Below are 223,282 nucleotides of genomic sequence, written 5' to 3' on the forward strand. Positions count from 1 at the left end.
TAGGCGCTCTCGTCCCAGTAGGGGCGCAGGGAGCCGTCGGGGTAGCGGGTGAGGGGGTAGATGAGGCCCTGTTCCTCGACGGTCTGCTGCCAGCCGGGGCGGGGGTCGATGGTGCGGCGTTCCATGGCGTGGTCCGAGTGTGTCCTGGTCCGTCCTCCGGCGTCCGCTCAGCCGCCGCCGCTGCCGGAGCCCTCGCAGCCGAAGCCGCCCCGGTCGACGGCCTCGCTGCGGCTGAAGGTGCCGTGGTCGGCGTAGCCGCCGCTGACGTCGGCGTCGTAGTACCAGGCGGCGTCCATGTCCTTGCCGGTGCCGGTCCTGCCGGTCTTCTTGCGGCCCTTGCCGTAGGAGGTGCCGGAGGAGCCCGACGACTTGCAGTTCTTGTCGGCGACGATCTTGAAGCCGTTGATGTAGTCGTAGCTGTCCCGGTCCACGCAGCGCCGGTCCGGTTCGGAGCCGCACGACGTCAGGGCCGCCGCCAGGACTCCCATGCCGCCGAGCACCACCGTGCTCGAGCGCAGCCGTCGCCGTGTCTCTGCCATGTCCGTGTCTCCCCGTGGTGGTGCTGCCTGATCCGCGCGTCCGGCCTCTGCCTCACCGGCCTGCGAGCGGCCAGCCTAGAGATCGGTGAGAGTGCGCGCGCAAGAGCCCCCGGCCCACACCCCCTCCCCTACTGTCGATTTGTGATCTTTGGAATGGTGTGCGCCCTTGGTGCGGCGGTCTGCTACGGCACGGCGACGGTGCTGCAGGCGATGGCCGCGCGGACGGCGGCGGCGACCGGGCCGCGCGGGGACGCGGCGCTGCTGTGGCGGGCGGTGCGGCAGTGGCGGTATCTCGCCGGGCTCGCCCTGGACGGGCTGGGCTTCCTGCTGCAGATCGCCGCGCTGCGGTCGGTGCCGATCTACGCCGTGGGGGCGGCGCTGGCCGCCAGCCTGGCGGTGACGGCGGTGGTGGCGGCGCGGCTGCTGCGCGTACGGCTGAGCCGGGTGGAGTGGGCCGCGGTGGCGGTGGTGTGCGCCGGGCTGGCGCTGCTGGGGCCGGCGTCCGGGGCGGAGGGTGACCGGGCCGGGTCGGCCGCGCTGAAGTGGGCGGTGCTGAGCACGGCGGCCGGTGTGCTGCTGCTCGGCGGGGCGGGCGGGCGGCTTCCGGAGCGGGGGCGGGCGCTCACCCTTGGGCTGGGCGCGGGGTTCGGGTTCGGGGTCGTCGAGGTGGCGGTCCGGCTCGTCGGCGGCCTCACGCCCGGCGTGCTGCTGGCCGACCCGGCGGCGTACGCGCTGCTGCTCGGAGGCGGGGCCGCCTTCCTGCTGCTGACCTCGGCGCTGCAACGCGGCTCGGTGGCGGCGGCGACGGCCGGGATGGTGCTCGGGGAGACGATCGGGCCCGCGCTGGTCGGCGTGGTGTGGCTCGGGGACCGTACGCGCCCGGGGCTGGGCTGGGTGGCGGTGCTCGGGTTCGCGGTGGCGGTGGTGGGCTCGCTGGCACTGGCGCGCTTCGGGGAGGCGCCGGCGGAGCCCCACGGCGGCTCGGCTCGCCCGGCCCCGGGATGACCCGGAACTCCCCGGAGGTCCGGGATGACCCGGAGGTCCCCGGAACTCCCCGGAGGTCCGGGAAAGGCCACACCGAGCTCCCGCTCGGCCTCGGCGATCTCCATCTCGGTGAGGGGCGGCTGGGTCACGGGGCGAGACCCGAGCCGTGCCCTTCAGAGAGGCGCGCGACCGGCGCCTAGGGAAGCGCCTTGCACAGCGCCTCCAGCGTCCCCGCCCAGGCGTGGTCCGGTGGGGTGGCGTAGCCGACGACCAGGGCGTCCACGGGGTCGACCGCGGCGGACGGGTGGCGGTAGCCGGACAGGCCGTGCACGGCCAGGCCCTGCCAGGTGGCCGCCCGGACGACGGACTGCTCGGTGCCCGGCGGGAGATGGAGGACGGCGTGCAGGCCTGCCGCGATGCCGCCGACCCGTACCTCCGGTGCCCGGGTCGCGAGCGCCGCGACGAGGGCGTCGCGGCGGCGCCGGTAGCGCAGGCGGGCGGCGCGGACGTGACGGTCGTAGGCGCCGGAGGTGAGGAACTCGGCGAGGGTCAGCTGGTCGAGGACGCCCGGCGACCGGCCGCCGCCGAGCCGGGCGACCTCCCGCACCAGGGACGGTGGCAGGACCATCCAGCCCAGGCGCAGCCCCGGGGCGAGGGACTTGCTGGCCGTGCCCAGGTACACCACATGGTCCGGTTCGAGGTCCTGCAGCGCGCCCACGGGCTGGCGGTCGTAGCGGAACTCGCCGTCGTAGTCGTCCTCCAGGATCAGCCCGCCGGTGCGGCGCGCCCAGTCGACAGCGGCGGCGCGGCGCTCGGGGCGCAGGGCGCCGCCCATCGGGAACTGGTGGGCCGGGTTGAGCAGGACGGCCCGTGCGCCACCCAGGTCTTCCAGGCGGGGGCCGAGCGCGTCGAACGGCAGCGGGACGGTGCGCAGGCCGACGCGTTCGACGAGGTTCCAGTGCTCGTCCAGGCCGTACGGCTCCACGGCCAGGGTGCGCAGGCCGCGGGCGTGCAGCGCCTCGCCGAGCAGCTGCAGTCCGTGCGCGAACCCGGAGCACACGACGATCCTCTCGGGGTCGGTGCGTACGCCCCGCGCCCGGGCGAGGTAGTCGGCGAGCGCGGTGCGCAGTTCGATGCGGCCCCGCCCGTCGCCGTAGCCGAGGGCGTCGTTCGGGGCCGCGGCGAGGGCCCGGCGGGCGGCCTTGAGCCACTCGGTGCGCGGGAAGGAGGCGAGGTCGGGGGTGCCCGGGATGAGGTTGTACGGCAGTCGGCCGGGCTCACGGCGGGGACCGGCCGGCCGGGTCGGCGGCCGGGGCACGGCCCGCTCGGCGACCCGCGTGCCCGAGCCCTGCCGGGCGGTGAGCCAGCCCTCGGCGACCAGGTCGGCGTAGGCGTCGGCGACCGTGTTGCGGGCGATGCCCAGGTCGGCGGCGAGCGCGCGGGAGGAGGGGAGCCGGGTGCCGGGGGCCAGCCGGCCGGAGCGGACCGCCTCGCGCAGGGCGTCGGTCAGGCCCCGGCGCAGGCCCGGGCCGCTCGGTTCCAGATGCAGGTCGATGCCCAAAGTGGCCCAGGGTTTCGCCATGGAAATGGACCATACTCCTGGGCTGCTTCGCTCCTACCGTCGAGGGCATGACGGCGAACACAGAGGAGAACACGACCGTGGAGTACGCCCGCGAACTCACCCCGCGCCTGCAATGGGCCAAGCTCGCCCCCGACGTCTACAAGGCGATGATCCGCCTCGACACGGCGGCCAGGCAGGGGCTCGACCACAAGCTGTACGAGCTGGTGAAGATCCGGGCCTCGCAGATCAACCACTGCGCCTTCTGCATCGACATGCACACCAAGGACGCGCTCGCGGCCGACGAGAGCGTGGAGCGGATCCTCCAGCTCAGCGCCTGGGACGAGTCGCGGCACTTCTACACGGAGAAGGAGCTCGCGGCGCTGGAGCTGACCGAGGCGGTGACCGTGCTGACGGACGGCTTCGTGCCGGACGAGGTGTACGAGAAGGCCGCCAAGCACTTCGAGGAGGCCGAGCTGGCCCAGTTGATCTCCGCGATCGCGGTGATCAACGCGTGGAACCGGTTCGGTGTGACCTGCCGTATGACCCCGGGCCACTACCAGCCGGGGCAGCACAAGTGACGGTTCGCACGACTCTCCTCGACCCCGCGGTCGCCCAGGCCATGTCCGCGCTCAGCGCGACCGCCAAGAAGGGGCTCGGCGACCCCGCCCTCGCCGAGCTCGTGGTGATCCGGGCCTCGCAGCTCAACCACTGCGCGTTCTGCCTCGACATGCATCTCGCCCTGGCCCGCCAGTACGGGGTGAGCGAGCGGCAGCTCGATCTGCTGGCCGCGTGGGAGGAGGCCGAGGAGGTCTTCGACGAGCGGGAGCGGGCCGCGCTGGCGCTGACGGAGGCGGTGACGGTCCTGACGGACGGTTTCGTGCCGGACGAGGTGTACGAGAAGGCCGCCAAGCACTTCGACGACGTCCGGCTGGCCCACCTCGTCGGGCTGGTCGTCGCCATCAACAACTGGAACCGGGTGATGGTCGGCCGCCGGATCCCGCCGGGGGGTCATACGCCGTGAGCAAGGTCGAGACGTTCCGAAGGCTGCACCACCACCGGGCACCCGGCGACCCCCTCGTCCTGCCCGGCCCCTGGGACGCGGCCAGTGCCCGCGTCTTCGCCGAGGCCGGGTTCCCGGCGCTCGCGACGCCCAGCGCCGGGGTCGCCGCCTCCCTCGGCTACGAGGACGGGCGGACCCCGGCCGACGAGATGTTCGCGGCAATCGCGCGGATCGCACGGGCCGTGGACGTGCCGGTGTCGGCGGATGTGGAGGGCGGATACGGGCTCCCGCCGAAGGAGCTCGTGGAGCGGCTGCTGGAGGCGGGCGTCGTGGGCTGCAACCTCGAGGACTCGGTCGACGGGGCCCTGAAGGACCCGCGCGAGCATGCCGACTGGCTCGCCGAGGTGCGGTCGGCGGCGGCCGACCGGCTCTTCGTCAACGCGCGCGTCGACACGTTCGTCCGCGGGGTCGCCGATCCCGACCGGGCCATCGAGCGGGCCGCGTTGTACGTCGCCGCCGGTGCCGACTGCGTGTACCCGATCGACGCTCCGCCGGACGTCCTGCCCCTGCTGCGGGCCGGCATCGAGGGGCCGATCAATGTGGGCGCGCGGGTCGGCGAGGGCCCCTCGCCCGCCGAGCTGGGCGCGCGAGGGGCCACCAGGATCACCTTCGGTCCGGGATGGCAGCGGCGAGCCGCACAGGCACTGCGCGACATCGCCACCGGCCTGACGAAGTGAGCATCAGGACAGCCACTGTTTCCACGTCGACTCGTGGCTGTCCACCCACTTCTTCGCCGCCTCCTCCGGCGTCATCTTCTGGTCGGCGATCATCAGGGAGACCTCGTTCTGGTCCTCGGTGGTCCACTTGAACTTCTTGAGGAAGGCCGCCGCCTTGCCGCCGCCCTTCGCGAAGTCCGTGTTGAGGTACTTCTGCAGCGGCGTGTGCGGATAGGCGCAGGCGACCTTCTCCGGGTCGGCGTCGCAGCCCTCCTTGTACGGCGGCAGCTTCACCTCGGTCATCGGGACCTTCTTGAACAGCCACTGCGGCGAGTACCAGTAGGTCAGGAAGGGCTTCTTCTCCTTCGCGAACTGCCTGATCTGGGTGATCTGCGCGGCCTCGGACCCGGCGAACACCACCTGGTAGTCCAGCTTCAGGTTCTTCACCAGCGCCTTGTCGTTGGTGACGTAGGACGGCGAACCGTCCATCAGCTGGCCCTTGTCGCCGCTCTCGGCGGTGCGGAACAGGTGGGAGTACTTGTTGAGGTTCTTCCAGTCGGTGATGTCCGGGTGCTGCTCGGCGAGGTACGTCGGGACGTACCAGCCGATGTGCCCGGTGACGCCGAGGTCGCCGCCGCGCGTGATCGTCTTCTTGTCCTCGACGTAGCGCTTCTCCTGGTCGGGGTGGCCCCAGTCCTCCAGGATGGCGTCGACGCGGCCCTGGCTGAGCGCGTCCCAGGCGGGCACCTCGTCGACCTGGACGGTGTCGACGCGGTAGCCCAGCTTGTGCTCCAGCAGGTACTGGGCGACGGCCACGTTGGCCTGGGCACCCACCCAGGACTGCGTAGAGAGGGTCACGGTCTTCGCGCCCTGGGCGTTCGCGAACGGCGAGGCCTGCTTGGTCATGTCGGCGGCGCCGCAGCCGGTCAGCAGCAGAAGGGAGCCCACTACGGCAGTCGTACGAAGTCGCATGTCACGCTCCCTTCTTCGCACGGCGTTCGGTGGGCTGGGTCACCCGGTCGAGCATCAGGCCCAGGCAGACGATCGCCGCACCGGCCACCAGACCGGTCGCCAGGTCGCCCTGGGCGAGGCCGAAGACGACGTCGTAGCCGAGCGCGCCACCGCCGACCAGGCCGCCGATGATGACGACGGCGAGGACGAGCACCACGCCCTGGTTCACGGCGAGCAGCAGCGCCGGGCGGGCGAGCGGCAGCTGGACCTGCCGCAGCTGCTGCCAGCTGGTCGCGCCGAGCGAGCGGGACGACTCCAGGGCGGCCGGGTCGACCTGGCGCAGGCCCTGGGCGGTGATGCGGACGACGGCCGGGAGGGCGTAGACGATGGCCGCGGCCACGGCGGGGGCGCGGCCCACGCCGAAGAGGGCGACGACCGGGATCAGGTACACGAACTGCGGCATCGTCTGGAACACGTCCAGGACGGGACGCAGCAGCCGCTCGAAGCGGTCGCTGCGGGCCGCCGCGATGCCGGTCGCGACACCGACGACGAGGGTGACGGCGACGGCCGCGAGGACCTGCGAGAGCGTGTCGAGGGACGGCTTCCAGACTCCGAGGACGCCGATCGCGGCCATCGCGAGGACGGCGGTCAGCGCGGTGCGCCACGTGCCGATCAGCCAGGCCAGGGCGGTGACGATGAGCAGCACGGACCACCAGGGCAGCCACTGCAGGCCGTCGCGGATCGGGTCCAGCACCCAGGTGGTGAAGCGGCCCGCCCAGTCGGCGGTGCCGCCGACGACGGGGACGCCCGAGTACAGGTGCGCGGTCATCCAGTCGACGGCGCGGTTGACGGGCTCGGCGATGTTCACGACCCAGGCGTCCGGCCAGTCGAGCCGGCCCAGCAGGCGTCCGGCGACCGCGACGGCCGCGGCGGCGGCCAGGGCGTAGACCCAGCGCGCGCGGGCCTTGGGCTGCGGCGCCTCCCCGAGCCGGGCCCCGGCCGCGCCCGTCACCCGGTCCAGGACGACGGCCAGCAGCACGATCGGGATACCGGCGGCCAGCGCCGCGCCCACGTCGACCGACGCGAGCGCCTGGTAGACGCGGTCACCGAGGCCGCCCGCGCCGATGACCGACGCGATGACCGCCATGGACAGCGCCATCATGATCGTCTGGTTGACGCCGAGCAGGAGCTCCTTGCGGGCCAGCGGGATACGGGCGGTCAGCAGCCGCTGCCGGGCGGTGGCGCCGAGGGACTCGACGGCTTCGAGTACCTCCTTGTCGGCGCCGCGCAGGCCGAGCGCGGTGAGCCGGGCCATGGGCGGGGCGGCGTAGACGACGGTGGCCAGGACGGCCGCCGGGACGCCGATGCCGAAGACCAGCACGACCGGCAGGAGGTAGGCGAAGGCGGGCAGCACCTGCATGGTGTCCAGCACCGGGCGCAGCACGCGGTCCATCCGGTCGGACAGCCCGGCGGCGAGCCCCAGCAGGGCGCCTACGATCACCGACGCGACGACCGCGACCACCATCAGGGCGAGGGTCTGCATGGTCGGCACCCACATGCCGAGCAGACCGCAGGCGAGGAACGCGACGGCCGTGCCGAGCGCGAGCCGGACGCCCGCGACACGCCAGGCGACGAGGGCGCCCAGCGCCGTGACGCCCGCCCAGCCCGCGGCCAGCAGGGCGAGGTAGACGGCCCGTACGGCGATGACGACGACGTTGCTGACGTGGCCGAAGAAGTACAGGAACAGCGGGTGACTGTCCCGGTTGTCGATGATCCAGTCGCTGGTCCTCGCGAGCGGCTCGGAGACGTCCACGGTCAACGCGGCGGGCCAACTTCCGCTCGCCCAGCGGGCGTTCGCCAGCGGGACGAGGATCGCGGCCGCGAGGGCGAGCAGCAGCAGCTTGCGGACGGCCCGGTGCCTGAGGACGCCGGGCAGGCCGATGCGAGGGGCGGATGCGGTGATCGTCGCCATCAGACCGCCTCCTTGGGATGCTCCGTTCCGTCCACGACGGTCCGCTCCGTCCCGGTCGTGGCGGGCTGCCGGATTCCGGCCACGACGGGCTGTTCCGTCCCGGCGACGACGCCGAGCAGCGCGTCGGAGTCGACCACGCCCAGGCAGCGCCCGTGGTCCACCACACGGGCCGGCGCGCCCGCCCGGGCGACCGCCTCGATCGCCTCGGACACCGTCGCGTCGGGCCGGACCGCCGGGCCGCTGCCCGCCTCGTCCGCCGTCGCGCCGCGCATGGCCGTCCGCACGGTCATGACCTGCTCGCGCGGGACGTCCCGGACGAACTCGCGGACGTAGTCGTCGGCGGGCGAGCCCACGATCTCCTCGGGGGTGCCGAGCTGCACGACACGGCCGTCGCGCATGAGGGCGATGCGGTCGCCCAGCTTCAGCGCCTCGTTCAGGTCGTGGGTGATGAAGACCATCGTGCGGCCCTCCTCGCGGTGCAGCCGGACGACCTCCTCCTGCATGTCGCGCCGGATGAGGGGGTCGAGCGCGCTGAACGGCTCGTCGAAGAGGAGCACTTCGGGGTCGACGGCGAGTGCGCGGGCCAGCCCGACACGCTGCCGCTGGCCGCCGGAGAGCTGGCCCGGCCTGCGGTGCTCCATCCCCTCCAGGCCGACCTTGGCGACGACCTCGGCGGCCCGCTCGCGCCGCTCGGACCTGCCCATGCCCTGGATCTCCAGGCCGTAGGCCACGTTGTCGAGGACGGTGCGGTGCGGCAGGAGCCCGAAGTGCTGGAAGACCATGGCGGCGCGGTGCCGGCGCAGTTCGCGCAGGCGTGCCCTGTCCATGGCGCGGACGTCCTCGCCGTCGATGGCGATGCTGCCCGCGGTCGGCTCGATCAGCCGGGTCAGACAGCGCACCAGCGTGGACTTGCCGGAGCCGGACAGGCCCATGACGACGAAGACCTCGCCCTTGCGCACGTCGAAGCTGACGTCCCGCACGGCGGCCGTGCAGCCGGTACGGGCGCGCAGCTCGGCGGGGTCGAGGCCGGCGAGCTCGGGGGCGCCGGGGATCCGGCCGGCCTTGGGGCCGAAGACCTTCCACAGGCCCTCGACGGAGAAGACGGGCGTGTTCGCGGTGGTCTCGGTGACCGTACTCATCACGCACCACCCCCGATCAGGTCGGCGGCCCTCTCCCCGACCATGAGCACGCCGATCATCGGGTTCACGGCGGTCATGGTCGGGAACACGGAGGCGTCGGCGACGCGGATGCCCTCCAGGCCGCGGATCCTGAGCTCCGGGTCGACCACGGCCAGTTCGTCGGAGGCGGCGCCCATCTTGCAGGTGCCCGCCGGGTGGTACACGGTGTGCGCGACCTTGCGGGCGTACTCGCTGAGCTCCTCGTCGCCCGTGACGTCCGGGCCGGGGCACACCTCGCGCTTGAGCCAGCCGGCCAGCGGCTCGGTCTTCGCGATCTCCCGGGCGATCCTGATGCCGTCGACGAGGGTGCGGCCGTCGTAGTCGTCCTCGTCGGTGAAGTAGCGGAAGTCGAGCGCGGGCTTGACCGACGGGTCGGCGCTGGTCAGGTAGAGGCGGCCGCGGCTCTTCGGCTTGGGGATGTTCGGGGTCATCGAGACGCCGAACTCCGGCCGCTCGTAGCCCAGTCGCTCCGGGTTGTCCGTGAACGGGATCTGGTAGAAGTGGAACATCAGGTCGGGGCCCGCGTGTTCGGGATCGCGGCGCACGAACAGGCCCGCGTCGGAGTCCATCGCGGAGTTCTCCGGGATGGGGCCGTGGGTCTCCCAGACGATCACCGATTCGGGGTGGTCGAGCAGGTTCTCGCCGACGCCGGGCAGGTCGTGCGCGACGGGTATGCCGAGTGCCTCGAGGTCCTTGCGAGGACCGATGCCGGAGTGCAGCAGCAGCCGCGGCGAGTCGACGGCGCCCGCGCACAGCAGCACCTCGTTGCGGGCACGGACGAGGATCTCCTCGCCGTCCTTCGTACGGACGTGGACGCCCTCGGCGCGCGTGCCGTTCAGCTCCAGTTCGTACGCCCAGGTCTCCAGGAAGATGCGGAGGTTGGGCCGCTCGTCCATCACCGGGTGCAGGTACGCCACCGACGCCGACGAGCGCTTGTTGTCCTCGGGGTGGTAGGCGAGGTCGAAGAAGCCGACGCCCTCGCTGAACGGCTTCTTGTTGAAGCCCTCGATGCGCGGCACGCCGAGCGCGGTCTGGGCGGCGTCGACGAAGTCGCGGGCGATGGCGTTCCGGTCCTTCTCGTCGACCGGGACGATGTTGTTGAGCAGGCGGGCGTAGTACGCCTCCATCTGCACCGCGCCCCAGCCCTTGGCGCCGGCCGCCTCCCACTCGTCCCAGTCGGACGGCAGCGGCTTGAACGCGATCAGGGTGTTGTGCGAGGAGCAGCCGCCGAGGACGCGGGCGCGGCTGTGCCGGATGTGCGAGTTGCCGCGCGGCTGCTCGGTGGTGGGGTAGTCGTAGTCGAGGTCGCCGCCGAGCAGACCCATCCAGCGGCGCAGGGTCAGCACGTCGTCGCGGCCGACGTCGCTGGGGCCGCCCTCGATGACGGCGACGGTGACGTCCGGGTTCTCGGTCAGACGGGAGGCGATGACGGAGCCTGCGGTGCCACCGCCTATGACGACGTAGTCGAACTCGTGGGTGTGATCGGGCATGGGAGTGGTACTCCAGAGGGGGACTCGGACAGGTGGGGTGGAGTGCTGCGGGACGGGTGGTGTGCTTCTCGGGGATCCGACGCGTGGGGGTGCTGCACTCGGCGGGGGCGGCTCAGCCCGCGAACCACCGCACCGGCTTCGGCGCGAGGTTCTGGTAGACGTGCTTGGTCTCGCGGTACTCGGCGAGCCCGGCGGGACCGAGCTCGCGGCCCACTCCGCTCTTGCCGAAGCCGCCCCACTCCGCCTGCGGGAGGTAGGGGTGGAAGTCGTTGATCCAGACGGTGCCGTGCCTCAGGCGGCCCGCGACCCTGCGCGCCCGGCCCGCGTCGGCGGTCCAGACGGCGCCCGCGAGCCCGTACTCGGTGTCGTTGGCGAGGGCGACGGCCTCGTCCTCGGTACGGAAGGTCTCGACGGTGAGGACCGGCCCGAAGACCTCCTCCCGTACGACGCGCATCTCGCGGTGGCAGTGGTCGAGGACGGTCGGCTCGTAGAAGTAGCCGCTCTCCGGGCGCTGCGGGGACGGCTCGGGGCGCTTGCCGCCGGAGCGCAGTACGGCGCCCTCCCGCAGCGCGGAGTCGACGTACGCCTCGACCTTCGCGCGGTGCTGCTCGGAGACGAGCGGCCCGCACTCGACGCCGTCCTCGGTGCCGCGGCCCAGGCGGATCTTCTGGGCCCTGCGGGCGAGTTCGGCGACGAAGCGGTCCCTGACGGATTCCTCGATGATGAGGCGGGCACCCGCCGAGCAGACCTGGCCGCTGTGGATGAAGGCCGCGTTGAGGGCCTGGTCGACGGCGGTGTCGAAGGCCTCGTCGGTGGCGCAGGCGTCGGCGAAGACGACGTTGGGGTTCTTGCCGCCGAGTTCGAGGGCGACCTTCTTCACGGTCGGGGCGGCTGCCTGGGCCACCTTCGTGCCGCTGGCGAGGCCGCCGGTGAAGGAGACGAGGTCCACGTCGGGGTGCTCGGCGAGGCGGGCGCCGACGGTGTGGCCGGGCCCGGTGACGATGTTGGCGACCCCGGCGGGCAGCCCGGCCTCGACCAGCAGCTCGATCAGCGCGACCGTCGACAGCGGCGTGATCTCGCTCGGCTTGATGACGAAGGTGTTGCCGGCGGCGAGGGCGGGCGCGACCTTCCAACTGGCCTGGAGCAGCGGGTAGTTCCAGGGCGTGATCATCGCGCAGACGCCAACGGGCTCGTGCACGACGACGCTGTGGATGTCGGGCGAGCCCGCGTCGACGACCCGGCCGGGAGACTCTCCGGCGACCAGGTCGGCGAAGTAGCGGAAGGCGTCGGCGACGCAGTCGACGTCGACGCGGCCCTCCTCGACGGTCTTGCCCGCGTCGCGGCTCTCCAGCAGACCGAGCGTCTCCCGGTCCCGCACGAGCAGGTCGGCGACGCGGCGCAGCAGCGCGGCACGCTCGGCGGCGGGCGTGCGCGGCCACTCACCCTCGTCGAAGGCGCGCCGGGCGGCGGCGACCGCCAGGTCGGTGTCCTTCTCGTCACCCTCCGCGACCACGGCGAACGGCAGGGCGTCCGCGGGGTCGAGGATCTCGCGCCTGGCGCCGGAGACGGCCGCTCGCCACTCCCCTCCCGCGTGAATGGTGGTGCGCGCCTGGAGTTCCGTACGTTCCGCCATGATCGGTGCTTGCCTTCCGTTCCTGTTCAGTGCCCCTGTGTCACACGCGTGTCACTCAAGGGACCGAGTGCGCCTGCCCGGGGACCCCGGATGCATGCGCGATCCGTGGCCGAAAGTGCGCTGTGTCACCGAACATGCGGGCAAAGAGGGCGAAATCGTACGTCGGTCAGCCCGCAGGAGAACGGTGAGTTCAGAAGTGGTTCGAGAAACGGCTGGACGGCCGTGACACGGCACAGGGCCCCGCTCCGGACGGAACCGGAACGGGGCCCTGCGCACAAGCCCGTGACGAGAGGAGGGCTCAGATGAGGCCGAGGCCGCGGACCGCCTCGCGCTCCTCCTCGAGCTCCTTGACGGAGGCGTCGATGCGGGCGCGGGAGAACTCGTTGATCTCCAGGCCCTGGACGATCTCGTACTTGCCGTCCTTGCAGGTGACCGGGAAGGAGGAGATCAGGCCCTCGGGGACGCCGTACGAACCGTCGGACGGGATGCCCATGGAGACCCAGTCGCCCTCCGGGGTGCCGTTGACCCAGGAGTAGATGTGGTCGATGGCGGCGTTGGCGGCGGAGGCCGCGGAGGAGGCGCCGCGGGCCTCGATGATCGCCGCACCGCGCTTGGCGACGGTCGGGATGAAGTCCTCGGCCAGCCACTTCTCGTCATTGACGACCTCGGCGGCGTTCTTGCCGGCGACCGTGGCGTGGAAGATGTCCGGGTACTGGGTGGCGGAGTGGTTGCCCCAGATCGTCAGCTTCTTGATCTCGGAGACCGGGACGCCGGTCTTCTTCGCCAGCTGGGTCAGGGCGCGGTTGTGGTCCAGCCGGGTCATCGCGGTGAACCGCTCGGCCGGTACGTCCGGCGCGGCCGCCTGCGCGATCAGCGCGTTGGTGTTGGCCGGGTTGCCGACGACGAGGACCTTGATGTCGTCCGCGGCGTGGGCGTTGATGGCCTGGCCCTGCGGCTTGAAGATGCCGCCGTTGGCCTCGAGGAGGTCACCGCGCTCCATGCCCTTCGTACGGGGCCGGGCGCCGACGAGGAGGGCGACGTTGGCGCCGTCGAAGGCGACGTTCGGGTCGTCGGTGATGTCGATGCCCTGGAGCAGCGGGAACGCGCAGTCGTCGAGCTCCATGGCGGTGCCCTCGGCGGCCTTGAGCGCCGGAGTGATCTCGAGCAGACGCAGCTTGACCGGCACGTCCGCGCCGAGCAGCTGGCCGGAGGCGATGCGGAAGAGCAGGGCGTAACCGATCTGGCCGGCCGCGCCGGTGACGGTGACGTTCACGGGAGTGCGGGTCATGGCGTTCTCCGTATGACAGCTGGCGGTGGGGCGTCCCTGCCCCGGACGTTTGATCGATCTCTTGGCGTCAAGAGAGATCGAGCGTCAGGCTATCGCGCATCCGTGATCCCGGACGGCCGGGCTGGTGTGGCCCACCCCACAGAACGCCCCGCCCCGCACACAAGAGGCGGCCGCCTGTCCGGGAGAGGAGGGACGAAGGCGGCCGCCGTGTGGGGGAACCGACCATGCCGGACTCCCGTGGGGGTACCTTCCGCCTGCCCCGCCCCGGCGGTCCCATTCCTGGGCGGGGGAAACTTTTTCCGGGGCTGGACGGGGTGGCGGCACCCCGCGGCGCTGCGCTGCGCAGCCCACCCCGCCCGCCCCGGACCAGCTACTCCGTGCACCCCTCCTGCCCGGACGCCAGAGCCACGCACGCCTTGGCCTCGGTCGCGTTCTTCACGGCCACCATCGGCGTGTACGCGATCGTGTCCCCGGCAACGGTGACGCTCCCGCTCTGCTTCGCCTTCCCGGCGGTCACCTGGACCTCGTCGCCCTGCGCTGCCTGGGTGACACGCCCCCAGGCCGCCCGGCAGGTCTCGCTGTAGCGGACCTCGACGACGGCCGTACCGACGGTCGCGGTCTTGGCCGTGGTGACCAGGTCACCGCTGCACCCCATGCTCTCCGCGTCCTTGCCGGTGCAGCTGTCCCCGCTGCACTTCACCCCGGCCGGCAGGTTCGGGTTCGCGCTGACGGTCGGCGAGGGCGACTGGGCGGCGCCCTTGTTCTTGTCGTCGCCGCCGCTCTCGGTGAGGTAGAACGCCCCGGCGACCACCACCAGCACGCCCACGACACCGGCGACGAACATCGTCATGCGCCCCTTGCCGTTCCGCCCGCGCGCTCGGCTGCGGGCGGCGTCCCGCGGCGGTTCGCCGTACGCCCCCGCCGCACGAGGCCCGGAGACCGGCCCCGAAGCCACACCGGCTCCGGAACCGGCACCGGCGCCGGCACGAGGACCCGTACCGGTACCGGAGCGCGAGCCGCCCGACGGCCATCCGCCCGACCCCGACGGCCCCGTGTGCCGGGAGACCCCCCAGGAGTTGGTCCCGGACGAGCCGTCCCGCCCGGCGTCCTCCCGTGCGTCCCGCCCGGCGTCCTCCCGTGCGTCCCGTACATCCCGTACGCCGCCCACCGAGTCCTGCACGTCCGATGCCGCCGGCTGCGCCGGCACCACGCCCGCGGGCCCGGCGACCCCGGGCGTGACCGTGGCGCTGCGGCCCTTGCGGGCGGTCCTGCCGCCCGCGGCGCCGGCCTGGGGCGCGCCGAACTCGCTGAGCGCCGCACGCGCCTGCGAGATCCGGATCGCCTCCATGGTCATGTCGTGCCGCATCTCCGAGCGGCTCCAGGCTCTCTCGGCGAGCTCCCACATGGTGGTCAGGTGCACCGGATTGGTCCCGGTGACCTCGGCCAGGGCGACGATCGCGCCCTTGGGCGCGAGCAGCCGGCCGTTCAGGTAACGCTCCCAGGACGTCTTGCTGTAACCCGTGCGGTCGGCCACCGACGCGATGCTCAGGCCACTGCGGTCCACGAGCCGCCGCAGCTGGCTGGTGAACTCCCTGATCTGCGGATCGAGTTCATCCGGCAAAGCCCTCCAACGAGGCATTGCTACCCCCCTCTTCCCCCCGGTTCGTGCTGGTATTTCCCCCGCGCATGGTGCCCGTCGCCGAGTCCCCGATCTGGCTACCCCATGGGATGCGCGCAGTCAGGATCTCAGTTCCCGGGGTGGGGGCGCACGGGAGCATCAGGGCCGCGGGCATGCACCGTTGCACGCCCGGCCACTCACGGTCCAGTGTCCCATCGGTAACCCCCTCCGCCGAACGGGACCACTGGTTGACGCACGGGACGCCCCGGACCGTCCCGATTGCCCACGCTAGCCCCGCCCTTGAACCACTTCGTGTCAAATCCGCAAACGTGTCAATACATCGACACACAGAAACCACATGTACGTACACAGGAACCCCAGGGGTCCCGCACACCCCGGCGCATGTCGGCGCACGCCGACTCGCGGGATGCGGGGGACGTAGCGGAACCGTCACTTCCGTGCCACAGCGCACTGACAGCCGTTGAACAGCCGGTTCTCGGTGCAGGAGGGTTGTTCCAGCGGCGGCCCGTCCTCCCACGGGGGTGGGGACGGGCCGCCGTGCGGCTCGGCGCCGGCGACGGGCTAATTACTGACCGTGAAGTGCAGGGTGTCCTTCAGGAACGGCAGTTCCAGCCACGGTCTCGGCTGCGCCATCAACGCCAGCAGGACGATCGCCAGGCCCAGTCCGCCGTACGTGACGATGTCCGTGAAGCGGGAGCGGACGGCGAGCATGCCGACGCCGGGCAGCAGCCAGCGCAGCACGGCACCCGCCAGCAGCGCGGTCCCGATCAGGAGCGTGCCGATCCGGAAGGCGTCGAGCGCGGTCACCAGCAGGCCGAGCCCGACCAGGAGCAGCACCGCGAGGATCGGCCACTGCCGGGCGGGCGCGGGGGCGTCACTGGGCGCGGCCCGGCCGCCGCCCTCGGGGCGCGCGGTGTCCTTGGTGAACAGCGGGAAGCGGCGCGTGGTCCGGCGCGGCCGGCCCTCGGCGTCGGGCGCGCTGACCGGGTCGCGGACCGTGATCTCCTCGGGGCCGCCCTCGGGCCTGTCCTCAGCCGACACTGCGCTCCGCCGCCTCGACCACGTTGACGAGCAGCTGCGCGCGGGTCATCGGGCCGACCCCGCCGGGGTTCGGGGAGAGCCAGCCGGCGACCTCGGCGACGTCCGGGTGGACATCACCCACGATCTTGCCCTCGGCGCCGCGGGAGACGCCGACGTCGAGGACGGCCGCGCCCGGCTTGACGTCCTCGGGCCGGATCAGGTGGGCGGAGCCGGCCGCGGCGATGATGATGTCGGCGCGCTTGAGGTGCGCCGACAGGTCGCGGGTGCCGGTGTGGCACTGGGTCACCGTGGCGTTCTCGCTACGGCGGGTCAGCAGCAGCGGCATCGGACGCCCGATGGTCACGCCACGGCCGACGACGACGACCTCGGCGCCCTTGATCTCCACGCCGTAGCGGCGCAGCAGCGTCAGCACACCGTTCGGGGTACAGGGCAGCGGGGCCGGCTCGTTCAGCACCAGGCGCCCGAGGTTCATCGGGTGCAGGCCGTCGGCGTCCTTGTCCGGGTCCATCAGCTCGAGGATGCGGTTCTCGTCGATGCCCTTGGGCAGCGGCAGTTGGACGATGTAGCCGGTGCAGGCCGGGTCCTCGTTGAGCTCGCGGACGACCGCCTCGATCTCCTCCTGCGTGGCCGTGGCCGGCAGCTCGCGCTGGATGGAGGCGATGCCGACCTGGGCGCAGTCGCGGTGCTTGCCGGCGACGTACTTCTGGCTGCCGGGGTCGTCCCCGACCAGGATCGTGCCGAGGCCGGGCGTGACGCCCTTCTCCTTCAGCGCCGCCACGCGGGCGGTCAGCTCGGACTTGATCTCGGCTGCGGTGGCCTTGCCATCGAGAATCTGGGCGGTCATGGTCCCATCCTCGCGGATGACCGGGTCCCGGTTCCAATCCGGGCCCGATCCGGGCGGCACGGGGGCCGTCCCGTGCCCGTTCCCCCCGTGTGCGGGCGTCTTCCCGCCCGTGTCCGCCCATGATCACTGATGTTGCACTTGCACAACACCTGCCGAATGCGGCTGGACAAGGCCGAGGCCCGTCAAGAACGATGAGCAGCACAGTGCCGCGGGCAGAACCGGGGGGACGAACCGCACCTGTAGAACTTCCTCCGAGCCGTGCCCCGCGTCGTCCCCGCACCTGAAGCGACTCGGAGGAAGACCGCCATGAGTTTCGGCGACCCGAACAACCCTTACGGGCAGCAGCCCCAGCAGCAGCCCGGCACTCCCGGCTACGGCTACCCCCAGCAGAACCAGCCCGGCGCCCCGCAGCAGGGCTACGGCTACCCCGCGGCTCCGCCGGTGCAGCAGCCGTACGGCGGTGACCCCTACGGCGGCGGCCCGACGACCATGCCCGGCACGGTCGGCGCGGCCCGCGTGATGCTCTGGGTCATCGTCGGTCTGCAGGTGATCGGCGTGCTGCTGTACGGGTTCGTCGCCGTGGCCGTGAGCGCCGCCTCGGACAGCACCGAGAACCCCGAGCTCGCGGAGGCGCTCGGCGACCTGCCGGTCGGCCTGATGTGGGCGATCGTGGTCTTCGCCGTGGGCTGGCTCGTCTACGCGGTCATGCTCGCCGTGAAGTTCAACACCGGCGGCAACGGCGTACGCGTCGCGGCCCTGGTCTTCGGCATCATCACCGCCGTCCTCGGCATCTACCCGTTCCTGGTCATCGGCCTGGTCCACCTGGTGCTGGGCATCCTGATCGCCGTGTTCGTCGGCAACTCCAACGGCAAGGCCTGGTTCAACCGCCCGCGCCACTGAACGCGCCCCGGCGACTGAACGGTTCGCGCCCATCACATCCAAGGGCCGTGTCTCACCCGTACGAGGGGGGACACGGCCCTGGCGCGTCGCCCTACTCTGACGGGGGTCTCCACCTGCTGGTCCGAGAAGACCGATCTGGAACGCCAGGTCGCCCGGCTGTCGGCGTGGGCAGCGAAAGCCGGTCACCGAGTCGTTCGTGTTGAGGCGGAGATCGCTTCCGGGATGAACGGCTGCCGTTCCAAGGCCCGGCGTCTGCTGGCCGACCCGAACGTGACCTGCGTGGTGGCGGAACACAAGGACCGGCTCGGCCGGATGAACGTCGAGCTTGTCGAGGCTGCCTTGTCCGCGACGGGCCGTCGCCTGCTGGTCCTGGACGACGGCGAGGTCGAAGACGACCTGGTGCGGGACATGGTGGAGGTGCTGACCTCGATCTGCGCCCGCCTCTACGGGCGCAGGTCAGCGAAGAGGCGCGCCCGCAAGGCACTGGAAGCCGCCGAACATGGCTGACCTCCGCCCGATCACCGCGCCGTTCGGCGCTCTCGGCCCGTCCGGTGTGGCGGTACGTACCCGGCTGAGGGACCTCACGCCCGAGGATGAGAAGGTTCTGCGCTTGGTGGGTGCGCACCTGGGCTTGCTCCCTCGAAGGACCTCAAAGCGCGTTGCATGGACGGCCTGGAGCACTCCACCGAGTCATGGGCGGTCCGCAAGCGGGACCTGACGGCCGAGTCGTCGTCCAGGTGGGCCGGGTCGATCACGAAGGCCACGCATGAGCAGTGGGCACTCGCCCGGCGCGGCCAGGCCGCACACGTGCAGTCCCTCGAAGCCGGTATCACGACGATCCGACACCGGCTGTCGCTGCCGGTCGGGCACAAGGGCACCAAGCCGGCTCCGGGCGGCTACCGCTGCGCGCACGAGTGGTTCCACAAGACGCGACGGCTGCATGTGCTGGAGGACCGGCTGGAGCAGATTCGGGCCGACCGGGCAGCGGGCCGGGTGCATGTCGTGCGTGGCGGTAAACGTCTGCTGGGCACCCGCCACAACCTCGATGCGGCGCAGCTCACCGAGGCCGAGTGGCGTGAGCGGTGGGAAGCCGAGCGCTGGTTCCTCAAGGCGGACGGCGAGTCGGGGAAAAGGTTCGGCAACGAGACGATCCGCATCACGCCCGAGGGCGAAGTATCGATCAAGCTCCCGGCCCCGCTCGCCGACCTGGCGAACGCCAAGCACGGCCGGTACGTACTCGCTGCGCAGGTGCGGTTCCCTCACCGGGGGCAGGAGTGGGCCGACCGCGTGGAGGCCAACCGGGCGGTCGCTTACCGCATTTTCTACGACACCGGACGCGGGCGCTGGTACGTGAACGCCTCCTGGCAGATCCCTCCCATCAAGACCATCCCACTCGAAGCCGCCCTCGCCGAGGGCGTGATCGGCGTGGACACCAACGCCGACCACCTCGCCGCATGGCGCCTGGACACTCACGGCAACCCGATCGGCCGGCCGCGCCGGTTCTTCTACGACCTGTTCGGCACCGCCCAGCACCGCGACGCCCAGGTACGGCACGCCCTCACACGGCTGCTGAACTGGGCCAAGACCTGCGGCGTCAAGGCCATCGCGGTCGAAGACCTCGACTTCCAGGCCGAGAAAACCAGCGAGAAGCACGGGCGCAAGCGCCGAGTCCGCCAGCTCATCTCCGGCATGCCGACCGGCAAGCTCCGCGCCCGGCTGACCTCCATGGCCGACGCCACAGGTATCACGATCATCGCCGTGGACCCGGCCTACACCAGCAAGTGGGGCGCCCAGCACTGGCAAAAGCCGATGGCCGGCCCCACTCGTAAAACCACCCGGCACGATGCGGCGAGCATCGCGATCGCACGACGCGCCCAGGGACACCCGATCCGGCGACGGACGGCACCGCCCCGTGCACACCAGAGCGATGTGCACGGGCATCGGACCGTCCAGGCCGACCGGCGCGCCCCTGGGCGTGAGGGACCCCGCCCCCGCATCCCCGGACCACGGACACGATCCGTGCCGCCAGACGCGGCGAGTACGCGGGCGACCAGGACACCCAAAACCGTTCGGGATGTCCGCAATGACCAGGTATGGGTCCAAGACTCACTCCTGCTCACTGATTAGGAACGGTAGCCGTCAGGCACGGGGAGACGCACCTTGTACAGCATCATCGTGGTACCTCCGCCGACCCCGGAGGACGACCACCACCGCACCCAGATCCGCCTCGCGCCCGCCGAACGCCTCACGTTCGGCCGGTCCGCGCACGGCAACGACCTCCCGCACGACGGGGTGTCCCGCGGGCCGGTGAGATCACCGCGCAGGGCGCCTTCTGGATACTGAGCAACCTCAGCCGGGAGCAGACGTACGTCGTGGAGAACCCGGAGGGCGCCGGCGAGCACATCAAGGTCGCGCCGGGGCGGCTGGACGCGCCGGTCCCCTTCGAGTTCGCGCGGATCGTGCTGCCCGCCGCCGGTGACCTGCTGCCGCTGGAGGTGTGGGCGCCGCGCCACGACTACCTGCGCACCGAGGGCGGCCTGGACGGCGCCACGACCCCCCGCCTTCTCCCTGGACCGCACCACGCGCTACTTCGCGGTCCTGGCCGCCCTGTGCGAACCCCGGCTGCGCGGCGAACCGCACGCCCCGCTGCCCACGGTCGACCAGGTCGTGGACCGGCTGCGCCCCACCTGGCCCGCCGCCTCGCGCACCTCCGTGCAGTGGAACATCGACTACCTCGCCGTGAAGCTGCGCCTCAATCCCGGCCCCCAGACCGCCGATCCGACGCCCGAGCCGCCCCTCACCCCGTCCGAGTCCATCCCGGCCGTGGGCCGCTACCTCTGCTTCGTCGAACCGCGATTGAAGTCCGGCCTGCCCGGCGACCGCCGGGTCCTGCTCGCCGTCGCGTACCGGACGTCGTACGAGACGGTGAACGACGCGGGCGGCGTTCCCCCGAAGTACCGCGACCACGCCGCCCGCGTCGCCCACTACCTCAAGGAGTACACGCCGCCCGGGAAGAGGTGACCCTCAGAGTTCTGAGGTACTCCTCCGGCACGCCCGTGGGCCACGCTGAAACCGCCTCCGGCCCACTCGGGGGAGGGCCGGAGGCTCCGTGGCACCCCGTCAGTGGAAGAAGTGCCGCGTCCCGGTGAAGTACATCGTGATGCCCGCCTTCTGCGCGGCCTCGACGACCTGTTCGTCACGGACCGAGCCGCCCGGCTGGACGATGGCCTTGACCCCGGCGGCGCTCAGGACGTCGATGTTGTCCGGGAAGGGGAAGAACGCGTCCGACGCGGCGAACGAACCCCGGGCTCGCTCGGCGCCCGCCCGCTCCACCGCCAGCTTGCAGGAGTCGACACGGTTGACCTGACCCATGCCGACGCCGACCGAGGCGCCGTCCTTGGCGAGGAGGATGGCGTTGGACTTGACGGCCCGGCAGGCCTTCCAGGCGAAGGCGAGGTCCGCGAGCTCGGCCTCGTCCAGCGCCTCGCCGGTGGCCAGCGTCCAGGTGGCGGGGTCGTCGCCGTCGGCCTGCAGCCGGTCCGTCACCTGCAGCAGGGCGCCGCCGTCGATCGGCTTGACCTCGACGGGGTTCGACGGGCCGTCGGGGCAGCGCAGCACGCGGATGTTCTTCTTCTTGGTGAGCGCCTCCAGGGCGCCCTCCTCGTAGTCGGGCGCGACGATGACCTCGGTGAAGATCTCCGCGACCTGCTCGGCCATCTCCCTGCTGACCGGCCGGTTCACGGCGATGACCCCGCCGAACGCGGACAGCGGGTCGCAGGCGTGCGCCTTGCGGTGCGCCTCGGCGACGTCCGCGCCGATCGCGATGCCGCACGGGTTGGCGTGCTTGATGATCGCGACGCACGGCTCGTCGTGGTCGTACGCGGCACGGCGCGCGGCGTCCGTGTCCGTGTAGTTGTTGTACGACATCTCCTTGCCGTGCAGCTGCTCGGCCTCCGCGAGGCCGCCGGTGCCGGAGACGTAGAGGGCGGCGGGCTGGTGCGGGTTCTCGCCGTAGCGCAGGGTGTGCGCGCGCTCCCAGGTGGCGCCGAGGAAGTCGGGGAACGGCGAGTCGTCGACGGGGGCGTAGGAGGAGGCGAACCAGCTCGCGACCGCCACGTCGTACGCGGCCGTGTGCTGGAAGGCCTCGGCGGCCAGGCGACGGCGGGTGGCGAGGTCGAAACCGCCGTTCTTCACGGCGGACAGGACGTCGGCGTACCGGGCGGGGCTGGTGACGACGGCCACGGAGGGGTGGTTCTTGGCGGCGGCGCGCACCATGGACGGCCCGCCGATGTCGATCTGCTCGACGCACTCGTCGGGCGAGGCACCGGAGGCGACGGTCTCACGGAAGGGATACAGATTCACGACCACGAGGTCGAACGGCTCCACGCCCAGCTCGGCGAGCTGCCGCTGGTGGTCCGCCAGGCGCAGGTCGGCGAGGATGCCGGCGTGGACCTTGGGGTGCAGGGTCTTGACGCGGCCGTCCAGGCACTCGGGGAAGCCGGTGAGCTCCTCGACCTTGGTGACGGGGACGCCGGCGGCGGCGATCCTGGCGGCCGTGGAGCCGGTGGAGACGAGCTCGACACCGGCCTCGTGCAGCCCGCGCGCGAGCTCCTCGAGCCCGGTCTTGTCGTAGACGCTGACGAGCGCGCGTCGGATGGCCCGCTTGCTCTCGGCCGGCACTGTGCTCTCGGCGGTCACTGGATAACTACCTTTCGTCCCTCAATGCGATAGCCGTTGCGGGCGAGCCGCCCCACGACCTCGACGAGCAGCCTTCGCTCGACTTCCTTGATGCGCTCGTGCAGCGCGCTCTCGTCGTCCTCGTCCCGGACCTCGACCACGCCCTGGGCGATGATCGGCCCGGTGTCGACGCCGTCGTCGACGAAGTGGACGGTGCAGCCGGTGACCTTGGCGCCGTACGCGAGCGCGTCCCGCACGCCGTGGGCTCCCGGGAAACTGGGCAGCAGGGCCGGGTGGGTGTTGACGAACCGCCCGCCGAACCGCGCGAGGAACTCCTTGCCGACGATCTTCATGAACCCGGCGGAGACGACCAGGTCGGGCTCGTAGGAGGCGACGGCCTCGGCGAGGGCGGCATCCCACTCCTCGCGGCTGGCGTAGTCCTTGACCTTCCGCACGAAGGTCGGCAGCCCGGCGCGCTCGGCACGCGCGAGCCCCTCGATGCCCTCGCGGTCGGCGCCGACGGCCACCACCTCGGCTCCGTAGGCCTCGGGCCCGGTGGCGGCGATCTCGTCGAGGAGCGCCTGCAGATTGGTGCCGGATCCGGAGACCAGCACGACGAGGCGCTTGGCGCGCCGGTCCACGGGCTTGGCGGCCACGGTGGAGGCCTTTCTCGGAGAAGCGTTTGTTCACGGGCGGCCGACAACTGAAGCTTCGCCTTGTGCATTCCTACGAATGCTTCGCGCCCCCGGATACGGGGAAGCCTACGAAGCGGCCGACCGTCAGCAACGATACCGGCACACCGGGCGGCCCCCACGGGACGGGGGCGTGGCCGGAAGGTAGCGTCTGGGAGGTGCCGGTTCGGGAACGACGTCTGCGCACGATGCGTTCACGAGATGACGGACCCGGGCGCAGCACCGTTCAGGGACGCTCCAGATCAGTCGTACTCACCAAGGGGAAGACGCTCACTTGATGCCGGACCGCAGCCTGCGACTTCTCACGCTCCCCCAGCAGTCGGTGCAGGGAGGGGAGCGCGGCGCCGTGTTGCTGCGGGAACGCCCCGCGTCCCCGCCCGACGCGCCGCCGGACGGCGACAGCGGCGACGGGCGAAGCCGCGGCGCGCAGGACGACAACCCCTTCGCCCCGCCGCCGGAGGGCGCACCGGACCGCCCCTGGCAGCCCCGTCACCCGTCGGGCGACGAGGGCTCCCAGGACGAGGGCGGCCGCTCGCCGTGGGGCAGCCAGTGGAGCGACCGGCAGCCGGGCCGCTCCCCCGGCGGTTTCGGCGAGCGCCCCGGCGGCCCCGAGGGCCCGGGCGGCGGCCAGCCCCCCGGCGGCCCGCGCTGGGACCCCACGGACCCGGCCCAGCGCCGCGCTCGCTACGCGCTGCTGAGCGGCATGTGGGCCTTCTTCTTCGCCCTCTTCAGCTGGCCGTACGTGGCCCTGCTCCTGGGCGCGCTGGCCCTGTACTGGGGCATCAGCGCGCTGCGCACCAAGCCCCGCACGCCCAGCCCGGACACCCCGGCCCCCGAGCAGACCGGCCGCCCCCAGACCACGGCGGCGGTCAGCGGCCTGGTCACGGCGTCCCTGGCCCTCGCCCTGGTCGCCGCGTCCTTCACCGCCCAGATGGTCTACCGCGACTACTACACGTGCACGAACGACGCCCTCACCAACGAGGCGAGGCAGTCCTGCAGCAGACTCCTGCCGGAGGAGCTGCGGGGGTTGCTGGGGACGAACGGCTGACCGCAGGATCCCGACGCCGCTCGGGATCACTCACCGCAGCGCAGCGCCGGGCGGCTCACGAAGCGGCGTCCGGTGGATCCTGCGGCGCCGGCCGGTGCTCGGCGGACAGGAAGTCGTACGGCTCGAACCCGGCCGCCTCGTCCTGATCCCCGAGTCCGTACATCGCGTCGGGGTCGTACGGCGTCTCGGATGCGTACGGCGCGTACGGCGTCTCGGATGCGTACGGCGCGTACGGCGTCTCGAGCGCGTATGACTCGAACGGCGTCGGCGCGTCCCCAAAGCTCTCCGGGGACGCCATGAACTCCGGGACACCCAGGAGCTCCGGGCCCTGCGAGCCCTCCGGCCCTCCGGAGATCTCCGAGCTCCCCGGCACCGCCCCCGCCCCCGTGCCTCGTGAGAACCAGCCGCTCAACGACCGCAGCCGTCGCCGGAGCCCCCGCTCTTCCGGGCGCCCGGCATCGCCCGCCTCTCCCCGCGGCCTGCCGATCCGCACGGCCCCCTCCGGGCGCTCCCCGGACGCCCGGTGTTCAAGGCCCCGCCAAGCCCGCACCCCCAGCGCCACAGGAACCGCCACCACCCCGACCCAGGCCAGCGCCGCACCCCCCACCTGCCACCACACCGGCCCGAACCGCGCGAGCGCGGCCACCCCGAGCGGCCCGCCCGCCAGCCCGGCCAGCACCGCGAGGGCGCCCGCGCACAGCACGGCCGCCAGCCCGGCGGCACCGACGGTGCGCGTCCGGGACCACACCGCGCCCGGCCCGTCCGCCGAACGCACGGCACCCGAAACCGCCCCGCCCCGCCCTCCGGCAGCCCCGCCCACCGCCCCGTCGGTCACGGCCCTCGACTCGCCTTCGGCCGCTCCCCTGCCCACACACCACCCGACCGTCACCCCGGCGACCACCGGCACCACCGCGACCAGCCAGCCCGCCGGCGCCCCGGCACCCTCCCCCGGCACCGCCGCCAGCAGCGGGAACGGCGGCAGCAGCGGTGCCGGGGCCGAGGAGAACGGGGTCACGAGATGGCCGGTGCCGAGGAGGAAGCCGGGGCCGAGGGCGTACGCCGCCGCCCACACCGCCGCGTTCGGCACCAGCGCCACGCACAGCAACAGCACCGCGAACCGCCCCGACCACCCCTCCGTCAGCCGCAGGAGCGCCCCCTGGGCCGCCCCGCCGTGCCACACCAGCGACACCGCCAGCAGCAACGCCCCGCCCCCGACGAGCACCGCAGCCCCTGCCGCCGCCGCCCGCGCCGCGACGCCCAGGCGCGCGTCCGGGCCGAGGAGCAGGTGTCGTACGCCCCTCGGCACCAGCATCCCCAGGGCCCGTACCAGCGGCCCGCCCGGGCGGCCGTACGCCGTCCACACGCCCGCTCCCGCCGCGATCAGGGCGACCAGCGGCACGCACACCACCGTCCACACCCACGACGGGCGCAGCGGTCCGCCCGCGGCGTACAGCGCGGCGGGCGTGCCGACGGCGAGGTAGCCGACGACGACGCCCGTCCACGCCGTACGGGCGGAGACGAGCGGCGGCCCCTCACCGTCCTGCCCCTCGTCCTGCCCCTCGCCGCCATGCCCCTCGCCGCCATGCCCTTCGGCATCCGCGTCGCTCCCGCCCCCGTCCGTCGTGTCCCGGGCCGCCCGGTGGACCAGCCACACCGGCAGGACGAGCAGCAGCAGCGGCGGTACGCCCATGGGTGCGGGGACGCCGGAGAGCGTGTCGGTGCGGATCAGCTCGGCGCCGTGCGCCAGCAGCCACAGGGCCGCCGCGACATGCACCACACCGCGTGGCCCGCTGTCGGGGTAGGGGGAGCTGATCCACAGCAGCAGCACGAGCATGGCGACGGACACCAGCCCCAGCCCCGCCGCGACCGCGCCGGCCAGCAGGCTCGCGGCCAGTGCGGGCGATCGGTCACGCATCCGGGTGAGCAGGGGCGACCGCGACGGTCGGCGAACGATCATCTGGATCACGCCCGCCATGCTCCCAACGACACGCGCTTTCCCGTCGTAACAGGCGAAGCCCCGCTGTGTCGCTCAATATACGTTTATGTACTTTTCTGTACGGAGGGGCGCCCGGTGACGCAGAGGCCTGCAACTCCGCTTCCCCCGCCCAAGGAACGCCGACGGCTACGCGAGGCCGGTGGCCTGACGCAGGATCAGGTCGCCGCCCGGGTCGGCGTCTCCGGCGACCGGGTGCGCAAGTGGGAGACCGGCCGCTCGACGCCACAGGGCCGGCAACGGGAGGCGTACGCGAAGCTCCTGGCCTCGCTGGCCGAGCCCCTCCGTCAGGAACGTCCGCACCGGATGAAGGTGACCTCTCGTCAGGAGGGCCCCGCGCCGCGTGCCGCGAACGGCACCCCCACTCCCGTACGGCGGCCCGAGGAACCGAGACCCGCCGAGCCGGAGCCGGAGCAGGAGCAGGGACGGGACGCACGCCCCGGCCTGACACCCGCTCAGGCCTTCGACACGCTGTACGCCTTCTGCGCCCCCGCCCTCGTACGGCAGGCGTACCTGCTGACCGGCCGTCGGGAGCTGGCGCGTGAGTCGGTCGAGCGGGCCTTTCAACTCGCCTGGCAGCGCTGGCCCGAGGTGGCCCGGGACCGCGACCCGGGGAGCTGGGTGCGGGCGGCGGCGTACGACTGCGCCCTGTCCCCCTGGCACCGGTTCCGCCCCCGTTACCGGCACCCCGAGCCGCCGCCCCGCTGCGCCTCCGACCGCGCCCTGATGGACGTACTCCTCAACCTCCCGCCGTCGTACCGCCGCACGCTGGTGCTGTACGACGGCGTCGGTCTGGACCTGCCGGAGACGGCGGCGGAGACGGAGGCGAGCACCCCGGCGACCGCGCACCGGCTGATGCACGCGCGTGAGGCGGTCGCCGCACGGCTGCCCGAGCTGGCCGACCCGGACCTGCTGCACCGGCGGCTCGCCGAACTGGCCTCCGCCGAGCGTCTGCGGGCCGCCCGGCCGCCGGTGGTGCGGCTGTGCGGCGAGCGCCGCGCCCGCTTCTGGACCCGGGCCGCCGTCGCCTTCACGGTCGCCCTGATCGGCACCACAGCCCTGACGCTTCGCACGGCCCCCACGCGGTACGAGCCCCCGGTGCCGCCCGGGGACACGGTTCAGGGGGTGCCGCCGCAGGTGGCGCCGGGGCCGTTGTCGGAGCGGGAGCGGGAGTTGCGGGTCAAGCTGCGCGAGGCGGAACAGCAGGGGCCGCAGCGGCTGGTGCCGCAGGCCGGGTGACGCGCCGGGCGGCCGGTGCCGCATCCGTGGTGAACGACGGTGCATCGGAGGCGGACGACGGGGCATCGGGGTGAACGACGGTGCATCGGGGGGTGAACGACGGTGGGCCCGCCCCCCTTTCGGGGAGCGGGCCCACTCGTACGGTCGGGTGTTCAGCCCGTTCTGCCCGTTCAGCCGGCGAGGATCTCGCGCGCCAGCTTCGCCGTCTCGGTCGGCGTCTTGCCGACCTTGACGCCGGCGGCCTCGAGGGCCTCCTTCTTCGCCTGGGCGGTGCCGGAGGAGCCGGAGACGATGGCGCCGGCGTGGCCCATGGTCTTGCCCTCGGGCGCGGTGAAGCCCGCGACGTAGCCGACGACCGGCTTGGTCACGTTGTCCTTGATGAAGGCCGCGGCCCGCTCCTCGGCGTCGCCGCCGATCTCGCCGATCATGACGATCAGGTCGGTGTCGGGGTCGTCCTGGAACGCCTTCAGGGCGTCGATGTGGGTGGTGCCGATGATCGGGTCACCGCCGATGCCGACGCAGGTGGAGAAGCCGATGTCGCGCAGCTCGTACATCATCTGGTACGTCAGCGTGCCCGACTTCGAGACCAGGCCGATGCGGCCCGGCTTGGTGATGTCGGCCGGGATGATGCCGGCGTTGGACTGGCCGGGCGTGATCAGGCCGGGGCAGTTCGGGCCGATGATGCGGGTCTTGTTGCCCTTCTTGCCGGCGTAGGCCCAGAAGGACGCCGTGTCGTGCACCGCGATGCCCTCGGTGATGACGACCGCGAGCGGGATCTCGGCGTCGATGGCCTCGATGACCGCGTCCTTGGTGAACTTCTCCGGGACGAAGATGACCGTGACGTCGGCGCCGGTCTTCTCGATGGCCTCCTTGACGGTGCCGAAGACCGGTACCTCGGTGCCGTCGAAGTCGACGCTGGTGCCCGCCTTGCGCGGGTTCACGCCGCCGACGATGTTGGTGCCGGAGGCCAGCATGCGGCGGGTGTGCTTCTGACCCTCGGAGCCGGTCATGCCCTGGACGATGACCTTGGATTCCTTGGTGAGGAAGATAGCCATGGGTGTTGGTACCTCGTCCCTTACTTCGCGGCAGCAGCCAGCTCGGCGGCCTTGTCGGCCGCGCCGTCCATGGTGTCCACCCGCTGGACGAGCGGGTGCTTGCGGTCGTCGAGGATCTTGCGGCCCAGCTCGGCGTTGTTGCCGTCGAGGCGGACGACCAGCGGCTTGGTGACCTCTTCGCCCTTGCTCTCCAGGAGCTCCAGGGCCTGCACGATGCCGTTGGCGACGGCGTCGCAGGCCGTGATGCCGCCGAAGACGTTGACGAAGACGGACTTCACGTCCGGGTCGCCGAGGATGATCTCCAGGCCGTTCGCCATGACCTCGGCGGAGGCGCCGCCGCCGATGTCGAGGAAGTTGGCGGGCTTGACGCCGGAGTGCTTCTCACCGGCGTAGGCGACGACGTCCAGGGTCGACATGACCAGACCCGCGCCGTTGCCGATGATGCCGACCTCGCCGTCGAGCTTCACGTAGTTCAGGCCCTTGGCCTTGGCGGCCGCCTCGAGCGGGTTGGCGGCGGCCTTGTCGTGCAGCTCCTCGAACTCCGGGTGACGGAACTCGGCGTTGTCGTCCAGCGACACCTTGCCGTCGAGGGCGATGACGTCACCGGAGGCGACCTTGGCCAGCGGGTTCACCTCGACCAGGAGGGCGTCCGACTTGACGAAGGTGTCCCACAGCTTGACGAGGACGTCGGCGACCTTGTCGGCCACCTCGGCCGGGAACTTGGCCGCGGCCACGATCTCCTCGGCCTTGGCGCGGTCCACACCGTCGATGGCGTCGATCGCGATCTTCGCGACGGCCTCCGGGCGGGTGGCGGCCACCTCCTCGATCTCCATGCCGCCCTCGACGGAGGCGATGGAGAGGAAGGTGCGGTTGGCACGGTCGAGGAGGAAGGAGACGTAGTACTCCTCGAGGATCTCCGGAGCCGTCTCGGCGATCATCACCTTGTGGACCGTGTGGCCCTTGATGTCCATGCCGAGGATGTCCGTCGCGCGGGCGACGGCCTCGTCCGGGGTGGCGGCCAGCTTCACGCCACCGGCCTTGCCGCGACCACCGACCTTCACCTGCGCCTTGACGACCGACTTGCCGCCCAGCCGCTCGGTGATCTCGCGCGCCGCCTCAGGCGTGTCGATGACTTCACCGGCCAGCACCGGTACACCGTGCTTGGCGAAGAGGTCCCTCGCCTGGTACTCGAACAGGTCCACGCGCTTCCGTCCCTATCAGTGATCTCGCGGTTCGTTGGATGCGTGGGCGTGCCGCGAAGGGCAACGTGACGACCGCCTGTGTCACAAGGGAGGCGCACACGGTGTCCGAGCGCGCGGCATGTCCGTCTCGCAGGTTATCGCCGCTTGCGGAGGGTCTCTAAATCAGGGGTCACACCTGAGCGGTGATACCTGTCACATGATGCCGGGCTCTCTGGCACGGCGTGCCGGAGGTGAGGGGCCTCACCGGGCTGGGGTTGACCCGGTGAGGCCCGTCGTACACCCCCGAAGGGGCACATAGGCCCTGTTCTTCGAGGTGCGGGGCGGGTGGTCCCCACCCCAATGGGGACCACCCGGCCCCGTCCGCGGGGTCTCGGCCGGACGAGCCGACGGCTTTCGGTCGTCCGGGGCCTGACACCGCGCGGAGTCGGTTCGTTCGCCAGACCGCGTTCGCCGCGTCCGCCGCGTTCGTCGCGTTCGCCTTGGCGAGGGGGTCGTACGGCTGTCAGATGCTGTACGGGGTGCCGTACTGGACGTTCTGGGCGTCCTGCACGTAGCCCTGGGCGTAGCCCGGGGTGAGCGAGTCGGCGACGTTCTGGGCGCCCGTGACGGCGTTCCCGGCGAGCGGGCCGGCGGTGTCCTGGGCCGTCCCGGTCAGGTCCTTCGCGAAGGGCGCGGTCTGCCCGGCGACGCCCTGGGCGAACGGGTCGACCTGGCCGGCCACTCCGCCCGCGAAGGGCGCGGTGTGGCCGGCGACGCCGTACGCGAAGGTCGTGGCGCTGCCGCCGACGCCCTCCGCGACCGGCTGGACGAGGTCCACCACGGGCTGGACGGCTTCGGCGACCCCGTGGGCGAACTGCGGGACCTCGCCCGCGACGCCCTGCGCGAACGGGCCGGCCTGCCCGGCCACGCCCTGCGCCAGCGGCGGTACGTCGCCCACGACACCGCCCGCGAAGGGCTGGACGTCGCCGACGACGCCGTACGCCAGTCCGCCCGCGTCCGCGACGGCCTGCCCGGCGACGGTCAGCACGCCGTGCGCGGCGGTGTTCGCGACCGGCGGCAGCACGGCGTCATCGGTGTCGTGGGTGACGTGGCCGGCCAGGCCGGTGGCGTACGGAGGCACGTCCGCGGCGACGCCGTCGACGACCGGCCGGGCGTCGGCCACCGCACCGGCGGCGACGGGCATCACGTCGGAGACGGCGCCTCCGGCGACCGACCCCACGCCGGAGACGGCGCCGCCGGCGACGGGCTGGACGCCGTTCGCCGTGTGCGTGGCGAGGTACCGCGCGTCGGCGGTGGCGCCGTACGCCAGCGCCGTCGCGGCGTCGACGGCGTGACCGGCGGTCTGCACGGCCCCGGCCACGGCGGCACCGGCGACCGGACGGGTGCCGTCCACCGCGCCGGTGGCGACGGGCGCCACCCCGGCGACGGTGCGACCGACGACCGGCGTGGCCCCGGCCACGGCGTGCTCGGCCACCGGCACGACACCCGCCACGGCCTGCCCGGCGACCGGTCGCGCCCCGTCCACGGCGGCACCCGCGACCGGCGGGACGGCCGCGGCGGCCGTCTCCTCGACGACCGGGGTGACCGTGCCGGGAACGGTGCCGACCGTCCCGACGACCTGCTGCCTGACGCCGCCGACCGTGCCGGTGACGTGGCTCGGCACGGCGGAGACGGAGGCCTCGGCGGCGGTCTTCGCCTTCGCCGCCTCGCCCTGGGCGGTGGCTCCGGCGGCGGTGGCGCGGCCCTGGGCGCCGGCGACCGTGTGCCGCGCGGTGTCCTGCGCACCGGCCGCGACACGGCCCGCGCCCGCGACCGTCTGCTGCGCCTTGGTCCGTACGGCGCCGTCGACGCCCCGCGCCTGGGCACGGGCGGTGGACTGCACGGCCTGGAGCTTCGTCTGGGCGGCGGCCAGGGCCTGCTCCAGCTCGGGGGCGAAGGCGGACAGCGGGCCGAAGAGGTAGTCGATGGTGTCCTGGGGGACCTGGGGTGCTTCCTGGGGGATCCGGGGTGCTTGCGGTGCCTGGGGTGCCTCGCGGTCCGTCGCGCCGGACACCGTGGCGTGAGCCGTGGCCTCGGCCTGCGCGGTGCGGGCGGCCTGGGCGCCCTGGGATGGCCTGCGCGCCCCGGACCTTGGAGGCGTGCGGGACGGCGACCTTCTCCTCGACGTACCGGCGGGCCTGCTCGGCGGCGTCGGCGGGGGCGTTGGCCGTGCTCTTGGTGGTGCTCTTGGCGGTGCTCTTGGTGGTGCTCTTGGCGGTGCTCTTGGTGGTGCTCTTGGCGGTGCTCTTGGTGGTGCTCTTGGCGGTGCCGGTCGCACCGGAGACGGTGTCGTGCACGTCGGAGACGACGCCGTCGACCGTGTCGGTGACGGTGCCGAGGACACCGTCGGTGTCGATGGTCGCGTCCGATGCGGAGAGGGAGGAGGCGGGCAGCTCGTCAGCGCTGGCCACGGTGGAGCCCAGCGCCCAGGCACCGGTGACACCGGCGGCTATGACGATGGAGCGTCGGATGTTCTTGTTCATACGTGCGTCAGATCCTTGGATCTCGGGAGTCCGAAGCTCCTGGATTTCCGGGAGTTCGGAGGCTGGGGACATTGGGAAGCCGGGTCGGTGGGGGTCCGTTCGTGATCCGTCGTGATCCGTTGCGATCCGTCGTGATCCCTTGGTGTCCCTGGGGATCCGTCGGTGTCCCTGAGGATCCCTCGGTGTCCCTGGGGGTTCGCCGGTGTCCGTGGGTCCGTCGGTGTCCGGGGACTTGAGGACTGAGGACTGAGGACGAGTGCTACGGACGTGGATCGGGAGGTGGATACGGCCCCGGCTGCTTCCATCCGGAGAAGGGAAGGGTGTCCGGACGGTCGGGCAGACCTGTTCCGCCCCCGCGCGGCAGGTCTATGGCGGGGGAGGCGCCTGCCCTAGGCGGGGGATACGGGAATGTCCCGGTAGCGGTCCCGGGTCTCGGCCGCGTCGGTGCGCGCGGCGGCACCGGGCACGAGCCGCAGCGGCGCCCGGTGGTTCAGAGTGACGGCGTGCGCGTCCCCGTATCGGGAACCGCCGTTGTCGACCGCCGACCGGTGGCCCAGCGCGCCGTCCGGGTCACCGGTGGGCGCGGGCGTGTGGGGGGCGGAGGCAGGGGCATGGCGGGCAGGGGCTTGGCGGGCGGGAGCGGCCCGGTGTTCCCCGCCGGGCACCGCGGTGTCCGTCCCGGCCCGGTCGTATCCCGGTCCGTGGACGACGGCTTCCGCGGCACCGGCCCGCCCACCCGAGGCGGACTCCTGCACCGACGGCCCGGTCGCCGAGCCGGGCTGCGGGGCGTCGAGGACGGGCGCGGGCAGCGTGTGGCCCGGTGGCGTGGGAACCCCTGGAAGTCCAGGGGGTGCGGGCAGCCCCGGAAGCCCGGGCGGTGCGGAATCGCCGGGCAGGCCGGGGAACCCTGGCAGCGTCGGGAGCGACGGCAGTGACGGGGAGTCGGAGTCGGGCGGCGTCGGCAGGACAGGCAGCTCGGGCAGGTGCGGCAGAGGTGGCACCTCCGCCGGCCCGTCCGCCACCGTCCCGACCAGGTCGCCGACCGGCCGCACGACGCGCTCGGTCACCGGCCGCAGGACCTGGCCATGCCCCGGGGCCGTACGCGGACGGGGTTCGGCGGTGAGCGCACCGCCCGGGCTGCCCTGCGAGGCATGTTGCGCAGCCCCTTGGGAGGCCGGCAGCGCGTCCGGGGCGGCGTCCGAGCCGTGCGTTGCCGCGGGCTCCAGGGACGTCGTCGGCTCGACGGACGTCGTCGAGCGGCGCTCCCCGGACTCGGCGGTACCCGTCGAGGGGTAACCGACGTGCTTGGCTGAGTCGTTGACGACCCGGCCGACCGAACTCCTCGTCAGCGACCGGACCCCGTCCGCCGAATCGGAACCAGAACCCGAACCTGGAGCCGAACCTGCGGCCGACACCGACGCCGGTGTCTGTGCCGACGGCGTGCCGTCCACCGCATGCGCCTGCTCCCCGCACAGGAGCCCGAGCGTGAGCACTCCGCCCACCAGCAGCACCACTTGGAGCGCGCGCCGCCCGGCCGCCGCGCGCATGACGCGCGCAGCGGCACCGGACAGGGCTGCTGACCAGGTCAAGAGGGGAAGGTTCCTCCCGTGCGGCGGGGCGACTGGCGGCACGATTGACGCGTTACGACCAATGAACGAGCGTCGATCCTTGCATGGGACTCCCGAGGTTACGCAAGCCCTCTGTTACCAATGGGTACTCATGTCCGTTTTTGCTGGTCGAAGTCGGGCGACGACGGGTCGACAAGTCGTCACCGGGCCGACTCGCCCCCACATCACGCCCCGCAACGTCATGCCGTGTCCGGTATCGGCAGGGGCCGCTTCTCGATGGCCGCCGCCATCACGTCCGGGAACAGGCCGGGCGTACAGGCGAACGCCGGCGCGCCCAGCGCCGCGAGCGCGGCCGCGTGCTCCCGGTCGTACGCGGGCGCCCCCTCGTCCGACAGCGCGAGCAGCGTCACGAACTGCACCCCCGACGCCTTCATCGCCGCGACCCGCTTGAGCATCTCGTTGCGTATGCCCCCTTCGTAGAGGTCGCTGATCAGCACGACCACCGTCTCGGCGGGCCGGGTGATCTGCGACTGGCAGTACGCCAGCGCCCGGTTGATGTCCGTACCCCCGCCCAGCTGTGTGCCGAACAGCACGTCCACCGGGTCGTCGAGCTGGTCGGTGAGGTCGACGACCGCCGTGTCGAAGACGACGAGCCGCGTACTGATCGACCGCATGGACGCCAGCACCGCCCCGAACACCGAGGCGTACACGACCGACGCGGCCATCGACCCGGACTGGTCGATGCAGAGGATGACCTCCTTCTTCACGGACCGGGAGGCCCGCCCGTAGCCGATGAGCCGCTCCGGTACGACCGTCCGGTACTCCGGGAGGTAGTGCTTGAGGTTGGCCGCGATCGTGCGGTTCCAGTCGATGTCGTGGTGCCGCGGCCGGCTGATGCGGGCGCTGCGGTCGAGGGCACCGGTGAGAGTGGCGCGGGTGCGGGTGGCGAGCCGCTTCTCCAGGTCCTCGACGACCTTGCGCACGACGGCCCGTGCCGTCTCCTTCGTCGTCTCCGGCATCGCCTTGTTGAGCGACAGGAGCGTGCCGACGAGATGCACGTCGGCCTCCACCGCCTCCAGCATCTCCGGCTCCAGCAGGAGCGTGGCGAGGCCGAGCCGGTCGATGGCGTCGCGCTGCATGACCTGCACCACGGAGGAGGGGAAGTACGTCCGGATGTCTCCGAGCCAGCGCGCGACGGACGGCGCCGACGCCCCGAGCCCCGCCGAACGGTCCCGTCCCGTCTGTGGTCTGTCCCCCTTCCCGTAGAGCGCGGCGAGCGTCCCGTCCATCGCGGCGTCCCGCCCGGACAGCGCGCACCCGGTGCCGTCGGCCGCGTCGCCCCCGAGCACCAGCCGCCAGCGCCGCAGCCGCTCCTTCGCCGGGTCCACCGGCTCGGCCGTCATCCGCGCGCCCCCGTACGAAGCCGTTCCCAGAGGGGAATCACCGGCACGGTCGTCGGGCCGGCCTCGGCTCGGCGTCCGTACCCGTCCCTGACGGTGTCCACCGCTTCGGCACCGTCCTTCGGCTCGCTCGGTGAGTCGGTCGTCATCGCGCCACCCCCACAAGGTCGTTGTCGGTGTTCTCTTCGTTCTCTTCGTTCTCTTCCATTCCGTCCAGCCCCAGCAGCAGCCGCACCACCGGCAGCACCGCGGCCGCGCGTCCGGCGTCCAGGTCGGGCGCGAAGCCGGGTATGCAGGAACCGGCGGCCGTCGCACTCGCCCGCGTCCCCGGACCCCGCCGGACCAGTTCGCCGAGGGTCCGGCGCACCCCGGGCTCGTACGCCGAGAACGTCCGCCGGAGCAGTGGCAGCACGTCCGTGAACGCCTCCGCCGGTACGCCGGTCAGCCAGGCGTCGACCAGCCCGAGCAGCCGCTCGTCGTGCACCAGCAGCATCCCGCCCCCGGAGCCGCCGCCGACGAAGCCCTCGATCCACGCGGCCGCGTCCGCCGGCGCCGTCCCCGGCGACAGCACCAGCCCCATGAGCCGTGCCGCCTCGTCCTGCGCCAGCTGCCCGTCGTCCAGCAGCAGCCGCACGACACGCCCCCGGATGACACCGGGCACACTGTCCCGCCCGGAGAGCACCCGGAGCACCGCCCGCCAGCGGGCCCGCAGGCTGCCGTGACCGGGGGCGTGGGCCAGGGCGCCCGGAGCTGGTGCCGGAGCGTGGGCCGGCGCGCCCGGAGCCGGTGCCGGGGCGTCCGGAGCCGGTGCCGGGGCGTGGGCCGGGTTGTCATGTCTCGGTGTTGACGCGTCGGCCGAGTCGTTCCGTCCGGGCGTCGGAGCACTGCCCGAGTCGTCCCGCCCCAACGTCGCTGCACTGCCCGAGTCGTCCCGCTCCAACGTCGGTGCACTGCCCGAACCGCCCCGGCCCAACGCCGGCACGCTGCCCGAGCGCCCCCGGCCCAACGCCGGCACGCTGCCCGAGCGCCCCCGGCCCAACGCCGACGAACTGCCCGATTCCCCTCGCCCCGCCGCGACGGCGTCACCCAGCAGCCCCACCGCGCCGTGCACGGCATCCACATGGCGCCGCATCTCCTCGGCCGCGTCCGCGTCCAGCGCGGCGCAGGCCGGGGGCAGGCCGACGAAGACCCGCTCGGCCAGGCCTGCGGCGACCTCCGCCAGCGCTCCGGTGTCCGTGCCACGCACGTCGCCGTACCGCAGCGAGCGGACCAGGGCGGGCAGTGCCTGGGCGAGGTGGCCAACATCCGTGTCGAGGGCCGCCCGGTCGGCGAGGATCCGCATCACCGTCGGCAGGGCGTCCGGCAGTTCGGCCAGCAGGCAGCGCTCGGCGAGCGCGGTGACCTCGACCAGGCCCTGCGCGGCGACGGCGTCCGCCTCGGCCTTGGCGGTCGCGGCGCCGAGCACGGTCGTCCCCCACACCCCGGCCTCGGCCACCCGCACGGACAGCTCCGGCTCCCAGCGCAGCCGCCAGGTCTCCCGGAACGTCCCCGTACTGCCCCGCGAGGCGACCGGCTCCCCCCACTCGACGCCGAGCAGCCGCAGCCGGTGCAGCAGCCGACTGCGTCCGGCGTCGGTCTCCTTGCGCAGGTCGAGCTCCACCTCCCGCTCCAGCGCCTCCGGCTTGAGACGGAGCCGACGCTGGATCCGGGCGAGGTCCCGCTGCAACGGCACCGCGGGCGCGGAGGGCGGCACCTCTCCCAGCACCTCCCCCACCACCAGCCGGTCGTGCACCAGCGTCAGCGGCACGTCCGAGCCCTCGCACATCACCGCCCGTACGGCGTCGGTCGTCTCGCTCAGGCCGGGCAGCGGGCGGCCCCGCAGCGCGGCAAGCGTCCGGGCCAACCGCACCGCCTCGATGACATGGGCGGAGGAGACGATCCGGTCCTCGTCCCGCAGCAGACCCGCCACCTTGGTCATCCACCGCTCGATCGGGCGGTCCGGCGCGCTGAACAGATGCCCGTACCAGCCCGGCGAGTCGATGCCCGCGCCGTATCCGCTGACCCGGGACAGCCTGCGGTACGTCCACGGCACCCACGTCATGTCCGTCTTGACCTTGGGCAGGCCCTTCAGCATGGCCTTGTCGGCGGCGACGGTGGTCTTCCGTCGCAGCGCGGGCACGTGCCAGGCTCCGCACACCACGGCCACACGGCCCTCGAACTCCCGCAGCGCGGACCGCAACTGGAGCCGCATGTAGGCCTCGCGCACGAGATCCCGCTCGTGCCCGCCGCTCCCGTACGCCTCCCGCAGCGCCCCCATCGCCTCCTCGAGCACACGGAACGGTGCCAGCGCGTCCCCCTCCCCCACGCCCCGGTGTTCGACGACGTCCTCCCACCACCGCTCGGGATCGTCGTAACCGGCGGCTTCGGCGAGGACACCGAGGGGATCGACGCGTACGTCGGCGTCTGCGGGCGATTCCTCGGCCGGGTCGGCGTCGGAAGCCGCGCCGTGGGCCGTGTCCGTGCCGGAGGCCGAATCGCCGGGCGTGGCGACACCAGGTGCTGCGGCATCGGCGCCGGGCTCGGCGACACCGGCACCGGATGCGTCGGCGCCGGGCTCGGGCCCGTCCGCCGCGTCGGCGCCGACCGCGCGCGGCGCGCCCTCTCCCTCGCCGGCCGGACCGGCCTCGTCCCCATCGCCGCCGCCTGCTTCGTCCTCCGGCCTCCCCCACGCCAGCGTGTGCGTGGCCGGAAGGTCGACGAAGCGGGCCGGGACGTCGTGTTCCAGGGCCCATCCGATGGCGACCCACTCGGGGGAGAACTCGGCGAGCGGCCAGAAGGCCGAGCGGCCGGGCTCGTCCACGGCGTGGGCGAGGAGGGCGACCGGCGGCCGCATCGCCTCGTCGGCGGCGAGCGGGATCAGGGCGTCGGCCTCGGGGGGGCCCTCGATCAGCACGACCCGCGGCCGGGCCTCCTCCAGCGCGGCCCGCACCGCCCGGGCCGACCCCGGCCCGTGGTGCCGTACGCCGAGCAGCAGCGGCCCCGCGTGGAACGCGCTGCCCTCAGTACCGTCAACGCTGTCAACGCCCGTCACAAGGTCCCCCTCCCCGCCGGTCCCGGCCCGCGTCCTCGCCCACCCCGCGTGCCGCCCGGTCCGCCGTACCGGAAGTCCGCGCCTCCCGGCGCTTGCCGCCCCACATCGAGGTGTTCACGCGCTCACCTCCCGGCAGGCCCGGTAGAAGTCCATCCAGCCGTCCCGCTCGCGCACGACCGTCTCCAGGTACTCCTGCCAGATGACACGGTCCGTCGCCGGGTCGCGGACGACCGCGCCGAGGATGCCCGCGGCGACGTCGCTCGGCCGCAGCACGCCGTCCCCGAAGTGGGCGGCCAGGGCTAGCCCGTTGGTGACGACGGAGATCGCCTCCGCCGTCGACAGCGTGCCGCTGGGCGACTTCAGCTTCGTCCGGCCGTCGGTCGTGACCCCGTCGCGCAGTTCACGGAAGACGGTGACGACACGGCGGATCTCGTCGACGCCGTCGGGCACGACCGGCAGGTCCAGGGAACGGCCGATCTGGTCGACGCGGCGCGAGACGATGTCGACCTCGGCCTCGGGGCTCTCCGGCAGCGGCAGCACCACGGTGTTGAAACGGCGGCGCAGGGCGCTGGACAGGTCGTTGACCCCGCGGTCGCGGTCGTTGGCCGTGGCGATCAGGTTGAAGCCGCGGACCGCCTGCACCTCCTGGCCGAGTTCCGGTATCGGCAGCGTCTTCTCCGACAGGATCGTGATGAGCGTGTCCTGGACGTCGGCCGGGATACGGGTCAGCTCCTCGACCCGGGCCGTCATGCCCTCGGCCATGGCCCGCATGACCGGGCTGGGCACGAGGGCGTCGCGGCTGGGGCCGTGAGCGAGCAGCTGCGCGTAGTTCCAGCCGTAGCGGATGGCCTCCTCCGGTGTGCCGGCGGTGCCCTGCACCAGCAGTGTCGAGTCGCCGCTGACCGCCGCCGCCAGGTGCTCGGACACCCACGTCTTCGCGGTGCCGGGCACGCCGAGCAGGAGCAGGGCGCGGTCGGTGGCGAGCGTGGTGACGGCGACCTCGACGATGCGGCGCGGACCGACGTACTTCGGCGTGATCACCGTGCCGTCCGGAAGCGTGCCGCCGAGCAGGTAAATGGCGACGGCCCACGGCGACAGCTTCCAGCGGGCCGGGCGCGGGCGGTCGTCCTGCGCGGCCAGCGCGGCGAGTTCCTCGGCGAAGGCGTCCTCGGCGTGCGGCCGCAGCACCTCCGGTCCCTGTGCGGGCGTGGGCGCGCCCGCAGACGGACGCGCACCCACAGTCGGACGCGCACCGCTCGCGGATGCAGGCGTGCCCGCAGATGCAGGGGTGCCCGCGGACGCAGGGGTGCCCGCACCCGTGTTCGCGGGCGCGGACCCGTTCTGGCTCGGGTCGACGGACGTCGGTTCAACGGACGCAGGCATGGCTGAGTCCCCCTCCAGCTCGGCCGGTTCGGATCTGGCATCCACGTTGCACCACCCCACTGACAATGCGTTCTGACCTGCGCAACGTGCCGCCGAAGCCGCTCGCGGGGCCGATTGTCAGTGCCGGGATCTACCTTCGATGGCATGACTCAGCAGGGGGTGCGCTGGACCGCGGACCAGGTGCTGGCACTGGCGCCTGACGCCGCGTCACGCAAAGCGGGAAGCAAACTCGGGGCGGCAGGTCCGTGGTCCGAGGCGGGGAGTTCCGGCGAGGGGACGGTGTGGGGACTGTGCAAGGGCAGTGGCAGCAAGCCGTATCAGACGGTCGTCGACATCGCGGACGCCTCCGGGCCCGCGTACAAGTGCAGTTGCCCGAGCCGCAAGTTCCCGTGCAAGCACGCGCTCGGACTGCTGCTGTTGTGGGCGGGCGGAGAGAGCGCGGTGCCGCGGGGGCAGGCGCCGGAGTGGGCCGAGCAGTGGCTCGCGGGCAGACGCAGGCGCACGGAACAGAAACGGGCCGCGGACGGCTCCGGTTCCTCGTCCGGATCCGCTGATCCGGAGGCGGCGCGACGCAGGGCGGAGCGCCGCGCCGAGCGGGTCACCGCGGGCGCCACGGAGCTGGAGCAGCGGTTGGCGGACCTGCTCCGCGGCGGCCTGGCCACGGCGGAGCAGGCGGGGTACGGCCTGTGGGAGGAGACGGCGGCCCGCATGGTCGACGCCCAGGCGTCCGGTCTGGCCGCGCGGGTGCGGGAGTTGGGGGCGATCCCGTCCACGGGGCCGGGCTGGCCGGTGCGTCTGCTGGAGGAGTGCGCGCTGCTCCACCTCCTGGACCAGGGCTGGCTGCGCCGCGAACGGCTGCCGGACGGCCTGGCCGCGACGGTCCGCTCCCGTATCGGCCTGCCGGCGTCGCCGGACGGCCCGCCGGTCCGGGACCGGTGGCTGGTTCTCGCCCAGTACGACACGGCGGACACGCGCCTGACCACCCGTCGCATCTGGCTGTACGGCGCGGACTCGCACCGCACCGCGCTGCTCCTCTCCTACGGCGCCGCCGGCCGGGCCCCGGAGCTCGCGCTACCGGTGGGGCTGGCCCTGGAGGCGGAGCTGTCCGTGTATCCGGGCGCCGGGCAGCTGCGGGCGGCCCTCGGCGAGCAGTTCGCACCGCCCGCGCCGACGGCGATACGGCCACCAGGGGTGACGACGTCCCAGGCGGCCGCCCGCTACGGCGAGGCGCTCCGCGACGACCCGTGGCTGGACTCCGTCCCGGTGACACTGGACCGGGTCATACCGACCCCGGACGGCGACTCCTGGCAGCTGGCGGACGCCGACGAGGACGCGGCGCTGCCGCTCACCCCGGCCGCCCGTTCCCGCCCGGGCCTGTGGCGCCTCGTAGCCCTGTCCGGCGGCGCCCCCGTCAAGGTCTTCGGCGAGTGCGGTCACCAGGGCTTCACCCCGCTGGCGGCCTGGCCGCAGGGCGCGGGCGACGCGGTGTCGCTGTGCTGAGCCGACCGGCCCGTGACCGTGACCGGTCACCGGTATCGCCACGGACACCGGTATCGGCACGGACCCCAGCACCGGCCCCCTACGGGCAAGCGCGCCCACCACAGGTGAGCGCGCCCACCCCCACGTCCCACCCATCCGCGCAGCGGCCGGCACCGCCCGGGCACCCCGGGCCGAACACGACCCGGTTTCCCCGCACAAGCCTCTTCAACCCCTCCCTTCTCAATCCATTCACGCATTTTTCCGGCCTCGCGGGACACCCGTTGCGCGTGACCCTTCAACCACTCCGAGGCGCCCGACGGAAAGGAATCTTATGAACAGGACCTCCGCTCCTGTGGACCCGCCCGTCGCGGGCGCCTGGGAGGGGCTCGTCACCACGGCGCTGCTGGGCACGGACCGGCGCACGCCACCGGGCTGCGCGCCGGGCCCGGATGCGCCGGTGGCGCTGCTGGACGCGGCAGCCGTGGAGACCGTACGGCGGCGGGCCGGGCTGCGGCCGGCCCGGGCGGCGGAGCATCCGCGACCGGCTCCGGAGGATCCGCGTTCGCCGCTGCCGCCCGCGGCCGCCCGCAGACTCGCGATGCTGCTGGCCGACCGCCCCGGCACCTCCGGCGGTGGCCGCCGGGGCACCGCACCGGACCTGACCGAGCTGCTGCCCCAGTGGCTCGCGGCGGCCAACGCCCGCGGCTACGCGCCGCCCCCGGAGGTGCTGCCCGCGCTGCTGGACACGGCCCGGGGGCGGACGGACCTGCGTCCCGCGGCCCTGGAGTTCGCCGGACCGCGGGCCCTGTGGCTGGCCCGGTTCAACCCGGACTGGCGCTTCGCCCTGCGCTCGACACCGGGCGGGGGCGCCGCTCTGCCGCACCTCGACGACACGGGCAGGATCCAGCAGCTGTGGCAGGAGGGCCTGTTCGCCGAGCGGGTCGCCCTGCTCGCCGCGCTGCGCTCCCGCGACCCGGCCGCCGCACGCGACCTGCTCGCCACGACCTGGCAGACGGAACGGGCCGAGGACCGGCTGATGTTCCTCGACTCACTGCGCACGGGCCTGGGCCCGGACGACGAGCCGTTCCTCGAACAGGCCCTGGCCGACCGCAGCCGCAACGTACGGGCGACGGCCGCCGAGTTGCTGTCGGCGCTGCCCGGTTCGGCGCTCGCCGCGCGGATGGCGGTCCGGGCCGGGGCGTGCGTGGCCGTCGACCACACGCGCGACGTCCCGACGATCGTGGTCGAGGCACCGCACGAGTGCGACGCGGGCATGGAGCGCGACGGTGTCGTGGCCAAGGCTCCGGCGGGACGGGGTGAACGGTCGTGGTGGTTCGGCCAGTTGGTGGAGGCGGCCCCACTCGGGACCTGGTCCCGGCGGCTCGGCGGCCGTACCCCCGAGGAGATGGTGCGGCTGCCGGTGGCGGACGACTGGCAGGGCGAACTGCACGCGGCGTGGTGCCGGGCGGCGGTGCGGCAGCGGAACGCCGAGTGGTCCCGGGCGCTGCTCGGCGACCCCTCGGCATCCGAGGCCGGCGGTCCGGGGGCGGTGTCCCTGGCCGAACGCGCCAAGCTGCTCGGCACGCTCGACGCCGCCGAACGGGCCGAGTGGGTGGCCGGATTCATCGCCGCGCACGGCCTGTCCGAGGCCTTCCAGCTGCTCGGGGTGTGCGCCGTGCCGTGGGCCGCGCCACTCGGCCGGGCGGTGGTCGACGCCCTCAACATCGCGCGGGACGCGGGGAGTTATCCATGGAGTTTCAGCGGAGTCATGGGCCTGGCCGAACGCTGCCTCGACCCCGGCGAGGCGAGCCGTCTCGACGCCCTGCTGGCCGTACCGGACGAACCGGAGAACGCGTCCCCGGGAGCCGGCGGCTACTGGGCGGAGGCGTTCCAACGCTTGGTCACGACATTGCGGCTGCGGGCGGCGATGACCGAGGAGTTGGGAGCGGCGTAACAAGGGCGTCTGGCCCGCCCTGCGCGGGCCAGACGCCGCCCGCCGCGACTGAGGCCACGCCCGCCCGGTCGGCAGGCCACGCCCGATCGGCACGACACTGCGGGTTGGCCCTCTACGCCCGGTTCGCACGCCACACCCCGTTGGCACGCCACTGCGGGTCGACCCTCCATGCCTGGTTGGCACCCCACTGCCGATGGGCCACCACGACACCCACGCAGCCGTCGACGCATGGAAGCGGGCCGTGACGGCGCGCCGCAACGCGCCGCTTGGCGGGCCCCGGGAAGGTCCGCCGCGGCAGCAGGCAGCGGACCACGGCCCGCGGCGGGCTCGCCGCGCCGCCACGGCCCCGACGCCCGACGCGCCCGCAGGACATGCAGGACATCCCGCCTCACCGACCGAGCCCTACGCCCGCAGCACACACCAGGCGCCCGCCCGCACGGACAACGGCACCAGCACCAGCACCAGCACCAGCAGCGAAGCGCCCGGCCCCACCGCCGGAGGCCTACGCCTCCGCAGGCTGACGCACGTTCGCCCGCACCCAGTCCACGATCGACGCGGTCGTCGCCCCGGGCGTGAAGATCTCCGCGACGCCCTTCTCCTTCAGCAGCGGGATGTCCGCCTCGGGGATGATCCCGCCGCCGAAGACCAGGATGTCCTCCGCGTCCCGCTCCTTGAGCAGGTCGATCACCGCCGCGAAGAGCGTGTTGTGCGCGCCGGAGAGGATGGACAGCCCGATCGCGTCGGCGTCCTCCTGGATCGCGGTGTCGACGATCTGCTCGGGAGTCTGGTGGAGCCCGGTGTAGATGACCTCCATACCGGCGTCGCGCAGCGCCCGCGCGATCACCTTGGCCCCGCGATCGTGGCCGTCGAGCCCCGGCTTGGCCACCACCACGCGGATCGGACCGGCTGCCACACCCATCACTGCCTCCATGAAGCGACTACATCCATCCGTACCGACAAGTACCGCACACATCGCTCAGGCCGTACACGTCGCGCACTTCACACAGCTCGTGCACACCGCGTGTACCGCACATTCCGCCGCCCACTGCTCCAGGCACGCCACCACGGTACGGACTTCCCGCGCCGAAGCGGCCCGGGAAGTGAACGAACGTTATCGCCAGCATCCCGCAACCGGCAGTTTCGCGGTGCAGACCGAGGGGGAAATCACACGGTGGGACACGTTCGCCGCGCACCGTTCCGAGCTTTCGCGGCCCACGCGCCGCATGTTCCTGCGGCACACGGACCGCAGCGGAACGACGCGCCAGGGGAGCCGCAACGAGGGCGCCGTACCGCCGCGCCACCCACCGCGCGCCGCGGCGGTACGGCACTTCGGCGAGGGCACGCAGAGCACGTAGGGCAGGCAAGGCACAGCAGCGGGGAGTCTCGTCGCCGCACCGACAGGGGGCCTCGTCGCACCACCGGCGCCCCATGCGCCACAGGCCGCGCTTACTCCACATGCCTCACGCGGGCACCGTCGACGGCCGTCGCCGCGGCTTTTCACGAGGGCACCCGGGGGACAGAGCCGTCCCCCCAGGTGCCGACAGGAGGTCGGCCATGAAGGTCACCGGGGCAGCCCTGCCCTTTCTTCCCCTCTGCCAGCGTCTTCTGCCGAGCCGGCTGGCGGGACTCTCCCTGGCTCTCCTGAAGGCCACCGCCCTGGAGTTCGCGATCCTCGCCGGACATCTCCTGCTGTACCCCTCCGGCATCGCCCAGGAGCGCAGGGCCGCCGCGCTCCCGGCACCGGACGGCGCCGCCCAGCTGCCGATGGAGGCCAAGCCCCCGGTCGTCCTGCTGCACGGGTTCATCGACAACCGCTCGGTCTTCGTCCTGCTGCGCCGCAGCCTCGCCCAGCACGGCAGGCACCGCATCGAGTCCCTCAACTACTCCCCACTGACCTGCGACATCCGCGTCGCGGCCGAACTGCTCGGCCGGCACATAGAGGAGATCTGCGAGCGCACGGGCAGCCGGCAGGTCGATGTCGTCGGACACAGCCTCGGCGGACTGATAGCGCGGTACTACGTGCAGCGGCTCGGCGGTGACACCCGCGTCCGGACCCTCGTGACACTCGGCACCCCGCACTCCGGCACACGCGTGGTGCCGCTGGCGAACGCCCACCCGATCGTGCGCCAGATGCGCCCCGGCTCACCGGTGCTCGAGGAGCTGTCCCGTCCGGCGCCCGGCTGCCGTACGTACTTCGTGAGCTTCTGGAGCGACCTGGACCACATCATGGACCCGCTGGAGACGGCCTGCATCGACCACCCGGACCTGAAGGCGCAGAACATACGGGTGACCGGGATCGGCCACCTCGCCCTGCCCGTGCACCCCGCCGTCGCGGCGGGCATACGGCAGGCCCTGGACACGTCGCGCCCGGGAGAGCCGACCGCCGACCAGACCGGCGGCCTGACCGTGGCGTGACGGCGATGTCGACCTGAAGGACACGCGCCCACTGATCACGCCCTCAGCAGCACAGCACGACCACAGAAACGACAAAGGCCCAACACAGCCCGCTTACCGCCTCAGGGACCCCACCGACTCGAACACTCTTCGAACACAGGGCCAAGCTCGCGCCCGCAGTCCCCCGAAACACGGCCGAATGCCCGTTTCCTGCGCGCGCGAAACCTGCCGAAGATTGTCGTGCCCGCGTACCGCCGGGTACAGTCGCCGCACTGCTCTGGCAGCCCCTGTTGTCGAGGCGAAAGAGAAGTTGGTGAACGACCGTCACCCGTCGGGGACCATGACCACCCCGGCTCCGGCTTCCGACGCCGCCTCGGCGCATTACGCGTCGTACGGCACTCAGGAAGCCCAGTACGGCGACTTCACCACGTACAGCGACTACGGCGCCACCGGTTTTGACAACGGCGGTCACGCCACGACGACCTTCGACGCGGACCCCCTCTTCGGCAGCCTCCCGGGCGACGGCACGGGCTCGTACGGCACGACCCCCTGGACCACCGGCACCCATCAGCCCCTGAACCACGACGCGTACGCGGCGCACCACCACGCGGCCTACGACACCGGCGCCTACGACACGACCTCCTGGACGGGCGAACACCAGCACCTGCCGGTCATCCCGGCGCAGGCCACGCCCGCCGACGCCACCGGCCAGTGGGACGCCGGCACCTGGCTCCAGCCCGACCAGTCGGGCAACCCCGCCGACCAGACCCAGCAGTGGGAATGGGGCACGCAGGCCTTCGACACCGGCGCCTACGACGCCACGCAGTGGAACTCCGACGGCGACGACCCCCCGGACACCACCACGTACGAGCCGCACGCCGAAACCTTCGACCAGCAGGCGACCGCCACCTTCGAGTACCTCCAGGACCCGCAGGCGACCGCCACCTTCGAGCAGGTCGGCTACGACGAACACGCCCCGGACGGTGACGAGTCCACCGGCACCGGCGAGTTGCCCGCCGTCGCCCCGCTCCTCGACGGCCAGGAAGAGGCCACACCGGCCCCGGCCCCGCGCGCGGCCTCCCGTGGTGCGTCCCGCTCCCGCCGCCGTACGCCCCCCAAGCGCTCCGCGCTGCTGACCGTCGCGGTGCCCTCGGCATGTGTGATGGGTGTCGCCGGGATCGCCGCAGCCTCCGTGGGCAGCCTGACCGGCGACGGCAAGGACTCCTCGACCACCGCGGCGGACGCCCAGCCGGTGCAACCGGCCGCCGCCAACAACAAGCTGGACACCCAGCTCCAGAGCCTCGCCGCCGGTGCCGACGACTTCGCCGACCGGGCCAGCCGCACCCAGGAGCGCATCGACCTCAAGGCCCAGCAGGCGGCCGAGAAGAGGCGGGCGGCGGAAGAGGCGGCCCGCAAGGAGCGCCTGCGCCCGAAGTTCGCGGTTCCGGTCGCCCAGCACGGACTGAGCGCCTACTTCGGCCAGTCCGGCATCAACTGGATGTCCATCCACACCGGAATCGACTTCCCGGTCTCCTACGGAACGACCGTGATGGCCGCCACCGACGGCGTCGTGCGCACGCAGTACAACAGCGCGTACGGCAACATGATGATCGTGACCGCGAAGGACGGCACGGAGACGTGGTACTGCCACCTCTCCAGCTACATCGTCCCGTCCGGTACGGCGGTGAAGGCCGGCCAGCCGATCGCCAACTCCGGCAACTCCGGCAACTCGACCGGCCCCCATCTGCACTTCGAGGTGCGCCCGGCCGGCGGCTCGGCGATCGACCCGCTCGCGTGGCTGCGCAGCCACGGCCTCGACCCGACGTAGCGTCCCGGCAGGCCCCCGCCGTTCAGTTCCCGCCGTTCAGTTCCCGCCGTTCGGTCCCCGCCGTTCAGTTTCCGCAAGCCCCCGCTCCTCTCCTCGGGCGGGGGCTCACGTCTCGGAGCCACAACTTCACTACAGCTTCTCGACCGGCGCGTACCGCAGCAGCAGCCGCTTCGGCTTCCCGTCCCCGAAGTCGATCGTCGCCTCGGCGTTCGCGCCCGTGCCCTTCACCGCGGCCACGGTGCCGAGCCCGAACTGGTCGTGCGTGACCCGGTCTCCGACCGCGAGCGACACCACCGGCTTCTCGGAGGCCCGGCTCGTGGCGAAGCCGGACGCGCCCGACGCCGACGAACGCGAGCGGGACGACGACAGCGAGGCCGCCACCCCCGAGGCCGGCCCGGAGGACACGGGCCCGCTCCCTCCCGTGCGCTTCCACTCCACGTGGGCGGGCGGGATCTCCTCCAGGAAGCGCGAGGGCGGGTTGTACGACGGCTGCCCCCAGGCGCTGCGCATCGTGGACCGCGTCAGATACAGCCGCTCACGCGCGCGCGTGATGCCGACGTACGCCAGGCGCCGCTCCTCCTCCAGCTCCTTGGTCTGGCCGAGGGCGCGCATGTGCGGGAAGACGCCGTCCTCCATGCCGGTCAGGAAGACGACCGGGAACTCCAGACCCTTGGCCGTGTGCAGGGTCATCAGCGTGATGACGCCGTCGCCCTCCTCGTCCGGGATCTCGTCCGAGTCGGCGACCAGGGCGACCTGCTCCAGGAACTCGGCAAGGGTCCCCGGGTTGTCGTCGCCGCGGGCCTGCTCGAACTCCAGGGCCACGGCGGCGAGTTCCTGGAGGTTCTCGATCCGGGTCTCGTCCTGCGGGTCGGTGGAGGCCTGCAACTCGGCGAGGTAGCCGGTGCGTTCGAGCACCGCCTCGAGGACGGTCGCCGGTCCGGCACCGGACTCGACGATCGTACGGAGGTCCTCCATCAGCGTGTTGAACCGCTTCACGGCGTTCGCCGACCGGGCCGCCATGCCGTACGCCTCGTCGACGCGCCGCAGCGCCTGCGGGAAGCTGATCTTCTCCCGCTGGGCGAGGGCGTCGATCATGGCCTCGGCGCGGTCGCCGATGCCCCGCTTGGGGACGTTGAGGATGCGGCGCAGCGGCACCGAGTCCTCGGGGTTGGCCAGCACCCGCAGGTAGGCCAGGACGTCCCGGACCTCCTTGCGCTCGTAGAAGCGGACGCCGCCGACGACCTTGTAGGGCAGGCCGACGCGGATGAAGACCTCTTCGAAGACACGGGACTGGGCGTTGGTGCGGTAGAAGACGGCGACGTCGCCCGCCTTCGCCTCGCCCGCGTCGGTCAGGCGGTCTATCTCGTCGGCGACGAACTGCGCCTCGTCGTGCTCGGTGTCCGCGACGTACCCGGTGATCAGCGCGCCCGCGCCCGCGTTGGTCCACAGGTTCTTGGGGCGGCGGGACTCGTTGCGCTCGATGACCGCGTTGGCGGCGGAGAGGATCGTCTGGGTGGAGCGGTAGTTCTGCTCCAGCAGGATCGTCGTCGCGTCCGGGTAGTCCTCCTCGAACTGGAGGATGTTGCGGATGGTCGCGCCGCGGAAGGCGTAGATCGACTGGTCGGCGTCGCCCACCACGCACAGCTCGGCGGGCGGCAGGTCGTCCTCGCCGGGCGGTACGTCGACGGGGTGCTCGGAGGTGCCGACGAGCTCGCGCACGAGGGCGTACTGCGCGTGGTTGGTGTCCTGGTACTCGTCCACCAGCACGTGGCGGAAGCGGCGGCGGTAGTGCTCGGCGACGTCCGGGAACGCCCGCAGCAGGTTGACCGTCGTCATGATCAGGTCGTCGAAGTCGAGGGCGTTCGCCTCGCGCAGCCGCGACTGGTAGAGGGCGTAGGCCTGGGCGAGGGTCTTCTCGAAGCCGTCGGAGGCCTGGGCGGCGAAGTCCTCCTCGTCGATCAGCTCGTTCTTCAGGTTGCTGATCTTGGCGCTGAAGGACTTGGGCGGGAAGCGCTTGGGGTCCAGGTCCAGGTCGCGGCAGACCAGGGCCATCAGGCGCTTGGAGTCGGCGGCGTCGTAGATCGAGAAGGACGAGGTGAAGCCGAGCTTCTTCGACTCCCTGCGCAGGATCCGCACGCACGCGCTGTGGAAGGTCATCACCCACATCGCGTTCGCGCGCGGGCCGACGAGCTGCTCGACGCGCTCCTTCATCTCGCCGGCGGCCTTGTTGGTGAAGGTGATCGCGAGGATCTGCCCCGGGTGGACGCCCCGCTCCGCCAGCAGGTAGGCGATGCGGTGGGTGAGCACACGGGTCTTGCCGGAACCGGCGCCGGCCACGATGAGCAGCGGGGAGCCGGAGTGCACGACGGCGGCGCGCTGGTTGTCGTTCAGCCCCTCCAGGAGCGCGGCGGAGTCCACCACCGGGCGCGGGGCCCCGTCCCGGTAGTAGGCGTCCCGGTCCGGCGGCACGTCGAACCTCCCGCCGAACAGATCGTCCGGAATCGGCTCCGGTACGTGATCGTGCTCGGGCGGCGGCGGAGGTTCGTCCACGGGGCCCCGCTGGGCCTGGAGGTCCGCCAGGAAGCTGTCGTCAAAGAGGCTGCTCATCGCTCTCCGAGTCTAGGCCGCCCCACTGACAGCCCGCCGCCACCCTGAGAACATCCCCCGTTTTCGGACACCGGCGCTCTCCCGGACCTGACCGCCCGGCTCCTCCCTACCCTCCACCCTTACCCCGTCACGCTACGCAACCGACCAGGCCGCCCGTCATCCGGCGGGACATCGGCACCCCGAGGCAGGCCGGCGTCGCACGCCCGGACAGGTCACCACAGATCACATCCGACTGGTTACGTCGAGCGACGCCCTGACCCAAGGTCACGAAAATGTATCGGGCATATCACCCACCAACCTTCACAGACGCCACACGAGTTGGCTACCGTTCGGGCGGGCCGTACGACCCCCTCCGGCGAACGTCGCCGGGCCGCGCGGCCTCCGCCGAGTCCAGCGTGCCGCAGCGGCACCGGAGCCGGGGACCCAACCGAGACCATGGGGTGAATCGGCCCAACTCCCTTCCCGGGACAGGCCGTAGGGCAACCCTTCCGAACCTCCGCCCGAACCCGACAGCTAACCCGGTAGGCGGACCATTGGAAGGAGTCGCCTCCCTTGGCGTCGCACCGCAAGTCGCGTCCCGCGGGGACGCGCGTAGCAGGCATACGGACCCCCGCCCTCGCCACCGCGGCCCTCACCTCCGTGGCCCTGCTGTCCCAGTCGGCCAACGCCACCCCCTCGGCCGACGACAAGCCGAGCCTGGAGGAAGTCGAGAAGAAGGTCGACGACCTGTACCGCCAGGCTGAGTCGGCGACCGAGAAGTACAACGCGGCCAAGGAGAAGACCGCGAAGCAGCGCAAGCGCGTCGACACCCTCCTCGACGGCGTGGCCAAGCGCACCCAGAAGCTCAACGAGGCACGGGAGGAGCTGGGTTCCTTCGCGGCCGCCCAGTACCGGTCCGGCGCCTCCGTCCCGGACACCGCGACCTTCCTGCTCGCGGACTCCCCGCAGGACTACTTCGACCAGACCCAGCTGATGGGCCGGCTCACCGGCCGTCAGAAGGAGGCGGTCGACGACTACGTCACGCAGCAGTCCGAGACGATGGAGAAGCGCCGGGAGGCCACCGAGAGCCTCCAGACGCTCACCGAGTCGCAGAGCGACCTGAAGACGGCCAAGGCCACCGTCCAGAAGAAGCTCGCCGACGCGCGGGAACTGCTGTCGAAGCTGACCGCCGAGGAGAAGGCGCGGCTCGCGGCGATCGAGAAGCGGAAGCAGGAGGAGGCCGAGCGCAAGGCCGCCGAGCTCGCCCGGCAGCAGGCGGAGCAGCGGCAGGCCCAGGACGAGGCCGCTCAGCCGCAGGAGAACGGCTCGCCGAGTACGTCAGCGCCCTCGACACCGACCTCGTCCGCGACCGACTCCTCGTACGCCACCAAGGCCGAGAAGGCGCTCGCCTTCTCCCGCGCCCAGATCGGCAAGCCGTACGTCTGGGGCGCCACCGGCCCCGACTCCTACGACTGCTCCGGCCTCACTCAGGCCGCCTGGAAGGCCGCGGGCGTCGACCTGCCGCGCACCAGCTACGACCAGGTCGACGCCGGAACGACGGTCCCCCTCTCCCAGGCCCAGCCGGGCGACCTCGTCTTCTTCTACGACGACGTCACCCACGTCGGCCTCTACATCGGCAACGGCATGATGATCCACGCCCCGAAGCCCGGCACGTACGTCCGCGAGGAGTCGGTCTACTACGACGGCGAGTCGTCGATCCACCGCGTGGTGCGGCCCGCCTGAGCCCGGGAGGCGACAGGGACGGGGAGGAGGGACGGCGAAGAGGGAAGCGTCAGGACGTCATCAGGTCCACAGGACCGCGATGAAGACGTTCGCCGTGGTCAGCAGCCCCACCAGGCCGAACTGCCCCTTGTCCGCCTTCTCCTCGTCCCGCTTCACGTAGACGAGCCCCAGGATCACGATCAGCAGCGCCAGCTTCACGCCGATCTTGATGTTGTTGACGGGCTGGTCGTCGGCCTGGTTGAGGCCGACCAGGATCACTCCGGTGACCAGCATCGTCAGCGCGCCGTGCAGCATCGCGGGGCTGAAGCGGGCGGTGCCCTCGCCCATCGCCTTCATCTGGGTGAGGAAGCCACCGAGGAGCGAGGCGATGCCGATGATGTGCAGGCCGACGAAGAGGTGGATGAGTACGTCCATGAGGCCGGAGCCTAATCAGGCCTCCCTGGGCCGCCCGACACCGGCCCGGGGCCTCCGGTCCTGGCCCGGCGCGCCCCGGCCCTTGCATATATGCGGCCCATAGCACTCCGCCGGCCCGTCCGCGCCGGATCCGGCACATCGGTCATCGCGCTGAGTGAAGTCGGCGGCGCCAGGACGGGATCACGGTCGCACACGGTCACCTTGCGGTCCGCTCGTGCCAGTTCCGTACAACGCGTCCCGGGCCCCGCACGGCGGGGTTTAGCGTCCTGCACCAGGTGACCGGCTCCCCACCGCCGCCCGGGCCAGGGGCGGCAGTCGGACACCACCGCCAGAAGGTCCGGCGGCGGTCCACTCCCCCTGTGCGGGCCGTCGCCGGACGCGCAGGCCGAGCCGCACGGCGGTCCGTACGTCCGCTCCCACTGGACGGCCGTACGCCGGGCCTGCGGTCGTTGGAGAGGACGTGGAGCCCAGGTGGCAGCGCACCGCAAGCCCAGACATCGCTCGGTGGGAGGCGGCACGACCCGCACGGCCGCCACGATCGCCCTGGCCGGCGCGGCGACCGCCACGGGCCTCGACGGAACCGGACACGCCGAGCCCCAGCTGACGCCCGAGCAGGTCAGCTCCCGGGTGGACCGGCTGTACCAGGAGGCGGAGGTCGCCACCGAGAAGTACAACGGCGCCAAGGAGAAGGCGGAGGCGGCCCAGCGGCGGCTGAAGGGGCTCCAGGACGAAGCGGCCCGCAAGCAGGAACGGCTCAACTCCGCACGGGATGCGCTCGGCTCGGTCGCGACGGCCCAGTACCGCAGCGGCGGTCTCGACCCCGCGCTGCACCTCGCGCTGTCCGACGACCCCGACCGGTACCTGTACAACGCCGAGTTCGTCGAACGGGCGGGCAGCCGGCAGACGTCCGCCGTCGCCCGCGTACGCAAGCAGCTCCGCGAGATCGAGCAGTTGCGCGGAGCCTCGCGCATCGAGGTCGTGTCACTGAGGTCGCGGCAGGCGGAGCTGAAGCGGCACCAGAAGACGATCACCGGGAAGCTGGGCGCCGCCCGGCGGCTGCTCTCCGAGCTGACGGCCGAGGAACGCGCACGGCTCGCCGAGGAAGCGGCCCCGGCCCGTGCCTCACGGTCGTCGACGGGCGCGCGGGAGGGCCTCGCGGCCCCCGGCTCCGTCACGTCCCAGGCACCCGGTTCCCGTGCCGCGGCGGCGGTTTCGTACGCCTACCAGAAGCTCGGCAGCCCCTACGTGTGGGGGGCGACCGGCCCGGACGCCTTCGACTGCTCGGGCCTCGTCCAGGCCGCGTACCGCACCGCCGGGGTCTCCCTGCCCCGCACGACCTACGCCCAGATCGACGCGGGCCGCCGCGTCTCCCGCTCCGAGCTTCTCCCGGGGGACCTGGTGTTCTTCTACTCCGGTATCAGTCACGTGGGCATCTATGTGGGCAACGGCCAGATGATCCACGCCCCCAATCCGTCGGCCCCGGTGCGGGTGGCGCCCCTCACCGAGATGCCGTTCGCGGGGGCCACGCGGGTGGTGTGAGAGGCGACGGGGGTACCGAAGCCCCGGGCGCAGGCACGCCGTCGGCCGGCCGACAGGCCGCGTCGGGGAGCGCCGGGTCAGACCAGGCGGCGAGCCGTCGCCCACCGCGTCAGCTCGTGCCGGTTCGACAGCTGGAGCTTGCGCAGCACCGCCGAGACATGGGACTCGACCGTCTTCACGGAGATGAACAGCTGCTTGGCGATCTCCTTGTACGCGTACCCCCGGGCGATCAGCCGCAGCACCTCGCGCTCGCGCTGGGTGAGACGGTCGAGGTCCTCGTCGACCGGAGGTGCGTCGGTGGAGGCGAAGGCGTCGAGGACGAAGCCTGCCAGGCGGGGCGAGAAGACCGCGTCGCCCTCCTGGACGCGGAAGATGGAGTCGACGAGGTCCGAGCCGGTGATCGTCTTGGTCACGTATCCCCGGGCACCACCGCGGATCACACCGATCACGTCCTCCGCCGCGTCCGAGACGGACAGGGCGAGGAAACGCACGGGCCGCTCGGTGTCCGCCATCAACGGAGCGCAGCGGCGCAGTACTTCGACACCACCGCCGCCCGGCAGATGCACGTCGAGGAGCACCACCTCGGGCCGGGTCGCGGTGATGACCGTGACCGCCTGATCGACGTCCGCGGCCTCCCCGACGACCTCGACGCCGGTCTGCTCGGTCTGGCCGATCTCGGCCTGGACACCCGTGCGGAACATGCGGTGGTCGTCGACGAGGACCACGCGTACGTGCCGCCTGGCCGTGCCGCCGCCGGCCGGCTCCGCGGACTCGGCCGCCTCCGCCGATCCCGCCGTACCGTTCGCCTCGGTCGGGTCGCTCATGACGTCTTCTCCGCCCTCTCCATCTCCAGCTCGACCTCCGTGCCGCCGTCCGGTACCGCGCGCAGCCGCGCCGTACCGCCGTTGCGCTCCATGCGGCCGATGATCGATTCTCTGACGCCCATGCGGTCGGCGGGTATCGAGTCGAGGTCGAAGCCGGGGCCGCGGTCCCGGACGGACACGAAGACCGTCCTGCCCTCGACTTCGGCGTAGACCTGAACGGCGCCGCCCTCGCCACCGTACTTGGCCGCGTTCACCATCGCTTCGCGCGCGGCCTGCATCTGTGCGCCGATTTTCTCGTCGAGCGGGCAGTCGCCGACGACGACGACCTCGATGGGGACGCCGTGTTTGTCCTCGACCTCGGCGGCGTTGCGCCGCACGGCCTCGGCGAGCGTGGTGGGCTCCTCGGCCTCGTCCTTTCCGTTGCCCTCCGGTTTGTACAGCCAGGTGCGCAGGTCACGCTCCTGGGCCCGGGCCAGGCGGCGCACCTCGCTCGCGTTCTCCGCGTTGCGCTGGATCAGGGTCAGGGTGTGCAGCACCGAGTCGTGGACGTGGGCGGCGACCTCCGCGCGCTCCTGGGCGCGGATGCGCATCAGGCGTTCCTCGGAGAGGTCCTGCGTCATACGTACGAGATAGGGGCCGGCGAGGAGCGTTATGCCGACGAGGACCGCGAGGGCGGCCTGCAGGACGGAGCCGAGGTGGGCGGCGGAGCCCTGCAGGACGAAGATGCCGGAGACCCCGGCCGTCACCAGCAGCACACCGGCCACGGAGCGCAGCAGCGTGACCGTGCGCCGGCGGCGGCCGACCTCCATCCAGCGGGCCCGGCGGGCGTTGTCCGCCTGGCGCCAGACGAGGGCGACGCCCGCGCCGACGAGCACGATCGGCCAGAGGTAGGCCCGGGCTCCGGCGCTGAGGTCCACGCTGCCCACGAACACCATGGCCACGACGACCATGAGGAGCAGGGCGACGATCTGGCCCTTGTCCGGTTTCCGGGTGACGAGTTTGCGGCGGCCGTCGGGCGCGGTCTCGGTGCTGACGAGGGAGGGCGGTTTGTGCGCGTCGACGCCGCCGACACCGAGCGGCACGAAGAACCAGAACGCGGCGTACAGCAGCGCGCCGAGGCCGTCGGCCAGGAACAGGCCGACGAAGACGAGCCGTACCCAGACGACGGGCAGCCCGAGGTGCCCGGCGAGCCCCCGTGCCGCCCCACCGAGCCAGCGTCCGTCGCTGCTGCGGTAGAGCTTGCGCGGCGGCCGCGGTTCGACGAGTGGCGCTGCTGCGGCTTCCGACATGCCATCGATGGTCACACGGCCGGAGGGACGGGGCATCAGGGTCGACCCCGGAGACACCCCTGATCTTCGACCGGCGGGACCGTCGAACGCTTCCCGGCGCCGTCTCAGGGCCGATATCAGGGTCCGGCCAGGGTCATGCCGACTGCCGCGGCGGCGGTCCGCCCGTCACCATGGACCCATGACCGATCACGAGCACGCCGCGACGGGTCCGGGACCCGGCTCCGGCCCGCGCCCGTCCCCGGGCGCCGGACCGCAGGATGCCGCGCCCGCCGCGGGCACGGAGCCCGGCGCGGGCGCCCGGGCCGACGCGGGCGGGGCCTCGCGCGCGCACGAGCGTGCGGGCGCGCGGGAAGAGCGGGAGCGGGAAGGAGCGACCGCCACCAAGGCGCACACGACCGGCAGCCTGGCCCCGTCCGGCGAAGCCGCCGTCGCCGAGCCTCCCCCCAAGTTCCGCCGCGACCGGCGGTACAAGATGCTGGCCGGGGTGTGCGCCGGGCTCGGGCGGCAGTGCGACATGGACCCGGTGATCTTCCGGATCACGCTCGCGGTGCTCTCCGCCACCGGCGGCATCGGCCTCATCTTCTACGGCTTCGCCTGGCTCTTCGTCCCGTACGACGACGAGGACGAGAACGAGGTGCGCAAGCTGCTGACCGGCCGGGTCGACGGCCAGGCGCTGACCGCCGTGCTGTTCGCGCTGGTCGGCTGCGGGGTGTTCCTGACGCTGCTGAAGAACGCCGGAGTGCTGTCCTTCGCCGTCATCCTCTCCCTGCTGCTGGCCGGCGCCGGATACTGGTCGCGGCACCGCGGTACCCCGAGCCCCGACCCGCTGGCCGCCCAGGCCGTGGCCGACGCCCCGCCGGAGGCACAGGCGCCACCGGTCCCGGCCGCCTTCCCCTCCTGGTGGCGGGACCCCATCGTCAAGGACGGCACGCACATCGGGGGCACAGGCTATCTGTGGGGCCCGCGGGACTCCCGCGACCTGGACGTCGCGGCAGCCATCAGCATCAGCCTCGGCACCTACGGCAGCGGCCGGGAGGACATACGCACCCCGCACCCTCAGCCACCGAAACCCCGCGGCCCCCGCTGGATCGGCGGCTGGGTCTTCCTGCTGGCCCTCCTCGCCGGCGGCCTCGGCACCAGCCTGACGTGGGAGGAGAACCCACTCGGCACCAGCCTGCAGACCGGCCTGTCCTGCGCGCTCGCCGTCTTCGGCACAGGCATCGCGATCAGCGCGTTCCTGGGGCGCACGGGAGCGGGCTCGATGGTCCTGGCGGTCATCACGGCCGCCCTGCTCGCCGGCTCGGCGGCGCTTCCCAAGGACATCGGCACGCGGTGGATGCACCAGACGTGGCGGCCCGCCGCGGTCGCGGAGGTACGGCAGCAGTACGACATCGGCAGCGGCGTCGGCACGCTGGACCTGTCCCGGGTCGACGTGGACCGGGGGCAGACCGTGACGACGCGGGCCGACGTGGGGATGGGCCGGATACGGGTGATCGTGCCCGAGGACGTGACCGTGCGGCTGACCGTCGACGTGGGGGTGGGCGACATCCAGTTGCCGGGCGACGACAAGAACGACGTGGACGTGGAGCCGGGCAAGCACGAGGAACTGACCCTGTCACCCGCCGAGGGCGTCAAGAAGGCCGGCACGCTCGACCTGGATCTCCAGGTCGGCGTGGGACAGGTGGAGGTGAGCCGTGCTGCGTCATGAGTTCCAGCCCGGGAAGCTGGTCGCCGGGCTCTTCCTCACCGTCGCGGGCGTCATCTACGCCGGTGACGCGGGCGGCACCTGGGAGACCCCGTGGTTCGTGGTGATACCCGTCGTCATCGCCGGGCTCTGCCTGGCGGGCGCGGTGGCGTTCCTCACCGGGCGCATACGCCGACGCCGGGCGGCGGGCCGCACGGACGCCGACAAGGCCGGGGCGAACAAAGCGGCCTGAACGCCTACCGATAACCCCCCGACCGCTGCCGTCGCCGCGCTCGCAAGGCGGCGTCCACGGAGAGCAGGGAGGCACCCGCCAGGACGAGGGGGATCCAGGCCATGAGGTAGGCGAGGTCGTTGCCGTAGTAGTACGGGTCGGAGGCCCAGCTCACGGTCAGCCAGAGGCTGAGCGAGATCAGCGCACCACCGAGCGCGGCCAGGCGGGCGAACAGACCGAGCAGGGTGCCGATGCCGACGGCCACTTCTCCGATGGCGATGACGTAGGCGAAGCCGACAGGGTTCTCCAGGGCGAGGTCGACGAGGGCCGGGATGGCGGAGGAGTCCCGGACGGCGCGCATCGTGTCGCCGATCGACCCGGAACCGGCGTCCTTCATGAAGGCGCTGTCGGTGAGCTTGACCAGTCCTGCGTAAATGAAGGTGACGCCCAGGAAAACACGCAGGGGAAGCAGGGCGTAGCGAGTGGCGGTGTCCCGCCAGTCGCGGCCGTCGTCGTGGTGGTGGGGGGTGTACGTGTCCGTCCGCATACTGTGAGTCATCGCTGCCAGCCGCCTCTCACCCGCCGTGCCGAGACCCCCTCAAGAGACAATACGTACGACAAAAAGGCTCGGCTCAATCCTGAACGGCCCGCTTTTCCGACAGATGCGTGCTGACCGCTTCCCGGGGACCCGGCGCTGTGGCTGCGGCAGGGGGTCGCAACCGCGCTACGGGGGTGCCGCCGCGCCCACCCTCTCCCAAGCTCTCGGCTTCGCTCGAGCAGGGGACCCCATCACCCCAGCGGCACGACTGATCCCGCCGCTGAGCGGCTACGGCGTGACTGGCCCGGCGCGGCCCCGACCCACAACGCAGGAGCAGGCGCTACACCAGCCACCACCCCACCCGCACTGGCCGCTGAAGGCCTCCCACACCACCGCCGGAGGCCCCCTCACTCCGTCACATCGATCACATACCGATTCGTCTCCACCCCCGCCGCCATCACCACCTGCACCGCCACCCGCCCCGGCTCCACATCCGCCGGCACCGGCACCCTCAGCAAGGTGTCCGTCGGGTTGTCGAAGCCGCCGGGCACCGGGACCAGCGGGACGTGGGCGTTCACCGTGCCGATGCGGACGACCATCCGGGACAGCCGGTCGGCCCCCTGCGCCCCCGGCGGCACGAATCCGGCGCCCCGGATCTCGATGTCGTCGCCCGTGCGGATCGGCGCGTCCAGGTCGCCGATCTCCCGCGCCCGCACCACGGACAGAATCACCGGCCGCCCACCCTCCGCGTACTTCCCGGCGAGATACGTCGCCGCCGACACCAGCACCACCACCGCGTAGGCGACGAACAACACCCAGGCCGCCGCCACCGCCCGGGACGTGGACAGGCGGTTGTCCTCGCCGATGACCGGCGCCAGCGCCCCGCCACGCGCCCGGTGGAACCACGACGCCGCGGTCAGCGCGGCGGCGACCACCACCGCCGCCAGCAGCCCGGCGGTGCGTGCCGCCGTCCAGCCCGCGCCGATCGCGGTGAGCGACTGCACCACCAGCAGCAGCACGACCAGCGCCCACACGACACCCGCCGTACGGCGCCACAGGTGTGCCAGCCATGCCTCGCCCTCGGCCCGCCCACGTTCGGCGACGACTGCGGCGGACTGCGTCAGCTCCTCGGAGATCCACTGGCGGGAGGCCGAGGCCGAGTGGGCCACCGCGGCCGGCACCCCCTGCCCGGCCGCGAACTCCTCGCGTTTGCGCAGGAACGCGGCGACCGCCCGCCGATGCCCCTCACGCGCCCCGTGCGGACAGTCCCCACAGGTGCAGCCACCTTGATGCACAGTCCCCACCCCACTCCCGTACGAACCGCCGAGCGCACCCCCGCAACCACCACTCCCCGGCGCACCACCAACGGCACTCCGTTGCCCACTCCCCAGAGCACTCCCCCGCCCACCCCCGAGAGCACTCCCCGGCGCACTCCCCAAGGCACTCCCCGGCACACCACCATGCGCGCCCCCGCGCACACCCGCCCCCGTCCCCGCACCCCCACCCGCTCCCGAGCCCGAACCCGAATCCGCCCCGCCCTGTCTCGCCTCCTGCGCTGCCACGCCCGACGCCCGCCTTCCCCACGACCAGAACAACCGGCAACAGCCCCACGGAAACCGTGGCCCCCACCGCCGTACACCGACGGCTACGACAACTCCCGTGCGACGACAGCGAATTGTGCCCTACACCACGCGTTCCACGTCTGCCACGTCTGGTCAGCACGGGTGAAGTCCGGCGTGCCGTGTTGACCCGGCTGCGAGAATTCCCTTATGGCCGAGATCATCCAGCGCGACGGGACCTGGGCCTTCGACGGCAGCACGGTCCGGATCACGCCGGGCCTGCACCGCTCCGTGGCGTTGTTCCGGCAGACGTACGGGGAGGTCGCCGTGCCCCTCGAGGCCGTCTCGGGCATCGTCTTCGAGCCCGAACGCAAGCGCGGACGGCTCCGACTGCGGCTGCGCGAGGGCGCCGACCCGCTGCTCCAGGCGACCGGCGGCCGGTTGCCGGACGCGGCGGACCCGTACCGGCTGGCGGTGGACCTCGACCGGGCCGGAGTCGCCGAGTACGTCGCCGAGGAGATCCGTCGTGCCCTGCTCCTCGACCAGGTTCCCAAGGAGCCCACGAAGGCGTACCTGTTGGCCGGCCCGCCGGTCCCGGTCTCGGTCCGTTCCTCCGACGGCACGGTCTCCTTCGACGGCACTCAGGTGCGGATCGACTGGGCCGACACCTCCGATCGGGTGAAACGCGCCACGGGCCCGCGGATCATCAACATCGGCGACCTCGTCCAGGTCGAGTGGCTGCCCAACTCCAGCTACGAGGACGGCTTCCTGCGGTTCGTCACCCGCGAGACGGTGTACTCCAAACTGCCGCCGGAGAAGGACCCGTACGCCCTCGACCTGTGGGGCAGCGCCCGCCGCGACCTGCTCACCGCGCTCGTCGCGACCGCGGTCACCGCCCGGCTGCCGCACCCGTCCTCCCGGACCGCCGTCGACGCCGGCGAGTCTCCCGGCCGGCCCCGCCTGACGTCCGCCGTCCCGTCCCCGGCCGACCATCACGACGTACTCCTGCGCCGGCTGCGCGAGTTGGGCCAGCTCCACCGGGAAGGGGTGCTCACGGACGAGGAGTTCGCAATGACGAAGGCGGTCGTCCTGCGCGGCTTCTAGCTCAGCAGGTCCGGCTCGCTGCGGCTGATGTCCTGCCACATCGGCTGGTAGTTGATCCATGCCACCAGGTCCCCGCCCACCTGTTCCCGGGTCGCCACCGCCATCCGGTGGTCGATCAGGACCGGCCGGCCCGCCGCCTTCGCCGTCAGCTGCACCTGGCAGGACCGCTCCATCGACACGAACCACCAGGCCGCCGCGTCCACCGAGTCGCCGACCGTCAGCAGCCCGTGGTTGCGCAGCACGAGCGCCTTGCGGGAGCCGAGCGCGGCGGCGATGCGCCGCCCCTCGTCGGCGTCGACGGCTACACCGGTGTAGGTGTCGTACAGCGCGTGATCCTCGTAGAAGGCGCAGCTCTCCTGGGTGATCGGGTCCAGCAGGTCCCCCAGCGCCGACAGGGCCCGGCCGTGCACGGAGTGGCAGTGGGCGACGGCGACCACGTCGGGGCGGGCGGCGTGCACCTGGGCGTGCACGGTGAACGCCGCCTGGTTGACGTGGTAGCGGCCGTCGACGACCTGCCCGTCCGAGTTGGCGAGCACCAGGTCACTCACGGTGACGTACCGGAACGGCATCCCGAACGGGTTGACCCAGAAGCAGTCGGTGAACTCGGGGTCGCGTGCGGTGATGTGTCCCGAGACGCCGTCCTCGAAGCCGAGCCGCCCGAAGATCCGCAGCGCGCCCGCGAGCCGCTCCCTGCGGTGCCGGCGCTCGTCCTCGACCGACTCGTGCATCGGCGGCATCGCGAACTGCAGCCGGTCGGTGGGCAGCGGCAGGGGCGGGGTGGGCCCGTGCATAGGTCCTCCAGCACTGGTTGCGGTACGGGGCGGAAGTTACCGTCGGTCAGCCGCGGAGGACAGGGCTCTTCTGTAAAGAAGAGGGACGGGAGGGAAAGTGCAGCCCTCCGGGTGACGCGTGGGTCATCCACCGAAACCCGACAGAGGATGTCGGATATCAGCGGCAGACTCTGGCGTATGACAGCGAACTGGGCAGCTTTCGCGACCGCCGAACCCGACCTGGCGAAGACCATCGAGGAACGCTTCGGCGCGTACACCCACCACGTCCTCGCCACCCTCCGCAAGGACGGCTCGCCGCGCACCACCGGGCTGGAGGTCCGTTTCCTGGACGGCGAGCTGTGGCTCGGCATGATGCCGAACTCGCTCAAGGCGCTGGACCTGCGCCGCGACCCGCGCTTCGCGCTCCAGGCGAACCCCGGGGAGGGCCAGTCCATGGGCGGCGGCGACGTCCGGATCAGCGGACGGGCGATCGAGGTCGAGGACGCCGGGACGAAGGCCAGGTACACGAAAGAGGTGGAACCGCCGGAGCCGTTCCACCTCTTCCGCACCGAGCTGACGGAGGTCGTCCGGACCTACGTCGAGAACGACACGTACCTGGTCGTCCAGGTCTGGAAGCCCGGAGAGCCGGTGCGCACGCTCAAGCGGACCTGAGCGTCAGGACAGGCTCACTCCCACTCGATCGTCCCCGGCGGCTTGCTCGTCACGTCGAGGACGACCCGGTTGACGTCCTTGACCTCGTTGGTGATCCGGGTGGAGATCCGGGCGAGGACGTCGTACGGCAGCCGCGACCAGTCGGCCGTCATGGCGTCCTCGGACGACACCGGGCGCAGGACGATCGGGTGGCCGTAGGTCCGGCCGTCGCCCTGGACGCCGACGGACCGCACGTCCGCGAGCAGGACCACCGGGCACTGCCAGATGTCACGGTCGAGGCCGGCCGCCGTGAGCTCCTCGCGGGCGATGGCGTCGGCCTCGCGGAGCAGGTCGAGCCGCTCCTTGGTCACCTCACCGACGATACGGATGCCGAGGCCGGGGCCCGGGAACGGCTGGCGCTGGACGATCTCCTCCGGCAGGCCGAGCTCCTGGCCGACCATGCGGACCTCGTCCTTGAACAGCTTGCGCAGCGGCTCGATCAGCTTGAACTCGAGGTCCTCGGGGAGCCCGCCGACGTTGTGGTGGGACTTGATGTTGGCCGTGCCCGTACCGCCACCGGACTCGACCACGTCCGGGTAGAGGGTGCCCTGGACCAGGAACTCGACCGCCGGGCCCTCGTCCGCGATGATCTCGGCCTGGGCCTGCTCGAACACCCGGATGAACTCGCGGCCGATGATCTTCCGCTTCTCCTCGGGGTCGGTGACCCCGGCGAGCGCCTTGAGGAATCGCTCCTCGGCGTCCACGACCTTCAGCTGCACACCGGTCGCGGCCACGAAGTCCTTCTCGACCTGCTCGGTCTCGCCCTTGCGCATCAGGCCGTGGTCGACGTACACGCAGGTCAGCTGGGAGCCGATGGCCTTCTGGACGAGGGCGGCGGCCACGGCGGAGTCCACACCGCCGGACAGACCGCAGATCGCGCGCTTGTCGCCGACCTGCTCGCGGATCGCGGCGACCTGCTCCTCGATCACACTGCCGGTGGTCCAGGACGGGGTGAGGCCCGCGCCCCGGTACAGGAAGTGCTCCAGCACCTGCTGCCCGTGCGTGGAGTGCATCACCTCGGGGTGGTACTGGACGCCGTACAGCTTCTTGTCGTCGTTCTCGAACGCGGCGACCGGGACGACGTCCGTGGAGGCCGTGACGGTGAACCCCTCGGGAGCGGCGGAGCAGGCGTCGCCGTGTGACATCCACACCGCCTGCTCGGCCGGGGTGCCCTCGAAGAGGGTGGAGGACGACTTGGAGACGTGCAGCTCCGTACGGCCGTACTCACGGGCGCCGGTGTTGTCCACCGTCCCACCCAGGCTCTGGGCCATGAGCTGGAAGCCGTAGCACATGCCGAAGACGGGGACACCGGCCTCGAAGAGCGCGCGGTCGACGGTCGGGGCGCCCTCCTCGTACACCGACGAGGGACCGCCGGACAGGATGATCGCCGCCGGGTTCCTGGCGAGCATCTCCTCGACCGGCGTGGTGCTCGGCACGATCTCGCTGTAGACCCGGGCCTCACGGACGCGACGGGCGATGAGCTGGGCATACTGCGCGCCGAAGTCGACGACCAGGACGGTGTCGGCGGCGGTGGCAGCGGGGGTCGCTGATGACACGGGGTGCCTTCCGGCGGTTGGGCGGGGGCTTGTGCCCACCGATTCTACCGAGGTGGAGGTGGGAGACGTCCCGGGCCGGGACCAGACCCCCGTCTCACCATGCGAACCGTGTTGGACGTCACCCGCCCCCACGGCATACTGAACCCCATGCTCACGCACCAGACCTTCCTCTTTACCTATGGCATCCGGCCCGCCGGCTGCCATGGTCGTGCTGCTTGAGCAACTGACAAGCGACTTCCCAGGCGCCCCGGGCCGACAAGGTCCGGGGCGCCTGGCGTTTCCGAATCCTGACGCTCCGGGGCACTCACCCCCATCCGATGAGGAGCCCCGCATGACCACCCTCGACGTGACCGGCGCACGCACCCCTGAGGCCGCCGACGTGATCACCGGCGCCCGGGAGCGCATCGACGCGCTCGACGACCGGATCATCGGCCTGATCCAGGAACGCATGGCCGTCTCCGCCGTCATCCAGGAGGCCCGGATCACCTCCGGCGGCCGCCGTGTGAACCTCTCCCGCGAGATGGAGATCCTCGGCCACTACCGGGAGGCGCTGGGCAAGCCGGGCACGGCCCTCGCGATGACCCTGCTGGAGCTGTGCCGCGGGAAGGTCTGAATCCGCGTTCCTGGCACAGACGCGTTCCTGACGCGGACGCGTTCCTGGCTCGGACGCGATTCTGGCGCCAACGCCTTTCTGGCGCAGACGCGTTCCCGGTACAGCAGACGCGTTCCCGGTACAGACGTACGCATCCGCCCTTACCCGTACGGCGCGTGACCGTGCCGGGGGCCGTTTCGTTGGTCCCGGTGTCCGTGCCAGCCAGGGGCGGGCCCGAAAAGAACCACGCGTGGCTCGCTGGAGCGATGAGACGTACGGATCGTGCCGTACGTCGTGGGACCTCGCTCCAGGGAAGTGACCGGACGGCAGGGGACAGCAGCCCGGTCACCAAGAGAACGGTCGGCTCCGGGGACGCCCGGGGCCGACCGGCGGAAATGGTCCAAGTTCAGGTCAAACGGTTGCGGAGGCCGCGCCCATCCAGCACGATGCGTAGAAAGCACGAGTGCCAGAGGTCGAGACCAGTCCAGACCAGTCGCGCCCCGTACAACCGGGGCGCCGCCCCAGGGCATCCGAGTCCAGCGGCGCAACCCCCCGGCGCCGCTCCCCAGGCACCGACGCTGCCCTGACGTCGGTGCTGACGAGAAGAAGGGCCCCGCGGCTCCGCCTCGCGGGGCCCTTCGCACGTCCGCGTACGGCCACACCGCACCGCCCTCCTTCACCAGCCGGACTTCGGCGTGTACGCAGGCCACATAAGACGTGACGCAGGCCACATAAGAATTCTGTGAATGCCGGGGCAACCATTCACACCTGTCGCGAATCAAACACGCAGAACCAAGGGCCCCACCGCACCCCACAGGCGGAGGCCTCCCCCATCTCGTACTGCGTCCGGCGCAGTACGCCGGACTTCCTGAGGTCTTCATGAAGCTTCGCCGTGCCATGGCAGCCGCGGCGGCGACCGCCGTCATAGCGCCGCTCGCCCTGCTGTCCGCGCCCGCCGCCTTCGCGACGGACCCGACGGGGACGACAGAGACGTCGTCGGCGCCCCCGACCGACACGGTCAGCACGACTCCGGCCGCGCCCCCCACCGACACGACGGCGACGCCGACCGACACGGCCACCGCCACGCCGACCGGCACGGATGTGCCGACCAGCACGCCGACGAACTCGTCGCCCACCGCGTCTGCCACGGAGACCGCGACGGACGAGCCCGAGCCCACCAAGTCCGCCGAGCCGAGCGAGGACCCGGTGGACCCCGAGGTCCCGTACTGCGAGGAACTGGACGAGGACTTCGGTGACGCCAAGGTGTCCGCGGACATCAAGGGCCTGCCGGGCAAGATCGTCGCGGGTGACGGGTACCACAACTTCAAGCTTGTCGTCACCAACGAGTCGGACACCGATGTCAAGGGCGTCGCGTTCTACGCCGAGGTCGAGAACTACGAGCTCGAGGACGAGTCCAAGTTCCTGAGCCCGTACGTCGACCTGGAGTTCAAGAACCCGCAGACCGGTTCCTGGGACGAGATCCGGGACCCGAACGGCTACGCCGGTGACTACTTCTTCTACATGGAGGAGCTGAAGTCGAAGGCCGGCAAGACCGTCGACCTGCGCGTCAGCATCGACGCGAAGGCCCCGGCCGGCGACGCCTACTCCTTCGGCTCCGGCGCCTACCTCGACAACGTCAACGGCCAGGACTGCGTGGCCGAGGGCTGGGCCTGGTACGACTTCCAGGTCCTGAAGGCCGGCTCCACCAACCCCGACCCGGGCACGGCCGAGCAGAGCGACGGCGACAAGGGCTCGGTGAAGAAACCGCAGGGTGACGTCTCCGAGCTGCCGACCGGCAACCTCGCCGAGACCGGCTCCAGCTCCGCCCTGCCGGTGATCGGCCTCGTCGGCGGTGTCGCCGTCGTCGCCGGTGCGGGTGCGGTGTTCATGGTGCGTCGGCGCAAGGCCGGTGTGGAGGCGTAACGCGTAGCGCGTAGCGCCAAGAGAGGGACCTGGGCTCGGAGGGGGGCACAGGTCCCTTTCTTGTGCCCGCCGGGGCTTGGGCCGGCGGCCGGCTACTGCTTCGGCGGAACCGCCGGCATCCCCAGGAACGGCAGCCGCAGCGCGCCGAACGCGTTCGCCGGGACCGCCGGGGACTTCGGCTCGACCGGCTGGAGGCGTTCGTACGCCGCGCCCTGGAGCGGGCGCGGGTCGGTCTCGCCCTTGTTGGGCCAGTACGACATCGCCCGCTCGGCCTGGGCGGTGATGGTCAGGGACGGGTTCACGCCCAGGTTCGCGGAGACCGCGGCGCCGTCGACGACGGAGATGCCGGGGTGGCCGTACAGCCGGTGGTACGGGTCGATCACGCCCGTCTCGCGGGAGGCGCCGATCGGGCAGCCGCCGAGGAAGTGGGCCGTGAGCGGGGTGCCCATCAGCTCGCCGATGTTCGAACCGGCGAAGCCGTTGATCTCGGCGGCCAGCGCGGAGGCGCCCTCGGTGGCGGCCTTGATCTGCTTGGGGTTGGGGGCGCCGTGTCCCTGGCGGGCGGTGAGCAGGCCCCGGCCCACGCCCTTCGGCTTCAGGTACGTCGTCAGGGAGTTGTCCAGCGACTGCATCACCAACCCGATGATGGTCCGCTCCGACCAGCGGCGGTTGGACAGGGAGCGCAGCACCAGCAAGGGGTGTTTCGCCGCGTGGGCCAGGAAGCCCAGGACCCGGGCCGTGCCCGAGCCGCTCTTGGCGTACGGCACCTGGAGGATCGACAGGCTGCCCATCGAGTTGGAGCCCCTGCCGTAGCGGACCGGCTCGATGTGGGTGTAGGCGTCCGGGTGGATGGAGGAGGTGATGGCGACTCCCCGCGTGAAGTCCACCTTCGGCGCGCCGGTGGCCTTCCGGTAGCGGCGGTCGTCCGTCTGCGCGCCCACCAGCGCCTCGGAGTTGGTACGGGTCGATTCGCCGAGTCGGTCGGAGATGTACGGCAGTTGCCCGCCCGTCTTCATGCGGTGCAGCAGCGTCTGCGTGCCGTACGTGCCGGCGGCCAGGACGACCTGGCGGGCCGTGTAGGTGCGTCCCTTCGCCTTGCGGCGGCCGTCGGTCGGGAGCGTGGCGACGGCGTATCCGCGCCGCGAGTCCTCGGTGACCGACACGACCGTCGTCATGGGGTGGACGACCGCGCCCGCCTTCTCGGCGAGGTACAGGTAGTTCTCGTTGAGGGTGTTCTTCGCGCCGTGCCGGCAGCCCGTCATGCACTCGCCGCACTCGGCGCAGGCTCGCCGGGCCGGGCCCGCCCCGCCGAAGTACGGGTCGGGCACCTGCTGGCCCGGCTTCGCCGTCACCGTCCCGTCGGCGTCCTTGCCGTCGCCGAAGAACACACCGACCGGTGCGAGGTGGAAGGTGTCCCCGCAGCCCATCCGTTCGGCCGCCGCCTTCAGGTGCACGTCGGACGGGGTCATGGTCGGGTTGATCCGTACGCCGAGCATGCGCCGTGCCTGGTCGTAGTACGGCTTCAGCTCCTCCTGCCAGTCGGTGATGTCCCGCCACTGCGGGTCCTCGAAGAAGGGCTTCGGCGGTACGTAGAGGGTGTTGGCGTAGTTGAGGGAGCCGCCGCCGACGCCCGCGCCCGCCAGGACCATGACGTTGCCGAGCAGGTGGATGCGCTGGATGCCGTACATGCCGAGTTTCGGCGCCCACAGGTAGTTCTTCAGGTCCCAGGAGTTCTTGGGGAGGGTTTCGCGGGTGAAGCGGCGGCCGGCTTCCAGGACGCCGACGCGGTAGCCCTTCTCGGTCAGGCGCAGGGCCGAGACCGAGCCGCCGAAGCCGGAACCGACCACGATCACGTCGTAGTCGTAACCGTCCTCGTAACCGTCCTCGTAACCGTTGTCGTCCTGTTTTTGGACAGTCTTCTCCTGTGACACGTGCTCTCCTCGTTGAGAACGGGTGCGGCCGGGCGTCCTCGGCTCCGGCGTTCTAGCGGAAACGAAGCACCTTCATCAGGCGCAGGCTGCGGCTCATGAACTGCGCGTACTGCTCGTCGTCCATGCCGAGCGACGGGGCCATCGGCAGCAGCCGCTGGTGGGCGACGGTCTGGGCCTCGGTGTACTTGAGGATGCCCTCGGAGCCGTGCCGGCGGCCGAGGCCGGAGTCCTTCATACCGCCCATCGGCGACTGGACGCTGCCGTACGCGGGCGCGTACCCCTCGTTGATGTTCACGGTGCCCGTGCGCAGGCGGGCGGCGACCTCGCGGCCGCGGCGGGCGTTCTTCGTCCAGACCGACGAGTTCAGGCCGTACGGTGTGGCGTTGGCGCGTTCGACGGCCTCGTCCTCGCTCTTGAAGCGGTAGACCGACACGACCGGGCCGAAGGTCTCCTCCGTGCAGACCGCCATGGGCTCGGTCACGCCGTCCAGGATGGTCGGCTCGTAGAAGTACGGGCCGACGTCCGGGCGGGCCGTCCCGCCGGCGACGACCTTCGCGCCCTGGGCGACGGCCTCCTCCACATGCCGCTTGACGGTCTCCAGCTGGCGTTCGCCGACGAGGGAGCCCATGTCGGCGCCGTAGGCGAGGGAGGTACCGAGCCGTAGGGCCTTGGTACGGGCGGCGAAGCGGTCCAGGAAGGCGTCCGCGACGGACTCGTGGACGTACAACCGCTCGATCGAGATGCACAGTTGGCCCGCGGACGAGAAACACGCGCGGACGGCGCCCGCTGCGGCCTTCTCGATGTCGGCGTCCTCCAGGACCAGCATGGCGTTCTTGCCGCCGAGTTCGAGGGAGACGCCGACCAGGCGGGCGGCGGCCCCCTGGGCGACCTCGCGGCCGGTGCGGGTGGAGCCGGTGAAGGAGACGTAGTCGGCGTGCCGGACGACCTCGGGGCCGACGACCGGTCCGTCGCCGAGGACGACCTGGAAGACATCGGCGGGCAGCCCGGCCTCGATGAGGAGGTCACGGGCCCACAGGGCGGTCAGGCAGGTCTCGGTGTCGGGCTTCATCACCACGGCGTTGCCCGCGACGAAGGCGGGCAGCGCGTCGCCGACGGACAGCTCCAGGGGGTAGTTCCAGGGGGCTATCTGGCCGACCACCCCGCGCGGGTGGCGCAGTTCGGTGGCCTTGGTGAGGACCGGGACAGCGCCGGTGTGCCGCTTGGGCCGGAGATAGGCGGCCGCCTTACGACCGTAGTGGCGGGCGGCGACCGCGACGGCCTGGACCTCCTCGTGGGCGTGCAGGCGGGCCTTGCCGGTCTCCAGCTGGATCAGGTCGAGCACCTCGGCCTGGCGTTCCAGCACCAGGTCGTGGAAGCGGAGCAGGACGGCGGCGCGCTGCCGTACGGGCGTCCGCGCCCACACGGCCTGGGCGGTACGGGCCGCCTCGAAGGCCTTCGCCACGTCCTCGGGCGTCGACTCGGGGAGGTCGGCCAGCTTCTCACCGGTGAACGGCGTGTGGTTGGCGGTCCGGCCCGAGCCGACGACACCCTTGGTGAGCTGGGCGACCAGCTCGGGGGTGACCACGTCGGCGGCGGTGCGGGCGCCCGCCGGGGCGGGGGCGATGGGGTTCGTGCCGGTCTTTGCCGTGCCGGTCATTGCCGTGCCGGTCTTCTCCGGGGCCTGCGCGTCCGTCATGAGCCGCAGGGTATGCGGCGGCGGGGGCTTTGGGTACCCGTCGGTAACGCGGCTTCACCGACTGCACACACCACGCCAGTGGACACTGGCAACGAATGCGCTGATCAGGGCGTTGTACGGCAAAACCTGATGCTGATTCAGTCCTTCACGATCCGGAGCCGGTCGCGGGCGCCCCTGAACACGGCCGTGCCGTGCTTCTCCTGCGGAGTGCCCTTGGGCATGTCGACGCGCAGTTCGTACATGCGGCTGTCGTCGGTGCGGATCATCAGTTCCATGACGCGGGTGGGGGCGTCGTCCAGGTCGTACGTCGTGTCGGCGATGACGGCCTCGTATCCCTGGACGCTGGTGCGCGTGTACTGGGTCCGGGCGTCCCCCTTGTAGCTGTCCCACGTCCGGTGCGCCTCCTGGGCCTGGCCCATCGGGGAGCGGGGTGCCCTGTCCCACTGGGTGAGGCGGACGTGGACGGCGTCCTTGGCGTAGATCACGATGCGGGGCTGGTAGGAGGCGCTGCCCTGCCGGGCGAACTTCGTGTACCGGCTCGGGACGGAGAGGACGGCGTTCATGTCCTTCTCCTGGTGGGTGGTCCAGGCGTCGGTGCGGGTTGGGGTGGGGCTGGGGGCGTGCCTGGTGGCAGTGGTGGTGGGGGTGGAGGTCGCGCGGGCGGTCTGTTCGGCGGCTGTTCGGCTGTCGAGGTCTCCGAGGAAGGCGGCGGAGGATATGCCGCCGAGGAGGAGAAGCGCGCCCAGGAGGGCGAGGGGGGCGGGGCGGAGCAGGCGGTGGGGGCGGGGGGTCGGGGTGGGCGGAGTAGAGGTAGAGGTCGTGGAGGTGGCGGAGGTCGTGGAGGTGGCGGAGGTCGTGGAGGTGGCGAGTGCGGGCTCGGTCTCCGGCTCGGACAGGCAGCTGGGGCGGGCCTCCTCCGGCTCATCGCGTGCCTCTGCCGGGGAGTTGGCGGGCTCGGCGGGGATGGCGGGTTCAGCGGGCCCGGCGTCGGCAGGCCCGGCGGATTCGGCACGCTCAGCGGGTCCGGTGGTCGACCCTCCCAGCCAGACCGTCCCCGTGTCGTCCGCGAACCCCCGTATGAGCGACGCGTCCTGGGCCTCCGCCAGGGCCGCCCCCTCCGGCTCCGGCCACCGGACGGTCAGCCGGTCCAGGGCATCGGCGACCTCCTTCGCGTCCGGACGCTGCTCGGGGTCCTTCGCCAGCAGACGTCCGATCAGCGGGCCGAGGGGGCCGGCCTGTTTCGGCTCGGGCGGGTCGGCCGCGAGGATCGCGGCGAGCGTGGACTCCGGTGTCGTACGGCGGAACGGGGACCAGCCCTCGACGGCGGCGTACAGCAGTACGCCCAGGGACCACAGGTCGGAGGCCGGTCCGGCGGTCCGCCCCGACATCCGCTCGGGGGCGACGAACTCCAGCGAGCCGATGAACTCGCCGCTGGCGGTGAGGGATTCCTCGCCCTGGATGTGGGCGACGCCGAAGTCGGTGAGGACGACGCGGTCGTGCGGGCCGAGCAGGACGTTGGCGGGCTTCACGTCGCGGTGCACGATGCCGACGGAGTGCGCGGCGCGCAGGGCGCCGAGGACGGCGCGGCCGATGCGGGCGGCCTCCCGCGCCTCCAGCGGGCCGCGCTGGAGCACCTCGTGCAGGGACTCGCCGCGCACCAACTCCATGACGATCCAAGGGAGTCCGTCCAGCGCGTCCACTGCGGCCACCCCGTCCGGGCTCTCCGTCTCGACGACGACGTCGTGGATGGCGACGGCGGAGGGATGGTCGACGCGGGCGGCGGCGCGGGCCTCGCGGTAGAGCCGGTGGGCAGCCCGCCGGTGGCTCTCGTCCTCGGGGTGACCGGGCAGCCTCGGTTGCTTGACGGCGACTTCACGGTCCACGCGCTCGTCGAGGGCCCGCCAGACCGTGCCCATTCCGCCGGAGCCGATGCGCTCGATCAGCCGGTACCGCCCACCGACCAGCCGACCGTCGCGCTGATGTTCGCCGCCCTCACTCATGCCTCATGAGTACCGTGCGGGGCGGCTCCTTGTCGACGCGGGCCTCGGCCGGGACGGTTCAGAGCTTGCCGATCTCCCAGTTGGCGAACGCCGTTCTCGCGATCTCCCGGCCCTCCTCGGTGAAGTGGCCCTTGCCCGGGTAGTCGATCCAGAGCCGGTACATGTCGCCGTTGCCCGCGCGGTAGTACAGGACCCTGGCCTCTCGTACGCGCGCCTCCATGCCGGTGCTCGTGTAGACGACGGTGTTCTCGGCGGCCTCGCGGTCCTTCCAGGTGGTCGCCTTCGGGTCGCCCTTGGGGGCGGGGTCGCCGGCGACGTCCCAGCTGTACTCACCGTCCTTGAGCATCGTCCACTCTTCGAAGGCCCTGGCCGGCGCGGACTCCGGGATCTTGTTGTCCTTGTCCTCCGCCTTGATGTCGCGGTCGACGCTGATCCGCACGGCCCCGCTCGGGTCGACGAAGCTCACGATCGTCCCGTTCGAGTCGCTGGTGGGCTCCTGCTTCACGAAGCCGGCGGGCACGCCGATGCTGGAGCCGACCCTCGCGCCGAGATCTCGCTTCTTCCATCCCTCCGGCAACGGCCCCGCGAACGGCTCGGCGATCACCAGGTACGCCGTCACCGCCGCCGCCACGACCGCCGCGCCGAGCCCGATCCATGCCGTGCGGCCGAACCGGCCGCCCCGGCCGCCCCCGCCGTCGGGACCGGCGACCGTCACGACCTGGGTGGGCTGCGGGGCCGGCGGGTGCGCGGCCGCCTCGAGCAGGGCGCGGACCTGGGCGGCGTTCGGGCGGCGCGCGGGGTCCTTCTGCAGCAGGCCGGTGATGGCCTCGGCGAGGGGGCCGTGCGCGGAGGCGGGCGGTGCGGGCGTGGCGTTGAGGACGGACTGGAGGGTGGCGGGGGTGTTGCTGCGGCGGAACGGGGAGACGCCCTCCGTCACCGCGTACAGCACCACGCCGAGGGACCACAGGTCGCTGGCCGGGCCCGGGCGCTGGCCGAGCACCCGCTCCGGCGCGATGTACTCGGGGGAGCCGACGAAGCCGCCGGTGTCGGTCAGGTTCGTCTCGCCCTCGATCTGGGCGATGCCGAAGTCGGTGAGGACGACCCGGTCGTGGCGGCCGAGCAGGACGTTGTCCGGCTTCACGTCCCGGTGCAGGATGCCCGCCGCGTGCGCGGCCTCCAGCGCGCCCAGCACCTCCAGGCCGATCCGGGCCGCCTCGCGCGCGCCGAGCGTGCCCTCCTGGAGGGCGTCGCCGAGCGAACGTCCCTGCACCAGCTCCATCACGATCCACGGCTGGCCGTCCACGACCGCGACGTCGTGGACGTTGACCACCGCCGGGTGGCCGAGCCGGGCCGCGGCGCGTGCCTCGCGGCGCATCCGCTCGAAGGCGTTGGCACGTTCTCGTTCGGGAAGATGGTCCGAGACGCGGGGCTCCTTGACGGCGACCTCGCGGTCCACCGTCTCGTCCTTGGCCCGCCAGACCGTGCCCATGCCGCCGTGCCCGAGCTTGGCGATCAGCCGGTACCGGCCGGCGATGAGCCGCCCGGCGCCGGGGTCCTGAGGAGGCCCGGGCGCGGCGTGCGCCACCTGGGTGGGCGCGGCGTACGGGTTGCCCGGGTGTGGCGCCCGCACCGGTGGATTCGGTGGTTGCAGAGCGAAACTCGTCGGCTCGTCGGCCCCGTGTCGGGCTCCCCCGTTGTTGCTCATGGGTTCATCCATATCGCGCCAAGCGCTTGCGTATCCACTGTGACGGCGTTCCGGTCACAGAGCCGTGACGCGTGGTGAGGCTTATCTCCCGTTTGGGGACGTGCTTGCGAACGTGCCGACCGCGACGTCGAAGTACTCCTTCGCCTCCCGCGCCTTCCCGACCGGTGCCGACACCCACACGTCGTATCAGCCCGAGGGCGCGTGGTGGCCCGAGGGCGTGGCGGAGCGGGTCACGGCGGCCGGGGAGGGCGTGTGGGTCACGGTGACGGTCGAGGTGGGGGCAGGAGTGCTGCGGGCGGGTGTGCTGGAGGTGGGAGCGGTGCCGGTCGGGGGTGTCTCCGGCGCCGAACTCGCCGGCGTACCACCGCCGTCGCCGCCCCGGTCCATGAGGAGTGCCGCCGCGGACACGCCCGCTCCGGCCATCGCGGCGACCAGCGCCGCGGCCACGAGCACGCCCCGCGCGGACTGCCGGGCGGGGTTCTCCGCGGTGGGCGCCGACATCTGCCAGTGATCCACGCCCGGCCGCATGGGCGGCTGTCGGCCGACGGCGTCCTGCGGCATCGAGGACTGCGCGGACAGCGGGGACAGCGGGGACAGCGGGGACAGCGGGGACTGCGGGGACAGCGGGAACTGCGCACCGGCGGCGTCCCGCTGTGCCGACAGCCCCCGGCGGGGCACCTCCCGTTCCGTCGGCACGTACCCGGGCGGCGGCACAGGGGGCGTGCGGCCCGTTTCGCGGAAGGCCCGCAGCATGCGCTCCGCCGCGTCCGCGCCCAGCCGCCGGTCCGGATCGCGCTCCAGCAGACCGCGCACGACGGGCAGCAGCGGCCCGGCCTGTGCGGGTGGCCGGATCTCGCCGACCACGACCGCGTGCAGGACACCGCCCAACGAGTCCCGGTGGAACGGCGTTTCACCGCTGAGGGCCGCGCACAGCAGCGCGCCCAGCGACCACAGGTCGGACTCGGGCCCGGTCCGGGCGCCGGACATCCGCTCGGGTGCGGTGTACTCGGGCGAGCCCACGAAGGAACCGGTCTCGGTGAGCGTGGTGGCCCCCGCGACCTGGGCGATGCCGAAGTCGGTGAGGACGACCCGGTCGGTGCCCGCCTCCAGCAGGACGTTCGCGGGCTTGAGGTCGCGGTGCAGGACGCCGGCCGCGTGCGCGGTGCGCAGCGCGCCGAGCAGGGCGATGCCGATGCGGGCGGCCTCGGCGGCGTCGACGGGGCCGCGTGTGGCGATACGGTCGGCGAGCGAGCCGCCGTCGATCAACTCCATGACGATGTAGGGGCGTTCGTCGCCCCCGTCGTCCACCACGACGTCATGGACGACGATGATGTGCGGATGGTGCAGCTGGGCGACCGCGCGGGCCTCGCGCAGCGTACGGTCCCGCTGGCGCCGGGCCTCGTCCGCGGAGAGCGTCTCGTCGACGGGGAGCTCCTTGACGGCCACCTGGCGGCCGAGCAGCTGGTCGGTCGCCCGCCACACCACGCCCATGCCGCCACGCCCGAGCCTCGCCTCCAGACGGTAACGGCCCGCGATGACACGGACGTTGTCCCCCTCGGTCGCCATACGGCCATCATGCCGCACCGGACGGATCGGCTCCGGGGCGCCGGCGGGCGGGTGGCCGAAACCAACGGCTCGCCGTCAGGGCCGTCCCGTCAGGCTGACCGCCGTCCCATCAGGGCTGACCGCCGTCCCGTCAGGGCGGACCGGGGCCCTCGGCGGAAGGGCCCGCCCGTCAGGGCGTCTTCTCCAGCCAGCCCTGCAGAACCGACGTGAACTGCTTGCGCGTCTGCGGCCAGTCCTTCGCGGGCGACGACATGTAGATCGCGTACTCGGTGCCGTCGCGGGCGATGTACGTCTCCTCGACCGCGCGGCGCGGACCGGGGAAGGGCGTGTCCTTCGCCTGCGCGATCCACGTGTACTCCCAGCGGGCGCCGCCGCGGTCGCGGTAGATGTTCCGCTTCAGCGTCACCCGCTTGTAGTCGACCAGCCGCTGAAGCTGCTGCTCCAGGTCGAGTTGGTGGGCGTACGGGTCGGCGAAGTCGGGTGAGGCGTCGACGGCGATCCGGACGAAGTGCCGGCCGCCGTCGGGCGTGTAGTCGACCTGCTGGAGGCCGCCCACGCCGCCGTGGACCTTCCGTTTCCAGCCCTTGGGCAGGTAGAGGCTGAAACCCGCGGGGTCGTCGTAGCGGACCCAGCCGGCCGGAGCGGGCCCCTCCGCCCCCTGCGTCTGCGTGGGCTCCGGCGCGGCGGAGGCGCCGTTGTCCCGCTGCCTGCCCTCGCCCCACTCCTGCAGCGCGACGGCGGTGCCCCCGCCGATGAGCGCGGCGAGAACGACGACGAGGGCGAGCGATCGCAGACGCCGCCGCTTCGGCGGGTCGGTGAGCGAGTGCTGCCCGTGCCGCGACCTCGTCGGATCGGTCCCGGAAGGGTGCGCCTGCCCCATCGCCGTCGGACCGGTGGCCGAAGGGTGTGCCTGCCCCGCCGCCGTCCGACCGGTCGCCGCGGCGCCGGCCATCGGGGTGCCGGTCACCGATGTGCCGGCTGACGGGGTGCCGGTCATCGTGCCGGCCGCCGGAGTACCGGTCATCGGCGAGTACGGCGTCGGCGTGGTGGCGGCCGTCCCCGGCCCGGCGTGGGCAGAGCCGGAGTGAACGGCCCGGTGGGCGCCTCCGTACTGCGTGGGCACGTACGCCTGCGCCGTGCTGGGCCGTCGCCCCTCCGCCGCCTCGGCGAGCATCTGCTCGGCCTCGGCCGCGCCCGGCCGACTGGCCGGAGCCTTGCGCAGCAGCGCGGTGATGACGGGCGCGAGCGGGCCGGCGTGGCGCGGCTCGTCGGCCTCCTCCTCAACCACCGCCTGCATGGTGGTCAGCGGTGTGGTGCGGCGGAACGGCGACCTGCCCTCCACCGCCGTGTACAGCGTCGCGCCGAGCGCCCACAGGTCGGCGGCGGGGCCTGGGTCGTGGCCGCGGACGCGCTCGGGCGCGAGGTAGTCGACCGAGCCGACGACCTCTCCCGTGCGCGTGATGGTCGTGTCGCCCTCGATCTGCGCGATGCCGAAGTCGGTGAGCAGGACCCGGCCGTCACGGCCCAGGAGGACGTTGCCGGGCTTGACGTCGCGGTGCAGGACGCCGGCGGTGTGCGCGGCACGCAGCGCGCGCAGCACCCACAGGCCGATGCGCGCCGCCTCCCGTGGCTCCACGCGCTGCTGCTCCTTGACGGCGTCGGCCAGCGAGCGGCCCTCGACGAGCTCCATCACGATCCACGGCCGGCCGTCGTGCTCGAGTACGTCGTGCACGGTGACGACGGCGGAGTGGTTGATCCGCGCCGCCGCGCGCGCCTCCGCCCGGGTGCGCGCCAGCAGGACGGCCTGCTCGCTCTCCGACACGTAGAGCGCGGCGGTCAGCTCCTTGATCGCGACGGTCCGGTGCAGCACCTCGTCATGCGCACGCCACACGCGGCCCATGCCACCGCTGCCGATGGGGTCGGCGAGCCGGTAGCGGCCCGCGACGAGCAGGCCCTGCATCTGATTCACGTTGCCCCGCAATGGTCTTGACAGGGTCAGAGTAAGGACCCGCCCGCGTCCAGGGAACACGCGGGGTGCCAAGGAGACCGCACTGTGACGGTTGTCGCTATCCGGGGCTCGGGGGAACCAGGAGGTGAACGCCGACGTACGGCCCCGCGTGCGGAGTTGCCGATTCACGCGTCATGATCGGTCCGCTCCACAAGCGTGATCAATCCGCTCTGCGGGCGTGACGGTCCGCTCTGCGGGCGCGATCAGTCCGTACGGGCGTGATCGGTCCGTACGGGCGTGATCAGTCCGTCGCTCGATACGTCGCCGCCGCCTGCTCGTACAGGCGTGTCACCTGGTCGCGTTCGGCCTCCGGGCCACGGACCTGCACCACGTGGTAGCGCCCGTCGATCAGGATCGCGAGGTTGCGCACGTACAGCTCGCCCCCGTCGTCGCCGGTCCAGGTGAACTGGCCCTCGGCCATGGACCGCCCGCCCACCTCGATCGTCTTCAACCCGGAGGAGGTGGCCCAGCTGGAGTCGCGGTACGGCTGCAGCTCGCGCTCCTTCTCCCGCTGGTACGTCATGGGGTCGCTGCCGTACTCCTCCGCACTGTCCCGGCCCGGTACGACGATGAGCTCGAAGTCGCCCTTGGAGTAGACGACCTGGCCGCTGCCGTTCTGGGGCGTGCGCTGCCAGCCCTCGGCGACCGCGATCTGGAAGCCCTCGGAGTCCTTGCGCAGGGTGAAGCCGTCGGCGATCTCGGGGCCCGTGGTCTGCGTCTCGGCGGAACCGGCCGACTCCTCGGGGCTGTCCGCGTTGTTCCCCGGCTTCGGGGAAGTCTGGTCGGTCCGGGGCTCGCTGCTGGCGTCCGGCCCGGGCGCCTGGCTCACCTCACCCGCGGCACCGGTCCGCTCCGGGGCGCCCGCGCCGCCGGTGTCGCTGTCGGCCTTCGGCATGAAGAGCACGGCGTACGCGATCGCCGCGGCCATGGCGAGCAGGACCAGCAGAAGCATGTTCCGGCCGAGGCGACGCGGCGAACGGCTCTCCTGCCTGGCCCGTTTGTGCCGACCGTGGTGCGCGGGCAGCCCGGCGCGCCGCCTGCGCACCAGCTCGCCCCGGCGGCGTACGACCGGCAGCCGGCTCGCATCCACGGGCGGTGCGGCGACGACGTGCACCCCGGCCTCCGGCTCGGGCGCCGAGCGCACCAGCGACCGCAGCCAGCCACGCAGCTCCTCGTAGTCGAGGCGCTCGGTGGGGTCCTGACGCAGCAGCGACTCCACGACCGGCCTGAGCGGCCCGCACTCCTCGGCGAAGGCGGGCGGCTCCGCGCACACCATCTGCACCAGCTCGGCCGTCGACTCCTCCGGGTACGGCGCATGCCCCTGTACGGCGCGGAAGAGCAGCGCGCCGAGCGCCCACAGGTCGGTCGCCGGCCCGATCGGCGCGGCCAACTGCCAGTTCTCGTGCACGGGCCCGGCCTGCTCAGGTGCCCACCGCTCGGTCACGGGCCCCACCACCGCCATCCGCGCCTGCCGCGCCCGCTCGGCGGCCAGCGCGGTGGTCGGACCGCGGCGGACCGGGGTGTGGGCGACCAGGTCGTCCCAGCGGGTGGCAGGTGTGACTTCGTGGGTGCGGGACGCGCCTTCGTGGGTGGGAGGTGCGCCTGCGTGGGTGGGGGACGCGCCTTCGTGGGTGCGGGGTGCGCCTTCGTGGGTGGGAGGTGCGCCTGCGTGGGTGGGGGTCGTGCCCGGGCCTGATGCGGTGCCGGAGCCGGGCATGCCGACGGTGGGCGTGGCGCCCGAGCCGGGCAGGGCGCCGGGCACCGTCCCGCCGGGCGGGGTCTCGGTGCCGCAGTCGGCGGGCGGAAGCGCCGTACGGTCCGGTCCGCCGGGCCCGTTGCCGCCGGCCGGCGGCGCACCGCCGGTTCCGGGGCGGGGGGCGGCTCCGTGCCAGGCGGCGCCGCCCACGCCGTAGGGGTCGGCGATCTGGCCGGGAGAGGCGGTACCGGGCGCCGTGCCCTGCCCGGGGACGTACGGCGGCTGCGCCGCGCCGTTGCCGTGGTGCGTGGAGCCGCCGCTGTCGGGGGCGGGCCGAGCGCCGGGCAGTGCCGCCCGCCCGTTCTGCTGCGCCTCCTGGACCCGGGCAGCGGCCCGGGCCCCCGCCCGGTACGCCGCGATCGCCCCGGCACGCGCGGCCCGGATGTCCCCACTGGCGTCCATGGCCCGGCGGGCCAGGGCGGCCGACGACCCGTTGGCCGTGTCCGCTCCGCCCCCCGGCAGCCCTCCGGCCGCACGCGCCTCGATGGCGGCCCGCCGCGCGGCCTCGGGATCGGCGACCCCGCCCGGGCCCGCGGCCCCGCCAACGCCACCACCGGTGCCACCGGCCGGGCCAGGCCGCCCGAACGCGGCGCCGCCGCGCGAGCCACCGGCCCCACCGAAACCTGCACCACGAGCTCCGCCGAAACCGCCCGGGCCTTCAGAACCACCCGCGCCGCCAAAACCGCCGGAACTCCCGGAACCCCCCGCCCCGATCGCCCCCCGCGGCTCACCGAACCCGCCGGCGCCCCCGTCCTCCGGCCCGTGCCCCTGCTCCTCCGGGTCCGGCACCGGGTCGTACCCGCACAGCGCCTCCTCCGCCGCCCCGACCGCCAGGCCGGTCAGCATCACGCGGCCGTCGTCGCAGACGAGCACCGTGCGCGCGGTGATGTTGCGGTGCACCCAGCCATGGGCGTGCAGTACCCGCAGTGCCATGAGGACGTCGGAGGCGACCTCGGCCGCCCGGTACGGCGTCAGCGGCTTCTCGGCGAGCAGCGCCGCCAGTGGCCGTGCGGCCACCAACTCACTGACGATCCACAGGGAACCACCCTCGGCGAACACGTCGAAGACCTGGTCGAGCCGCGGATGGTCGGGAATACGGGCCGCGGCCTGCGCGGCCTCGACGGCGCGCCGTACGACCGGATCGGTGGGCCGCCGGGCACCCGCGCGCGCACCCGCGCGCCCGCCGGCACGCCGCGCACCGCCGTCCCGCGCCGTGAAACCGTCGGGCAGCCCCTCCGCGTCGAGCACCTCCGCCTCGACGACCTCCGGCAACGGCACCTGCCTGACCAGGACTTCCTGCCCGCTGTAGGTGTCGAAGGCCCGGGTCTCGGTGAGTTCGTACTCGTCTGACGGCGGCAGCGGCAGGCGGTAGCGGTCGGCGAGTACCCGACCCGCATAGTCGTCCACGTTGCCTCCCCCGGCAGCCCGGTCGGTCAATTCCGTTCGCCCTGCGTCCCGTTCCAGCTGCGTACGGTCCGCAAGCACTCACGATACGTGCCGGAGGCAACCCGCAGAGAGGGGACGCCAGATCTCACTCCCCAAACCCGGGACCGCTCATGCTCAGGACTTCGGTTCGAAGGTCTTCGTCAGCGTCCGCCATGTCTCCTTGCGCAGGTCACTTCCCCAATCGGCCGCTTTGGCCGTGTACATCAGCGCGTACCCGAGTTGGTCGTTGACGACGAACCCGCGGTCGATCGTCCGGTACTTGGTCCCGCTCTCCACGTAGGTGAACTCCCAGTCGGCCGTGTTCCAGCCGCGGTAGTCCACCGCTTCTATGCGGATCTTCTGGTACTGCGCGCGCCGCATGCCCCGCTCCTGGTTCTCCCAGTCCGCCACCGGGTCGCCCTTCGGCGTGGACGTCCAGGCGATGAGCAGCTTCTGCCCGTCGGGCCCGGTGAACCGGTCGCCCGCGGCGTCCGACGACCGGTACTTCCACCCCTTGGGCAGCCCGATCGAGTAGCCCTGGCTCCCCTGGTGCGTCGACTCCGCCGCGGTGCCGCCCCCGGAACCGTCCGCTCCCGCACCGGCACCGGCGCTCTGGCCCGTGTCGGCCGTCGGCGTGGTCCCCGATGTCGCCCCCGACTCGGCGGACTTGCTCGCCGAACCGTCCGGCCGGGTACCGCCGTTCTCGTCCTCTTTGGTGTCGGCACTGGCCGAGGCGCTGGCCACGGTCTTGCCGCCGCCCTTGGCGCCGCTGGCTCCGTTCGAGCCCTCGTCGTCGCCGAGCGCGAAGGCGAGGACCGTGCCGATCACGGCGAGCACCACCACGACGGCGATGACGATCAGCGTCCGCCGCGGCACCACGTCGGTGAGCGGCGCCCGGGGCACCGGCCGCGGCGGCAGGTCCGGCGGCGTCATGACGGGCCATCCCGAACTCCGCCCGCCCGACGCCCCGTTGCCCGCCTGCGCACCACTCCTCGCGGCCCCGCCCGAACCCGACGACGGTGTCGACGACGCGGGCGCACCCGCCACCCGGGGCTCGGCCGCCGCACCGCCGGTCGCGCCCGGGCCCGAAGCCGCCGTACCACTCCCGGACTTGCCCCGGGTCTCGGCCGCCGATCCGGCCGCCCCCGACCCGACGGCGGCCTTCCGCACGGTACGCAGCGCCCCGCGCAACCGCTCGGCCGCCTCCTCACCGCGCTTGCTCCCGGCGCCCGGCGAACCACCTTTGTCCGCCCGCTCGCCCGGCTGCGCCGGCAACGGCACGACCTTCGTCGCGTCCAGCGGCTCAGGCTCGTCCGCCCTGGGCTCGGGCGCGTGGATGACCGCGTTGAGCATCGCCCGCGCACCGGCGTCGTCGAGCCGCTTGGCGGGATCCTTGGTCAGCAGCCCGTAGATGACGTCCTTCAGCGGTCCCGCGTTCTTCGGCTCCTCCAGCGGCTCGGTCATCACCGCCGTGAGCGTCGCTATGGCGGACCCCTTGTCGTACGGCGGCACACCCTCCACCGCCGCGTACAGCAGCCCGCCGAGCGACCACAGGTCGGCCGCCGGCCCCGGCTTGTGCCCGCGCGCCCGCTCCGGGGAGATGTAGGAGGGCGCGCCGACCAGCATGCCGGTCGAGGTGATGGACGGGTCGCCCTCGACCTGGGCGATGCCGAAGTCGGTGAGCACGACCCGGCCGTCCTCGGCGATCAGCACGTTCGACGGCTTCACGTCCCGGTGCAGGATGCCCTCGCGGTGCGCGGACCGCAGCACGTCGAGGATCGCCAGGCCGACCTCCGCCGCGCGCTTCGGCTCCAGCAGGCCGTCCTCCCGGATGACCTCGGCGAGCGACTTGCCCTCGACGAGCTCCATCACGATCCAGGGCCGGTCGTCCTCCTGGACCACGTCGAACACCGTCACGGCGCTGTTGTTGCGGATCCGCGCGATCGCCTTGGCCTCGCGCAGCGTCCGTGTGATCAGCCGCCGCTTCTCCTCCTCGTCGATGTTCGACGGGAACCGCAGCTCCTTGACGGCGACCGTCCTGCCCAGGGTCTCGTCCTCGGCACGCCACACCGTACCCATGCCGCCTCGGCCGAGCACGTCTCCCAGCCGGTACCTCCCCGCGAGGAGACGCTCCCGGTTGTCCTGACGAGTCTCCTGACGAGATGTCCCCGCCCGCTCCGCCTCCGACATGCGTCCCCTCATACAACCCGCCCTGACAGAGCCTCCATTGTCTCTCACCCGACAAGTGCCCGACGCCCAGGGTGCCCCTGGCCGAACCGGCGGGCCCGTACACCCGGGGACCGGGTGAAGCGCGCGTTCCGCCGCCCTGCATGATGGGCCGCGACACGGGAGGAGCCAGATGCCGCCGCTTCGGACACTACTGGTCCTGTCTGTGTCCCTGGTCCTGTCTTTGTCCCTGGCCCTGCTCGGCCTGGCCCCGACCGCCTCGTCGGCGTCGGCGGCCCCTCCCACGGACACGATCCTGCCGCTGCTGGTCACCCGGGGCGGCGCGCCGGCCGCGGCGCTGCTGGCCCAGGAGGGAACCGGCACCCGCTATGCCCACGCGGGACCGGGAATCAGCCGGTCCGACCACTTCCGCGCCGGCAGCATCACCAAGACGTTCATCGCGACGGTCGTGCTGCAACTGGCCGCCGAGCACCGGCTGTCGCTGTCCGACACCGTGGAGCGGCATCTGCCGGGTCTGGTGCGGGGATCGGGCAACGACGGCCGCGCGCTCACCCTGCGTTCCCTGCTCACCCACACCAGCGGCCTGTACGACTTCACCGCGGACACCGACGGCACCGTCCCCGTGACACCCCTTCAGGCCGTACGCATCGCACTCACCCATCCCCCGGCCGACCGCGGCCGCTTCTCCTACTCGAACACCAACTACGTTCTGCTCGGCCTGGTCGTCGACCAGGTCACCGGCCACTCGTACGCCACCGAGGCCGAGCGCCGCATCATCGCTCCCCTGGGCCTGACCGGCACCTCCTTCCCTGGATCCCGCGCTTCTCTGCCCTCCCCGCACGGCCGCGCCTACGCCGCCGACGGAACCGACGTCACCGATCTCGACCCGCGGGTGGCCGGGGCCGCGGGCGAGATGGTGACCACCCTCGCCGACCTGGACCGCTTCTACGCGGCCCTGCTCGGCGGCGAGTTGCTGCCCCCGCGCTGGCTGCGCGAGATGCTCGACACCCGTGCCGCACGCGGCGCGTACGGCATGGGCCTGTTTCCCGAGAAACTGCCGTGCGGCACCACGGTGTGGGGGCACAACGGACACATCTCCGGCAGCTACGTGCGCGCCGCAGCCACGGTCGGCGGTCGGCGTGTCCTCACCTTCCGGGTGAACACGGACGCGATCGCGGATCCCGGCCTCGAACCCGCGATGCTCGCGGCCGAGTTCTGCCCTCGCACCTCGTAGAACGCCCGGGTTCCGAACGAAGATCCCGGTCCGGTACACCCGTTCGGGTGACGTTGAGCGGGTCTCGCCGTTCGTGGGCCTCCAGCGGCACGATGCGCTCGCGGACCTACAGCAGCACGATGCGCTCGCGGACCTACAACGGCACGATGTCCGGCGCGCCCAGCCTCGCCGCGTCGGCTGTCAGATCGTCGGGCTGGCGCTGGGACTCCCGCTCGGCCTCCACCCGCTTCTCGTAGTGCTCGACCTCGCGCTCGATCTGGTCCTTGTCCCAGCCGAGCACCGGTGCCATCAGCTCGGCGGCCTCGCGGGCGCTGCGCGTGCCCCGGTCGAACGTCTCGATCGAGATGCGGGTGCGCCGGGTCAGCACGTCGTCCAGGTGCCGCGCCCCCTCGTGCGAGGCGGCGTACACGATCTCGGCGCGCAGATAGTCGTCGGCGGCCTGCAGGGGCTCACCCAGCGAGGAGTCCGAGGCGATGAGCTGCAGAAGCTCCTCCGCCAGCGAGCCGTACCGGTTCAGCAGGTGCTCCACCCGCACCACGTGCAGGCCGGTCCGCGCGGCGATCCGCGCTCGCGCGTTCCACAGCGCCCGGTACCCCTCGGCGCCCAGCAGCGGAGTGTCCTCGGTGACGCAGTCGGCGACGCGCATGTCGAGTCCGTGCACCGCCTCGTCGACCGCGTCCTTGGCCATCACCCGGTATGTCGTGTACTTGCCGCCCGCCACGACGACGAGCCCGGGCACCGGGTGCGCCACGGTGTGCTCGCGCGACAGCTTGCTGGTGGCGTCCGACTCGCCGGCGAGCAGGGGCCTCAGTCCCGCGTACACGCCCTCGACGTCGTCCCTGGTCAGCGGCACGGCGAGCACCGAGTTCACATGGTCCAGCAGGTAGTCGATGTCCGCGCTGGACGCGGCCGGGTGCGCCTTGTCGAGGTCCCAGTCGGTGTCCGTGGTGCCGATGATCCAGTGCCGGCCCCAGGGTATGACGAACAGCACGGACTTCTCGGTGCGCAGGATCAGGCCGGTCGTGGAGTGGATGCGGTCCTTGGGGACGACCAGGTGGATGCCCTTGGAGGCGCGGACGTGGAACTGGCCCCGCTCGCCCACCATCGCCTGCGTGTCGTCCGTCCACACGCCCGTCGCGTTGACGACCTGCTTGGCCCGGATCTCGTACTCGCCGCCCCCCTCGACGTCCTGCACCCGGGCGCCGACGACACGCTCGCCCTCCCGCAGGAAACCGGTCACCCGCGCGCGGTTGGCGGCCTTCGCGCCGTACGCCACCGCCGTACGCACGAGCGTCGCCACGAACCGGGCGTCGTCCATCTGGGCGTCGTAGTACTGCAACGCTCCGACCAGGGCGTCCCTCTTCAGGCAGGGAGCCACGCGCAGGGCGCGTCGGCGGGTCAGGTGGCGATGCATGGGCAGGCCGCGACCATGTCCGCGGGCCATCGACATGGCGTCGTACAGGGCGACGCCCGAGCCGGCGTACAGGCGCTCCCAGCCCTTGTGCTGCAAGGGATACAGGAACGGCACCGGCTTCACCAGGTGCGGAGCGAGCCGCTCCAGCAGCAGGCCGCGTTCCTTCAGCGCCTCCCGTACGAGTGCGAAGTCGAGCATCTCCAGATAGCGCAGGCCGCCGTGGATCAGCTTGCTGGACCGGCTGGAGGTGCCCGACGCCCAGTCACGCGCCTCGACCAGGCCCGTGGACAGGCCCCGTGTCGCGGCGTCCAGCGCGGTGCCCGCACCGACCACGCCTGCGCCCACCACCAGCACGTCCAGCTCCCGCTCGGCCATCGATGCGAGTGACTCGGCGCGCTGCGCCGGCCCCAGTGTCGCTGTCCTCACCGCTGCCTCCCGCTCATCGGTCGCGTAGGCCGCACCCGTCGGGCGAAGCCCGGTTCGTATCCCCCATGCCCAAATTCTGACCGTGTTGCCCGACTTCAGCCACCACGGGCTCCCGGCCTGTGGACAACGCTCACGAAAACACTCGCCGAAACACCCGAAACTCAGACGACCAATCCCGCATAACGGTCATATTTACTCCTAGTCTGACATTGCGTTCGCTCGTCCTGTCCACCGGGCTTGCGCACCTGTCCCACTTCGGCTATCGGGAAGGACGGCCCACGCCATGCCCGCAGACCTCGCCGTCATCGGACTCGGCCCGTACGGCCTGCCCCTGGCCCAGGCCGCCGTCGCCGCCGGCATCCCCACGCTGGGCTACAAGACAGGCCCTGAGCCCGGTTCCCTCAGCCCCGCCGAACTGCGCCGGATGCTCTCGGGGGGCTTCCGGCAGGCCACCGACCCGGCCGAGCTCGGCCGGGTACGGACCGCCGTCATCTGCGCGCCGACCCCGCGGGGCGCGGACGGCGGACTCGACCTCGGCCAGGTGGAGGCCGCCGCCCGGACCCTGGCCGGACACCTGCGCCCGCACACGACGGTGATCCTGGAGTCGCCCGTGTACCCGGGCACGACGGAGGAAGTCCTCCGCTCCATCCTCGAAGACGGCTCAGGCCTGCGGGCCGGCCGCGATTTCCACCTGGCCTACTCCCCCAGCCGCGTCGACCCCGGCAACCGCGACTTCACCCCCGCCAACACCCCGAAGGTCATCGGCGGCCTCACCCCCGCCTGTACCGAGTCGGCCGCCGCCTTCTACGGACGGCTCACCGACAAGGTGGTACGCGCGCGTGGCCCGCGCGAGGCCGAGACGGTGCAGCTGCTGGAGACCAACTACCGGCATGTGAACATCGCGCTCGTCAACGAGATGGCCGTCCTCTGCCACGACCTGGGCGTCGACCTGTGGGACGTCATCCGCTGCGCGGAGACCAAGCCGTTCGGCTTCCAGGCCTTCCGCCCCGGCCCCGGCGTCGGCGGCCACTCCCTCCCCCAGGACCTGACCGCCCACACGGGCCGCACCCTGCGCATGGTGGAACTGGCCCAGCAGGTCAACAGCCGGATGCCCCGGTACGTCGTCCAGCGCGCCGCGGCCCTCCTCAACGAGCACGGCAAATCGGCACGCGGCGCGCGCGTGCTGCTGCTCGGCGTCACCTACAAGCCGGACCTCGCCGACCAGCAGGGCACACCCGCCCAGGAGATCGCGATCCGGCTGATGGAGCTCGGCGCCTCCGTCAGCTACCACGACCCGCACGTCCCCTCCTGGAGCGTCCTGGACCGCCCGGTCCCGCGCGCGGACTCCCTCTACGAGGCCGCCGCGGACGCCGATCTGACGATCCTGCTCCAGCAGCACCGCACGTACGACCTGCAGGGCCTGTCGGTGAAGGCGCAGCTGCTGCTGGACACGCGAGGAGCGACGCCCACGGGGGCCGCGCACCGGTTGTGAAGGGGGGCGCGTGGGGTGCGGACCTTCGGGGCTGGTGGCGTGGGGTACTCGGCGCCGGTACCGTAAGAGCCGGTTTACGGGTGTCCGCCCCTAGTCTCTATGGGGGCGGCCGCTCACCATCCCGAAATAGGTGGAGCCCACCCAGCGGGCACTGCGGCAGGCTCCTAGCCGCTGAGCGGAGTGTCCACCCCTAGTTTTGTAGGGGTGGCCGCTCACCGACCGTAGATCCGCAAGATCCACCTCCTCCGGCACTTCACCAGCCAAAGCCGGATCCGATCCCAGCGGGTGGGCTTGCGTGACGGCCCATGGGCGCGCCCCCTTCCGCGACGCCACCCATTGGCCCGGTAGGCAGCACGTCGGAGTTCGGGCCGGGCCCCGACGGCCGGGGTCCGGACCGTGTCCTTGGAAGGGGGCGCCCCGGAGAACCGGGTCGCCGATCACGGACACTAGCGCCTCACTACGCCCGTTCAGCCCACATTTGCCCCAAGCAACCACACGCCCCTCCCCCACAACGCGTCCCGCCCAAATCGCCCTGGGCACGCAAGAGGGCCGGTCACCCCACCCGGATGACCGGCCCTCTGCCTGCCGTAGGACTACCGCCGATGCTGCGAGTCCGCCACCGTCACCTCAACCCGCTGGAACTCCTTCAGCTCGCTGTAGCCGGTCGTGGCCATCGCACGCCGCAGGGCGCCGAAGAAGTTCATCGAGCCGTCGGGGGTGTGGGACGGGCCGGTGAGGATCTCCTCGATGGTGCCGACCGTGCCGAGGTCGACCTTCTTGCCGCGCGGCAGCTCCTCGTTGACGGCCTCCATGCCCCAGTGGTTGCCCTTACCCGGGCCGTCGGTCGCGCGCGCGAGCGGGGAGCCCATCATCACGGCGTCGGCGCCGCAGGCGATCGCCTTGGGCAGGTCGCCGGACCAGCCGACGCCGCCGTCCGCGATCACGTGCACGTACCGGCCGCCGGACTCGTCCATGTAGTCCCGGCGGGCCGCCGCCACGTCGGCGACCGCCGTCGCCATGGGCACCTGGATGCCGAGCACGTTGCGCGTGGTGTGCGCGGCGCCGCCGCCGAAGCCGACCAGCACCCCGGCCGCACCCGTGCGCATCAGGTGCAGGGCCGCGGTGTACGTGGCGCAGCCTCCGACGATCACCGGGACGTCGAGCTCGTAGATGAACTGCTTCAGGTTCAGCGGCTCGTGCGAGTGCGAGACGTGCTCCGCCGACACCGTCGTACCGCGGATGACGAAGATGTCCACGCCCGCGTCGACGACGGCCTTGGAGAACTGGGCGGTGCGCTGCGGGGAGAGCGCGGCGGCGGTGACCACGCCCGCGTCGCGCACCTCCTTGATGCGCGCGCCGATCAGCTCCTCCTTGATGGGAGCGGCGTAGATCTCCTGCAGGCGCCGGGTCGCCGTCTCGGCGGGCAGGTCGACGATCTCGTCGAGCAGCGGCTGCGGGTCCTCGTACCGCGTCCACAGGCCCTCGAGGTTCAGCACGCCCAGGCCGCCGAGCTCGCCGATGCGGATCGCGGTGGCCGGGGAGACGACCGAGTCCATGGGGGCGGCCAGGAACGGCAGCTCGAAGCGGTAGGCGTCGATCTGCCAGGCGATCGAGACCTCCTTCGGGTCCCGGGTACGGCGGCTGGGGACGACGGCGATGTCGTCGAAGGCGTACGCCCGGCGGCCGCGCTTGCCGCGCCCGATCTCGATCTCAGTCACGATGTGTGGCCTTTCCCTGATGCGTTTCAGCGCCTTCCAGTATCCCCGACGGGCGCGACACCGGCGGCGCCGGACGTACGACGAGGGCGGCCCCGGAGGATCCGGGGGCCGCCCTGGAGCGCTAAACGTGTCCTACGCGCGCGTGCGTCACCGCTTGGCGCTGTAGTTCGGTGCCTCGACCGTCATCTGGATGTCGTGCGGGTGGCTCTCCTTCAGGCCCGCCGAGGTGATCCGGACGAACCGGCCCCGGTCCTGGAGCTCGGGCACGGTCCTGCCGCCGACGTAGAACATCGACTGGCGCAGGCCGCCGACCAGCTGGTGGACGACCGAGGAGAGCGGGCCGCGGTAGGGCACCTGGCCCTCGATGCCCTCGGGGACCAGCTGCTCGTCGGAGGCGACGCCCTCCTGGAAGTAGCGGTCCTTGGAGAACGACCTGCGGTCACCGCGGGACTGCATGGCGCCGAGCGACCCCATGCCGCGGTACGACTTGAACTGCTTGCCGTTGATGAACATCAGCTCGCCCGGCGACTCCTCGCAGCCCGCGAGCAGCGAGCCCAGCATCACCGTGTCGGCGCCCGCGACGAGGGCCTTGGCGATGTCGCCGGAGTACTGCAGACCGCCGTCGCCGATCACCGGGACGCCGGCCGCCTTGGCGGCGAGGGCCGCCTCGTAGATCGCCGTGACCTGCGGGACGCCGACACCGGCGACCACGCGCGTGGTGCAGATGGAGCCCGGACCGACACCGACCTTGATGCCGTCGGCGCCCGCGTCGACGAGGGCCTGGGCGCCCTCGCGCGTGGCGACGTTGCCGCCGATGACGTCGACACCGGACGAGTTCGACTTGATCTTGGCGACCATCTCGCCGACCAGCCGGGAGTGGCCGTGCGCGGTGTCGACGACGATGAAGTCGGCGCCCGCCTCGATCAGGGCCTGGGCGCGCTCGAAGGCGTCACCGGCGACACCGACCGCGGCACCGACCAGCAGACGCCCCTCGGCGTCCTTGGCGGCGAGGGGGTACTTCTCGGCCTTCACGAAGTCCTTGACCGTGATCAGGCCCTTGAGGACGCCGTTGTCGTCGACCAGCGGAAGCTTCTCGATCTTGTGGCGGCGCAGCAGCTCCATGGCTTCCGGGCCGGAGATGCCGACCTTGCCGGTGACGAGCGGCATCGGCGTCATGACCTCGCGCACCTGACGCGTGCGGTCGGTCTCGAAGGCCATGTCCCGGTTGGTGACGATGCCGAGCAGCTTGCCGGCGCCGTCCGTGACGGGGACGCCGCTGATGCGGAACTTGCCGCACAGCGCGTCCGCCTCGGCGAGCGTGGCGTCGGGGTGGATCGTGATGGGGTCGGTGACCATGCCGGACTCGGACCGCTTCACCAGGTCGACCTGGTTGGCCTGGTCCTCGATGGACAGGTTGCGGTGCAGTACGCCGACGCCGCCCTGGCGGGCCATCGCGATCGCCATGCGCGACTCGGTGACCTTGTCCATGGCGGCGGACAGCAGCGGGATGTTCACCCGCACGTTCTTGGAGACGTACGAGGCGGTGTCGATCTCGTCGGGTGCCATGTCCGACGGGCCCGGCAGCAGCAGCACGTCGTCGTAGGTCAGCCCGAGTGTCGCGAATTTCTCGGGCACTCCGTCGACGTTGGCAGTCATGACACCTTCCCCAAATGGCCTTGATCGGTGCGGATGTCCATGCTAACGGGAAGCATGGGTCGCTCATTCCACGGTGCGGAGTGACTCCGGGCTTCGTGCGTTCGTACGGAAGCGCCGAGCCACCTGTTCATTTCAGGGCCGGGGACGAGGTCTTCTACTGCTCGGCCAGCGCCCGCAGCCTGCTCAGCGCCCGGTGCTGGGCCACCCGGACCGCTCCGGGTGACATTCCCAACATCCGGCCCGTCTCCTCGGCCGTGAGGCCCACCGCGATACGCAGCAGCAAAAGCTCCCGCTGGCTCTCGGGCAGGTTGGCCAGCAGTTTCTTGGCCCACTCGGCGTCGCTGCTCAGCAGGGCGCGCTCCTCCGGGCCGAGGGAGTCGTCCGGACGCTCGGGCATCTCGTCGGAGGGGACGGCCGTCGAGCCGGGGTGGCGCATCGCCGCACGCTGCAGGTCGGCGACCTTGTGCGCGGCGATGGCGAAGACGAACGCCTCGAAGGGGCGCCCGGTGTCCTTGTAGCGGGGCAGCGCGAGGAGCACGGCCACGCAGACCTCCTGGGCGAGGTCCTCGACGAAGTGCCGGGCGTCGCCCGGGAGCCGGGACAGGCGGGTGCGGCAGTAGCGCAGCGCCAGCGGGTGGACATGGGCGAGCAGGTCGTGCGTGGCCTGCTCGTCCCCGTCGACGGCGCGATGGACAAGCGCACCGATCGTCCCTTCCACAGGGACCGCCTCGTCGTCGCGCATCGGTCCATGGTGCCTTGCGGCCGTCCGGTCCGTGGCACCGCGTCCGTTGTTGTGCACCGAAGCGTTATGAGCAGGTGCGCCGGAACTCATCCCCTGCGCCCTCCCCTTCCGCTCGACCGACTCGTCCCCGAGAGACTCCACATCTCAAGGATGCGGCATCCGCGGCGAAACGAGCAGCGGGCACCGGACGGGCTGCTGTGCCGACCGTTCCCGACCGCGCCCCACCAGGGGCGCGGTCCGTATCGGCATGCGGCTCCGCCGCGTGGGCGCAACCAGCCACGGACCGCCCGCAGCCCACGGACTCCCCGCAGCTTTGCCCCGCGTCACCGGCGGAGCGTCAGCGCACCAGGCCCCACCGAAACCCGAGCGCCACGGCGTGGGCCCGGTCCGACGCGCCGAGCTTCTTGAACAGCCGACGGGCGTGCGTCTTGACGGTGTCCTCGGAGAGGAACAGCTCGCGGCCGATCTCGGCGTTCGAGCGGCCGTGGCTCATGCCCTCCAGGACCTGGATCTCACGCGCGGTGAGCGTGGGCGCGGCGCCCATCTCGGCCGAGCGCAGCCGGCGCGGGGCGAGCCGCCAGGTCGGGTCGGCCAGGGCCTGGGTCACCGTCGCGCGCAGTTCCGCGCGGGAGGCGTCCTTGTGCAGATAGCCGCGGGCACCGGCGGCCACCGCGAGTGCCACGCCGTCGAGATCCTCGGCGACCGTGAGCATGATGATGCGCGCGCCGGGGTCGGCGGACAGCAGTCGCCGGACGGTCTCGACGCCGCCCAGGCCGGGCATGCGCACGTCCATCAGAATCAGGTCCGAGCGGTCGGCGCCCCAGCGGCGGAGGACTTCCTCGCCGTTGGCAGCCGTCGTCACGCGCTCGACGCCGGGCACGGTCGCGACCGCGCGGCGGAGCGCCTCTCGGGCAAGCGGGGAGTCGTCGCAGACGAGGACGGAAGTCATGGCCGCCCTCCGCAGCTGATGCGCGTCACCTTGAGCCTCCAGGCTGGTACGAAATCGTCACCTGTGCGGTCGACCGTCTCGGACGCCCGCCCGAGCGCTTGTTCCTTCAACCGCCTCGCACTCTCAACGACGGTCACTCGAAAGAGTTACGGGGCTGTCTGCCATTTTCGGCACTCTACGTGAGGGGGCGGTGACGGTGCAGACATGCTCAACAGACCCTCGAACTTTCATCACAACCTATGCCCCATTTAGACCCTTTTCTTCCCCTTCGCTGGTGTCTGCGGCTAGATTCGCAATGAGTCATATTTTCATCTCCTTAGATCGTAGTTGTACGGTCGTGGACACCGGATCCGCCCAGAACGGCTACAAGGGGTCACGCAATGGCAGATTTCTCCCGCCTTCCCGGACCGAACGCGGACCTGTGGGACTGGCAGCTGCTGGCTGCCTGTCGCGGGGTGGACAGCTCGCTCTTCTTCCACCCGGAGGGCGAGCGCGGTGCGGCTCGGAGTGCTCGCGAGAACTCGGCCAAAGAGGTCTGCATGAGGTGCCCGGTGCGCGCCGAGTGCGCTGCCCACGCACTGGCGGTTCGCGAGCCGTACGGCGTGTGGGGCGGGCTGACCGAGGACGAGCGCGAAGAGCTTATGGGGCGGGCGCGCAACCGGCTGGTGTCGGCGTCGACACACAGTGGGCACGCCGCATCGAACACTTGAAGGAACGTTTCTGCACTAGGGGCACGCGTACGCGTGCCCTTGTTTTTTCACCGGGGGATTTCTCCGCTAGCGGGCAGCCGCCCGCGCCAACTGCTCCAGTGTCGCCGCCACGGCCGGCACCTGAGCGAGGTCGGGAAGCGTGAGCGCGACGATCTCCCGCCGCACCGCCGGCTCCAGCGTCACGGTGCGTACGCCCCGGGGCCGCACGGACTCGACGGCCAGCTGGGGCAGGACGGCCACCCCGAGGCCGGCGCCGACCAGGCCGACCACCGCCGGGTAGTCGTCGGTCGCGAAGTCGATGCGCGGAGTGAAACCGGCCGCCTCGCACACCTCCACCAACTGGCCGCGGCAGCGCGGGCAGCCCGCGATCCACGGCTCCCGCGCGAGCTCGCCGATGGCGAGGGACTCCGCGTGCGCGAGACGGTGGCGTTCGGGCACGAGCGCGACGAGCCGGTCCATCAGCAGTGGCCGTACGACGAGTTCGTCCCACTCCTGGGCACCCGCCGCTCCCTCGTACCCAAAGGCGAGCGCCACATCGCAGTCGCCCTCCCGCAGCAACTCGACTGACCTGGGCGGTTCGGCCTCCTCCAGAAAGACCCGGGTGCCGGGGTGCGCGTCGCGCAGGGCGGCGAGGGCCGTGGGGACGAGCGTGGAACTGCCGCTGGGGAAGGAGACGAGCCGTACCCGCCCCGCGCGCAGCCCCGCGATGGCGGCGACCTCCTCCTCGGCGGCGGTCAGTCCGGCGAGGATGCCGGCGGCGTGCCGCACCAGCGCCTCACCGGCCTGCGTCAGGCGCATCTCGCGTCCGCTGCGGATCAGCAGCGGGGTGCCGACGGACGCCTCCAGGGCCTTCATCTGCTGACTGACGGCGGGCTGGGTGCAGCCGAGTTCGCGCCCCGCCGCCGAGAAGGAGCCGGTGGTGGCCACGGCGCGCAGTACACGGAGATGACGGGCTTCGATCACCCTCAGAGGATAAGCGAGAGGATAAGCGAGCCTTTGGCACGGCAGTGAATAACGCGTCGACGCTTTGGGGGGGCTGTCTTCTACCGTGCCAGCCATGAAGCTTCTGTCTGTGAATCTGGGGCCGTGCTAAGGCCGTTCCGTACGCGGACGATCCGGAGGGCCTGACCGGCATCGACAAGCGGCCGGTGGCCGAGCCGGTGCGCGTGGCGGCACCCGGCCCCAAGGGCATCGGCGGAAGCGGGCTGGCCGGGGACGCGGTGTGCAAGAAGCAGCACCACGGCGGCGACGACCAGGCGGTGTACGCGATGGCACGCGAGGACCTCGACGAGTGGGAACGCGAGCTGGGGCGGCCACTGGCCAGCGGCGCCTTCGGCGAGAACCTCACGACGGAGGGCCTCGACGTGTCCGGCGCGCTGATCGGCGAGCGCTGGCGCATCGGGTCCGAGGTGGTGCTGGAGGTCACCTGCGGGCGGATTCCCTGCCGCACGTTCCAGGATCATCTGGGTGAGAAGGGGTGGGTGAAGCGGTTCACGGAGCGGGGGGCGCCGGGTGCGTATCGGCGGGTGATCGAGCCCGGTGAGATACGGGCGGGCGACCCGATGGAGATCGTGCACCGGCCGGACCACGACGTGACGGTCGCCCTGCAGTTCCGGGCGGTGACGACCGACCGGACGCTGCTGCCGCGGCTGCTCGCGGCGGGGGCGGCGTTGCATCCGGAGTCGCTGAAGGCGGCGCGGCAGTACGTGGAGAAGTACGCCGGCTGACGGTGGAAGGCGCGTGCGGGGCCGAGGCGGGCGGGGCGGGGCAGGTGCCGGGCAGGTGTCTGGCAGGCACGGGACGGACAGCCCCCGTGCCTGCGCCCGCCGGGGGCTGCCCCTCCGCCTCGTACCGCCGCCCAAGAGCGCCAGGCCACCTCGGACCGCCGGGGCCGCCGCCCGGACCGCCAAGCACCCTGGGACCGCCGGGGCCGCCGCCCCGGACCGCCCGGCCCACCCGACGGCCCCCGCCTGACTGCCCCGCCTGACGCCGTACCGACCTGGCCCTCTACCGGACCTGGGGTCGTATCCGAACTGACGCCGCACCAGACCTCGCCGCACCAGACCTGACGCCGCACCAGGCCCGACGCCACACCAGACCTCGCCGCACCAGACCTGACGCCACACCAGGCCCGACGCCGCACCAGGCCGATGCCACGTCATGCAGCCGCTCTCACGCGGCCAGCCCCGGACACCGAAGGCAGCGGTTCCGCCCGGACGCCGGGCGGACGCCAGGCGGCTCCTAGGGGGAAACCCCGGGCGGCAGGCGGGGGTTGGCTCGGGGGCGGGTCCGGGGTCGTCCCCGATGTCCGGGGGGCCGTGATCGACGACGCTCGAAGCATGTCTCGCCACACGTCTCGCAGCGGTCCGCAGGACGCGTCCGCCGACTCCTCCGGGGGCGGCCGACGCGCCGGGCGGCGCCGCGCGTTCCGCTGGAAGCGTCTGCTCATCGTGCTCGGGTCGGCGGTCACCGCCGTCGCCGTGGCCGTGGGCGCCCTCTTCACCTGGCTGTGGACCGATGCGAAGGTCAGCACGGTCGGCCGGGAGCGGTTCGACAACGCGCTTGCGATACCGCCCCTGGCCGAGTCGTCCGTGGACAAGGACGGCACACGCGTCTTCGACCTGCGCATGCAGGCGGGCGAGACGGAGTTCCGCGACGGGGTGAAGACTCCGACGTGGGGTTTCAACGGCTCCTACCTCGGTCCGACACTGCGCGCCAAACGCGGCGAGCAGGTCCGCGTGCGGATCAGGAACGGCCTGGACGAGGCATCCTCCGTGCACTGGCACGGCATGCACCTGCCGGCGCGGATGGACGGCGGCCCGCACCAGCCGATCGCCCCGGGCGCCACCTGGACCCCGCACTGGACGGTGGACCAGCCGGCCGCGACGCTCTGGTACCACCCGCACCCGCATGGCCGGACCGACCAGCACGTCCGGCGTGGACTGGCGGGCCTGTTCCTCGTCGACGACGAGCGCTCCGCCCGGCTCCCGCTGCCCGACAGGTACGGCGTCGACGACCTGCCCCTCGTCGTCCAGGACGTCCGCTTCGACGGTGCCCGGCTCGACGACGGCCGCGGAATGCTGCAGACCGTGGGCTTCCTCGGCGACCGGACCATGGTCAACGGCACCCTGCGCCCCTACCGCACGGTGCACGACGAGCTGATACGCCTGCGGCTGCTCAACGCCTCCACGGCACGCACGTACGCCTTCGGTTTCCCGGACGGGCGCGCCGTCTCGCTGATAGCGACGGACGGGGGCCTGCTGGAGCGGCCCGCGCCGATGCGGCGAGTGCAGCTGTCGCCGGGCGAGCGGGCGGAGATCGTCGTGCGGATGCGGGCGGGTGAGCGGGTGATGCTGCGCAGCTTCCCGCAGCGCAACTACGGGGACACCTGGCAGCGGCGGTTCGGCGGGGGCGACGACTCCTTCGACGTACTGGAGCTGCGGGCAGCCGGCCGGCTCCGTCCCTCTCCCGCACTTCCCGCGGCCCTGGCCCGGTCGGAGCTGCCTGTCGAGGCGGACGCGGTGCGCGGGCGGTTCTTCGACCTGAAGAGGTCCGGGATCAACGGACGGAAGATGGACATGGGGCGGGTCGACGAGACGGTCACGAGCGGTACGACGGAGATGTGGACGGTCCGCAACCGCAACGGCATGCCGCACAACTTCCATGTGCACGACGTGCAGTTCAGGGTGCTGGAGGTGAACGGGTCGGCTCCGCCGCCCGCCCTGCGCGGCCCGAAGGACACGGTGTTCGTGCCGAACGGTACGACGATGAGGCTGGCCCTGCGCTTCACCGGCCCGGCGGACCCGGACACCCCGTACATGTACCACTGTCATCTGCTGTATCACGAAGACGAGGGGATGATGGGCCAGTTCGTGGTGGTGGAGAAGGGCCGGCGGGCGGGTACGCCGTCGGCACACGCGGGCGGTGTTGACGGGCACGGGCAGCACTGAACCGGCCGGCGGCGGGCACGTCGCGCGAGGGCCGTCGCACTGAGCGGACGCGCACAGTCCGGGTAACTACCCTTGGGCCATGACAACGGCTCTGATTACGGGATCGACGGCAGGCATCGGGGCCGCGTTCGCGCGGCGACTGGCGGCTGACGGGCACAACCTGGTGCTGGTGGCCCGCGACACCCAGCGGCTTCGGGAGCAGGCGACCGAGCTGCACGACCGGCACGGCATCGAGGCGGAGGTGCTGACGGCCGACCTCGCGCAGGACAAGGGCATCGAGACGGTGGCCGCCCGGCTGGGCGACCGCAAGAACCCCGTCGACCTGCTGATCAACAACGCCGGCTTCGGCAACAAGGGCCGCTTTCTCGACGTACCGATGGCCGACGAGCTGAAGATGCTCAAGGTGCACTGCGAGGCGGTGCTGCGGCTGACGTCCGCGGCGGCGGAGGCGATGCGGAAGCGCGGGCGCGGCGGGGTCGTCAACGTCGCCTCGGTCGCGGCCTTCGTGCCGCGCGGGACGTACGGGGCGTCCAAGGCGTGGGTCGTGCAGTTCACGCAGGGCGCCGCGCGGGACCTGGCCGGCAGCGGAGTACGCCTGATGGCGCTGTGCCCCGGTTTCGTGCGCACGGAGTTCCACGAGCGGGCCGGCATGGGCACGGACAACATCCCGAGCTGGTTGTGGCTCGACGCGGACAAGCTGGTCGCGGCGGCCCTCAACGATCTGGCGCGGGGCAAGACGGTGTCCATCCCGGATCCGCGCTACAAGGCGCTGATGGGGGCGGTGAAGTTGGTGCCGAGGGGGATGCTGGGGGGAATCACGTCGAAGACCGGGCGTAAGTACGGGCCGCAGTAGCGCTGTCGTCGGGGCGGGGCTCCTCGTCACGGGCCGCGATCGGGGCGGGCCGGACGGGCACCGCGCAGGTGTGGGAATGCCGCGGGTCCTGCTCCCGGGCCCTCACCTGTCGGCGCAGGGCTTTGGGCCGCTGGGAGACGACAGGCGTCGGGGCGTTCCGCTTGGGAGAATGGTGCTGTTCCGACCGGATCCAGGGGGGCCGGAGGCGGTGTCATGACCTTCGTACAACTCATCGACTGCAAGACGAACCGGCTCGACGAGATGAACCGGCTGATGGACGAGTGGGTCGCACAGACCAAGGGAAAGCGGACGGCGACGCACGATGTAGTCGGCAAGGACCGGGACGATGCGTCGCACATCGTCGAGATCGTGGAGTTTCCGTCCTACGAGGAGGCGATGCGGAACTCCAACTTGCCGGAGACCAACCGGATCTTCCAGGAGATGGTCGCGCTCTGTGAGGACGAGCCCACGTTCACCAACCTGGACGTGGTGCGGGACGAGCAGCTGAACGCGGCCGGCGCGCGGCGGTTCTTCGAGGTGCTGGGGGGCAAGGAGGAGCTTCCGCCGCTCGACGATCTGATCGCGGAGGACTACCACGACCACGATCCCGCCAACGAGCAGGACACCCGCGGGCGGAACGGCCTCCGGGACGAGATGGAGATGTGGCGGAGGGGCTTCGATCTCTCCTTCCGTGTCGAGGACCAGATCGCCCAGGGCGACCGGGTGTGCACCCGGTGGAGCTGGGACGCCACCCACAAGGGCGAGTTCCTGGGGATCGCACCGACCGGGCGGAAGGTCACCGGGACCGGGATGACCATCTTCCGGTTCGGGACCGACGGGAAGATCGCCGAGGGGTGGTGGCAGTACGACCGGCTGGGGCTCATGCAGCAGCTGGGAGCGCTCGACGAGCTGGAGCGCTAGGCCCTGTCCAGTGCCTGGCTGTCCTAGTGCCTGGCAGGGGAAAGCCCCCGTCCCTGGCGGGGGGCGGGGGCTTCCTTGTAGGTGCGTGCCTCAGTGGGCGTGGCCGTGGCCGTGGCCCGCGGCGGCCGGCTCCTCTTCTTCCTTCTTCTCGACGACCAGGGTCTCGGTCGTCAGGAGGAGGGAGGCGATGGAGGCGGCGTTCTCCAGGGCGGAGCGGGTGACCTTGACCGGGTCGATGACGCCGGCCTTGATCAGGTCGCCGTACTCGCCGGTGGCGGCGTTGAAGCCCTGGCCCTTGTCGAGCTCGGCGACCTTGGAGGTGATGACGTAACCCTCGAGGCCGGCGTTCTCGGCGATCCAGCGCAGCGGCTCGACGACCGCGCGGCGGACGACCGCGACACCGGTGGCCTCGTCGCCGGTCTTGCCGAGGTTGCCCTCCAGGACCTTGGCGGCGTGGACGAGCGCGGAGCCACCACCGGAGACGATGCCCTCCTCGACCGCGGCGCGGGTCGCGGAGATGGCGTCCTCCAGACGGTGCTTGCGCTCCTTCAGCTCGACCTCGGTGGCGGCACCCACGCGGATCACGCACACGCCGCCGGCCAGCTTCGCGAGGCGCTCCTGGAGCTTCTCGCGGTCCCAGTCGGAGTCGGTGGCCTCGATCTCGGCCTTGATCTGGGCGACGCGGCCCTGCACGTCCTCGGACTTGCCGGCACCGTCGACGATCGTGGTGTCGTCCTTGGTGACGGTGACGCGGCGGGCGGTGCCGAGCACGTCCAGGCCGACCTGGTCGAGCTTGAGGCCGACTTCCTCGGAGATGACCGTGGCGCCGGTGAGGACCGCCATGTCCTGCAGCATCGCCTTGCGGCGGTCACCGAAGCCGGGGGCCTTGACGGCGACGGCGTTGAAGGTGCCGCGGATCTTGTTGACGACGAGGGTGGACAGGGCCTCGCCCTCGACGTCCTCGGCGATGATCAGCAGCGGCTTGGAGGAGTTCGCCTGGATGATCTTCTCCAGCAGCGGCAGCATGTCCGCGATGGCGGAGATCTTGCCCTGGTGGATGAGGATGTACGGGTCCTCCAGGACGGCCTCCATGCGCTCCTGGTCCGTCACGAAGTACGGCGACAGGTAGCCCTTGTCGAAGGCCATGCCCTCGGTGAAGTCCAGCTCCAGGCCGAAGGTGTTGGACTCCTCGACGGTGATGACACCGTCCTTGCCGACCTTGTCCATCGCCTCGGCGATGAGCTCACCGACCTGCTGGTCCTGGGCGGACAGCGCGGCGACGGCGGCGATGTCGGACTTCTCGTCGATCGGGCGGGCCGAGGCGAGCAGGTCCTCGGAGACCGCGGCGACGGCGGCGTCGATGCCCTTCTTCAGGGCGGCCGGGGAGGCACCGGCGGCGACGTTCTTCAGGCCCTCGCGGACCAGCGCCTGGGCCAGCACGGTCGCGGTGGTCGTACCGTCACCCGCGATGTCGTTGGTCTTGGTCGCCACCTCCTTGACCAGCTGGGCGCCGAGGTTCTCGTACGGGTCCTCGATCTCGACCTCACGGGCGATCGTGACACCGTCGTTGGTGATGGTGGGGGCGCCGAACTTCTTGTCGATGACGACGTTGCGGCCCTTGGGGCCGATCGTCACCTTGACCGTGTCGGCAAGCTTGTTGACGCCGCGCTCGAGGGCGCGACGGGCGTCCTCGTCGAACTTCAGGATCTTCGCCATGGCAGCGGGAGCCCTCTCGGAAATCTAGGTGAAAGAAACTGCGCCCCGGGCGCCCGGCTGATTAATGGTCGCGGGGGCCAGGGGCGCAGTGCAAAGCAGGTGCTTCGAGGTGAAGCGGGTGAATTACTTCTCGATGATCGCGAGCACGTCGCGAGCCGAGAGGACGAGGTACTCCTCGCCGTTGTACTTCACCTCGGTGCCGCCGTACTTGCTGTACAGCACGATGTCGCCGGTCTTCACGTCGAGCGGGAGGCGCTCGCCGTTCTCGAAGCGGCCCGGGCCCACGGCCAGGACGACGCCCTCCTGGGGCTTCTCCTTGGCGGTGTCCGGAATGACCAGGCCAGAGGCCGTGGTCTGCTCGGCGTCCAGCGGCTGGACCACGATGCGGTCCTCGAGCGGCTTGATGGCAACCTTGGAGCTGGCGGTCGTCACGATCCGACCTCCCCCTTCGGAGATCTCACGGGGTTAACTGTCTGAGGTGGCGACCAGGTCGATCCGTCGTCGCGGGTGCCGGACCTGCCCGTCGCGTTGTTGGCACTCTCCTAGGGGGAGTGCCAGAGCCGAGACTATGACCGCGGTTAGCACTCGGTCAAGCGGAGTGCCAATTGCCGGCGGCGCGTCGGCCGGGGGCTTCGGCGGATGTCCGTCTTCCCAGGCACTCGGCGTTGGTGTGGAGGCCTCTGGGGCTGCCTCCCCCAAACCCCCGCTTCGGCTTCAACGGCCTCGTCCTCGAGCGCCGGACGGGCCGACCACCGCCGACCGGCGCCGCCGTCAGAGGTAGTCCTCCAACCGCCCCACCCTCAGCCCCCGCCCCTCGATCTCCCGCAGCAGCAGCCGGGTCCGTTCCACCACGGGCAGGCCCGTCGTGCCGGCGTCCGGGTCGACGGCCACGATGTCGCCGGGGCGCAGGCGGTGCTCGCCACGGGTGTACGTCAGCCCGCCGTCGCCCCGCACGGCCGCCCGCCACAGCACGAGCGCCGTGATGCCGCAGTCGGCGGCGGCGCGGAGGGTGGTCGTGTCGTACGTGCCGTGGGGCGGGCGGAAGAGGTGGGGGCGGACACCGAAACGGGCGTGGAGTTTGTCCTGCTGGCCACAGATCTCGGCGCGCTGGCCGGCATAGGGCAGCCCGCGCAGGGCGGGGTGGTCGAGGGTGTGGTTCTGGATGCTCGCGCCGACCGCCCGCAGTCGCGCGAGGTGGCCGTACGCCGGTCCGACGACGCGGTCCGTGAGGAAGAGGCTGACCGGGAGGCGCCGTTCACGGATCAGGTCGGCGAAGCTCGGTTCCCGCTCGGCGTCGTCGTCGTACGTCAGGAAGACGACCCGGTCGCGGGTGGGGATGTGGTCCACGACCGGTGGGAGTCCGGAGGCGGGTGGGAGCCCGGAGACCGGTGGGAGTCCGGCGCGTGCCTGCTGGTGCGCCTCCGCCCGGGCCCGGGCGTCCGACCGCGGCGGCTCGGCGCAGCCGCCGAGCAGGGCGGCGAGGGCCAGGACCCCGACCGCCCAGCCGCGTGGCCTCACAGGTAGTCCTCCAAACGCCCCACCGCGTATCCCTCGGCCGTGACCTTGTTCAGGAAGAGGCGGACCATGTCGCGCATCGAGCCCTCCCAGTGGTCCGGGCCCCGGAAGTGGCTGAGGACGATGTCGCCGGGGCGCAGCTCGCGGTGCCACTCGCGGTACTCCCAGCGGTCGACGAAGACCTCCTCGTTCCACAGGGGCACGTACTTGATCCCGCAGGCCTTGGCCGCGCGCAGGGTGGCCCCGTTGTAGTTGCCGAAGGGCGGGCGGAACAGGACGGGGCGCTTGCCGTAGCGCTCCTCGATCACGTCCTGCATGCCGCAGATCTCGCGTTTCTGGCGGGCGTACGACAGTGCGGGCAGGTAGGGGTGGTGGAGGGTGTGGTTGTTCAGAACCGCTCCCCTGGCCTGCATCTTCTTGAAGTAGCCGTAGTCCTCCTTGATCAGGTAGCCGCTGAGGAAGGCGGTGTACGGGACGCGCAGCTCGCTCATCATGCGCAGGAACGCCGGGTCCTTCTCGGCGCCGTCGTCGATGGTGAGGAAGACGACCTTGTCCTTGGTGGGGACGGTGGTGAAGACCGGGGGAAGGTCCAGCTCCCGGTGGCCGTCGACCTCGAAGCCCTCGCGAGTGGTGATCCTCGGCTTCTTCACCGGGGGCGGCGGGGCCGTCAGCGGGACCTTCTTCAGGCCCCAGCGCCGCGCGGCGGCGGCCCGGGCGGCGTGGGCCGCGCGCAGCTTGCCGGCGTAGGAGTCGAGCGCGCGGGCCGGGGGTGCGTCGAGGGGCTGCTGCCCGGCGGCCGGCCGCGTCCCGGAACCGCCGTCCTGCCCGCAGCCCGAGGCGAGGGCGGCGAGGGCGAGCACGGTGAGGCCGATCCGCGCACCCCCGAATGCCCGACTTCTATCATTTTGTACGACTGCTCGCATGGAGCTGGATCCTCGCAGGGCGCCGCCCCGAACCCGGCCCGACACCGCGGCCGGAGGCAGACCATCCACCGACTGGCCCACACCTCCCTCCGGCCGACAATGGTCAGGTGAATGTTCCGGTGAACGACCTCGCTCCCCTCCTCACCCCCGAAGGCCGTGCCCTCCTCGACGAGGTGCGCGGTACCGACCCGGCGCGGGAGCTCGCCGTCGCCACCCGGCTGGGCCGCGAGCACCCCGCCGAGCTGGTGTCGGCGGCGCTCGGCCAGGCGCGGCTGCGGCAGCGGGCGGTGGCGAAGTTCGGGGCCGAGGACGCCGAGCGGATGTTCTTCACGCCGAACGGGGTCGAGCAGTCGACCCGGGCGAGCGTCGCCACGTATCGCGCCCGGCGCATGCAGGAGCTGGGCGTGACCTCGGTGGCCGACCTGTGCTGCGGGGTCGGCGGTGACGCGATCGCGCTGGCGCGCGCCGGGATCCGGGTGCTGGCGGTGGACCGGGACCCGCTGACGGCGGCGGTGGTCCGCGCGAACACCGACGCGCTGGGGCTCGCCGACCTGATCGAGGTGCGCCAGGCCGACGTCACGGAGGTGGACACGGCCGGCCACGACGCCGTCTTCGTCGACCCGGCCCGGCGGGGCGGGCGGGGCCGCGTCTTCGACCCCGAGGCGTACTCGCCGCCCCTGTCGTGGGCGATCGAGGCGGCGCGCAGGGCACCCCGGGTCGCCGCCCTGAAGATCGCGCCCGGCGTTCCGCACGAGGCGATCCCCTCCGACGCCGAGGCCGAGTGGATCTCCGACGGCGGGGACGTGAAGGAGGCGGTGCTGTGGTTCGGCACCGAGCCGGGGGCGGTGCGGGCCACCTTGCTGCCCGGGCCGCACACCCTGCCCTCCCAGGGCCTGCCCGACCCGGAGGTACGCCCCGTCGGGCGCTACCTGTACGAGCCCGACGGCGCCGTCATCCGCGCCCATCTGGTCGCCGAGGTCGCCCAGCGGCTCGACGGCGGACTGCTCGACGCGACCATCGCGTACGTCACCGCGGACGAGCTCCGGCCTACGCCGTTCGCCACCGCGTACGAGATCACCGACCAGCTCCCCTTCAACGCCAAGAAACTCAAGGCGCTGTTGCGGGAGCGGGAGGTCGGCACGCTGGTCGTGAAGAAGCGGGGGTCGGCGGTCGAACCGGAGGAACTGCGCCGGAAGGTGCTGCCCAAGCCGCAGGGGCCGCACTCCGCCACGGTGTTCCTGACGCGGGTCGCGGGGGCGCCGACCATGCTCGTCGGACGGCCCGTGTAGCCAGGCGGCCTGTGCGGGGAGGCGGCCGCTGCGGTCAGGAGGCCATCGAGACGGCCACCGCGCGGTCCAACTCGACGACGGCGAGGGGAATCGGGCCGCGAGCAGGCCGTACAGGAGGGCGATCCGCGCCGAGTCGGTCTCCTCGTACGCGTACGCGTGCGCGTGGCATGCGGCGATGGGGGCCTGGAGGGCGTACGGGTCCGGGGCGCCGGCCGTTGCCTCGGCGCGGGCGGGGGCGGCGACGCCGCGGGCGATGAGGTACCTCGGCCGCGGCGTTCGCGGTGCTGTTCGCCTCTCACGTCGGGGCCAATCATGGCTCCCGTCCTCAGGCACCGGGCGTGGCGAACTCGATGAATCGGAAGACGGCCTTGCCCGCGCCGGGCCTGGAGTGTCACGCGGAACGTTTCCCGCGACAGGACACGTGAACGTCCGAGCGTGGCCGGAATGATCAGGAATCGAGAAGCGTGAGTCAGGGAGGCGGCCTAACCTGCTCGTCATGGACATCACCATTCACACGAGCTCCCTGCCGCACGACGACCCGGACGCGTCGCTCGCCTTCTACCGCGACGTCCTGGGCTTCGAGGTCCGCAGCGACGTCGGGCAGGGCAGGATGCGCTGGATCACGGTCGGCCCGGCCGGTCAGCCAGACACGTCCCTCCTCCTGGCACCGCCGGCCGCCGACCCCGGGATCACCGAGGACGAGCGCCGCACCATCGCCGAGATGATGGCCAAGGGCACTTACGGCTGGATCCTGCTGGCCACCCCGGACCTCGACGCCACGTTCGAGAAGCTGCAGGCCGGTGACACCGAGGTCGTCCAGGAGCCGACCGAGCAGCCGTACGGCATCCGTGACTGCGCGTTCCGCGACCCCGCGGGCAACCTGGTCCGCATCCAGGAGCTGCGCTGAGCCGTACGGGCATCGATGCGGCCGTGTCGGCCGGCACGGCGTACCCGCAAAGAACACGGCGCACCATTGCAGAGGTGCCCGCTGCGCCGACCGCCCACCAGGGCCGCGTCCGCATCCTCGTTGAACCGGACAGGGACCGGAAGTCCGTCCCCGCCGCTGTCCGGCAGTTGCTCGACCGGCTGGTCGGCTCCGGTGGGCCGGTCCTCATCACCGAGCGCCTGGGGTGCCTGCCGAGGCAGGCACCCCAGGCTGCAGGCGCTCGTAGGCGTCGATGGAAGAGGAAAGAAAGGGGAGTTCTCCCATGTGTCAGCCCGAATGGCGACGTGCACGCGTCGAGGCGCAGCGCCTGACCGATCTCGCGCGGCTGCGCCGCGTCCGCGACCGGATCGACAGGGAGTACGCGCAGCCGCTGAACGTGGAGGCGCTCGCCCGCGATGCGAACATGTCCGCCGGGCACCTCAGCCGGCAGTTCCGGGCCGCCTACGGCGAGTCGCCGTACGCGTACCTGATGACGCGTCGCATCGAGCGCGCCACGGCGCTGCTGCGGCGTGGCGACCTCAGCGTCACCGAGGTCTGCTTCGCGGTCGGCTGCGCGTCGCTGGGCACGTTCACCACCCGCTTCACAGAGTTGGTCGGCCTGCCGCCCGGGGCCTTCCGGCGCCGCGCGGCGGATGCGGCGGCCGACCATGCCGATGCCACAAGTACGGCCGGTGATGCGGGGCCTGCGGTCACGGTGGAGGGGATGCCGGCGTGTGTGGCGAAGCAGGTGACAAGACCGGTCAGGAATCGAGAAGCCCCGGCCGCCGAGCAGCCCATAGCGTGATGGCCATGGCAACCACCGCATCCACCACGTCCATCGCATCCGTCACCCTCGAGGTGGCCGACCCCGAGGCCGCCCGCCGCTTCTACACCGCCTTCGGAGTGGACACGCACATACGCCTGCGGGCGTCCGAGGCGCACTCCACCGGATTCCGCGGCTTCACCCTGGCGCTCACGGTGTCCCGGCCTGCCACCGTCGACAGCTTCCTCGGCGCCGCCGTGGACGCCGGCGCCACAGTGCTGAAGCCCGCCGCGAAGTCGCTGTGGGGCTACGGCGGCGTCGTCCAGGCGCCGGACGGGACGATCTGGAAGGTCGCGACCTCGGCGAAGAAGGACACCGGCCCGGCCACCCGCGAGATCGACGAGATCGTCCTCCTGCTCGGCGTCGAGGACGTGAAGGCCAGCAAGCAGTTCTACGTCGGCCGGGGCCTGACCGTGGCCAGGAGCTTCGGCGGCAAGTACGCCGAGTTCACCTCCGTCGAGTCCAGCCCCGTCAAGCTGGCGCTGTACAAGCGCCGCGGCCTGGCCAGGGACCTCGGCGTCCCCGCCGACGGCACCGGCTCGCACCGCATCGTCCTCGGCAGCACCGCCGGCCCCTTCACCGACCCGGACGGATTCCACTGGGAGGCCGCCACGTCGCTCACCCCCGCGCCGTCCACGGCGTCTGCGCTGTCCTGACTCCCGGCCCTGAACTCCCGCCCCGACCTGTCTCATCCCTGCACGAGAGGAAATCTGCCATGCAGCACACGAAGTCGTCTGCCGAGAACTCCGGCACGGCCGCCGAGCAGTACAACGGATTCACCGCCGAGGAGCGGGCCGCGATGAAGGAGCACGCGCAGGAGCAGAAGAAGGCTACGGCGCGGCGCGGTTCGCGGGCGGAGAAGGAGGCGGCAGCGGAGCGCGATGTGCTGGCGAAGATCGCCGAGATGCCGGAGGCGGACCGGGTCCTCGCCGAGCGGATCCACGCCATCGTCAAGGCCGCCGCTCCGGACCTCACGCCCAAGCTCTGGTACGGGATGCCCGCCTACGCCAGAGACGGCAAGGTCATCTGCCACTTCCAGAGCGCGCAGAAGTTCAAGTCGAGGTATGCCACGCTCGGATTCAGCGACCAGGCGGCGCTCGACGACGGCCCCATGTGGCCGACCGCCTACGCCCTGAAGGAGCTGACCGCAGCCGACGAACAGCGCATCAGCGCGCTCGTCAAGAAGGCGGTGGGCTGAGGTCAGCCGGGGCGGAACCGGCGGCGGGAGTGACCGAGCGGCGGACGATGCTCGCACGCTTGGCGCAGCGCGTCACCACGGCCGGGCTGACGATGCGGGGCGACCTCGGGGGACCGCGGCTCGAAGCGCTCGCGGATCCGGCGGGCCGTGCGACGGAACAGCGTCCCCCAGTCCACGAAGGGCCACCCGTCGTAGCTCAGCGCCGGCAGCAGCGAGCCGCCCTCGGTCCGACCAGCCGCAGCCGTTCCTCCGGCCGCAGCGCCGACCAGCGTGTGCGCCGGCCGTTGATCCGGCCGCCGTAGAAGTCCGTCTCCTCCACCACCAGCGGCCTCCTCGGCCGCCACGAGCCCCGCGGCATCTCCCGGTCCAGAGCGATTCTTCGGCAATTTTCAGACTTCTCGGCCGGGACCCACCACCGTCACCACCGGCACCCCATCGTCACCACCGGCACCGTTGGCCCACCAGGCAGCGAATTCTCCGAAACTTTCGATCCAACGGCCGACTTTCTTCGGATCAGCGTGACGGCACCGGAACACCCGTCAATACAGCCACAGGCCTCTGCGCTAGGCCGCCGGAGGCGCCCCCGTGCTGCTGCGCACCACCAGGCTGGTCGCCAGCTCCACCCGGGTCGCCGGGGTGTCCCCCTCCCGGCCGAGGTCGAGGACCAGCTTGGCCGCCGCCTCGGCCATCTCGGTCAGCGGCTGCCGTACGGTCGTCAGCGGCGGCCCCACCCAGCGGGCCACCGGCAGATCGTCGAAGCCGACCACGCTCACGTCCTCGGGGATGCGCAGCCCCAGCTCGCGCGCGGCCTCGTAGAAGCCGAGCGCCTGGAGATCGTTGCCGGCGAAGACCGCGGTGGGCCGGTCCGGGCGGCGCAGCAGGGCGAGGCCCTGCCGGTAGCCGGCCTCGTGGTGGAAGTCGCCGGCCATGATCAGGCCGGGCTCCACCGGAAGACCGGCCGTCTCCAGCGCGGCCCGGTAGCCGTCGACACGGGCGCGGCTGCACATCATCCGCGACGGCCCGCTGATCGCGCCGATCCTGCGGTGCCCCAGCTCGACCAGATGCCGGGTGGCCGCCAGCCCGCCCTGCCAGTTGGTCGCGCCGATCGACGGCACGTCGGCGCCCGGGTCACCGGCCGGGTCCATCACCACGAACGGGATGGACCGGCTGGTCAGCAGCGCGCGCTGGGACTCGTCGAGCCCGGACAGCACCAGGATCACGCCGTGCGGGCGGCGCGCCGCGACCTGGTCGGCCCAGGTCCGCCCGGGCGTCAGCCGCCCCGCGCTCTCGGAGAGCACCACGCTCAGCCCGGCATCCCGGGCCACGTTCTCCACGCCCCGGATGACCTCCATCGCCCAGGCGCTCTCCAGTTCGTGGAAGACCAGGTCGATCAGGGGGGAACGGGTCGCCTCGGCCCGGCGGCGCCGGTAGCCGTGGGCGCGCAGCAGCTCCTCGACGCGGGTCCGGGTGGCCGGGGCGACGTCGGCGCGGCCGTTGAGGACCTTCGAAACAGTCGGCGCCGACACGCCGGCCTCACGGGCGATCTCGGCAAGCGTCGCGGTCTGCGTGGACCGCCCTTGCGTCCGGGTTTCAGCGGGCTCCGGGGATGTCATGGCGGCGATCGTATCCCTGCGGGACCTCTTGACGAAGTCTTCGCATCGCCATAGGTTCCCGGAACATTCGATATGGATACCGAAACATTCGACAGAGTGTTCGCGAAAGGGCCGTCCGTCCACCCGACAGGAGCTTCATGACCACCGCGCCCTGGCGTGACCCCGCCCTGCCCGCCGCCGCCCGCGTCGACGACCTGCTCTCCCGAATGACCCTGGAGGAGAAGACCGCCCAGCTGTACGGCGTGTGGGTGGGCGCGGACACGGACGGCGACGGAGTCGCCCCCCACCAGCACGACATGACCGTCGACTACGACTGGGACCAGCTGATCACCCTGGGCCTCGGTCAGCTCACCCGCTCCTTCGGCACGGCCCCCGTGGACCCGGCGCTGGGCGCGCAGGCCCTCGCCCGCGCCCAGCGCCGCATCAGCGAGGCGGGCCGCTTCGGCATCCCGGCGATCGCCCACGAGGAGTGCCTGGCCGGCTTCACCGCCTGGCAGGCCACCGCCTACCCCGTCCCGCTGGCCTGGGGCGCGAGCTTCGACCCCGAACTGGTCGAGGAGATGGCCCGCCGCATCGGCCGGGACCTGCGCGCGGTCGGCGTCCACCAGGGCCTCGCCCCGGTCCTGGACGTCGTACGGGACCCGCGCTGGGGCCGGGTGGAGGAGACGATCGGCGAGGACCCGTACCTGGTCGGCACGATCGGCACCGCGTACGTACGCGGCCTTGAGTCGGCCGGGGTCGTCGCCACGCTCAAGCACTTCGCCGGGTACGCCTCCTCGGCCGGTGCCCGCAACCTCGCGCCCGTACGGGCCGGGATCCGGGAGTTCGCCGACATCACGCTGCCGCCGTTCGAGATGGCGCTGCGCGAGGGCGGGGCCCGCTCGGTGATGGCCGCCTACACCGAGACGGACGGCGTCCCGGCCTCGGCGGACCCCGAGCTGCTGACCCGGCTGCTGCGCGAGGAGTGGGGGTTCACCGGCACGGTGGTCGCCGACTACTTCGGCATCGGATTCCTGGAGACCCTCCACCGGGTCGCGGGCAGCCCCGCCCAGGCGGCGCACGCGGCGCTCGCCGCCGGCATCGACGTCGAACTGCCGACCGTGAAGTGCTACGGAAAGCCCCTCCTGGACGCGGTCCGCGCCGGCGAGGTCCCAAAGGACCTGGTGGACCGCGCGGCCCGCCGCGTCCTGCTCCAGAAGTGCGAACTGGGCCTGCTGGACGAGGACTGGACCCCCGAGCCGGCCACCGCCATCGAGCTGGACTCCACGGCCAACCGCATCCTCGCCCGCCGCCTGGCCGAGGAGTCGGTGGTGCTGCTGGACAACCCGGACGGCCTCCTCCCCCTGGCCCCGGACACAAGGATCGCGGTGGTCGGACCGAGGGCGGCCGACGCCCTGGCCATGCTGGGCTGCTACTCCTTCCCGTCCCACGTCCTCACCCACCACCCCGGCGTGCCGACGGGCATCGAGATCCCGACGCTGCTGGAGGCGCTGCGTACCGAACTCCCCGACGCGAAGGTGACGTTCGCGGAGGGCTGCGACACCTCCGGCCCGGACACCGCGGGCTTCGAGGAGGCGGTGGCCCGCACCGCCGAGGCGGACGTGTGCGTGGCGGTCCTCGGCGACCGGGCGGGCCTGTTCGGCCGCGGCACCTCGGGCGAGGGCTGCGACGCCGCCGACCTGCGACTCCCCGGAGTCCAGGGCGAGTTGCTGGACGCCCTGGTCGCCACCGGCGTCCCGGTCGTCCTGGTCCTGCTGACCGGCCGCCCCTACGCACTCGGCCGCTGGCACGGCCGCCTGGGCGCCGTCGTCCAGGCCTTCTTCCCGGGGGAGGAGGGCGGCCCGGCGGTGGCGGGAGTGCTGTCAGGCCGCGTGAACCCGTCGGGGAGGCTGCCGGTCAGCGTCCCGCAGGTCCCCGGCGGCCAGCCCTGGACCTACCTCCAGCCGCCGCTGGGCCTGGCGGACGAGGTCAGCAACCTGGACCCGACCCCGCTGTACGCCTTCGGCCACGGCCGCTCGTACACGACGTTCGCGTGGGGCGACTTCGCGGGCACGGACCCCGACATCGGCACGGACGGCAGCTGCGACCTCTCGCTCACCGTCCGCAACACCGGCGACCGCCCGGGGGCGGAGGTCGTCCAGCTGTACCTGCACGACCCGGTGGCGTCGGTGACCCGCCCGGACGTCCGCCTGGTCGGCTATCAGCGGGTGGAGCTGGCGCCGGGCGAGTCCGCGCGCGTGACGTTCCGCTTCCACACCGATCTCTCGGCCTTCACCGACCGTTCGGGCCGCAGGGTGGTTGAGCCGGGCGCCCTCGAACTACGGCTGGCGGCGTCCAGCGCGGACGTACGCCACACGGCACGGCTGAGGCTCACCGGGCCTCTCCGGGTGCTCGGCCCCGACCGGCGGCTGCGGTGCGGGACGGAGGTGTCGGACAGGGCGTAGCCCACCGGGATCAAGGGCCTCAGCGAGGTGCGACGCTTCGAGAAGGCGGTCCCCGTCGAGGACACCGGCGCGGTCCTCCCCCCACTGGGATCGCCGCAACGGCCCGCTGCTGTGGCGGGGCCGCGTGCGGAGCAGTCCGTGGGCGCTCTCGGTCAGCTCACGCCCACCGACTCGAACCGCCACCGGTGCACAGCCCGCGTGACCAACTCCCCGCCCGGCTCCGGCAGTTCGGGCAACTCCGCGTCGTACGGCGCATCCCACCAGGTGATCACCAGAACCCGGTCCTGCGGCGCCCGGAAGGTCTCCCGGCGCAGGGGCCGCTCGGACAGCTCCTGCGCCCGGACCCAGGCCAGCAGCTCCTCCCCCCGCCCGGGCACCGCCCGCGCCTCCCACATCAAGGCGACCGTCACGGGTACAGGTTCTCCTTGCTGACCTCGTGCACGTAGTCGTGGCCCGGGACGTGAGGGTCCGTCACCGGCAGGGACGAGTCCGCCGACAGGTCCCAGCTGGACGTCGACCGGTTGCGGGCGACCATCTCCGCGCCGAGCGCGGCCACCATCGCCCCGTTGTCCGTGCACAGCTTGGGACGCGGCACCCGCAGCCGAATCCCGGCCGCCTCGCAGCGCTCCTGGGCGAGAGCCCGCAGGCGGGAGTTGGCGGCGACACCGCCACCGATCATCAGGTGGTCGACACCCTCGTCCTTGCAGGCCCGCACGGCCTTGCGGGTCAGCACGTCCACGACCGCCTCCTGGAAGGAGGCCGCCACGTCCCGCACCGGCACCTCCTCCCCGGCCGCCCGCTTGGCCTCGATCCAGCGGGCCACGGCCGTCTTCAGCCCCGAGAAGGAGAAGTCGTACGCCGGGTCGCGCGGGCCGGTCAGGCCGCGCGGGAACATGATCGCGTTCGGATCGCCCTCCTTGGCGTACCGGTCGATGACCGGACCGCCGGGGAAGCCGAGGTCCAGCACCCGGGCGATCTTGTCGAAGGCCTCGCCCGCCGCGTCGTCGATGGTCGCGCCCATCGGCCGCACGTCGGAGGTGATGTCGGAGGACAGCAGCAGCGAGGAGTGGCCGCCGCTGACCAGCAGCGCCATCGTCGGCTCCGGCAGCGGGCCGTGCTCCAGCTGGTCCACGCAGATGTGGGAGGCGAGGTGGTTGACGCCGTACAGCGGCTTGCCGAGGGCGTACGCGTACGCCTTCGCCGCCGAGACGCCGACCAGCAGGGCTCCGGCGAGGCCGGGACCGGCGGTGACGGCGATGCCGTCCAGGTCCTTCGCACTCACCCCCGCTTCCTTCAGCGCGCGGTCGATGGTCGGCACCATCGCTTCGAGGTGGGCCCGGGAGGCGACCTCGGGCACGACCCCGCCGAAGCGGGCGTGCTCGTCGACGCTGGAGGCGACGGCGTCGGCCAGCAGGGTGGTGCCGCGGACGATGCCGACGCCGGTCTCGTCGCAGGAGGTCTCGATCCCCAGCACCAGGGGTTCGTCAGTCATGGATCTCGGTTCCTTGTACGGACGGCGGCTCAGCCGCTGTCGGATACTGTGCACCCGCGGCGGAGCCGCTGCCGGATGCCGTGGTCAGGCGCATCACCAGGGCGTCCACGTTCCCCGGCTGGTAGTAGCCGCGCCTGAAACCGATGGGTTCGAAGCCGAAGCGCTCGTACAGCTTCCGCGCGCGGACGTTGTCGACGCGGCACTCCAGCATCACCTCGGCGACCTCGAACGCGGTCGCCGCCTTCAGCAGTTCGGTCAGCAGCCGGCTGCCGAGGCCGGTGCCCCAGTGGTCGCGGGCCACGGCGATGGTCTGGATGTCGGCCTGCTCGCCGGAGGCGACGAGTCCGGCGTACCCGACGATCCGCTCGCCCGCCTCGGCCACCACGTACCGCCGGTTCGCCTCCGGCCCGCGCGCATGGGCCAGCTCGGACCAGAACATGCCGCGCGACCAGGCGTCCTCCGGGAACAGGTCCCGCTCCAGCTCCAGCACGGGATCGATGTCCCACCAGCGCATCTCGCGCAGCACGGGCGTCACGGGTCCGGTCACTTCGGGGTGACCACCTTGTAGTTCTTGGGGACCTGGGCGTCGGGCCGGCGCAGGTACAGCGGCCGGGGAGCGGCGAGTTCCTCCCCCTGGGCGAGCTTCTCGGCGGCCAGGCGGGCCAGGGCGGCGGCGGACACGTGCTCGGGCTCGTGCGCGCCCGGGAAGGTGTCCGGGTAGAGCAGCGCGCCCGCGCCGACCGCGGGCAGGCCTTTGACCTGCTCGGCGATGTCGGCGGGCCGGTCGACGGCCGGGTCCGTGACGCGGGTGCGGGAGTCGGCGTACCGGGCCCAGTAGACCTCTTTCCGGCGGGCGTCGGTCGCCACGACGAACGGGCCCTCCAGGTCGGCGGCGTACGCCAGGCCGTCCAGCGTGCACACACCGTGCACGGGCACGCCGAGCGCGAGTCCGAAGGTGTCCGCGGTCATCAGACCGACGCGCAGTCCGGTGTACGGGCCGGGCCCGATGCCGACGACGATGCCGGTGACGGCGTCGAGGCGCAGACCGGCCTCGGCGAGCACCCGGTCGATCGCCGGCAGCAGCAGCTCACCGTGCCGGCGCGCGTCGACCTGGCTCGACGAGGCGATGACGTCCCTGCCGTCGTGCAGCGCGACGGTGACGGCGGGTGTGGCGGTATCCAGAGCGAGCAAGAGCACGCAAACAGCCTACGGCTCCCGCGCCCCCGGCACGGCCGCCCCGGGCGGGCGGTCACCTGCTGCTACCGTCACCTACCGTCACGGCACGGACGGACGACACGGAGGTGGGCGCCGGTGGCAGGCAGCAGCTCGGGAATGGTGGCCGGGCTCACCGCGGCCGCCCTCGCGACGGTCGGCTTCCTGGCCTACCAGGCCTCGGCGACCGTCCCGGCCGGCCTGGGCAAGCCGCACGCGGGCGCCTCTCCGGCGGCCAGCGCACCGCAGGCACCCCGGAAGAAGGCGAACCCCACCGCCCTGCCGACGGGGTCCGGTACGGGTGAGCGCGTCGTCTACGCGCTGGGGGCCGACCGGGTGTGGCTGGTCGGCGGCGGCGACAAGGTCGAGCGCACGTTCAAGGTCTACCCCAGCGCGGTGGACCCGGCGCCCGGCAGCTACCGGGTCACGTCCCGCTCCAAGGCCGTCACCGGCTCCGACGGCACTCCCGTCGAGCACGTCGTGCGCTTCACCAGCGTGGACGGCGTGTCCATCGGTTTCAGCGCGGCCGTGGACGGCTCGACGCCGGCACCGGATCCCCGGGTGAAGACGGGCGGCATCCGGGAGTCGCGGGCGGACGGCGACGCGATGTGGATGTTCGCCACGATCGGGCGGAAGATCGTCGTCGTCCGCTAGACCGGACAGGGCTCACTGGCTGGGCCAGCCAGGGCTCAGGCGGCCTCGCGGTGCTCCTCGACCGGCCCGGACACCTCCGGCCCGGACAGCTCCGGGTCGGGCAACCGGGGCGGCGTCGAGATCGTCTGCGCGGCGGCGCAAGCCGCCAGCAGCTCGCGCATGGACACCCCGGACTGCACGCGCGGGCGCGCCTCGTCTCGTTCCGTGGCCGGCATGGGCGCCTCCTGTGGACCGGGGGCGGGCGTAGTTAGGTACACCTAACTACGGACGGGATACCATGTGACCACGCCCATGACGTGAACGCAAGATTTTGCCGACGTCTTGTCGGAACGCATGGGACGCCACACGGCCTACGCCGACAGCGCGCTGAGGTCGGCCCCCGCCCAGCGCTCCCCCAGCCCGGTCACCGTCACGTGCCGCACCTCGTCGGTGGTGTCGCCCACGGCCCGGTGGATGACGACCTGGAGCCGGTCCTCGGTCAGCTCCTCGACCTTGCCCTCGCCCCACTCCACGACGATCACGGACTCGGGCAGCGAGACGTCGAGGTCGAGGTCCTCCATCTCCTCCAGCCCGCCGGACAGCCGGTAGGCGTCGACGTGGACGAGCGGCGGGCCGTCGCCCAGCGGCGGATGCACGCGGGCGATCACGAACGTCGGGGAGGTGACCGCGCCGCGCACGCCGAGCCCCTCGCCGAGTCCGCGGGTCAGTGTCGTCTTGCCCGCGCCGAGCTCCCCGGTGAGCATCACGAGGTCGCCGGCGCGCAGCAGCTTGGCGAGCCTGCGGCCCAGCTCCCGCATCTGCTCGGGAGAGGTGACGGTGATCTGAACCGAACCGGACTCAGCCGGGTTGTGCGGTGCTGCTGGTGCTTCCATAGCCACCCACGGTAGCTCCTGCGGGCACGGCACCCGCGCGGGTGAGCAGGTCGGCGAGGCGGTCGGTGACCACTTCCGGGTGTTCCAGGATCACCAGGTGGCCCGCGTCCGGGACGAGCACCAGCTCCGCCTCCGGCAGCAGGTCGGCGATCGCCTCGCTGTGCTCGCTGGGCGTGACCATGTCCTGCACCCCGGCGAGCACCAGGACCGGCAGGTCCGCGAAGTGGGCGAGCGCCTCGGTCTTGTCGTGGTTGTCGAACGCCGGGTAGTACTCGGCGACCACGTCGATCGGCGTGCCCTCGATCATCCGCTCGGCGAACCGCTCGACCGCCGGGTCGACGTCCTTCGAGGCGAACGAGTACCGCTTGATGATCCCGGCGAACAGGTCGGCGGTGGCCCGGCGCCCCTTCTCCACCAGCTCGGCCCGCTGCCCCAGCGCCTTCAGCACCCCGGGCAGCACCCGCCGCACCACGTTGACCCCGGCGACCGGCAGCCCGAAGTTCACCTCGCCGAGCCGCCCCGACGACGTGCCGACGAGGGCGACGCCGACGACCCGCTTCCGGATCAGCTCCGGGTACTGGTCGGCGAGCGCCATCACCGTCATCCCGCCCATGGAGTGCCCGACCAGCACCATCGGCCCCTCGGGGACGGCCGCGTCGATGACGGCCTTCAGGTCGCGGCCCAGCTGCTCGATGGTGACCGGCTCGCCGCGCTCCACCTGGGCGACGCCCCGCGCGGACCGGCCGTGGCTGCGCTGGTCCCAGTGCACGGTCCGTACGACGCCCCGCAGCGCCGCGCGCTGGAAGTGCCAGGAGTCCTGGTTGAGGCAGTAGCCGTGGCTGAAGACGACGGTGACGGGGGCGGGCGCCTTGCGGCCGAAGAGCCGCCTGCGGCGCGGGGTGAGCGCGGGGGCCGCCTCCGGGTCCACGTCGTCGACCTCGTAGTACAGCTCGGTGCCGTCGTCGGAGTACGCCTTGCCGGGCGTGCCGCGCAGCGCGCCGTACGGTCCCGCCGAGTCGAGGGCGAGCCGCGCCTTCTGCCGCATGCCCCGGCCGACGGTGAGCCGCTCGAGGGCGACACCGGCCGCCGCGCCCGCGGCGACCACGCCTATCGCCATGCCCGCGATGCCGGTCGCGCGGCGCCAGCCTCCCGTCGCTCCCGCGGCGGCGGAGGCGACGACCGCCGTGGCGGCGTCCGCGACGGCCTCCGCACTGCTCTCGCTCACGTACCGCTCCTCTTCGCCGGGCTACTGGTCGGGCCGCTGTTCGGGGTGTTCTCGGGGGTGCTGGTCCGGCTGTCGTCCGCCGGTGGGGGGATCGCGGGACGGGGGTCCCCGTGCGGGTTACCCGTCTTGTTCGTCATTCACGTAGACGCGCGGAACTCGTGTTCCGATCCGGGTGACGATTTCGTACGCGATGGTGCCCGCGGCCTGCGCCCAGTCCTCGGCGGTGGGCTCGCCGCGGTCGCCGGGGCCGAAGAGGACCGCCTCCGCGCCCGGCTCGGGCTCGTCCCCGCCCAGGTCGACGACGAACTGGTCCATGGCGACCCGCCCCGCGACCGTACGCCACTTGCCATCGACCAGGACCGGGCCGGCCGAGGAGGCGTGCCGTGGGATGCCGTCCGCGTAGCCGAGGGGCACCAGGCCGAGGGTGGTGTCGCCGGGCGTGACGTAGTGGTGCCCGTAGCTGACGCCGTGCCCGCCCGGGACGTGCTTGACCAGGGCCAGGGAGGCCGACAGCGTCATCACCGGGCGCAGCCCGAAGTCGGCCGGGGTGCCCAGCTTGGGGCTGGGCGAGACGCCGTACAGGGCGATGCCGGTCCGGACGAGGTCGAAGTGGCTGTCGGGGACGGTGAGCGTGGCGGGCGAGTTGGCGATGTGCCGCACCTCGGGGCGCACGCCCCGCTGTTCCGCGTACGCGACCATCTCCCGGAACCGGGCGAGCTGGGCCGCGATGGACGGATGCCCCGGCTCGTCGGCACACGCGAAGTGCGACCACAGCCCGGTGACCCGGACCAGCCCCTCGGCCTCGGCGCGCAGCGCCTCACCGACCAGCTCGGCCCAGTCCTCACCCGGCTGGCAGCCGCCTCGCCCCAGCCCGGTGTCGGCCTTGAGCTGCACCCGCGCGGCCCGCCCCGCCAGACGCGCCGCGTCGGTGACCTCCTTGAGCGCCCACATCCCGCTCACGGACACATCGAGGTCGGCCTCGATCGCCTCCCGCCAGGGCCCGCCGGGCGTCCACAGCCAGCACATGATCCGCAGATCCGCCGGCAGCCCGGCCTCGGGGGCCCGCAGCGCGAGCGCTTCCTCCGGCGTCGCCGTACCCAGCCAGGTCGCCCCCGCCGACACGGCCGCCCGGGCACACGGCACCGCCCCGTGGCCGTACGCGTCGGACTTCACGACGGCCATCAGGGCCGCGCCCGGCGCGCAGGCACGCAGGGTCCGCACGTTGGCCCGCAAGGCCCCCAGGTCGATCTCGGCACGGGCCCGCAGGGGCCCGGTCCGCGGCACAGCTGTCTCGTTCATCGCGCCCAGTGTCTCAGAGGCCCTGGACACCCACCCCGGAGGCACAGACCGACCGCCGTTGGGCAGCCGCGCCGCCCGGCTCCGCACGTCCGCCCCGCTCAGCTCCGGACAGCCGCGCTGCCCGGCTACGGACGTCCGCCCGCTCAGCTCCGGGCAGCCGCGCCGCCCGGCTCCGCACGCCCGCCCCGCTCAGCTCCGGACAGCCGCGCCGCCCGGCTACGGACGCCCGCCCCGCTCAGCTGCGGGCAGGAGTCCCCGCCCCCAGCTACCCAGTCACATTCCGCCAGGCTTCCGGAACAGCGGCAGCCACATCATGCGCCCCCACAGGGGCCCCGTCCGCGGCCAACCTCCCCGCGAGCCCATGCACATACGCCGCCACACTCCCCGCGTCCACCGCGGAGAGCCCCGCCGCCAGCAACGAGCCCGCCAGCCCCGACAACACGTCCCCGCTCCCCGCCGTAGCCAGCCACGACGTCCCCGTCGGATTCACCCGCACAGCCCCACCCCCGGAGTCGGCCACCAACGTCGTCGACCCCTTCAGCAGCACGGTCGCCCCATACCGCCCCGCCAACTCCCGCACCGCACTCAGCCGCGCCCCCTCGACGACCCCCCGATCCACCCCGAGCAGCGCCGCGGCCTCCCCCGCATGGGGAGTCATCAACGTCGGCGCCCGACGCGCCCGCACCGCGTCCACCTCCGCCAGCCTCAACCCGTCCGCATCGATCAGCACCGGCACGTCCGCCTCCAGCACCTCCGCCACCGTGCCGACGTCATCCCCCGCCCCCGGCCCGACGACCCACGCCTGCACCCGCCCCGCCTTGTGCGGCCCCTGGTCGGACACCAGCGTCTCGGGGAACCGGGCGATGACAGCGTCCCCCGCCGGCCCGACGTACCGCACGGCCCCGGCCCCACCCCGCAACGCCCCCGCGACGGCGAGCACGGCGGCCCCCGGATACCGCGCGGACCCAGCGGCGATCCCGACCACGCCCCGGCGGTACTTGTCGCTCTCCGCGACCGGCACCGGCAGCAGCCGCGCGACATCCGCGTGCTGGAGAGCCTCCACGTCGGCGCCGGCCGGCAACTCCAGCCCGATGTCGACCAGCCGCACGGACCCGGCGTACGTCCGCGCCGGGTCGATCAGCAGCCCCGGCTTGTGCGTCCCGAACGTCACCGTCAGATCGGCCCGGACCGCCGCCCCGTGCACCTCCCCGGTGTCGACGTCGACCCCGCTCGGCAGATCGACGGCGACCACGGCCGCCCGCGACCGCTCCGCCGCGGCGGCCAGCGGCACCGCCTCCGGCCGCAGCCCGCCCTTGCCCCCGATCCCGACGATCCCGTCCACGACGAGATCCGCCCGGTCGATCAACTCCTCGGCGGCACCGGTCCCCACGGCCCGGCCCCCCGCCCGGCGCAGCGCCGCGAGCCCCCCGGCATGGGCACGCTCCGGCGCGAGCAGCACCGCGGTGACCCCGGCTCCGCGCCGGGCCAGCCGGGCCCCGGCGTACAGGGCGTCACCACCGTTGTCGCCGCTGCCGACCAGCAGCACCACCCGGCTGCCGTACACCCGCCCGAGCAGATCCGCGCAGGCGGCGGCGAGCCCGGCGGCGGCGCGTTGCATCAGCGCCCCCTCCGGCAGCCGCGCCATCAGCTCCCGCTCCGCCGTCCTGACCGTCTCCACGCTGTACGCAGTACGCATGCGGTCGAGTGTCCCGTACCGACCAACTCCGTCGCATCCATTGACGCTTTGCCATGCCTTTGCCAAACTCACGGCCCCCCACAGGATGAATCGATTCAGTCGAATCGATTCGACGAGAGGACCCCACCCCCATGGGACGCAGAGCCGCACTCCTCGCCGCCACCGGCGCCGCCGCCCTCCTCACCGCCGCCGGCACCCTGTCCGCCACCGCCGCCCCGACGACGTCGACGCAGACCGCGACGGCCACCGCGGCCGCGGCCGCCTGCGGCGAGGGCTCGTACCAGGCCGAGGCCGTGCAGAACGGCAGCAACTGGACCGCCCGCCGCGGCGGCAGCACGGTCTACACCGGCACCGACATGCGCGCGGCCGTCCAGGCGGCGGTCAACAGCCTGACGTCGGGGCGCACGTCGAAGGAGCGGGTCGTGGTCCGCGGCTCCGGCTCGATGTCCGCCGGATCCCGCATCTCCCTGCCCAGCTACACCGTGCTCGACGTCTGCGGCACCATCAACGTCACCGGCACCGGCTCCGGCGACCAGGCGCCGGTCTACTCCCGGGGCACCCGGGACGTCGAGGTCCAGCACCTGAACCTCACCGGCACCCCGCTGTACGGCATCTTCCTGCGCAACGTCCAAAACGTGACGCTCGGCCAGATCGACATGCGCCTCTCACGCGGCCTCGGCGTCCGCATCGACAACCGCGGCGACACCAGCCAGTGGACGCGCAACGTCCGCATCGACAACGTCTACGTCTCCGGCGCCTCCAGCCACGCGGTCGAGACCTACGGCGTCGACGGCATCACCATCGGCACGGTCACCGCCCGCAACGTCGGTGAGTCGGGCCTGCTGCTCAACCAGACGATCAACGCCACGGTCACCAAGGTGGACGCGGAGAACGCGGGCACGGGCACCGGCTACGCGGCCTTCCGCATGGCCAACCGCAACGGCCGCGTCGGCAGCTCGTACCCCACCAACATCCGCGTCGGCGAGGTCATCGCACGCGGCGGCGGCCGGGGCGTCTTCTGCGTCTCGGAGAGCGGCGGCGCGACGATCGACAGGGTGACGATCTCGAACACCGGCAACAACTCGGTCCTGATCGAGAACTGCTACAACGTGAACCTCGCCGCCCAGAGCGGCACCGTCACGGGCGGCGGCGAGATCCGCCTGGCGGCCCGCTCGGAGTTCCCGAACAACCGGGACATCACCATCCAGAACCTTACGGTGACCAACTCGGCGATACGGGAAAGCCCGTGCGGCGAGAACACGACGTTTCGCAACAACAGGCTGGTGAACAGCAGTCAGTCGATCTGCTGAGGGCCGACTTGCAGGAACGGGCCTCGGTGAACGTCACCCCTCGGCGATGACGACAGCCGAGGCCACTCCGGCGTCATGGCTCAGCGACACATGCCATGACCGCACACCGAGCTCGGCCGCGCGGGCAGCCACGGTTCCACTCACCCGGAGCCGTGGCTGCCCACTGTCCTCGACGTAGACCTCTGCGTCGGTCCAGTGCAGCCCGGGAGGCGCACCGAGCGCCTTGGCGAGCGCCTCCTTGGCAGCGAACCGAACAGCGAGCGAGGCGACCCCCCGCCGCTCCCCGCTGGGCAACAGCAACTCGCTTGGCAGAAACAGCCGCTCAGCCAGCCCGGGCGTCCGCTTGAGGGACGCCGCGAACCGGTCGATCTCGGCCACGTCGATACCGACCCCGATGATGCTCATCCGGGCACTCTAAAGGTCAGCCTTCCTCGGGGTCCTCGGCGAACAGATCCTCGGCCCGCTCGACCGTGCGGGAACGCTCCAGCCATGCGTCCATGCGGTCGACATCGGTGCAGGTGGTGATGCGCTCGCGCACACTGTCGGATACCGGAATGCCGCGCACTTCCAGCACGGACAGGATCCCCTTGGCCTCGCCTTCGGCCTTGCCCTCGGCTTTGCCCTCGGCCTTGCCGTCGAGGTAGGCCCGCTCCATGACCGTTCCACGGCCGGGGAAGTAGTTGACGAACGTCACGAGGTTCCTCCACTTGTCTCCGGCAGGGGTATTCCCCAGTGCCGCGTCCAGGAACTGGTAGATGTAGTCCGAGACGTCAGGGGCGAGCCGCGCGAGGGCACGGGACAGCGCCTCCAGTATGACGTCGTTGTCAGGATTATTGGCGTGTACCAGGGCGGAGAACGCCGCCATGGCGGGCTTCTCGACAGCCGTTCTCTCGTCGGTGACCGGCGGGATGTTGTCCGGACTCACGACCAAGGGATACGTCCGCTGGGCGATCCAGCCACGGGCTCCGCACTGGAACGGGCCGGCGGCCCACTTGGCGGTGGCCCGGTCCCGGCAGGCCACGAGCAGCAGTACGGGCAGGCCGTACTTCGCATTGAGATACGCGATGTAATACGGCCAGCTCGACTCCTTCTTCGGGTCCCGCCGCTCCTGCGCCTCCACGGCGAGGAGGAAGGCGTCGCCGTCGGCGGCGGTGACACGCAGCACGGTGTCGACGTGCCGCGCCAAGGGCTTGGCCTCCGTCACATCGGAGACGATCGCGTCCACTGCCGCCTTCTCGGGTAATTCGACGCTCAGCACCTCGAAAACAGGCGTGAGGATCTCGGGCCGCTCCTGGAAGATGCGGTGCATGCCCTCGTGAGCTGATGTGACCATGTGCGCAACCTACGTGGATCAAGGGATGGGTCGTCCGGGCGATCGGGATGCGTTCACCCTTTCGGGGGGCGAGAAAACGTTCACGCCGCCGAGGTCAGCTCGCACCACACGTACTTCCCCCGGTTGCCGTCTCTCGTCAGCGGCTGCCAGCCCCACAGGTCGGAACAGGCCCGGACCAGCGCAAGACCCCACCCCTCCTCCAGATCGGCAGCCTGGTCGAACGGCTCCGGCGGCTCGGGCGGCTCCGGGTCGGCGTCCCACGCCCCGATCCGCAACACCCCCGCGGACCAGCGCACCCGAAGGGCGGCGGGCCCCTTGGTGTGGCGTACGGCGTTGGAGACCAGCTCCGTCGCCAGCAGCTCGGCGACGTCGGCCAGGCGGATCAGCCCGTGCATGGTGAGGATCAGCCGGAGAGTACGGCGACTGACGGTGACGGCACGCAGGTCGTTCGGGATGTACAGCGCGTACTCCCGGGGCTCGTTGGGCTCGTTTTCAGGCATGCGTCAACTCCATTTCGCATGAGGGGAGTTACGTGAGGACCAGCCGGTGTCATTTCCACAGCCGTCATGGCAGGACGGAGCGGTGCGCTTCCGGGATCCCGGCGTTTCGCAGCGTATGCGTCGCGTCACCGACAGTAGGTCTAACCTGTCATACGAAGCAAGCCGATCGCGTAATCTGGCCCTGAACGAGTCGCGCCTACAGGCGTGTTGAGCCGAGGAGCAAGCGATGACCCTGAGGCGCGAACCAACGGCACGCCAGGTGCGCCTGGGAGTCGAGCTGCGCAGGCTCCGTGAGGCCGCAGGACTCACGGCTCGCGAGGCGGCGGCGCTACTGGGAACGGGCCGCGTCCAGATCAGCCACATCGAATCCGGACTCGCGGGCGTGAGCGAGGAACGACTACGCCGCCTCGCGTCCCATTACGCCTGCACGGACGAGGAGTTCATCGACGCCTTGGTCACGATGGCCACGGACCGGACGCGCGGCTGGTGGGAGGAGTACCGAGGCCTGCTGCCCACGTCGTTCCTGGACCTGTCAGAGCTGGATCACCATGCCTCGTTCCGGCGCGAGGTAGCGATCCTGTTCGTGCCGGGCCCGCTGCAGACCGAGCACTACGCTCGCGCCGTGTTCTCTGCCAGGATTCCCGAACTCACCCCTGAGGAACTTGAGTTGCGTGTCCACCACCGCATGGCACGCCAGGAGGTCACCACCCCCTACGAAGTGGTGATCCACGAGGCGGCCCTGCGCATCAGGGTCAGCGACCGCGCCGCGTCCCGGACGCAACTCGCCCGCCTCGTCGAGCTTTCCGAGGCAGACCACATCACCCTGCGCGTCATCCCCTTGGATCTGGACGGCTTCTCCAGAGCCTCAAGCAGCATGACGTATGTGGGTGGCCCCGTACCCAAACTGGACACGGTGGTACGTGACGCGCCCCACGGCTCGGTCTTCATCGATTCCGAAGCTCAGCTCAACGCCTATCGAACGCGTTTCCGTAAAGTGGAGGCTGCATCGCTCGATCCCGAACGGTCACGCGACTTCATTCACAAGCTGGCAAAGGAGCTGTGAGGCATCCCATGACTGCCCCCGACAACTGGCGGAAGTCGTCCTACTCCGGCGAGGGCGATGGCAACAACTGCGTGGAGATCTCAAACTCCCCCACCAACATATCCATCCGCGACTCAAAAGCCCCGGCCAGGGCAACCCTCACCTTCCCGGCCGGAGCCTTCACCCCGTTCGTGGAAGCCCTCAAGAACGAGGAGGGTCACTCCACGGTGACCGACTTCGCCAGGTTCCGAGGCTGATCCACCTCGTTCCCCCTGGCGGTAGCCAGCTCGCACGCGAACACCTGCAACGGCACGGTCGCCACCATCGGCTGGAGCAGCGTCGGCGTCACCGGGATCCGGATCAGATGGTCGGCGTACGGAACGACCGCCTCGTCCCCCTCCTCCGCGATGACGATCGTCCGCGCCCCCCGTGCCCGGATCTCCTGGATGTTGGACACGATCTTGTCGTGCAGCACGGACCGCCCCCGCGGCGAGGGAACGATCACCACCACCGGCAGATCCTCCTCGATCAACGCGATCGGCCCGTGCTTCAACTCCCCCGCCGCAAACCCCTCGGCGTGCATGTAGGCGAGTTCCTTCAGCTTGAGCGCGCCCTCAAGCGCCACGGGATATCCCACATGCCGCCCCAGGAACAGCACCGTGTTCTTGGAGGCGAGCGACCGGGCCAGCTCGCGCACCGGCTCCATCGTCCCCAGGACCTGCTCCACCGCCCCCGCGATGTGCGACAGGTCCCGGATCACCGCGCGGATCTCATCGCCCCACTTGGTGCCCCGCACCTGCCCCAGATACAGCGCCACCAGATAACACGCCACCAGCTGCGTCAGGAACGCCTTCGTCGAGGCGACCGCGACCTCCGGCCCGGCGTGCGTGTACAGCACCGCATCCGATTCGCGCGGAATCGTCGACCCGTTCGTGTTGCAGATCGCCAGCACCCTGGACCCCTGCTCGCGGGCGTGCCGTACCGCCATCAGCGTGTCCATGGTCTCCCCGGACTGGGAGATGGCGATGACGAGAGTCTGCTGATCCAAAATGGGGTCCCGGTACCGGAACTCACTCGCCAGCTCCACCTCGCACGGAATCCGCGTCCAGTGCTCGATGGCGTACTTGGCGATGAGGCCCGCATGGAACGCCGTACCGCACGCGACGATGACGACCTTGTCGATCTCCCGCAGCACCCCCGGAGGGATCCGCACCTCGTCCAGCGTCAGTGAGCCGGACGCGTCGATGCGCCCGAGCAACGTATCGGCGACCGCCTTGGGCTGCTCGGCGATCTCCTTGAGCATGAAGTAGTCATGGCCCCCCTTTTCCGCGGCCGACGCGTCCCAGTCGACGTGGTACGAGCGCACGTCCGCCGGTCGGCCGTCGAAGCCCGTCACCGTGACCGCGTCCCGGCGCAGCTCCACCACCTGGTCCTGTCCCAGCTCGATCGCCGACCGCGTGTGGGCGATGAACGCGGCGACGTCCGAGGCGAGAAAGGCCTCGCCCTCTCCAACGCCCACCACCAGCGGCGAGTTCCGCCGCGCGCCCACCACCACATCGGGCTCGTCCGCGTGCACCGCGACCAGCGTGAACGCCCCCTCCAGCCGCCGGCACACCAACCGCATCGCCTCGGCGAGATCGGCGGACGACGAGAACTCCTCGGCGAGCAGATGCGCGACGACCTCGGTGTCCGTCTCGGAGGCCAGCTCGTGCCCGCGCTCTTCGAGCTCGGCCCGCAAGCACGCGAAGTTCTCGATGATGCCGTTGTGCACCACCGCCACCCGCCCCGCGTTGTCGATGTGCGGATGGGCGTTGGCGTCGGTGGGCCCGCCGTGCGTGGCCCACCGGGTGTGCCCGATCCCGGTCGAGCCGGTCGGCAACGGCCTGCCGTCCAGCTCCTTCTCCAGATTGAGCAGCTTCCCGGCCTTCTTCGCCGTCGCCAGCCCGCCGTCCGCGAGCACGGCGACGCCCGCCGAGTCGTAACCCCGGTACTCCAGCCGCTTCAGCCCGGCCATCACGACGTCGAGGGCAGACTGCGGCCCCACGTATCCCACGATTCCGCACATGAGCGGCAGCCTACGGTCCCGATCACGCCCGCACCCGCACCCGCCTGCCCGGAATCGGAAATTCCACCGGGGTACGAAGGCCGTACGAGGGCGGGACCGGCAAGACCCCGAGCGAACCCCTCACGCCCCCAGAGGTGACCCACCCCACCCGCCATCCCGTTCGAACTCCGTTAACAATGGACTGTGATCTCTCCGGTCTCCTCGGTGCCCCGGAGCGCCCACCGGCAGCGGCCGGAGGCGACTCCCTACCTCGATCTCACCCGCGCGGAGTGGAGTGCGCTGCGGGACAAGACCCCCTTGCCGCTGACGGCCGAGGAGGTCGAGAAGCTGCGCGGTCTCGGTGACGTCATCGACCTCGACGAGGTGCGCGACATCTACCTCCCGCTGTCCCGGCTCCTCAACCTCTACGTCGGCGCCACCGACGGCCTCAGAGGCGCCCTGAACACCTTCCTCGGCGAACAGGGCTCCCAGTCCGGCACCCCCTTCGTCATAGGGGTCGCGGGTTCCGTCGCCGTCGGCAAGTCCACCGTCGCCCGCCTCCTCCAGGCGCTGCTCTCCCGCTGGCCCGAGCACCCGCGCGTCGAGCTGGTCACCACCGACGGCTTCCTGCTGTCCACCAAGGAGCTCCAGGCCCGCGGCCTGATGTCGCGGAAGGGTTTCCCCGAGTCGTACGACCGCCGCGCCCTGACCCGTTTCGTCGCCGACATCAAGGCCGGGAAGGACGAGGTCACCGCACCCGTCTACTCCCACCTGATCTACGACATCGTGCCCGGTGAGAAGCTCGTCGTACGCCGGCCCGACATCCTGATCGTCGAAGGGCTCAACGTGCTGCAGCCCGCCCTGCCCGGCAAGGACGGCCGCACCCGGGTCGGCCTCGCCGACTACTTCGACTTCAGCGTGTACGTCGACGCCCGCACCGAGGACATCGAGCGCTGGTACCTCGACCGCTTCAAGAAGCTGCGCGAGACCGCCTTCCAGAACCCCTCCTCGTACTTCCGCAAGTACACCCAGGTCTCCGAGGAGGAGGCCCTCGACTACGCCCGCAGCATGTGGCGCACCATCAACAAGCCCAACCTGGTCGAGAACATCGCCCCCACCCGCGGCCGGGCCACCCTCGTCCTGCGCAAGGGCCCGGACCACACGGTGCAGCGCCTGAGCCTGCGCAAGCTGTAACGACCGGCTGCTACAAAGACCCATGCTGCATCTGCGCCTGATCACACCCACCGAGAAGACCGGCCACGTGGTCCGCCTGATCGAGAAGACGGTCGGCACCACACACCTGGTCGTGATGCCGGGCGCCGCCCGCAACCCCTCGGGGGACGTCGTCATGTGCGACGTGGCCCGTGAGGCGGGTGACGAACTTATCGGCGCGCTAAGGGAGTTGGACCTCGATCAGAGCGGGTCCATCGCCGTGGAGAACATCGACCTGTCGCTGTCCAAGCGCGCCGACGAGGCGGAGGACGACGCCCCGGGCGAGAGCGCGGACGCGGTGCTGTGGGAGCAGCTGACCGACGCCACCCACGAGGAGTCGACCCTCTCCGTCACCTATATCGCCTTCATCACGCTGGCCACGATGATCGCGGCCTGCGGTGTCGTCCTCGACAACGCGATCCTGATCGTCGGCGCGATGGCGGTGGGCCCGGAGTTCGGCCCGCTCGCCGGCATCTGCACGGCCATGGTGCAGCGCGCGCCCCGGCTGGCCCTGCGCTCACTGATCGCGCTGCTGGCGGGCTTCGCCGCGGCGATGGCGGTGACGGTCGGCTTCAGCCTCTTCATGGACGCGGTCGGCCTGTTCACCGAGGCCCGGCTGGAGGCCGACCGGCCCAACACCGGCTTCATCTATGCCCCCGACTGGTTCTCGTTCGTCGTGGCAGTGCTCGCCGGAGCGGCCGGCACTCTCTCCCTGACGTCCGCGAAGTCCGGCGCCCTGGTCGGCGTCGCCATCTCGGTGACGACGGTCCCGGCCGCCGCCAACGCCGCCGTGGCCCTCATCTACGGCGACGCCATCCAGACCCTGCGGTCGACGGAACAGCTCCTGCTGAACCTGCTGGGCATCATCCTCGCCGGCACGCTCACGCTGCTGGTCCAGAAGTGGCTCTGGGCCAAGCAGCGCGAACGTACCCGGAAGACCGGTTAGCCGAGCGCCGACTTCACCGCGTCGGCCAGCCGACCGGCCACCGACCGCGCCTGCTCGATGTCGGCGGCCTCCACCATCACCCGCACCAGCGGCTCGGTCCCCGACGGCCGCAGCAGCACCCGCCCGGTCGACCCCAGCTCCCGCTCGGCCTCGGCGACGGCCGACGCGAGCTCCGCGGAGGACTTCACCCGCGCCTTGTCGACGTCCGGCACATTGATCAGCACCTGCGGCAGCCGCTCCATGACGGACGCCAGGTCCCGCAGCGTACGACCGGACTGGGCGACCCGCGCCGCCAGCAGCAGCCCGGTCAGCGTGCCGTCCCCGGTCGTCGCGTGCTCGAGGATGATCACATGCCCGGACTGCTCGCCGCCCAGCGCGAAGCCGTGCTCCTTCATCTGCTCCAGGACGTACCGGTCGCCGACCGCGGTCTGGACGACCCGGATGCCCTCGCGCTCCATGGCGAGCTTGAAGCCCAGGTTGGACATGACGGTCGCCACGACGGTCTCGGCCGGCAGCGCGGAGCGTTCCCGCATCGCCAGCGCGAGCACGGCCAGGATCTGGTCGCCGTCCACCTCCTCGCCGGTGTGGTCGACGGCCAGGCAGCGGTCGGCGTCCCCGTCGTGCGCGATGCCGAGGTCGGCGCCGTGCTCGACGACGGCCGCTTTCAGCTTCTCCAGATGCGTGGAACCGCACCCGTCGTTGATGTTGAGCCCGTCCGGCTCGGCCCCGATCGTGACGACCTCGGCCCCGGCCTGCGCGAAGGCCTCCGGCGAGACCCGGAAGGCCGCGCCGTGCGCCTCGTCGAGGACGATCTTCAGGCCCTCCAGCCGGTTCGGGAGGACACCCAGCAGGTGCGCCACGTACCGCTCGGCCCCCTCCTCGTACTCCCGCACACGACCGACGCCCGCGCCCGTGGGCCGCTGCCACGGCTCACCGCCCTTGTGCTCCTCGTACACGGCCTCGATACGGTCCTCCAGCTCGTCGGCGAGCTTGTGACCGCCGCGGGCGAAGAACTTGATGCCGTTGTCGGGCATGGCGTTGTGGCTCGCGGAGAGCATGACACCGAGGTCGGCGCCGAGCGCGCCGATGAGGTACGCCACGGCGGGCGTCGGCAGCACGCCGACCCGCAGCACGTCCACGCCGGCGCTGGCCAGGCCCGCGACCACGGCGGCCTCCAGGAACTCCCCGGACGCGCGCGGGTCACGCCCGACCACCGCGATCGGCCGGTGTCCCTCGAACGTGCCCGCCTCGGCCAGTACGTGCGCCGCGGCGACGGAGAGGCCGAGCGCCATCTCGGCCGTCAGGTCCGCGTTGGCGACACCGCGCACGCCGTCCGTGCCGAAGAGTCGTCCCACTGTGGTGTCCTCCGAATTGCTGAAGAGAGTGCGGCTCACTCGAGTGTCCAGGCGTGGCCCGGCCCGAGTACATCCCCTGAGACTGCCCGGAGCCTGCCGGGGTTGTGCCGCCGGCCTGTGCCTAAGCCTGCGATAAAGAACCATTCCCCCGTAAACGAACCGCCCCGGCGGCACAGTCCGTGCCGCCGGGGCGATCCCTGCGAAGACAGTCGCGAAGACAGCGACGCGATTAGCGCTTGCTGTACTGCGGAGCCTTGCGGGCCTTCTTCAGACCGGCCTTCTTCCGCTCGACCGCACGGTCGTCACGGCGCAGGAAGCCGGCCTTCTTCAGCGGACCGCGGTTGTTGTCGACGTCGGCCTCGTTCAGCGCGCGGGCGACACCGAGACGGAGCGCACCGGCCTGACCGGAGACACCGCCGCCGGAGATGCGGGCGACGACGTCGTAACGGCCCTCGAGCTCGAGCACCTTGAAGGGCTCGTTCACTTCCTGCTGGTGGACCTTGTTCGGGAAGTAGTCCTCGAGCGAACGCCCGTTGATCTTCCACTTGCCGGTGCCCGGGACGATCCGGACACGGGCGATGGCCTCCTTGCGGCGACCCAGGCCGGCGGCCGGCTGGGGCTCGCCGAAGCGGGAGGCGAGGGACTCCGAGGTGTACTCGCCCTCGACGGGGACCTCGGACTCGGTGGTGTAGCTGTCGATGTCAAGCTCTTCGAGCGGCTGCTCGGCAGTGGTCTCGGCCACGATTCTCCTCAGATTCTCTTCAGTCTTAGGGGGTGGCCGGACTTACTGCGCGACCTGGGTGATCTCGTACGGCTGCGGCTGCTGCGCGCCGTGCGGGTGCTGGTCACCCTTGTAGACCTTCAGCTTCGAGAGCATCTGACGGCCCAGGGAGTTCTTGGGGAGCATGCCCTTGACGGCCTTCTCGATGGCCTTCTCGGGGTTCTTGTCGAGCAGCTCGTCGTAACGGACGGAGCGCAGACCACCCGGGTAGCCGGAGTGGCGGTACGCCATCTTCTGGGTCCGCTTGTTGCCGGACAGGTGCACCTTGTCGGCGTTGATGATGATGACGAAGTCACCAGCGTCGACGTGCGGCGCGTAGATCGGCTTGTGCTTGCCCCGCAGAAGGGTGGCGGCAGTGCTGGCGAGACGACCCAGGACAACGTCCTGAGCGTCGATGACGTGCCACTGGCGCGTCACATCGCCGGGCTTGGGGCTGTACGTACGCACGGTTCGTAGCCTTCGCTTCGAGTGAATGGTCCTAGACAAGGTCACCGAAACGATCACGACAGCCTTGACCGCACAGCGGTGACGCAAACCGCGTGCTGGTCGCTGGTCATCGGCCCGGTGGACCGGTGTAAGGGCCCGTCCCGTGAGAATGAGCAAGCCAATACACAACGAATAGGCAGGATACCGGGGCGCCCCTAGGGGGTCAAAACGAGGGATCACTGCCGACTCCCACTCTACCGCCTCCCGTCTCTTGTACGACCGTCACCGCCATCACACACATCGTGACCACGCCCTTGACGGCCCGCCGCCGGATCCTTCCCGGCAGCAACGGGAGGACGAACAGGAGGGAGTCGTCGTACGACGGGCAGGAGGCGAGGAACGCCGAGAGCATCCCGGCGCACAGCTGCCGCCTGGCCACTCGTACCAACCACCCGGAGATGCCGCTTTTGCCCATCCTCATTGCAGGAACGCTAGGGGCTGCCGAGCTCAATGAGGCGGACCAGCACGCCTCTTGGCCCGTCTAAGATGCGCCCCATGAGTTATGGGCAGGGGGGACCTCAGTCCCAGTGGGATCCCTGGAAACCGCATTCTCAGCAGCCCTGGTCCAGCGGCGGCGGTCCGACGCCGGACTGGGCGGCGCTCGCTGAGGCGTCCGAGGCCCGCAACAAGCGGCGCCGGCTGCTGTTCATCGGCGGTGGCGCGCTCGCCACCGTCGGGATCGCGGCCGCCGTCGCCGTGGCCGTCGTCTCGGCGAACGGCAACAGCCAGGCGTCGAACAACCCGACCGCCCAGCTGCCCTCGACCGCGGACATCCCGAGCGCCACCGACTCGGCACCGTCGTTCGCGCCGACCAGCGCACCGCCCCCGCTGGACCCGAAGGACTTCATCGCCAGCGCGAAGAAGGACAAGGCTCCGCTGAGCCCGGAGATCCTCTTCCCGGGCACCCAGCTGACCATGGGCGAGACCGTCTACAAGAAGGGCCCGACGGCCGACACGAGGAACTGCGCCTCGGCCGCCCGGCAAACCCTCCCCAAGGTCCTCACCGCGAACGACTGCACGCGCCTGATGCGCGTCACCTACACCAGGGACGGCATCGCGGTGACGGTCGGCGTGGCCGTCTTCGACACCGAGGCGCAGGCGACGAAGGCCAAGCAGCAGGCCGACGACAGGAGCATCATCAAGCCGCTGTCCGGCGGCGGCGTCAAGGACTTCTGCGACGGCGCCGTCTGCTACACGAAGACCAACTCGCTCGGCCGCTACGCCTACTTCACCATCACCGGCTTCACCAGCGGCAAGGACGCCACCAAGAGCGACACGGCGATCTTCTCCACCGGCGACGACCTCGCCGAGTTCGCCTTCCGCCAGATCCGCCGCCGCGGCGAGGCCCAGGCCTCGGCCGCGGCGAACGAGTAGCGGCCCTGGCCGCCCGGGGTCAGCAGCAGCCGGCCCCGGGCAGCGTCCGCCGGTTCCGCGCCTCCTTGTTCCGCGCGGCCAGCAGTTCGTCGGCCGGGTAGCCGACCTCCTCCAGCGTCAGCCCGTGCGGCCGTACGACATGTACGGCGGAGTCCCGTACGCCGGCCGCCAGCACCTTCGCGGGCCAGTCCGTCGGCCGGTGCCCGTCGCCGACGAACAGCAGCGCCCCGATCAGGGACCGCACCATGTTGTGGCAGAACGCGTCGGCCCGCACGGTGGCGGTGATGATCCCGTCGCCCCCGCGTACGAGGCTCAGCTCCTGCAGGGTCCGGATGGTCGTGGCCCCCTCGCGCCTCTTGCAGTACGCGGCGAAGTCGTGCTCGCCGAGCAGCCCGCGCGCGGCCTCGTTCATGGCGTCGACGTCGAGCGGCCAGTCGTGCCACAGCACATGGCCCCGTAGCAGCGGGTCCACACCGCCCGGGTTGTCGGTGACGCGGTAGGCGTAGCGCCGCCACACCGCCGAGAAACGGGCGTTGAAGCCGGGCGGCGCTTCCCTGAGGGCCCACACCCGCACATCCTTCGGCAGCCTGCCCGCGAGCCGCTTGAGCAGCTTCTGGCTGTGCTCGGCCCACACCGCGCGCGGCAGATCGACATGCGCCACCTGGCCGCGCGCGTGCACACCCGCGTCGGTCCGCCCGGCCACGGTCAGCTCGTACGTCTCCCCGGACCGGGTGACCGTACGCAGAGCGTCCTCGATCTCCCCCTGGACGGTCCGCCGCCCTCCGGCCTGCTTGGCCCACCCGGAGAACTCGGTCCCGTCGTAGGAGAGGTCGAGACGGACACGGACGTACCCGGGCTGTACTTCGTCGCTCACCCTCAGATCCTCTCAGGTACGCGAAAGCGGGCCCGCCCCGAAGGACGGACCCGCTTCGACGCTCGGCAGTGCCTTAGGCGTCCTTGGACTCCTCGCCCTTGGACTCTTCGGCAGCCTCGTCAGCCTTGGCCTCGGCGGCGTCCTCGGACGGGGCCTCGGCGGCCTCGTCCTTCTTGAGGGCGTCTTCCTTGACCGCGCGCTTGGTCGCGGCCTCGGCCTCGCCGACCGCCGACTGCTGCACCGTCAGCGCCTCGACCAGCTCGATGACCGCCATGGGCGCGTTGTCGCCGCGGCGGTTGCCGATCTTGGTGATACGGGTGTAGCCACCCGGACGGTTCTCGTAGCGCGGGCCGATCTCGGTGAAGAGCGTGTGGACGATGCTTTTGTCCGTGATCACCTGCAGCACCTGACGGCGGTTGTGAAGGTCACCCTTCTTCGCCTTGGTGATCAGACGCTCCGCGTACGGGCGCAGGCGGCGGGCCTTCGCCTCGGTGGTGGTGATACGGCCGTGCTCGAAGAGCGACTTCGCGAGGTTCGCGAGCATCAGCTTCTCGTGCGCGGCACTGCCGCCCAGACGGGCACCCTTGGTGGGCTTCGGCATGGTGTGTCTCCTTGGTATCTGCCCCGGCCGTATCAGGTACCGGGGTCAGGACCCGATGAGCGGGTGCTCACCGGCAACAACCGGCCCCTCCCATGAGAGGGAGGAACGGGGCCCCGGGGGCTCGCACCCCCGGGAACGACTCAGTACTGCTCGGTCTCCACGAACCCGGAGTCCGCGTCGTCGTCCGCGCCGAACGCGTCCGCCGCAGCGGTGGGGTCGAACCCAGGCGGGCTGTCCTTCAGAGCCAGGCCCATCCCGGCCAGCTTCGCCTTGACCTCGTCGATGGACTTCGCACCGAAGTTGCGAATGTCGAGCAGGTCCGCCTCGGAGCGAGCCACGAGCTCACCCACGGAGTGGATGCCCTCACGCTTGAGGCAGTTGTACGACCGAACGGTGAGCTCCAGCTCCTCGATCGGCAGCGCCAGGTCCGCAGCGAGCGCGGCGTCCGTCGGGGACGGACCCATGTCGATGCCCTCGGCGTCGATGTTGAGCTCGCGGGCCAGACCGAACAGCTCGACCAGGGTCTTGCCGGCCGACGCCATGGCGTCACGCGGACGCATGGCCTGCTTGGTCTCGACGTCGACGATCAGCTTGTCGAAGTCGGTGCGCTGCTCGACTCGGGTCGCCTCGACCTTGTAGGTGACCTTGAGAACCGGCGAGTAGATCGAGTCGACCGGGATCCGGCCGATCTCCTGCCCGACCTGCTTGTTCTGCACGGCGGAGACGTAACCGCGGCCACGTTCGACCGTCAGCTCCATCTCCAGCTTGCCCTTGCCGTTGAGCGTGGCGAGGACCAGGTCGGGGTTGTGCACCTCAACACCGGCCGGGGGCGCGATGTCGGCGGCGGTGACCAGACCCGGACCCTGCTTGCGCAGGTACATCACCACGGGCTCGTCGTGCTCGCTCGACACGACCAGCTGCTTGATGTTGAGGATCAGGTCGGTGACGTCCTCCTTGACGCCCGGCACGGTGGTGAACTCGTGCAGGACACCGTCGATCCGGATGCTGGTGACAGCCGCACCGGGGATCGAGGACAGGAGCGTACGACGCAGGGAGTTGCCGAGGGTGTAGCCGAAGCCCGGCTCCAGCGGCTCGATCACGAACCGGGAGCGGAACTCGTCGACGACCTCTTCGGTCAACGAGGGACGCTGAGCGATCAGCATGTGTGGATCAGATCCTTCAGTCGGGGGCGCCCGCTATATGACGCCCGACCATGCCGCCCCCGAGAAAAAGGGGACGGGTATTGCAAGGGTACGGGCGGTACGACCCATGCGGACCGTACCGCCCGAAAACCTGCGGCGAAGTGCCCTGCGTCAGACGCGGCGGCGCTTCGGCGGACGGCAGCCGTTGTGCGGGGTCGGCGTGACGTCCTGGATGGAGCCGACCTCGAGGCCGGTCGCCTGCAGGGAGCGGATCGCGGTCTCACGACCGGAGCCCGGGCCCTTGACGAAGACGTCGACCTTGCGCATGCCGTGCTCCTGGGCGCGGCGGGCGGCCGACTCGGCGGCCATCTGCGCGGCGAACGGCGTGGACTTCCGGGAGCCCTTGAAGCCGACGTGGCCGGCGGAGGCCCAGGAGATCACGTTGCCGGACGGGTCCGTGATCGAAACGATGGTGTTGTTGAACGTGCTCTTGATGTGCGCGTGGCCGTGAGCGACGTTCTTCTTTTCCTTGCGGCGCACCTTCTTGGCAGCGCCCTGACGTCCCTTGGGGGGCATCTATAACTCCTACGGGAGGTGGTCGGTCCTACAGCGAAGACCGTGGACAGGTGTCCGCTGCGGACTACTTCTTGCCCGGCTTCTTCTTGCCGGCGATGGCGCGACGCGGGCCCTTGCGGGTGCGGGCGTTGGTGCTGGTGCGCTGACCGCGGACGGGCAGACCGCGGCGGTGACGCAGACCCTGGTAGCAGCCGATCTCGACCTTGCGGCGGATGTCGGCCTGGATCTCGCGACGGAGGTCACCCTCGGTCTTGAGGTTGTTGTCGACGTACTCGCGGATCGCGACGAGCTGCTCCTCGGAGAGGTCGCGAACGCGGGTGTTGGGGTCCACGCCGGTGGCAGCCAGCGTCTGCTGCGAAAGGGTCCGGCCGATGCCGAACACGTAGGTGAGAGCGACCTCCACGCGCTTGTCGCGCGGGATGTCGACACCGGAAACGCGTGCCATTCAATGGCTCCTGGTGATCTTCGGAGGTCTGCCGCAGAACCGGTTCCCAGCCGCCGTATCAGGTACGAACTGGGTCCCCGGCCTCCGAACCGGGGGTATCGAGCCGTTCAGCCGGCTCGGGCCCTGCGTATGAACATATTCAGCTCGCGTCGCGCGAAGCCCTGCGAATCGCAGAGGAAGGTCGTCCGTCAGCCCTGGCGCTGCTTGTGGCGCGGGTTGTCGCAGATGACCATGACCCGGCCGTGACGGCGGATCACCCTGCACTTGTCGCAGATCTTCTTGACGCTCGGCTTGACCTTCATGGGATGTGAGGTTCTCCGGGTCAGTTGCCGGCGGCCCCGATCACCCGGGGCGTGGGCAAGATCTACTTGTACCGGTAGACGATCCGGCCACGCGTCAGGTCGTACGGAGACAGCTCCACCACGACCCGGTCGTCAGGGAGGATACGGATGTAGTGCATCCGCATCTTGCCGCTGATGTGTGCCAGGACCTGGTGGCCGTTCTGGAGCTCGACCTTGAACATGGCGTTCGGAAGAGACTCGACGACAGTGCCCTCGATCTCGATGGCACCTTGCTTCTTGGCCACGCTTCGCCCTTCGAATCGACTACCTTGATCGACTCCGGCGTGCACCGTTTCGAGGATTCGAGCGCATGCGGACATGCGGGTGCACAAGAGCCGACGAGTCAGTCTACGTCAGCGCACCCGGAAACACGAATCGAGCGAGATCGGGGAAGCCTGCCCCAGGCCGGAGATCATTATGCGGATCTCTAGGCGAGCGGGTCGGGAGCGGCCGTGATCCCGTACTCGGCGAGCTTGGCCTTGCCGCCGTCCGGAGCGGTCAGCACCAGCGGCCCCTGCTCGGTGAGGGCGACGGAGTGCTCCCAGTGCGAGGACCAGGTGCCGTCGGTCGTGACGACCGTCCAGTCGTCCTCCAGGACCACCGTCTTCGGCGTGCCCAGCGACACCATGGGCTCGATGGCGAGGCAGAACCCGGGCACGAGCTTCGGGCCCTTCCCCCGCCGCCGGTCGACGTAGTTCAGCAGGTGCGGGTCCATGTGCATCTCGGAGCCGATCCCGTGACCGCCGTAGTCCTCGATGATCCCGTACCGGCCGCCGCCGGGCTTGGGCTGGCGGCGGATGTACGTCTCGATGGCCCGGGAGATGTCGACGAGCCGGTTGCCCTGCTTCATGGCCGCGATGCCGGCCCACATCGACTCCTCGGTCACCCGGGAGAGCTCGATCAGCTCCGGCGCGTGGCCGGAGCCCACGAAGGCCGTGTAGGCGGCGTCGCCGTGCCAGCCGTCGATGATCGCGCCGCAGTCGATGGAGATGATGTCCCCGTCCTTGAGGACGACGTCGTCGGAGGGGATCCCGTGCACGACGACCTCGTTCACGGAGGTGCAGATGGTGGCCGGGAACCCGCCGTACCCGAGGAAGTTCGGCTTGGCGTTGTGCTCCGCGAGCACCTTGCGGGCGACCTGGTCCAGATCCTTGGTGGTGGCGCCGGGCACGGCGGCTTCCCGCGTGGCCGCGTGAATGGCGGCGACGACCAGCCCTGCCTCACGCATCTTGGCGATCTGCTCGGGGCTCTTGATCTGCACCATGGGGACTGCGGCCTTTCTGGACCGGGAGAGGGACGGACGCATTCAACGATACGGGCACTGGCACAGCCCGTAATCCGCGGGCATTCGTGCCTCCTGGGGCGGCGGGGGTGGGTTGCGCAACCCACTCCCACAGCACAGCCGCGGCCCCTTCACAGGAAACCGCGGCTGCGACTGACGTACGTACGACTACTTGCCCGCGTCCTCGCGCTTCAACGCTTCCAGCGCCCGCTTCGTGACCTCGTCCACCGGCCCCAGCGAGGAGATGGTCACGACCAGCCCCTGCGCCTTGTAGTAGTCGATGATCGGCTCGGTCTGCGTGTGGTAGACCTCCAGCCGGGTCCGGACGGTCTCCTCGGAGTCGTCGTCCCGCTGGTACAGCTCACCGCCGCAGACGTCGCAGACGCCCTCCTTCTTCGGCGGGCTGTACGACACGTGGAAGACGTGGCTGGAGTCCTTGCGGCAGATCCGCCGCCCGGCGATCCGCTTGACGACCTCTTCCTCCGGGACCTCCAGGTCCAGCACCGCGTCGAGCTTGATGCCCTCGGTCTCGAGGAGCTCGTCCAGCGCCTCGGCCTGGGACACGTTGCGCGGGAAGCCGTCCAGCAGGAAGCCGCCCTCGGCGTCGGGCTGCTCCATGCGGTCCTTGGCCATCGCGATGGTGACCTCGTCCGGCACCAGGTTGCCGGCGTCCATGTAGGACTTCGCGAGCTTCCCGAGCTCCGTCTGCCGGCTGATGTTGGCTCGGAACAGGTCGCCGGTGGAGATGTGCGGAATGCGCAGCTTCTCGGCAAGGCGCGTGGCCTGCGTGCCCTTCCCGGCACCCGGCGGCCCGACCAGGACGATTCGCATCAGCGGAGGAACCCTTCGTAATTGCGCTGCTGGAGCTGGCTCTCGATCTGCTTCACCGTCTCGAGACCGACACCCACGATGATCAGGATGCTGGTCCCGCCGAACGGGAAGTTCTGGTTTGCCCCGAAACCTGCCAACGCCATCGTCGGCACGAGAGCGATCAGACCCAGATACAGCGAACCCGGCCAGGTGATCCGGTTGAGTACGTAGCTGAGGTACTCAGCGGTCGGTCGGCCAGCCCGGATGCCCGGGATGAAGCCACCATACTTCTTCATGTTGTCCGCGACTTCCTCGGGGTTGAACGAGATGGCCACGTAGAAGAACGCGAAGAAGACGATCAGGAAGAAGTACAGCGTGATGTGCGCCGGCGCATCCGTCTCCGCGAGGTTCCGGCGGATCCAGGTCGCCCATCCGGCGGTCGAGTTGGTGAACTGGACGATCAGCGCCGGGATGTAGAGCAGCGAGGACGCGAAGATGACCGGGATCACGCCCGCCTGGTTGACCTTGAGCGGGATGTAGGTGGACGTACCGCCGTAGGAGCGGCGGCCGATCATGCGCTTCGCGTACTGCACCGGGATGCGGCGCTGGGCCTGCTCGACGAAGACGACCAGGCCGACCATGACCAGGCCGACGAGGATGACGGTGCCGAACTCGATCCAGCCGCCGGCCAGGTCGCCCTGCTCCTTGATGGCCCACAGGGCGGCCGGGAAGGTGGCGGCGATCGAGATGAACATCAGGATCGACATGCCGTTGCCGATGCCGCGGTCGGTGATGAGCTCGCCGAGCCACATCACCAGGGCCGTACCGGCGGTCATGCAGATGACCATGGTGATGATCACGAAGATCGACTTGTCGGGGACGATCTGGCTGCCCACCGGGCAGTTGCTGAACAGGGCACCGCTGCGGGCGGTGGCCACCAGGCCGGTGCCCTGCAGGACGGCGAGCGCCACCGTCAGGTAGCGGGTGTACTGCGTGATCTTCGCCGTACCCGCCTGGCCCTCCTTCTTCAGGGCTTCCAGGCGCGGGATCACCACGGTCAGCAGCTGCAGGATGATGCTCGCCGTGATGTACGGCATGATGCCCAGCGCGAAGACCGTGACCTGCAGCAGTGCGCCGCCGCTGAACATGTTGACCAGACCGAACAGGCCCGAGTTCGCCTCGGCCGCGTCGATACACGTCTGCACGTTCTTGTAATTGACGCCCGGGATCGGGATGTGCGTGCCGACCCGGTAGATCACGATGATGCCGAGCGTGAAGAGCAGCTTCTTGCGCAGGTCGGGCGTCTTGAACGCCCGGGCGAACGCGGTGAGCACGGTGCCTCCTGCGACCCCCGCGTTCGCTACGCGAGAGGTGACGGTATGTTGTGCGAGGACGGAATTCTCTGTACCTGACGCCCCATCCAACGACAGGGCATCAGGGAGACTAACAGTGTCGACTACCCTACGCGGAGCCCGCACCGACATGAAACCGCCCTGTCGGCCAGCGACGGGACCGATGCGGGCGTGATCCATTCGCTCCGGGCGTTCTCTCCCCCACACCACTGAGCCGGCGCGGGCATTGAGCCCCTCTACGGCGGTCAGCGCGCCCCACAGGCTCCCCGAGCGGTCTGTTCCTTCTTTTCCCCTGCTTCAAGCCCTTCGGCGCCTTCCAGGGCCTTCCTGCCGCCTTCGTACGACGGGCGGCCGGCTCGTTCACTCAGCGACAGAAATCACGTACCCGACGCGACACACGTCACCCACCAGACGGCGGCGGACAACGAAAAGGCCGGGAGTTCCCAGCGGGAACTCCCGGCCTTCGCCGTTGTGCGGGTCAGCCGGCTCAGACGAGCTCGGTGACCGAACCGCCGGCGGCGGCGATCTTCTCCTTGGCGGAGGCGGAGGCCTTGTCGACCTGCACCTGCAGCGCCACGGAGATCTCACCCTCGCCGAGGACCTTGACCAGGCTGTTCTTGCGAACGGCGCCCTTGGCCACCAGGTCCTCGACCGTGACCTCGCCACCCTCGGGGTAGAGCTTGGCCAGCTTGTCGAGGTTCACGACCTGGTACTCGGTCTTGAACGGGTTCTTGAAGCCCTTCAGCTTCGGGAGGCGCATGTGCAGCGGCATCTGGCCGCCCTCGAAGCGCTCCGGAACCTGGTAGCGGGCCTTGGTGCCCTTGGTACCACGACCGGCCGTCTTACCCTTCGACGCCTCACCACGACCGACGCGGGTCTTGGCGGTCTTGGCGCCCGGGGCGGGACGGAGGTTGTGGATCTTGAGCGGGTTGTTCTCCGCCATGATCAGTCGACCTCCTCGACCGTCACGAGGTGGCGGACGGTGTGCACCATGCCGCGGAACTCGGGGCGGTCCTCCTTGACGACCACGGTGTTGATCCCCTTGAGACCAAGCGACCGCAGGGTGTCACGGTGGTTCTGCTTGCTGCCGATGTACGACTTCGTCTGCGTGATCTTGAGCTGAGCCATTACGCAGCACCCGCCCCGGCACGCGCACGCAGCAGAGCCGCGGGGGCGACGTCCTCGAGCGGCAGACCGCGGCGGGCCGCGATCTCCTCGGGACGCTGCAGGCCCTTCAGGGCCTCCACGGTCGCGTGCACGATGTTGATCGCGTTCGACGAGCCGAGCGACTTCGACAGCACGTCGTGGATACCGGCGCACTCCAGGACGGCACGCACGGGACCACCGGCGATAACACCGGTACCCGGCGACGCCGGCTTGAGGAGAACGACGCCGGCAGCCTTCTCACCCGTGATCGGGTGCGGGATGGTGCCCTGGATCCGGGGGACCTTGAAGAAGTGCTTCTTGGCCTCCTCAACGCCCTTGGCGATGGCGGCCGGCACCTCCTTGGCCTTGCCGTATCCGACACCCACGGTGCCGTCACCGTCGCCCACCACGACCAGCGCGGTGAAGCTGAAGCGACGACCACCCTTCACAACCTTGGCGACGCGGTTGATCGCGACGACGCGCTCAACGTACGCGGTCTTCTCGGCGGCAGCTGCGCCGCCGTCACGGCCCTTCCGGTCCCGCCGCTCGCCGCCACCGGCACCGCCACCGCGGCGCTGGGGTCCAGCCATTGGAATTACCTCTCTCTGTCTCCGCTAGCTACGGAACCGGCTCAGAACTTGAGCCCGGCTTCGCGGGCGGCGTCCGCCAGGGCGGCGATGCGCCCTGCGTACTGGTTACCACCACGGTCGAACACGACGGCCTCGACACCGGCGGCCTTGGCACGCTCGGCGACCAGGGCGCCGACCTGCTTGGCCTGCGAGGACTTGTCGCCCTCGCCACCGCGGATCGACGCGTCCAGGGTGGACGCCGACGCCAGGGTGTGGCCCTTCAGGTCGTCGATCACCTGCGCCACGATGTGGCGGTTGGAGCGGGTCACGACCAGGCGAGGACGCTCGGCGGTGCCGGAGACCTTCTTGCGGATCCGGATGTGACGGCGCTTGATAGCAGCACGCTTGTAGGCGTCGCCCTTGAGGATCTTCTGCCCGTATGCCATGGCTTACTTACCCGCCTTTCCGACCTTGCGGCGGATGACTTCGCCCTCGTACTTGACGCCCTTGGCCTTGTACGGGTCGGGCTTGCGCAGCTTGCGGATGTCGGCCGCAACCTCGCCGACCTTCTGCTTGTCGATGCCCTCGACCGAGAAACGGGTCGGGGTCTCCACCTTGAAGGTGATGCCCTCGGGGGCCTCGACCAGGATCGGGTGGCTGTAGCCCAGGGAGAACTCCAGGTTGGAGCCCTTGGCCTGGACGCGGTAACCGACACCGCTGATCTCGAGCTTCTTGACGTATCCCGTGGTCACACCGGTGATCATGTTCGCCACCAGCGTGCGGGACAGGCCGTGCAGGGCCTTGCTCTGCCGCTCGTCGTTCGGGCGGGTCACCTGGAGGGTGCCGTCGTCGCCCTTAGCGATCTCGATCGGCGCTACGACGGTGTGGGTCAGCTCGCCCTTGGGGCCCTTGACCTTGACCGTACGGCCGTCGATGGTGACGTCCACGCCGGCGGGAACCGGGATGGGGAGCTTGCCGATACGCGACATGGTGTCTCTCCTCCGTTCCCGAATTACCAGACGTAGGCGAGGACTTCCCCACCCACGCCCTTCTTCTGCGCCTGCTTGTCGGTGAGGAGCCCGTGGGACGTGGAGATGATGGCCACGCCCAGGCCGCCGAGCACCTTCGGCAGGTTGGTGGACTTCGCGTACACCCGGAGACCGGGCTTGGAGATCCGCTTGATGCCCGCGATGGAGCGCTCACGGTTCGGGCCGAACTTCAGCTCGAGGACGAGGTTCTTGCCGACCTCGGCGTCCTCGACGCGCCAGCCCGTGATGAAGCCCTCCTGCTGGAGGATCTCCGCGATGTGCGACTTGATCTTGGAGTGCGGCATCGACACGGTGTCGTGGTACGCCGCGTTCGCGTTTCGCAGACGCGTCAGCATGTCTGCGATCGGATCAGTCATGGTCATGAATTGGCCTTCGGCCTCTCTCGCCGGGGTTTCCTGGTGCGCCATCCCTCTCCCCGATCCGAGACGGGACGGGTGCGGCGCGGTGGACCTACGGCGTAGTAAGTCGTCAAGGGCGGCGGCAGACGCCCAACCCCACAAGCCTAAGGCATGCAGGCTGGGCGTCCTGCCGCCCCGGTTGCTTACCGAGAGCCCTGGAAGTCCCCTGTTACGGGGATTACCAGGAGCTCTTGGTCACGCCCGGCAGCTCGCCACGGTGAGCCATCTCACGAAGGCACACGCGGCACAGGCCGAACTTGCGGTACACGGAGTGCGGACGGCCACAACGCTGGCAGCGGGTGTACGCGCGCACGCCGAACTTGGGCTTGCGAGCAGCCTTCGCGATCAGAGCCTTCTTCGCCATCTCGCTCACGCCTCCTTGAAGGGGAAGCCGAGGTGACGGAGAAGGGCACGGCCCTCTTCGTCGTTGGTCGCCGTGGTGACCACGGTGATGTCCATACCCCGGACGCGGTCGATCTTGTCCTGGTCGATCTCGTGGAACATGACCTGCTCCGTGAGACCGAAGGTGTAGTTGCCACGGCCGTCGAACTGCTTGGGGGACAGGCCGCGGAAGTCGCGGATGCGCGGGAGCGCGAGCGACAGGGTGCGGTCCAGGAACTCCCACATGCGGTCGCCACGGAGCGTGACGTGGGCACCGATCGGCTGGCCCTCACGCAGCTTGAACTGCGCGATGGACTTGCGGGCCTTGGTGACGGCCGGCTTCTGACCGGTGATCGTGGTGAGGTCGCGGATGGCGCCCTCAATCAGCTTGGAGTCGCGGGCGGCGTCGCCCACACCCATGTTGACCACGATCTTGACGAGGCCCGGAACCTGCATGACGTTCTCGTACTTGAACTCGTCACGCAGCTTGCCGATGATCTCCTCGCGGTACTTCTGCTTCAGACGCGGAGTCACGGTGGTGGTCGTCATCAGATGTCCTCACCCGTCCGCTTGGCAACGCGGATCTTGTTGCCTTCGTCGTCGAAGCGGTAACCGACGCGGGTCGGGACCTTCTGGCCGTCCTTCTCCACGACGAGCATCACGTTGCTCACGTGGATGGGGGCCTCGGTGGTCACGATGCCGCCGGCCTGCGAACCACGAGCCGTCGGACCGGCCTTGGTGTGCTTCTTGACCCGGTTGACACCCTCGACCAGGACACGGTCCTCGCGGGGGAAGGCCGCGATGACCTTGCCCTGCTTGCCCTTGTCCTTGCCGGTGATGACCTGGACCAGGTCGCCCTTCTTGATCTTCATGCTCACAGCACCTCCGGCGCGAGGGAGATGATCTTCATGAACTTCTTCTCGCGCAGCTCACGGCCCACGGGGCCGAAGATACGGGTGCCGCGAGGGTCGCCGTCATTCTTCAGAATGACCGCGGCGTTCTCGTCGAAGCGGATGTACGAGCCGTCCGGACGGCGGCGCTCCTTCACGGTGCGAACGATGACCGCCTTGACGACGTCACCCTTCTTCACGTTGCCACCGGGGATCGCGTCCTTGACGGTGGCGACGATGACGTCACCGATACCCGCGTAGCGGCGACCGGAGCCACCGAGCACACGGATGCAGAGAATCTCCTTCGCACCCGTGTTGTCGGCGACACGCAGTCGCGACTCCTGCTGGATCACGTCTATCTCCTGATCGTCTGCCGGTTCCCGCAGTGCCCTTGTCGGACGAACCTGCGAGCCTGGCGGAACTGTCCTGCGGGTAGTTCCCGCAGGAATTACTTGTGCCTCTGCAGGCGGAAACCCGTGCCGCCGGGGGCCGGAGGCCCCCAGCGGGGTGCCGGGGGCGGTAGCCCCCGGCGGGGTCAGCGGGGGCGGAGCCCCCGCTTCTTACTTCGCCTTCTCGAGGATCTCGACGACGCGCCAGCGCTTGGTCGCGGACAGCGGCCGGGTCTCCATCAGGAGGACGCGGTCGCCGACACCCGCGGCGTTCTGCTCGTCGTGCGCCTTGAGCTTGTTCGTACGGCGGATGACCTTGCCGTACAGCGCGTGCTTGACGCGGTCCTCGACGGCGACGACGACGGTCTTGTCCATCTTGTCGCTGACGACGTAACCCTCACGGGTCTTGCGGAAGCCGCGCGCTTCAGTCTTCTGGTCAGTCACGTTGTTCTCGCTCATCAGGCGTTCTCCACCGTCTCAATGCCGAGCTCACGCTCACGCATGAGGGTGTAGATCCGGGCGATGTCCTTGCGGACCGCCTTCAGACGGCCGTGGTTCTCGAGCTGGCCCGTCGCCGCCTGGAAGCGGAGGTTGAACAGCTCTTCCTTGGCCTCGCGGAGCTTCTCCAGAAGCTCCTCGTTGCCCAGCTCGCGCAGCTCGGACGCCTTGGTACCGGCCGACATCACGCTTCACCTGCCTCGCGCTTGACGATCCGGCACTTCATCGGCAGCTTGTGGGCCGCACGAGTCAGCGCCTCACGGGCGATCTTCTCGTTGGGGTACGACAGCTCGAACATGACGCGTCCGGGCTTGACGTTGGCGACCCACCACTCCGGCGAACCCTTACCGGAACCCATGCGGGTCTCGGCGGGCTTCTTGGTCAGCGGGCGGTCCGGGTAGATGTTGATCCAGACCTTGCCGCCACGCTTGATGTGACGGGTCATGGCGATACGAGCCGCTTCGATCTGGCGGTTCGTGACGTACGCCGGGGTCAGCGCCTGGATGCCGTACTCGCCGAACGCAACCTGCGTGCCACCCTTGGACATGCCGGTGCGCTTCGGGTGGTGCTGCTTGCGGTGCTTGACCCTACGGGGGATCAGCATGGTGGTCAGGCCTCCGTTCCGGTGCTCTCAGCCGGAGCGGCGGCAGCGGGAGCCTCGGCCTTGGGGGCCTCGGCACCGGCAGCCTGCTGCGGCTTGCGACCGCGCCGCTCGCCACCGCGGCCACCACGGGCCGGGCGGTCGGCGCCACCGCGGGCCGGGCGGTTACCCGCACGGGCGGCAGCGTTCTCGGCGCGGACCTCGGCGATGTTCTTGACGTCGCCCTTGTAGATCCAGACCTTCACACCGATGCGGCCGAAGGTCGTCTTGGCCTCGAAGAAGCCGTAGTCCACGTTCGCGCGGAGCGTGTGCAGGGGCACGCGGCCCTCGCGGTAGAACTCCGAGCGGGACATCTCGGCGCCGCCGAGGCGGCCACCGCACTGGATCTTGATGCCCTTGGCGCCGGCCTTCATCGCCGACTGCATGCTCTTGCGCATGGCGCGGCGGAAAGAGACGCGGCTGGACAGCTGCTCGGCAACGGCCTGGGCCACCAGCTGAGCGTCGGTCTCGGGGTTCTTGACCTCGAGGATGTTCAGCTGGACCTGCTTGCCCGTGAGCTTCTCGAGGTCACCGCGGATGCGGTCGGCCTCGGCGCCACGGCGGCCGATGACGATGCCCGGACGCGCGGTGTGGATGTCCACGCGGACACGGTCACGGGTGCGCTCGATCTCGACCTTGGAGATGCCGGCGCGCTCCATGCCGGACGTCATCATCCGGCGGATGGCGACGTCTTCCTTGACGTAGTCCTTGTACAGCTTGTCGGCGTACCAACGCGACTTGAAGTCGGTGGTGACACCGAGCCGGAACCCGTGCGGGTTTACCTTCTGGCCCATTACCGGGTTCCTTCCTTGCTGCTGACGACCACGGTGATGTGGCTGGTCCGCTTGCGGATCCGGTAGGCACGGCCCTGGGCGCGCGGACGGAACCGCTTCAGGGTCGGGCCCTCGTCGACGTACGCCTCGGAGACGTACAGGCTGTCGACGTCGGTGTGGTCGTAGTTGTGCGCGGCGTTGGCGATGGCGCTGTCCAGCACCTTGCCGACCGGCACGCTCGCGGCCTGCGGGGCGAAACGCAGGACCGCCTGAGCCTCCGTGGCGTTCAGGCCACGGATGAGGTCCACCACACGGCGGGCCTTCATGGGCGTGACGCGGATGTACCGCGCCTGGGCCCTGGCTTCCATGGTTGTCCCTTCGATGTTTGTCATGGTCATTCGCACCCCGCTGACTAGCGGCGCTTCGACTTCCGGTCTTCCTTGACGTGGCCCCGGAAGGTGCGGGTCGGCGAGAACTCGCCGAGCTTGTGGCCGACCATCGACTCGGTGACAAACACCGGAATGTGGGTCTTGCCGTTGTGCACCGCGATCGTGTGGCCCAGCATCGCCGGGACGATCATCGAGCGGCGGGACCAGGTCTTGATGACGTTCTTGGTACCGGCTTCGTTCTGCGCGTCCACCTTCTTGATCAGGTGGTCGTCGACGAAGGGTCCCTTCTTCAAGCTACGAGGCATCTCAACCCGTCCTTAGCGCTTCTTGTTCGTCTTGCGGCGGCGGACGATGTACTTGTTCGACGCCTTCTTGGGCGAACGAGTACGGCCTTCCTTCTTGCCCCACGGGGACACCGGGTGGCGACCACCGGAGGTACGGCCCTCACCACCACCGTGCGGGTGGTCCACCGGGTTCATGACCACACCACGCACGGTCGGGCGGACACCCAGCCAGCGCTTACGACCGGCCTTGCCCCAGTTGATGTTGCTCTGCTCGGCGTTGCCGACCTCGCCGACGGTGGCGCGGCAGCGGACGTCGACCAGGCGGATCTCGCCGGACGGCATGCGCAGGTGGGCCATGGAGCCCTCCTTCGCGAGCAGCTGCACCGAGGCGCCGGCGGAGCGGGCGAACTTCGCGCCGCCGCCGGGACGCAGCTCGATGGCGTGCAGCGTCGTACCGACCGGGATGTTGCGCAGGGCAAGGTTGTTGCCCGGCTTGATGTCGGCCCCGGGACCGTTCTCGACGCGGTCGCCCTGGTTCAGGCCACGCGGCGCGAGGATGTAGCGCTTCTCGCCGTCCGCGTAGTGCAGGAGCGCGATGCGCGCGGTGCGGTTGGGGTCGTACTCGATGTGCGCGACCTTCGCCGGCACGCCGTCCTTGTCGTGACGACGGAAGTCGATCACGCGGTAGGCGCGCTTGTGGCCACCGCCCTGGTGGCGGACGGTCACACGACCGGAATTGTTACGGCCGCCCTTGCTGTGCAGCGGGCGAACCAGCGACTTCTCCGGCGTGGACCGCGTGACCTCGACGAAGTCGGCGACGCTGGCGCCACGACGGCCAGGAGTCGTCGGCTTGTACTTGCGGATACCCATTTCTCAGTCCTCGTCCGATTCCGGACGATCCTGACCGCTTACGCGGTCGGACCGCCGAAGATGTCGATACGGTCGCCCTCGGCGAGGGTCACGATCGCGCGCTTGGTGGACGCACGCTGGCCGAAGCCGGTGCGGGTCCGCTTGCGCTTGCCCTGGCGGTTGATCGTGTTGACCCCGGTGACCTTGACCGAGAAGACCGACTGGACGGCCTCCTTGATCTGGGTCTTGTTGGCACGCGGGTCGACGACGAACGTGTACTTGTTCTCGTCGAGGAGCGCGTAGCTCTTCTCGGAGACGACCGGCTTCAGCAGGACGTCACGGGGGTCCGTGTACGACTTGCTCAGCGGCGTCTCGACGGTGTTCTTGCCCTCGGTGGCGTGGCGACGCGCCTTCTTCAGCCGCGCCTCCTTGGCCTTCTTGGCGGCCTTCGAGGCGATGGAGGGGTGACGTGCAGCCATCAGACCTCACTCCCTTCGTTGTCATTGGCCTTCGGGCCGGCGACGAAGGACTCGAAAGCGGCCTTGGTGAAGACCACGTCGTCCGAGACGAGAACGTCGTACGTGTTCAGCTGGCCCGGCTCCAGGATGTGGACCTGGGGCAGGTTGCGGGCGGACAGCCACGCGGCCTCGTCGGAGCGGTCGACGACCAGGAGCAGGTTCTTGCGCTCGCTGATCTTGCCGAACAGGCTCTTGGCGGCCTTCGTGGAGGGGGTCTCGCCCTCGACCACGCCGGTGACGACGTGGATGCGGTTGTGACGCGCCCGGTCGGTGAGGGCGTGACGCAGAGCGGCAGCCTTCATCTTCTTCGGGGTGCGCTGCGAGTAGTCGCGCGGCACGGGACCGTGCACGACGCCACCACCGGCGAACTGCGGCGCGCGGGTCGAACCCTGACGGGCGCGACCGGTGCCCTTCTGGCGGTACGGCTTCTTGCCACCGCCGCGGACCTCGCCACGCGTCTTGGTCTTGTGGGTGCCCTGGCGGGCAGCGGCCAGCTGTGCGACGACGACCTGGTGGATCAGCGGGATGCTGACCTTCTCAACGCCGAAGATCTCCGCGGGGAGCTCGACGGTACCGGCCTTGTCGCCCGCCGGCGAAAGGATGTCAACAGTGCTCATCGGTTACCTCAGGCCCCCTTGGCCGCGGTGCGGACCAGGACGAGGCCGCCGTTCGGACCGGGAACCGCGCCCTTGATGAGCAGCAGACCCTTCTCCGCGTCAACGGCGTGGACGGTCAGGTTCTGGGTGGTGACCCGCTCGTTGCCCATGCGACCCGCCATGCGGAGGCCCTTGAACACACGGCCCGGGGTGGCGCAGCCACCGATGGAACCGGGAGAGCGGTGCTTGCGCTGGGTGCCGTGTCCGGCGCCGAGGCCACGGAAGTTGTGGCGCTTCATGACACCGGCGAAGCCCTTGCCCTTGCTCTTGCCGGTCACGTCGACCTTGGTGCCGGCCTCGAACACCTCAGCGGTGATCTCCTGGCCGAGCGTGTACTCGGAGGCGTCCGACGTGCGGATCTCAACGAGGTGACGACGCGGGGTGACGTCGGCCTTGGCGAAGTGACCCTTGAGGGGCTTGTTCACCTTGCGCGGGTCGATCTCGCCGAAGGCGATCTGGACGGACTCGTAGCCGTCGACGTCGTTCGTACGGACCTGGGTGACGACGTTCGGCCCGGCCTTGACGACAGTGACCGGGACGACACGGTTGTTCTCGTCCCAGACCTGAGTCATACCGAGCTTCTCGCCCAGGATGCCCTTGATCTGCTTAGCCATCTCTTCAGATCACCGGCCTCAGAGCTTGATCTCGATGTCGACGCCGGCCGGGAGGTCGAGTCGCATCAGAGAGTCAACGGTCTTGGGGGTCGGGTCGAGGATGTCGATCAGGCGCTTGTGCGTGCGCATCTCGAAGTGCTCGCGCGAGTCCTTGTACTTGTGCGGCGACTTGATGACGCAGTACACGTTCTTCTCAGTGGGCAGCGGCACCGGGCCCGCGACCGACGCACCAGTACGCGTCACCGTCTCGACGATCTTCTTCGCCGAGGAGTCGATGACCTCGTGGTCGTAGGCCTTGAGCCGGATGCGGATCTTCTGTCCCGCCATGGCTACTCAGTAGTCCTGTCTCTCTACAGCTCTGGAACCCAGTGCTCCGGTCTTTCGTTCTCCGACCCACGCGGTCGGGCGTGTCGCGCTCCCACTGACACAGATGTCCCTTGATCGAACATCCCCGCGGGATTGCACACGGCCCTTCCGGAACCGCGAGCCGGGGGCGAAAGGCCCACCGGGTGCCTGGCCGGTGCCGCGCCGACGCTTCCCGGAAGATTCCCGTACGTCCGCCCCAGAGCTGCCTTACGGCAGTTGGAACGACGAGTACTGTGGGACTCGCTTCCGGTCCCCCCGGCGGGAGGCGCGCAGCATCAACACTCGACCGAGCAACTCGGACAGTCTGCCATACGGGGCAGGGGGGACGCCAATCGAGCGGGAGAGAATACCCCGGGGGTGATGTAGGTCAAACCAGGGGCGGGTCAGAGCGTGGGGCGGACGGGTCCGGTGAGTTTCTTCAGGGCCTCGTCGGGGGTGGGTGCCAGAAGACTGACGGTGTCCATTCCGGCGTAGACGGCGCCGTCCTCCGCCATTGCGAGGTACTGGTTCCGGCGATCGGTCATGCCGATCGGGTAGAGGTCGACGCCGGCCTGCTCACCGAGGTCGTCGAGGATCTCGGCGTCCCACCTCGCCAGGAGCGGGTCCAGCCGGAACTCCGTCCACGGCACGGCCTGCGACGGAGCGCGGAGCGGAACTCCCACAGGCCGAACTCGGCGAGGACCCGCCGCGCGGCATCGTGCATCTCGTACTCGCCGGTTTCCAGGTGGATGCCCTCCCACGTCGCCGTGGGGATCTGCCGCCCCGGGAACCAGCCGACGGCCCGCAGCACACGGTCCGTCTCCGCGGGCCGGCGCTGCCCGGCGTCGTCACCCGGTTCCGATGCGTCGAGGCGCCGCCGGAAGGCGTGCGTCCCCGTCGCGGCGTCGGGCGGCCAGAAGTCGTACGGATGACTCCGCTTCCGGCACTCCGCCGGTTGGCCAGGACGCGACGCCTAAGGCGGACGGGTCTCACTGCAGAACGATCCGCTGCGCGTGCGACCAGTCCGAAGGGCACACGAAGATCATCAGGCGACCTCCGCGGCCCACGACGATCCGAGTCGGGGTGTTCGCGTCCGTATCTGCCACGTCACGGTCCTCGATCGGGACCCAGCTGCGGGTTCCCCTGTCCCACTCCCTGCTGTCTACGGTCAGAAGCAGATCCATCGGCTGCCCACATCGACACACCACCTCTTGCGGGCCTGTGACCGGCCAGGGCGCGAATCCACCCACCTTCCAGCCGGGGGGGACCGAGAGGTCGAACTGGTAGCTGACCGCGTCCTCGTCCTCCCAGTCCTCCCACTCGTCCAACCGAGCGCGGATCGAGAAGGGCAACAGGTCGCCCCACTGGTGCTCCCTCACCTGTTCGGGGTGCAGTACACAGGGGTCCGGTACATAGCCGGCCCGTCCGACGACCACGGGTTCCGGCTGGTCGGTCAGGAGCTCGGTCACATCTGCGGCCCTTCGCCAGAACAGATGCACGCCGACGTTCCGCTCCTGACCATGCGCGTCGAACGGACACCAGAAGAGTTGGAGCAGATCGGCGTCCCCGGGAAGCGCGAGGCCTGGCACGTCACGTGTGTAGAGCTGGGCGATCGGCATGAGCGGAATGGGATCCGTGTCCGAGAGCCAGGGCGCGTGCCGCCCCCGGCGGAAGGAGCGGAGCAGCTCGTACTCCTCCTCCGTCGGTCCCGCCGCGAGCAACTGACGCGCCAGGCGGACTTCGCTCAGGCGCTCACCGAACCGTCGCTTGTGCGGTTCGGTGCACTGCGGCCACGGCTTGTCCGCGGGCCACAGAAACGGACCGCCGATGGAGCTGTGCTCCGGTGTGGGCGTCCCCCGTCGTGGGTGCAGTCGCGTACTGACACGTCGGTATTCGGACAGCTCGGGAATCACTGCCTCGATGTCCACGGGACGCTCGGGGGTGGTGCGCGTCATGGTGCTCCTGTTCGTCGGCGATGGGCAGCGTATGAGAAGGCGTCGATCCGCGGAGCGCCGGGCGGTCAGGGATGCAGACCCGGTCTCCTTACAGTCGTCATGCCGTTCTCACGCCTGCGGCCGGATTGTCCAGCCAACCGCTCAACGAAAAGCCCTTGTTGCCGAACGCCTCGAATTCCAGGCGGATCGGGATCGGGTTCATGCCCTCGTAGATGGGTGTCACGTTGTACTGGATGATCTCGTCGTTCCTGGCTGCGGCAGCAACTGGCTCCTCGAACATTTCATACATATGTGGATGATTTGTGGGATTCTGTGTCAGCGTCACGAGGTTGTGAGGTGCGTTGGGTCCCTTGCCCGCACCGCCCAGACAGTTCGCCAGAAGGTGGCCGCGCCCCTCGTTGAACAGCGTCCCGTGGCCTCGCCAGCCCTTGGTCCACATACTCCCTGCTTCCGTGCCTTGCTGAATGACCATTTCCTTGCGAATGCAGGCGGATATGCCGGTCGGGCGACCGAGGTGGTCGGTTCCCTTGTAACGAACGCTGCCTCCCCAGTCGTAGCGATCCGGCCTGTTGGCGTACCGAGGCGCTAGCCCGAGGGGGTCGCATCCCTGCAGCGGATTGGCCACGTAGACGACCGGATTGGGGGCGGGTTCGAGGCCCAGCGGGTCGGGGCTGAAATAGCGGGCCGTCTCGGGGTCGTAATAGCGTTGGAAGTTGTAGTGCAGTCCGGTCTCGGCGTCGAAGTACTGGCCCGGAAACCGCAGGGGTGTGTAGGCGGAGGCGTCCCGGTTCCAGGCCGTGGTTCCCCAGAGGGTGGCACGAGCCCGCCATGCGAGGTCGCCGTTCTCGTCGACGAGTTCGGTCGGTGTTCCGACGAGATCGGTGACGATGGCGAAGAAGCGGGAATCGATCTCCTGGCGGGTGAGAGAGTCCACGCGTCGGTCGGTTTGTGCGACCGGGTGCAGGCCGTCGTACTCCCATGCCGTCACGATCGGACGAGGCAGGTCGGGCCCTGTGAGCTCCTGCTCGGCCAGGTAGGCTCCGTCCCAGGTGAACCGGACCTCTTCGACCACGCTCGCGTTGTCGGTGTCGAGGCGCTGCTTGGCGGTCCGCCGGCCGAGGGGGTCGTATCGGTAGCGCCACACCGTGCCGTCCGGTGTGGTCACAGACGTGAGTCTGTCCTCTGCGTCCCAGGTGTAATGCCACACCTCGGGCTTGCGGGAGAGCCGGGTTTTCCGGCGCATCACCACGCGGCCGGCTGCGTCGTACACGTACCGGACCGAGCCCGCCTGTACAAGTCTGTTGCCCTGGTAGTGCCGGTTGCCTCGGGCCTCGGCGCGGGGGTGCCGGTCCGGCCATTCCGCGTAGGTCTGATTGCCGTTCGCGTCGTAGGCATACCTCTCGCGCCATCCGCGTGCCTCAACGCCGGTCACCCGTCCCGCCGCGTCAAGTTCGAAACGGCGCAGGCCGGCCGGTCCCTCGTCCACGGCGACCAAGTGACCGTCAGAGCGGTAGCTGTACCCGCGCCGCAGCAGGATGCCTGCGGTGTCGGTCACCGTCTGTTCGGCGACGCGGCCCGCGCGGTCCCATGTCCGGGACAGCCTCAGCCCTGCGGGCGAGAGTGACCGGGCAAGCTCACGTCCCGCCGGGTCGTAGGTGAACCGCAGCGTGCGACCGGAGCAGTTCATTGCGGAAAGTTGGCCAGCCGAGTCATACACGTACGACGTCGTCGCACCGCCCGGCGTGACCCGCTGAGTGGGACGGCCCAGCTGATCGTAGTGTCGGCGCAGCACCCGGCCGTCGACGGTCTCGGAGACGGCACGGCCGGCGGTGTCCCGCTCATAGAAGATTTCACTGAGCGGGTTCATCAGCCGCAGCACGCGGCCCAGGGCATCGCGTTCGTAGCGTGTTGTGGTGCCGTCGACCGTCTTGGCAACCGTCCAGTCGAGTGCGTCGTAGGCGTACTCGACCCGCTGACCCACCGCATTCACCCGGGCGGTGAGTCGGCCCGCGAGGTCGTACTCGTACTCGACCCGGCGTCCGTCGAAGTCCCTTTCGGACGTCAGCCGGCCCGCCGGGTCGTACGCGTAGCGCCAGGCCAGGCCCTGAGGGTTGACGACCTTCGTCAGTTGCAAGGTCGCACTGTGCTCGAATTCGTATCGGCTGCCGTCGGGGCGGATCTCGGCCGCCACCACGTCGAAGTGCGTGTACTCGTAGCGGGTCGTGCGGCCTTCACTGTCGATGTGGCTCAGGCAGTTCCCCTCGCCGTCGTACGTCCAGGCCTCCTCGGCTCCGTCCGCCCCCATCCGGCGCAGCAAGTGCCCCTCGACCGACCACCACAGGCGCGTCTCGGCTCCCGTGGGATCCATCACCACGCTCAGCCGTCCGAACGCGTCGTACCGGTACACCGTGGTCGCGCCCAAGGGGTCGACCACCTCTACAGGGAGCCCTGCCGGGTTGTTCCGGACGCGAAGGGTGTTGCCCAGAGCATCCGTCGCCGACACAAGGTGCCCAGCGTCGTCGTAGGCAAAGGTCATCGTGGCGCCCGACTCGTCCGTCACCGACGTGCGGTTCCCGCGCTCGTCGTACGTGTGACGGATCGTCGTCCCGTCCTCCTGTCGGATCAGGACAGGAAGATGGAGGGCGTTGTACTCGGCGGTGGTTTCCAGTCCGTCCGGACGGATGACGCGAGTGGGCAGTCCGAAGTCGTCGTTGACGATGTGGGTGTGGTTGCCGAGCGGGTCGGTATGTCCTGTCACATGATGGAAGCGGTCGTAATCCGTGCGCGTCACAGCACCGTTCGGATCGATCTCCGCGATCACCAGATAGGCGTTGTTGACGACGTACTTGGACACGTGTCCTTCGGCCGTGGTCACCGTAGTGACACGCATTCCCGGAAAGTCCGGGTCCGTCCCTTCGTACTCCAGGGACAGCGTGTAGTGACCGGCCACACCGCCCTCAGCGACGCAGCGGTCCTCATCGTCGTACGTGTAGCTGTAACGACTGCCGTTGGAGTCGGTCCAGGAGACGACACGCAATCTGTCGTCATAGTCGAAGCGCAACTGCAGGCCTGCCGGGCCATGCACCTCGGTGAGGTTTCCGTCGGTGTAGATGTAGCGTCTGATCAAGGCATCGTCGCCGTTCTCAGTGCCGCCGACGAGATACAGGGCTGTGACTCGACCGTCCTCCGTCACGAGCCGAAGGTGGTAACCGGCCGACGAACTGATAGCCGTAGGCACACCCACCTCGTCATAGACGAAGTCGAGGCGACGCCTGTTGCGGTCGGTCAGGGCAAGCAACAGGGCACAGCCGTCGCTGCCCGGCCGCCCGAATCGGAATTCCAGGCCGGCGCACGGATCGGTCACCCGGTACCCGCCGTCGTCAAGTCGAGTGAGCGGCAGGTGCGGTCCGGCCTCCGGCAGAACCGGTTCGTCGCCGCAAGGATGGGGGTAGGAAAACAGTTGACCGTCGTCGGTGACGAAAATGACGCCCTTCTCATCGACCTCAAGACGCTGATCGACGGTGGACGTCCACGATGGACCGAACCACCATCCAGCTCGGTAATCCGACTGAACACGCCGCTGGAAGACAAGGGGGAGGGCACCCGGCAGTTCCACGTCCGTCTGGGGGAGGAACATCATGCCGGTGGCCATGTCGATCGGATCGCTCAGGCCCTTGCGGATCCTCGACTGCATGCGGGCGAAGGCGTCCTTCGACCGCCCCAGCATGCTGCGTGCGCTCTTACCCAGGCCCCGTAGGCCGTGGGCCATGCCCTTCAGCCCCATCTGGCCGAGGCCTTTGAGGCCCTTGGCGAGCCCACCGAGGGTGGTCAGGCCCTTCATGCCGGGTATGCAGTCCAGCGCCGCCAACCCCACGTCCCATAGGGACGCTTGGCCTTTTGAGTATTTATAGAGGGTGTCGGCCAGCACGACCGCGGCGGCGATCAGCACGATCGCCCCCAGGATCGGCCCACCGATGATCATCGCCACGATCCCGACGACCGCGACCACGACCTTGCACACGGCGACGATGGTGTCCCAGTTGTCGGTGAACCAGTCGCCGATCTCCTCCCACCAGGAGCGGTTCTGGATGCCGGCGTCGGACGCCTCGTCGATCTTCGACTTGGCTTCCCGGGCCGCCTCCTCGCGCATCTTGCGCGCGTCCTCGGCCATCTTCTTCGCCGCGGCCAGCGCATCCTGGGCGTCGTTGACGTCCGACTGGGCCTTGGTCTGGGCGGACTTGGCGTGCTGGACGTCCCTCGTCGCGGCCCGCACCTTGGCCTCGTCGGGCTTGTCGGCGTCGGACTTGCTGCCGGTCGGGTCGTCCTTGTACTTGTCGGCCTCCTTCGACGCCCGCGTCACCCAGGAGTCGGCCGAGGCGAGCCTCGACTGCGCCGAGGACAGATCCGCCCGCGCCTCACGCGCCTTGACCAGCGCCCGGTCCGCCAGCGCCTGCGCCCGCTCCAGCTTGGGCCAGAAGTCGGCGAGCGCGTCGCCGCACATGTCGTACGACTTCTTCAGCTTCTTGAGGTTCTTCGGGAGGCCCCCGAACTCCTCCTTGAACACCGCCGCCGACTTGCCCGCCCACTGAAGCAGCGTGTCCTCGTCCGCCATGCCCTTGACCAGACGCAGGGCGTCGGAGACGTCGTCGGCGAACTCGTGCAGGGTCTTGGCGAGCTTGCGCACCCGGTCCGGATCGCCGGGGGTCGGATCCTTGTCCAGGTCCAGGACATGCCAATCCGTCGGCCGGTGCCCCGCCATACCTCGTCCCCCGTCACATGCACATCATCAACAACCGTATGCACACGTGAACTTACCGGGCACGCCAGTTCGATGAAAGATCAGCTCCCGAAGCCGCCAGCTCACCCAGTGATGCCGAGAGTTCAGCCCGTGAAGCGAAACGTCGACGTGATCGCGTCGAAGATGTCGAAGAAGGAGTCCGCGAGGTCCAGCACCTGACTGCTGCCCGCCACCAGGGCCACCTTTCCCTCCTGCTCGGGGACCGGAATGTACGTCTGCATCAGCACGGCCCGGACCGTGCGGTTCAGCGCGTCCCCGGGGACGGGGATGTCCTCGATGCCGTACGTCCGTGCCGCCGGACCGACGCCAGGGATGTCGACCGTGGTCACCTTCCGCCAGGAGTCACCCTCCTTCTTCGCCTCCTTGGCGGCCAACTGCCCAGCAATGACGGCCGGGTCCGTGGACAGCGGCTCGCCGCGCTCGTTGCGCCCGCTGACCAGTGAGACCGTCACCGAGCCGGTGATCGGGGTGTCCCCGCCGAAGTTCTCCGCCATGCAGCCGCAGTACAGCGCGCCCGACTTCCACGCGTCAGCCGCCGCCTTGCGCAGAAAGTCGATGTACGTGTCCCGGTGTGGAGCCAACTCCGGGCGCTGGCGCAGGCGTTCGCTCACCATCCGGCGGATCGAGTCGTCCCGCGACTCCGGCCGTACGTCGAACTCCCACCAGGACTCGGGCACCTTGATCCGGAAACCGCCCCGTTCGACGGTCAGCGCCTCCATGTAGCGGGCCATGACGCCGGCCTCCCCGTTCCACTCGTTCGCTCGATCACTCGATCGCTCGATTGCTTGTGCGCACACATGGTCCCATCGCGCGAGCCACTCGCGCCGGGCGACCCCAGTGGTTCATGAACGTGAATAAGAATCAAGTAGCCGTCTATTGACGTGCTCGCAACAGCCTCTTAACTTCCCAGAAAGCGCTTTCCCATTCCAAGGGCTGAACCGGAGCCCCATCCAGACGAGCCACCTGGAGACGAACGATGCAACGGAGACACGTCAGGAACGTCAGCCCCGTCATCGCATGCGCCGGCCTCCTCGCCGGCACGCTCGTCGCACTGACCGGCAACACGGCGCAGGCCGCCACCACCCGGTACGAGGCCGAGACCTCCCCGGCGGTCTGCACCGGCGCCATCGAATCCGACTGGTCCGGCTACTCCGGCGGCGGATTCTGCAACGGCACCAACTCCACCAGTGGCTACGCCCAGTTCACCGTCAACGCCCCCGCCGCGGGCACGGCCACCCTGCGCGTCCGCTTCGCCAACGGCGGCACCACCGCCCGCCCCGCGGACATCCTCGTCAACGGCTCGACCGCCGCTTCGGCGTCCTTCGAGGCCACCGGCGCCTGGAGCACCTGGGTCACCAAGACCCTCACCGTCTCACTGAGGTCGGGCAGCAACACCGTCCGCCTCAACCCGACCACATCCGCCGGCCTGCCCAACATCGACTACGTCGAGGTCGAGACCGGCGACACGACCACCCCGCCGCCCACCACCAGCGGCACCCTGTACGTCTCCCCCAACGGCACCGACAGCGCCCCCGGTACGGAGTCCAGCCCCACCACCCTCACCTCGGCGCTCACCCGCGTCGCCCCGGGCGGCACCATCTACCTGCGCGGCGGGACGTACCGCTACTCCCAGACGGTCACCATCGCCCAGACCAACAGCGGCACGTCCAGCGCCCGCAAGACCCTGGCCGCCTACCCGGGCGAGACCCCGGTCCTCAACTTCTCGGCCCAGACCGAGGACCCGGCCAACCGCGGCCTCGCCGTCAACGGCTCCTACTGGCACGTCAAGGGCATCGTCGTCGAGCGCGCCGGCGACAACGGCATCTTCGTCGGCGGCAGCAACAACGTCTTCGAGCGCACCATCACCCGCTTCAACCGGGACACCGGACTGCAGCTCTCGCGGATGCTCTCCAGCACCCCCAAGGACCAGTGGCCGTCCAACAACCTCATCCTCAGCGCGGAGTCGCACGACAACGCCGACTCCGACGGCGAGGACGCGGACGGCTTCGCCGCGAAGCTCACCTCCGGCCCGGGCAACGTCTTCCGGTACGCCGTCGCCCACAACAACATCGACGACGGCTGGGACCTCTACACCAAGTCGGACACGGGAGCCATCGGCCCGGTGACCATTGAGGACTCCCTCGCCTACAGCAACGGCACCCTCAGCGACGGCACGGTCAACGCGAACGGCGACCGCAACGGCTACAAGCTCGGCGGCGAGGACATCGGGGTCAACCACGTCATCCGGCGCAGCATCGCCTACAGGAACGGCAAGCACGGGTTCACCTACAACAGGAACCCCGGCTCGATGACGGTGTCGGACAACGTCAGCATCGACAACACCCAGCGCAACTTCAACTTCGAGGCCGGTACGTCGGTGTTCAAGAACAACACCTCGTGCCGCAGCGGCAGCGGCACGAACGACCGGATCGTCGGCAACGCCGACAGCACCAACCAGTTCTGGATGGGCTCGAACGGCTCCCGCTGCTCCTCGTACGCGGGTGCCCTGCGGTGGTCCTTCGCGTCGGACGGCCGCCTGGTGGTGACGTTCGGCGGGTGAGGCGGTGAGGGGGCCGACCGGACGGGCCGGTCCCCTCGTCAGGTCAGTCCTCCAGCGTCCAGAATGGCGAGCCCTTCGGCGGGGCGGGGCGCACCGGCAGCCGGGAGAAGTCGATGTCCGCGTCGACCACCGGGTCACCGACGGGCAGGCGGTCCGCATCAGGGCCGTAGTACGCCCCGTAGGCCCAGTACGCGGGCTCCTCATGGCCCATGAGCTGCACGCTCAGGTGGCCCGTCCCGTCCGTTCCGTATACGACGTTGATCCGGGCGACCGCCTCCGCGCGGGAGATCCCGCACCCTTCCACCAGTACGTCCACCATCTCGCGGAAGTACGCGAGCATCTCCTCCCAGCGCTCGTCGGCGCAGTCGACGTAGCGAGGCTGCTGCACCAGGGTGGCCGCGATCAGCTCCCGGTGGTCGAACTCGGGCCATCGCTCACCCCGGCCCGTGTCCGGCACCGCACTCACGGCGACCAGGTTCATGGCGTGCTCGTCGTCGAGGTTCCTGACGAACCAGGGGCCGGGCGTGGCCGCCGCGCACAGTTCGTCGATGGCGTCCAGGTCGAGGGCGGGATCCGAAGTCATGCCCCAGTGTCATCGCCTCTGCCGGTCGCGGATCACCCGTACAGCCTCTCCATGGCGAATCCGACGAGTTCCTCGATGTCCGTCTCGCGCGGTGTGTCTCTCCGCGTACTCCACTCCGCCAGGAACCAGGCACCGTGCCACTCGACCCGCCACACCTCGCCGTACCTGTTCTCGAACTCGACGAAGCTCCCGGTCCCGCCCTCCATCCACCGCAGTTCCTCCACAAGCCGCCGTGGCTCGGTGAAGCCCAGCCCGGGGTTGGTACTCCCGCCTCCGGTACGCGTATTGGCATACCGCATCTTCAGGAACGGCAACGGCTCCCGGTCGAGGCGGTTCAGCCTCAGCTCTGGTACCTGGTGACGGCCTCTTCCAGCGTTTCACCGCCCGAGAACTCGCAGGCGTACGCCGGGAAGACAAGCCGGACGTGAGGGGTCAGCTCCGGCTTGTCCACCCGGTAGAAGCGGTGGACTTCCGGTGCGATGCCGACCACGGTGTCGAAGGCGTACCCGGTGGGCGGCTCGTAGCCCTCGACCGACCCGAGAAAGGTGTTACGGGCGAAGATCCCACCCTCGTGCTCCCGCGCGAACCGGAGCACGCTGACGGCCAGGTCCTCGTCGTACGACCCCCGGCCGCTGAGCTGCAACAGACGTCTTCCGTCTGCGGAGAGCGCGCCGGCGAAGTCGAACCCCGGTATGCGTGACCAGTGCCAGGCGTCGGAGAGTCCCGCGAGGGGTTCCGCGCCGAGGAACCCGGTCACCGCGGCGCGGATGTCGATGCGTTCAGCCCTGACCGGCTCGATTCCCCACTCGTCGTCCGGGTCCATCTCCCCACCCGGCTCGTCCGCCTCGCTCTTGAGCCGACCCGCCTCTGCCTCGTGCGACATTCCCTGCCCCTCCGTCGTACCGCCGTAGTGCAGCAGCGCCCGAGGACTGAGGCCGGAGCGCGCGTCTGCGCATAGCCTCTCCGCCATGACCCGCACCACCCCACCCCGCCCCCTCGACGTCACGGCCCTCTTCCCCGAGCTCGCACCGCTCGCCCGGACCGCCATACGCCTGCACCCCCGGGCCGGCGCGCCCACCACGGCCGACAGTTCGATCGGCGGACCGCTGCTGTGGCCGGCCGACGAGCCGTGGCCGACCTGTCCGGACCACGGCGGTCCCTGGCAGAGCGGCCTCGTGCCGGAGGAAGTCCGGTTGCGGCGCCGTATCCTCGCCGAAGCGTGGCGCCGGCCCCGTGCCGAAGGCGCCGACCTGCTGACCGCCGAAGAACGCGAGATCGTCGACCGGGCGAGGAAGCGCCGGCGGATACCCCAGACCGAGGGCTCGGCCCCCATGATCCCCGTCGCGCAGCTCTACGCGAGGGACGTCCCCGGGCTGCCCCGCCCGGACGGCACCGACCTGATGCAGGTGCTGTGGTGCCCGTTCGACCACGTGGAGGATTACCTGCCCAGGGCCGAGGTGCGATGGCGGTCGGCCGCCGACGTCGTCGCCCCGCTCGCCGCCGCCCCGCAGCCCTCGGTCATCGGCAACCACGACTACCTGCCCGAGCCGTGCGTGCTGCACCCCGAGCCGGTCACCGGGTACCCGGCCCCGCACGAACTGCCCGAGGACCTCGCGGACCGGATCGACGCCTGGGAGGAGAGCAACGAGGAGAACGCCGACGAGGACCACGAGGACGACGAAGACGGCGGGGACGGCGGGGACGGCGAAGGCGAGAACTTCGTCTGCTACCAGTACGACCTCGGCGTCGCCCCCGGCTGCAAGGTCGGCGGCCACGCCCCGTGGAGCTTCTCCGACCCCTTCCCCATGGCCTGCCCCGAGTGCGGCTCGGACGTCCGCCCCCTGCTCACCATCGACGGCTGTGAGTGGGACGGCGGCAGCGGAAGCTGGCGGCCCATCGAGGACGCCGGCTACACGGGCCACCACAGCGACGGCCCGGCCTGCGCGACGCACCTCAACATCGGGCGCGGCTACTGCCTGCAGCTGTACGTCTGCGCGGTTTCGTACGAGCACCCGGTCTTCCAGAACATGCAGTGACCGGCCCGGTTCGGCCGCACACAGCAAAGGGGCCCGCACGACCGAAGTCGTACGGGCCCCTCAGGCCTTGTCAGGTCAGTTGACCCTCAAGCGAGCAGGACTCACTTGGTGATCTTGGTGACCTGGCCGGCGCCCACGGTCCGACCACCCTCGCGGATGGCGAACTTCAGGCCCTCCTCCATGGCGACGGGCTGGATGAGCTCCACCTTCATCTCGGTGTTGTCACCCGGCATGACCATCTCGGTGCCCTCGGGGAGGGTCACGACGCCGGTCACGTCCGTCGTACGGAAGTAGAACTGCGGGCGGTAGTTGTTGAAGAACGGCGTGTGGCGGCCACCCTCGTCCTTCGACAGGATGTAGGCCTGGGCCTCGAACTCCGTGTGCGGGGTGACGGTGCCCGGCTTGATGATGACCTGGCCGCGCTCGACATCCTCGCGCTTGATGCCGCGGAGCAGCAGACCGACGTTCTCACCGGCCTGACCCTCGTCCAGCAGCTTACGGAACATCTCGATGCCCGTAACCGTGGTCTTGGTCTTCTGCTCCTTGATGCCGATGATCTCGACTTCCTCGTTCACCTTGAGGACACCGCGCTCGATACGGCCGGTGACGACCGTACCGCGACCGGTGATGGTGAAGACGTCCTCGATCGGCATCAGGAACGGCTTGTCGACGTCGCGCTCCGGCTCCGGAATCGCGGTGTCGACGGCGTTCATGAGGTCCAGGACGGACTGCGTCCACTCCTTGTCGCCCTCGAGCGCCTTCAGAGCGGAGACCTTGACGACCGGAACGTCGTCGCCCGGGAACTCGTACTCGGTGAGGAGCTCACGGACCTCGAGCTCGACGAGCTCCAGGATCTCCTCGTCGTCCACCATGTCGGCCTTGTTCAGGGCGACAACGATGTAGGGAACGCCGACCTGGCGGGCCAGGAGGACGTGCTCCTTGGTCTGCGGCATCGGACCGTCGGTCGCGGCGACCACGAGGATCGCGCCGTCCATCTGGGCGGCACCGGTGATCATGTTCTTGATGTAGTCCGCGTGACCCGGGCAGTCGACGTGGGCGTAGTGACGCGCCTCGGTCTGGTACTCGACGTGCGCGATGGAGATGGTGATACCGCGCTGACGCTCCTCGGGCGCCTTGTCGATGTTGTCGAACGGGGTGGCCTCGTTCAGCTCCGGGTACGCGTCGTGCAGCACCTTGGTAATGGCGGCCGTGAGGGTCGTCTTACCGTGGTCGATGTGACCGATGGTGCCGATGTTGACGTGCGGCTTAGTCCGCTCGAACTTCGCCTTCGCCACTGGGGTCCTCCTGTGGAGTGGTTCTGGTACGCCTTACTTCATCGGCGCCAGGTGATCTTTGCTGGATGGCCCGGAGTCCCGGGGCAAACTCCCACGATTGCGGGTGTTTGCCCCACGAGGCTCCGGAGTCAAGCCTAAGGGCTGGAACGCGGGTGAGTTACTCGCCCTTGGCCTTCGCGATGATCTCCTCGGCGACGTTCCGCGGAACCTCGGCGTAGGAGTCGAACTGCATCGAGTAGCTTGCGCGACCCGACGTCTTGCTGCGGAGGTCTCCGACGTAGCCGAACATCTCCGACAGGGGCACGAGGCCCTTCACGACGCGGGCACCCGCCCGCTCCTCCATGGCCTGGATCTGGCCACGGCGGGAGTTGATGTCGCCGATGACCTCACCCATGTAGTCCTCGGGCGTGGTGACCTCGACGGCCATCATCGGCTCGAGGAGCACGGGCGAAGCCTTGCGCGCGGCCTCCTTGAAGGCCTGCGAACCGGCGATCTTGAACGCGAGCTCGGAGGAGTCGACCTCGTGGTAGGCACCGTCGAGCAGCGTCACGCGGACGCCCGTCATCTCGTAGCCCGCGAGGATGCCGAACTGCATGGCCTCCTGGCAGCCGGCGTCGACCGAAGGGATGTACTCCTTCGGGATACGACCACCGGTGACCTGGTTGACGAACTCGTAGGAGGCGTCGCCACCCTCGATCGGCTCGACCGAGATGATGACGCGGCCGAACTGGCCCGTACCACCGGTCTGCTTCTTGTGGGTGTACTCGACCTTCTCGACCGACTTGCGGATGGTCTCGCGGTACGCGACCTGCGGCTTGCCGACGTTGGCCTCGACCTTGAACTCACGGCGCATACGGTCGACCAGCACCTCGAGGTGCAGCTCGCCCATGCCGCCGATGATGGTCTGGCCGGTCTCCTCGTCCGAGTGGACCTGGAAGGACGGGTCCTCCTCGGCCAGGCGCTGAATAGCGACGCCCAGCTTCTCCTGGTCGCCCTTGGACTTGGGCTCGATGGCGACCTGGATGACCGGCGCCGGGAAGTCCATGGACTCCAGGATCACCGGGTTCTTGTCGTCGCACAGCGTCTCGCCGGTCGTGGTCTGCTTCAGACCCATGACAGCGACGATGTCGCCGGCGCCCACCGACTCGATCTCCTCACGCTTGTTGGCGTGCATGCGGTAGATCTTGCCGATGCGCTCCTTGCGGCCCTTGACGGAGTTCAGCACGGCGGTGCCGGACTCCAGGCGGCCGGAGTACACGCGGACGAAGGTGAGCTTGCCGAGGTGCGGGTCGCTCATGATCTTGAACGCCAGCGCCGACAGCGGCTCCTCGTCGGACGGCTTGCGCTTGATGACCGTCTCCGGGTCCTTGACGTCGTGGCCCTCGATGGCCTCGATGTCGACCGGGGACGGCAGGTAGCGCACGACCGCGTCGAGCAGCGGCTGGACACCCTTGTTCTTGAACGCGGTGCCGCAGAAGACCGGGGTCACCGTGGTGCCCTGGCCCTTGCCGGAGGCGATGGTGATACGGCGGATCGCCGCGTACAGCTGCTCCTCGGTGGGCTCCTGGCCCTCGAGGTACAGCTCCATCATCTCCTCGTCGTTCTCGGCGACGGCCTCGAGCAGCTTGCCGCGCCACTCCTCGGCGGCCTCGGTGTGCGTGGCCGGGATGTCGACGGTGTCGTACATCTCGCCCTTGGTCGCCTCCGCGGACCAGACCAGGGCCTTCATGCGGACCAGGTCCACGACGCCCTTGAAGTCGGCCTCGGCACCGATCGGCAGCTGCATGACGAGCGGCTGCGCACCCAGGCGGTCGCTGATCATGTCGACGCAGCGGTGGAACTCGGCGCCGGTGCGGTCGAGCTTGTTGACGAAGCAGATGCGCGGAACGCCGTAGCGGTCCGCCTGACGCCACACCGTCTCGGACTGGGGCTCAACGCCGGCAACGCCGTCGAACACCGTCACGGCACCGTCGAGCACGCGCAGCGAACGCTCCACCTCGACGGTGAAGTCGACGTGGCCCGGCGTGTCGATGATGTTGATGGTGTGGTCGACGTTCTCCAGCGGCCAGTGGCAGGTGGTGGCAGCAGAGGTGATCGTGATGCCACGCTCCTGCTCCTGCTCCATCCAGTCCATGGTGGCAGCGCCGTCGTGGACCTCACCGATCTTGTAGGACACACCGGTGTAGAACAGGATCCGCTCGGTGGTGGTCGTCTTGCCCGCGTCGATGTGGGCCATGATGCCGATGTTGCGCACCCTGGCCAGGTCAAGCGAAGTGGTAGCCATAAGGCTTTCGTCTTCTCTCGGTTCTCGATGGGGTAGCGACTACCAGCGGTAGTGCGCGAAGGCCTTGTTGGACTCGGCCATCTTGTGCGTGTCCTCGCGCTTCTTCACAGCGGCGCCGAGGCCGTTGCTGGCGTCGAGGAGCTCGTTGAGCAGACGCTCGGTCATGGTCTTCTCGCGACGGGCGCGGGCGTAACCGACGAGCCAGCGCAGCGCCAGCGTGTTGGCACGGCCGGGCTTGACCTCGACCGGGACCTGGTAGGTGGCGCCACCGACACGGCGGGACTTGACCTCGAGGGTCGGCTTGATGTTCTCCAGAGCGCGCTTGAGCGTGATGACCGGGTCGTTGCCGGTCTTCTCGCGCAGGCCCTCCATGGCGCCGTAGACGATGCGCTCGGCGGTGGAGCGCTTGCCGTTCAGCAGCACCTTGTTGATCAGGCTGGTCACCAGAGGAGAGCCGTAGACCGGGTCGATGATGACCGGGCGCTTCGGGGCGGGGCCCTTACGAGGCATTCTTACTTCTCCTTCTTGGCGCCGTAACGGCTGCGAGCCTGCTTGCGGTTCTTCACACCCTGGGTGTCAAGCGAACCGCGGATGATCTTGTAGCGAACACCCGGCAGGTCCTTCACACGGCCGCCGCGCACGAGCACGATGGAGTGCTCCTGCAGGTTGTGTCCCTCACCCGGAATGTAGGCCGTGACCTCGATGCCGCTGGTCAGACGCACACGCGCGACCTTGCGGAGGGCCGAGTTCGGCTTCTTCGGGGTGGTCGTGAACACACGCGTGCAGACGCCCCGACGCTGAGGGGAACCCTCGAGTGCGGGCGTCTTGTTCTTCTCGACCTTGTCCTGCCGGCCCTTGCGGACCAGCTGCTGGATCGTAGGCACTACTTCTCCGGTTTCTGTGTGCCGATGGGTACAGCTAACCTGGAACGTCGCCGACCCACGCGGTCGGGTGTGTCGAATCCCGCAGATTCCTGCCGAACGACAGAAAGAGGCGCAGATTACGGTGGCCAGTCACAGCTCCCTATGCGGTTGAAGGCACGCAGGAGAGCCAAGGCACACCCCAGGCACAAGGTCTGAGCGTACCTACCTCATTCGCTGCGGTCAAAACAAATGGGCACCGCCCACCCCGCCGCGCGGCTCATGTCAACCCCCCGCGCCGAGAACGATCTCCGCTCGAGCGATTCACGCACGTCAGCGCCGGGGTCCCGATCTTCGGTGATGCTTGTCGTGTCGTGTGACCTGTCGTACGACCGTCATCCGGACGCGACAGCCACCGCGAACATCAGCGTCAGTACGAGTGCCCAGCCTGCCGTGGCCAACCACCCCAGAACGAGCCCGGTCAACGCGAGCCCGTCACCGCTCTCCCCGGTCCGGCTGATCTCGGAGCGCGCCGCGTGCCCCAGGACGACCGCGGGAATCCCGGTCAGCCCGAAGGTCGGCACACACAGCAGCCCGCACACCGCGGCACCGACCGCCTTCCCGTTGATCTGCGGCCGCGGAGCCGGCAGAAACGTCCGCGGCACCTCCACAACGGCCGCAGGCTGCGGTATGGGCCCCTGCGGCAGGTCGGCGACCAGCACGGCCAGCTCCCCCACCGTACGGGCCGTATACGCCCGCGCGACCCGCTTCTCGAACTCGTCCTGCTGGAGGCGCCCCTCCCCGAAGCCGGCTCTGAGCACGTCCACGGCCCGCTCCCGGTCGGCGTGCGAGGCGAGCATCGCCGGGGCACTGGGGCCCGCCCAGGGCTGCGGCACCCGGCCCTGCCCTTGCTGCCAGGGCTGCCATGACGGATACGGCGGCTGTGACACGGAGGCACCTCCCGGAGCACCGGATTTCCTCCATGATGCGCCGAAGCGGCGCGCGGCACAGCCCCGCGCGAGGACCATGGCGCACGAGCAACCGCACGGGCGCGGACAATCCGTGCCGTTGGCCGTTCCATCACGGCTGCGCCACGATTTCTCCACCTCGGCCGCGGCCGAGGCTAGGCTGCGCTGGTGTCTCACCAGCCCCCGCAGCCCGCGTCCGCCCCTCGTCGACGCTCCCCTGCCGCCGAGCGGTCCGGGGTGCGGCGCCGGCTCCTCGGCGCCCTCGTCTCCGTCGCCGTGCTCGGCGGCTCCGTGGCCGCCGTGGTGACCCTGACCGGTGCCGGCTCTTCGTCCCGCAGTCCTGACGACGGCATCGGGGCGCCCGCCTCCGCGTCCGGGTCCACCACCCCGGCGTCGGCCGCCACCCGCGGCCGGGACCTCGGCTTCGGGCTTTCCTTCGGCGACACCCTGACCTGGATGACGGACGCGGAGCGGGCAACGGCGATGGCCGACGCCAGGGAACTGGGCGTCCGCTGGCTGCGGGTGGACCTGTCGTGGCGGAACATCCAGCCCGACTCCCCCGACCAGTACCTGTGGGAGCGCTTCGACCGCGTGGTGGACGCGGCCCGCGACCACGGGCTCGATGTCCTGCCCACCCTCTCCTACACCCCGCGCTGGGCCGCCGACCCTACCTGCGGCAGCACCAGCCAGACCTGCCCGCCCGCCGACGACGACCGGTTCGCCGGGTTCGCGCGGCTGGCCGCCGAGCGGTACGCGGCCAGGGGCGTGCACACCTGGGAGATCTGGAACGAGCCCAACATCAAGCCGTTCTGGAAGACCGGCCCCGACGCGGAGCGCTACACCGCGCTGCTGACCGCGACCGCCCGCGCCATCCGCTCCGCCGACCCCGACGCCTACCTGCTGCTCGGCGGGCTCGCCGCCGTGGACACCATCCCGTCCAGACAGTATGTGTCCCACAAGACGTTCCTCGCGGAGCTGGGCCGGCGGGGCGCGCTGAAGCAGGTGGACGCCGTCTCGTACCACCCGTACACCTATCCCCTGCTGCCCGGCACCGAGACCGCCACCGGCACCCGCTTCCAGGACATCGACCGCACGCGGGACAGCCTCGTGGCGATCCTGAGGCGGTACGGCGAGCCGGGGATGCCGATCTGGCTGACCGAGACCGGAGCGCCCACCTGGTCCCAGGGCAAGGCCGCGGACAGCGAGGACGCCCGGGGCACGGGCCACGTCACCCCGCGGCTGCAGGCCGAGATCGCTGCGGACACGGTGACGGCGTCGGCTGCGATCCCCTCGGTCGAGACGGTGTTCTGGTTCGCGTACCGGGACAACGAGCCGCAGACACCGGCCAGCCGCAAGTCGCGGCACTACGGCCTGGTGTACGACGACGGCCGGCGCAAGCCCGCCTTCGAGGCGCTGGAGAAGGCCATCCGGGCCTACCTGGAGAGGCAGGGCTAGAGAGTGCGGAAGAGGTCCAGGTAGCGGGCCGTCAGCGTCGGCCAGGCGTAGCGCTGTTCGGCCGTGCGCCGGCCCGCCGCGCCCATCCGGTCGGCCAGGTCCCCGTCGGTCAGCAGCTTGGCGCAGGCCGCGGCCAGGGCGTCCGGATCGCCCGGCGGGACCAACAGGCCCGTCTCGCCGTCCTCGATGACGTGGGGGATGCCGCCGACCTCCGAGCCGACCACCGGGGTGGCGCAGGCCATGCCCTCGACGAGCGCCATGCCGAAGGACTCGGCCTCGGTGAGCGACGGCAGGGCGAGGACGGCGGCCGTGCGCACCGCCTCCGTCAGGGCCGTGCCGCTCAGCGCACCCGGGGTGTCCAGCCGGTCGGCGACGCCGAGTCCGGCCGCGCGGGCCTGGAGGTCGGGCAGGGCGTCACCGTCGCCGACCAGGCGCAGCCGGGCGTCGGGGACCTCGGCCGCGAGCCGTGCCAGGGCGCGGATCAGTACGTCGACGCCCTTCCATGCCGAGGAGCGGTCCATCCGGCCGACGTAGACGACCGTGCGGGGGCGCCGGGAGGCCGGCTCGCCCGGGGTGAACCGGTCGGTGTCGACGCCGGGCGTGATGCGTACGGCGTGCGGCCGGCCCTCGGCCAGGGAGACCGGTGAGACGGCGACCAGTCGGCGCGCGCGGGCGAACACCCGGGGCAGAACGGCCTTCTCGTACAGGCCGATCAGCCGGTCGGCGACGCCACTGCCGGGCTCGCCCTTGTGCATCGAGCCGGCGTGGTACGTGAGCACGGTCGGGCGGCGGCCGGCCACGGCGATCGCGAGGTCGCCCAGACCGGGGACGGGGGCGTGGGCGTTGACGACGTCGGCCCCGGTCCGGCGCAGCCAGTGGCGCAGCTGAAGGGGCCAGAGCGGGCTGAGCGGGGTGTTGGACAGTTTCAGCCAGGCGCCGAGCCGGACGACCCGGACGCCGTCCTCGGTGGTGACGGTGGTGGTCGGGCCCCCGTCGAGGCGCGTGGTGATGACCACGGCCCGCAGATCGCGGGCGGCGGCGACGGCGGCCGCGAGGCGGGCGGTGTACTGCTCCACACCGCCGATCTTCGGGGGGTAGTAGGGGGTGACGATCGCGATCGTGCGGGGGCGGGTCACACCGCCTCCCGCAGCCGGGCGGGCAGGGACCGGGCGCGGGCGACGTAGTCGGGGAGGTTGGCGTCGAGGAGCCTGCGGTAGGGAGCGGGGTCCTTCAGCAGGGGTTCCACCAGCGCCCAGAGCCGGTCGTGGGTGACGTCGGCGATGGGCAGGACCCACTCGCCGAGCCCGAGGTCGGCCATGATGCCGCGGGTCTTGTGCTCGTACTCGATGGCCACGCAGGGCACGTCGCTGGTGAGCGAGAAGATCACCGAGTGGAAGCGGGTGCCGATCAGCAGGGTGCACTCGTCGTACAGGCCCTTGAGATCGCGGTAGTCGACGACCTCGTCGACCATCAGCGGGCCGCTCGTGCAGTGGGCGGCGATGCGGCGCTCGCAGATGCGGTCGTCGTCGCCGAGGTAGTCGGTGCTGACCTGGGGGATGAGGACCGCGCGGGCGCCGGTGGCCTGGACGGCGTCGATGGTGCGGGCCAGTTCGCGTTCGTAGCGGTCCTGGGCGGCGGGGGTGAGCCAGCGGCGGGCGGTGATGCCGACGAGCCGCTCGTCGGGGCCGACGCCGAGCCGGGCCCGCCAGTCGGTGCGGCGCTCCGGGTCGAAGGCGAAGCCGGCGTCCACCGCCCGCTCGATGCGGTCCGCCGGGATCCCGCAGGCCAGCAGCTCGCCCACGCTGACGTCCTCGCGGGCGAGCACCGCGGCCGAGCGGCGCATGACCCGGCCGACCAGTCGGCGCTGGGCGGCGGCCGGGAACGGGCCGAAGGACTGCGGGGCCCAGACCACCGGCGCGCCCGCCCGCTGCGCCAGCAGGGCGGGGAGCAGCACGAAGAAGACGTTCTGGTAGCCGTCGAGGCCGGGGCGGGCCAGGACGTAGCCGCCGCCCATGGACACCACCAGGTCCGCCCGCGTCACGGCGTCCGCCTCCCGCCGCGCCTCGGCGGGCAGCACCCGCAGGACGGCCCGGGCGAGCGGGCGCGGCAGCGTCACGGCCGCGGTTCCCGCCAGGCCCAGCAGCGCCTTGCGCAGCAGGCGGCGGGGCAGCGAGGCGGTGCCGTCGGCGACGTAGCGGCGGATCGAGCCGATGTTGCGGACGCCCTCGAACGCCGGGTGTTCGGCCGCGTCCTCCATCCCCGCGATGACCACCTCCGCCTCGGGGAACGCCTCCCGCACGTGCCGCAGACAGACGGAGAGCAGGGCGGCGTCGCCCGCATTCTCACGGACGTACGCGTTGATCACCACGATCTTCACGGGATGGGCCTCTCGGAACGGGGGCGGGGGTAGGAGGTAGCGGCTGCATAAGGGGCGGTGTGAGGGACGAGGTCGGTCGCCTCTGCCGAAGCCTGAGCCTTTACCGGAGCCTCGGCATGTACCGGAGCCTCGGCAGTCCTCGGCGCCCGCCCCCGTATCAAGCTCACCGTGGCGAACACCCCGGCCACCGCGTTGCCCACCGCCCACGCGTACCCGACCCACACCAGTCCCCGGTCGGCGAAGGCCGAGCTCAGGCCGATGGACAGACCGGCCATGATCGTGTTGGCGGCGATCAGGTGCCGCATGCGCTGGGCCAGCTTGAGGGCGAAGCAGGCCCACGTGTTCAGGGCGACCGGCAGGGCGGCGATCGCCAGTACCGTCAGCAGGGGCCGGGCGTGCTCGGCGTATCCGGAGCCGAACATCCGCAGCAGCAGTCCCCCGCCGACGACCACGACCGCGGCGGCGGGCACCTGCACGGCCGCGATGATCCGCGCCGAGCGCAACATCAGTTCCCGGAACCGCGACTCCTCGTGGGAGACCTCGGCGAAGACGGCCTCGCCGACCGCGGTGGAGACGGCGTTCAGCATGGCCGCGATCTGGAAGGCCACGAAGAAGTAGCCGGCCTGCGCCGCACCCAGGTGGTGCAACACGATCAGCGGGGTGGCCAGCACCGGTGCCAGATTCACCAGGTTGGACAGATGGCTGGCCACGGAGAAGCGGAACTTCTCGCGCAGCCGGGTGCCGCGGGTGCGCAGGTCGGCCCTGAAGCCCAGGCGGCGCCGCAGCACCAGCAGGGCGACCAGCACGGTCACCGCGTAGCCCACGCCCGCCGAGGCGACGATGCCGAAGACGCCGAGCCCGGTCAGCACCGCCGGAATGGCCACCTTGGCGACGCCCTGGGTCAGTCCGTCGATCAGGACGTTGTACTCGGGGACGCGGGCCGCGTTGAAGACGGACTTGACCAGCATGCTGGTCGCCGCGCAGCCGCAGAAGGCGGCGAAGGCGGCAGCCGAGCGCCAGTCGTCCCGGACGAAGTCCAGTTTGGCGCCGTACAGCGGCAGCCCCAGAAGGTAGATGCCGCCCGCCCCGCACCCCACGACCGCCACCAGCGCCAGCGCCTGACTGATCTGCGCGTTGCGCGCATCCCGCTCCGCCGGGAACCTGATCAGCGTGTTGTTGAGCCCCAGCAAGCTGAACGTGGCCAGCAGCGAGGTCGCGGAGATCAGTGAGGTGGCGAGCCCCACCTGGGTGGGTGTGTAGAAACGGGCGACCACCACCCAGAAGACGAAGCTGAGGCCGGCGGTGACCACCGTGGAGGCAAGCAGGAAGAAGGAGCTGCGGTAGATCCGGTCGCCCGGCCGGCGGTGCCGGCCGCGTCCGCGCCTGGCCGGGGCCGGAGGGACCGCGCCGGTCATCGGCGCTCACCGCCGCCGCGGTAGTGCGCGAGCAGGGTCGTGACGTGCTCGTCCCAGGCGAAGGCCTTCTCCGCGTACGTACGGGAGTACTCCCCCATGCGGGCCCGGCGTTCCGGGTCCGCGGCCAGGGCGCGCAGTTCGGCGGCCAGCACCGGTATCTCACGGGGCAGCAGGGACACCCGGTCGCGGTCCAGGCCGTAGGGGGCGTAGCCCGGGTCGTCGGTGGTGACGACCGGCAGCCCGGAGGCCATGGCCTCCTGGACGGTGAGCGGGAAGCCCTCGGCGGTCGACGGCAGGGCGAAGACGTCGCAGGCGCGGTAGGCCTCGGCGACGGCCTCGGGGGGCAGCGCGCCGAGGTGGTGGACGCCGGACCGGCCGGCGAGGGCCGCGGTGTCTCCGCCTCCGGTGAAGACCAGGTCGTAGCCCGCCTCGCGGGTGTGGGCGGCGAGCAGCAGGTCGTAGCCCTTCTTGGGTACGAGCCGGCCGACGAACAGGACGAGGAGCCGGTCGGCCGGCAGTCCCAGCCGTTCGCGGGCGAGCGCCCGTTCGGCGGCTGAGGCGACGGGGCGGAACGCGTCCGTGTCCACGCCGTTGGCCAGGTGGTGCCGTCGGCGGGCGCCGTAGGACTCCACGAACCGCGCGACCGAGGCGTTGAGGGTGAACACCGCGCGGGCGCCGCGCAGCAGGGCGCGGCCGGCCACGCCGTACACCGCCCGCTGCACGACCCGCACCAGGCCGGAGGGGTGGTCGACGACGGCCACGTGCTGGGTGAGGACGTACGGGGTGCGGGTCAGCCGCGCGGCCAGGCCGGCCGCCCAGGAGCTGAGGTAGAGGCAGTCGTGGATGTGCACGGCGTCCGCGCGGCGCGCCCAGCGCAGTGCGGCGGTCAGCAGGGCCGGCGAGAACACCGGGAAGGGCACACCGGCCTTGCGCTCGGCGCCGTTCCAGGCGGCCACGCGCACCACCCGCACGCCGTCCTCCACGGTGACGGAGGAGCGGTCGGCGCTGGTGAGGACGGTGACGTCGGCGCCCCGCGCGGCCAGGCCCTCGGCCTCGCGGCGCACGACGTTCTCGATGCCGCCGACGTGCGGCGGGTAGTAGTGGCTGACCAGCAGGACCCTCGGCGGTCTCGTGCTCATCGGTAGATCACCGCTCCCCCGTTGCTGTAGATGAGGTCCCGGGGGTCCAGGACCTGCGTCGGGTACCGGTACGTGATCAGGTCGCCGCCGTAGAACACGGTCACCTTGCCGGTGCGGGTGGGTGTGGTTCCCAGCAGCACGTAGGAGTCGGTGCGCAGGGCGGCCGGGTGTACGTCGGCGAGGGTCGGGTGGGTGAGCAGCGCCTGGAGGCGGCTGTAGCTGAACCGGTCGGTCTGCACCAGTCCGCTGCCCTCCTTGCCCAGGCGCCCGTCGAGCCAGAGCGCGGCCCGGCGCTCCTCGGCGTGCGGGTAGTAAAGGGCGTAGTACTGGCCGGAGTTGGACAGTTGCACCTGCGCCGGATAGCCGCCCAGCACCTTCGGCACCACCCCGGACAGGTCCAGCAGCAGCCCGGCCAGCAGCGCGCAGGCCAGCGGCACGGTCCGCCTGCCCGCCCAGCGCAGCGCCCACAGGGTGGCGGTGGCCAGGAACGGCGCGAAGAAGAACAGGCCCTGCTGGAAGGCGCGCAGCAGGCTGTAGTCCACGGACAGCTGCGGTACGAGGGTGAAGACGGCGACCATGCACCAGGCGCCGGCGGCGATGGTCACCTGGTCGCGCACCGGCCGGAACGCGGAGCGGCGCGCCCACAACGCCACCGCGAACCCGGCCATCGCCATCACCTGGAAGAACAGCGCGGCCGCCTGCCTGAGGCCGCCGTTGAGCCCGGGCACGCTGATGCCGGCCGAGCCCAGGGCCCGGCCGACGGCGGTCAGCTTCATGGTGGGGACCTCGACGACCGGCGTGGGCAGCCCGTCGATCTGCTTGAGTGACAGGTAGTCGCCATCCGGCCGCTCGGCCGCGGTCCGTTCGAGCAGGTCCTCCTTGTACTGCTGCAGGCGCTCGGAGGCGGGCACCTTGGCGCCGCCCAGGATGCTGTACGCGGTGTCCGAGGAGCCCGACTCCGACTCCCCGTGCAGCACGGCCGAGGCCACCGCCCTCAGGGTGCGTTCGGCCTGGCCGCCGGTGTGGGTGAGCGGGCCGGACCACAGCAGGGCGAGCGCGGCGGGCACGGCCACCACCCACCAGGTGAGGAAGGACAGCATCCGGTCCTCGCGGCGCCTGCGCCGGACGCGTTCACGGCCGCGCCGGGAGACGAGCCGCCAGGCCTTGTCCAGGCAGAGGGAGACCGCGAGGGTGCCGACGACGACGTACGTCGTGGAGTAGTGCGACAGCACGATGCCGCCCAGCAGCACCACGAAGACCACCCGGCGCAGCGTCAGCGGCCCACCCGAGTCCGTGAGCACCACCATGGCGCAGCCCAGCAGCAGGAAGGCGATCTCCTGGCGGCCGAGGTAGGGCATGTCGGTGAAGAAGGTCGGGAAGACGACGAAGTACACCGCCGAGATCAGCGCGACCACACGCGGCGCCACGTTGCGCACCGCCCGGTGTACCAGCACCGGGGTGAACGCGAACAGCAGCGGCAGGACGACCTTGAAGATCACGGTGTCGGAGAGGGCGGTGAGCTGGAAGACGCTCACCGGCAGCAGCGTGATGCTCAGGCAGGCGTTGTACGGGTCGGTGTAGCTGCCGATGTCCCAGTACTCGCCGCCGAGGGCGAGCCGGAAGTACAGGAACTCCTTCTGGATGTCGTGGCCGGTGATGTACTGCCCGCGCAGCGAGGTGAGCAACAGCAACGCGGCCGACGCGCAGTACAGGCCCCATTCCAGGACCGGCACCGGGTAGCGGCCCCGGCGCAGCAGGAGCAGGGTGATCAGAGCGGCGACGACGACCATGGCGACGGTACTGACCATGCCGCCCAGGCCGTTGTTGAGTCGGATCGGTCCGGCCACGGCCAGGACGAGTGCGAGGCCGCCGAGGGCCGCGACCGGTCGCAGGCCGCGGGTGGCGAGCAGCCGGTGGCCCGGTGGGCCGTCCTTCGGCCGTCCCTCGGGGCGTCTCGGTTCGGGTGCGAGCACCCCGAGCACTACCAGGGCGCCGGCCAGGGCGACCGTCAGAATCAGCCGGGTCAGCGGGCGTTCGACGCCGAGCGGGGGCAGCACGGTGTTCACGGTGAGCGCGACGACGATGTCCGTCATCACCGTGAAGCCGACCGCCAGCAGCAGCGCCGCGGTCCCGGTCGTCACGATGCGCGTGGTCACACCCCGCCACAGGACCACCGGCGCGCCGAACAGCAGCCACAGCCCGGCCAGGGTGTGCAGCGCGGCGGGCGACTGGGGCAGCAGCTCGACCACGCTGGCGGGCGCCAGGCTGAGCAGCACGGCGAAGCGGCGGCTGAACAGCGGGCGGCGCCCGGCCGCGCGGCTCGGCCGAGCGGGCCGTTCCTCGTCCGCCGGCGAGCGCGGGTCGGGCCCGTCCACGCGCAGGGCCAGGGTGTCCTTCGTCGTCACAGGCCGGCCTTGGCATAGACGTCCTCGACCTGCCGGGCGACGGTCTCCCAGGAGTAGGCGCGGGCGTGCTCGGCGCCGGCCCGGGCCAGACGGGCACGGAGCGCGAGGTCGGCGGCGACGGAGTCGAGGGCGGCGGCCAGGGCCGCCGGTTCGGGTGCGGTCAGCAGGCCGGTGCCGCGCACCAGTTCCCGGGTGCCGGGCACGTCGGTGGCGACGACCGGCAGCCCGGCGGCCATGGCCTCCAGGACGACCAGCGGCATGCCCTCCTTGTCCGAGGCCAGCACGAAGGCGTCGGCGTCGGCGTACGCCTTCACCAGGTCCGCGCCGAGGAGCCCCCCGCTGAACTCCACGTTCACCAGGCCCAGCCGCCCGGCCTGCTCCTGAAGCCGCCCGCGCAGCTCCCCGTCGCCGACGATCCGCAGCCGTACGTCCTGCCGCGTCAGGTGCAGGGCGTCCAGCAGCCGGGCCACGTTCTTCTGGACCCCCAGCCGGCCCACGTAGAGCAGGTTCAGCGGGCCGGGTGCGGGTTCGCGTGCGGGCATGAAGTATGCCTCGGACACGCCGTTGGGCACGACGTGGAGGCGGTCGGCGGGCACCCGGTACGTGTCGGTGAGGAAGGCCGCCTGAGTGTCGGTCAGCGCGATGACCCCGGCCGCGGAGCGCAGGACTCGGCCGAACACGTGCTCCTTGTAGTACGGCAGCAGGGCGCCCAGCGGGCCGGAGGCGTCCACGTCGAGGTGGAAGTGCAGCAGGAAGCGGGTGCCGCGCAGGCGGGCGGCGAGGGCGACCGTCTCCGGCAGCAGGGCGTGCGCGCAGTGCAGGTGCAGCACCGCGTCACGGGGCAGCCGGGCCAGGTGCGCGGCGAGCCCGGGGGCGACGGCGGTGTGCGCCAGCTCCACGGCCCGGTGCCGGTGCACCAGGACCCCGTCCTCCCGGGCGTTGCGCGGCGCCTCGGCGGCACCGAGCGCGGTGGTCAGAACCCGTACGTCGTGCCGCTTGGCCTGCTCCCGCGCCAGGTGGGAGACGACGCGCTCGAGCCCGCCCAGGTGCGGTGGATAGTAGGGGGTGATCTGGACGATGGTGCGCATGTGGCTTCCCGTGGGGTGGGCTGGTGCGGCTCGTTGGGGCGGTGCGGGTGGTCTGCGGACGGTGGCGGTCGGACGCGGGGCGGTCAGCGCAGATGCATCCGGAGCCGCTGCGGGTGCCCGGGCAGCGTCACCTCGACCAGGTCGGCGTCGCGCTTGCCGCCGCCCTCGAGACGCAGCCTGAGGTCGACGCCGACCTGGGCGCCCGGCTTGGTGGTGACCGTTTCGGTACGGGTGGCCAGGCGCCGGCCCCCGGCGTCCGCTGCCCACGTCCGGACGGTGCGCCGGCCCCCGGAGTCGCCGTGCTCGACGAGTTCCAGCGGTACGACGAGTTCGCCGCCGTCGAAGAACGGCTCCTTGCCGAAGTACAGCTCGATGTAGGCCCGCTCACGCTCGGTGAAGGAGTCCCGCAGCACGGTCCGCACCTCGGGAACGCTCCAGGCGGCACCGCACAGCCCGAGCACGACGGCCACGGCGGCGATCCTGCCCAGCACCTGGCGAACCGTGCCCCGCCCGGCCACCCGCCGCCCGGACCCGACATCCCGAGCACGGCCGACCCGGCGGCCCGGATCGGGTCCGTGCGGCGGCGTGTTCACGCCATTTCCAGGGGTGCCTCATCGGAGGTGCGCTGCGCCGGCATGGACGACAGTGTCGGCAGTGCCGTACGGGCGTTGAGCTCATCCGCCGGATCCGCGGCCCGCTCGGACGCTCCCACTGTCTTGGCGGCGAGCTGCTCCACGGCGGCCGCTGCCCGCTCGGCGGCCGCGGCCGCCCGCTCGGCGGCGGCGTTGGCCCGGGCCATCTCGGCCCGGGGGACCATGCGCGCGGGCGTGGTACGGAAGCGGTTGTCCCGGATCTTGTGCTGGAAGAGCTGGCGCAGGTTGGCAACCCCGTCGGGCAGGGCGTTCAGCTTGACCTCTCCGCCACGCACGCGGTACTCGATGGGGACCTCCAGGCAGCGGAACCCGGCCCGGGTCGCCGCGTTCTTGATCTCCTGGGAGAAGGCCATCCCCGGCGAGCGGACGTCGATCGCCTGCCACACATGGCGCTGGAAGACCCACATGCCGGACTGCGAGTCGCGCAGCCCGTTGCGGAACAGGGCCCGGCTGAGGGCGCTGAGGGCGTGGTTGGCGACCGTGTGGGACGGCTTCATGGCGTGCCGGTTCTCGAGCCCGAGCCGGTTCGTGGTCATGAACTCCACGCCCCGTGCCTCCATGATGTGCAGCAGGTGCGGCAGCGCGTCGAAGGGGTAGGTGCCGTCCGCGTCGCCCGTGGCGACGACGTCGCCCGCGGCCGCGTCGAATCCGGCCCGGTAGGCGTTGCCGTAGCCCCGCAGGGGCTGCGAGACGACCGTGGCGCCGAGCGCCCGGGCCACCTCGGCGGTGTCGTCTGTCGAGGCGTTGTCGACGACGATCACTTCGACACTCCAGCCCACGTCCGACAGTGCGCGGTGCGGGATGGACCTCATCACCGTCGGCAGGTTCTCGGCCTCGTTCAGCGCGGGAATGACGATGGACAGAGTTCTCAAGGAAGCCCCCCTGGGCAGACACAGGCACTCGGGGCATCACGGAGAACAACGGGCCCCCTCGCCCGCACCCGGCGGCGCCATCGACCCGTGCCTGTCGACACGAGCCCCCTCCGCACCGCGGGACTCCCACCATCCGTCGCGCAGCGCCGCGCGAACGAGCTGATGCCCCGTTCAATTACTTTCGCGACCCTAACCCGCCCTTACTTCTCACACACATCGCCGTGACTCATTTGTTATCGAGGTCACTCGGGTGATACGCGCAGGAAACGCTGGAAACGCCGAAGGGCGGCCTCCCCGTACGAAAACGGGGTGACCGCCCTTCAGTTGAGACTGCTCGCTTACTGGTTGTACGGCCCGTAGTCGTAGTCCTCCAGCGGCACGGCCTGCCCAGAACCCGTGCCGAACGGCGAGTAGTCGATGTCGTCGTAGCCGACGGCCGAGTACATCGCGGCCTTGGCCTCCTCGGTCGGCTCGACCCGGATGTTGCGGTAGCGGGACAGGCCCGTACCGGCCGGGATGAGCTTACCGATGATGACGTTCTCCTTGAGGCCGATCAGGGAGTCGGACTTGGCGTTGATCGCCGCGTCCGTGAGGACCCTGGTCGTCTCCTGGAAGGACGCCGCCGACAGCCAGGACTCGGTCGCCAGCGAGGCCTTGGTGATACCCATGAGCTGCGGACGACCGGAGGCCGGGTGACCGCCCTCCTGGACCACACGACGGTTCTCCTGCTCGAAGCGGGAGCGCTCGACCAGCTCGCCGGGCAGCAGCTCGGCGTCGCCGGACTCGATGATCGTCACGCGGCGCAGCATCTGCCGGATGATGATCTCGATGTGCTTGTCGTGGATCGACACACCCTGCGAGTTGTAGACCTTCTGGACCTCGCCGACCAGGTGGACCTGGACGGCGCGCTGGCCCAGGATGCGCAGCACGTCGTGCGGGTTGGTGGCACCCACGGTGAGCTTCTGGCCCACCTCGACGTGCTCGCCCTCGCTGACCAGGAGACGGGCGCGCTTCGAGATCGGGTAGGCCGTCTCGTCGCTGCCGTCGTCCGGGGTGATGACGATCTTCTTGGTCTTCTCGGTCTCCTCGATCCGCACGCGGCCGGAGGCCTCGGAGATCGGGGCGACACCCTTCGGGGTACGGGCCTCGAAGAGCTCGACGACACGCGGCAGACCCTGCGTGATGTCGTCACCGGCCACACCACCGGTGTGGAAGGTACGCATCGTCAGCTGGGTACCGGGCTCACCGATGGACTGGGCGGCGATGATGCCGACCGCCTCACCGATGTCGACCAGCTTGCCGGTGGCGAGCGAACGGCCGTAGCACATGGCGCAGGTGCCGACCGCGGACTCGCAGGTCAGGACCGAGCGGGTCTTGACCTCCCCGACGCCCTGGCGGATGAGCTCGTCGATGAGCACGTCGCCCAGGTCGGTGCCGGCCGGGGCCAGCACCTTGCCGTCGACCACGATGTCCTCGGCGAGGCAGCGCGCGTACACGGACGTCTCGACGTTCTCCGCCTTGGTCAGCACGCCGTTGGCGTCCACCTCCGCGATACGGAGCTTGAGGCCGCGGTCGGTGCCGCAGTCCTCCTCGCGAATGATGACGTCCTGCGAGACGTCGACCAGACGACGGGTGAGGTAACCCGAGTCGGCGGTACGCAGGGCGGTGTCCGCCAGACCCTTACGGGCACCGTGCGTGGAGATGAAGTACTCCAGCACGGACAGACCCTCGCGGAACGACGCCTTGATCGGCCGCGGGATGGTCTCGTTCTTGGCGTTGGACACCAGACCGCGCATACCGGCGATCTGACGCATCTGCATCATGTTTCCTCGGGCACCCGAGTTGACCATCATGAAGATCGGGTTGGTCTTCGGGAAGTTGCCCGTCATGGCCTCGGCGACCTCGTTGGTCGCGTTGGTCCAGATGCCGATGAGCTCCTGGGTCCGCTCATCCTTCGTGATCAGACCGCGCTCGTACTGCTTCTGGACCTTCTCGTCCGCGGCCTCCCACTTGGCGACGATCTCCTTCTTCGCCTCGGGGACGACGACGTCGGAGATCGAGACCGTGACGCCGGAACGCGTGGCCCAGTAGAAGCCGGCCGCCTTCAGGTTGTCGAGCGTCGCCGCCACGATGACCTTCGGGTAGCGCTCGGCGAGGTCGTTGACGATCTCGGAGAGCTGCTTCTTGCCGACCTCGTAGTCGACGAACGGGTAGTCCTCGGGCAGCAGCTCGTTGAAGAGCGCACGGCCGAGCGTGGTCTTCAGACGGAAGCTGTCACCCTGCTGCCACTCCGGCTCGCCCTCCTCGCGCGCCGGCGGCGTCCAGCCACGCGGCGGGATGGTGCCCACCGGGAAGCGGATGTCGATCGGCGACTGGAGCGAGAGCTCGCCCGCGTCGAACGCCATGATCGCCTCGGCGACGGAGGCGAAGGCACGGCCCTCGCCCTTGATGTCGCGGCCCTCGGCGTCCGTGGTGAGGAAGAACAGACCGAGGACCATGTCCTGGGTCGGCATCGTCACGGGACGGCCGTCGGCGGGCTTGAGGATGTTGTTCGAGGACAGCATCAGGATGCGGGCCTCGGCCTGCGCCTCCGCGGACAGCGGCAGGTGCACGGCCATCTGGTCACCGTCGAAGTCCGCGTTGAACGCGGTGCAGACGAGCGGGTGGATCTGGATGGCCTTGCCCTCGACCAGCTGCGGCTCGAAGGCCTGGATGCCGAGGCGGTGCAGCGTGGGCGCACGGTTCAGCAGAACCGGGTGCTCCGCGATGACCTCTTCCAGCACGTCGTACACGACCGTACGGCCGCGCTCGACCATCCGCTTGGCGCTCTTGATGTTCTGCGCGTGGTTCAGGTCGACCAGGCGCTTCATCACGAACGGCTTGAAGAGCTCCAGCGCCATCGCCTTCGGCAGACCGCACTGGTGCAGCTTCAGCTGCGGACCGACGACGATCACGGAACGCGCCGAGTAGTCGACACGCTTACCGAGCAGGTTCTGACGGAAGCGGCCCTGCTTGCCCTTCAGCATGTCGGACAGCGACTTCAGCGGACGGTTGCCGGGGCCCGTCACCGGGCGGCCACGACGGCCGTTGTCGAAGAGCGCGTCGACGGCCTCCTGAAGCATGCGCTTCTCGTTGTTCACGATGATCTCGGGCGCACCGAGGTCGAGGAGGCGCTTCAGGCGGTTGTTCCGGTTGATCACACGGCGGTACAGGTCGTTCAGGTCGGAGGTCGCGAAGCGGCCACCGTCCAGCTGCACCATCGGACGCAGGTCCGGCGGGATGACCGGCACGCAGTCCAGCACCATGCCCTTGGGGCTGTTGGACGTCTGCAGGAACGCGGAGACGACCTTCAGGCGCTTGAGCGCACGGGTCTTCTTCTGGCCCTTGCCGGTACGGATGATCTCGCGGAGGCGCTCGGCCTCCTCCTCCAGGTCGAAGGACTCCAGGCGCTTCTGCAGCGCCGCGGCACCCATCGAACCGTCGAAGTACGTGCCGAAGCGGTCCCGCAGCTCGCGGTAGAGCAGCTCGTCGCCCTCCAGGTCCTGGACCTTGAGGTTCTTGAAGCGGTTCCACACCTCGTCGAGACGGTCGATCTCGCGCTGGGCGCGGTCGCGCAGCTGCTTCATCTCGCGCTCGGCACCCTCGCGCACCTTGCGGCGCACGTCGGCCTTGGCGCCCTCGGCCTCCAGCTCGGCCAGGTCGGCCTCGAGCTTCTTGGCGCGGGCCTCCAGGTCGGCGTCGCGGCGCTGCTCGATCTGCTGGCGCTCGACGGAGACGTGGGCCTCCAGCGAGGGCAGGTCGCGCGTACGGCGCTCCTCGTCCACGTACGTGATCATGTACGCGGCGAAGTAGATGACCTTCTCCAGGTCCTTCGGGGCGAGGTCGAGCAGGTAGCCCAGCCGCGACGGAACGCCCTTGAAGTACCAGATGTGCGTGACGGGCGCGGCGAGCTCGATGTGGCCCATCCGCTCACGGCGCACCTTGGCGCGCGTGACCTCGACGCCACAGCGCTCGCAGATGATGCCCTTGAAGCGGACGCGCTTGTACTTGCCGCAGTAGCACTCCCAGTCCCGGGTCGGGCCGAAGATCTTCTCGCAGAAGAGGCCGTCCTTCTCGGGCTTGAGGGTGCGGTAGTTGATGGTCTCGGGCTTCTTGACCTCGCCGTGGCTCCACTGACGGATGTCGTCAGCGGTGGCCAGACCGATCCGGAGCTCGTCGAAGAAGTTGACGTCGAGCACTATGCGTCAATCCCTCTCAGGGTTGTAAGTCATGGGGTCTGATACGGGGGTCCTGGGGCCGGAGGCCTTCATGACGAAGGCCTCCGAACTCCCGTCAGACCTCTTCGACGCTGCTCGGCTCACGCCGGGACAGGTCGATGCCAAGCTCCTCCGCAGCGCGGAAGACGTCCTCGTCGGTGTCGCGCATCTCGATGGACATGCCGTCCGAGGACAGCACCTCCACGTTGAGGCACAGGGACTGCATCTCCTTGATGAGCACCTTGAAGGACTCGGGGATGCCGGGCTCGGGGATGTTCTCGCCCTTGACGATGGCCTCGTAGACCTTCACGCGGCCGGTGACGTCGTCGGACTTGATGGTCAGCAGCTCCTGGAGGGCGTACGCGGCGCCGTAGGCCTCGAGGGCCCACACCTCCATCTCACCGAAGCGCTGGCCACCGAACTGGGCCTTACCACCCAGCGGCTGCTGGGTGATCATCGAGTACGGACCGGTCGAGCGGGCGTGCAGCTTGTCGTCGACCAGGTGGTGCAGCTTGAGGATGTACATGTAGCCGACCGAGATCGGCTCCGGGAACGGCTCGCCGGAGCGGCCGTCGTACAGCCTCGCCTTACCGGTCGGGAGCACCATGCGGTCGCCGTCGCGGTTCGGGATGGTGTGCTCCAGCAGACCGGCGAGCTCGTCCTCACGGGCGCCGTCGAAGACGGGGGTCGCCACGTTCGTACGGGGCTCGACGCGGTCGGCGCCGATCTGCTGCAGGCGCTGCGCCCACTCGTCCGCCAGGCCGGAGACGTCCCAGCCCTGGCTGGCGAGCCAGCCGAGGTGGATCTCCAGGACCTGTCCCGGGTTCATTCGGGACGGCACACCCAGCGGGTTGAGGATGATGTCGACCGGGGTGCCGTCCTCCAGGAACGGCATGTCCTCGATCGGCAGGATCTTGGAGATGACACCCTTGTTGCCGTGACGGCCGGCGAGCTTGTCACCATCGGTGATCTTGCGCTTCTGGGCCACGTAGACGCGGACCAGCTGGTTCACGCCAGGCGGCAGCTCGTCGCCCTCCTCGCGGTCGAAGACGCGCACGCCGATGACCTTGCCGGTCTCGCCGTGCGGCACCTTCAGCGAGGTGTCACGGACCTCACGGGCCTTCTCACCGAAGATCGCGCGCAGCAGGCGCTCCTCCGGCGTCAGCTCGGTCTCACCCTTCGGGGTGACCTTGCCGACGAGGATGTCACCGGCGATGACCTCGGCACCGATGCGGATGATGCCGCGCTCGTCGAGGTCGGCGAGGACCTCCTCGGAGACGTTCGGGATGTCCCGGGTGATCTCCTCGGGGCCGAGCTTGGTGTCACGGGCGTCGACCTCGTGCTCCTCGATGTGGATCGAGGAGAGGACGTCGTCCTGCACCAGGCGCTGGCTGAGGATGATCGCGTCCTCGTAGTTGTGGCCTTCCCACGGCATGAACGCCACGAGCAGGTTCTTGCCCAGCGCCATCTCGCCGTTCTGGGTGGCCGGGCCGTCGGCGAGGACCTGGCCCTCGATGACGCGGTCGCCCTCGCTGACGATGACCTTCTGGTTGACCGAGGTGCCCTGGTTGGAGCGCGAGAACTTGGCCAGGCGGTACGTGATGTACGTGCCGTCGTCGTTGGCGGTGGTGATGTAGTCCGCGGAGACCTCCTGGACCACACCGGCCTTCTCGGCCTTGACGACGTCGCCGGCGTCGACGGCGGAGCGGTACTCCATGCCGGTGCCGACGAGCGGGGCCTCCGCCTGGATCAGCGGAACGGCCTGGCGCATCATGTTCGCGCCCATGAGGGCACGGTTGGCGTCGTCGTGCTCGAGGAACGGGATCATGGCGGTCGCGACCGACACCATCTGGCGCGGCGAGACGTCCATGTAGTCCACGTCCTCGCCGCCGACGTAGTCGACCTCGCCGCCCTTGCGGCGGACCAGCACGCGGGCCTCGGCGAACCGCATGTCGTCGGTGAGCGGCGCGTTGGCCTGCGCGATGACGAAGCGGTCCTCCTCGTCGGCGGTCAGGTAGTCGACCTCGTCGGTGACCTGGCCGTCGACGACCTTGCGGTACGGCGTCTCGATGAAGCCGAACGCGTTGACCCGCCCGTAGGAGGCGAGCGAGCCGATCAGACCGATGTTCGGGCCTTCCGGCGTCTCGATCGGGCACATGCGGCCGTAGTGCGACGGGTGAACGTCACGGACCTCGAAACCGGCCCGCTCACGGGAGAGACCACCCGGGCCGAGGGCGTTGAGACGACGCTTGTGCGTCAGCCCCGACAGCGGGTTGTTCTGGTCCATGAACTGGGACAGCTGGCTGGTGCCGAAGAACTCCTTGATGGAGGCGACGACCGGCCGGATGTTGATCAGGGTCTGCGGCGTGATCGCCTCGACGTCCTGGGTGGTCATGCGCTCACGCACGACACGCTCCATACGGGCGAGACCCGTACGGACCTGGTTCTGGATCAGCTCGCCGACGCTGCGGATACGACGGTTGCCGAAGTGGTCGATGTCGTCGGTCTCGACGATGATCGAGCGACCGGACTCGCCGACCGTCTCCGTCTCACCGGCGTGCAGCTTCACCAGGTACTTGATGGTGGCGATGATGTCGTCGGTGGTGAGCACGCCGGCGTCGAGCGGCGTGTCCGTACCGAGCTTCTTGTTGACCTTGTAGCGGCCGACCTTCGCGAGGTCGTAGCGCTTGGGGTTGAAGTAGAGGTTCTCCAGCAGCGTCTGCGCGGCCTCGCGCGTGGGGGGCTCGCCCGGGCGCAGCTTGCGGTAGATGTCGAGCAGCGCGTCGTCCTGGCCCTGGGTGTGGTCCTTCTCCAGGGTGGCGCGCATGGACTCGTACTCGCCGAACTCCTCCAGGATCTGGTCGGTGGTCCAGCCCAGAGCCTTGAGCAGCACGGTCACGGACTGCTTGCGCTTGCGGTCGATACGGACACCGACCATGTCGCGCTTGTCGATCTCCATCTCCAGCCAGGCACCCCGGGACGGGATGATCTTGGCGGAGAAGATGTCCTTGTCGGAGGTCTTGTCGATGGAGGAGTCGAAGTAGACACCCGGCGAACGGACCAGCTGCGACACCACGACACGCTCGGTGCCGTTGATGACGAAGGTGCCCTTGTTCGTCATGAGCGGGAAGTCGCCCATGAAGACGGTCTGGGACTTGATCTCGCCGGTCTCGTTGTTGGTGAACTCGGCGGTGACGAAGAGCGGGGCCGCGTACGTGAAGTCGCGCTCCTTGCACTCGTCGATCGAGTTCTTCGGCGGCTCGAAGCGGTGGTCGCGGAAGGTCAGCGACATCGACCCGCTGAAGTCCTCGATCGGGGAGATCTCCTCGAAGATCTCCTCCAGACCGGACTTGGTGGGGACGTCCTGACCGTTCTCGAGAGCCTCCTCGACGCGAGCCTTCCACGCGTCATTGCCGAGCAGCCAGTCGAAGCTCTCGGTTTGCAGCGCGAGAAGGTTCGGAACCTCGAGGGGCTCCTTGATCTTTGCAAAGGAGATGCGCAGCGGGGCGGTGCTGGCGCCGTTGTTCGTATTCGCGGTCGAGGCAGTGCGCGAGGCGGCCAAGAGGGGGTCCTTCCGAGGGCTCGGACTCACTACGCGCGTACCGGCCCCTCCCCCGCACACAGAGACAGGAATCCCAGGTCAGGGATGATCTTGTCGTCGGTGCTCAGGTGAGGGCAGACCCCTGGTGACGGGCAGGGGACAGCTAACAGGCAGCGCAAAGGGTCAGTGTAGCCACATGGCACACTGATGTCCAGTGCGGGTTCGCGAGACCCTCTTTGACCCTCGTTGTTCTCAACACCTGCGACAAGGCCCTGCCCTCAACGCACGTTGATACTGCCCTCTTCGTCGCCGATCCATGCCTCGGATTCGGATCCTGTGACGACGCGTCCTGAGAATTGCGCGCTGCGTGCGGTTCGTCAAGGCCCCTCTTGCCCAAACCGCTTGCCACCATGGGGACCTCAGGGCCTGCGGCGACACGACGAAGATCACCATACTCCGCGCCGCCACAGGTGCAAGGCAGCCGCCGCCGGACCTCCCGAAGACGCCGAAGAGCGACCACCCGGATGGATGATCGCTCTTCGGTGCTTGAGCGTTACAGGGCTGTACGAGACGCCGTACGCGACCCTGCGGAGGCCCTAGACGACCTGGAAGGTCTTACTTGACCTCGACGGAGGCGCCGGCGCCCTTGAGGGCCTCGGCGGCCTTGTCGGCCTGCTCCTTGTTGACCTTCTCGAGGACCGGCTTCGGGGTGCCGTCGACCAGGTCCTTGGCCTCCTTCAGGCCGAGGGAGGTCAGCTCGCGCACGACCTTGATGACCTGGATCTTCTTGTCACCGGCGCCGGTGAGGATGACGTCGAACTCGTCCTTCTCCGGCTCGGCCTCGGCGGCAGCGCCACCGGCGGCACCACCGGCGACGACGACCGGGGCGGCCGCGGCGGCGGTGACGTCGAACTTCTCCTCGAAGGCCTTCACGAACTCGGAGAGCTCGATGAGGGTCATCTCCTCGAACTGGGCAAGCAGCTCGTCCTGGGTGAGCTTCGCCATGATGGCGGTCCTTCCACTAAATCGGCAGGTGCCGGATGTACTGGGTAAGGCGGGCGTACGTCGGGCCCGCGTCGACCCTCACCTCACGCGGCGAGGATCGGAAAGCGAGCCGAATTACTCGGCACCGCCCTGCTCGTCCTGCTTGGCACGGAGCGCGTCCACGGTGCGGACGAGCTTCGACGGCAGCGCCTGGAAGACGGAGGCAGCCTGGGACTGCTTCGCCTTGAAGGCACCGGCCAGCTTGGAGAGCAGAACCTCGCGGGACTCGAGGTCCGCAAGCTTCTTGATCTCGTCGGCGGACAGCGCCTTGCCGTCAAGGACACCGCCCTTGATGACGAGATTCGGGTTGTCCTTGGCGAAGTCACGAAGACCCTTCGCCGACTCCACCGGGTCACCGGTGATGAAGGCAACCGCCGTCGGACCAGTGAACTGGTCGTCCAGCGTCGAGATCCCGGCCTCGTTGGCCGCAATCTTGGTCAGCGTGTTCTTCACCACGGCGTACTGGGCGTTCTCACCGAGCGAACGGCGCAGCTGCTTGAGCTGGGCCACGGTGAGACCGCGGTACTCGGTCAGCACGGCGGCGTTGGAGCTGCGGAACTTGTCCGTCAGCTCGGCAACCGCGGCAGCCTTGTCGGGCCTCGCCATAGAGCCTCGGCCTCCTTCCGGGTGATTCGGACCGCGCGGACCCGAAGGAGGACTGGGGAAAACGAAACGCCCCGGCGCAGGCGCACGGGGCGTAGCTCAACCGGCACACGCACGCGGATATGCGTGTTCCGGGAACTCTTCCACTGTCACCTACGCGGGTCGTCCGCAGTTCAGCGGATCCTTCGGCCACCGCGCCCTCGTACGAGCGCACGGCAACGACCAGCGGTCTTTGGCTTCTGTGTGAGGGTACGTGAACGAATCGCTGTCAAGCAAATCCGCTCCTCCGAGGCTCAGGCCCCGGCGTCCTTCATCATCTCGGCCAGGTCGACGACGTCATTGGCGGGCGGGGCCGTGATGGTCACCGGCTCGTTGACGTCGTGGAAGGTGATGGTCATGTCGAGCGGGCCCTTGTCGGTATCGCCCCGCATGCGGAACTGCTTGGTGTGGTCCTCGCCGTCGACCCACATGTCCATGGTGAGTTTGTCGACGCCCATCTTCTCGTACTGGTCGATGCTCTTCTCGCGCCGCTCGCGGGTGGCCTTGTCCTCGTCCTTGAGGGAGGCGCGGAATTCGTCGAGGGTGACCGTGCCCGAGTAGCGGGTGGTCTCGACGCCGTCGACCTTCTCGGTGCCGACCTTCTTCACGTCCTTGGCGCCGGTGAGGAAGGTGGACTCCGCCGCCGGGTTCTGCTGGGCCTGGCCGGCGGCCCCGAGCTCGTTCAGCCCCTTGTCGGCGCCGAGCGCGGCCATGTCGAACTTCATCCAGCTCTTGCCGTCCATCTCCTTGGCCATCTCGGCACCCCCGCCGATGTACATGGCCTTGTCGACGAGCCGGATCTCCACGGAGCCGGCCTCGCCCTGCTCCAGCGCCGTCATCTTCATGCTCATGGCGATGGTGGGCTTGACCGACATCTGGGCCTCGCCCTTGATCCGCCCCTCCTCCGGGACCTGGCCGGTCATGCGGTAGCGGAAGGACTTGATGTCCTCCGTGTTCTTCGCCGCCTTGGCGACGGCCGCCGCGGGCGACATCTCCGGCGACTCGGTACCGCAGCCGACGGCACCGCCGGCGAGGAGCGCGGCGGCGAGGCCGGCGGCGGGTATGGACGACTTCGTGGACGCCTTCATCGATTCCCCCCAAGGAATACATGGCTGATACACAGCAAGGGCGTGAGCGTATCTCACGGTGCGGGAGTGAACCTCCGAATTAGGCGGGCTTCAGGACGCTCCGCCCTGCTTCTGCAGCAGTTCCCGGAAGTCCTGGGTGTCGCCGGCCGGGGGCTTCTCGGCGGGCACCTTCACGCCGTAGTCGTCGTAGTACGCGGTCTGGGTCATCTGGCCCGTCGCCATCCGGGCCTTCTCCACCTTCTTGACCAGGAGGTCCTCGTCGTTGACCCAGATGTCGACGGTCTCGGTGGTGACGCCGGCCTCGGTGAGCTGCTTCTTCAGGGCGGCGTCGGTGACGTCCGCCACGTGCACCGTGCCGGTGTAGCGCGTGGTGCGCTCGCCGCGGACCGTCTCCTCGCCGGCCTTCCGTACGTCCCCGGAGGCCAGCAGCAACTTCACGGACTGGTTGGGCGTGGTGTTGCGCATCTGGTCCCTGAGGAGGGCGCCGGAGCCACCGGCGAGGGCCTCCAGGTCGTCGTACGCGTACCGGATCCAGTGCTTGCCGCCGGTCTGCTCGGCGAACTTGTCGCCCATGCGCGCGTAGTAGGCGTCGGGCAGGTAGCGGGCCTCCATGGACGTGGTGCCGAGCCGGCGCATGGTGTCGGCCACGGTGCCGCCGGTGTATCTGATGGTGAGGGTGCCGGTGATGCCGTCGTCCCAGGCGAGGGTGCCGTCGGCCGTCATCGACATCAGCGTGCCCATGGTCGTCGTGGACTCGACGCGGGCGGAGTCGGCCCGGTCGGTGGAGCGTGCGGCGGAGCGCAGGGCCGCCAGGGAGCCGGCGTGCGGCGAAGCCTCGTGGGTCGGGTGGCGGCCCTCGCCGGAGGAGCCGGAGGATGTGCAGGCGGCCGTTCCCGTCAGTGCGGCCGCCACCGCCATCGCGAGGCCTGCCCGGCGTACCGCCCAGCCCTTCATACGTCCCCCTGCCTGTCGCGTGCCTGCACGCTAACCCGGCGCGCTGACCCATGTCCTGCAAAGGGAACGGGCCCGGCACCTCGAAAGGTGCCGGGCCCGTGACCGGTTCTCGGGTGAGCCGTCAGGCTCAGACCGCGGCCGGGTCCTCCTCGACGAGGAGGTTGCGGGTGCGGTTCGGGTCGACCGGGATGCCGGGGCCCATCGTGGTGGTGATGGCGGCCTTCTTGATGTAGCGACCCTTGGCGGCGGACGGCTTCAGACGCAGGATCTCGTCGATGGCCGCGCCGTAGTTCTCCACCAGCTTGGTGTCGTCGAACGACGTCTTGCCGATGATGAAGTGCAGGTTCGCGTGCTTGTCGACACGGAACTCGATCTTGCCGCCCTTGATCTCGGTGACGGCCTTGGCGACGTCCGGGGTCACGGTGCCGGTCTTGGGGTTCGGCATCAGACCACGGGGACCGAGCACGCGGCCGAGGCGACCGACCTTGCCCATGAGGTCTGGGGTGGCGACGACGGCGTCGAAGTCCAGGCGGCCCTTCGACACCTCGTCGATCAGCTCGTCGGCGCCGACGATGTCGGCGCCCGCGGCACGCGCGGCCTCGGCACGGTCGCCGGTCGCGAAGACCAGGACCCGGGCGGTCTTACCGGTGCCGTGCGGAAGGTTCACGGTGCCACGGACCATCTGGTCGGCCTTGCGCGGGTCGACGCCCAGACGCAGGGCGACCTCGACGGTGCCGTCGAACTTGGTCGTGGAGGTCTCCTTGGCGAGACGGACGGCCTCGAGGGGAGCGTAGAGCTTCTCCCGGTCGATCTTGGCGTCCGCAGCGCGAAGGGACTTGCTGCGCTTGCTCACTACTGCTCCTGTGTGTTCTTAGGAGTCGTGGTCCGGGCCGAGCAGGCCCTTCCACACTTCTGCTGCTTACGGGGGTTGAGGTCAGCCCTCGACCGTGACGCCCATGGAACGGGCGGTGCCGGCGATGATCTTCTCGGCGGCGTCCAGGTCGTTGGCGTTGAGGTCGGGCATCTTCGTCTGGGCGATCTCGCGGACCTGGTCGCGGGTGATCTTGGCGACCTTGGTCTTGTGCGGCTCGCCGGAGCCCTTCTCAATGCCCGCGGCCTTGAGGATCATCTTGGCGGCCGGCGGGGTCTTGGTGATGAAGGTGAAGGAACGGTCCTCGTAGACCGTGATCTCCACCGGGATGACCCAACCGCGCTGCGACTCGGTCGCGGCGTTGTAGGCCTTGCAGAACTCCATGATGTTGACGCCGTGCTGACCCAGCGCGGGGCCGACCGGCGGGGCCGGGTTGGCGGCGCCGGCCTGGATCTGGAGCTTGATGAGCCCCGTGACCTTCTTCTTCTTGGGAGGCATGCTCTCTCCGGGTCCTTACGTGAGAGGTTGATCGCCGCCTGCGCCCATCGGAGGACCGTTCGGACGGTCCCGTCCGGTGGTTCGGATGATTCATCCCGCAGGAGGCATACCGTGCAACGATAGCCGTTGCCCGGGCGAAGAACGAAATCGAGCAGGTCAAGCTGTCCGCGCGGACTCGGCAGGGCGATCAGGAAGGCCGCATCCGAGGTGTCGGCCTCGCTCGCGAGCGCGACCCGCCGCGCTGCCCGGCGGCCTCGTACGCCACCTGGCAGGTGCCGAAGAACCACCGGTGTCACGCCGACGCCCCGGACCGGAGGGCGTCTCCGGGTCCGGGGCGTCCTGGCCGTGTATCGCGGCCAGAGGGCTCAGTTCTTCTGGATCTGGTCGAAGGAGAGCTCGACCGGCGTCTCGCGGCCGAAGATCTCCACCAGGCCCTTGACCTTCTTCGAGTCGGGGTTGATCTCGTTGATGGTGGCCTGGAGCGTGGCGAACGGGCCGTCGGTGACGGTGACCGAGTCGCCGACCTCGAAGTCCAGCACCTGGACCTCGACCTTGCGCTGCGGAGCCGGCTTGCCCTCGGCCTCGGCGGCCTCGCGGGCGGCCTTCTCCTCGGCCTCCGGGGCGAGCATCTTGACGATCTCGTCCAGGGTCAGCGGGTACGGGTCGTAGGCGTTGCCCACGAAGCCGGTGACGCCGGGGGTGTTGCGGACGACGCCCCAGGACTCGTTGGTCAGGTCCATGCGGACGAGGACGTAGCCGGGGAGCTTGTTCTGCTTGACCGTCTTGCGCTCGCCGTTCTTGATCTGGACGATCTCTTCCTCGGGCACCTCGGCCTGGTAGATGAAGTCCTCGACGTTCAGCGAGACGGCGCGCTGCTCCAGGTTGGCCTTCACGCGCTTCTCGTAGCCCGCGTAGGTGTGGATGACGTACCACTCGCCGGGCAGGCCGCGCAGCTCCTGGCGGAGCTTCTCGACCGGGTCGAGCTCGGGCTCGGTCTCGGTCTCCGCTTCCTCGGCCTCGGTCTCGGCGGCGGCGTCACCCTCGGCCTCGGCCTCGGTCTCGGCGGCGTCGGCAGCCTCGACCTCGGCGGAGGTCTCGGTGTCCTCGCTGTCCGCGCCCTCGACGGTGTCGAGCTCGTCCTCGACGGACTCGACCGGCTCGATGGCGTCGTTCACGTTCGGGTCAGACACGGTGGCTGCTTCTTCCTGGATACATAGGGGTGGAACATGCGAAAAGGAGCGCCGGGTACCTCGGCGCTCTTCGCTTGCGGATCAGCCGAAGACGTACTTGGCGGCGTGGCTGAGTCCATAGTCAATCACGGTCACCAGGCCGATCATGATGACGACGAAGATGATCACGACGGTCGTGTACGTCGTCAGCTGGCTGCGCGTCGGCCAGACGACCTTGCGGAGCTCCGCGATGATCTGACGGTAGAAGAGCGCGAGGCGCTTCAGCGGGCCCTTCTTGGCACGCTTACCACCCTTACGGGTCTTCTTCCTGGACTCCGGCGCCTCGTCCTGGGCATCAGGCATGTCGATGGAGCCCACGGCGTCCGTCACTCGTCCTCACCTGATTCCGGGTCGTGGCCGTGCCGCGCCCGGTCTGAGCCGCACGGCGGTGCAATGCTGTACGTACATGCGCACACATCCTGGCGAAGGTGTGTGTAGCAGGGCCGGAGGGACTTGAACCCCCAACCGCTGGTTTTGGAGACCAGTGCTCTACCAATTGAGCTACGACCCTTTGTGTGTCCCCCAACGTACCGCATCCGCCCGGGTGCTGGATGTGCACCGTGAGGGCGCGGCTGTTGAAGGCCAACGAGGTGAGAGTGTACGTGGTCTGCGGCCGGTCGTCGAACAGAAAGGGCGTGTGAGGGGCGTCGGGCACGGCGGATCGGCCGAAGATCGCCCTGGCCGCGGGGTGGATCCGGACTGGTGTTCGCGGGTTTGCCCGGTGCTGTTCAGTCCGTGAACCCGCGTGCCACGCACGTTTCCGGTCTGAAACGATGGGCCGCATGAGCGCTGCAATCCCTCCCACCGAGCGCCGGGTCTCCGCCCGAGTCGGCGCGATCTCCGAGTCCGCCACCCTCGCCGTGGACGCCAAGGCCAAGGCCCTCAAGGCCGCCGGGCGTCCGGTGATCGGCTTCGGCGCCGGCGAGCCCGACTTCCCGACCCCGGACTACATCGTCGAGGCGGCCGTCGAGGCCTGCAAGAACCCCAAGTACCACCGCTACACGCCGGCCGGCGGTCTGCCCGAGCTGAAGACCGCGATCGCCGCGAAGACGCTGCGTGACTCCGGCTACGAGGTGGACCCCTCCCAGGTCCTCGTCACCAACGGCGGCAAGCAGGCCATCTACGAGGCCTTCGCCGCGATCCTGGACCCGGGTGACGAGGTCATCGTCCCGGCGCCGTACTGGACGACGTACCCCGAGTCGATCCGGCTCGCGGGCGGTGTGCCGGTCGAGGTGGTCGCCGACGAGACCACCGGCTACCGCGTGACCGTGGAGCAGTTGGAGGCGGCCCGCACCGAGAAGACCAAGGTCGTCCTCTTCGTGTCTCCGTCCAACCCGACGGGCGCGGTCTACAGCGAGCAGGAGACCGAGGCGATCGGCCGCTGGGCCGTCGAGCACGGGCTGTGGGTGCTGACCGACGAGATCTACGAGCACCTGGTCTACGGCGACGCGGTGTCCGTGTCGCTGCCGGCGCTGCTGCCCGAGCTGCGCGACAAGTGCGTCGTCGTCAACGGTGTCGCCAAGACGTACGCGATGACCGGCTGGCGGGTCGGGTGGGTCATCGGCCCGAAGGACGTGGTCAAGGCCGCGACGAACCTGCAGTCGCACGCGACGTCGAACGTGTCCAACGTGGCCCAGGTGGCGGCGCTGGCCGCTGTCTCCGGTGACCTGGACGCGGTGGCGACGATGCGTGAGGCGTTCGACCGGCGCCGCAAGACGATCGTGCGGATGCTGAACGAGATCGACGGCGTGGTGTGCCCGGAGCCCGAGGGCGCGTTCTACGCGTACCCGTCGGTGAAGGCCCTGCTCGGCAAGGAGATCCGCGGCAAGCGGCCGCAGGACACCGTCGCGCTGGCCGCGCTCATCCTGGAGGAGGCCGAGGTCGCGGTGGTGCCGGGCGAGGCGTTCGGTACGCCGGGGTATCTGCGGATGTCGTACGCGCTGGGGGACGAGGATCTCGTCGAGGGCGTGAGCCGGATGCAGAAGCTGCTTTCGGAGGCCAGGGACTGATCCAGCCTCCTCTTGAGAGTGGGTTGGTGGCGGGCCGCTTCTCCTCGGGGGAAGCGGTCCGCTTTGTCGTTTGCGCGTGCGAGCAAGACCACGTTCGGGGAAAGAGCTACCGGGGCGGGCGGGGCGTACGGCAGGATCCTGGGATGGAGCGTGTACGTGATCTCTCTGAGCTGCCGAAAGCCCATCTGCACCTGCACTTCACCGGGTCCATGCGGCCGACCACCCTGCTGGAGCTGGCCGACAAGTACGGGGTGCACCTGCCGGACGCGCTGACCGACGCACTGACCAGCGGGCAGTCTCCGAAGCTGCGGGCGACGGACGAGCGGGGCTGGTTCCGCTTTCAGCGGCTGTACGACGCGGCGCGCTCGTGCCTGCGGGAGCCGGAGGACATCCAGCGGCTGGTGCGGGAGGCCGCGGAGGAGGATGTGAAGGACGGCTCCGGGTGGCTGGAGATCCAGGTGGACCCGACGTCGTACGCGCCTCGGCTGGGTGGGCTGATTCCGGCGCTGGAGATCATCCTGGACGCGGTGGAGAGCGCGATGCGGGAGACCGGGCTGGGGATGCGGGTGCTGGTCGCCGCGAACCGGATGAAGCATCCGCTGGATGCCCGGACCCTGGCGCGGCTGGCGGTGCGGTACGCGGACCGGGGCGTCGTCGGCTTCGGGCTGTCGAACGACGAACGGCGGGGTATGGCGCGGGACTTCGACCGGGCGTTCGCGATCGCGCGGGAGGGCGGGCTGCTGTCGGCGCCGCACGGGGGTGAGCTGGCCGGGCCGGCGTCGGTGCGGGACTGTCTGGACGACCTGGGGGCCCACCGGATCGGGCACGGCGTGCGGGCGGCGGACGAGCCCCGGCTGCTGAAGCGGCTCGCGGACCGGCAGGTGACGTGCGAGGTGTGCCCGGCGTCGAACGTGGCGCTGGGTGTGTACGACAAGCCGGAGGACGTGCCGCTGCGGACGCTGTTCGAGGCGGGCGTGCCGATGGCGCTGGGCGCCGACGATCCGCTGCTGTTCGGCTCGCGCGTGGCGGCCCAGTACGAGCTCGCGCGGCGGCATCACGGGTTCACGGACGCGGAGCTGGCGGAGTTGGCGCGGCAGTCGGTACGTGCGTCGGCGGCGCCGGAGGATGTGAAGGAGAAGCTGCTGGCGGGGATCGATGGGTGGCTGGCGGCGCCAGGGGTGGCGGGGGTGTGATGCGGGTTCGGGTGCGGATGCCTGCGGCGGCCTGTGCGGGGGGCTTGTGCAGCACCCGCTGTCCGGTGGGTGGGGCGGGCCGCGCCGGGGGTGTCCCCTTTCGTGCGTGGGCGAGTGCCAGTGCGTCCACCTTGCTGCGTGCAGCCGCTTGGCCGCGCGGCGGCGCCCCGCGCCGCTCACCCACCAATTCCAGCAAGCAGCGTGCGGGCCAGGCGTCGGGCGAAGTCGTCCACCGGGGGTCGGCCGCCGGGTGCCGCCTCGTAGGCGAAGGCCCGCTGCGCGCACGCGCCCAGGAGCAGTGAGGCCGCGGCGAAGGTGTCCGCGTCGGATCTGATGCGGCCTGCGGCCTGTTCGGCTCGCAGGTACGCGTCGAGGCCCTCGATCGGCAGGTGCGGGCCCTTGCCCATCTCGCGCATCGCGTCGTCGTGCCGCTGCCTGAGCTGCGTCTCGGCGTACAGCGAGGCCGCGATCGGGAAGCTCTGCTCGTAGAACAGGGCCGCCTGGCGGGCGATCTCGGTGAGGTTGTCGGTCAGCGTGCCCTGCCCCGGCTCGGCGGCCAGGCTGTGCAGCAGGGGTGCCAGCTGCGGCAGCCGTTCCGTCAGGACGCGGATGAACAGCTCTTCCTTGCTCGCGAAGTGCTTGTACAGCGCGGCCTCGGAGCAGCCGGCGGCCCGGGCGATCTCCTTGGTGGTGGTGCGGGCGAGTCCCACGGTGAGCATCAGGTGGTGGGCGGCGTCCAGGACGCGTTCCCGGGCCGGCTTGGGGGCCGGTGACCGCATGGCTTCTCCAACCGGGGTTGACGGGTGGGTGAGTACTTACTCACTCTAGGGGAATCAGGGGTGAGTAGTACTCACACACCCGGTTGGAGCAGGGGGAGTGCGTCATGAGGCTGACGGTGTTCGGTGCCACGGGAGGCATTGGTGGGGAGCTCGTACGGCAGGCGCTGGGCGCGGGGCACCAGGTCACGGCGGTTGTGAGGGATCCGGCGCGGCTGACGGTGACCGGCGCGGGGCTGGAGGTGTTCCGGGCCGACCTGGGCGACCCGGAGGCGGTACGGCCGGCGGTGGCCGGGCGGGACGCGGTGCTGTCCGGGCTGGGTGCCCGCAGCAGCAAGGACGCGGGGATCGCGACCCGGCTGACCCGTACGGTGCTGGGTGCGATGGAGGCGGAGGGTGTGCGGCGGCTGCTGGTGGTGAGCGCCGCGCCGGTGGGGCCCGAACCGGAGGGGGACGGGCTGTTCGACCGTACGGTGCGCGGGATCGTTTCGGCGGTTCTGAAGGACGTCTACGTCGATCTGCGGGCGATGGAGGCGGAGATCGCCCGCAGCGCCACCGACTGGACCGTCGTACGGCCGCCTCGGCTGCAGAACAAGCCGGTCAGCGGGGTGTATCGGACGGTTGTCGGAGGGTGCCCGGCCAAGGGGCGGTTCATCGGGCGGGCCGATGTGGCCCACGCGATGCTGGCGATGGTCGACGACGCGGCCACCGTGAAGCAGGGCGTGGGCGTTGCCTACTGAAGTGCCTGCTGAGGGCGGTCCCTAGAGGCTGACTCCGACCGTCACCGGCTCGTTGACCAGGGTGATGCCGAAGGCGTCGCGGACGCCGGCGACGACCTCCCGGGCCAGTGCCAGCAGGTCCTCCGTGGTCGCGTCGCCCCGGTTGGTGAGGGCGAGGGTGTGCTTGGTGGAGATGCGGGCGGGGCCGCTGCCGTAGCCCTTGGTGAAGCCCGCCTTGTCGATCAGCCAGGCCGCGGACGTCTTGGTGTGGCCCTCCCCCGCCGGGTACGCGGGCGGCTCGACGCCGTCGCCGAGCCGCTCACGCACGCGCGTGCGGAAGGCGGCGAACTCGGCGTCCGTGAGGATCGGGTTGGTGAAGAAGGAACCGGCGGACCAGGTGTCGTGGTCCTCGGGGTCGAGGACCATGCCCTTTCCGGCGCGCAGTTTGAGCACGGTGTCGCGGGCGTCGGCCAGCGGTACGCGGTCGCCCGGTCCGACACCGAGGGCGCGGGCCGTCTCGGCGTACTTCAGGGGGCCCGACAGGCCGCCGGCGTCCTCCAGCTCGAAGCGGACGCGCAGGACGACGTACCGCTCGGGGTCGGCCTTGAAGCGGCTGTGGCGGTAGGAGAAGGCGCAGTCCTCGTTCGCCAGGGTGACCGTCTGGCGGGTGGTGCGGTCGTACGCGATCACCTCGGTGATCGTGGAGGAGACCTCCTGGCCGTACGCGCCCACGTTCTGGATGGGGGTCGCGCCCGCCGAGCCGGGAATGCCGGCCAGGCACTCGATGCCTGCGAGGCCCGCCTCGACGGTGCGGGCGACGGCGTCGGTCCACACCTCGCCGGCGGCCAGCTCCAGCCTGGTGCCGTCGAGCGAGAAGCCCTTGGTGGCGATGACCAGTGCGGTGCCGTCGAAGCCCTTGTCGCCGATGACCAGGTTCGAGCCGCCGCCGATGAGCAGCAGGGGCGTTCCGGTGTCGTCGGCCTCGCGGACGACGTCGATCACCTCGTCGTCGGTCGTCGCGGTGACCAGCCGGGTGGCGGGGCCGCCCAGCCGGAAGGTGGTCAGCGGGGCGAGGGGGGCGTCGTGGAGTACCTGCACGGGCTCAAGAGTACGAGACGGCACCTTCGCCCTCGCCGTCCCGGCCGCGCGCGGAGGCGGCCGGCCTCAGGTGGGGGGCACCTTGCCGCCCTCCGGGATGCGCCGCTGGAGGATCTACAGGCTCGGCCCCGGCAGGGCGTAGGCGTCGCGCAGCGCGCGCAGTTCGGCGAGGGCCGCCGCGTACCGCCGGTGCGGTGGCTCACCTCGATACGCGTCTCGGCCGCGACGACGTATCCGCCCGCGGTGTGTGCGGCAGGCCCCGCGTGCGGTGGATTGCCGCCCCGCCGGGCCGCGGTGAGGCTTGCGTGCGTCGATGGAGGACAGCGGAGCCTGATCGCGGAGCGGCGGCCCGCGCTCCGCCCGGCCTCTCCGGACGGGCACCGCACGCTGGAGGGGCAGCCCGGCATGCGATTCCGCACGCTCGGGCCGCCCCTCCAGGACGGGCTCCCCGACACGACGAGCCCCTGAACCGGGCCCTTGAAAGGCCTGCTCAGGCCAGTCGCACAACCGCCCGCGCCATTCCCAGCACCTTCTGACCCGCGCTGGTCGCCGTCAGGTCGACACGGACCGTGTGGTCGTCGAGCTTGGCGGCGACCTTGCCGCTGACCTCGATCTCGGCTCCCTTGTCGTCGTTCGGGACGACGACGGGCCTGGTGAAGCGGACGCCGTACTCGACGACCGCGCCCGGGTCACCGACCCAGTCGGTGACCACACGGATGGCCTCGGCCATGGTGAACATGCCGTGCGCGATGACGTCCGGCAGGCCGACCTCCTGGGCGAACTTCTCGTTCCAGTGGATCGGGTTGAAGTCGCCGGAGGCGCCCGCGTACTTGACGAGTGTGGCGCGGGTCACGGGAAACGTCTGCGCGGGCAGTTCGGTGCCGACCTCGACGTCGGAGTGGGCAATCTTCGCCGTCATGGTGTGCTCACGCCTCCTCGGCCGCACGGGCCACCAGCTTGGTCCAGGCGGTCACGACGTGCTCACCGGCCTCGTCGTGGACCTCGCCACGGACGTCCAGGATGTCGTTGCCGGCCAGGGACTTGATCGACTCGATGGTCGAGGTGACCGTGAGCCGGTCGCCGGCGCGCACCGGGCGGCTGTAGGCGAACTTCTGGTCGCCGTGCACCACACGGCTGTAGTCCAGGCCGAGCTTGGGATCCTCGATGACCTGCCGAGCCGCCTTGAAGGTGATCGCGAAGACGAAGGTCGGCGGGGCGATCACGTCGGGGTGGCCGAGCGCCTTGGCGGCCTCCGCGTCCGTGTACGCCGGGTTGGCGTCTCCCACCGCCTCGGCGAACTCACGGATCTTCTCCCGGCCCACCTCATAGGGGTCGGTGGGCGGATAGGTCCGCCCCACGAAGGACTGGTCGAGCGCCATGGCTCGGTACCTCCTGTGTCTGCTGGTGTGACCTGTCGCTGACCTGCGGTCGGCCGAGAACCGACCGGTAACCGGCTGGCCGAAACGACGCGAGGCCGCCCCCTGACAGCAGGGGCGGCCTCGCGTACGAGCCTGTTTTATCGCGTTTCGCGGTGCGCAGTGTGCGCGTTGCAACGCGGGCAGTGCTTCTTCATCTCAAGACGGTCCGGGTTGTTACGCCGGTTCTTCTTGGTGATGTAGTTCCGCTCCTTGCACTCCACGCAGGCCAGCGTGATCTTCGGGCGGACGTCGGTGGCAGCCACGTGAGTGCTCCTTGACGAACGGTTGACTGGTTTAACGCAAGAAGAGTAGCCGATCGAAGGACCGACCCCGCAATCGGCTACTGAAAGTAGCGGTGACCGGACTTGAACCGGTGACACAGCGATTATGAGCCGCTTGCTCTACCGACTGAGCTACACCGCTTTGATGTGGCCGGGCCCCGCCTCGCGGCGGGAACCGTCACACCAGAGCCCCAAAACGGAATCGAACCGTTGACCTTCTCCTTACCATGGAGACGCTCTGCCGACTGAGCTATTGGGGCGAGCGATGAAGACATTACACGCTCGGCGCCCGTTCGCCCAAATCCGTTTCCCGGCCCCCGCCCCGGGCCGCCGCACGGGTCTCCCAGGGCGCCTCGGGTTCCTCGCGTCCCCCCGTCTCCACCCGTCTCCGCACGGCGGACCACGCCGGTACGACTATTGCGCTCCTCCCCGCGACGGCCGGGGCGCCGTCCTAGGCTCGACTCACTCTGCGTGATCACGCGTCCTCCGTGTGCAGCCCGAGCCCCTGGAGCACGATGCCCGACAGCCAGCCGCAGCCACCGCCCCCGTCGTCGTCCCCGTCCGCTTCGTCCGGGTCCACCGACCCGGCCTCGCTGCTGCTGTGCGGGGCGCGGCTGACCGACGGCCGGACCGTGGACGTACGGCTGGGCGGCGGGCGCATCGAGGCGGTCGGTACGGCGGGGAGCCTCGCGACGGGCGACACACACGCGCGCGTGGACCTCAGCGGCTATCTGCTCCTGCCGGCGCCGGCCGAGCCGCACGCCCACGCCGACACGGCCCTGTCGGCCGACGCCGACGGCCCGGTCTCCTGCGACCCGCAGGACGTCCAGCGCCGGGCGACGGAGGCCGCCCTGCTCCAGCTCGGGCACGGGGCGACCGCGCTGCGGGCCCACGTACGCGTGGGCGACGTGCAGGGGCTGGGCTCGCTGACCGCCGTACTGCGGGCGCGGCGTGCGCTGCGCGGGCTGGTGGAGGTGGCGACGGTGGCGGTGCCGCGGGTGCTGACCGGGGTGGCGGGGGCGGACGGGCTCGCGATGCTGCGGGACGCGGTGAAGATGGGCGCCTCGGTGGTGGGCGGCAGTCCGGATCTGGACCCCGATCCGACGGGCTATGTGGAGGCGGTCCTGGAGGTCGCCTCCGAGCACGGCTGCCCCGTCGACCTGCACACGGACGCCGCCGACCCGGCTCGCCTGGCCCGGCTCGCGGCGATGGCGGGCGGGCTGCGCCCCGGCGTGACCCTCGGTCCGTGCGGGGGCCTGGGCCGGCTGCCCGCCGAGGTGGCTTCGCGGACCGCGGACCAGCTCGCGGCGGCCGGGGTGGCGGTGGTGTGCCTGCCGCAGGGCGGCTGCGGGGGTGTCGACCGGCGGGGCGCGGCTCCGGTACGGCTGCTGCGCGCGGCCGGGGTGCGGGTGGCCGCCGGGAGCGGCGCGCTGCGGGACGTGTCGAACCCGGCGGGGCGCGGGGATCCGTTGGAGGCGGCGTATCTGCTGGCCTCGCGCCACGGCCTGCCGCCCGAGGACGCCTACGACGCCGTGAGCGGGTCGGCGCGGGCGGTGCTGGGGCTGCCCGAGGTGCGCGTGGAGGCCGGTTTCCCGGCGGAGCTGCTGGCGGTGCGCGGGGATCGGCTGGCGGCGGCGCTGTCGCTGGCGTACAGCCGGATCGTGGTGCACCGGGGGCGCGTGGTGGCGCGGACCAGCGCGGTGCGGGAGTACTGCAGTTCGGCGGCGTCGGTGGAGCTGGGGCTGCCTCGGCAGGGGCGCGGGGAGTTGTCGTAGGGCCGGTCGGGTGCTGGCGCGTGGCCGGAGTCGTGCGGCGGATGCGACCGGCCGGGCGTACGGTCGAAGGCATGCGCATTGTCATCGCTGGTGGTCATGGTCGGATCGCGCTGCGGCTGGAGCGGCTGCTCGCCGCGCGTGGGGACGAGGTCGCGGGGATCGTCCGCAAGGCCGAACAGGCGGACGATCTGCGGCAGGCAGGCGCCGAACCGGTCGTGCTCGACCTGGAGTCGGCCTCCGTGGAGGAGGTCGCGGAGCGGCTGCGGGGCGCCGACGCGGCGGTGTTCGCGGCGGGCGCGGGCCCGGGCAGCGGGGCGGCCCGCAAGGAGACGGTGGACAAGGCCTCGGCGGTCCTCTTCGCGGACGCGGCGGTCCGGGCGGGCGTACGGCGTTTCGTGATCGTGTCTTCCATGGGCGCGGACCCGGCACACGAGGGGAACGAGGTCTTCGACGTGTACCTGCGCGCCAAGGGGGAGGCCGACGCGTACGTGCGCAACCTGGACGCCCTGGACTGGACGATCCTGCGCCCCGGTCAGCTCACGGACGACGCGGGCACCGGCCTGGTCCGCCTGGAGGCGCGCACGGGCCGCGGCCCGATCCCGCGCGACGACGTGGCCGCCGTACTGGCGGAGTTGATCGACACACCGGCGACGGCCGGTCTGACGCTGGAGCTGATCAGCGGGTCGGCACCGGTGTCCGTGGCGGTGAAGTCGGTGGCGGGGAACTGAGACACGGCGGTACGCGCCTCCTGCGCCCGGCAGTTCGCCTCCGGGTATCCCCGGTATGGCTCGAGGAGCTGCGGCTGGACGCGGACGGCGAGGCGGTGGCGACGACCGGCGACCGGCGACCGTACGGCTCGCACGCCTAGAACAGGTGGAGCTGCCCGGGGAACTCCGGGCGACGTACCCGTCCAATGACGGCTGTGCCGCGCCGACTTGGGCAGGGCGGCGGGAGCCGGGGCATGAGGTGAGTTCGCCGTTCTCCCGCGCGCCGGGCGGATCGTGGCGCGCGTACCGTCCGGCCACGACGGCGATCTCGCGGTGGCACTCGGGGCCCGAGGTGGGCAAGGCCCGGTGCTTGAGTGGCAGCCCACCAGCGGCGTGAGTCACGTCACGCCGCTTCGATTCCGCTGCACCATCGCCCGCGAACACGAAGATACCCCCTCCGCTCTGCGTTTCCGCAGTTCGGAGGGGGTATCTTTCAGTGTGGCGGCGCCAGGATTCGAACCTGGGAAGGCTGAGCCGGCAGATTTACAGTCTGCTCCCTTTGGCCGCTCGGGCACACCGCCGGGGTTGCTGCCCTTCGAACCGCTTTTCGGCGGTGCTCCGTGGCAACGACGTAAACAATACCCGATGGGGAGGGGTGCTTCGCCACCCGATTGATCAGCGCCCGGAGGGCGGGGGGTGGCTAGGCTTGTCCGGATGCGGCCCGGGAACCTGCCGGACTCGGCGGCCGTCCGCGTACGCCGGTACGCACCCGGAAAGCACCCCGATTCGCACCCCGATGCAAGGAGCCACAGGACATGGCCGACTCCAGTTTCGACATCGTCTCGAAGGTCGAGCGGCAGGAGGTCGACAACGCCCTCAACCAGGCCGCCAAGGAGATCTCGCAGCGCTACGACTTCAAGGGCGTGGGTGCCTCGATCTCGTGGTCGGGTGACAAGATCCTCATGGAGGCGAACTCCGAGGACCGGGTGAAGGCTGTCCTCGACGTCTTCCAGTCCAAGCTGATCAAGCGGGGCATCTCCCTGAAGGCTCTGGACGCGGGCGAGCCCCAGCTCTCGGGCAAGGAGTACAAGATCTTCGCGTCGATCAAGGAGGGCATCTCCCAGGAGAACGCGAAGAAGGTGGCGAAGATCATCCGCGACGAGGGCCCGAAGGGCGTGAAGGCCCAGGTGCAGGGTGACGAACTGCGGGTCAGCTCCAAGAGCCGCGACGACCTGCAAGCCGTCATCGCCCTGCTGAAGGGCCAGGACTTCGACTTCGCTCTGCAGTTCGTGAACTACCGGTAGGACCGCACGCGTCCGCGTCCGGCGCGTGTCACGGGGAAGGGTGGGCACCCGGGGTGCCCACCCTTCTCGCCTGCCGGCCGCAGGCCGGGGGCGCGGTCAGTCGCGCGAGTTGCCGAACAGCAGGCGGTAGACGATCAGCAGGACCAGCGAGCCGCCGATCGCGGCTGCCCAGGTGGCGCCGTCGTAGAAGCCCTTGCTGATCGGGTGGTCCAGCCAGCGGGCCGAGATCCAGCCGCCGACGAAGGCGCCCGCGACGCCGATCAGGGTCGTACCGACGAGACCGCCCGGGTCGCGGCCCGGCAGCAGGAACTTGGCGATGGCTCCCGCCAGCAGTCCGAGGATGATCCAGCTGATGATCGTCATGCCGTGACCCTGCCCTTTCCCGCTGTGCTCACACTGTGCCGAACTGTGATCTCGCTCCGGGCCGTCCGTGCTCGACCGTCGTGCCGACCGTGCTCGTGCGTCGTGCAGTGTGCGTCCGCGTGCGTCGACCTTGCCGCGCGCGTTCATGCCGTCTTGGTGAGGAGGACGTACCGGATGCATCCGGTGGTTGCGTCGATCAGTAGGGTGCGGCCCATGACATGTTCCGGCTCCGAACTGCGGCGCACCCTCGGCGTGGGCGACGCCGTGGTTATCGGCCTCGGCTCGATGGTGGGAGCCGGGATCTTCGCCGCCCTGGCCCCCGCGGCGCACGCGGCCGGCACCGGGCTGCTGATCGGGCTCGCGGTCGCCGCCGTCGTCGCGTACTGCAACGCGATGTCGTCGGCGCGCCTGGCCGCCCGGTATCCGGCCTCGGGAGGCACGTACGTGTACGGACGCGAGCGGCTCGGGGAATTCTGGGGTTATCTCGCGGGCTGGTCGTTCGTGGTCGGGAAGACGGCCTCCTGTGCGGCGATGGCGCTCACCGTGGGCGCGTACGTCTGGCCGGGGCAGGCGCACACCGTGGCGGTCGCGGCCGTGGTGGCGCTGACCGCGGTGAACTACGGCGGAATCCAGAAGTCCGCGTGGCTGACGCGGGCGATCGTGGCGGTGGTCCTCGCTGTCCTCGCTTCCGTGGTGGTCGTGTGCCTGGCGTCCGGTCGGTCCGACGCCGGGCGGCTGGACATCGGCGCCTCGGACGGCGCGGGCGGGATCCTGCAGGCGGCCGGGCTGCTGTTCTTCGCGTTCGCCGGGTACGCCCGGATCGCGACCCTCGGCGAGGAGGTGCGGGATCCGGCGCGCACCATCCCGCGCGCGATCCCGCTGGCCCTGGGCATCGCGTTGGCGGTGTACGCGTGTGTGGCGGTGGCTGTCCTTTCGGTGCTGGGGCCGGACCGTCTGGGGGGCGCGACCGCGCCACTGGCCGACGCGGTGCGCGCGGCCGGGGTGCCCGGGCTGGTGCCGGTGGTGCGGGTGGGCGCCGCCGTGGCCGCGCTCGGCTCCCTGCTCGCCCTGATCCTGGGTGTCTCGCGGACGACGCTGGCCATGGCCCGGGACCGGCATCTGCCGGGGGCGCTGGCCGCCGTGCATCCGCGGTTCCAGGTGCCGCACCGGGCGGAGCTGGCGGTGGGTGCGGTCGTCGCGGTCCTGGCCGCCACGGTGGACGTCCGGGGCGCGATCGGTTTCTCCTCCTTCGGTGTGCTGGCGTACTACGCGGTGGCCAACGCCTCCGCCTGGACGCTCGACACGGCTCCTGCGGCACGGGTGGTGCCGGCAGTGGGGCTCGTCGGCTGCGTGGTGCTGGCGTTCTCGCTGCCGGGGGTCTCGATGGCCGTGGGCGCGGGCGTGCTCGCCGTGGGCGTGGTGGCGTACGGGGTGCGGCGGTGGGCGGCTGCGCGGGGCGCGTGATGCCCAATGGCAGTGGTCCGGCCTTCTCTTGGCGATCGTGGGTCGGTGGCTGGACGGGGGTGGGTGCGGCTCTTGGTGATGGTGGTTGTCGGGCGGGTTTGAGGGCGTGTGTCTCTCGGCGACGGTGGCGTGCGGGGCGGATTCGGGGACGTGTGTCTCTCGGTGACGGGGTGCCGGCTGGGCTCGGGGGCGTGAGCGGCTCTTGGTGACGGTGGACTGCCGGGCGGGTTCGGGGGCGTGGGCGGCTCTAGGCGATGGTGGGTTGGCGGGGCGGGCTCAGGGACGTGTGCCTCTCGGCCGCGATGGACTGCCGGGCGGCTCAGGGGCGTGGGCACCTCTAGCGATGGTGGGTTGTCGTCGCGGCGAACTCGAGGCGTGTGTCTCCAGGCCACGTGGCTGCCGACTGGGTTCGGGGTGGTCGTGCTTTAGCCGATGGTGGGCTGCCGGGGTGCACTCGCGGCAGTCGTGTCCAGGTGACGGCGCGCTGCCGGGGCCGGCTCGCGGCGGGCATGTCTCCAGGCGACGGCGCGCTGGCTGCCCAGCTTCGATGGGCCAGGTGCCTACAGCCGTCTGTCTGCCCGGCCTTGTGGCAGTCGTGTCTCTCTGTGTCGCTCAGCGCCTCTCAGCGGGCCTGCGCGCACGCCGTACGTATGCGGTAGCCGGTCCAAGTCGGCATCTCCAGCTCCTCATTCGTCTCCTCGTACCAGCCCGTGCCGTCGATCCAGGCGCGCAGCCAGTCGATGAGGCTGGGGGCGTCGACGAACCAGGCGTGGTCGGCGTCGTCGGCGTTCGGCTCGTAGAGCAGGACGGTGGCTTGCGGTGCCCGGCAGTCCACGCACGCGTACATCGCGCAGCCCCAGTGGGATATCGGCAGCACCCCTTCGGGCCAGGGCCAGTCGGGGCGCTTGCGGCCGCTCTCGCGGTGGGCGAGGTACTGGGCGACGGCGGCGGGCTCGCTGGCGGGCGGGCTGTCGAGCAGGGGCAACAGGCCGTACTCCGGGCCGAATCCGCCGTCCGCTATGCGCAGGTAGAGCTCGGCGAGCAGCGGGGGCAGGGGAAAACCCAGGGCGGCCTCGGCGCGGGCCAGTGCGGCCGCGTCGACGGGCTCGGGGAGGGAAGTCCAGCCCCATGGGCGGGTGGTGCGGGCCTTGGCCGCCACCCGTGCCAGCACCTGCTCGATCTCGGTCATGGCGCCATCATGCAGGCCGCCACTGACAATCGGGCGGGCCTGTGGACAGCCCGGCGGTTGTGGACAACCACGTCCCTCGCCGGTGTGAAGCGCCCATGCGGGCCGTGCGCCGGGGCGCGTCCCGGCCGTTGCTACCAGCGCCGGCCGAACGGCTGGTCCGTGCGCACGATCTCGCGTCCCAGCGGGAGCAGGGAGACGGGGATCAGCTTGAAGTTGGCGATGCCGAGCGGGATGCCGATGATCGTGACGCACAGCAGCACGCCCGTGACGATGTGGCCGAGGGCCAGCCACCAGCCGGCCAGGACCAGCCACAGGACGTTGCCGACGCAGGAGGGCGCGCCCGCGTCACGGCGCTCGACCGTGGTGTACCCGAAGGGCCACAGGGCGTAGACACCGATGCGGAAGGCCGCGTTGCCGAACGGGATGCCGATGATCGTGATGCACAGCAGCACGCCCGCGAGCAGGTAGGCGAGGAAGAGCCAGAAGCCGCTCAGGACGAGCCATATGACGTTCAGGATGGTCTTCACTGGTGGGGACCTGCCATCTTCTCGAGTCGGGCGATGCGCTCCGCCATCGGCGGGTGCGTGGAGAACATCTTCGAGAACCCCTGCCCGGGGCGGAACGGATTCGCGATCATCATGTGGCTGGCGGTCTCGATACGGGGCTCGGGCGGCAGCGGGAGCTGCTTGGTGCCGAGTTCGAGCTTGCGCAGCGCGCTGGCGAGGGCGAGCGGGTCGCCGGTGAGCTGGGCGCCGGAAGCGTCGGCCTCGTACTCGCGGGAGCGGCTGATGGCCAGTTGGATGAGAGTGGCGGCGAGCGGGCCCAGGATCATGATCAGCAGCATGCCGAGCAGACCGGGACCGTCGTCGTCATCGGAGCGGCCGATGGGGATCAGCCAGGCGAAGTTGACCAGGAACATGATCACGGAGGCGAGGGCGCCGGCGACCGACGAGATGAGGATGTCCCGGTTGTAGACGTGGCTGAGCTCGTGGCCGATGACGCCGCGCAGCTCGCGCTCGTCCAGCAGGCGCAGGATGCCGTCGGTGCAGCACACGGCGGCGTTGCGCGGGTTGCGGCCCGTGGCGAAGGCGTTGGGCGCGTCCGTCGGGGAGATGTACAGGCGCGGCATGGGCTGGCGGGCCTGCGTGGAGAGCTCGCGGACCATCCGGTACAGCCCCGGGGCCTCGAACTCGCTCACCGGGCGGGCACGCATGGCGCGGAGCGCCAGCTTGTCGCTGTTCCAGTACGCGTACGCGTTCGTACCCAGCGCGATCAGGACGGCGACGACGAGCCCCATGCGGCCGAAAAAGCTGCCGATGACGATGATGAGTGCGGACAGTCCCCCGAGGAGTACTGCGGTCCTGAGCCCGTTGTGCCGGCGGTGCACGGTACGCCCTCCAAGTGGTGCGGCAGGGGAACCCTTGCTTGCTGATGTGCGAAGCCCACTGGCGTCGTGTTGTCACGTCCAGTGGACCCTCCCGTACTGGTCAACGCCAGGCGAGAGGCACTAGTTCCCTTGTGCGTGCGGCGGCGCGCGTGGACCGTCCGGGTGACGGCGGCCCGCGCCACGCACGTGTGGGGTCGGGTGCCCCACGCGTGCGTGGCGAAAGCGACGGACGTGCAGACGGGTGGTCAGAAGAACCCGTCGACAGAAGGGCGGTCTCAGAGCAGCCCGGTGTCACAACAGCCAGGTGTCACAACAGCCAGGTGTCACAACAGCCCGGCGTACAACAGCCCGAACAGCCCGGTGTCAGGGCAGGCCGAGTGTCAGAGCAGCCCGAGTGTCAGAACAGCCCGGTGTCGGTGAAGCGCAGGACCAGCTGAGGTGCTCCGGACAGGGCGATGGCGAGGACGCCGGTCAGGGCGATCGCGGCGGTGACGGGCGCGGGGACGCGGTGCTTCTCGGGCTCTGCCTCGGGGGCGCGGAACAGCAGGGCCGTCCACTGCAGGTAGTAGAACAGCGCGATGACGACGTTGACGGCCATGACCACGGCGAGCCAGCCGAGGCCCGCGTCGACGGCCGCGGAGAAGACGGTGACCTTCGCGAAGAGGCCGATGATGCCCGGCGGCAGTCCGGCGAGGCAGAGCAGGAAGAACGCCATGAGCAGCGCGGTCAGCGGGCTCGACGCGTACAGGCCCCGGTAGTCGGAGACACGGTTGAGGGGTCTCGTACGGCCCAGGAGGGCGACCACCGCGAACGCGCCGAGGTTCACGGCGCCGTACATCAGGGCGTAAGCGACGGTGGAGCCGATCGACTGCTCGGCGTCGTCGGAGTACGCGGCGGCGGCGATCGGCACCAGGAGGTAGCCCGCCTGGCCGACGGACGACCAGGCGAGCAGGCGTACCGCGCTGTACGCGCGCGTGCCCTGCTGGCGGAGCGCGCCGACGTTGCCGACGGTCATGGTGAGCGCGGCCAGCGCCGCCAGGGCCGGGCCCCAGACGTCGGCGTACGACGGGAGGGCGATCACCGTGACGAGGATCAGGCCGGTGAAACCGACCGCCTTGCCGACGACCGACAGGTAGGCGGCGACCGGCAGGGGCGCGCCGACGTAGGTGTCGGGCACCCAGAAGTGGAACGGCACAGCGGCCGTCTTGAAGGCGAAGCCGACGAGGGTGAGGACGACACCGGTGTGGGCGAGCGTGGTGAGCTGCCCGTCGACGGTCTGGATCCGGTCGGCGACCTGGGTGAGGTAGAGGGTGCCCGTGGAGGCGTACACGAAGCTGATGCCCATGAGGCTGACCGCGGTCGCGGTGACCGAGGACAGGAAGAACTTCAGGGCCGCTTCGGAGGAGCGCCGGTCGCCGTGGCGGAGGCCGACGAGGGCGAAGGCCGGCAGGGAGGCGACCTCCAGGGCGACGATGAGGGTCGCGAGGTCGCGGGAGGCAGGCAGGAGAGCGGCGCCGGCCGCGGAGGACAGCAGCAGGAACCAGAACTCGCCCTCGGGCAGTCCCCCACGCGCGTCCTTCAGGGCGGTGACCGACAGAAGGGCGGTCAGAAGGGCCCCGCCGAGGACCAGGAACTGGATGACGAGCGTGAAGCGGTCCGCGGTGTAGCTGCACACTCCCGGGTCGCCGGTCAGGCAGAAGGTGCTGCGGTCGCCGTCCAGGAGGGGCAGCAGCATGAGCGCGGAGGCGGCGAGTCCGGCCACCGACAGCCAGCCGAGCAGCGCCTTCCGCTGCTCGCCGACGAACAGGTCGGTGACGAGGACGACGAGTGCGACGACCGCCGCGATGGTGGGCGGCGCGATCGCGAGCCAGTCGACGGACTGGACCAGCGACGCGGACAGGGGCTGGGCCAGGGAGCTCATCGGGTGCCTCCTGCGAGGAGCTGCTGCACGGCCGGGTCGGACAGGCCGAGGAGGGCCTTGGGCCACAGGCCGGCGACGACGGTGAGGACGACGAGCGGGGCCCAGGCCGCGAACTCGTAAGAGCGGACGTCAGTGAGCTTCGGGGCGTCCTGCGGGACGGCGCCCATGCAGACGCGGCGGACCACGACGAGCAGGTACGCGGCCGTCAGGAGTGTTCCGAACGCGCCGATCGCCATGAAGGTGAGGAAGGCGGGGCGGCTGAGGCCGTCGGCGGGGTCGAACGCGCCGAACAGCGCGAGCATCTCGCCCCAGAACCCGGCCAGGCCGGGCAGGCCGAGCGAGGCGACCGCGCCGAAGGCGAGCAGACCGCCCAGGCGCGGGGCCTTGCCGTACAGCGCGGCGCCGGTCTCCTCGGCGAAGGTGTCGAGGTCGGTGCTGCCGGTGCGGTCCTTCAGCGCTCCGACCAGGAAGAAGAGCAGGCCGGTGATGAGGCCGTGGGCGATGTTGGCGAACAGCGCGCCGTTCACGCCGGTCGGGGTCATGGTCGCGATGCCGAGCAGCACGAAGCCCATGTGGCCGACGGAGGAGTAGGCGATGAGCCGCTTGAGGTCGCCCTTCGCGCCCCGCTTGGCGAGGGCGAGGCAGGCGAGGGATCCGTAGATGATCCCGACGACGGCGAAGGCGGCGAGGTAGGGCGCGAAGGTCCGGAAGCCGTCCGGCGCGATGGGGAGGAGGATACGGACGAAACCGTACGTACCCATCTTCAGCAGGACGCCGGCCAGCAGGACCGAGCCGACGGTCGGCGCGGCGGTGTGGGCGTCGGGCAGCCAGCTGTGCAGCGGCCACATCGGCGTCTTGACCGCGAGCCCGATCCCGATCGCCAGAACGGCGATGACCTGCACGGATGTGGTCAGCGACCGGCCGTTGTCAGTGGCGAGTGCCATCATGTCGAACGTGCCCGCCTTGATTCCGATCAGGAGCAGGCCGAGCAGCATGACCACGGAGCCGAGCAGCGTGTAGAGGATGAACTTCCAGGCGGCCTCGGCCCGGCCCTCGCCGCCCCAGCGGGCGATGAGGAAGTACATCGGGATGAGGACCATCTCGAAGGCGAGGAAGAACAGCAGCAGGTCGAGGACGGCGAAGGTCGCGAGTGTGCCGGACTCGAGGACGAGCAGCAGGGCGACGAAGGCCTTCGGGGCCGGGCCCGCGGGCATCTTGAAGTACGAGTAGAGCGCGCAGAGGAAGGTCAGCAGCGCGGTCAGGACCAGAAGGGGGAGGGAGATGCCGTCGATGCCGAGGTGGATGCGCACGTCGAGTGCGGGGATCCAGCTGATGTCGGTGCTGGCCTGCATCTTCGACGGCTGGTCGTGGTCGAAGCCGAGCGCGAGGACGATCGCGGCGACGAGGACCGCGCCGGTGACGGTGACGCCGTGCCGGAGCACGGCCTGCTCGGGTGACTTCCCCTTCAGCCCGGGCGGGGCGGGCAGGAGAGCGGCGGCGGCCCCGAGGAGCGGGCCGACGACGACGAATGCCAGAAGGAACTGCATCACGGACTCGCTGATATCGATCACGCCTGCTCACGCTCCCGTGGCGACGAGGACGGCGGCGACCACCAGGACGACGGTGCCGGCGAGCAGCGCGCTCACATAGGTCTGCACATTGCCGGTCTGGGCACGTCGTACGGCGGTTCCCAGCCAGCGCGGCAGGGCGCCGGCGCCGCTGACGTAGGTGTCGACGACCTCTCGGTCGAGGAACCGGACGAGACGCGCGCCGGCCTGGACCGGGCGGACGAAGAGGGCCGCGTACACGGCGTCCAGGCGGAAGCCGAGGGCCGCCTGCCGGTGCAGCGGGCCGAGCAGCAGCCGCCCGGGGTCGGACGGGTCGGGTGCGGCGGCCACGGTGCCGTACGCGGGCTTGTGGCTGGCGATGGCCTCGGCCTCGACCTGTGCGGCGTCGGCCTCCGGGTGGGCGGCGACGGCTCCCAGCGGGACGCGGGCCACGAGCGCGGTGGTGTGCCGCCAGGCCGCGTAGGTGACGATGCCGCCGACCAGGGCCACGCCCGTGCCGAGCACGGACGTGGTGAGGGTCGGGCTCAGCTCGCGGCCGTCGAACCAATCGGGCAGCACGCGGAACGCGAACCCTCCGAGGGCGAGCGACGGCACGGCGAGCACCCACAGCACCACGGTCATCGTCAGCGGCTGCCTGCCGTGGTCGGGGGCCTCGGCGCCCCGGCCGCGGAAGGCCAGCAGCCACAGTCGCATCGCGTACGCGGCGGTGAGCAGGGCCGTGAGCAGACCGGAGAGGAGGACGATCCAGCCCGAGGCGCCGGGGGCGTGCTCGGTGTGGCCGGTGACGACGTGCTCGGCGACGCCGAGGACGGCCTCCTTGGAGAAGAAGCCGCTGAAGGGCGGGATCGCGGCGAGCGCGAGGAGCGCCACGGTCATCGTCCAGTAGGCGTCGGGGACGCGGTCGCGCAGGTTGCGCATGCGGGACATGGCGGCCAGCGAGTTGGTGCCGGCGGCGTGGATGATCACGCCGGCCGCGAGGAACAGCAGCGCCTTGAAGGCGCCGTGGGACAGGAGGTGGAAGACGGCGGCTGAGCGGTCGCCGACGGCGAGGGCGCCGGACATGTAGCCGAGCTGGCCGATCGTCGAGTAGGCGAGGACGCGCTTGATGTCGTCCTGGGCGAGCGCGGCCAGCGCCGAGCCGACCATCGTGACGGCGGCCATCGCGGCGAGGACCACCATCGCGGCCTGCGAGGCCTCGAAGAGCGGGAGGAGACGGGCGATGAAGTAGACACCGGCGGCGACCATCGTCGCGGCGTGGATCAGCGCGGAGACGGGCGTCGGGCCCGCCATCGCGTCGGGGAGCCAGGTGTGCAGCGGGAACTGCGCCGACTTGCCCGCCACGCCCGCCAGGAGCAGCAGGGCGATGAGCGTCGGGTGGTCGATTCCGCCGCTCGCGACGGCGCCGAGGACCCGCGTGATGCGGAAGGAGCCGGCGTCGGTGGCGAGGGCGAACAGGCCGATGAGGAAGGGGACGTCGCCGAGCTTGGTGACCAGGAAGGCCTTGAGGGAGGCGGCGCGGGCCTCCGGGGTCTCCCAGTAGTGGCCGACAAGGAAGTAGGAGCAGATGCCCATGACTTCCCAGCCGACCAGCAGCACGATCAGGTCGCCGGAGTAGACGACCAGGAGCATCGCGGAGGTGAACAGGGAGACGAGGGCGGCGTACGAGGGATAGCGCGGGTCGTCGCGCAGGTAGCCCGTCGAGTAGATCTGCACGCAGGTGGCGACGACGCCGACCAGGACGGCGGTGAGGGCGGCGAAGCCGTCGATGTGCAGGGCGAGTTCGACCGGGACGGAGCCGGTGGGCGTGAGCTCGGTGGCGGCGTCGACGGCCCGGTCGCCGCCCTGGCGCAGCGCGACCACCGCGGCGAGCACGAGGGACGCGAGCGTCGGCAGGACGGCGAGCGGGCGGACGAAGCCGGGGGCCGTACGGCCCAGGAGCAGGCCGGCGGCCGCGCCGAGGAACGGAAGGAGGGGGACGAGGACGGCAAGGGTGGTGGTGGTCACGCGGTGGCCTCAGCCTTCTCGGCCTGCTCGGCCGTGAGGGCGTCGCGGTCGGGGCCGTCGGTCTCGTGGCCCTCGGCGGTGTCGCGGAGCTTGTCGATGTCCGAGGTGCCGCGGTTGCGGTAGACGGCGAGGACGATCGCCAGGCCGATGCCGATCTCGGCGGCGGCGATGGCGATGGTGAACAGGGTCAGCGCCTGGCCGGAGTGCAGGGTCTCCTCGGCGGTCCTGCTGAGCCAGACGTCGAAGGCGACCAGGTTGAGGTTGACGGCGTTGAGCATCAGCTCGACCGACATCAGGACCAGGATCGCGTTGCGGCGGGCGAGGACGCCATACAGGCCCGTGCAGAACAGGAGGGCGGAGAGCACGGCGGGATAGGCGAGGTGCATCAGCGGGTCCCTTCCTTCTCGCTGCGGGTGCCCGGGGCACTCCCGGCTCGGGTGGCCGGCTCTGCCTTCGCCTTGCGGGACAGGACGATCGCGCCGACCAGGGCGGCGAGGAGGAGGACGGAGAGGGCCTCGAAGGGGAGGACCCAGTTCTGGAAGAGGCTCGCGCCGGTCACGCTGGTGGACCCGGCGGCGGGGCCGTCCAGATCGATCCAGGTCGTGCGGAAGGCGTCGACGACGACCCACACCAGGGCGGCCGCGGCGGCGACAGCCACCGTGAGGGCGGCCCAGCGGTTGCCTGAGTCGGCGTCCGGGGAGCGGCCGATGGGGGCCCTGGTGAGCATCAGACCGAACAGGAGGAGGACGACGACGGAACCGACGTAGATGAGGACCTGCACCCAGGCGATGAACTCGGCGGTGAGCAGGAGGTACTCGACGGCCAGGCCGCCGAGGGTCACCACCAGCCACAGGGCGGCGTGCACCAGCTGCCGGGTGGTGACGGTGACGATCGCGGCGCCGAAGGTGACCAGGCCGACGAGGAGGAAGGCGATCTCGACGCCGGTCGGGGAGAGGAAGCCGTGGGATTCGGCGGCCATGGTGGTGTGCGCCGCGATGGGGGTCCCCCCTGCTCGAGCGAAGTCGAGAGCTTGGGGGAGGGCGGCGGTCGCTGCGAGGGTCATTCCCGGCCCTCCTGCCGGTCGCGTGGTTCCTGCCGCGGCTGGTCCGTCTGCTGCTTGGAGTCACCCATCGGGCGGGTCGGGGACTCGGCGGCACGGGCCTGCTCGTCGGCGTGGGGCTCGGTGCCGGCCGGGGGCGTGGGGGTTGGCCCTGCGGTGGGCCGGGCTGCGGCCTCGCCGGGTCCCGTGGCCGCGGCAGGGCCGGCCGGCCCGGTGGGCGCGGTGGCCTCGGCGGTCGCGGCCTGCTGCTGGGCCGCCAGCTTTTCGGCGGTCTTGCGGGCGGTGGCGAGTTCCTTCGGCTCCTCCGCGCCGGGGTCGAGGGCCGGCGGGGCCGGGACCGTCCACATCCACTCGCGCAGCTTGTCGCGCTCGTGGGTGAGGTCGCGGATGTCGGTCTCGGCGTACTCGAACTCCGGGGACCAGAACAGGGCGTCGAAAGGACAGACCTCGATGCAGATACCGCAGTACATGCACAGGGAGAAGTCGATGGCGAAGCGGTCGAGGACGTTGCGGCTGCGTTCGCGGCCGCCGGGGGTCGCCGCCGGGATCGTCTCCTTGTGGGAGTCGATGTAGATGCACCAGTCCGGGCACTCGCGGGCGCACAGCATGCAGACCGTGCAGTTCTCCTCGAACAGCCCGATCACGCCGCGGGTGCGGGGCGGGAGGTCGGGCTGCACATCGGGGTACTGCTCGGTGACGGTCTTCTTCGTCATCGTGCGCAGGGTGACGGCCAGGCCCTTGGCCAGGCCGCTGCCAGGGATGCGGGACCGGGTGGGCGGGACAGGCTCAGCCATGGCTACTGGATCACCACCTTGACGATGCCGGTGAGGGCGATCTGGGCGAGGGAGAGGGGGACGAGGAGGGTCCAGGAGAGTTTCTGGAGCTGGTCCTCGCGCAGGCGGGGGTAGGTGACGCGCAGCCAGATCACGATGAAGGCGAGGACGGCCGTCTTCAGCAGGGTCCAGACCCAGCCGAGGCCGTCGGCGCCCCAGGGGCCGTGCCAGCCGCCGAGGAAGAGGACGGTGGTCAGGCCGCACAGGACGATGATTCCGGCGTACTCGGCGAGCAGGAAGAGAGCGAAGCGGAGGCCGGTGTACTCGGTGTACGCGCCGAAGATGATCTCCGAGTCGGCGACGGGCATGTCGAAGGGCGGACGCTGCAGCTCGGCCAGTCCCGCCACGAAGAACACGATCGCGCCGACGATCTGCCAGGGCAGCCACCACCACTCGAAGGCGTCGAGGATGCCGGGGAGGGAGACCGTGCCGGCCGCCATCGCGACGGAGGCGGCGGCGAGCAGCATCGGCAGTTCGTAAGCCAGGAGCTGGGCGGCGGTGCGCAGGCCGCCGAGGAGGGAGAACTTGTTGGCGGAGGCCCACCCGGCCATGAGCGAGCCGAGGACGCCGACGCCCATCACGGCCAGAACGAAGAAGATTCCCGCGTCCACGACCTGGCCCACGGCGCCCTCGCCCGGGCCGATCGGGATGGCGAGCATGACGAGCAGGTACGGCAGGAGGGCGACGGCCGGCGCGAGCTGGAAGATACGGCGGTCCGCGCCCGCGGGGACGACGTCCTCCTTCTGCGCGAACTTCACGCCGTCGGCGATGAGCTGGGCCCAGCCGTGGAAGCCGCCGGCGTACATCGGGCCGAGGCGGCCCTGCATGTGGGCCATGACCTTGTGCTCGGTCTGGCCGATGATCAGGGGGAAGGTGAGGAAGACGACGAAGACGATCAGGAGTCGCAGGGTGACGTCGAGCGCGTCGTTCACCGCGGGCCTCCTGTGGGGTTCTCTGGGTTCTCTGAGTTCTCTGAGTTCTCTGGATCTTCGGAGTCTTCAGACGAGGGCTCGGAGACGGACGGCGGCTCCGCTTCGGATGCCTCGGTGCCCTCGGACGCCGGCTCGTCGCTGGATGCCGGCGGCGTTTCGGGCGACGCCTCGGGCTCGGGCAGGGGTGCGGCTTCGGGTGACGGCTGCGGTGCCGGTTCCTCGAAGGTGGGGCGGGCGTGGTGCCAGGGGGCGTCCGGGCTGCGCGGGGCGGTGGGTGCCTTCGCGGCCCGGTCCTGCGCACGCTCGGTCGCGGCGTCGTCGTTCGGGGCTGCCGGTGTTCCCTTGCCGCCCGTTCCCTGATCGGCCGCCGATGCCTCCGACGCAGGCCCGCCCGCCGGTGTCTGCGACGCGGGGCCGTCCGCCGGTGCCTTCGAGGTCGGACCGGCCGACGATGCCTCCGGCACAGACCCGCCCGCCGGCGACTCCGCCGACGCACCCGTCCGCTGCGATGCCGACCCCTCGCTCGCGCTGCGCGCACGCCGCGGAGCACCCGGGGCTTCCGGAGCGGGCGAGCGCGTCGAACCGCCCGTCGGTGTCTCGGGGCCGGTGGCCGCCTGGCTGGCGGAGCCCTCCGCCGCCGTACGTGTACGACGCGGCCCGGCTCCCGGTGCGCCCGGCTCCGGCGACGGTGCCGCCTGGCTCGCCGAACCCTCCGCCGCCGTACGCGTACGACGTACGGGACGGTCGCCCGTCGCGCGGGCCGCCGCGCCGCGGGCCGGGCGGTCGCCTGCCGCGCGGGCGGCGCCTCGGGCCGGGCGGGACGGGGCCGGGGGGAGCTGGCCCTTGAGGGGGCCCCACTCGTTCGGGTCGGGGACGCCCGGGGGCAGCATCTGGCGGCGCTTGGGGCCGCCGTGTTCCGACTCCCCCGGTTCCTTCGCGCCCGGCCAGGCCTTCGCGACCCGGGCCGCCAGGACGAAGTCCTTGCGCAGCGGATGGCCCTCGAACCCCTCGGGAAGGAGGAGGTGGTCCAGTGCGGGGTGGCCTTCGAAGACCACGCCGAACATTTCGTGCGTCTCGCGTTCGTGCCAGGCCGCGCCCGCGTAGACGCCGACCCCGCTCGCCAGCACGGGCGCCTCGTGCGGGACGGTCGTCCGCAGCAGCAGGCGTCGTACCGAGGACGGGGACAGGGCCGCGACGTGCGCGGCGACGCGGAAGCCCGTGCCCGGTTCGTCGACGGCGCTCAGCCAGTCGAAGTAGGTGCAGCCCAGCCGGTCGCGGGCGGTCTCCAGGGCGGAGATCCAGTCCGCCGGGGGTACGTCGACGGTCAGGACCTCGTACGACTCCTCGGCCGTCGCCTCCGTGCCGAACAGCTCCTCGACGTCGGCGGGCAGCCAGCCGACCGCGGTCATCGGTCCTCCCCCGCGGCGGGAGCCGGTGGCTGTACGAGGCCGCTCTGCAGCGCGGCGGCCGACGGCCGGGCCGAAGTCCCGTACCGCTCGCCCAGCGACTCGCGCGCGATCTTCTCCTGGAGCTTGAGAATGCCCTGGAGCAGCGCCTCGGGGCGCGGCGGGCAGCCGGGGACGTAGACGTCGACCGGGATGATCTGGTCGACGCCCTTCGTCACCGAGTACGAGTCCCAGTACGGGCCGCCGCAGTTGCTGCACGCGCCGAAGGAGATGACGTACTTCGGCTCGGGCATCTGCTCGTACAGGCGTTTGATGGCGGGCGCCATCTTGTCCGTCACCGTGCCCGACACCACCATCAGGTCGGCCTGGCGCGGGCCGGGCGCGAACGGGATGACGCCGAGGCGGATGAAGTCGTGGCGGGCCATCGACGCGGCGATGAACTCGATCGCGCAGCAGGCGAGGCCGAAGTTGAAGACCCAGAGCGAGTAGCGGCGGCCCCAGTTCAGGATCACCTTCATCGGCTCGGGGGCCAGGCGGGCGAGCGCGCCCAGCCGCTTCGGCTCGGGGAGCGACACGGGGGTCGGGGTCACGTCCATGCCAGGACGCCCTTCTTGTATGCGTAGAGCAGGCCCACGGCCAGGAAGCCGAGGAAGATGAACATCTCCACCAGGGTCGTCGCGCCGTAGCCGGGTGCGGCGAAGACGGTCGCCCAGGGGAAGAGGAAGATCGAGTCGATGGCGAAGATCACGTACAGGAACGCGTAGACGTAGTAGCGGACCTGGGTGTGTGCCCAGCCCTCGCCGACGGGGTCGACGCCGCACTCGTACGTCAGGAGTTTCTCGGGCGTGGGGACCACCGGCCGCAGCAGACGTCCGGCCCCGAAGGCGACGGCGACGAACAGCACGCCGATGACGGCGAGCAGTCCGACGACGGAGTAGGACTCGAAGTAGTCCGCCGCGTGGTCCGCCGCGACGACGGTCGAATAGACGACGGTCGGTTCCGGCACGTCCGTCCCCTCGCTCCCTGACTCTGCGACGACTCTGCGACCCTTGTGAACGCCGCTGTTCGACGATCTGTACGCAACGCGAGTCTAGGCCCTGATAAAGGCACGGTAAGCAGCCCGTCACCGTGGTGCATGCGGGGGGGTGGGGTTTACCCCAGGGGATCGTGGCGGTTCACCTCATGGCGCGGCCGACCACCGCCGGGCACGCTTACGCATATGACCGAACGCTTCCCGTCCGCAGGTACGTCCACGGGCATGTCCACGGGCATGTCCACGGGCATGTCCATGGGCATGTCGGCGGGCACGACGACGGCCTCGACGACGGCCTCGGCGACGGCCTCTGCGACGGCCTCTGCGACGGCCGAGGCCGGTGAACGCCCGCCGCCGCCCCGATTCGCCTACGACCGGCACACCTGGAAGGAGATCGCCCACCTGCTGGCGAACCTTCCGATGTCGCTGCTCGGGTTCACGTACGTCGTGACGGTGCTGTTCACCGGGTTCTGGCTGACCGTCACCGTGATCGGGTTCCCGCTGCTCGCGGCCGGGCTGATGGGGGCGCGGCAGCTGGGCAGGATGGAGCGGGCGAGGGCCAGGGCGCTGCTCGGGGTGCGGGTGGACGAGCCGAGCCGGCTTCCGCTGCGCGGCACCGGGGGGTTCCTCCAGCAGCTGTGGATGGCGGTGAAGGACCCGGTCGGCTGGCGCACGGTGCTGTACGAGTTCATACGGCTGCCCTGGGGCGTCCTCACCTTCACCATCACGCTGGTCTCGCTGTTCGTGCTGTGGCCGGTGCTGCCGTTCATCGCGCGGGGTCTGGCCAACGCCGACCGGGCGATGGTGCGGGGGTTGCTGTCGCCCTCCGACGAGCTGGAGCGGCGCATCGCCGAGCTGGAGTCCGACCGGGGTGTCGTCGTCGACACGGCCGCGGCCGACCTGCGGCGCATCGAGCGCGATCTGCACGACGGGGCGCAGGCCCGCCTGGTCAACCTGGCCATGGGGCTGGGCCTGGCCAAGGAGAAGCTCCTGGAGGACCCCGACGCGGCGGCGGCGATGGTCGACGAGGCGCACGGCGAGGTGAAGCTGGCGCTGCAGGAGCTGCGGGATCTGGCCCGCGGCATCCACCCCGCCGTCCTGACCGACCGCGGACTGGACGCGGCGCTGTCCTCGGTCGCCTCGCGCTGCACGGTCCCGGTGAAGGTGACGGTCGACCTCCCCTCGCGGCCGGCCGCGGCCATCGAGGGCATCGCCTACTTCACCGTCTCGGAGCTGCTGCAGAACATCAGCAAGCACAGCGGGGCGAGAGCGGCCTCGGTGGACGTGTGGCGGACGGACGACCGGCTGCTCATACAGGTGTGGGACGGCGGCCGCGGGGGCGCGCGCCTCGACGGGGGTACGGGGATGCAGGGCCTCGCCGACCGGCTGGGCGCCGTCGACGGCCTGTTCGTCCTGGAGTCACCGGAGGGCGGCCCGACCACCGTCACGGCGGAACTGCCGTGGCGCGACCGCGGCACGGACGCGGGTGCCTCCGGCGGGGAGAGCCGTAAGGGGCGCTGACCCGGGGGCGTTCTGCGGGTCTCCCCGGCCGTCCGGATCTGCCGGGGCGGGCTCCGCCCTGGCACGACCACTCCACACGATCGACCCGCAGGACCGGTCCTGAAAGGCCGTCCCGGAAGGTCCGCCCCCGGGCCGAAGGTGGGGAAAACCCCCCGTCCAGGACGCCGACGGGCTCCATGGTCCGCCGACCTGCGGCGGAGCAGGGTGGAGGTACGACACGACAGCCGCAGGACGAGGAGAAGGACGACGCCGATGGCCACGGAGTACGGACACGGTTACGGGCTCGACGAGCGGCCCGGGAACCCCGGGAGCGCCGGGGGACGGCGGTACCGGCTGCCGGCCGCGCTGCGGGCGCCGGTCGAGGCGCGCACCTGGCGGGAGCTCGGTCATGTGCTGCTGGGCCTGCCGATCAGCATCCTGCTGTTCACGTACGCGGTCACGATGGTGTCGCTGGGGGCGGGCCTGCTGGTGACGTTCCTCGGCGTCCCGGTGCTCGCGGCGGCGCTCGCCGGGTGCCGCGGTTTCGGGGCGCTGGAGCGGTCGCGGGCGCGGGCGCTGCTGGGCCTGGAGGTGGCGGACCCGGAGCCGCTGCGGATGAAGAAGCAGGGCGCGATGGCCTGGATGGGGGCCGTCCTCAAGAGCGGCACCTCGTGGCGGACCCTGCTGTACGCGCTGCTGCTCCTGCCGTGGGCGACGTTCTCCTTCGCCGTCGCCGTGAACGTCTGGGTGTTCGGCTGGGCGCTGCTGACGTATCCGCTGTGGTTCTGGGTGCTCCCGATGTACGCCGGTCAGGACGGCATACAGCTGTACGGCGACGAGACGCACCGGATCTACCTCGACAACCCCTTCGAGATCACGGTGACCGCGCTGGTGGGGCTGCTGTTCACGATCGCCACGCCGTGGATCGTACGGGCGCTGACGATGGTGGACCGGCTGCTGGTGCACGGGCTGCTCGGGCCGTCGCGGCTGGGCGCGCGGGTGGTGGAACTGGAGTCGGACCGGGGCGTCGTGGTCGACACGGCGGCGGCCGACCTGCGCCGCATCGAGCGGGACCTGCACGACGGGGCGCAGGCCCGGCTGGTGGCGCTGGCGATGGATCTGGGGCTGGCGAAGGAGAAGGTGCGGGAGGATCCGCGGGCGGCGGCGGTGATGGTCGATGAGGCGCACGGCGAGGTGAAGACGGCCCTGCAGGAGCTGCGGGACCTGGCCCGTGGCATCCACCCCGCCGTCCTGACCGACCGCGGCCTGGACGCGGCGCTGTCGGCGGTGGCGTCGCGGTGCACGGTGCCGGTGCAGGTCGAGGTGGACCTCGCGGAGCGGCCGGCGCCGGCGATCGAGGGGATCGCCTACTTCACGGTGTCGGAGCTGCTGCAGAACATCAGCAAGCACGCGCGGGCCACCTGGGCGGGCGTCGAGGTGTGGCGTACGGAGAACCGGCTGATGCTGCAGGTCGTGGACAACGGCGTGGGTGGGGCCGACGTGTCCAAGGGCTCCGGGCTGGCGGGGCTGGCGGAGCGGCTCGACGCGGTGGACGGGGTCCTGGTCGTGGACTCCCCGGCCGGCGGACCGACCCGCGTGACGGCGGAGCTGCCCTGGCGGGCCGAGCGTGTGAGGTGAACACCGGCTGAGCACGGGAGGTGAACGCCAGGCCCACTGGCGGGCCGAGGGGGTGCGGTGATCACCGACTGAGCGCGGGAGGTGGTCACCCCGACCAAAAGCCACCCCGACCCAAAAGCCACCCCAGCCGAAACCCACCCCCGACCGAACCCCCTACCTCCTCCCCACCCCTTATTCGCGTCGCCCACCAGCATCCACCCCCCGATGCTGGAATGCTGGATCTGTCGAACGGGTGGAGCCGGGCTGTGGGGGGCCGAGAATCGTGGAGGACAGGGTGCGGGTGGTCATCGCCGAGGATTCAGTGCTGCTCAGGGAGGGCCTGACCCGGCTGCTGACCGACCGCGGGCACGAGGTCGTCGCCGGGGTCGGCGACGGCGAGGCGCTGATCAAGACCATCACGGAGCTGGACGCGCAGGGCGAGCTGCCGGACGTGGTCGTGGCGGACGTGCGGATGCCGCCGACGCACACGGACGAAGGCGTCCGGGCCGCGGTGCAGTTGCGCAAGGCGCATCCGGGGCTGGGCGTACTGGTGCTGTCGCAGTACGTGGAGGAGCGCTACGCCACCGAGCTGCTGGCGGCTTCCAGCCGCGGCGTCGGCTATCTGCTCAAGGACCGGGTGGCCGAGGTACGTGAGTTCGTGGACGCGGTGGTGCGCGTGGCGCGGGGTGGTACGGCCCTGGACCCGGAGGTGGTCGCGCAGCTGCTGGGGCGCAGCCGCAAGCAGGACGTGCTCGCGGGACTCACCCCCCGGGAGCGGGAGGTCCTGGGGCTCATGGCCGAGGGGCGGACGAACTCGGCGATCGCCAAGCAGCTCGTGGTGAGCGACGGAGCCGTCGAGAAGCACGTCAGCAACATCTTCCTGAAGCTCGGGCTGTCCCAGAGCGACGGCGATCACCGACGGGTCCTGGCCGTGCTCACCTACCTCAACTCCTGACGAGAACCGCGGGACGAGCTGGGAGCGTCTTCACGGGAGGCTCCAGGGGGTGGGGTGCCTCTATGTCTTTCGTCAAGCGAGGCGTGGGGTTCTGGGTTCGTAGAAGGTGCCGTCGCGGAGCATCGCGAACAGCACGTTGATCCGTTGTCG

200 protein-coding genes, 4 tRNA genes, 8 pseudogenes and 1 riboswitch (1 of these 213 only partly in view) are annotated in these 223,282 nt (G+C 70.9%); of the genes and pseudogenes, 57 read left to right on the forward strand and 155 right to left on the reverse strand.

The window, feature by feature from the left end; all coding sequences use genetic code 11:
* Both ACYVMZ_RS15115 and ACYVMZ_RS15120 read right to left on the reverse strand, forming a co-directional pair.
* Window positions 1-125 carry the 5' portion of a glutathionylspermidine synthase family protein gene (locus ACYVMZ_RS15115; protein ID WP_461079691.1) on the reverse strand. Its footprint begins 1,060 nt before the window's first position, so only the first 125 of its 1,185 coding nucleotides appear in the window; it begins with the start codon at window positions 123-125; the stop codon falls past the left edge of the window.
* Window positions 126-167: 42 nt separating this feature from the next.
* Window positions 168-539, reverse strand: coding sequence for a hypothetical protein (locus ACYVMZ_RS15120; RefSeq protein WP_461079693.1), 372 nt, complete (start codon window positions 537-539; stop codon window positions 168-170).
* 153 nt (window positions 540-692) lie between these two features.
* Here ACYVMZ_RS15120 and ACYVMZ_RS15125 point away from each other — a divergent pair, with 153 nt between their 5' ends.
* On the forward strand, window positions 693-1,544 hold the full coding sequence (locus ACYVMZ_RS15125) for a DMT family protein (protein ID WP_461080048.1): 852 nt from the start codon (window positions 693-695) through the stop codon (window positions 1,542-1,544).
* Window positions 1,545-1,719: 175 nt separating this feature from the next.
* Here ACYVMZ_RS15125 and pdxR read toward each other — a convergent pair whose 3' ends face one another.
* Window positions 1,720-3,105, reverse strand: coding sequence for a MocR-like pyridoxine biosynthesis transcription factor PdxR (pdxR, locus tag ACYVMZ_RS15130; protein ID WP_461079695.1), 1,386 nt, complete (start codon window positions 3,103-3,105; stop codon window positions 1,720-1,722).
* Window positions 3,106-3,152: 47 nt separating this feature from the next.
* Here pdxR and ACYVMZ_RS15135 point away from each other — a divergent pair, with 47 nt between their 5' ends.
* From ACYVMZ_RS15135 to ACYVMZ_RS15145, 3 genes are read left to right on the forward strand one after another with little or no spacing between them, the layout of a single operon-like run.
* Window positions 3,153-3,662, forward strand: a complete 510-nt coding sequence (locus tag ACYVMZ_RS15135) for a carboxymuconolactone decarboxylase family protein (protein WP_461079697.1) — start codon at window positions 3,153-3,155, stop codon at window positions 3,660-3,662.
* A complete protein-coding gene (locus ACYVMZ_RS15140) occupies window positions 3,659-4,105 on the forward strand; it encodes a carboxymuconolactone decarboxylase family protein (protein WP_461079699.1) in 447 nt (148 codons plus the stop codon). The genes ACYVMZ_RS15135 and ACYVMZ_RS15140 overlap by 4 nt, the downstream gene beginning before the upstream one ends.
* Window positions 4,102-4,821: an isocitrate lyase/PEP mutase family protein gene (locus ACYVMZ_RS15145; RefSeq protein ID WP_461079701.1), complete on the forward strand. Its 720-nt coding sequence runs from the start codon at window positions 4,102-4,104 to the stop codon at window positions 4,819-4,821. The genes ACYVMZ_RS15140 and ACYVMZ_RS15145 overlap by 4 nt, the downstream gene beginning before the upstream one ends.
* Window positions 4,822-4,824: 3 nt before the next feature.
* On the opposite strand, the gene ACYVMZ_RS15150 is transcribed toward ACYVMZ_RS15145, so the two are convergent.
* The 9 genes from ACYVMZ_RS15150 to ACYVMZ_RS15190 all read right to left on the reverse strand — a co-directional run bounded on the left by ACYVMZ_RS15150 (window position 4,825) and on the right by ACYVMZ_RS15190 (window position 16,836).
* Window positions 4,825-5,772 (reverse strand): ABC transporter substrate-binding protein, encoded by a 948-nt coding sequence (locus ACYVMZ_RS15150; RefSeq protein WP_461079703.1) that lies wholly within the window; start codon window positions 5,770-5,772, stop codon window positions 4,825-4,827.
* 1 nt (window position 5,773) lies between these two features.
* The gene (locus ACYVMZ_RS15155; protein ID WP_461079705.1) at window positions 5,774-7,723 is read right to left on the reverse strand and encodes an ABC transporter permease; all 1,950 of its coding nucleotides are present in this window, start codon (window positions 7,721-7,723) and stop codon (window positions 5,774-5,776) included.
* The gene (locus ACYVMZ_RS15160; protein ID WP_461079707.1) at window positions 7,723-8,862 is read right to left on the reverse strand and encodes a quaternary amine ABC transporter ATP-binding protein; all 1,140 of its coding nucleotides are present in this window, start codon (window positions 8,860-8,862) and stop codon (window positions 7,723-7,725) included. The genes ACYVMZ_RS15155 and ACYVMZ_RS15160 overlap by 1 nt, the downstream gene beginning before the upstream one ends.
* Window positions 8,862-10,391, reverse strand: coding sequence for a GMC family oxidoreductase (locus ACYVMZ_RS15165; RefSeq protein WP_461079709.1), 1,530 nt, complete (start codon window positions 10,389-10,391; stop codon window positions 8,862-8,864). Before ACYVMZ_RS15165 ends, ACYVMZ_RS15160 begins: the two co-directional genes overlap by 1 nt.
* Before the next feature lie 112 nt (window positions 10,392-10,503).
* Window positions 10,504-12,024: an aldehyde dehydrogenase family protein gene (locus ACYVMZ_RS15170; RefSeq protein WP_461079711.1), complete on the reverse strand. Its 1,521-nt coding sequence runs from the start codon at window positions 12,022-12,024 to the stop codon at window positions 10,504-10,506.
* A gap of 298 nt (window positions 12,025-12,322) precedes the next feature.
* On the reverse strand, window positions 12,323-13,312 hold the full coding sequence (locus ACYVMZ_RS15175) for a malate dehydrogenase (protein ID WP_461079713.1): 990 nt from the start codon (window positions 13,310-13,312) through the stop codon (window positions 12,323-12,325).
* 370 nt (window positions 13,313-13,682) lie between these two features.
* Complete coding sequence (locus ACYVMZ_RS15180; RefSeq protein WP_461079715.1) at window positions 13,683-14,933, reverse strand: helix-turn-helix domain-containing protein; 1,251 nt, start codon at window positions 14,931-14,933, stop codon at window positions 13,683-13,685.
* A gap of 579 nt (window positions 14,934-15,512) precedes the next feature.
* A complete protein-coding gene (locus tag ACYVMZ_RS15185) occupies window positions 15,513-15,992 on the reverse strand; it encodes a DUF3017 domain-containing protein (RefSeq protein ID WP_461079717.1) in 480 nt (159 codons plus the stop codon).
* A complete protein-coding gene (locus tag ACYVMZ_RS15190) occupies window positions 15,982-16,836 on the reverse strand; it encodes a bifunctional methylenetetrahydrofolate dehydrogenase/methenyltetrahydrofolate cyclohydrolase (RefSeq protein WP_461079719.1) in 855 nt (284 codons plus the stop codon). Before ACYVMZ_RS15190 ends, ACYVMZ_RS15185 begins: the two co-directional genes overlap by 11 nt.
* Before the next feature lie 306 nt (window positions 16,837-17,142).
* Here ACYVMZ_RS15190 and ACYVMZ_RS15195 point away from each other — a divergent pair, with 306 nt between their 5' ends.
* From ACYVMZ_RS15195 to ACYVMZ_RS15215, 5 genes and pseudogenes are all read left to right on the forward strand, one after another.
* A complete protein-coding gene (locus ACYVMZ_RS15195; RefSeq protein WP_461079721.1) occupies window positions 17,143-17,736 on the forward strand; it encodes a hypothetical protein in 594 nt (197 codons plus the stop codon).
* Between the two features lie 156 nt (window positions 17,737-17,892).
* Window positions 17,893-18,243, forward strand: coding sequence for a recombinase family protein (locus ACYVMZ_RS15200; RefSeq protein WP_461080050.1), 351 nt, complete (start codon window positions 17,893-17,895; stop codon window positions 18,241-18,243).
* A pseudogene (locus tag ACYVMZ_RS15205) lies at window positions 18,236-19,863 on the forward strand (nuclease/transposase family protein). Before ACYVMZ_RS15200 ends, ACYVMZ_RS15205 begins: the two are co-directional and overlap by 8 nt.
* 33 nt (window positions 19,864-19,896) lie before the next feature.
* A pseudogene (locus ACYVMZ_RS15210) lies at window positions 19,897-20,523 on the forward strand (FHA domain-containing protein); the annotation flags it as partial.
* Window positions 20,518-20,757, forward strand: a pseudogene (locus tag ACYVMZ_RS15215) (protein kinase); the annotation flags it as partial. The pseudogenes ACYVMZ_RS15210 and ACYVMZ_RS15215, both read left to right, overlap by 6 nt.
* A 99-nt stretch (window positions 20,758-20,856) precedes the next feature.
* Here ACYVMZ_RS15215 and purH read toward each other — a convergent pair.
* Together purH and purN are read right to left on the reverse strand one after the other, a co-directional pair.
* The gene (gene purH / locus ACYVMZ_RS15220; protein WP_461079723.1) at window positions 20,857-22,434 is read right to left on the reverse strand and encodes a bifunctional phosphoribosylaminoimidazolecarboxamide formyltransferase/IMP cyclohydrolase; all 1,578 of its coding nucleotides are present in this window, start codon (window positions 22,432-22,434) and stop codon (window positions 20,857-20,859) included.
* Window positions 22,431-23,069 (reverse strand): phosphoribosylglycinamide formyltransferase, encoded by a 639-nt coding sequence (gene purN / locus ACYVMZ_RS15225; protein ID WP_461079725.1) that lies wholly within the window; start codon window positions 23,067-23,069, stop codon window positions 22,431-22,433. Before purN ends, purH begins: the two co-directional genes overlap by 4 nt.
* 313 nt (window positions 23,070-23,382) lie before the next feature.
* Between purN and ACYVMZ_RS15230 the strand changes: the two genes are divergently transcribed.
* Window positions 23,383-24,153: a hypothetical protein gene (locus ACYVMZ_RS15230; protein WP_461079727.1), complete on the forward strand. Its 771-nt coding sequence runs from the start codon at window positions 23,383-23,385 to the stop codon at window positions 24,151-24,153.
* A 55-nt stretch (window positions 24,154-24,208) separates the two neighbouring features.
* Here the strand turns inward: ACYVMZ_RS15230 and ACYVMZ_RS15235 are convergent, their stop codons facing one another.
* Complete coding sequence (locus ACYVMZ_RS15235) at window positions 24,209-26,128, reverse strand: cell division protein PerM (RefSeq protein WP_461079729.1); 1,920 nt, start codon at window positions 26,126-26,128, stop codon at window positions 24,209-24,211.
* Between the two features lie 96 nt (window positions 26,129-26,224).
* On the opposite strand from ACYVMZ_RS15235, the gene ACYVMZ_RS15240 reads away from it, so the two are divergent.
* Complete coding sequence (locus tag ACYVMZ_RS15240; protein ID WP_461079731.1) at window positions 26,225-27,385, forward strand: helix-turn-helix domain-containing protein; 1,161 nt, start codon at window positions 26,225-26,227, stop codon at window positions 27,383-27,385.
* Between the two features lie 170 nt (window positions 27,386-27,555).
* Here the strand turns inward: ACYVMZ_RS15240 and sucD are convergent, their stop codons facing one another.
* The 3 genes from sucD to ACYVMZ_RS15255 all read right to left on the reverse strand — a co-directional run bounded on the left by sucD (window position 27,556) and on the right by ACYVMZ_RS15255 (window position 31,695).
* A complete protein-coding gene (gene sucD, locus ACYVMZ_RS15245) occupies window positions 27,556-28,440 on the reverse strand; it encodes a succinate--CoA ligase subunit alpha (protein ID WP_461079733.1) in 885 nt (294 codons plus the stop codon).
* Between the two features lie 20 nt (window positions 28,441-28,460).
* Window positions 28,461-29,642: an ADP-forming succinate--CoA ligase subunit beta gene (gene sucC, locus ACYVMZ_RS15250; RefSeq protein ID WP_461079735.1), complete on the reverse strand. Its 1,182-nt coding sequence runs from the start codon at window positions 29,640-29,642 to the stop codon at window positions 28,461-28,463.
* A gap of 502 nt (window positions 29,643-30,144) precedes the next feature.
* A complete protein-coding gene (locus tag ACYVMZ_RS15255) occupies window positions 30,145-31,695 on the reverse strand; it encodes a hypothetical protein (RefSeq protein WP_461079737.1) in 1,551 nt (516 codons plus the stop codon).
* Between the two features lie 56 nt (window positions 31,696-31,751).
* Between ACYVMZ_RS15255 and ACYVMZ_RS15260 the strand changes: the two genes are divergently transcribed.
* On the forward strand, window positions 31,752-32,279 hold the full coding sequence (locus tag ACYVMZ_RS15260) for a hypothetical protein (RefSeq protein WP_461079739.1): 528 nt from the start codon (window positions 31,752-31,754) through the stop codon (window positions 32,277-32,279).
* Window positions 32,280-32,553: 274 nt separating this feature from the next.
* On the opposite strand, the gene ACYVMZ_RS15265 is transcribed toward ACYVMZ_RS15260, so the two are convergent.
* The 4 genes from ACYVMZ_RS15265 to ACYVMZ_RS15280 all read right to left on the reverse strand — a co-directional run bounded on the left by ACYVMZ_RS15265 (window position 32,554) and on the right by ACYVMZ_RS15280 (window position 39,606).
* Entirely contained in the window at window positions 32,554-33,753 is a 1,200-nt protein-coding gene (locus tag ACYVMZ_RS15265; RefSeq protein ID WP_461079741.1) for a hypothetical protein, read from the reverse strand.
* 218 nt (window positions 33,754-33,971) lie between these two features.
* On the reverse strand, window positions 33,972-35,135 hold the full coding sequence (locus ACYVMZ_RS15270) for a VWA domain-containing protein (protein WP_461079743.1): 1,164 nt from the start codon (window positions 35,133-35,135) through the stop codon (window positions 33,972-33,974).
* A gap of 142 nt (window positions 35,136-35,277) precedes the next feature.
* Window positions 35,278-38,223: a DUF5682 family protein gene (locus ACYVMZ_RS15275; RefSeq protein ID WP_461079745.1), complete on the reverse strand. Its 2,946-nt coding sequence runs from the start codon at window positions 38,221-38,223 to the stop codon at window positions 35,278-35,280.
* 114 nt (window positions 38,224-38,337) lie between these two features.
* The gene (locus ACYVMZ_RS15280; protein ID WP_461079747.1) at window positions 38,338-39,606 is read right to left on the reverse strand and encodes an ATP-binding protein; all 1,269 of its coding nucleotides are present in this window, start codon (window positions 39,604-39,606) and stop codon (window positions 38,338-38,340) included.
* A 144-nt stretch (window positions 39,607-39,750) separates the two neighbouring features.
* Here ACYVMZ_RS15280 and ACYVMZ_RS15285 point away from each other — a divergent pair, with 144 nt between their 5' ends.
* Together ACYVMZ_RS15285 and ACYVMZ_RS15290 are read left to right on the forward strand one after the other, a co-directional pair.
* Complete coding sequence (locus ACYVMZ_RS15285; RefSeq protein WP_461079749.1) at window positions 39,751-41,106, forward strand: SWIM zinc finger family protein; 1,356 nt, start codon at window positions 39,751-39,753, stop codon at window positions 41,104-41,106.
* 310 nt (window positions 41,107-41,416) lie between these two features.
* A complete protein-coding gene (locus ACYVMZ_RS15290) occupies window positions 41,417-43,039 on the forward strand; it encodes a DUF5691 domain-containing protein (protein WP_461079751.1) in 1,623 nt (540 codons plus the stop codon).
* Window positions 43,040-43,541: 502 nt separating this feature from the next.
* Here the strand turns inward: ACYVMZ_RS15290 and ACYVMZ_RS15295 are convergent.
* Window positions 43,542-43,958: a cobalamin B12-binding domain-containing protein gene (locus ACYVMZ_RS15295; protein ID WP_381022100.1), complete on the reverse strand. Its 417-nt coding sequence runs from the start codon at window positions 43,956-43,958 to the stop codon at window positions 43,542-43,544.
* A gap of 635 nt (window positions 43,959-44,593) precedes the next feature.
* On the opposite strand from ACYVMZ_RS15295, the gene ACYVMZ_RS15300 reads away from it, so the two are divergent.
* Together ACYVMZ_RS15300 and ACYVMZ_RS15305 are read left to right on the forward strand one after the other, a co-directional pair.
* Window positions 44,594-45,454 (forward strand): esterase/lipase family protein, encoded by an 861-nt coding sequence (locus tag ACYVMZ_RS15300; protein ID WP_461079753.1) that lies wholly within the window; start codon window positions 44,594-44,596, stop codon window positions 45,452-45,454.
* 292 nt (window positions 45,455-45,746) lie between these two features.
* Window positions 45,747-47,261: a M23 family metallopeptidase gene (locus ACYVMZ_RS15305; RefSeq protein ID WP_461079755.1), complete on the forward strand. Its 1,515-nt coding sequence runs from the start codon at window positions 45,747-45,749 to the stop codon at window positions 47,259-47,261.
* Between the two features lie 129 nt (window positions 47,262-47,390).
* Here ACYVMZ_RS15305 and pcrA read toward each other — a convergent pair whose 3' ends face one another.
* Complete coding sequence (gene pcrA, locus ACYVMZ_RS15310) at window positions 47,391-49,868, reverse strand: DNA helicase PcrA (RefSeq protein WP_461079757.1); 2,478 nt, start codon at window positions 49,866-49,868, stop codon at window positions 47,391-47,393.
* A 372-nt stretch (window positions 49,869-50,240) separates the two neighbouring features.
* Window positions 50,241-50,413, forward strand: a riboswitch (cyclic di-AMP (ydaO/yuaA leader).
* 7 nt (window positions 50,414-50,420) lie between these two features.
* Here pcrA and ACYVMZ_RS15315 point away from each other — a divergent pair.
* Window positions 50,421-51,590 (forward strand): C40 family peptidase, encoded by a 1,170-nt coding sequence (locus ACYVMZ_RS15315; protein ID WP_461079759.1) that lies wholly within the window; start codon window positions 50,421-50,423, stop codon window positions 51,588-51,590.
* A gap of 60 nt (window positions 51,591-51,650) precedes the next feature.
* Here the strand turns inward: ACYVMZ_RS15315 and ACYVMZ_RS15320 are convergent, their stop codons facing one another.
* Window positions 51,651-52,004: a hypothetical protein gene (locus ACYVMZ_RS15320; RefSeq protein WP_461079761.1), complete on the reverse strand. Its 354-nt coding sequence runs from the start codon at window positions 52,002-52,004 to the stop codon at window positions 51,651-51,653.
* 471 nt (window positions 52,005-52,475) lie between these two features.
* Here ACYVMZ_RS15320 and ACYVMZ_RS15325 point away from each other — a divergent pair, with 471 nt between their 5' ends.
* Window positions 52,476-53,543 carry a C40 family peptidase gene (locus ACYVMZ_RS15325; protein WP_461079763.1) on the forward strand — a complete coding sequence of 356 codons (1,068 nt, stop codon included), beginning with the start codon at window positions 52,476-52,478 and terminating at the stop codon, window positions 53,541-53,543.
* Between the two features lie 77 nt (window positions 53,544-53,620).
* Here ACYVMZ_RS15325 and ACYVMZ_RS15330 read toward each other — a convergent pair whose 3' ends face one another.
* Complete coding sequence (locus ACYVMZ_RS15330) at window positions 53,621-54,367, reverse strand: LuxR C-terminal-related transcriptional regulator (protein ID WP_461079765.1); 747 nt, start codon at window positions 54,365-54,367, stop codon at window positions 53,621-53,623.
* Window positions 54,364-55,656 carry an ATP-binding protein gene (locus tag ACYVMZ_RS15335; RefSeq protein WP_461079767.1) on the reverse strand — a complete coding sequence of 431 codons (1,293 nt, stop codon included), beginning with the start codon at window positions 55,654-55,656 and terminating at the stop codon, window positions 54,364-54,366. Before ACYVMZ_RS15335 ends, ACYVMZ_RS15330 begins: the two co-directional genes overlap by 4 nt.
* Before the next feature lie 178 nt (window positions 55,657-55,834).
* On the opposite strand from ACYVMZ_RS15335, the gene ACYVMZ_RS15340 reads away from it, so the two are divergent.
* Both ACYVMZ_RS15340 and ACYVMZ_RS15345 read left to right on the forward strand, forming a co-directional pair.
* Window positions 55,835-57,364 (forward strand): PspC domain-containing protein, encoded by a 1,530-nt coding sequence (locus tag ACYVMZ_RS15340; RefSeq protein ID WP_461079769.1) that lies wholly within the window; start codon window positions 55,835-55,837, stop codon window positions 57,362-57,364.
* Window positions 57,351-57,593, forward strand: coding sequence for a hypothetical protein (locus ACYVMZ_RS15345; protein ID WP_461079771.1), 243 nt, complete (start codon window positions 57,351-57,353; stop codon window positions 57,591-57,593). Before ACYVMZ_RS15340 ends, ACYVMZ_RS15345 begins: the two co-directional genes overlap by 14 nt.
* Before the next feature lie 4 nt (window positions 57,594-57,597).
* Here ACYVMZ_RS15345 and ACYVMZ_RS15350 read toward each other — a convergent pair whose 3' ends face one another.
* Both ACYVMZ_RS15350 and ACYVMZ_RS15355 read right to left on the reverse strand, forming a co-directional pair.
* Entirely contained in the window at window positions 57,598-58,131 is a 534-nt protein-coding gene (locus ACYVMZ_RS15350) for a DoxX family protein (protein WP_461079773.1), read from the reverse strand.
* 386 nt (window positions 58,132-58,517) lie between these two features.
* Window positions 58,518-59,414 (reverse strand): hypothetical protein, encoded by an 897-nt coding sequence (locus tag ACYVMZ_RS15355; RefSeq protein ID WP_461079775.1) that lies wholly within the window; start codon window positions 59,412-59,414, stop codon window positions 58,518-58,520.
* Between the two features lie 465 nt (window positions 59,415-59,879).
* Between ACYVMZ_RS15355 and ACYVMZ_RS15360 the strand changes: the two genes are divergently transcribed.
* Window positions 59,880-60,773, forward strand: coding sequence for a DUF4429 domain-containing protein (locus ACYVMZ_RS15360; RefSeq protein ID WP_461079777.1), 894 nt, complete (start codon window positions 59,880-59,882; stop codon window positions 60,771-60,773).
* Here the strand turns inward: ACYVMZ_RS15360 and ACYVMZ_RS15365 are convergent.
* Window positions 60,770-61,564 (reverse strand): class II aldolase/adducin family protein, encoded by a 795-nt coding sequence (locus ACYVMZ_RS15365; RefSeq protein WP_461079779.1) that lies wholly within the window; start codon window positions 61,562-61,564, stop codon window positions 60,770-60,772. The genes ACYVMZ_RS15360 and ACYVMZ_RS15365 overlap by 4 nt on opposite strands.
* A 177-nt stretch (window positions 61,565-61,741) precedes the next feature.
* Between ACYVMZ_RS15365 and ACYVMZ_RS15370 the strand changes: the two genes are divergently transcribed.
* Window positions 61,742-62,215 carry a pyridoxamine 5'-phosphate oxidase family protein gene (locus ACYVMZ_RS15370; protein WP_461079781.1) on the forward strand — a complete coding sequence of 158 codons (474 nt, stop codon included), beginning with the start codon at window positions 61,742-61,744 and terminating at the stop codon, window positions 62,213-62,215.
* A gap of 14 nt (window positions 62,216-62,229) precedes the next feature.
* Here the strand turns inward: ACYVMZ_RS15370 and guaA are convergent, their stop codons facing one another.
* Complete coding sequence (guaA, locus tag ACYVMZ_RS15375; protein WP_461079783.1) at window positions 62,230-63,810, reverse strand: glutamine-hydrolyzing GMP synthase; 1,581 nt, start codon at window positions 63,808-63,810, stop codon at window positions 62,230-62,232.
* A 202-nt stretch (window positions 63,811-64,012) separates the two neighbouring features.
* On the opposite strand from guaA, the gene ACYVMZ_RS15380 reads away from it, so the two are divergent.
* Both ACYVMZ_RS15380 and ACYVMZ_RS15385 read left to right on the forward strand, forming a co-directional pair.
* A complete protein-coding gene (locus tag ACYVMZ_RS15380) occupies window positions 64,013-64,423 on the forward strand; it encodes a chorismate mutase (RefSeq protein ID WP_461080052.1) in 411 nt (136 codons plus the stop codon).
* 858 nt (window positions 64,424-65,281) lie between these two features.
* Window positions 65,282-66,325 (forward strand): LAETG motif-containing sortase-dependent surface protein, encoded by a 1,044-nt coding sequence (locus ACYVMZ_RS15385; protein WP_461079785.1) that lies wholly within the window; start codon window positions 65,282-65,284, stop codon window positions 66,323-66,325.
* Between the two features lie 92 nt (window positions 66,326-66,417).
* Here ACYVMZ_RS15385 and ACYVMZ_RS15390 read toward each other — a convergent pair whose 3' ends face one another.
* From ACYVMZ_RS15390 to ACYVMZ_RS15425, 8 genes and pseudogenes are all read right to left on the reverse strand, one after another.
* The gene (locus ACYVMZ_RS15390) at window positions 66,418-68,256 is read right to left on the reverse strand and encodes a GMC family oxidoreductase N-terminal domain-containing protein (RefSeq protein WP_461079787.1); all 1,839 of its coding nucleotides are present in this window, start codon (window positions 68,254-68,256) and stop codon (window positions 66,418-66,420) included.
* A 52-nt stretch (window positions 68,257-68,308) separates the two neighbouring features.
* Complete coding sequence (locus ACYVMZ_RS15395; RefSeq protein WP_461079789.1) at window positions 68,309-69,952, reverse strand: succinic semialdehyde dehydrogenase; 1,644 nt, start codon at window positions 69,950-69,952, stop codon at window positions 68,309-68,311.
* A gap of 137 nt (window positions 69,953-70,089) precedes the next feature.
* Window positions 70,090-71,952 (reverse strand): serine/threonine-protein kinase, encoded by a 1,863-nt coding sequence (locus ACYVMZ_RS15400; RefSeq protein ID WP_461079791.1) that lies wholly within the window; start codon window positions 71,950-71,952, stop codon window positions 70,090-70,092.
* A 58-nt stretch (window positions 71,953-72,010) separates the two neighbouring features.
* Complete coding sequence (locus ACYVMZ_RS15405; protein ID WP_461079793.1) at window positions 72,011-73,657, reverse strand: serine/threonine-protein kinase; 1,647 nt, start codon at window positions 73,655-73,657, stop codon at window positions 72,011-72,013.
* A gap of 210 nt (window positions 73,658-73,867) precedes the next feature.
* A pseudogene (locus ACYVMZ_RS15410) lies at window positions 73,868-75,223 on the reverse strand (serine/threonine-protein kinase); the annotation flags it as partial.
* A gap of 169 nt (window positions 75,224-75,392) precedes the next feature.
* The gene (locus ACYVMZ_RS15415) at window positions 75,393-77,183 is read right to left on the reverse strand and encodes a serine/threonine-protein kinase (protein ID WP_461079795.1); all 1,791 of its coding nucleotides are present in this window, start codon (window positions 77,181-77,183) and stop codon (window positions 75,393-75,395) included.
* Between the two features lie 289 nt (window positions 77,184-77,472).
* Window positions 77,473-80,394: a protein kinase gene (locus ACYVMZ_RS15420; RefSeq protein ID WP_461079797.1), complete on the reverse strand. Its 2,922-nt coding sequence runs from the start codon at window positions 80,392-80,394 to the stop codon at window positions 77,473-77,475.
* Window positions 80,395-80,547: 153 nt separating this feature from the next.
* Entirely contained in the window at window positions 80,548-82,602 is a 2,055-nt protein-coding gene (locus ACYVMZ_RS15425; protein WP_461079799.1) for a serine/threonine-protein kinase, read from the reverse strand.
* Window positions 82,603-82,771: 169 nt separating this feature from the next.
* On the opposite strand from ACYVMZ_RS15425, the gene ACYVMZ_RS15430 reads away from it, so the two are divergent.
* Window positions 82,772-83,833 carry a serine hydrolase domain-containing protein gene (locus tag ACYVMZ_RS15430; protein ID WP_461079801.1) on the forward strand — a complete coding sequence of 354 codons (1,062 nt, stop codon included), beginning with the start codon at window positions 82,772-82,774 and terminating at the stop codon, window positions 83,831-83,833.
* A gap of 133 nt (window positions 83,834-83,966) precedes the next feature.
* On the opposite strand, the gene ACYVMZ_RS15435 is transcribed toward ACYVMZ_RS15430, so the two are convergent.
* Window positions 83,967-85,673, reverse strand: coding sequence for a glycerol-3-phosphate dehydrogenase/oxidase (locus ACYVMZ_RS15435; RefSeq protein ID WP_461079803.1), 1,707 nt, complete (start codon window positions 85,671-85,673; stop codon window positions 83,967-83,969).
* 283 nt (window positions 85,674-85,956) lie between these two features.
* On the opposite strand from ACYVMZ_RS15435, the gene ACYVMZ_RS15440 reads away from it, so the two are divergent.
* Window positions 85,957-87,165: a nucleotide sugar dehydrogenase gene (locus tag ACYVMZ_RS15440; RefSeq protein ID WP_461079805.1), complete on the forward strand. Its 1,209-nt coding sequence runs from the start codon at window positions 85,957-85,959 to the stop codon at window positions 87,163-87,165.
* A 593-nt stretch (window positions 87,166-87,758) separates the two neighbouring features.
* On the opposite strand, the gene ACYVMZ_RS15445 is transcribed toward ACYVMZ_RS15440, so the two are convergent.
* The 4 genes from ACYVMZ_RS15445 to ACYVMZ_RS15460 all read right to left on the reverse strand — a co-directional run bounded on the left by ACYVMZ_RS15445 (window position 87,759) and on the right by ACYVMZ_RS15460 (window position 92,230).
* The gene (locus ACYVMZ_RS15445) at window positions 87,759-88,883 is read right to left on the reverse strand and encodes a GuaB3 family IMP dehydrogenase-related protein (protein WP_461079807.1); all 1,125 of its coding nucleotides are present in this window, start codon (window positions 88,881-88,883) and stop codon (window positions 87,759-87,761) included.
* Between the two features lie 147 nt (window positions 88,884-89,030).
* Window positions 89,031-90,539 (reverse strand): IMP dehydrogenase, encoded by a 1,509-nt coding sequence (guaB, locus tag ACYVMZ_RS15450; protein ID WP_461079809.1) that lies wholly within the window; start codon window positions 90,537-90,539, stop codon window positions 89,031-89,033.
* Between the two features lie 154 nt (window positions 90,540-90,693).
* A complete protein-coding gene (locus tag ACYVMZ_RS15455) occupies window positions 90,694-91,281 on the reverse strand; it encodes a sigma-70 family RNA polymerase sigma factor (RefSeq protein WP_461079811.1) in 588 nt (195 codons plus the stop codon).
* Window positions 91,282-91,618: 337 nt separating this feature from the next.
* Window positions 91,619-92,230: a response regulator transcription factor gene (locus ACYVMZ_RS15460; RefSeq protein ID WP_003948568.1), complete on the reverse strand. Its 612-nt coding sequence runs from the start codon at window positions 92,228-92,230 to the stop codon at window positions 91,619-91,621.
* Window positions 92,231-92,610: 380 nt separating this feature from the next.
* On the opposite strand from ACYVMZ_RS15460, the gene ACYVMZ_RS15465 reads away from it, so the two are divergent.
* Window positions 92,611-92,940 (forward strand): WhiB family transcriptional regulator, encoded by a 330-nt coding sequence (locus ACYVMZ_RS15465; protein WP_461079813.1) that lies wholly within the window; start codon window positions 92,611-92,613, stop codon window positions 92,938-92,940.
* 66 nt (window positions 92,941-93,006) lie between these two features.
* Here ACYVMZ_RS15465 and ACYVMZ_RS15470 read toward each other — a convergent pair whose 3' ends face one another.
* Window positions 93,007-93,903 carry a LysR family transcriptional regulator gene (locus ACYVMZ_RS15470; protein WP_461079815.1) on the reverse strand — a complete coding sequence of 299 codons (897 nt, stop codon included), beginning with the start codon at window positions 93,901-93,903 and terminating at the stop codon, window positions 93,007-93,009.
* Window positions 93,904-93,997: 94 nt separating this feature from the next.
* Between ACYVMZ_RS15470 and ACYVMZ_RS15475 the strand changes: the two are divergent.
* The 4 genes and pseudogenes from ACYVMZ_RS15475 to ACYVMZ_RS15490 all read left to right on the forward strand — a co-directional run bounded on the left by ACYVMZ_RS15475 (window position 93,998) and on the right by ACYVMZ_RS15490 (window position 98,664).
* Window positions 93,998-94,667: pseudogene (locus ACYVMZ_RS15475) on the forward strand (MOSC domain-containing protein).
* A 612-nt stretch (window positions 94,668-95,279) separates the two neighbouring features.
* A complete protein-coding gene (locus ACYVMZ_RS15480) occupies window positions 95,280-96,890 on the forward strand; it encodes a multicopper oxidase family protein (RefSeq protein ID WP_461079817.1) in 1,611 nt (536 codons plus the stop codon).
* 79 nt (window positions 96,891-96,969) lie between these two features.
* The gene (locus ACYVMZ_RS15485; protein ID WP_461079819.1) at window positions 96,970-97,743 is read left to right on the forward strand and encodes an SDR family NAD(P)-dependent oxidoreductase; all 774 of its coding nucleotides are present in this window, start codon (window positions 96,970-96,972) and stop codon (window positions 97,741-97,743) included.
* Window positions 97,744-97,956: 213 nt separating this feature from the next.
* Entirely contained in the window at window positions 97,957-98,664 is a 708-nt protein-coding gene (locus ACYVMZ_RS15490) for an ester cyclase (protein ID WP_461079821.1), read from the forward strand.
* A 90-nt stretch (window positions 98,665-98,754) separates the two neighbouring features.
* Here ACYVMZ_RS15490 and groL read toward each other — a convergent pair whose 3' ends face one another.
* The 4 genes from groL to ACYVMZ_RS15510 all read right to left on the reverse strand — a co-directional run bounded on the left by groL (window position 98,755) and on the right by ACYVMZ_RS15510 (window position 102,818).
* Window positions 98,755-100,380 (reverse strand): chaperonin GroEL, encoded by a 1,626-nt coding sequence (gene groL / locus ACYVMZ_RS15495; RefSeq protein ID WP_461079823.1) that lies wholly within the window; start codon window positions 100,378-100,380, stop codon window positions 98,755-98,757.
* 123 nt (window positions 100,381-100,503) lie between these two features.
* Window positions 100,504-100,812 (reverse strand): co-chaperone GroES, encoded by a 309-nt coding sequence (gene groES, locus ACYVMZ_RS15500; RefSeq protein WP_055493212.1) that lies wholly within the window; start codon window positions 100,810-100,812, stop codon window positions 100,504-100,506.
* A gap of 339 nt (window positions 100,813-101,151) precedes the next feature.
* A complete protein-coding gene (locus ACYVMZ_RS15505; protein WP_461079826.1) occupies window positions 101,152-101,898 on the reverse strand; it encodes a polysaccharide deacetylase family protein in 747 nt (248 codons plus the stop codon).
* Entirely contained in the window at window positions 101,895-102,818 is a 924-nt protein-coding gene (locus ACYVMZ_RS15510; RefSeq protein WP_461079828.1) for a polysaccharide deacetylase family protein, read from the reverse strand. The genes ACYVMZ_RS15505 and ACYVMZ_RS15510 overlap by 4 nt, the downstream gene beginning before the upstream one ends.
* 119 nt (window positions 102,819-102,937) lie before the next feature.
* On the opposite strand from ACYVMZ_RS15510, the gene ACYVMZ_RS15515 reads away from it, so the two are divergent.
* On the forward strand, window positions 102,938-104,107 hold the full coding sequence (locus ACYVMZ_RS15515; protein WP_461080054.1) for a THUMP-like domain-containing protein: 1,170 nt from the start codon (window positions 102,938-102,940) through the stop codon (window positions 104,105-104,107).
* A gap of 40 nt (window positions 104,108-104,147) precedes the next feature.
* Here ACYVMZ_RS15515 and ACYVMZ_RS15520 read toward each other — a convergent pair.
* A pseudogene (locus ACYVMZ_RS15520) lies at window positions 104,148-104,371 on the reverse strand (RNA polymerase subunit sigma-24); the annotation flags it as partial.
* Window positions 104,372-104,603: 232 nt separating this feature from the next.
* Here ACYVMZ_RS15520 and ACYVMZ_RS15525 point away from each other — a divergent pair.
* The 4 genes from ACYVMZ_RS15525 to ACYVMZ_RS15540 all read left to right on the forward strand — a co-directional run bounded on the left by ACYVMZ_RS15525 (window position 104,604) and on the right by ACYVMZ_RS15540 (window position 107,053).
* The gene (locus ACYVMZ_RS15525; RefSeq protein WP_461079830.1) at window positions 104,604-105,014 is read left to right on the forward strand and encodes a VOC family protein; all 411 of its coding nucleotides are present in this window, start codon (window positions 104,604-104,606) and stop codon (window positions 105,012-105,014) included.
* A gap of 301 nt (window positions 105,015-105,315) precedes the next feature.
* Entirely contained in the window at window positions 105,316-105,837 is a 522-nt protein-coding gene (locus ACYVMZ_RS15530; protein WP_461079832.1) for a helix-turn-helix transcriptional regulator, read from the forward strand.
* A 5-nt stretch (window positions 105,838-105,842) separates the two neighbouring features.
* Window positions 105,843-106,511, forward strand: a complete 669-nt coding sequence (locus tag ACYVMZ_RS15535; RefSeq protein ID WP_461079834.1) for a glyoxalase — start codon at window positions 105,843-105,845, stop codon at window positions 106,509-106,511.
* Between the two features lie 59 nt (window positions 106,512-106,570).
* Entirely contained in the window at window positions 106,571-107,053 is a 483-nt protein-coding gene (locus ACYVMZ_RS15540; protein ID WP_461079836.1) for an iron chaperone, read from the forward strand.
* Window positions 107,054-107,249: 196 nt separating this feature from the next.
* Here ACYVMZ_RS15540 and ACYVMZ_RS15545 read toward each other — a convergent pair whose 3' ends face one another.
* Both ACYVMZ_RS15545 and ACYVMZ_RS15550 read right to left on the reverse strand, forming a co-directional pair.
* Window positions 107,250-107,375: a hypothetical protein gene (locus tag ACYVMZ_RS15545; protein ID WP_461079838.1), complete on the reverse strand. Its 126-nt coding sequence runs from the start codon at window positions 107,373-107,375 to the stop codon at window positions 107,250-107,252.
* A gap of 241 nt (window positions 107,376-107,616) precedes the next feature.
* Window positions 107,617-108,666, reverse strand: coding sequence for a LacI family DNA-binding transcriptional regulator (locus tag ACYVMZ_RS15550; protein ID WP_461079840.1), 1,050 nt, complete (start codon window positions 108,664-108,666; stop codon window positions 107,617-107,619).
* A 137-nt stretch (window positions 108,667-108,803) separates the two neighbouring features.
* Between ACYVMZ_RS15550 and ACYVMZ_RS15555 the strand changes: the two genes are divergently transcribed.
* Window positions 108,804-111,110 (forward strand): beta-xylosidase/alpha-l-arabinosidase, encoded by a 2,307-nt coding sequence (locus ACYVMZ_RS15555; RefSeq protein ID WP_461079842.1) that lies wholly within the window; start codon window positions 108,804-108,806, stop codon window positions 111,108-111,110.
* Window positions 111,111-111,262: 152 nt separating this feature from the next.
* On the opposite strand, the gene ACYVMZ_RS15560 is transcribed toward ACYVMZ_RS15555, so the two are convergent.
* The 4 genes from ACYVMZ_RS15560 to tsaB are packed head-to-tail and all read right to left on the reverse strand — an operon-like array spanning window position 111,263 to window position 113,799.
* On the reverse strand, window positions 111,263-111,520 hold the full coding sequence (locus ACYVMZ_RS15560) for a hypothetical protein (protein ID WP_461079844.1): 258 nt from the start codon (window positions 111,518-111,520) through the stop codon (window positions 111,263-111,265).
* Window positions 111,517-112,602: a tRNA (adenosine(37)-N6)-threonylcarbamoyltransferase complex transferase subunit TsaD gene (tsaD, locus tag ACYVMZ_RS15565; protein ID WP_461079846.1), complete on the reverse strand. Its 1,086-nt coding sequence runs from the start codon at window positions 112,600-112,602 to the stop codon at window positions 111,517-111,519. The genes ACYVMZ_RS15560 and tsaD overlap by 4 nt, the downstream gene beginning before the upstream one ends.
* Window positions 112,595-113,149 carry a ribosomal protein S18-alanine N-acetyltransferase gene (gene rimI, locus ACYVMZ_RS15570; protein ID WP_461079848.1) on the reverse strand — a complete coding sequence of 185 codons (555 nt, stop codon included), beginning with the start codon at window positions 113,147-113,149 and terminating at the stop codon, window positions 112,595-112,597. Before rimI ends, tsaD begins: the two co-directional genes overlap by 8 nt.
* Window positions 113,146-113,799 carry a tRNA (adenosine(37)-N6)-threonylcarbamoyltransferase complex dimerization subunit type 1 TsaB gene (gene tsaB, locus ACYVMZ_RS15575; protein WP_461079850.1) on the reverse strand — a complete coding sequence of 218 codons (654 nt, stop codon included), beginning with the start codon at window positions 113,797-113,799 and terminating at the stop codon, window positions 113,146-113,148. Before tsaB ends, rimI begins: the two co-directional genes overlap by 4 nt.
* Window positions 113,800-113,913: 114 nt before the next feature.
* Here tsaB and ACYVMZ_RS15580 point away from each other — a divergent pair, with 114 nt between their 5' ends.
* Complete coding sequence (locus ACYVMZ_RS15580) at window positions 113,914-114,468, forward strand: hypothetical protein (RefSeq protein WP_461079852.1); 555 nt, start codon at window positions 113,914-113,916, stop codon at window positions 114,466-114,468.
* Between the two features lie 35 nt (window positions 114,469-114,503).
* Here the strand turns inward: ACYVMZ_RS15580 and ACYVMZ_RS15585 are convergent, their stop codons facing one another.
* From ACYVMZ_RS15585 to ACYVMZ_RS15605, 5 genes are all read right to left on the reverse strand, one after another.
* Window positions 114,504-114,683 (reverse strand): hypothetical protein, encoded by a 180-nt coding sequence (locus tag ACYVMZ_RS15585; protein ID WP_461079854.1) that lies wholly within the window; start codon window positions 114,681-114,683, stop codon window positions 114,504-114,506.
* Between the two features lie 135 nt (window positions 114,684-114,818).
* Entirely contained in the window at window positions 114,819-115,340 is a 522-nt protein-coding gene (gene tsaE / locus ACYVMZ_RS15590; protein ID WP_461079856.1) for a tRNA (adenosine(37)-N6)-threonylcarbamoyltransferase complex ATPase subunit type 1 TsaE, read from the reverse strand.
* Window positions 115,306-116,565, reverse strand: coding sequence for an alpha/beta fold hydrolase (locus ACYVMZ_RS15595; RefSeq protein WP_461079858.1), 1,260 nt, complete (start codon window positions 116,563-116,565; stop codon window positions 115,306-115,308). The genes tsaE and ACYVMZ_RS15595 overlap by 35 nt, the downstream gene beginning before the upstream one ends.
* A gap of 117 nt (window positions 116,566-116,682) precedes the next feature.
* Window positions 116,683-117,864: an alanine racemase gene (alr, locus tag ACYVMZ_RS15600; protein ID WP_461079860.1), complete on the reverse strand. Its 1,182-nt coding sequence runs from the start codon at window positions 117,862-117,864 to the stop codon at window positions 116,683-116,685.
* Window positions 117,865-118,129: 265 nt separating this feature from the next.
* Window positions 118,130-119,560, reverse strand: coding sequence for an NAD(P)H-hydrate dehydratase (locus tag ACYVMZ_RS15605; RefSeq protein WP_461079862.1), 1,431 nt, complete (start codon window positions 119,558-119,560; stop codon window positions 118,130-118,132).
* Between the two features lie 131 nt (window positions 119,561-119,691).
* On the opposite strand from ACYVMZ_RS15605, the gene ACYVMZ_RS15610 reads away from it, so the two are divergent.
* Window positions 119,692-120,870 carry a hypothetical protein gene (locus ACYVMZ_RS15610; RefSeq protein ID WP_461079864.1) on the forward strand — a complete coding sequence of 393 codons (1,179 nt, stop codon included), beginning with the start codon at window positions 119,692-119,694 and terminating at the stop codon, window positions 120,868-120,870.
* Window positions 120,871-120,903: 33 nt separating this feature from the next.
* On the opposite strand, the gene ACYVMZ_RS15615 is transcribed toward ACYVMZ_RS15610, so the two are convergent.
* From ACYVMZ_RS15615 to ACYVMZ_RS15625, 3 genes are all read right to left on the reverse strand, one after another.
* Entirely contained in the window at window positions 120,904-121,275 is a 372-nt protein-coding gene (locus ACYVMZ_RS15615) for a holo-ACP synthase (protein WP_461079866.1), read from the reverse strand.
* A 16-nt stretch (window positions 121,276-121,291) separates the two neighbouring features.
* Window positions 121,292-122,203, reverse strand: coding sequence for a chalcone isomerase family protein (locus ACYVMZ_RS15620; RefSeq protein WP_461079868.1), 912 nt, complete (start codon window positions 122,201-122,203; stop codon window positions 121,292-121,294).
* An 80-nt stretch (window positions 122,204-122,283) separates the two neighbouring features.
* Window positions 122,284-122,703, reverse strand: coding sequence for an ATP-binding protein (locus ACYVMZ_RS15625; RefSeq protein ID WP_461079870.1), 420 nt, complete (start codon window positions 122,701-122,703; stop codon window positions 122,284-122,286).
* Between the two features lie 226 nt (window positions 122,704-122,929).
* On the opposite strand from ACYVMZ_RS15625, the gene ACYVMZ_RS15630 reads away from it, so the two are divergent.
* Window positions 122,930-123,766, forward strand: coding sequence for a helix-turn-helix domain-containing protein (locus ACYVMZ_RS15630; protein WP_461079872.1), 837 nt, complete (start codon window positions 122,930-122,932; stop codon window positions 123,764-123,766).
* Window positions 123,767-123,774: 8 nt separating this feature from the next.
* Window positions 123,775-124,002 (forward strand): DUF397 domain-containing protein, encoded by a 228-nt coding sequence (locus tag ACYVMZ_RS15635; protein ID WP_461079874.1) that lies wholly within the window; start codon window positions 123,775-123,777, stop codon window positions 124,000-124,002.
* Here ACYVMZ_RS15635 and glmS read toward each other — a convergent pair.
* Window positions 123,963-125,810: a glutamine--fructose-6-phosphate transaminase (isomerizing) gene (glmS, locus tag ACYVMZ_RS15640; protein ID WP_461079876.1), complete on the reverse strand. Its 1,848-nt coding sequence runs from the start codon at window positions 125,808-125,810 to the stop codon at window positions 123,963-123,965. The two genes, ACYVMZ_RS15635 and glmS, sit on opposite strands and share 40 nt — an antisense overlap.
* 183 nt (window positions 125,811-125,993) lie before the next feature.
* Here glmS and coaA point away from each other — a divergent pair, with 183 nt between their 5' ends.
* Both coaA and ACYVMZ_RS15650 read left to right on the forward strand, forming a co-directional pair.
* The gene (gene coaA, locus ACYVMZ_RS15645; protein ID WP_461079878.1) at window positions 125,994-126,983 is read left to right on the forward strand and encodes a type I pantothenate kinase; all 990 of its coding nucleotides are present in this window, start codon (window positions 125,994-125,996) and stop codon (window positions 126,981-126,983) included.
* Window positions 126,984-127,005: 22 nt separating this feature from the next.
* Window positions 127,006-127,947 carry a DUF389 domain-containing protein gene (locus ACYVMZ_RS15650; protein WP_461079880.1) on the forward strand — a complete coding sequence of 314 codons (942 nt, stop codon included), beginning with the start codon at window positions 127,006-127,008 and terminating at the stop codon, window positions 127,945-127,947.
* On the opposite strand, the gene glmM is transcribed toward ACYVMZ_RS15650, so the two are convergent.
* The 4 genes from glmM to ACYVMZ_RS15670 form a co-directional block, all read right to left on the reverse strand.
* Window positions 127,944-129,302, reverse strand: a complete 1,359-nt coding sequence (gene glmM, locus ACYVMZ_RS15655) for a phosphoglucosamine mutase (protein WP_461079882.1) — start codon at window positions 129,300-129,302, stop codon at window positions 127,944-127,946. The genes ACYVMZ_RS15650 and glmM overlap by 4 nt on opposite strands.
* A 229-nt stretch (window positions 129,303-129,531) precedes the next feature.
* Window positions 129,532-130,044, reverse strand: a complete 513-nt coding sequence (gene rpsI, locus ACYVMZ_RS15660; RefSeq protein WP_461079884.1) for a 30S ribosomal protein S9 — start codon at window positions 130,042-130,044, stop codon at window positions 129,532-129,534.
* Between the two features lie 42 nt (window positions 130,045-130,086).
* Entirely contained in the window at window positions 130,087-130,530 is a 444-nt protein-coding gene (rplM, locus tag ACYVMZ_RS15665) for a 50S ribosomal protein L13 (protein ID WP_031118775.1), read from the reverse strand.
* Between the two features lie 202 nt (window positions 130,531-130,732).
* Window positions 130,733-130,990: a hypothetical protein gene (locus tag ACYVMZ_RS15670; protein ID WP_461079886.1), complete on the reverse strand. Its 258-nt coding sequence runs from the start codon at window positions 130,988-130,990 to the stop codon at window positions 130,733-130,735.
* A 74-nt stretch (window positions 130,991-131,064) separates the two neighbouring features.
* On the opposite strand from ACYVMZ_RS15670, the gene ACYVMZ_RS15675 reads away from it, so the two are divergent.
* Window positions 131,065-131,943 (forward strand): hypothetical protein, encoded by an 879-nt coding sequence (locus tag ACYVMZ_RS15675; RefSeq protein ID WP_461079888.1) that lies wholly within the window; start codon window positions 131,065-131,067, stop codon window positions 131,941-131,943.
* A gap of 19 nt (window positions 131,944-131,962) precedes the next feature.
* Here ACYVMZ_RS15675 and truA read toward each other — a convergent pair whose 3' ends face one another.
* The 36 genes and pseudogenes from truA to ACYVMZ_RS15855 form a co-directional block, all read right to left on the reverse strand.
* The gene (truA, locus tag ACYVMZ_RS15680) at window positions 131,963-132,817 is read right to left on the reverse strand and encodes a tRNA pseudouridine(38-40) synthase TruA (RefSeq protein WP_461079890.1); all 855 of its coding nucleotides are present in this window, start codon (window positions 132,815-132,817) and stop codon (window positions 131,963-131,965) included.
* A gap of 73 nt (window positions 132,818-132,890) precedes the next feature.
* Entirely contained in the window at window positions 132,891-133,418 is a 528-nt protein-coding gene (gene rplQ, locus ACYVMZ_RS15685) for a 50S ribosomal protein L17 (protein ID WP_461079892.1), read from the reverse strand.
* A gap of 140 nt (window positions 133,419-133,558) precedes the next feature.
* Window positions 133,559-134,581, reverse strand: a complete 1,023-nt coding sequence (locus ACYVMZ_RS15690) for a DNA-directed RNA polymerase subunit alpha (RefSeq protein WP_028420758.1) — start codon at window positions 134,579-134,581, stop codon at window positions 133,559-133,561.
* 150 nt (window positions 134,582-134,731) lie between these two features.
* Entirely contained in the window at window positions 134,732-135,136 is a 405-nt protein-coding gene (gene rpsK, locus ACYVMZ_RS15695) for a 30S ribosomal protein S11 (RefSeq protein WP_003956432.1), read from the reverse strand.
* A 64-nt stretch (window positions 135,137-135,200) separates the two neighbouring features.
* Complete coding sequence (gene rpsM / locus ACYVMZ_RS15700; protein WP_461079895.1) at window positions 135,201-135,581, reverse strand: 30S ribosomal protein S13; 381 nt, start codon at window positions 135,579-135,581, stop codon at window positions 135,201-135,203.
* 188 nt (window positions 135,582-135,769) lie between these two features.
* Entirely contained in the window at window positions 135,770-135,883 is a 114-nt protein-coding gene (gene rpmJ, locus ACYVMZ_RS15705) for a 50S ribosomal protein L36 (RefSeq protein WP_003974245.1), read from the reverse strand.
* A 62-nt stretch (window positions 135,884-135,945) separates the two neighbouring features.
* Window positions 135,946-136,167 carry a translation initiation factor IF-1 gene (infA, locus tag ACYVMZ_RS15710; protein ID WP_003948620.1) on the reverse strand — a complete coding sequence of 74 codons (222 nt, stop codon included), beginning with the start codon at window positions 136,165-136,167 and terminating at the stop codon, window positions 135,946-135,948.
* Window positions 136,168-136,349: 182 nt separating this feature from the next.
* Entirely contained in the window at window positions 136,350-137,186 is an 837-nt protein-coding gene (gene map, locus ACYVMZ_RS15715; protein WP_461079898.1) for a type I methionyl aminopeptidase, read from the reverse strand.
* Between the two features lie 186 nt (window positions 137,187-137,372).
* The gene (locus tag ACYVMZ_RS15720; protein ID WP_461079900.1) at window positions 137,373-138,035 is read right to left on the reverse strand and encodes an adenylate kinase; all 663 of its coding nucleotides are present in this window, start codon (window positions 138,033-138,035) and stop codon (window positions 137,373-137,375) included.
* Window positions 138,035-139,348: a preprotein translocase subunit SecY gene (secY, locus tag ACYVMZ_RS15725; protein ID WP_461079902.1), complete on the reverse strand. Its 1,314-nt coding sequence runs from the start codon at window positions 139,346-139,348 to the stop codon at window positions 138,035-138,037. Before secY ends, ACYVMZ_RS15720 begins: the two co-directional genes overlap by 1 nt.
* 505 nt (window positions 139,349-139,853) lie before the next feature.
* Window positions 139,854-140,309 carry a 50S ribosomal protein L15 gene (gene rplO, locus ACYVMZ_RS15730; RefSeq protein WP_289933205.1) on the reverse strand — a complete coding sequence of 152 codons (456 nt, stop codon included), beginning with the start codon at window positions 140,307-140,309 and terminating at the stop codon, window positions 139,854-139,856.
* Window positions 140,310-140,311: 2 nt separating this feature from the next.
* Window positions 140,312-140,494 carry a 50S ribosomal protein L30 gene (gene rpmD, locus ACYVMZ_RS15735; RefSeq protein WP_095748087.1) on the reverse strand — a complete coding sequence of 61 codons (183 nt, stop codon included), beginning with the start codon at window positions 140,492-140,494 and terminating at the stop codon, window positions 140,312-140,314.
* The gene (gene rpsE / locus ACYVMZ_RS15740) at window positions 140,494-141,102 is read right to left on the reverse strand and encodes a 30S ribosomal protein S5 (protein ID WP_030671799.1); all 609 of its coding nucleotides are present in this window, start codon (window positions 141,100-141,102) and stop codon (window positions 140,494-140,496) included. Before rpsE ends, rpmD begins: the two co-directional genes overlap by 1 nt.
* A gap of 41 nt (window positions 141,103-141,143) precedes the next feature.
* Window positions 141,144-141,527, reverse strand: a complete 384-nt coding sequence (rplR, locus tag ACYVMZ_RS15745) for a 50S ribosomal protein L18 (RefSeq protein ID WP_461079905.1) — start codon at window positions 141,525-141,527, stop codon at window positions 141,144-141,146.
* A gap of 3 nt (window positions 141,528-141,530) precedes the next feature.
* A complete protein-coding gene (rplF, locus tag ACYVMZ_RS15750) occupies window positions 141,531-142,070 on the reverse strand; it encodes a 50S ribosomal protein L6 (RefSeq protein WP_461079907.1) in 540 nt (179 codons plus the stop codon).
* 23 nt (window positions 142,071-142,093) lie between these two features.
* On the reverse strand, window positions 142,094-142,492 hold the full coding sequence (gene rpsH, locus ACYVMZ_RS15755) for a 30S ribosomal protein S8 (RefSeq protein WP_365672101.1): 399 nt from the start codon (window positions 142,490-142,492) through the stop codon (window positions 142,094-142,096).
* A 214-nt stretch (window positions 142,493-142,706) separates the two neighbouring features.
* Window positions 142,707-142,892, reverse strand: coding sequence for a type Z 30S ribosomal protein S14 (locus ACYVMZ_RS15760; protein ID WP_003956452.1), 186 nt, complete (start codon window positions 142,890-142,892; stop codon window positions 142,707-142,709).
* A gap of 5 nt (window positions 142,893-142,897) precedes the next feature.
* On the reverse strand, window positions 142,898-143,458 hold the full coding sequence (gene rplE, locus ACYVMZ_RS15765; RefSeq protein ID WP_461079910.1) for a 50S ribosomal protein L5: 561 nt from the start codon (window positions 143,456-143,458) through the stop codon (window positions 142,898-142,900).
* Window positions 143,458-143,781, reverse strand: coding sequence for a 50S ribosomal protein L24 (gene rplX / locus ACYVMZ_RS15770; protein ID WP_029380977.1), 324 nt, complete (start codon window positions 143,779-143,781; stop codon window positions 143,458-143,460). Before rplX ends, rplE begins: the two co-directional genes overlap by 1 nt.
* A 2-nt stretch (window positions 143,782-143,783) precedes the next feature.
* Window positions 143,784-144,152 (reverse strand): 50S ribosomal protein L14, encoded by a 369-nt coding sequence (gene rplN, locus ACYVMZ_RS15775; protein WP_003998823.1) that lies wholly within the window; start codon window positions 144,150-144,152, stop codon window positions 143,784-143,786.
* Window positions 144,153-144,359: 207 nt separating this feature from the next.
* Entirely contained in the window at window positions 144,360-144,647 is a 288-nt protein-coding gene (gene rpsQ / locus ACYVMZ_RS15780) for a 30S ribosomal protein S17 (protein ID WP_171114346.1), read from the reverse strand.
* Window positions 144,647-144,871 carry a 50S ribosomal protein L29 gene (gene rpmC, locus ACYVMZ_RS15785; protein ID WP_189214790.1) on the reverse strand — a complete coding sequence of 75 codons (225 nt, stop codon included), beginning with the start codon at window positions 144,869-144,871 and terminating at the stop codon, window positions 144,647-144,649. Before rpmC ends, rpsQ begins: the two co-directional genes overlap by 1 nt.
* Window positions 144,871-145,290 (reverse strand): 50S ribosomal protein L16, encoded by a 420-nt coding sequence (gene rplP, locus ACYVMZ_RS15790; RefSeq protein WP_028420770.1) that lies wholly within the window; start codon window positions 145,288-145,290, stop codon window positions 144,871-144,873. The genes rpmC and rplP overlap by 1 nt, the downstream gene beginning before the upstream one ends.
* 5 nt (window positions 145,291-145,295) lie before the next feature.
* Window positions 145,296-146,120 carry a 30S ribosomal protein S3 gene (gene rpsC, locus ACYVMZ_RS15795; RefSeq protein ID WP_010036723.1) on the reverse strand — a complete coding sequence of 275 codons (825 nt, stop codon included), beginning with the start codon at window positions 146,118-146,120 and terminating at the stop codon, window positions 145,296-145,298.
* Window positions 146,120-146,467, reverse strand: a complete 348-nt coding sequence (rplV, locus tag ACYVMZ_RS15800) for a 50S ribosomal protein L22 (RefSeq protein WP_029380974.1) — start codon at window positions 146,465-146,467, stop codon at window positions 146,120-146,122. The genes rpsC and rplV overlap by 1 nt, the downstream gene beginning before the upstream one ends.
* A gap of 44 nt (window positions 146,468-146,511) precedes the next feature.
* The gene (rpsS, locus tag ACYVMZ_RS15805) at window positions 146,512-146,793 is read right to left on the reverse strand and encodes a 30S ribosomal protein S19 (RefSeq protein WP_004984529.1); all 282 of its coding nucleotides are present in this window, start codon (window positions 146,791-146,793) and stop codon (window positions 146,512-146,514) included.
* 12 nt (window positions 146,794-146,805) lie between these two features.
* Entirely contained in the window at window positions 146,806-147,642 is an 837-nt protein-coding gene (gene rplB / locus ACYVMZ_RS15810; protein WP_028420773.1) for a 50S ribosomal protein L2, read from the reverse strand.
* A 38-nt stretch (window positions 147,643-147,680) separates the two neighbouring features.
* Window positions 147,681-148,100 (reverse strand): 50S ribosomal protein L23, encoded by a 420-nt coding sequence (gene rplW / locus ACYVMZ_RS15815; RefSeq protein ID WP_461079915.1) that lies wholly within the window; start codon window positions 148,098-148,100, stop codon window positions 147,681-147,683.
* Window positions 148,100-148,756 carry a 50S ribosomal protein L4 gene (gene rplD / locus ACYVMZ_RS15820; RefSeq protein ID WP_461079917.1) on the reverse strand — a complete coding sequence of 219 codons (657 nt, stop codon included), beginning with the start codon at window positions 148,754-148,756 and terminating at the stop codon, window positions 148,100-148,102. The genes rplW and rplD overlap by 1 nt, the downstream gene beginning before the upstream one ends.
* Before the next feature lie 8 nt (window positions 148,757-148,764).
* The gene (gene rplC / locus ACYVMZ_RS15825) at window positions 148,765-149,409 is read right to left on the reverse strand and encodes a 50S ribosomal protein L3 (RefSeq protein WP_461079919.1); all 645 of its coding nucleotides are present in this window, start codon (window positions 149,407-149,409) and stop codon (window positions 148,765-148,767) included.
* An 18-nt stretch (window positions 149,410-149,427) separates the two neighbouring features.
* On the reverse strand, window positions 149,428-149,736 hold the full coding sequence (gene rpsJ, locus ACYVMZ_RS15830; RefSeq protein ID WP_003948644.1) for a 30S ribosomal protein S10: 309 nt from the start codon (window positions 149,734-149,736) through the stop codon (window positions 149,428-149,430).
* A 422-nt stretch (window positions 149,737-150,158) separates the two neighbouring features.
* Window positions 150,159-150,437 (reverse strand): SUKH-3 domain-containing protein, encoded by a 279-nt coding sequence (locus ACYVMZ_RS15835; RefSeq protein WP_461079921.1) that lies wholly within the window; start codon window positions 150,435-150,437, stop codon window positions 150,159-150,161.
* 56 nt (window positions 150,438-150,493) lie between these two features.
* Window positions 150,494-150,565 (reverse strand): annotated as a pseudogene (locus ACYVMZ_RS15840) (hypothetical protein); the annotation flags it as partial.
* Window positions 150,566-150,743: 178 nt separating this feature from the next.
* Window positions 150,744-151,373, reverse strand: coding sequence for a hypothetical protein (locus tag ACYVMZ_RS15845; RefSeq protein ID WP_461079923.1), 630 nt, complete (start codon window positions 151,371-151,373; stop codon window positions 150,744-150,746).
* A 433-nt stretch (window positions 151,374-151,806) separates the two neighbouring features.
* Window positions 151,807-156,468, reverse strand: a complete 4,662-nt coding sequence (locus ACYVMZ_RS15850; protein WP_461079925.1) for a DUF6531 domain-containing protein — start codon at window positions 156,466-156,468, stop codon at window positions 151,807-151,809.
* A 122-nt stretch (window positions 156,469-156,590) separates the two neighbouring features.
* Window positions 156,591-157,238, reverse strand: coding sequence for a hypothetical protein (locus tag ACYVMZ_RS15855; RefSeq protein ID WP_461079927.1), 648 nt, complete (start codon window positions 157,236-157,238; stop codon window positions 156,591-156,593).
* A gap of 245 nt (window positions 157,239-157,483) precedes the next feature.
* Here ACYVMZ_RS15855 and ACYVMZ_RS15860 point away from each other — a divergent pair, with 245 nt between their 5' ends.
* Window positions 157,484-159,067 carry a carbohydrate-binding protein gene (locus tag ACYVMZ_RS15860; RefSeq protein ID WP_461079929.1) on the forward strand — a complete coding sequence of 528 codons (1,584 nt, stop codon included), beginning with the start codon at window positions 157,484-157,486 and terminating at the stop codon, window positions 159,065-159,067.
* A gap of 43 nt (window positions 159,068-159,110) precedes the next feature.
* Here the strand turns inward: ACYVMZ_RS15860 and ACYVMZ_RS15865 are convergent, their stop codons facing one another.
* From ACYVMZ_RS15865 to ACYVMZ_RS15875, 3 genes are all read right to left on the reverse strand, one after another.
* The gene (locus ACYVMZ_RS15865; RefSeq protein WP_461079931.1) at window positions 159,111-159,650 is read right to left on the reverse strand and encodes a hypothetical protein; all 540 of its coding nucleotides are present in this window, start codon (window positions 159,648-159,650) and stop codon (window positions 159,111-159,113) included.
* A 32-nt stretch (window positions 159,651-159,682) separates the two neighbouring features.
* Window positions 159,683-159,856 carry a hypothetical protein gene (locus ACYVMZ_RS15870; RefSeq protein ID WP_461079933.1) on the reverse strand — a complete coding sequence of 58 codons (174 nt, stop codon included), beginning with the start codon at window positions 159,854-159,856 and terminating at the stop codon, window positions 159,683-159,685.
* Window positions 159,857-159,990: 134 nt separating this feature from the next.
* Window positions 159,991-160,533: a hypothetical protein gene (locus ACYVMZ_RS15875; RefSeq protein WP_461079935.1), complete on the reverse strand. Its 543-nt coding sequence runs from the start codon at window positions 160,531-160,533 to the stop codon at window positions 159,991-159,993.
* Between the two features lie 85 nt (window positions 160,534-160,618).
* Here ACYVMZ_RS15875 and ACYVMZ_RS15880 point away from each other — a divergent pair, with 85 nt between their 5' ends.
* The gene (locus tag ACYVMZ_RS15880) at window positions 160,619-161,686 is read left to right on the forward strand and encodes a hypothetical protein (protein WP_461079937.1); all 1,068 of its coding nucleotides are present in this window, start codon (window positions 160,619-160,621) and stop codon (window positions 161,684-161,686) included.
* Window positions 161,687-161,787: 101 nt separating this feature from the next.
* Here ACYVMZ_RS15880 and tuf read toward each other — a convergent pair whose 3' ends face one another.
* The 5 genes from tuf to ACYVMZ_RS15905 form a co-directional block, all read right to left on the reverse strand.
* Window positions 161,788-162,981 (reverse strand): elongation factor Tu, encoded by a 1,194-nt coding sequence (gene tuf, locus ACYVMZ_RS15885; RefSeq protein ID WP_461079939.1) that lies wholly within the window; start codon window positions 162,979-162,981, stop codon window positions 161,788-161,790.
* A 157-nt stretch (window positions 162,982-163,138) separates the two neighbouring features.
* A complete protein-coding gene (gene fusA / locus ACYVMZ_RS15890) occupies window positions 163,139-165,265 on the reverse strand; it encodes an elongation factor G (RefSeq protein WP_461079941.1) in 2,127 nt (708 codons plus the stop codon).
* Between the two features lie 39 nt (window positions 165,266-165,304).
* Entirely contained in the window at window positions 165,305-165,775 is a 471-nt protein-coding gene (gene rpsG, locus ACYVMZ_RS15895) for a 30S ribosomal protein S7 (RefSeq protein ID WP_355890504.1), read from the reverse strand.
* A gap of 2 nt (window positions 165,776-165,777) precedes the next feature.
* A complete protein-coding gene (rpsL, locus tag ACYVMZ_RS15900; RefSeq protein ID WP_003948652.1) occupies window positions 165,778-166,149 on the reverse strand; it encodes a 30S ribosomal protein S12 in 372 nt (123 codons plus the stop codon).
* A 371-nt stretch (window positions 166,150-166,520) separates the two neighbouring features.
* On the reverse strand, window positions 166,521-167,075 hold the full coding sequence (locus ACYVMZ_RS15905; RefSeq protein WP_461079943.1) for a DUF1707 and DUF4190 domain-containing protein: 555 nt from the start codon (window positions 167,073-167,075) through the stop codon (window positions 166,521-166,523).
* Between the two features lie 186 nt (window positions 167,076-167,261).
* On the opposite strand from ACYVMZ_RS15905, the gene ACYVMZ_RS15910 reads away from it, so the two are divergent.
* On the forward strand, window positions 167,262-168,548 hold the full coding sequence (locus tag ACYVMZ_RS15910; protein WP_461079945.1) for a cellulase family glycosylhydrolase: 1,287 nt from the start codon (window positions 167,262-167,264) through the stop codon (window positions 168,546-168,548).
* Here the strand turns inward: ACYVMZ_RS15910 and ACYVMZ_RS15915 are convergent.
* The 19 genes from ACYVMZ_RS15915 to ACYVMZ_RS16005 all read right to left on the reverse strand — a co-directional run bounded on the left by ACYVMZ_RS15915 (window position 168,545) and on the right by ACYVMZ_RS16005 (window position 193,131).
* The gene (locus ACYVMZ_RS15915) at window positions 168,545-169,684 is read right to left on the reverse strand and encodes a glycosyltransferase family 4 protein (protein WP_461079947.1); all 1,140 of its coding nucleotides are present in this window, start codon (window positions 169,682-169,684) and stop codon (window positions 168,545-168,547) included. The two genes, ACYVMZ_RS15910 and ACYVMZ_RS15915, sit on opposite strands and share 4 nt — an antisense overlap.
* On the reverse strand, window positions 169,681-170,925 hold the full coding sequence (locus tag ACYVMZ_RS15920; protein WP_461079949.1) for a polysaccharide pyruvyl transferase family protein: 1,245 nt from the start codon (window positions 170,923-170,925) through the stop codon (window positions 169,681-169,683). Before ACYVMZ_RS15920 ends, ACYVMZ_RS15915 begins: the two co-directional genes overlap by 4 nt.
* Entirely contained in the window at window positions 170,922-172,340 is a 1,419-nt protein-coding gene (locus tag ACYVMZ_RS15925) for a lipopolysaccharide biosynthesis protein (RefSeq protein ID WP_461079951.1), read from the reverse strand. The genes ACYVMZ_RS15920 and ACYVMZ_RS15925 overlap by 4 nt, the downstream gene beginning before the upstream one ends.
* The gene (locus ACYVMZ_RS15930; RefSeq protein ID WP_461079953.1) at window positions 172,337-173,479 is read right to left on the reverse strand and encodes a glycosyltransferase family 4 protein; all 1,143 of its coding nucleotides are present in this window, start codon (window positions 173,477-173,479) and stop codon (window positions 172,337-172,339) included. The genes ACYVMZ_RS15925 and ACYVMZ_RS15930 overlap by 4 nt, the downstream gene beginning before the upstream one ends.
* Window positions 173,476-175,884, reverse strand: coding sequence for a hypothetical protein (locus tag ACYVMZ_RS15935; protein ID WP_461079955.1), 2,409 nt, complete (start codon window positions 175,882-175,884; stop codon window positions 173,476-173,478). The genes ACYVMZ_RS15930 and ACYVMZ_RS15935 overlap by 4 nt, the downstream gene beginning before the upstream one ends.
* Window positions 175,881-176,972, reverse strand: a complete 1,092-nt coding sequence (locus ACYVMZ_RS15940; protein ID WP_461079957.1) for a glycosyltransferase family 4 protein — start codon at window positions 176,970-176,972, stop codon at window positions 175,881-175,883. The genes ACYVMZ_RS15935 and ACYVMZ_RS15940 overlap by 4 nt, the downstream gene beginning before the upstream one ends.
* Window positions 176,973-177,055: 83 nt before the next feature.
* The gene (locus ACYVMZ_RS15945) at window positions 177,056-177,463 is read right to left on the reverse strand and encodes a hypothetical protein (protein WP_461079959.1); all 408 of its coding nucleotides are present in this window, start codon (window positions 177,461-177,463) and stop codon (window positions 177,056-177,058) included.
* Between the two features lie 98 nt (window positions 177,464-177,561).
* Entirely contained in the window at window positions 177,562-178,497 is a 936-nt protein-coding gene (locus ACYVMZ_RS15950) for a glycosyltransferase family 2 protein (RefSeq protein WP_461079961.1), read from the reverse strand.
* Window positions 178,498-178,835: 338 nt separating this feature from the next.
* Window positions 178,836-182,735 carry a DNA-directed RNA polymerase subunit beta' gene (locus tag ACYVMZ_RS15955; protein WP_461079963.1) on the reverse strand — a complete coding sequence of 1,300 codons (3,900 nt, stop codon included), beginning with the start codon at window positions 182,733-182,735 and terminating at the stop codon, window positions 178,836-178,838.
* Between the two features lie 94 nt (window positions 182,736-182,829).
* The gene (rpoB, locus tag ACYVMZ_RS15960) at window positions 182,830-186,315 is read right to left on the reverse strand and encodes a DNA-directed RNA polymerase subunit beta (protein ID WP_461079965.1); all 3,486 of its coding nucleotides are present in this window, start codon (window positions 186,313-186,315) and stop codon (window positions 182,830-182,832) included.
* A gap of 594 nt (window positions 186,316-186,909) precedes the next feature.
* The gene (rplL, locus tag ACYVMZ_RS15965; RefSeq protein ID WP_461079967.1) at window positions 186,910-187,299 is read right to left on the reverse strand and encodes a 50S ribosomal protein L7/L12; all 390 of its coding nucleotides are present in this window, start codon (window positions 187,297-187,299) and stop codon (window positions 186,910-186,912) included.
* Window positions 187,300-187,413: 114 nt separating this feature from the next.
* On the reverse strand, window positions 187,414-187,944 hold the full coding sequence (gene rplJ / locus ACYVMZ_RS15970) for a 50S ribosomal protein L10 (RefSeq protein WP_461079969.1): 531 nt from the start codon (window positions 187,942-187,944) through the stop codon (window positions 187,414-187,416).
* 290 nt (window positions 187,945-188,234) lie between these two features.
* Window positions 188,235-189,068 (reverse strand): LolA-like protein, encoded by an 834-nt coding sequence (locus ACYVMZ_RS15975; RefSeq protein WP_461079971.1) that lies wholly within the window; start codon window positions 189,066-189,068, stop codon window positions 188,235-188,237.
* Window positions 189,069-189,158: 90 nt separating this feature from the next.
* Window positions 189,159-190,022 (reverse strand): LolA-like protein, encoded by an 864-nt coding sequence (locus ACYVMZ_RS15980; protein WP_461079973.1) that lies wholly within the window; start codon window positions 190,020-190,022, stop codon window positions 189,159-189,161.
* Between the two features lie 127 nt (window positions 190,023-190,149).
* Window positions 190,150-190,875, reverse strand: coding sequence for a 50S ribosomal protein L1 (gene rplA / locus ACYVMZ_RS15985; protein WP_461079975.1), 726 nt, complete (start codon window positions 190,873-190,875; stop codon window positions 190,150-190,152).
* Between the two features lie 81 nt (window positions 190,876-190,956).
* Window positions 190,957-191,391 (reverse strand): 50S ribosomal protein L11, encoded by a 435-nt coding sequence (gene rplK, locus ACYVMZ_RS15990; protein ID WP_289933151.1) that lies wholly within the window; start codon window positions 191,389-191,391, stop codon window positions 190,957-190,959.
* Window positions 191,392-191,756: 365 nt separating this feature from the next.
* The gene (nusG, locus tag ACYVMZ_RS15995; protein ID WP_461079978.1) at window positions 191,757-192,581 is read right to left on the reverse strand and encodes a transcription termination/antitermination protein NusG; all 825 of its coding nucleotides are present in this window, start codon (window positions 192,579-192,581) and stop codon (window positions 191,757-191,759) included.
* An 81-nt stretch (window positions 192,582-192,662) separates the two neighbouring features.
* Window positions 192,663-192,950 (reverse strand): preprotein translocase subunit SecE, encoded by a 288-nt coding sequence (secE, locus tag ACYVMZ_RS16000; RefSeq protein ID WP_461079980.1) that lies wholly within the window; start codon window positions 192,948-192,950, stop codon window positions 192,663-192,665.
* Window positions 192,951-193,058: 108 nt separating this feature from the next.
* Window positions 193,059-193,131 (reverse strand) — tRNA-Trp (locus ACYVMZ_RS16005).
* A gap of 271 nt (window positions 193,132-193,402) precedes the next feature.
* On the opposite strand from ACYVMZ_RS16005, the gene ACYVMZ_RS16010 reads away from it, so the two are divergent.
* Window positions 193,403-194,629, forward strand: a complete 1,227-nt coding sequence (locus ACYVMZ_RS16010) for a pyridoxal phosphate-dependent aminotransferase (protein WP_461079982.1) — start codon at window positions 193,403-193,405, stop codon at window positions 194,627-194,629.
* A gap of 143 nt (window positions 194,630-194,772) precedes the next feature.
* Window positions 194,773-195,822 carry an adenosine deaminase gene (locus ACYVMZ_RS16015; protein ID WP_461079984.1) on the forward strand — a complete coding sequence of 350 codons (1,050 nt, stop codon included), beginning with the start codon at window positions 194,773-194,775 and terminating at the stop codon, window positions 195,820-195,822.
* A gap of 176 nt (window positions 195,823-195,998) precedes the next feature.
* On the opposite strand, the gene ACYVMZ_RS16020 is transcribed toward ACYVMZ_RS16015, so the two are convergent.
* Window positions 195,999-196,601: a TetR/AcrR family transcriptional regulator gene (locus ACYVMZ_RS16020; RefSeq protein WP_461079986.1), complete on the reverse strand. Its 603-nt coding sequence runs from the start codon at window positions 196,599-196,601 to the stop codon at window positions 195,999-196,001.
* A gap of 104 nt (window positions 196,602-196,705) precedes the next feature.
* Here ACYVMZ_RS16020 and ACYVMZ_RS16025 point away from each other — a divergent pair, with 104 nt between their 5' ends.
* The gene (locus ACYVMZ_RS16025) at window positions 196,706-197,338 is read left to right on the forward strand and encodes an NAD(P)-dependent oxidoreductase (RefSeq protein WP_461079988.1); all 633 of its coding nucleotides are present in this window, start codon (window positions 196,706-196,708) and stop codon (window positions 197,336-197,338) included.
* A 21-nt stretch (window positions 197,339-197,359) separates the two neighbouring features.
* Here ACYVMZ_RS16025 and ACYVMZ_RS16030 read toward each other — a convergent pair whose 3' ends face one another.
* The 6 genes from ACYVMZ_RS16030 to ACYVMZ_RS16055 all read right to left on the reverse strand — a co-directional run bounded on the left by ACYVMZ_RS16030 (window position 197,360) and on the right by ACYVMZ_RS16055 (window position 200,374).
* Window positions 197,360-198,439, reverse strand: coding sequence for a UDP-N-acetylmuramate dehydrogenase (locus ACYVMZ_RS16030; RefSeq protein ID WP_461079990.1), 1,080 nt, complete (start codon window positions 198,437-198,439; stop codon window positions 197,360-197,362).
* A 466-nt stretch (window positions 198,440-198,905) separates the two neighbouring features.
* The gene (locus tag ACYVMZ_RS16035; protein WP_461079992.1) at window positions 198,906-199,334 is read right to left on the reverse strand and encodes a MaoC family dehydratase; all 429 of its coding nucleotides are present in this window, start codon (window positions 199,332-199,334) and stop codon (window positions 198,906-198,908) included.
* A 7-nt stretch (window positions 199,335-199,341) separates the two neighbouring features.
* Complete coding sequence (locus tag ACYVMZ_RS16040; RefSeq protein ID WP_461079994.1) at window positions 199,342-199,794, reverse strand: FAS1-like dehydratase domain-containing protein; 453 nt, start codon at window positions 199,792-199,794, stop codon at window positions 199,342-199,344.
* A gap of 137 nt (window positions 199,795-199,931) precedes the next feature.
* Window positions 199,932-200,096 (reverse strand): 50S ribosomal protein L33, encoded by a 165-nt coding sequence (gene rpmG, locus ACYVMZ_RS16045; protein ID WP_003948671.1) that lies wholly within the window; start codon window positions 200,094-200,096, stop codon window positions 199,932-199,934.
* Between the two features lie 87 nt (window positions 200,097-200,183).
* A tRNA-Met gene (locus ACYVMZ_RS16050) sits at window positions 200,184-200,256 on the reverse strand.
* 45 nt (window positions 200,257-200,301) lie between these two features.
* Window positions 200,302-200,374 (reverse strand) — tRNA-Thr (locus ACYVMZ_RS16055).
* Between the two features lie 255 nt (window positions 200,375-200,629).
* Here ACYVMZ_RS16055 and ACYVMZ_RS16060 point away from each other — a divergent pair.
* Together ACYVMZ_RS16060 and ACYVMZ_RS16065 are read left to right on the forward strand one after the other, a co-directional pair.
* On the forward strand, window positions 200,630-201,889 hold the full coding sequence (locus ACYVMZ_RS16060; RefSeq protein ID WP_461079996.1) for an amidohydrolase family protein: 1,260 nt from the start codon (window positions 200,630-200,632) through the stop codon (window positions 201,887-201,889).
* A 71-nt stretch (window positions 201,890-201,960) separates the two neighbouring features.
* Complete coding sequence (locus tag ACYVMZ_RS16065; protein ID WP_461079998.1) at window positions 201,961-202,617, forward strand: SDR family oxidoreductase; 657 nt, start codon at window positions 201,961-201,963, stop codon at window positions 202,615-202,617.
* A 136-nt stretch (window positions 202,618-202,753) separates the two neighbouring features.
* Here the strand turns inward: ACYVMZ_RS16065 and ACYVMZ_RS16070 are convergent.
* Together ACYVMZ_RS16070 and ACYVMZ_RS16075 are read right to left on the reverse strand one after the other, a co-directional pair.
* Window positions 202,754-202,956: pseudogene (locus ACYVMZ_RS16070) on the reverse strand (hypothetical protein).
* Window positions 202,957-203,095: 139 nt separating this feature from the next.
* A tRNA-Tyr gene (locus tag ACYVMZ_RS16075) sits at window positions 203,096-203,177 on the reverse strand.
* A 234-nt stretch (window positions 203,178-203,411) separates the two neighbouring features.
* Between ACYVMZ_RS16075 and ACYVMZ_RS16080 the strand changes: the two genes are divergently transcribed.
* A complete protein-coding gene (locus ACYVMZ_RS16080; RefSeq protein WP_461080000.1) occupies window positions 203,412-203,900 on the forward strand; it encodes a YajQ family cyclic di-GMP-binding protein in 489 nt (162 codons plus the stop codon).
* A gap of 96 nt (window positions 203,901-203,996) precedes the next feature.
* Here the strand turns inward: ACYVMZ_RS16080 and ACYVMZ_RS16085 are convergent, their stop codons facing one another.
* A complete protein-coding gene (locus ACYVMZ_RS16085) occupies window positions 203,997-204,263 on the reverse strand; it encodes a GlsB/YeaQ/YmgE family stress response membrane protein (RefSeq protein WP_461080002.1) in 267 nt (88 codons plus the stop codon).
* A gap of 213 nt (window positions 204,264-204,476) precedes the next feature.
* Between ACYVMZ_RS16085 and ACYVMZ_RS16090 the strand changes: the two genes are divergently transcribed.
* Entirely contained in the window at window positions 204,477-205,727 is a 1,251-nt protein-coding gene (locus tag ACYVMZ_RS16090) for an APC family permease (RefSeq protein ID WP_461080004.1), read from the forward strand.
* Window positions 205,728-206,349: 622 nt separating this feature from the next.
* Here ACYVMZ_RS16090 and ACYVMZ_RS16095 read toward each other — a convergent pair.
* The 13 genes from ACYVMZ_RS16095 to ACYVMZ_RS16155 form a co-directional block, all read right to left on the reverse strand.
* Entirely contained in the window at window positions 206,350-206,916 is a 567-nt protein-coding gene (locus tag ACYVMZ_RS16095; RefSeq protein ID WP_461080006.1) for an SMI1/KNR4 family protein, read from the reverse strand.
* Between the two features lie 131 nt (window positions 206,917-207,047).
* Window positions 207,048-207,443 carry a YccF domain-containing protein gene (locus tag ACYVMZ_RS16100; protein WP_461080008.1) on the reverse strand — a complete coding sequence of 132 codons (396 nt, stop codon included), beginning with the start codon at window positions 207,441-207,443 and terminating at the stop codon, window positions 207,048-207,050.
* Window positions 207,440-208,303 (reverse strand): zinc metalloprotease HtpX, encoded by an 864-nt coding sequence (htpX, locus tag ACYVMZ_RS16105; protein ID WP_461080010.1) that lies wholly within the window; start codon window positions 208,301-208,303, stop codon window positions 207,440-207,442. The genes ACYVMZ_RS16100 and htpX overlap by 4 nt, the downstream gene beginning before the upstream one ends.
* Window positions 208,304-208,700: 397 nt before the next feature.
* Entirely contained in the window at window positions 208,701-210,224 is a 1,524-nt protein-coding gene (locus tag ACYVMZ_RS16110) for an NADH-quinone oxidoreductase subunit N (RefSeq protein WP_461080012.1), read from the reverse strand.
* On the reverse strand, window positions 210,221-211,795 hold the full coding sequence (locus ACYVMZ_RS16115) for an NADH-quinone oxidoreductase subunit M (protein WP_461080014.1): 1,575 nt from the start codon (window positions 211,793-211,795) through the stop codon (window positions 210,221-210,223). The genes ACYVMZ_RS16110 and ACYVMZ_RS16115 overlap by 4 nt, the downstream gene beginning before the upstream one ends.
* Before the next feature lie 6 nt (window positions 211,796-211,801).
* Window positions 211,802-213,796 carry an NADH-quinone oxidoreductase subunit 5 family protein gene (locus ACYVMZ_RS16120; protein ID WP_461080016.1) on the reverse strand — a complete coding sequence of 665 codons (1,995 nt, stop codon included), beginning with the start codon at window positions 213,794-213,796 and terminating at the stop codon, window positions 211,802-211,804.
* On the reverse strand, window positions 213,793-214,182 hold the full coding sequence (nuoK, locus tag ACYVMZ_RS16125) for an NADH-quinone oxidoreductase subunit NuoK (protein ID WP_461080018.1): 390 nt from the start codon (window positions 214,180-214,182) through the stop codon (window positions 213,793-213,795). Before nuoK ends, ACYVMZ_RS16120 begins: the two co-directional genes overlap by 4 nt.
* Entirely contained in the window at window positions 214,182-214,859 is a 678-nt protein-coding gene (locus ACYVMZ_RS16130; RefSeq protein WP_461080020.1) for an NADH-quinone oxidoreductase subunit J family protein, read from the reverse strand. Before ACYVMZ_RS16130 ends, nuoK begins: the two co-directional genes overlap by 1 nt.
* Complete coding sequence (locus ACYVMZ_RS16135) at window positions 214,856-215,650, reverse strand: NuoI/complex I 23 kDa subunit family protein (RefSeq protein WP_461080022.1); 795 nt, start codon at window positions 215,648-215,650, stop codon at window positions 214,856-214,858. Before ACYVMZ_RS16135 ends, ACYVMZ_RS16130 begins: the two co-directional genes overlap by 4 nt.
* A 2-nt stretch (window positions 215,651-215,652) precedes the next feature.
* Window positions 215,653-216,621: a complex I subunit 1/NuoH family protein gene (locus tag ACYVMZ_RS16140; RefSeq protein ID WP_461080024.1), complete on the reverse strand. Its 969-nt coding sequence runs from the start codon at window positions 216,619-216,621 to the stop codon at window positions 215,653-215,655.
* Window positions 216,618-218,030, reverse strand: a complete 1,413-nt coding sequence (locus tag ACYVMZ_RS16145) for an NADH-quinone oxidoreductase subunit C (RefSeq protein ID WP_461080026.1) — start codon at window positions 218,028-218,030, stop codon at window positions 216,618-216,620. The genes ACYVMZ_RS16140 and ACYVMZ_RS16145 overlap by 4 nt, the downstream gene beginning before the upstream one ends.
* The gene (locus ACYVMZ_RS16150) at window positions 218,027-218,623 is read right to left on the reverse strand and encodes an NADH-quinone oxidoreductase subunit B (protein WP_461080028.1); all 597 of its coding nucleotides are present in this window, start codon (window positions 218,621-218,623) and stop codon (window positions 218,027-218,029) included. Before ACYVMZ_RS16150 ends, ACYVMZ_RS16145 begins: the two co-directional genes overlap by 4 nt.
* Window positions 218,614-219,033: an NADH-quinone oxidoreductase subunit A gene (locus ACYVMZ_RS16155; protein ID WP_461080030.1), complete on the reverse strand. Its 420-nt coding sequence runs from the start codon at window positions 219,031-219,033 to the stop codon at window positions 218,614-218,616. Before ACYVMZ_RS16155 ends, ACYVMZ_RS16150 begins: the two co-directional genes overlap by 10 nt.
* Before the next feature lie 288 nt (window positions 219,034-219,321).
* Here ACYVMZ_RS16155 and ACYVMZ_RS16160 point away from each other — a divergent pair, with 288 nt between their 5' ends.
* The 3 genes from ACYVMZ_RS16160 to ACYVMZ_RS16170 all read left to right on the forward strand — a co-directional run bounded on the left by ACYVMZ_RS16160 (window position 219,322) and on the right by ACYVMZ_RS16170 (window position 223,132).
* Window positions 219,322-220,581, forward strand: a complete 1,260-nt coding sequence (locus tag ACYVMZ_RS16160) for a sensor histidine kinase (RefSeq protein ID WP_461080058.1) — start codon at window positions 219,322-219,324, stop codon at window positions 220,579-220,581.
* 252 nt (window positions 220,582-220,833) lie between these two features.
* Window positions 220,834-222,198, forward strand: a complete 1,365-nt coding sequence (locus ACYVMZ_RS16165; RefSeq protein ID WP_461080032.1) for a sensor histidine kinase — start codon at window positions 220,834-220,836, stop codon at window positions 222,196-222,198.
* 262 nt (window positions 222,199-222,460) lie between these two features.
* Window positions 222,461-223,132, forward strand: coding sequence for a LuxR C-terminal-related transcriptional regulator (locus ACYVMZ_RS16170; protein WP_461080034.1), 672 nt, complete (start codon window positions 222,461-222,463; stop codon window positions 223,130-223,132).
* The last annotated feature ends 150 nt before the right edge of the window (window positions 223,133-223,282 follow it).

It is taken from the genome of Streptomyces deserti, assembly GCF_054782695.1.

Bases quoted from the DNA above. Each gene is read 5' to 3' on its own strand.
- ACYVMZ_RS15120 (WP_461079693.1), bottom strand. From the start codon at position 539: ATGGCAGAGACACGGCGACGGCTGCGCTCGAGCACGGTGGTGCTCGGC.
- ACYVMZ_RS15125 (WP_461080048.1), top strand. From the start codon at position 693: ATGGTGTGCGCCCTTGGTGCGGCGGTCTGCTACGGCACGGCGACGGTG.
- pdxR (WP_461079695.1), bottom strand. From the start codon at position 3,105: ATGGCGAAACCCTGGGCCACTTTGGGCATCGACCTGCATCTGGAACCG.
- ACYVMZ_RS15135 (WP_461079697.1), top strand. From the start codon at position 3,153: ATGACGGCGAACACAGAGGAGAACACGACCGTGGAGTACGCCCGCGAA.
- ACYVMZ_RS15150 (WP_461079703.1), bottom strand. From the start codon at position 5,772: ATGCGACTTCGTACGACTGCCGTAGTGGGCTCCCTTCTGCTGCTGACC.
- ACYVMZ_RS15155 (WP_461079705.1), bottom strand. From the start codon at position 7,723: ATGGCGACGATCACCGCATCCGCCCCTCGCATCGGCCTGCCCGGCGTC.
- ACYVMZ_RS15160 (WP_461079707.1), bottom strand. From the start codon at position 8,862: ATGAGTACGGTCACCGAGACCACCGCGAACACGCCCGTCTTCTCCGTC.
- ACYVMZ_RS15165 (WP_461079709.1), bottom strand. From the start codon at position 10,391: ATGCCCGATCACACCCACGAGTTCGACTACGTCGTCATAGGCGGTGGC.
- ACYVMZ_RS15170 (WP_461079711.1), bottom strand. From the start codon at position 12,024: ATGGCGGAACGTACGGAACTCCAGGCGCGCACCACCATTCACGCGGGA.
- ACYVMZ_RS15175 (WP_461079713.1), bottom strand. From the start codon at position 13,312: ATGACCCGCACTCCCGTGAACGTCACCGTCACCGGCGCGGCCGGCCAG.
- ACYVMZ_RS15190 (WP_461079719.1), bottom strand. From the start codon at position 16,836: ATGACCGCCCAGATTCTCGATGGCAAGGCCACCGCAGCCGAGATCAAG.
- ACYVMZ_RS15195 (WP_461079721.1), top strand. From the start codon at position 17,143: ATGAGTTTCGGCGACCCGAACAACCCTTACGGGCAGCAGCCCCAGCAG.
- ACYVMZ_RS15230 (WP_461079727.1), top strand. From the start codon at position 23,383: ATGCCGGACCGCAGCCTGCGACTTCTCACGCTCCCCCAGCAGTCGGTG.
- ACYVMZ_RS15235 (WP_461079729.1), bottom strand. From the start codon at position 26,128: ATGGCGGGCGTGATCCAGATGATCGTTCGCCGACCGTCGCGGTCGCCC.
- sucD (WP_461079733.1), bottom strand. From the start codon at position 28,440: ATGGCTATCTTCCTCACCAAGGAATCCAAGGTCATCGTCCAGGGCATG.
- ACYVMZ_RS15260 (WP_461079739.1), top strand. From the start codon at position 31,752: ATGGCCTGCGCGCCCCGGACCTTGGAGGCGTGCGGGACGGCGACCTTC.
- ACYVMZ_RS15270 (WP_461079743.1), bottom strand. From the start codon at position 35,135: ATGACGGCCGAGCCGGTGGACCCGGCGAAGGAGCGGCTGCGGCGCTGG.
- ACYVMZ_RS15280 (WP_461079747.1), bottom strand. From the start codon at position 39,606: ATGCCTGCGTCCGTTGAACCGACGTCCGTCGACCCGAGCCAGAACGGG.
- ACYVMZ_RS15285 (WP_461079749.1), top strand. From the start codon at position 39,751: ATGACTCAGCAGGGGGTGCGCTGGACCGCGGACCAGGTGCTGGCACTG.
- ACYVMZ_RS15290 (WP_461079751.1), top strand. From the start codon at position 41,417: ATGAACAGGACCTCCGCTCCTGTGGACCCGCCCGTCGCGGGCGCCTGG.
- ACYVMZ_RS15295 (WP_381022100.1), bottom strand. From the start codon at position 43,958: ATGGGTGTGGCAGCCGGTCCGATCCGCGTGGTGGTGGCCAAGCCGGGG.
- ACYVMZ_RS15300 (WP_461079753.1), top strand. From the start codon at position 44,594: ATGAAGGTCACCGGGGCAGCCCTGCCCTTTCTTCCCCTCTGCCAGCGT.
- pcrA (WP_461079757.1), bottom strand. From the start codon at position 49,868: ATGAGCAGCCTCTTTGACGACAGCTTCCTGGCGGACCTCCAGGCCCAG.
- ACYVMZ_RS15320 (WP_461079761.1), bottom strand. From the start codon at position 52,004: ATGGACGTACTCATCCACCTCTTCGTCGGCCTGCACATCATCGGCATC.
- ACYVMZ_RS15330 (WP_461079765.1), bottom strand. From the start codon at position 54,367: ATGAGCGACCCGACCGAGGCGAACGGTACGGCGGGATCGGCGGAGGCG.
- ACYVMZ_RS15335 (WP_461079767.1), bottom strand. From the start codon at position 55,656: ATGTCGGAAGCCGCAGCAGCGCCACTCGTCGAACCGCGGCCGCCGCGC.
- ACYVMZ_RS15340 (WP_461079769.1), top strand. From the start codon at position 55,835: ATGACCGATCACGAGCACGCCGCGACGGGTCCGGGACCCGGCTCCGGC.
- ACYVMZ_RS15350 (WP_461079773.1), bottom strand. From the start codon at position 58,131: ATGACTCACAGTATGCGGACGGACACGTACACCCCCCACCACCACGAC.
- ACYVMZ_RS15360 (WP_461079777.1), top strand. From the start codon at position 59,880: ATGGCCGAGATCATCCAGCGCGACGGGACCTGGGCCTTCGACGGCAGC.
- ACYVMZ_RS15365 (WP_461079779.1), bottom strand. From the start codon at position 61,564: ATGCACGGGCCCACCCCGCCCCTGCCGCTGCCCACCGACCGGCTGCAG.
- ACYVMZ_RS15370 (WP_461079781.1), top strand. From the start codon at position 61,742: ATGACAGCGAACTGGGCAGCTTTCGCGACCGCCGAACCCGACCTGGCG.
- ACYVMZ_RS15380 (WP_461080052.1), top strand. From the start codon at position 64,013: ATGGTCGTGCTGCTTGAGCAACTGACAAGCGACTTCCCAGGCGCCCCG.
- ACYVMZ_RS15385 (WP_461079785.1), top strand. From the start codon at position 65,282: ATGAAGCTTCGCCGTGCCATGGCAGCCGCGGCGGCGACCGCCGTCATA.
- ACYVMZ_RS15395 (WP_461079789.1), bottom strand. From the start codon at position 69,952: ATGACGGACGCGCAGGCCCCGGAGAAGACCGGCACGGCAATGACCGGC.
- ACYVMZ_RS15400 (WP_461079791.1), bottom strand. From the start codon at position 71,952: ATGAGTGAGGGCGGCGAACATCAGCGCGACGGTCGGCTGGTCGGTGGG.
- ACYVMZ_RS15405 (WP_461079793.1), bottom strand. From the start codon at position 73,657: ATGAGCAACAACGGGGGAGCCCGACACGGGGCCGACGAGCCGACGAGT.
- ACYVMZ_RS15415 (WP_461079795.1), bottom strand. From the start codon at position 77,183: ATGCAGGGCCTGCTCGTCGCGGGCCGCTACCGGCTCGCCGACCCCATC.
- ACYVMZ_RS15425 (WP_461079799.1), bottom strand. From the start codon at position 82,602: ATGTCGGAGGCGGAGCGGGCGGGGACATCTCGTCAGGAGACTCGTCAG.
- ACYVMZ_RS15430 (WP_461079801.1), top strand. From the start codon at position 82,772: ATGCCGCCGCTTCGGACACTACTGGTCCTGTCTGTGTCCCTGGTCCTG.
- ACYVMZ_RS15440 (WP_461079805.1), top strand. From the start codon at position 85,957: ATGCCCGCAGACCTCGCCGTCATCGGACTCGGCCCGTACGGCCTGCCC.
- guaB (WP_461079809.1), bottom strand. From the start codon at position 90,539: ATGACTGCCAACGTCGACGGAGTGCCCGAGAAATTCGCGACACTCGGG.
- ACYVMZ_RS15455 (WP_461079811.1), bottom strand. From the start codon at position 91,281: ATGCGCGACGACGAGGCGGTCCCTGTGGAAGGGACGATCGGTGCGCTT.
- ACYVMZ_RS15460 (WP_003948568.1), bottom strand. From the start codon at position 92,230: ATGACTTCCGTCCTCGTCTGCGACGACTCCCCGCTTGCCCGAGAGGCG.
- ACYVMZ_RS15465 (WP_461079813.1), top strand. From the start codon at position 92,611: ATGGCAGATTTCTCCCGCCTTCCCGGACCGAACGCGGACCTGTGGGAC.
- ACYVMZ_RS15480 (WP_461079817.1), top strand. From the start codon at position 95,280: ATGTCTCGCCACACGTCTCGCAGCGGTCCGCAGGACGCGTCCGCCGAC.
- ACYVMZ_RS15485 (WP_461079819.1), top strand. From the start codon at position 96,970: ATGACAACGGCTCTGATTACGGGATCGACGGCAGGCATCGGGGCCGCG.
- ACYVMZ_RS15490 (WP_461079821.1), top strand. From the start codon at position 97,957: ATGACCTTCGTACAACTCATCGACTGCAAGACGAACCGGCTCGACGAG.
- groL (WP_461079823.1), bottom strand. From the start codon at position 100,380: ATGGCGAAGATCCTGAAGTTCGACGAGGACGCCCGTCGCGCCCTCGAG.
- ACYVMZ_RS15510 (WP_461079828.1), bottom strand. From the start codon at position 102,818: ATGCGAGCAGTCGTACAAAATGATAGAAGTCGGGCATTCGGGGGTGCG.
- ACYVMZ_RS15525 (WP_461079830.1), top strand. From the start codon at position 104,604: ATGGACATCACCATTCACACGAGCTCCCTGCCGCACGACGACCCGGAC.
- ACYVMZ_RS15530 (WP_461079832.1), top strand. From the start codon at position 105,316: ATGTGTCAGCCCGAATGGCGACGTGCACGCGTCGAGGCGCAGCGCCTG.
- ACYVMZ_RS15535 (WP_461079834.1), top strand. From the start codon at position 105,843: ATGGCAACCACCGCATCCACCACGTCCATCGCATCCGTCACCCTCGAG.
- ACYVMZ_RS15540 (WP_461079836.1), top strand. From the start codon at position 106,571: ATGCAGCACACGAAGTCGTCTGCCGAGAACTCCGGCACGGCCGCCGAG.
- ACYVMZ_RS15550 (WP_461079840.1), bottom strand. From the start codon at position 108,666: ATGACATCCCCGGAGCCCGCTGAAACCCGGACGCAAGGGCGGTCCACG.
- ACYVMZ_RS15555 (WP_461079842.1), top strand. From the start codon at position 108,804: ATGACCACCGCGCCCTGGCGTGACCCCGCCCTGCCCGCCGCCGCCCGC.
- tsaD (WP_461079846.1), bottom strand. From the start codon at position 112,602: ATGACTGACGAACCCCTGGTGCTGGGGATCGAGACCTCCTGCGACGAG.
- ACYVMZ_RS15585 (WP_461079854.1), bottom strand. From the start codon at position 114,683: ATGCCGGCCACGGAACGAGACGAGGCGCGCCCGCGCGTGCAGTCCGGG.
- tsaE (WP_461079856.1), bottom strand. From the start codon at position 115,340: ATGGAAGCACCAGCAGCACCGCACAACCCGGCTGAGTCCGGTTCGGTT.
- alr (WP_461079860.1), bottom strand. From the start codon at position 117,864: ATGAACGAGACAGCTGTGCCGCGGACCGGGCCCCTGCGGGCCCGTGCC.
- ACYVMZ_RS15605 (WP_461079862.1), bottom strand. From the start codon at position 119,560: ATGCGTACTGCGTACAGCGTGGAGACGGTCAGGACGGCGGAGCGGGAG.
- ACYVMZ_RS15610 (WP_461079864.1), top strand. From the start codon at position 119,692: ATGGGACGCAGAGCCGCACTCCTCGCCGCCACCGGCGCCGCCGCCCTC.
- ACYVMZ_RS15615 (WP_461079866.1), bottom strand. From the start codon at position 121,275: ATGAGCATCATCGGGGTCGGTATCGACGTGGCCGAGATCGACCGGTTC.
- ACYVMZ_RS15620 (WP_461079868.1), bottom strand. From the start codon at position 122,203: ATGGTCACATCAGCTCACGAGGGCATGCACCGCATCTTCCAGGAGCGG.
- ACYVMZ_RS15625 (WP_461079870.1), bottom strand. From the start codon at position 122,703: ATGCCTGAAAACGAGCCCAACGAGCCCCGGGAGTACGCGCTGTACATC.
- ACYVMZ_RS15630 (WP_461079872.1), top strand. From the start codon at position 122,930: ATGACCCTGAGGCGCGAACCAACGGCACGCCAGGTGCGCCTGGGAGTC.
- ACYVMZ_RS15635 (WP_461079874.1), top strand. From the start codon at position 123,775: ATGACTGCCCCCGACAACTGGCGGAAGTCGTCCTACTCCGGCGAGGGC.
- glmS (WP_461079876.1), bottom strand. From the start codon at position 125,810: ATGTGCGGAATCGTGGGATACGTGGGGCCGCAGTCTGCCCTCGACGTC.
- ACYVMZ_RS15650 (WP_461079880.1), top strand. From the start codon at position 127,006: ATGCTGCATCTGCGCCTGATCACACCCACCGAGAAGACCGGCCACGTG.
- ACYVMZ_RS15670 (WP_461079886.1), bottom strand. From the start codon at position 130,990: ATGAGGATGGGCAAAAGCGGCATCTCCGGGTGGTTGGTACGAGTGGCC.
- ACYVMZ_RS15675 (WP_461079888.1), top strand. From the start codon at position 131,065: ATGAGTTATGGGCAGGGGGGACCTCAGTCCCAGTGGGATCCCTGGAAA.
- rplQ (WP_461079892.1), bottom strand. From the start codon at position 133,418: ATGCCGAAGCCCACCAAGGGTGCCCGTCTGGGCGGCAGTGCCGCGCAC.
- ACYVMZ_RS15690 (WP_028420758.1), bottom strand. From the start codon at position 134,581: ATGCTGATCGCTCAGCGTCCCTCGTTGACCGAAGAGGTCGTCGACGAG.
- rpsK (WP_003956432.1), bottom strand. From the start codon at position 135,136: ATGCCCCCCAAGGGACGTCAGGGCGCTGCCAAGAAGGTGCGCCGCAAG.
- rpsM (WP_461079895.1), bottom strand. From the start codon at position 135,581: ATGGCACGCGTTTCCGGTGTCGACATCCCGCGCGACAAGCGCGTGGAG.
- rpmJ (WP_003974245.1), bottom strand. From the start codon at position 135,883: ATGAAGGTCAAGCCGAGCGTCAAGAAGATCTGCGACAAGTGCAGGGTG.
- map (WP_461079898.1), bottom strand. From the start codon at position 137,186: ATGGTGCAGATCAAGAGCCCCGAGCAGATCGCCAAGATGCGTGAGGCA.
- ACYVMZ_RS15720 (WP_461079900.1), bottom strand. From the start codon at position 138,035: ATGCGAATCGTCCTGGTCGGGCCGCCGGGTGCCGGGAAGGGCACGCAG.
- rplO (WP_289933205.1), bottom strand. From the start codon at position 140,309: ATGGCGGAGAACAACCCGCTCAAGATCCACAACCTCCGTCCCGCCCCG.
- rpmD (WP_095748087.1), bottom strand. From the start codon at position 140,494: ATGGCTCAGCTCAAGATCACGCAGACGAAGTCGTACATCGGCAGCAAG.
- rpsE (WP_030671799.1), bottom strand. From the start codon at position 141,102: ATGGCTGGACCCCAGCGCCGCGGTGGCGGTGCCGGTGGCGGCGAGCGG.
- rplR (WP_461079905.1), bottom strand. From the start codon at position 141,527: ATGGCATACGGGCAGAAGATCCTCAAGGGCGACGCCTACAAGCGTGCT.
- rplF (WP_461079907.1), bottom strand. From the start codon at position 142,070: ATGTCGCGTATCGGCAAGCTCCCCATCCCGGTTCCCGCCGGCGTGGAC.
- rpsH (WP_365672101.1), bottom strand. From the start codon at position 142,492: ATGACCATGACTGATCCGATCGCAGACATGCTGACGCGTCTGCGAAAC.
- ACYVMZ_RS15760 (WP_003956452.1), bottom strand. From the start codon at position 142,892: ATGGCGAAGAAGGCTCTGATCGCGAAGGCTGCTCGCAAGCCCAAGTTC.
- rplE (WP_461079910.1), bottom strand. From the start codon at position 143,458: ATGACGACCACCACCGTGACTCCGCGTCTGAAGCAGAAGTACCGCGAG.
- rplX (WP_029380977.1), bottom strand. From the start codon at position 143,781: ATGAAGATCAAGAAGGGCGACCTGGTCCAGGTCATCACCGGCAAGGAC.
- rpsQ (WP_171114346.1), bottom strand. From the start codon at position 144,647: ATGAGCGAGAACAACGTGACTGACCAGAAGACTGAAGCGCGCGGCTTC.
- rpmC (WP_189214790.1), bottom strand. From the start codon at position 144,871: ATGTCGGCCGGTACCAAGGCGTCCGAGCTGCGCGAGCTGGGCAACGAG.
- rplP (WP_028420770.1), bottom strand. From the start codon at position 145,290: ATGCTGATCCCCCGTAGGGTCAAGCACCGCAAGCAGCACCACCCGAAG.
- rpsC (WP_010036723.1), bottom strand. From the start codon at position 146,120: ATGGGCCAGAAGGTAAACCCGCACGGGTTCCGGCTCGGTGTCACCACC.
- rplV (WP_029380974.1), bottom strand. From the start codon at position 146,467: ATGGAAGCCAGGGCCCAGGCGCGGTACATCCGCGTCACGCCCATGAAG.
- rpsS (WP_004984529.1), bottom strand. From the start codon at position 146,793: ATGCCTCGTAGCTTGAAGAAGGGACCCTTCGTCGACGACCACCTGATC.
- rplB (WP_028420773.1), bottom strand. From the start codon at position 147,642: ATGGGTATCCGCAAGTACAAGCCGACGACTCCTGGCCGTCGTGGCGCC.
- rplW (WP_461079915.1), bottom strand. From the start codon at position 148,100: ATGGCTGCACGTCACCCCTCCATCGCCTCGAAGGCCGCCAAGAAGGCC.
- rplD (WP_461079917.1), bottom strand. From the start codon at position 148,756: ATGAGCACTGTTGACATCCTTTCGCCGGCGGGCGACAAGGCCGGTACC.
- rplC (WP_461079919.1), bottom strand. From the start codon at position 149,409: ATGGCTAAGCAGATCAAGGGCATCCTGGGCGAGAAGCTCGGTATGACT.
- rpsJ (WP_003948644.1), bottom strand. From the start codon at position 149,736: ATGGCGGGACAGAAGATCCGCATCCGGCTCAAGGCCTACGACCACGAG.
- ACYVMZ_RS15845 (WP_461079923.1), bottom strand. From the start codon at position 151,373: ATGCCGATCGCCCAGCTCTACACACGTGACGTGCCAGGCCTCGCGCTT.
- ACYVMZ_RS15850 (WP_461079925.1), bottom strand. From the start codon at position 156,468: ATGGCGGGGCACCGGCCGACGGATTGGCATGTCCTGGACCTGGACAAG.
- ACYVMZ_RS15855 (WP_461079927.1), bottom strand. From the start codon at position 157,238: ATGGCCCGCTACATGGAGGCGCTGACCGTCGAACGGGGCGGTTTCCGG.
- ACYVMZ_RS15860 (WP_461079929.1), top strand. From the start codon at position 157,484: ATGCAACGGAGACACGTCAGGAACGTCAGCCCCGTCATCGCATGCGCC.
- ACYVMZ_RS15865 (WP_461079931.1), bottom strand. From the start codon at position 159,650: ATGACTTCGGATCCCGCCCTCGACCTGGACGCCATCGACGAACTGTGC.
- ACYVMZ_RS15870 (WP_461079933.1), bottom strand. From the start codon at position 159,856: ATGGAGGGCGGGACCGGGAGCTTCGTCGAGTTCGAGAACAGGTACGGC.
- ACYVMZ_RS15875 (WP_461079935.1), bottom strand. From the start codon at position 160,533: ATGTCGCACGAGGCAGAGGCGGGTCGGCTCAAGAGCGAGGCGGACGAG.
- ACYVMZ_RS15880 (WP_461079937.1), top strand. From the start codon at position 160,619: ATGACCCGCACCACCCCACCCCGCCCCCTCGACGTCACGGCCCTCTTC.
- fusA (WP_461079941.1), bottom strand. From the start codon at position 165,265: ATGGCTACCACTTCGCTTGACCTGGCCAGGGTGCGCAACATCGGCATC.
- rpsG (WP_355890504.1), bottom strand. From the start codon at position 165,775: ATGCCTCGTAAGGGCCCCGCCCCGAAGCGCCCGGTCATCATCGACCCG.
- ACYVMZ_RS15925 (WP_461079951.1), bottom strand. From the start codon at position 172,340: ATGACCGGCGCGGTCCCTCCGGCCCCGGCCAGGCGCGGACGCGGCCGG.
- ACYVMZ_RS15930 (WP_461079953.1), bottom strand. From the start codon at position 173,479: ATGAGCACGAGACCGCCGAGGGTCCTGCTGGTCAGCCACTACTACCCG.
- ACYVMZ_RS15940 (WP_461079957.1), bottom strand. From the start codon at position 176,972: ATGCGCACCATCGTCCAGATCACCCCCTACTATCCACCGCACCTGGGC.
- rplL (WP_461079967.1), bottom strand. From the start codon at position 187,299: ATGGCGAAGCTCACCCAGGACGAGCTGCTTGCCCAGTTCGAGGAGATG.
- rplJ (WP_461079969.1), bottom strand. From the start codon at position 187,944: ATGGCGAGGCCCGACAAGGCTGCCGCGGTTGCCGAGCTGACGGACAAG.
- ACYVMZ_RS15975 (WP_461079971.1), bottom strand. From the start codon at position 189,068: ATGAAGGCGTCCACGAAGTCGTCCATACCCGCCGCCGGCCTCGCCGCC.
- ACYVMZ_RS15980 (WP_461079973.1), bottom strand. From the start codon at position 190,022: ATGAAGGGCTGGGCGGTACGCCGGGCAGGCCTCGCGATGGCGGTGGCG.
- rplK (WP_289933151.1), bottom strand. From the start codon at position 191,391: ATGCCTCCCAAGAAGAAGAAGGTCACGGGGCTCATCAAGCTCCAGATC.
- ACYVMZ_RS16010 (WP_461079982.1), top strand. From the start codon at position 193,403: ATGAGCGCTGCAATCCCTCCCACCGAGCGCCGGGTCTCCGCCCGAGTC.
- ACYVMZ_RS16015 (WP_461079984.1), top strand. From the start codon at position 194,773: ATGGAGCGTGTACGTGATCTCTCTGAGCTGCCGAAAGCCCATCTGCAC.
- ACYVMZ_RS16020 (WP_461079986.1), bottom strand. From the start codon at position 196,601: ATGCGGTCACCGGCCCCCAAGCCGGCCCGGGAACGCGTCCTGGACGCC.
- ACYVMZ_RS16025 (WP_461079988.1), top strand. From the start codon at position 196,706: ATGAGGCTGACGGTGTTCGGTGCCACGGGAGGCATTGGTGGGGAGCTC.
- ACYVMZ_RS16035 (WP_461079992.1), bottom strand. From the start codon at position 199,334: ATGACGGCGAAGATTGCCCACTCCGACGTCGAGGTCGGCACCGAACTG.
- ACYVMZ_RS16040 (WP_461079994.1), bottom strand. From the start codon at position 199,794: ATGGCGCTCGACCAGTCCTTCGTGGGGCGGACCTATCCGCCCACCGAC.
- ACYVMZ_RS16060 (WP_461079996.1), top strand. From the start codon at position 200,630: ATGCCCGACAGCCAGCCGCAGCCACCGCCCCCGTCGTCGTCCCCGTCC.
- ACYVMZ_RS16065 (WP_461079998.1), top strand. From the start codon at position 201,961: ATGCGCATTGTCATCGCTGGTGGTCATGGTCGGATCGCGCTGCGGCTG.
- ACYVMZ_RS16080 (WP_461080000.1), top strand. From the start codon at position 203,412: ATGGCCGACTCCAGTTTCGACATCGTCTCGAAGGTCGAGCGGCAGGAG.
- ACYVMZ_RS16085 (WP_461080002.1), bottom strand. From the start codon at position 204,263: ATGACGATCATCAGCTGGATCATCCTCGGACTGCTGGCGGGAGCCATC.
- ACYVMZ_RS16090 (WP_461080004.1), top strand. From the start codon at position 204,477: ATGACATGTTCCGGCTCCGAACTGCGGCGCACCCTCGGCGTGGGCGAC.
- ACYVMZ_RS16095 (WP_461080006.1), bottom strand. From the start codon at position 206,916: ATGACCGAGATCGAGCAGGTGCTGGCACGGGTGGCGGCCAAGGCCCGC.
- ACYVMZ_RS16110 (WP_461080012.1), bottom strand. From the start codon at position 210,224: ATGAGCTCCCTGGCCCAGCCCCTGTCCGCGTCGCTGGTCCAGTCCGTC.
- nuoK (WP_461080018.1), bottom strand. From the start codon at position 214,182: ATGCACCTCGCCTATCCCGCCGTGCTCTCCGCCCTCCTGTTCTGCACG.
- ACYVMZ_RS16130 (WP_461080020.1), bottom strand. From the start codon at position 214,859: ATGACCCTCGCAGCGACCGCCGCCCTCCCCCAAGCTCTCGACTTCGCT.
- ACYVMZ_RS16135 (WP_461080022.1), bottom strand. From the start codon at position 215,650: ATGGCTGAGCCTGTCCCGCCCACCCGGTCCCGCATCCCTGGCAGCGGC.
- ACYVMZ_RS16145 (WP_461080026.1), bottom strand. From the start codon at position 218,030: ATGACCGCGGTCGGCTGGCTGCCCGCCGACGTCGAGGAGCTGTTCGGC.
- ACYVMZ_RS16150 (WP_461080028.1), bottom strand. From the start codon at position 218,623: ATGGACGTGACCCCGACCCCCGTGTCGCTCCCCGAGCCGAAGCGGCTG.
- ACYVMZ_RS16160 (WP_461080058.1), top strand. From the start codon at position 219,322: ATGTCGGCGGGCACGACGACGGCCTCGACGACGGCCTCGGCGACGGCC.
- ACYVMZ_RS16165 (WP_461080032.1), top strand. From the start codon at position 220,834: ATGGCCACGGAGTACGGACACGGTTACGGGCTCGACGAGCGGCCCGGG.